The organism is Dietzia sp. SL131 (assembly GCF_026672565.1).
GTDB lineage: Bacteria > Actinomycetota > Actinomycetes > Mycobacteriales > Mycobacteriaceae > Dietzia > Dietzia kunjamensis.
Map to the genome: position 1 here is coordinate 56,267 of NZ_JAPPRI010000003.1, position 225,234 is coordinate 281,500.

Sequence of the window (225,234 nt, forward strand, 5' to 3'; positions counted from 1 at the left end):
GTGTTGTCGGGGCGCGGGGAGTCGCGGATGACGGCGCGGGTGTGGTCGACATGGAGTTCGTCATCGAGGAGTCGCGCGCCGTGGAGAGGGACGATCGCGTCGGCGGAGAAGATCCCGGTGGCGACGGTCGCGAACGTCGCCTTGCCACTGGCATCGTCAACGTAGATCTGGCGCACGGCGCCGACCTTGGCCCCGGTCGAGTCGAAGGCGGTCGCGTCGAGCAGCGCGTCGAGCTGGTCCTTGAGATTCACGAGGGCCTCCGGGATCGAGGTGTAGGGGCTGAGCCGGGCGCGTGCCCCGACGGATTGGGCTGATTACACCAGCTCGACACCGGTTGAGGCAGCTGAAAATCACCTGTGTCGGCCGATTCGCGCCGGGTCGGTAACCTCGACCCGTGACCTCCACCGCCCCCGACCCGCTCGCCCCGCTCCTCGCCCTGCCCGGTGTGGCCGAGGCCGCGGACGCCGCCCGGGCAGCCCTCGCCTCGGTGCACCGACACCCCGCCAACCGCCGCGGATGGCCCACCACCGCCGCCGAATCGGTGCTGCGGGGTGCGCGCGCATCGGCCGGCGTCGAGGGCGCGTCCGTCCGCCTGGACACCGACGGCGAGCAGGACGAGGTGCTCTCGGCAGCGCTGCGCGTGGCCGGGGAACTGACGGGCGAGTCGCTCGACCGCGCCGTGTCCGTGTGGACCCGCTCGCCCCTCCAGGAACTCGCCCATCTGCACCTCCTCGCGGCGTCCGGGCCCGGGGTGGACCCTCAGGGTCTCGGCCGGCCGCGCCCGGAGGCGGGGGTCGCCGAGCGTCTCCAGGGCCTCGCCGAGTTGATCACCGGTGGCACCCGCGCGCCGGCGCCCGTCCTCGCCGCGGTCGTCCTCGGCGAACTCTCGGGCCTGCGACCGTTCGGGTCCGCGGACGGGATCGTCGCCCGGGCGGCGTTCCGCCTGGTCGGGGTGTCGACCGGGCTCGACCCCCATGGCCTGGGCGTGCCCGAGGTGACCTTCTATCGGGACCCGGAGGCACACCGGGCCGCCCTGCAGGGATACATGAGCGGCACCGAGGAGGGCGTGACCGAATGGCTCCTCCATTGCTGTAGAGCCCTCGAGGCCGGCGCGCGCGAGGCCACCTCGATCGCCGACGCAGCCGGGGGCTAAGCGGAGCGCGCCGGTGGCCGAACGGGCCGGGCGCGCGCGAATGGCGGGCCGACCGGAGTCGACCCGCCAATTCACTGCGGTGCATCGAGAGATCCGGGTACCAAGCGTCCTGTGATCCGCCGTGTCGCCGGTCCGGGACAACCGTCGGTGACGGCTGGCGCGGACCCACGGCTGGTGTTGCCTCTCGGGCGTTATCCGTCGCGTGGGTTTCCGAATGTCGATGACGGTGAGGAGGGCGGGGGGCCGTGACTTCTCTTCCGTCCCGGTCCTGGCGTCTTCACCACCGTGCCCTGAGCATGCCGCCTGTGACCGGCCCGGGGCGATGGTGGGATCGCACAAGGAACACGGGAACTCGTGGGGGAGTCCGGCTATCGCCCGTGCCCGTCGCCGACGCCGATGATGAGGTGTTGCCGACGCACCGCACGGGCCCGCCCCGCCGCCGCGCGCACCCGATGGTGCGCGCTACCGCCCCGCGTGTCGCGCGGCCCGGACGAACGACACGGTGGCGGACCCCACGGCCAGGACGATGGCCGCCACCCCAACGATCGGCCCGGTCGCCCGTTCGAGCGTGGGCAGCAGCGGAGTGGGGTTCTCGAACGTCAGGATCGGCCAGCCCCGCTCCAGCGCCTCGCGCCGCAGTGCGCGGTCGGGGTTGATGACCGTCGGGTGGCCGACCATGTCGAGCATGGGCAGGTCGGTGGAGGAGTCCGAGTAGGCGTAGCTCGCCTCGAGGTCGTAACCGTAGCGCTCCGCGAACGCGCTGATCGCCTCCGCCTTGCCGGGACCCTGGCAGTAGAACTCGATCGATCCGCCGTAGCGGCCGTCAGCGTCCCGGTTCATCCGCGTGCCGGCGTAGTGGTCCACGCCGAGCATCCGGGCGATCGGCGCCACCAACTCCTCGCCCGAGGCGGACACGATCACCAGGTCGTGGCCCAGCGCGCGGTGCTCGGCGAGCAGGTCCTGGGCCTCGGCGTACACGGTCGGGGAGACGGTCTCCTTGAGTCCCTCGGTGACGATCCGCTCGACCTGCTCGGGCGACCACCCCTTGGTGGCGGTCGCCATGGCCTGACGCACCTTCTGCATCTGCTCGTCGTCGGCGTCGGACAGGCTGAACGCCAGCTGCGTATAGGCCAGATCGATCACCGACCGTCGCGACAGCAGTCCCTCGCCGAGGAACGACTTGTTGAACGCGAACACCGAGGAGGTCGCGATGATCGTCTTGTCCAGGTCGAAGAACGCAGCGACCCGGCGAGGGCGGTGCGACATCCTGGGGCCCGGTGGGCGTGGGGCGGACACGCCCCAACGATACGGTTCTTGTGCTGGCGACGCAGATGGGCGATACTGACGGTGCCCGTGATGGGCATCCCCCTAAGGTGCTCAGTTCATCCCCCCGAGAACTGACACTTCTGAGAGACCGCCGCACCCCCTGCCGCGGTCTCTCGCATTTCGCGGGCTCGGCTGTACCGGACAGCTGCCGACGCGCCCACCGCACAGTGCCCTCGCGAGCTTTCCCCGCGGCACGTTGTCCACAGCCCCGTCCCCCTCCACAGGCGGGCCGCCGTGGGCCTCCGCGGAGCGGTCGACGGGCGGGTGGATGCGCGAGGCTGAGCCCCGTGAACACGACTACGAGAGCGCGGTCCGTCGCGGTGGACGTCGCGGACCCCGATCTGGACGCCGACGTGCGTGCCGTCCTGGCCGCCCTCGCCCTGGACACGGACACCCGGGCCGGGAACCACTCCGAGGTGGTGGTCACCGATCGCGCGGACGCCGTGGTGGATACCGGTAGGTCACGCGTCGTGCGGGTGGGGTCTGACCGCGACCGGGGCGACGACGACGAGGTGGTCCGCCTGCCGTCCGGCACCGGCGATCTCGTGGGTGCGCTGCTCGCGCCGGTGCGTACGCGGTCGGGTCCGCTGATCGTGGTCGCCGGCGCGGTGGGCGGCTGCGGGGCCAGCACCCTCGCGGCCGCGCTGGCGGTTCGGGCTGCGCCGTCCCTCCGGACCCTGCTGGTCGAGGCGGACCCGCACGGCACCGGCGTCGATCTGGTGCTGGGCGTCGAGGAGCGGCCCGGGCTTCGGGTCGAGGACGTGCGCGCCGACCTGGGCGGACCTGATCCGGAGGCCCTGTGGGGTGCGGTGCCCGAGGCCCTGCCCGGACTCGGCGTCCTGGCGCGGTCCAGGAGTGGACCGGTCGTGGCCGACCCTGTCCGCGCCCTCGACGGCGCCCCGGGAGCGGAGCAGGCCCACCGGTCGGCCGGGGGACTCGTGGTGAGCGATCGCGGTGGGCTCGCCGACGGCGGGCCGGTGTTCGCCGGTGCGGACCTCGTCGTCGTCGTCACCAGGGCCGACCTCCAGGGCGCTGTCGCCGCCGGGAACGCGGTGCGCGACCACCCGGGCGTGGTCCTGGTCATCAGGACCGGACGCGGCGACCCCCTGCACGCCGCCGACGTCGCCGACGTGGCCGGGGCGAGGAACTGGCACGTCCTGCCGGAGATCCGGGCGGTCCGCCGTGCGGCGGGCGCCGGTGAGCTGGCGGCCGCGCTCCATCGCGGACGGGCGGGCCGGGTGCGACGACTGGCCGCGCTCGCCGACGCACTGCTGGAGCAGGTGGACCTCGATGAACGGTGACGATCCGGCGGTGGTCGCACCGCCGGCCGACCTCGTCGACAGGGTGCGCGCGCGGCTCGCCGGCCTGGGCGTGGAGCCCGAGCCGGACGAGGTGGTCCGCGCGGTGCGGGCCGAGTCCGGGGTGCTGCACGGCCACCTCGACCTGCTGCGTACAGCGCGATTGGTCCGCGAGCACCTGGCCGGGGCCGGGCCGCTCGAGGCGCTCCTCGCGAGCCCCGGTGTCACCGACGTCGTGGTCGACGGGCCGGGGCCGGCACTGGTGGACCGCGGACGCGGCCTGGAGGAGACGGACGTCGTCGTACCCACCGAGGCCGAGCTGCGGGCGCTCGCGGTACGCCTGGCCGGACGGGCGGGTCAGCGGCTCGATGACGCCCGACCCTGGGCCGACGGCGTGGTGCGCTCCCGCGACGGGATGGCGTGGCGACTGCACGCGGTTCTGCCGCCGGTGGCCGTGGACGGGACCTGCCTGTCGCTGCGCGTGTCGCGGCCGGCGCAGGTGACCTTCGACCGGTTGGTGGAGGCGGGGACGGTGCATGCCTCCGCGGAGCCGCTGCTGCGGGGGCTCGTCGACGCCCGGGTGGGCTACCTCGTGGTGGGTGGCACCGGCTCCGGAAAGACCACCATGCTCGCGGCGCTGTTGGGGCTGGTCCCGGCGACCGAGCGGCTGCTGTGCGTCGAGGATTCCCCCGAGCTGCGACCCGCGCACCCGCACGTCGTGCGACTGGTGGTGCGGCACGGCAACGTCGAGGGCGCCGGACAGGTGACCATGGCCGACCTGGTCCGGCAGGCACTGCGCATGCGACCGGACCGGATCGCGGTGGGGGAGGTGCGTGGCGGCGAGGTCGCCGACCTGCTGGCCGCGCTGAACACCGGCCACGACGGCAGCGCCGGCACCGTCCACGCCAACTCGCCCACGGAGCTGCCCGCCCGGCTGGAGGCGCTCGGCGCGCTGGGCGGACTCGACAGGGCGGCCCTGTCCGCACAGGTCGCGGCGTCCCTGCGGGTGGTGGTGGGGATGCGCCGGCTGCCCGACGGGCGGCGGGGCGTCGACTCGATCGGGGTGGTGCGGCGCGAGGCGCACGGGATCGTCGTGGACCCGGCCTGGCGCGCCGACGGTGGGGCGGTTCCCGGCCGCGCGGGCCTGGACGCGGTGCTCGGGGCGAGGGTCTCATGACGGCCGCGGTGCTCCTCGCCGCCGCGCTGCTGGTGTGGCCGGGCGGGATCGCGGCCGGCAGGGTACGCGCGCTCGGGGTCGGCGGTGCGCGGCAGGCGGGCGGTGCGGGGCAGGCGGGCGGCGCGGGGCAGGCGGGCGGCGCGGGCGTGGCCCGGCTGCGGTACGCCCTCGCGCAGGTGCCGATCGGCGTGCTGTGGCCTGTCGCCGCGGGCACGGTCGCGCTCGTGGCGGCGGGCCCGATCCACGCCTGCGCGGCCGCCGTGCTGGGTGGCGCCGCGGCCGACCTGCGCGGGCGGGCCACCGAACGCCGACAGCGTCTCTCGCGACTGGGGGCGTGGGAGCGTGCGCTCGACGACACCTCCTCGGCCCTGCGTGCCGGCGCCGGGCCGGGAGGCGCCCTCGGGCAGGCCGCCGACGCCGCGGCCGCGCACGACCCGCGGGTGGCCGGGATCCTCGCCGCGGCGGGGTCACACGCCCGCCTGGGCGGCGACGTCGCGGCAGCCCTGCGACCCGCCGGAGGCGACGGCCCGGACGGGGACCGGGTCGCCGGGGAGCTCGCCGGCGCCTGGCTCCTCGCCACCCGACACGGGGTGGTGCTGGCCGACGTCGTGGACGGATTGCGGGCCGACGTGGCCTCGCGGCGGCAGCGGGCGCTGCGTGTGGACGCCACCCTCGCCGGACCCCGAGCCACCTCCGTCATCCTCACCGCGCTCCCCGGACTGGGCGTGCTCCTGGGGTCCGGCTTCGGCGCCGACCCGCTGGGGGTCCTGGGCAGCGGCGCGCTGGGCGGCGGGTTGTGTCTGGCCGGGTCGGTCCTGCTGTCCGCCGGACTGCTGTGGACCGACCGCATCGCGGGCGGTGCCGCCCGATGACCGCGGCCGTCCTCCTGCTCGCCGCCGCGCTGTGCGTGGCGCCGTGGCGCCCGCGGGCCGCCGACAGGGCGGACGCCCTCCCGGTGGGTGCCGAGGGATCGACACCCCGGGCGCGCGACAGCGACCGACCCGGCGGCAGGCTCCCCTCAAAGGTGGCCGCCCGCGCCCTGGCCACGATCACGCGCCGCGGCCCCACCAGCGCCGACACCGGAGCCCTGGCCCAGCTGGTGGACCTGCTGGCGGTTGCGTTGCAGTCCGGTCTGCCCGTGCCCGACGCACTGGCCGCGGTCGCCGACGCCGTCGATCACTCCGATCCCGCGTCGGCGCGTCCGTTGCGGGCGGCCGCGGCGCGGATGCGGCTGGGCGCCGCCCCGGCCGAGGCGTGGCGGGAGGTCCCGGACGCCGCCCGGCTGGCCCCGATCGCCCCGGTTCTGGCCCGCGCGACCGACGGCGGCGGGTCGGTACTGGCCGCGCTCGGACACGCCGCCGATCGGTTGCGCTCCGAGGCGGACGCCGTCGCCACCGCCCGGGCGGAGCGGGCCGCCGTCATGGTCGCCGGCCCGCTCGGCCTGTGCTTCCTCCCGGCGTTCGTCTGCCTGGGAGTCCTCCCCGTCGTCGTGGGCCTGGCCGACGGGATGCTGCCGGGAGTCCTGCCGTGAGCGGACCCACCGGCCACACCGATTCCGGGACGGAGACGCCGCCCCGGTCACCGAAGAAGGAGAACCCAGATGAACACCCACTCCACCACCCACTCCACCGCCCGGAACGCCGCCCGGAACGCCGCCTGCACGCCAGCGGTCTCCGGCGCGCCGATAGCCCGGGCCCGTGCCGCCCTGGCCAGGCGGTTCAGTGCCGTGACCACCCCGGACGCCGGCATGTCGACGGTCGAGTACGCCGTGGGGACGATCGCCGCCGCCGCGTTCGGCGCGGTGCTCTACACCGTGGTCAGCGGCGACTCGATCCCCGATGCGCTCGGAGGGATCATCGAACAGGCCCTCAACACCTCGGTGTGATGGCGCAGCGGCGGCTCCGGACCGCGTCGGCCCGCGACGACGGGTCGGTGACCGTGGAGGCGGCCCTCGGCATCGCCTCCCTGGTGGTGGTGTTCGGCGTCGCCGCCGCCGGGGCCGGCGCGGCGCTCACGCAGATCCGGGTGGTCGACGCGGCGCGGGAGGCCGCCCGGGTGGCGGCGATGGCGGGCCCGGGCGACGGGGTCGCGGCCGGACGGGCGGTGGCTCCCGGATCGGAGGTGTCGGTGGACGGCGGCGGGTCGTTCGTCACGGCCGTGGTCGTGGCCCCGGCGCGGGGCCTGCCCGGTGTCGAGCTCCGTGGCCGGGCGGTCGCGCGGACCGAGCCGGGGGTGGTGGGATGACGCGCCCCGTACCTGACCGATCCGGTGCGGCCGCGCCCCGTTCGCCGGGGTGGCGGCGGGTGGTCGACGACGACGAGGGCGCCATGACCGTCATGACCGCCTTCGCCGTCGCCGCGGTTCTGGCATTGACGGTGGCGGTTCTCCTGGTGGGACGGGCCGCCGTGGCCGCGCATGCGGCCCGGGCCGCCGCGGACCTGGCCGCGTTGGGTGGAGCGCACGCGCTGCGCGCGGGGAGGACGCGTGCGCGGCGGCGGCCGGGATCGCGGCCGCCAACAGTGCTGAGTTGTCGGTCTGCCGGGTCGACGGCCACGACGTCGTGGCCCGCGCCGAGGTGCGCGTGGAGCTCGGGGTGTTCGGCGTGCGATCGGGCTCGGCGGTGGCCCGGGCGGGGCCGGCCTGACGGGTCAGCGGGGACCGGCGGCGGGCCCGGCCGGCGCGGGCTCCCCGACACCCACGCCGCCCAGCTGTCCCACCACCTCGGTGAGCAGCGCGATCGCGCCGGGTTTGGACAGTGGGTCGTTGCCGTTGCCGCACTTGGGGGACTGGATACAGGACGGGCACCCGGACTCGCATTCGCAGGAGCGGATCGCGGCCAGCGTCGCGCCGAGCCACGCGGTCGCGCGCCGGAACCCGCGTTCGGCGAAGCCCGCGCCGCCCGAGTAGCCGTCGTAGACGAACACCGTGGGCAGCCCGGTGTCCGGGTGCAGGGCGGTCGACACGCCGCCGATGTCCCAGCGGTCGCACGTCGCGACCAGCGGCAGCAGCCCGATCGCCGCGTGCTCGGCCGCGTGCAGCGCCCCCGGCCAGTCCGCCTCCTCCAGCCCGGCGACCCGCAGCAACTGCGGGGTGAGCGTGTACACCACGGCCCGCGTGGCCAGGGTGGTCTCGGGCAGGTCCAGCGGGGTGACGTCGAGGATCTCGCCGCCACGCAGCCGCCGCTGGAAGCCGGTCACGCGGGTGGTCACCTCCACGTCGGCCAGCGAGAGGGTGACGGGACCGGCGGGCACCGACTCCAGGGTCTCGACCAGGTCGATCGACACCTGCTCACGTGCGCTGGTCGTCCACTCCGGCACCTCGGGGTGGCACAGTGCCAGGCCGTCCTCCAGGTTCAGCTCGTCCACGACGAACGACTCACCCTGGTGCAGGTACAGCGCCCCCGGGTGGACCTGGGAGCGGGCCCGGACGGAGTCGATCGTGCCGAGCATGCGGCCGTCCACGGCGTCGACGATCACCACCTCCGCCCCGCCGGTGCCGCGGATGTCGACCTCGGCGTGCGGGGTGTGGTCGTCGGCGGCCGGGTACCAGCCGGCCGGTCGGCGCCGCACCAGTCCGTCGGCGGCGAGCCGTTCCAGCACGTCGTTCGCGCCCCACGTGCGGGCCTCGTCGTGCGACATGGGTCGCTCGCTCACGGCGCACCTGAGTTGCCCGGCCAGCAGGACGGGGTTGCGCGGGTCTGTGACGGTGGCCTCGACCGGGTGGCCGAGCAGCGCGTCGGGGTGGTGGACGAGGTAGGTGTCGAGCGGGTCGTCGCGCGCGACCAGCATCACCAGGGCGCCCTGTCCTCGGCGTCCGGCGCGTCCGGCCTGCTGCCAGAACGAGGCGATCGTGCCCGGGAAGCCGGCGCTGACCACGGCGTCGAGCCCGGAGATGTCCACGCCCAGTTCGAGCGCCGAGGTCGAGGCCACGCCCACCAGCTCGCCCTCGGCGAGGCCGCGTTCGAGTTCGCGGCGGTCGTCGGCCAGGTAGCCGGCGCGGTAGGCGGCGATCCGTCCGGCCAGCTCGCGGCCGCGTTCCCCGTGCTCGGAGGCGAGCCGCTCGCGTGCCCGCAACGCGGTCGACTCGGCACCGGCCCGCGACCGGACGAAGGTCAGGGTCCGCGCGCCCTCCGCGACGAGGGAGGCCATGAGGGTGGAGGCCTCGACCGGGGCGGGCCGCCGGACCGGCGCGCCGTGCTCCCCGGACAGGCCCTCCATCAGCGGTGGCTCCCACAGTGCGACGGTCCGTCCGCCCTGCGGGGAGGCGTCCTCGGTGACCTCCACGCACTCGCGCCCGACCAGCGTGGTCGCGGCGACGCCGGCGTCGGAGGTGGTGGCGGAGGCCAGGATGTAGGTCGGTGCGGCGCCGAGCGCCCGCGCGAGACGGTCGAGCCGGCGCAGGACCAGGGCGACGTTGGAGCCGAACACCCCCCGGTAGGAGTGACACTCGTCGACGACGACGAAGCGGAGCCCCCGCAGGATCCGTGTCCACTGGCGGGCCCGGCCGAGAAGTGACAGGTGGAGCATGTCGGGATTGGTGACGATCCACCGGGAGTTCTCCCGGATCCACGGCCGGGCGTCGGTCGGGGTGTCGCCGTCGTAGGACGCAGGTGCCACGTGGGAGAGCTCGGGCATGGCGTCCACCAGCGAGATGACGGACGACAGCTGGTCCTGCCCGAGTGCCTTGGTCGGGGCCAGGTAGAGCACGCAGGCGCCCGGGTCCGCGGCGAGCGCGCTGAGTGCGGGCAGCTGGTAGCCGAGGGACTTGCCGGACGCCGTCCCCGTCGCGACCACCACGTTCCGGCCCGCGTGCGCGTGCTCGGCGGTGGCCACCTGGTGGGCCCACGGGCGCTCGACCCCGCGGCCACGCAGCTCGTCCACCAGACCGGGGTGCGCCCAGGCCGGCCAGTCGGCGTGCCGGGCCTCGCGCGCCGGCAGGTCGACGGCGTGCGTGAGAGGCGACGCCCCGGCCGGCAGCTGCTCGAGCAGGTGGCCGAGGAGTTCGCGTCCGTAGGTCGTCACCCCTCGACCGTAGAGGGCTGATCACCCCGTGCGCCGGATCGGCCTACCCCGGATCTGTTCTCCTCGCGCCGCGGTCGTGATGTACTGGACCCGGTCGTCACCATCGTCCACGGGAACCCCGTGGTCGGGGGCGCCGGCCCGACACGCGTGGCCATCCCGCGAGTCGCACCTGGCAGTACGGAAAAGGAACACATCAAAATGGCACAGGGCACCGTCAAGTGGTTCAACGCGGAGAAGGGCTACGGTTTCATCGCCCCTGAGGACGGTTCGGCCGACCTCTTCGTCCACTACTCCTCCATCGAGGGCTCGGGCTTCAAGTCGCTCGAGGAGAACCAGCGCGTCGAGTTCGAGGTCGGCGAGGGCCAGAAGGGGCCGCAGGCCCAGGAGGTCCGCGCCATCTGAGGCGGTCCGCTCGATCACGGCGAGGCCCCCACCGCACGCGCGGTGGGGGCCTCGCGATGTGTCGGGGGTCGACCGTAGGCTCTGGTCCGTGACGCAGCTGTCGTTCTTCGCCGCGGACGACCACGTCCCCGAGCCCTCGGACCTGGAGGGGGCGCTGGCCGCCCGGGGTCAGTCCACCCTCGCCGGCGAGCTCGCGCAGGTCTCTGTGGCCCTCGACGCGGCCTGGCGGGCGGACGCGCTGGAGTCCCTCCTGGCGGAGGCGGGACTCGATCCGATCCGCTCGGAGGCGGGCCCGGACGGCCGCTGCACGGTGTCGACCGCGCGGACCCCGGCCCTGGTACCGGTGGTGCGCCGCTGGCGGCGGGGCGCGGTCACCGCGGTGCCCGAGGGGTGGACGCCCTCCGCCGGTGCGCTGCGCGTCTGGGTGCTCACCGCCGGCCACGTCACCGACGGGGGAGCGGTCGAGCTGGGCATCGACGCCGCGATGGAACACCATGCGCCTCGACGGGACGCCCTGCGCGCGGCGCTGGACCGCGTCGGGATCCGGACCACCTACGTCGGCTCCAAGGGTGGCGGGCCGCTGCTGCGGCTCGGGACGGCCCGAGCTCGCACGCGTCTGGCGCAGAGCATCGGGCCCGCGCCCGCCGGGGTCCCGCCGCAGCACTGGCCCGGCTAGCTGGACCTCATAGTTGGCGCCGTCGCGCCGGACGTCGGCCCTGCGCTGCGCGGACGCCGCCCGAAGTACCGTGGGGGTATGTGCATGCTGGTCGTCGCCCGTCGGGTCCACCCTCACTACCCGCTGATCGTGGTGGCCAACCGGGACGAGGTCCTGAGCCGGCCCACCGAGCCGTTGCACGAGTGGACCGCCGACGCCGGTGGCGCCGAGGGCATCGTCGCCGGCCGGGACGTCACCGCGGGCGGGACCTGGCTCGCGGTGGCCCCGGGCGGACGGTTCTCGGCGGTGACCAACGTGCGCGAGCGCGGACCCGTGCTCCCCGCAGCCGCCTCCCGCGGCGAGCTGCCCATCGACGCGCTCACCGGGCCGGTGCCCGTCGCGGAGTTCGCCCACCACGTCGTCGACGACCTCGATCGCTACGGGGGCGTCAACCTCCTGGCCGGCGACCTCGACCGGATGTGGTGGGCGTCCAACCGCTCCACCCGCGGCCCGGTTGCGCTCGGCACCGGCGTCCACGGGCTGTCGAACGCCTCGTTGGACACCCCCTGGCCGAAGGTGGTGGGCGCGGTCCACGACGTCAGAGCGCTCATGGGCACCGACGTCATGACGGGCCCGGACTGGTCCGGGACGCTGCTGGACGTGTTGGCCGATCGTCGTCCGGCGGCACCGTGGACGATGCCGCGCACGGGCGTGCCGCTGACGCACGAGTGGCGGCTGTCGTCGAGGTTCGTCCGCATCGGCCGGCGGTACGGCACCCGGTCGACCGCCGCCGTGCGCGTCGACCATCACGGGGTGGCCGACGTGGTCGAGCGCACGTGGGACGCCCGAGGACGCATCGCGGGGACGGTCACCAGGCGCATCTGAGCCGGTGACCGCCCCCGCGGGCGGCTGGTTCCGACGCCGCTGACGCGGCGCGGGTGGTGCCTTCGGCCCTAGCCGACGGTCCAGGTGTTGCTGCCGTCGAGCAGCGCCTGCAGGTCCGTGGGTGAGGTCTCCTTGGCGGCGGCGACCTGGCCGCGGGCGAGGTCGTCGTAGGTGTCGCGGCGGACCTGCCGGATGATGCCGGTGACCGTGTACTCGAGGTCCTGGCTGGACAGGTTGGCCAGGGCGTGGGCGTAGGTCGGGTCGTCGGCGTGGGCGTCGTGGACGACGATGTCGGCCTCGTCCACGTCGGCGGTCGCGGCCACCGCGAGGGAGAAACCGCGGCGCACGACGCAGTGCTGGCCGTCGTCACCGAAGATGATCTTCTCGCCGTGGCGCACCGGGATCAGGTGGTCGCCGGCGTCCTCCTTGCGGAGCAGGTCGAAGGAACCGTCGTTGAAGATCGGGCAGTCCTGCAGGATCTCCACGAAGCTCGTGCCGCGGTGGCGTGCGGCCGCGTCGAGGACCTCGGTCAGGCCCTTGCGGTCGGAGTCCAGGGCGCGGGCGATGAAGGTGCCCTGGGCGCCGATCGCCAGCGACAGGGTGTTGAACGGGTGGTCCAGCGAGCCCATCGGGCTGGACTTGGTGACCTTGCCGGGCTCGGAGGTGGGCGAGTACTGGCCCTTGGTCAGCCCGTAGATCCGGTTGTTGAACATGAGGATGTTCAAGTTCACGTTGCGGCGCAGCGTGTGGATCAGGTGGTTGCCGCCGATGGACATGGCGTCGCCGTCACCGGTGACGACCCAGACCGACTGGTCGGGGCGTGCGGTGGCCAGGCCGGTCGCGATGGCCGGGGCACGGCCGTGGATCGAGTGCATCCCGTACGTCTCGAGGTAGTACGGGAAACGGCTCGAGCAGCCGATGCCGGAGATGAAGGTGATGTTCTCGCGCTTGAGCCCGAGCTTGGGCAACAGGGCGCGGATGGTGGCCAGGATGACGTAGTCGCCGCAGCCGGGGCACCAGCGCACCTCCTGGTCGGAGGTGTAGTCCTTGGGCTTCTGCGGAGCATCCGTCTTGGGCACGGACGCCAACGCGTCGAGCGGCAGTGCGCTGCCGACGAGGCCGGATTCGGTGGTGGTCATGGGGTTCCTCTCCTCGCTCGCAGGTCAGCGGGTTCGGTTGGCGGTGGTGGTGCCGGTGGCGGTGTGCCCGATCCGCCGGTTGCGGGCCGCGGGCTCGCCGGTGGTGGTGATGACCCCGTCGAGCGCCAGGCGGTACTTGTCGTGCTCGGTGTGGGCGAGGCGGCCGGCGAACTCGGACTCGATGGCGGTCTGCAGCTCCTCGGCCGAGAACGCCATACCGTGCACCTTGGTGATGGGCTGGATGTCGGCGGGGAAGCGGGCCTTGAGCAGCATGGCGAGCTGTCCCAGGTTCATCTCCGGGACGAGGATCCGACGGTACTGCTCGAGCACCTCACCGATGTTGTGCGGCAGCGGGTTGAGGTGACGCACGTGGGCGCGGGCCACGCGGTGGCCGTTCGCGCGGGCGCGGCGTACGGCCTCGCCGATGGGCCCGTAGGACGAACCCCAGCCCACCACCAGCACGTCGGCCTCACCGGACGGGTCGTCGACCTCGAGATCGGGCACGTCGATGAGCGCGATCTTCAGGGCCCTGGTCCGGGTCATGAGGTCGTGGTTGTCGGCGGTGTAGGAGATGTTGCCGGTGCCGTTGGCCTTCTCCAGTCCGCCGATGCGGTGCTCGAGTCCGGGCTCGCCCGGGATGGCCCAGTCGCGCGCCAGCGTCTCCGGGTCACGGGCGTAGGGGAGGTACTCGGAGGCGGGCTTGCCGTCGTCGCCCTCGCCCTCGGCCTCGGGGGCCGTGGCGAGGTTCTTGTCGATCGCAGGCAGGGCGGCGACGTCGGGCAGCAGCCACGGCTCGGAGCCGTTGGCGATCGCGCCGTCGGACAGCACGATGACCGGGGTCCGGTAGGTGACCGCGATCCGGGCGGCCTCGCGGGCGATCTCGAAGCAGTCCGCGGGGGACTGCGGGGCGATCACCGCGACGGGGGACTCGCCGTTGCGCCCGAACAGGGCCTGCAACAGGTCGGACTGCTCGGTCTTGGTCGGCAGGCCCGTCGAGGGGCCGCCACGCTGGACGTCGATGACCACCAGCGGCAGCTCGGTCATCACGGCCAGGCCGATGGCCTCGGACTTGAGGGCCAGACCGGGACCGGAGGTGGACGTGACACCGAGGGTTCCTCCGTAGGAGGCGCCCAGTGCCGCGGCGACGCCGGCGATCTCGTCCTCGGCCTGGAAGGTCGTGACGTCGAACTGCTTGAGCCTGCTCAGCTCGTGCAGGATGTCCGAGGCCGGGGTGATGGGGTAGGTGCCCAGGAAGACGGGCATGTCGGCGGACCGGCCCGCGGTGACCAGGCCGTAGGCCATCGCCGTGTTGCCGGTGACCTGACGGTAGCGGCCCTCGGGCAGCTTGGCGGGGGCGATCTCGTACTCCGAGGCGAAGGCCTCGGTGGTCTCGCCGTAGTTCCAGCCCGCGTGCAGGGCGAGGATGTTGGCCTCGAGAATGGTCGGCTTCTTGCCGAACTTGTCCTTGAGGAAGTTCTCGATCGAGTCGACCGTGCGCCCGTACATCCACGTGAGCAGCCCCAGGGCGAACATGTTCTTGCAGCGCTCGGCGTCCTTCTTGCCGAGGTCGACCGACTCGACCGCACCGATCGTCAGGGTGCTCATCGCGACCTCGTGCACCTGGAACGCCTCGAAGGCCGGGGACCCCAGGGGGTTGGACTCGTACCCGACCTTGGTGAGGTTGCGCTTGGTGAACTCGTCGGAGTTGACGATGAGGATGCCGCCCGAGGGCAGGTCCTCGATATTGGCCTTGAGCGCCGCCGGATTCATCGCCACCAGCACGTCGGGACGGTCACCGGCGGTGAGGATGTCGTAGTCCGCGATCTGGATCTGGAAGCTCGAGACCCCGTGGATCGTGCCCTGTGGGGCCCGGATCTCGGCGGGGTAGTTGGGCTGGGTCGCCAGGTCGTTGCCGAAGGCGGCGGCTTCGGAGGTGAACTGGTCACCGGCGAGCTGCATGCCGTCGCCCGAGTCACCCGCGATGCGGATGACCACCTTGTCCAGCTTGGTCTTGGACGAGTTGCCCACCGGTGCTGACCTCCAGAAAGTCGTGATGAATCGAGGCTTGTCGCGGCTCCCGTTCAGCCCTCGACGGTACGCCGATTCCGGCGCAGCCCGCGGCCACGGCCGAATTTCCGGAACTGTAACAGGTTCCAGTCTCCTGCCGTGGTTGCTTCCATTCACCATAGACCGACCTGTCTACCGGGGCTAGTCGGAGGGGTGCGGGGATACCGCCACGGGTTCCGCAGTGATGATGAGAGAATCATCATCGCGCTCCGGGTTACGCCCCGTCCGTCGCTGCACGCAGTCACGAGATCGACCCCCTGGTTCGGATGCCGCCCGGTTCTTTCCCCCGAAGATTCTGCTCCTGAAGAGAAGGACTCCACCTTGACCTCGCGCTTCCTCTCGGCCGGCGTTCTCGGCGCGGTGGCCGCCATCGCCACGGGCGTCGTCGCCTCAGCGGTGCCCCTCGCGTCCGCGGCCCCCGCCGCGCCTGTCGATCCTCCCGGGGCCCTCGCGGCCACCGTCCCTCCGGTCGACACCCTCGTCTGGGACCGGTGCCTGCCCGACTCGGCCCGGGATCTGGAGGTGGGACTGCCCCGCGCCGATGTCCTGTGCGCCATCGTCCCGGTCCCGGTGGACCACGCTGATCCCGACGGTCGCACGATCGACGTGTCGGTGCGCAGGATCACCGCGTCGGTGGAACGGACCGGGGCGCTCTTCGGCAACCCCGGCGGTCCGGGCGCCGACGCGCGTGACCTGTGGTACTCGGCACTCGACGCGGACGAGGACTCGGCCGTCGACGCGATCCGGAGGCACCACGACCTGGTGATCGTGCAGCCGCGCGGCCTGGAGGGGTCGGGGGCGTTGGAGAGTCTGCCGGAGGTGGGGGTCGACGACCACGCCCCCACGGTCCTGGCCAAGTGGTGCATGGACACCGATCCCGCCCTGGTGCGTTCGTTCACCACGGAGAACGTCGTCCGGGATCACGAGCTGGTGCGCGAGCGGATGGGGCTCGGCCGCATCAGCTTCTTCGGCTTCTCCTACGGCACCGCGCTGGGCATGGTCTACCAGACTTTGTTCCCGGACAGTATCGAGCGAATGGTCCTGGACTCCTCCGTCGGTCCGTCCGACACCTGGTGGTACGAATTCCACCAGCGGCAGGCGGAGAACCGCCACCAGGCCCGGGACTACGTACTGGCCTGGATTGCGGAGAACGACGCGACCTACGGCCTCGGAGACACGCCGCTCGCGGTCTACGGGCGCATCCGGGAGCTGGACCGGACCGAGGGCCGCGCCGCGTCGCGATTCCTCCCACCGCCGGCTCAACCCGGCGACCGCGTGGCGGGGTCGCTGCCGGCCGGGCCGCTGACCTCCGGCTCCGTGGACGCGATCGCCACCGGGTCGGCGCGAGTGGACAACGCGGCACTGGCCTCGAGCGGGGCGTTCGATCGGGACGTCGAGGGGGCGCAGGGATACTTCGCCGTACTCGACATGTTCAGCCGTCAGCCGGGTGAGTGGTCCGAGATCGCCTGGGTGATCTCAGCGAAGATCCACGGAACCCTGCCGGATCCGCCGTCACCCGAGGAACTCGAGGCGATGTTGGAGACTCGGTCGGAGACCCCGGTCGTGACCTCCGACATGCAGACCTACCTGACGATCCTCAACTGCAACGAGACCGCCCCCGCCGAGGCGGAACCTGCTGGCGGGGACCCAGCTGGGCAGCAGCGAGTCCGTCGGCAGCACCGGGGAGGACGAATGGGCGCTGCGAGAGCAGTCGCGGTACTGCCTCTATCCCCCGTCCGCCGAGGCCCCGCGGATCGAGTCCAACCGGATGGTCGCGCAGCCGCTGATCATCCAGTCCGACCACGACCCCAACACCCCGGGGATGTTCGGTCCGGCCACCGCCGACGCGACGGGAGGCACACTCGTCCGGATCCGGGGCACCGTGCACTGCCATTTCGACACCGGCAACGAGGCGGTCGACGAGATCGTCCTGCGGTATCTCGAGACCGGTCAGGCGGAACCCGGGCAGTATCTGGACACCCCGCGCCCCGCGCCGGGAAGCCCACCGTGGGTGCCGGAGGGGTGACTCGACGGTTCTCGTGGAGGGCATCCCGCCTGGTATGAATTCCTATAGAAGGGCCCCGGCACGCGTACCGTAGCCGGGACCGGTGGTCGGTGAAGGGCGTCGACGACGGAATCAGCGCAGGTTGGGAGCACTCCAGTGGCGAGCAAGAAGGCAGCATCGGGCGGCAAGCGGAGCCTGGTGATCGTCGAGTCCGCCACCAAGGCACGTAAGATCCAGCCCTATCTGGGGTCCGACTACGTGGTCGAGGCGTCGGTCGGACACATCCGCGACCTGCCCAAGGGCGCGGCCGACATCCCGGCCAAGTACAAGAAGGAGCCGTGGGCGCGGCTCGGGGTGAACCCGGACGACGACTTCGAACCCATCTACGTCGTCAGCGCCGACAAGAAGAAGAAGGTCGCCGAGCTCAAGAAGGAACTCGCCGGCGTGGACCAGCTCCTGCTGGCGACAGACCCCGACCGTGAGGGCGAGGCGATCGCCTGGCACCTGCTCGAGGTCCTCAAACCCAAGGTGCCGGTCAAGCGGATGGTGTTCCACGAGATCACCAAGCCCGCCATCCTCGCTGCCGCCGAGAACACGCGCGAGCTCGACACCGACCTCGTCGACGCCCAGGAGACCCGCCGGATCCTCGACCGTCTCTACGGCTACGAGGTCTCCCCGGTGCTGTGGAAGAAGGTCATGCCGCGACTGTCCGCCGGCCGCGTGCAGTCGGTGGCCACCCGCGTGATCGTCGAGCGTGAGCGCGAGCGCATGGCGTTCGTCGCCGCGGACTACTGGGACATCACCGCGACCCTGGCCACGAAGGGATCCGCCGGCGGGGACGCCGGTGAACCCCGCAGCTTCACCGCCCGCCTCTCCGCCGTCGACGGCGCCCGGGTCGCGCAGGGCCGCGACTTCGGCCAGGACGGGCGTCTGAAGTCCACCGGCGCGGCCAAGGACTCCGTCGTCCTCGCCGAACCGGCGGCCCGGGCGCTGGCCGACGCGCTGACCGGTGCTGACTTCGTCGTCGACTCCGTCGAGTCCAAGCCGTACACACGGCGCCCCTACGCGCCGTTCATGACCTCCACCCTCCAGCAGGAGGCCGGCCGCAAGCTGCGGTACACGTCCGAGCGCACCATGCGGATCGCGCAGCGACTGTACGAGAACGGCTACATCACCTACATGCGTACCGACTCCACCACCCTGTCCGAGGGCGGCATCGCAGCCGCCCGCGCGCAGGCCACGGAGCTGTACGGCAGCGACTACGTCTCACCCACGCCGAGGCAGTACACCCGGAAGGTCAAGAACTCGCAGGAGGCCCACGAGGCCATCCGGCCCGCCGGCGAGACCTTCGCCACCCCCGGGCAGCTCCACAGTGCGCTCGACGCCGAGGAGTACCGCCTCTACGAGCTCATCTGGCAGCGCACGGTCGCCTCCCAGATGGCCGACGCGCGCGGCACGACCGTCAGCATCCGCATCAGCGGTGACGCCGGCGACAACGCGTCCGGCTACGAGCGCGCCACCTTCGCCGCCTCGGGCCGCACCATCACGTTCCCCGGCTTCCTCAAGGCCTACGTCGAGGCGACCGATGACCCGGCCGAGGGCTCGGAGAAGCAGATGGCGGACGACGCCGAGCGGCGCCTGCCCCGCCTCGACGAGGGACAGCAGCTCACCGGCACCGACCTGGTCCCCGACGGGCACACCACCAGCCCGCCCGCCCGCTACACCGAGGCGAGTCTGGTCAAGGCGATGGAGGAGATGGGCATCGGCCGCCCGTCGACCTACGCCAGCATCATCCGCACCATCCAGGACCGGGGGTACGTCTACGTCCGCGGCAACGCGCTGGTCCCCAGCTGGGTCGCCTTCGCCGTGGTCGGACTGCTGGAGCAGAACTTCGGCCGGCTCGTCGACTACGACTTCACCTCGCTGATGGAGGACGAACTCGACGCGATCGCCGAGGGACGCGAGAACCGGGACGACTGGCTGCGGCGCTTCTACTTCGGTGCCACCGAGGGCTCCGGTGACGAGGACAAGGCCAACTACGCCGTGGGGTTGAAGAACCTCGTCGATGTCAACCTCGAGGCGATCGACGCCCGCAGCATCAACTCGATCCGGGTGTTCGACGACTCCGAGGGCCGCCCGGTGCACGTCCGGGTCGGTCGCTACGGTCCGTATCTCGAGCGCATGGTCGCCGGCGAGGACGGCGCCGAGGAGTCCCAGCGGGCCAACCTGCCCGAGGGGATGAGCCCGGACGAGCTCACGCTCGAGGTGGCCGAGAAGCTCTTCTCGACCCCTCAGGACGGTCGCCCGCTGGGCGTGGACCCCGAGACCGGACACGAGATCGTGGTCAAGGACGGGCGCTACGGCCCCTACGTCACCGAGAAGCTCCCCGAGGCCACCGACGCCGAGAAGGCGGTCTGGGCCAAGAAGGTGCTCGCCGACGCGGATGCGGAGAAGAAGCGGATCGACGCCGAGCGCGACGCCGCGATCGCCGCCGCCAAGGACGACGACGCCAAGGCCGAGGCCAAGAAGGCCGCGACCAAGGCCAAGGCCGCCGTGACCCGCCGGGCGAAGAAGGAGGCCGACAGCCCCACCGGGCCGAAGCCCCGGACCGGGTCGTTGATGCAGTCCATGGAGCCGGCGACGGTGACGCTGGAGGACGCGCTCAAGCTCCTGTCGCTGCCGCGCGTGGTGGGCGTCGACCCCACCAGCGGTGAGGAGATCACCGCCCAGCTCGGTCGCTACGGGCCGTACCTCAAGAAGGGCACCGACTCCCGGACCCTGGAGTCCGAGGACGCGGTGTTCACGGTGACGCTCGAGGACGCGGTGAAGATCTACTCCGAGCCCAAGCGTCGGGGCCGGCAGGCCGCCGCCCCCAAGGCGCTGCGTGAGATGGGGGTCGATGAGGTCTCGGGCAAGCAGATGTTGGTCAAGGACGGTCGCTTCGGCCCGTACGTGACCGACGGCGAGTCCAACGCCTCCCTGCGCAAGGGCGACACCGTGGAGAGCCTCACCGACGCCCGCGCCTCCGAGTTGCTCTCAGAGCGGCGCGCCAAGTCGCCGCCGAAGAAGGCGCCCGCGAAGAAGGCCCCGGCCCGCAAGTCGCCCGCGAAGAAGACGGCCGCGTCGCGCCGCTGAGGCCCGCCGGTCAGTGCGCCGGGTCGTCGGCCGGGCGCAACGCCACGGAGCCGGCCTGCCACCGGTCCGCGAGGGTGGGGCGCAGGGGTCGGGCGAGCTGGGTCATGATGCCCCGGCCGCGCAGTTCGACGCTGCGGCCCAGCACCCACCTGGCCGCCTCGGGTGCGTCGGCCCGGTGGATCGTGGCCGCCGACGCCAGAACGTGTCCCTGCTCCATCTTGGCCAGCGTGGTGAGGCGGGCGGCCTCGTTGACCGGGTCGCCGATGACCGTGTACTCGAACCGCTTGGCATGGCCGATGTGTCCGGCGATGACGGTGCCGTAGGAGACGCCGATCCCCGCCGTGAGCGGGGCCAGGTCGGCGAGTCGGCTCTGCAGTGCACGCGCGGCCCGCAGCGCACGGCCGGCCTCGTTGTCCACCTCCAGCGGCGCCCCGAAGACCGCGAGCAGGGCGTCGCCCTGGAACTTGTTGATGTACCCGCCGTTGGTGTCGACGGACTCGACGGCGATCCGGAAGAAGTCGTTGAGCACGGAGACCACCTCGGCCGGCTCGTGGGCCGCAGCGAACTCCGTCGAACCGGTGAGGTCGACGAACAGCACCGCGACCTGGCGTTCCTGCCCGCCCAGTTCGGTGCCCCGCTCGAGCGCGTTGCGTGCGACGTCCTCGCCCACGTAGCGACCGAAGAGGTCCTGGATGGCCTCACGTTCCTGCAGGCCCGTGACCATCTCGTTGAACCCCTGGGCGAGCTGGCCGATCTCCGAGCTGTCATAGATCGTCACGCGGGTCTCGAGATCGCCCTGCTTGACGCGACTGACGCCCGCCTGCATCTCGCGCACCGGGTCGGCGATCGAGTCCGAGACCAGCCCCATGCCGATCGCGCCGGCGATCACGGCGACACTCGCCAGCACCGCGAGGGCGACGAGGATCAGACCGGGGTCGTCGCCGAACAGGCCGAACCAGTGTCCGGTGAGGATGAGCAGGATGCCGGCGATGGGGATGACCGTGGTCAGTGACCAGCCGAGGAAGATGCGGCGACGCACGCCGGGGACATGGCGGCTCTCCGGCACCCCCCTGGACAGGGCGCGGACCGTGATCGGTCGCATGATCCGCTCGGCCTGCAGGTAGGAGATCAGGCAGGTGGTGCTGCCGCCGAGCAAGCTGGTCACCGCCACGATGAGAGCCAACCTGGGGGAGTGGCCCACGTTGACGGCGACGAACAGCAGCGTCCCGGTCACCCACATGGCGCCGGAGATGAGCGCCTGGTGGAACGGCAGGCGCAGGGTGCGCCGGCGGATCGCGCCGTCGAAGTCCGCCCCCGACCGGTCGACCCGCAACACGGGCAGGAGGAGCAGCGTCGAGGCGATGACGCCGCCGACGAAGGCCAACACGAGATAGCCGATGAACAGGTACTGGTTGAGGAAGCGGAACTGGTCGAGGTCGAGGAACCGGTCCATCGGCAGGACGAAGCGCAGGAACGAGAACACGAAGACCGCGCCGATGATGTTCGCCTGCACCATCGTCAGGGCATAGACGGGCCAGGGGGTGGCCCACAGCCACCTGAACAACCTGACCCATCGTTCCATCGGCCCAAGCCTAGTTCGCGCCGGTGATGCCGGGAACGCAGGTGTGTCGGTGGGCGGGGATAAGGTGGGGGCCATGCCCGGGGTGTTCGATCGGTTGGCCGGACAGGCCGACGTCGTGGCGGAGCTGACCGCTGCCGCCACGGCCGCTCGTGCCCGCGTGCCGGGGCAGGGGTGGGATGCCTCGGACGCCCGGATGGTCCACGCCTGGCTCTTCACCGGTCCGCCGGGCAGTGGCCGCAGCGTGGCGGCCATGGCGTTCGCCGCCGCCCTGCAGTGCGAGGACCCGGACGTGGTGGGCTGCGGGGAGTGCCGCGCGTGCCACACGGTGCTGGCCGGCACCCACGCGGACGTTCACCTGCTGGCCCCGCAGGGCGTCAACATCCTCCTCAAGGACGTCAAGGAGACCATCCACCGCGCGGCGAGCCGCCCCGGCACCGGGCGCTGGCAGATCGTGGTGGTCGAGGAGGCGGACAGGCTCACCGAGCAGTCCGGGAACGCCCTGCTCAAGGTGGTGGAGGAGCCGCCCAGTCGGACCGTGTTCCTCCTGTGCTCGCCGACCACCGACCCGATGGACATCATGGTGACCCTGCGTTCGCGCTCGCGGAACGTCGCGCTGCGTCAGCCGGACGCGGCGGCGGTCGAGCGTGCGCTACTCGCCGGCGGGGACCCGATAGACCCCGATCTGGCCCGGTGGGCGGCGTCGGTCTCCTCGGGCCACGTGGGTCGTGCCCGGTGGCTGGCGACCGACGAGGCGACCCGGGAGCGGCGGGACGTCGTCCTCCAGCTGCCCATGGTCATGCACAATCCCGGCCGGGCGTTCCCTCTCGCGGACCGGCTCGTCAGCGCCGCGGAGCAGGAGGCGTTGGCCCGCAACAGTGAATCCGACGAGCGCGAGGTCGAGGAGCTGCGCACCGCGCTGGGCGCGGGCGGCACCGGCAAGGGCACCGCGTCGGCCGGGCGGGGTGCGACGGGCGCGGTCAAGGAACTCGAGAAGGCCCAGAAGTCACGACGGACCCGGTCCACCCGCGACTCACTGGACCTCGCGCTGGTCGACCTGGCGGGGTTCTACCGGGATGCGCTCATGTCGGCGCTCGGCGCCCGCGAGGTCGACCCGGTCCATCCGGACAAGGCGGAGGAGGCCGCGAGGCTCGGCGGCCACTACCCGGCTGCGGCGATCCTCCGCGCGATCGAGGCGATCCAGGAGTGCCGGGCGGCGATCGAGGTCAACGTCAAACCCAAGTTCGCGGTGTCCGCCATGGTCGGCGCGATCCGCGCTGCACTGGGCTGACAGCCTGGCGGGGGCGGGTCGTTTTTCGGCGGTGGGGTTCGGTCGGATATAGTTGCGACGCCCCACAAGGGCTCGCCGCGTTAGCTCAGTCGGTAGAGCATTTCACTCGTAATGAAAAGGTCGTCGGTTCGATTCCGACACGCGGCTCCACCAGAAATTCCACGAACCCCGGTCCCCCAGGCCGGGGTTTCGTCGTCTCACGGCCGCGGCGCCGAGCGGAGGGGCCGCGGCACCGAGCCGAGGGGACCCGCCGGCGAACGGTGACGGCGACCGGGGCCACTGGATACAGTCGGGTACCGACGAGGTGGTCCGACACCGGGCCCCCGGAACGACAACGCCGATCCCGCTACCCAGGAAGAAGCCCCATGGCCTCAACGCCCCTGCTCGTCGAGCGAGCCGACCACATCGAGACGTGGACGCTCAACCTGCCCGACGTCCGTAACCCCATCTCGGATCCGGCCATCGTCGACGCGATCTGTGAGCGGGTGGCGGTGGTCAACGCGGACCACGACGTGCGGGCGGTCGTGCTCACCGGGGCGGGATCGGCGTTCTCCGCGGGCGGCAACGTCAAGGACATGGTGGACCGGGCCGGCATGTTCGGCGGAAGCCCGTACGAGCTCCGCGACGGGTACCGCCAGGGCATCCAGCGGATCCCGCGCGCCCTGTACCACTGCGAGGTGCCGGTGGTGGCCGCGGTCAACGGCCCGGCGGTGGGCGCGGGGTGCGACCTCGCCGTGATGTGTGACCTGCGGGTCGCGTCCACCAAGGCGTGGTTCGCGGAGAGCTTCGTTCAGCTGGGCATCATCCCCGGCGACGGCGGTGCCTGGCTGCTTACCAAGGCGATCGGCCCGGCGAGAGCCGCGGAGATGGCCCTGACCGGGGACCGGGTCACGGCCGAGCAGGCCGCCGAGTGGGGCCTGGTCAACCGGGTGGTCGAGCACGACGCGCTGATGGACGCCGCCCGTGAGCTGGCGGCCCGGGTGGCCAAGAACCCGCCGCACGCGGTGCGGATGGCCAAGCGCCTCCTGCGCGAATCCCAGCACCAGTCGCTGGAGTCGCTGCTCGAGCTCTCGGCGACGATGCAGGCGCTCGCCCATCACACCGAGGATCACCGCGAGGCTCTCGCCGCGTTCGGGGAGAAGCGCGCCGGCACCTACACCGGTCGCTAGCGGGTCCGATGTCGTCACGAATCGCCCCACCGACCACCCTGGCGTCGGAGGAGATGACCGCCCTGAGGGCCGAGGTGCGGGAATTCCTCGCCGACGAGATCGCCGCAGGCCGCCTCACCCCGTGGATCGACACGTGGCTGACGAGGTGGGACGAGGACTTCACCCGCCGGTTGGCCGAGCGCGGCTGGGTGGGGATGACGATCCCCACCGAGTACGGAGGCCGCGGGCGCACCTTCCTCGAGCGCTTCGTCGTGACCGAGGAGCTGCTCTCCGTGGGCGCGCCCGTCGCGGCGCAGTGGGTCGCCGACCGCCAGATCGCCCCGTCGCTACTGCGGTACGGGACCGAGGAACAGAAGCGCGAGTACCTGCCGCGGATCGCCGCGGGCGAGTGCTGCTTCGGCATCGGGATGAGCGAGCCGGACTCGGGGTCTGATCTCGCGAGCGTGCGGACGAAGGGCGTCCGGGTCGACGGTGGCTGGTCGATCACCGGGACCAAGGTGTGGACGTCCGGGGCGCAGCACGCCGAGGCCTTCATCGCCCTGTGCCGCACCGAGCCCCTGGACACCTCGAACCGCCACGCGGGGCTCAGTCAGTTCATCGTCGACCTGCGCAGCGAGGGCGTCACCATCCGCCCGATCGTGTCGCTCTCGGGCGACCACCACTTCAACGAGGTCGTCCTCGACGAGGTGTTCGTGCCCGACTCGATGGTCTTCGGCACCCTCGGCCACGGCTGGGAGCAGGTCAACTCCGAGCTGGCCTTCGAGAGGAGCGGCCCCGAGCGGTTCCTGTCCTCCTTCCGGGTGTTCGCCGCCGAGATCGGGGCGGTCGCAGCAGGGGCACTGCCCGCCCGCGCCGACCTCGGTCGGTCCGTGGCCCGGATGGCCGGTCTGCACGCGCTCAGCCAGAACATCGCCGGGTCCCTCCAGCGGGGCGAGCCCGCGGACACCGCCGCCGCGCTGGTCAAACTGTTGGGCACCACCACCGAGGGCGATCTTGTGGACGCGGTCTCCGCGGGCCTCGGCGACGAGTTCGCGCCCGGTGACGACCCGGCTGCGGCCGAACTGACGGACCTGCTGCGGGCGGGACTCCACCAACGCCCCGGTTTCACGCTCCGCGGCGGGACCAACGAGATCCTGCGCGGCGTGATCGCGCGAGCACTGGGGATGCGATGAGCGACGCCACCGACCAGCACGCCGCGTCTGCGGACCCGGCCGACCAGCACGCCGCGACCGCCGGCCCGGTCGTCGACGAGGACCTGCTCACGATGATGGGCGACGTCCTCGCCGTGCACACCGGCGCCGACGTGGAACCCGACCCGGCAGCGGTGTGGCAGAGCCTGGTCGAGGTGGGGCTCGCCCGGCTCACCGCCCCCGAGGCCGGCGGCGGGAGCGGCGCCGGTTGGACGGAGGCGGCTGCTCTGCTCCGCCTGTCCGCGGCCGCGGGGGTGGCCGTCCCCTACGCCGAGACCGACCTCGTCGTCGGGCCCCTTCGTCGCGCCGCAGCGCTCGACGACGCCACCACGACGACGGCGACCCTCGCGGTGATCGGCCCCGACGGCCTCGCGCGGCGCGTGGCCTGGGCGGGTGGCACCGACACGGTCCTGTTCGTCCGACGGGCCGGAGGGGAAGACGACGACGAGGTGGGCGGGCACCCGGCCGGCGGGTACGAGCTCGCCGAGGTGCCGACAGACCGAACCGGCGTCGCGGCCGTCCGCGGGGTGTCCGCGGTCCGGCTGGCCGACGTGAGCCCGCCGGAGGACGCGACGTGGACCGCGGTCGACACCGCCGCTGTCGAGGCCGCCGTCCTGCGGGGAGCACTGGCCAGGGCGGTGCAGTGCGTGGGTGCGGCCGAGGGGATGCTCGACTCGGCCGTCGCGCACGCCACCCAGCGGAATCAGTTCGGCCGGCCACTGGCGCGGTTCCAGTCGGTGCAGAACCTCGTCGTCGACATCGCCGCGGAGACAGTCCTCGCTCGCGCGGCGGTCGACCAGGCCGTCGCGGACGCCCTCACCACCGACCTCGGCGGGCCACTGTCCGGATTCCGGGTGGCCGTGGCGCGCAGCACGGTCTCGCAGGCCATGGCGGTGGCCGTCCGCAACGCCCACCAGGTCCACGGCGCGATGGGCACGACCCACGAGCACACCCTGCACCGCCTGACGCTGCCCGCGCTGCAGTGGCGCGGGGAGTTCGGCTCGGCCACGTTCTGGGAGTCCCTGCTCGCCGACGCGGCCGTGGCCCGCGGGATGGACGGGGCGTGGCCGATGGTCGTCGAGGGCACCCCGATCGACGGTGCGGCGGTGGCGTGGCTCGACCGCGTTACCCGGGCGCACCCCGCGCCCTCGCGGGACCGCTGAGCCCCGGGCTGGGCCGCGCGCCACGGGCCGCGATCTCGGTACCCTCGACACCAGTACCGAGAAAGGTCGTGTCGTGGAATTCCTCCTCATCGCCGCAGTGATCGCGGTGGCCGTCGCTGTGGTCTCCCGCAGTCAGAACAAGGGCCAGACCCAGCTGGAGGCGCAGCACAATCACCACCTCGCCGACCACCGGGCCGAGGCGGCCCGGTGGGTCGAACGTCTCGGGGGCCAGGTGTTCAACCTGGACGGCACCGACGAGGCGTCCAAGCAGGCCATGGCCGACGCGTCGGAGCGCTACACGGCGGCCGTGTCCGAGTTGGAGAACGCCCGCACCCCGGTGCAGGCGCAGCTGGCCAAGGACACCGCGCTGGAGGGGCTGTACTACGTGCGCGCCGCGCGCTCGGCGATGGGCCTGGACCCGGGCCCTGAGCTGCCCAAGACCCCCGGACAGGACCGCGCCGGTCGCGTGACCGAGGACCGCGAGGTCGACGTCGAGGGCCGGACGATGAAGGCCGCGACCGATCCGAGCGACGAGACCCCGCACTACTATCCGGGTGGCGTCGTGGCCGGTCGACCGGTCCCGGCCGGCTGGTACTCGGAGCCCTGGTGGGCGTCGGCCCTGACCACGGGCGTGTGGATGATGGGCTCGATGATGATGTTCAACATGATGTTCGCCGGCATGTCGGGCATCGGGTACTCCGGTGAGGACTTCGCGTCCGGGGTGGGCGAGGGCGGCGCCGACGTCAGTGACATGGGCGGCGGCGACGGCGGCGAGGGGTTCTTCGACGGCGGACTCATGGGCGGCGACGGTGGGGACGGAGGAGGAGACGGCGGCGGCTTCTTCGACGGCGGCCTCTTCGGCGGCGACGGCGGGGGAGACGGCGGCGGGGGCTTCTTCGACGGCGGCCTGTTCGGCGGCGACGGCGGCGGCTTCTTCGACTTCTGACCCGGCTGCGGTGCGCCCTGCCCGGTCGCGGTGCGCCCTGCCCGGCTGCGGTGCGCCCTGCCCGGTCGCGGTGCGCCGCGGCGGGTTCAGCAGCCGGCCAGGACGCGGTCCATCGCGTCGCGCTCGGCTTGCGTCACCCACAGGCCGTACCGGTCCTTGACCAGCACCTGGCGCGAGACGTACGAGCACCGGAACTCCCGGCGCGGCGGGAGCCAGGTGGCGGTGTCGCCGTCGCCCTTCTGCTGATTCGCCCACCCTGCCACGGCCAACAGGTTGAGCGGGTCGTTGGCGAAGTCACGCCGCTGCTCCTCGGTGAGTTGCTGTGCGCCCTTCTGCCACGCGTCCGACATCGCCACCACGTGGTCGATCTGAACCTCCGATGACGTGTCCTGCCCGCGGACGAAGTCAATCCGCTCCCCGGTGTACGGCCCCTCCAGGACGCCGGTGAGGACCACGCAGTCCCGCGTGCCGGGCCGGAAGGTGATGTCCTGCAGGTCGCGCTGGAGGATGTCGTTGCGGGTGTCGCAGCCGTTGCGTCCGAACTCCACGGACACGTCGTCGGTCCACGACTGCCCGAACAGGTCGCGGTCGTACCCCGTCTTGGGTGCCCGGCCCTTGACCTCGAGTTGCGGGAGGGCCCCGCGGGCTGCCGCGACCAGGGGATCTCCGGGCTCGCCGGCGTCGGGGTCGACCGGGGGCGCGGGCTCGGCGGGGGGCGCCGGCTGCGCGTCGACGGGCGGGGGTTCCACCGGCGACGACGGCGAGGTGTTCCCCTCCGGGTCGACCGCCGACGTCGGGGGAGTGCCGACCGTGCCCGGAGCGCCCTCCTCGGGCTCGGCGCACCAGCCGATCCCGGCCAGCACCGCCACCCCGAGGACGACGGCACCGATTGCACGCGGGGTTCCGGAACTCATGCGGGGCACCTTATCGAGGGCCTCCGACATCCCCGCCCGCGGCCGAGCATCGTCACAGGCGCGAACGCATCCGCGGGCGCGACTGTGCCCATGATGGTCGTGGCGCCCGTACACCTGCATCGCAGCCGCTCCCCGGGGTGGCGTCTCGCACCCGCTTCGGGGCAGGCGAGACGCCATGTTGACGTGCGGCTGTGGCCCGGGCGTACAGCCGCGCGAGCGAGACGCCAGGCGCGGGAGCGGCTGCGCGGCGATGCGGCGATGCGGCGATGCGGGTCTGCGGGGGCGCAGGCGTAGCGGCCATCGTTCCCGAGCGCCCTGCCACTCAGGGGAGTGCACGTGCGCTCCCGCCGGGCCGACTAGCGTGGCCCGCGATGCCCCCCGCCACGTCCAGCCGCCGCCCCGCCCCGGGCACGCCCGACGACCGCACCCCGGGCACGCCCGACGTTCCCGCGCGGGCCCGGCCGACGGATCGCGGGCGGCTCGTCCTGGCGGCCTGCGCGCTGGTGGTGGTGGCGGCCACGGCGGTGCGCACCTGGGTCGCCGCGGCGGGCTGGTTCTACTGGGACGATCTCCTCCTGCACGGCAGGGCGGCCGCGCAGGCGTTCCCGGACCCCGCGTTCCTGTTCGCGGACCACGACGGCCACCTCATGCCCGGCGCGATGGCCCTGACCTGGGTCGCGGCGCACGTCGCGCCGCTGGACTTCCGCGTGCCGCTGGTGCAGATCGCCCTGCTCCAGCTGGTCGCGGGTGCCGCCCTCGCCCGGATGCTGTGGGTCCTGCTGGCGGGCCGGGCGATCCTGCTGGTCCCACTCGTGGCCACGCTCGCGATCCCGCTCGGCCTGCCGTCGGCCACGTGGTGGGCGGCCGCCCTCAACGCGCTGCCGCTCACCGCCGCGATGGCGTGGACGGTGGCGTCGATAATCCTGCTCGCCCGCTCGGGTCGCCGACGCCATGCCGTGGGTGCCGCGGTGGCCACGGCTCTGGGGCTGCTGTTCGTGGAGAAGGCGCTCATCATCCCGGTGGTGGCCGCGGCGGTGCTGCTGGGCTCGTGGTGGACGGGCGGCGGAACACGCAGTGAGCTGCGGGCCCTGTGGTGTCGGACCCGCTGGGCCTGGTCGGCGCTGGCCGCGATCGTGGTGGTGTGGGGGGCGGTGTTCCTCGTCGTCGTCGGCCGTTTCGGGGGAGGATCGTCGGGCGGGTTCCCGGCCGGGACCGAGGGCGGGGACGACACCGGCGGCACCGGCGCCGGGAGCCCGGGGCCCGGATTCGTCGACCTGGTGGACCACACCTACCGGCTGGCGGTGGTGCCGACGCTGGGCGGGGGACCGTGGAGCTGGGAGCGCTGGCACCCGGGACCCCCGATGGCAGACCCGTCGACGATGGCCGTCGTCGTGGGCGCCCTGGCGGTCGCGGCGGTCCTGGCGTGGTCCGTTTTCACCCGGCGGCGCACCGGTGCGATCTGGGTGGCCGCTGCGCTGTACCCGATGGTGACGGTGGTCCTGGTCGCGGTGGGGCGCACCGGCCCGGACACCGCGACGGAGATCGTGCAGACCCTCCGGTACCACTCCGAACTGCCGGTGGTGCTGGCTGCGGCCGCCGCTCTGGCGATCGCCGCACCGCGCCGGCAGGACGCCGCGCCCGAGGAGCGCGCCGCGCCCGAGGAGCGCGCCGCACCGCCTCGCGGCCGCGCGGGGACGTGGCTGCCGGCGGCGGGCGCGCTCGGCCTGGTCGCGCTGCTCGCCTCCTCCGCCGTCTCGACCGTCTCGTACCGCCAGGTGTGGTCGGAGCAGCCGTCCCGCGACTACACCGAGCCGCTGCTCGCGGCGCTGCGCGAGCGCACCGAGCCCCTGCTCGACAAGGAGGTCCCGCTCGAGGTGCTGCTCCCCCTGACGACGCCCGCCAACCGGCTGTCCGCGCTGCTCGCCGGGGTGCCGGGGGTTCCGGCGGTGGGGGCGTGGACCCGCGACCCGGTGGCGATCGACGCGCACGGGGCGCTGCATCCCGCCGACGTGGTCCCGGGCCGCACCATCCCGCAGGGGCCGGTGCCCGGCTGCGGCCACCAGGTCGGTCCGGACGGCGCCCGGATCGCCCTGGACGGTCCGCTGCTCGGCCGCGACTGGGTGGTCCGGCTCCACCTCCTCGCTGACGCCGACGGTCACGTCGCGGTCCGTCTCGACGACGGCGACGAGGTGACGGCCCCCGTCCAGGCCGGGCCGGGGACGGTGTACATCCGCCTCGAGGGCGGGGGGACGGGCCTGACCGTCACCCCGGGCGGGGGCGCCTCCCAACTGTGCGTGGGCAGCGGACCGGTCGGCGTGCTCGTGCCGCGCTGAGGTTTCACGACCCGGTGGACCATAATGGGCGGGTCGGACGGCGGGGCCACGGACGCCGAGAGGGACACGGACACGGACAGGACTAGGAACGGAGGCGGGTCATCGACATCGCGTTGGTCATGATGACCCTCACCGCGCTCCTGGTGGTGCCCGGCGCGATCGTGGGCGCCGCCGCGCAACTGCCCCTGCGTCTCGCGCTGGGCACGTCGATCCCGGTCTCGTTCGGGATCGCCGCGATCGCCGGTTACGTCTACGGCCGGGTCGGGGTGCCGTGGTCGCTCGGCGGGTACGTGGTCGCCACGGCCGCGACCGCCGCGGTGGTCGGCGTGGTGGGGCTGCTCCTCACCGGGGCGACGTGGGTGTGGCGACGACGACGACGGAGTCGGGACGCCACGCCGGCGGACCGGCGACGCCGTCGCCGGCTCCGCCGAACCGGCCGGGTCGGCCGACTCCGCCGGGTTCGCGGAACCGCCGGGGTCGAGCGCCCCGGCCGGGTGGACGGTCGGCCCGGGCGGCGCTCGTGGTGGTGGCTGCTGCCGGGCGCGGCGATCCTGACGAGCGCCTGGCTGATCGGCCAGATGATCCTCACCGAGCTCTCGGCGACCCCCGGCGGCACGGCGAACATCTTCCAGGGCTGGGACGCCCACTGGCACGCCAACTACATCCGCTTCATCCATGACCTCGGCGTGGCGTCGCCCGACCTCGCCGGGGAGCTGCGCTACCCGGAGAACGGCGCGACCCTCTACTACCCGAGCACGTGGCACTCGATCGCCGCCCTGGTCATGGGCCTGCGCGGGATCGGCGCCGTCGAGACGTACAACCTCGTGCAGATCGGCAGTGTCGCCCTCGTGTTCCCGCTGGGCGTGGCGGCCTTGGCGTGGTTGATCACCCACCGCCGGTTCTCCCGGCCCGTGGTGGCCACCTCGGCGGCCGTGGCCGCGATGGCCACGCCGCTGTTCCCGGGGCTGCCGTTCGTCGAGGTGATGGTCGCTGCGACCCCGTCGGCCGTGGCCAACGGCATGGCCGGCCTCGGTGCCGCGGTGGTGGTGGCGGCCCTGGCCGATCGGCGGCTCATCCCCGCCGCCGCGCTCGGGCTGGTCGGCATCGGCGGCGTCCACCCCTCGGCCATGGTCACCGCGGCCGTGTTCGTGCTGTTCTGGTGGCTGTTCGACGGGCTGTGGCGGCCGGTCCGCGGCCGCGTTCGCGACTTCGTGGTGTTGGCCGGTATCGGGCTGGCCGGGGTGCTCACCCTGTTGCCGCAGGTGCTCACGGTGTCCGAGGAGGCCGACGACATCTCGGCCTTCGAGTTCCAGATCGACGCCGACCGCGCCGCAACCTGGGGCAAGGCGGTAGCCCTGCAGGTGCGCCACGTCGAGGACTGGGGCGTGCGGTGGGTGCTGCTGTCCCTGGCCGCGCTGGGCCTGGTGGTGATGCTGCGCCGCAAGGTGTTCTGGCCGCTGCTGCTGTGGGGCGGTCTGTTGGTGGTGTGCGTCAACTCGATGAGCGTGTTCGGCAACTGGACCGGCGGTGTACTCCGCGGGATCGGCAGCATCTACTACAACGACCCCCGCCGGATCGGGGTGGTGCTGGCCGTGGTTGTGGCCGCGGCGGTGGGTGTGGGCGTCGGGGCGACCGTCCAGGCGCTGGCGGGCTGGTTGGGCAGGCTCGTCGATCCCCTCACCGACCCGGACGGTGGGGGCGTCCGGCTCGCCCGGGTGGCCGTGGCATTGGCGGCCCTGGTCGGGGTGGGGTCCTGGGTCGTGCAGGCCTCGCCCGAGTACGCGGTCGCGGCCGGGGTGAACCAGCGGTGGAACCGCATGGTCGACGAGCACGACCTGCGCGCCTTCCGCTGGTTGTCCGAGCAGCCGCAGGCCTACTCGGGTCTCATCTACACCAATCCCGACGAGGGCTCGGGCTGGATGTACGCCACTGACGGGTTGCCCTCGACCTCGCGGCACTACCTGCAACCCGGCGCCACGGCCCCGCTGACCACCTATCTGTTCTCCCGGATGGACGAGGCCGGGGTGAACCCGCGCGTCGACCGGGCGTTGGCGGATCTCGGTGTGACGTACGTGTACGTGAGCCCGCCCAACTACTGGGGGTTCCAGAAGCCCAACGAGCACCTGCTGCGCCTCGACGGCACGCCCGGCCTGGCCAAGGTGTACGCCGAGTCGCAGGTGCGGATCTACGCGGTGCGGGACGCGTTCACCGACGCCGAACTGGCCAGGATCGTCGAGGACTCGCCGTTCCCGCCCGACCGCCGGTCGCCGCTCACCCGGGCCACGGGGATACACGGACGAGAGTGACCTCGTCACCGGTCCGCCGGTCGTATCCTGTGCACGGGCCTCAGCTGGGGGAGCCGCGGCGAGTTCGCCGCACACGAGGGGAAGGCATCACATGCGCGCGTTGGTGACAGGAGGGGCCGGATTCATCGGGTCGACTCTGGTGGACAGGCTGCTCGGTGAGGGCCACGACGTGACCGTGGTGGACAACCTGTCCCGCGGTCGGCTCGAGAACCTCGCGGCGGCCCGCGAGGCCGGTGACCGGTTCGGGTTCCACGAGCTGGACCTGACCGACCCCGCCATCGAGGACGTGGTCGCCGGCGCCCGGCCCGAGGTCATCTTCCACCTGGCCGCGCAGATCGACGTGCGACTGTCGGTGGAGGATCCGGTCCACGACGCCCAGGTCAACGTCGTCGGCACCGTCCGGCTGGCCGAGGCGGCCCGCAGGGTCGGGGTGCGAAGGATCGTCTTCACCTCCTCCGGCGGGTCCATCTACGGGCCCGTGACCGAGCTGCCCGTCGCCGAGACCCGACCGGTGGACCCGCTGAGCCCGTACGCCGCCGGCAAGGTGGCCGGTGAGATCTACTTGGAGATGTTCTCGCGCCTGTACGGGATCGAGTGGGCGGGCGTGGCGCCGGCGAACGTGTACGGGCCGCGGCAGGACCCGCACGGCGAGGCCGGGGTGGTGGCGATCTTCTCCCAGCGCCTGCTGGCCGGCCAGCCGACCCGCGTGTTCGGCGACGGCGGCAACACGCGCGACTACGTGTTCGTCGACGACGTGGTGGACGCCTTCGTCCGCGCCGCCGAGGTCCCGGCCGCGTCGGGGCTGCGCTTCAACGTGGGCACCGGCGTGGAGACCACCGACCGTGGGCTGCACACCCTGGTCGCCGAGGCCGCGGGGGCCGCTGACGATCCCGAGTACGCCCCCGCCCGCCTGGGGGATGTCGACCGCTCGGCCCTCGACGCCGAGCGCGCCGCCGAGGTGCTCGGCTGGACGCCGCAGGTGACGATCCGTGAGGGCGTCGCCCGGACGGTCGACTACTTCCGCGACTGACGTCCTTCCGCGACTGACGCGCTAGTTATCGCCGGCTTCGCCGCGCGCGTCGCCGTCGGCGCGAGCAGTTCCGTCCTCACCCGCGGCGCCGGCGGCCTCCGCGTCGCCGTCGGCCTCGGCGGCACCGACCGCGTCGGCGCCCACGGCCGCGGCGCCGACGGCGTCCGGTTGCGGGGCGAAGTTGGGCCGGGGCAGGAACGGGCGGAGCAGGTCCGGGAATCCGGGCGCGGGCCGGGCACCGTCGGGCGCGGTGACCTCGAGTTCTCCCTCGCCCTGACCGGCGTCGTCCGCGCCGTCCGTGGCGTCACCCGCGGTGCCGCCCTCGGCTCCGCCACCGGCGACACCGTCGCCTTCCGCGGGAGCCACCGGAGCCGCCGGCGCAGCGGGCACCACCGGGGCGGGGGCCGCGGGCGCGACCGGGACGACCGGCGCCTGACGGACCGGCTGGACGGCGGCGGCCCGCGGCACCGGGGCCACGGTCGGCACACTGGTCACGGGGGCCACCGGGGCGACCGCCTGCTCGGCCCGGTCGTCGGCGGGCTCGGTCTCGGTGCTCGACTCGGTCGACTCCTCGCTAGTGCTGGTGAGTTCCTCGGTGCTCGACTCGGTGCTGGCGTCCGAGGTGGTGCTCGCGATCGGCTCGGCGGTGGGCCCGGTGGTCTGCGCGGATTCGACCTGCGCGCGGGCCCGCTCGACGGCCTCGGCGCTGCGGTGCGAGTCGTACCAGAGGCCGGCGGAGATCAGCCCGACCGACAGGACGCCCAGGGCGCCCATCCCCACGGTGGTGAGGGACGGTGGGGTGAACCGGGTGTCGAGCGAAGCCATGGGCTCTAGTATCAGACAGCGTCCGTGGGAACGCCAACCTCTTCCCTCGCCGCGCGCGTCGCCGGTGGAACCGTCGTCAGTCGCTCGGGTCCCTCCCAGAGCACGGTCGCCTCGCCGTAGGGGTCCTGATCGCGACGGAGCAACAGGCCCACGGTATGTCGGCGCAGGACGGGCAGGACGCGCCCCTCCTCGCCGCGGTCCACGCCGGTGTGGCGCGCCCGGATCCGCCGTTCCCGCCACAGGGGCACTTGCCCGCCGAGCATCACGGCGAGCATCGCCCGGAACGCCCCGCAGTCCCGGTCGAACACGCCGCCGTGACCGCGTGTGCCGTAGACGGGCGTGCCGTCGGCGAAGTAGCCGGTGTCGAGTCGGACGGCGCCGCCGCCCAGGTCGGAGTGCGACCAGCGCTGTCGCAGGCCGAACCGGATCTGCAGCAGTTCCACGGGGTCGCCCGGTGCGGTGAGGGAGTACCTGCGCACCGGGCCGGGGGCGCGCCAGTCCGACGGCCCCGCGACGCCCACCCCGAGATCGGGCGACTCGGCGTAGATCACCCGGTCGGCGCGCAGGCCGAGCCGTTCGGCGGTGCCCACGATCCGCCCGCCGTACGAGTGCCCCACCACCGTCAGTGCCGCGCCGGGGCACTCGATCTCCATGACCCTGTCCACCTCGCGACAGAAGCGGACCAGGCGCGGCGCCATGGCGTCGGCGAACCGGGGATCGCCGGCATCGGCCATGATGTCCTGCGGGAACTCGCCGTCGAGGAACGTCACCACGGCCAGTCGCCCGCCGCCCGCCTCGACGAGGTCCACCGCGACGTCGGTGTTGACGTGGGACATGTCCAGGTTGGTGCCGGTACCGGGCACGTACACCGCCACCGCCTCGGTCTCCGGGCCGAGCTCGCCCACCACCTCGATCATCCGCCCACCGCGGCGCGGTGAGAACGCCGGGAAGGAACGACGACGACGAGAATCACGTCTCGCCATCGTCTCCAGACGCCCGATGCGCGGACTCCACGGCGTACCCGCCAGGTGCTCGCGGTGGAGCGCGGCGCGCACGGCCACCGCGTTGGCGCGGGCCCGCACCGGCCAGGGCACGCCGTACGTCCCGCCCACGGCCTCGGGCTCGGCCAGCGCGAGGAGTCGCCGGTCGGCGACGGGCATGTGCTCGACCGTCGCGTACACATCGGACGGGTCGGCGGGGTCGGGGTCGGGGTCGAGTCCGGCCGAGTCCGGGCCCCAGGCCGCGACCGTCGCGGCGGTGTCGAGCCCGCCGGATCCGTCCGGCCCGCCCGCGACGTCCGGCCCGCCCGCCACGTCCGGCCCACCCGCCGCGACCCCGGCGAGCCTGGCCAGGTCGGCCAGCGCGTTGTCCGCCGCCCGGTCCAGCGTCGCCCTCAGGGCCGCGCGCCCGGGCTCGGGAAGCGGGTCCGGCCCGTCGAGGTCGTCCCAGGAGTCCTCGGCGAGCTCGACCAGCCGGTACACGCCCGCCAGGATCTCGGTCAGGCCGCGGGCCTCGCCGCCGACGGCGTCGGCCAGCGCGTCCAGGGCGGGGGAGTGGATCGTGGAGGTGAGGAGCGCGTCGCGGGCGGTCGCCAGAGCGTCCCTCGCTGAGACGAGGCCGGCGGCCAGCTCGAGCAGACGCGTCACCCGGGCCGGAGGCGAATTCTCCGGCAGTGCGCCGGTCACCGCGGCCGCCGGAACGGCTGGGCGTCGGCGACGGCCCGGGCCGCGTCCCGGACAGCCGCCTCGGACAGCGTGCCCTCCGCGAGACCGTCGGTCAGCGCGAGCAGGCGCGCGATCCGATCGGAGGCGGGGCGCAGGAGGGCGCGGACCTCGTCGTCGTCGTCGATCCGGGCGAGACCCCCGCGCGCGCCGGTGTCCCCACCGGCGGCGTCACCCACCTCGCCCGTTCCGGGGTCGTCACCGGCATGGAGGACCGCGTCGAGTCGTCCGCGCGCCACCCCGAGGCGGCGTCGCAGGCGCGCGGCCTCGCCGCGGACGTCCTCGTTCGCGCCCTCGTCCACGGCTGCGGTCAGGACCGCATCGGGTCGTCGTCGTCCGGGGCCGGCTTCATGACCACCGCGTCGACCTTGTCATCGGGCCGCACTGCGTTCTGTAACGCGATCGTCCGCGCCAGGCGCGAGTACCGCAGTTCCTGCTCGCGGAAACGCACATAGGTGGACACCGTCACGAACGCGAAGCCCATGACCAGCGCGTACAGCACCAGGTCCGTGCCGCGCTGCACCCCGAGCGCGTTGGCGACCACGGTGAGGTCATCGGGGCGGATCACGGCGTACACCATGAACACGACGAACAGCACGAAGCCGATCTTCACCCCGGCCTTCGCACGCGCCTTGCGGCGGTTGGCCAGGAAGAACACGACCAGCGCGGCGCCGGCCAGCAGGAGCAGGACCTTGATCATCGGGGCAGCCTCTTTCCCACGAACCCGTCGGAGAGGATGTTGATGCCGTTGAGCAGCGACTGGCCCTTGGACATCGAGTACTCGGTGTACAGGATGTCGACCGGCTGCTCGGCCACCCGCCAGCCGCGACTGTCCATGAGCTCCACGAACTCACTGGCGTGGCTCATCCCGTTCATCCGCAGGTTGAGATCCTCCGCGACGCGACGGTTGAACACGCGCAGACCGTTGTGGGCGTCGGTCAGGCCGAGCCGCCGCGTGCGCGGGCTGAGCAGGACCACGGTGCGCAGCACGAGGCGCTTGATCAGCGGCACCTGGTCGTCGTCGCGGCGGGGGCGACCGAAGCGCGTGCCCACGACGATGTCCACCGGCTCGGAGCGCACCCGCTCCACCATGGCGAGCACGTCCTTGACCTGGTGCTGCCCGTCGGCGTCGAAGGTGACGAAGTACCGGGCCCCCGGCTGGGCGCGGGCGTACTCCACGCCGGTCTGGATGGCCGCGCCCTGGCCCAGGTTCACCGGGTGGCGGACCAGGTGCGCACCCGCGCGGTGGATCGCCGCCGCCGAGTTGTCCGCCGAACCGTCGTCCACCGCCACGATGTTGGGGAACGTCCCACGCGCCGAACGGAGCACCTCCTCGATCACGGTGCCCTCGTTGAAGCAGGGGACGATCAGCCACACGTCGTGGTTACCGACGGTCGAATCACCGCCCGCCACACCCGGCCCCGTATCCCGCACACTGTCACTGCTCATCGGAGGTCGATACTATGCGACCGGACGGACAATCCGGTGACGAGAAGGACGGCGGTTCCCCTGATGGCCATCGACGTGATGCTCCCCTACTACGGGGACGTCGACCACTTCAAGAAGGCCGTGGACAGTGTCCTGGCGCAGAGCTACCGCGATTTCCGGTTGGTCGTGGTGGACGACGGCTACCCGGATCCGGAGCCGGCCCGCTACATGGGCGAGATCACCGCGCGCGACGAGCGGGTGACCTACGAGAAGAACGAGACCAACCTCGGCGCCAACGGCAACTACCGCAAGTGCCTCGGGATGGTCACCGCGCCGGTCGTCGTGGTGATGGGCGCGGACGACATCATGCTGCCCAACTACCTGCAGGTCGTGGCCGACGGGTTCGCCGCCGTGCCGGATGCCGCCGTGATGGAGGTGGGGGTCAGCGTCATCGACGAGCACGGCGCGCCCGTCCGGGGGCTGTCCGATTCGGTGAAGGCGTTCACCCAGCCCAAGGCGCAGGGCCGCACCGTGCTGCACGGCGAGAAGCTCATGACCTCGCTCATGCACGGCAACTGGACCTACTTCCCGTCGCTGGCGTGGAACTCCGAGTGGGTCAAGCGGATCGGGTTCCGCGAGGGCCTGGACGTGGTGCAGGACCTCGCGCTGCTGGTCGACGTCATCACCGGCGGCGGCCACATGATCTACGACCCCACGCTGGCGTTCCTCTACCGCCGGCACTCGGCGTCGGACTCGTCGGTCCGCGCCCTCGACGGTCGGCGGTTCGACGAGGAGGCCCGCTTCTTCGCCGGTGAGGCCGACGCGTTCGCCGCCCGCGGGTGGAAGAGCGCGGAGCGTGCCGCGCGCCTGCACGTCACCTCGCGGCTCAACGCGCTGTCGCTGATCCCGACAGCGGCCAGGGCCGGCAAGCTGACCGAGGGCGGCAAGAAGCTGCTCGGGCACACATTCCGCAAGTTCTGACACACGGGTGATCCCCGAGACGTGGATCCCGCACCGTCGCGACGACGGCGAGGTGGTCGGCTGGATCGACATGACGGTCGCCGAGCCGGCCCTCGTGCCGCTCGACAGGCTGGGCCGGCCGATGGGCCCGGTCGACGACTGGCACGAGGCGGAGGCGGCGCTCGAGCGGGTCGGGCTCCGCTTCCTCATGGACCGCTACCTGGTCGATGAGGGCGGGCGCGACACCGCGGTCCGCATCGCCCACGTCTACGACGACCGCATCGTGCTGTCCACCGCGCTCACCGACGCGGTCGAGGACGTGGGCCGCGAGATCGTCGTGCCGTTCCCGGCGCAGGCCTCGCTGCGGAGGGCATAGCGACTCTCTGCTGCCGGGGCCCGGGTGGGCCCGTGCTCCCCGGCGCGCCCGCCGGGGCCTCAGCGTCGCACGATCACCATCCGTTCCCCGACTTCGCGGACGTCGAAGCGGGCGGGATCGTCGAACTGCCGCGGCCGGAAGACGATCTCCTCGCGCGCGTTGTTCTGGACCCGGGGCATCTGGTTGACGATCGCGGGGAAAACCCAGCGGCGGGACCCCTCGCGGGTGAGGACCAGAACGTCGGGGCTGCGGAACTCACTCGAGTCCAGCGCGGCGGTCAGCTCTCCGGGGGTCTCGGTGTCCGCCCAGCTCCGGATCTCGTCGAGGCGCTCCTCGTACCGGCCGGCCGGCGTGGCGTACGCCTGGGCCGGCGCCTGGAACGAGAAGTACGGCCGGTAGGCGTAGAGGGTCGGATCCGAGGTCAGCAGGACGAGGTCCGAGGGTGCCCGGTCGCCGGTCATGTCGTCGATGGCGTCCAGCACGTCGCGGGGCACCGCGGGGAACCCGCGGGCTTCGGCGGCGAACTCCGCATCCTCCCCGGAGACGTGCTGCACCATCTGGACGGCAGCGAGGCCCGCGACCACCACCGCCGCGGCGGTGACGCGGCCACGGGACCGGTCGGGAGAGGTCCGCACGGCCCACCGGGCCAGCGTCAGCGCGCCGACCACACCCGCCAGGGCGAGGACGAGGGTGATGATCGGGATCATCCGGAACGGCAGCAGCGTGCTGCCCGTGACCGCCCGCAACCCCGAGAGCACGTACCACCCGAGGACGGTCACGGCCGTGAGGCCCAGGGTCTGTGCGAGGACGAGCCGTCGATCGGCCGGGGGGAGAGGGCCGTCGGCGTCGGTGTCGGCGACGCGGTCCATGTCGTGCTCGGCGCCGATCCGCGTTCGCAACGTCGCCGCCGCGCGCTCGGAGGCCCGCCCGGCTCCGTCGGGCCAAACGGTGACGACCAGCCACACCACGCCGATCAGGCACAGTAGCCCGACGGCGGACACCTCGAGCATCGGCAGCGGCCACCGCGAGGCGATCTCGGGCGCGAAGTCGTTGGCCACCGAGGGTTCGGTGTCCGCGCCGCCGAGGGCGGCCAGCAGGAATCGGTGCCAGAACAACAGTGCGATCGCCGCGGAGATCGCCGCCATGGCGGCCAGGCGGCCGAGCAGGGCGAGGACCACCGCACGATCGGCGCGGTATCGCCAGGAATGGATGACGACGACGAGGCCCACCAGCAGCGCCGCGACACCCGCGATGAGGGTGTAGCCCAGCGCGGCCCAGCCGAGGTACAGGCCGGTCGTCGCGACCAGCGGCCACGTGGGTCCGCGGCTCGTCCGGGATCCGGCTGCGGCGGCCACCCGTGCGCAGAGGAGGAACGTCGCCACGACGACCTGCGGGAGCAGGCAGATGAGGATCCACGAGTAGGGCTCGTAGGCGTTGGTGTGCCCGCCGATGACCGAGGTGACGAGACCGAACACGACGGCAAGCCGCGCGGGGACGAGCCATCGCCAGGCCACGAACGCGATCGCGCCGGCTATGGCCATGGTGACGATGGCGTACGGCTTGTAGAACTCCCAGCCGTCGATGCCCGTGATCCGGGACAGCTGCCCGCCCACCCAGAACCACTGTGGCGGGTAGAAGGGCGCGGCGTCGGCGTAGAAGGGGTCGGCGAGGGCGGGGGAGTCGGCGAAGCGGGTGACGTAGGCGACGCGGTTGAGCTGGTCGCCGCCGAGGCCGAACAGGTAGTGCGGCGTGCCGTTCAGCAGCAGTCCGAGGTGGGAGGACGCGAGGAAGGCGGGCCCGGCGGTGCCGAGCAACCACAGGCCCCGAGCGCTCGTGGACCTGCGCAAGAGCAACCATCCGGCGAGGATGACGACCGCCGCGGCGAGGGTCGCGCCGAAGGTCTCGGGCAGCCAGCTGGGTTCGACGAACGGCAGCGCGTCGACTCCCGTGAACGTGAGGGCACCGACCACGGCCGCGATCAGCAGGGCGGCGAGGAGTTCGCCGCCCAGGCGGGCGAGCAGGCGGACGTCGGTCATGCGTCGGTGTCCCTGTGGCGCGCGGTCACGGCGAGGCCGGTGACGTGGACCGCCACCCCGATGCCGGGGCCCGCGAGAAGCGCGATCGCGGCGCGCACGTCGAGCGGTCCGGGGACGGCGACGAGGAGGGTCGCCGCGGCGACGACCGCGACCCACCACCCGGCGTTGTAGAGCAGGTGGCGGTCGAAGGCCAGCGCCGCGTTGCCCGTCACCATCAGGGCGGCGGTGCCCACGGACGCGGCGGTCAGGGCGGCCAGCACCGCACCGGGCAGTTCGAAGTCGCCGCCGAACAACACGCGGATCAGCCTCGGGCCGACCACCCACGCGGCCCCCGCTCCCACGATCCCCACCGCCGTCACGAGGCCGAGCGGGGCGGCCAGCGAGCGCGGCCCGCGGGCGCGGCGCTGGACGAAGTAGACGATGATCGCGCTCTGGAAACTGGTGAGCGGCACGAGCAACGGCGCGCGGGTCAGGGTGATGGCGAGGATCACCGCGCCGACGAGTGGGGCCGGATCGTCCGCGCGGACGGTGGCGGTGACGAACAGCGGGAACCCGGTCACCAAGGCCGAGGTGCCGGCGGAGGCGAGCATGGCTGCCCCGGTGTTGCGCCAGAAGCGCCGGCGACCGGCGTCGACGGCGGAGGCCAGCGCGTCGCGGGTGGCGGGGGACAGGGCGATGAGCAGCGCCCACGTGACGGCGCCTGCGACCGTGGCCACGGCGAATCCGAGACCGGCGTCGCCGAGCCACCACGCGACGCCCGCCACGGCCAGGCGCAGCGCCGCGTCGACGGTGAGCAGAACCGCGTACAGGCCCCAGCGTTCGGTTCCCGACAGGGCGCCCGCGGTGGCGGCCTGGAGGGTGAAGCCGAGGATGCCGAACGCCATGACGGCGACGCCGACGCCGGAGAACGTGGGCAGGCCCAGCGCGGGCCAGGCCGGTGCGCTCACGGCCACCGCGGCCGCGAGGACCAGGCCCAGCGTGAGCCCGGCCGGCGGCAACCGGACGGCCGACCGCGGCGGCCGCGCGCCGACCGTGCCGGTCCCACCCCCGCGGGCCGAGCGGACGGCGCGGGTGACCTCCTGCATCAGCCCGTTGGCGACGCCGCCGAGGGCGAAGAACGCTCCCCAGTAGGTGGCGAACAACGGATAGTCTGCCGGGCCGAGTGCGCGGCCGGCGACGAGCATCACCAGGTACCCGGAGGCCGCGGCGAACAGGGTCGCCAGCGTCAGTGCCCGCATCCCGCCCGCGGCCGACCGGCCGGTGGTGGGTGTCGGCTCAGTGGCTGCCGGTGTCGTCATCGGGCATACCGAGGGTCGGCGGCAGGGGCTCGGAGAACAGCCAGGCGTTCCACAGCGGCCGCAGGTCGACGGGGGAGTGGTCGGCGGCCAGGTGGAGGAAGTCGTCGGTGGTGACGGTCCTGCCGGAGTACGTCGCGACCCACGCGCGGAGGAGATCGAAGAAGCGGTCGTCGCCGATTGTCAGGCGCAGCGCGTGCAGGGTCAGGGCGCCGCGCTTGTAGACACGGTCGTCGAACATGTCCTCGGGTCCGGGGTCCGACAGGAGGAGGTCCTGCGGGGAGTTCTGCAGCTTGGAGTAGTAGCGCAGGGCGTGACTTCCGGCGTCGGCGCCGCCGGAGAACTCGGTCCACAGCCACTCGGCGTAGCAGGCGAACCCCTCGTGCAGCCAGATGTGCTTCCACTCGGCGATGGTGACGGCGTTGCCGAACCACTGGTGGGCCAGCTCGTGGGCGATGAGTCGCTCGTCCGAGTCCGGCCGGCCCGCGGCTTCAGACGTGTTGCGTCCGAACGTCGACATGCCCATCGCCTCGAGCGGGATCTCGAGTTCGTCGTCGGTCACCACGACCTTGTAGCTGTCGAACGGGTACGGGCCGAAGAGATCGGAGAACACGGTGATCATCTCGAGTTGCCGGGCGAAGGCCTCCCGGAATCCCCGCTTGAGGTCGGCGGGGACGAAGGCGTGGAACGGCACCGGCCCGTCGGTGGACTCGAGGTGGTCGTACTGACCGAGGTTGACGGTGACCAGGTAGGGGGAGGTGGGGTGCGGGAGGTCGAAGTCCCAGGCGGTCGTGCTGCCACTGCGCTTCTTGCCGACCAGCGTGCCGGTGACGACGGCGCGGTACGGCGAGTCGGTGGTGAGCCGGATGCGGAACGGGGCCTTCGCCGAGGGGTGGTCGTCGCAGGGGAACCAGCTGGCGGCGCCGTTGGGCTGGCCCGCGACGAGGACCCCGTCGGTCAGTTCCTCCCAGCCCACCTCGCCCCACGGCCCGCGGATCGGCTTCGGGTTGCCGGAGTAGCGGATGGTCAGGGTGAACGCGGATCCCACGGCGAGCGGTTCGGCGGGGGTGATCGAGAGCTTGCCGCGGGGCCGGGTGTAGCGGGCGACGCGGCCGCCGTCGAGGAGGACCTTGGACACGGTCAGGTGCGGGGAGAGGTCGAGCCGGATCGTCTCCAGCGGCTCGGTGGCGGTCGCGGTGATCACCGCCTCGCCACGGAGGTTGTTGGGGCTCACCTTGTAGCTCAGGTCCAGCTCGTAGCGCGTGACGCGATATCCGTGGTTGCCCGCGCCGGGCAGGTAGGGGTCGACCGGGTCGGCGCCCGACGGCGTGCGTGGGGACGCGATCCTGGCGACGAGGTCTGACTTCACTGCCTTCAATTCCATGACCTGCGCGAGTCTAGAGGACCCGGGGCGGGCGGCACCCGTCTCGACGCGAGAAGTGACCGCTCTCGAGAAAGTAGTTGCCAAACTGGAAAGTACTTGTCTAGTCTCAGTATCACTCCGCGGCGGAAACTCCCCCGGGCACCGACGGAAGGCAGACCCATGGACCCGCAGAATTCCAGCACCGGCGAGGTCGATCGAGCGGAGGCCGCCCGCATGCTCGCCGAGGCCGAGGGGCGCCCACCGGTCAGCTCCCGGCACGACGCCCGCCTGTTCGCCGCGTTCGCCGCGGCCATCTCGCTTCTGATGGGGATCGGGACAGTCGCGATCATGTTCTCCAACTGGGCGCTCGTGCCGTACGTGCTGTTGCTCTTCGTGGCGATCTTCTGGCAGCGACGCGCGATCAAGGCGGGCCCCCGCGGATCGGGACGGACCTACACGTGGGGCGTCGCGGGATCGGGCGTGATGATCCTCGTCGTCGTCACCGGCCTGAACGTCATCCGCACCACGATCGGGCTCACCGCCTGGTGGTACCTCCTCGGGGTTCTGTTCGTCGCCCTGCCCGGCCTGGTGGCCGCCGCGATCATCGACCGGCGGGGATCCGAGCGGTGAGCGGAGAGAAGTTGAGCGGCGAGAAGATGAGCAGCGAGGCGACGGGCGGCGAGACGACGACGAGCACCCCGGCTGCATCGGGGGGCCCCGCCCCGGGGGCGGGCGACGGATCGGGAGGGCACGCCCGCCACCGGTTGGACGAAGTCATCCACGCGCCCGTCCGCTTCTCCATCGTCGCGGCCCTGGCCGGCGTCGACTACGCGGATTTCGCCACCATCCGCGACGCGGTCGAGGTCACCGACTCGACACTGTCCAAGCAGGCATCGGTGCTGGAGAAAGCCGGATACGTCAAGGTCAGCAAGGGGTACGTCGGCAAACGGCCGCGGACGTGGTTGTCGCTCACCCGCGACGGACGCAAGGCCTACGAGTCCCACCTGGCGGCGCTGCGGGCCATCGCCGGCGGCTGACCCGCCTACCGGCTCAGCCCCGCCAGGGCGCGATCGGATTGCCCTGCCAGCGGGTGCCTGGCGGGATGCGGTCGCCGCGCATCACCAGTGACGCCGGGCCGACGGTCGAGCCGTCGCCGATCGACGACGCCGGCAGCGCGACGCAATGGCACCCCAGCGTGGCACCGGCCTCGATCGTCACCCGGTCGATCTGCATGATGCGGTCGTGGAACAGGTGGGTCTGGACCACACACCCGCGGTTGATGGTGGCGCCGTCCCCGAGGGAGATCAGGTCCGCCTCGGGCAGCCAGTACGACTCGCACCACACGCCACGGCCGATCCGTGAGCCCAGCAGGCGCAGCATCGCGTTCATCACCGGGGTGCCCGACGCGGGCCGGGCCATCCACGGCGCGGCGAGCAACTCGATGAACGAGTCGGCGACTTCGTTGCGCCACACGAACGACGACCACAGCGGCTGCTCGCCCGCGCGGATCCGGCCCACGAGGATCCACTTGGCCAGGGCGGCGACCACCAGGGCGACCAGGCCCGCGTAGGCGAGCGTCAGCCCGGAGGTCAGTGCCGCCACGCCGAAGCCCCACTCCAGGTGGATCTCCTGCATCACCACCAGGACGCTCACCAGCAGCAGGAACGACATCCAGACGGGGACCAGTCGCAGGGTCTCCCACGCCGCCCGGGCGACCTTGAGGCGTCGCGGCGGCTGGTAGGTGCGGACGTCGTCGGTGTCGGGGACGGCGCGAGGGAGTTTCTGCGGCGGCGACCCCAGCCACGAGGTGCCCTTCTTGGCCTTCTGCGGGGCGGACGAGAGCACGGCGACCAGGCCGCGCGCGGGCACCTTCCGCCCGGCGGAGGCGATCCCGGAGTTACCGAGGAAGGCGCGCTTGCCGACCTGGGCGTGCTCCAGACGCATCCATCCGGAGCCCAGTTCGTACGGTGCGACCATGGTGTCGTCGGCGAGGAACGCCCCGTCGCGGACGGTGGTGAGGGCGGGGATGAGCAGCACGGTCGAGGCCTCGACGTCCTTGCCGATCCTGGCTCCCAGCATGCGCAGCCAGACCGGGGTGAGCATGGAGGCGTAGAGCGGGTAGAGCCAGTTCCGAGCGGCGTCCATGAGCCGTTCGCTGCACCAGGCCTGCCAGGCGATCCGCGAGTGGACCGGGTGGAAACCCGGGTTCAGCCCGATAGACAGCAGCCTCACCGCCCCGAGGGTGGCCGCGGCGAAGAGCGCGAGTGCGAGGAGCGTGGCGGGGACCGACCACAGTGCGGCGAGCAGGGCCATCTCGCCCGGGTCGCCCGCGCCGCGGGCTCCCCAGGCCACCAGCGCGAGGCCGGCGAGCAGGGCCGCCAGCGGCATCGCACCGAGCGCGACGGCGGAGAACTGGTAGACCAGGCTCCAGAGCCGGTTGTGGGGCGCGGGCTCGGCCGGCCAACTCGATCCACGCTTGCCGCGCTTGAGCGCGGGCGAGCCTGCGTAGCGCTTACCGGCCTTGACCGTGCCGACCACCGCGGACCCGATCTCCACGTGGGCCCCGCGGCCCACCACCGCGCCGGGCAGCAGGGTGGACCGGGCGCCCACCACCGCGTTCTCGCCGATCTCCACGGAGCCCACGTGCACGAGGTCGCCGTCGATCCAGTACCCGGCCAGGTCCACCTCGGGTTCGATCGAGGCCCCGTCGCCCACCCGGAGCAGGCCGGTGACCGGTGGGAGGGTGTGCATGTCCACACCGTGGCCGATCTGCGCCCCCAGCAACCGCGCGAAGGGGGTGAGCCACCCGGCGCCCTCGAGATTGGCGGCCCCGGAGACCTCGACCAACCGTTCGGCGGCCCAGATCCGCAGGTGCACCGACCCCGCCCGCGGGTACGTCCCCGGGGCCACGCCGGCGGTGAGCACCCGGCACAGGCCGGCGGTGACCAGCATGCGGCCGGCGGGGAGCAGGAGCAGAGCCACCATGATCCCGAGCACCCACCACGACACCGGCCGCGCCCAGGGCAGCCCGAGGCCGACGGCGACGTTGTTGGCGATACCCACCCAGGTGAGCCACTGCAAGCCGGTCAGCGTGAGCAGCGGGATCGTGGCGAGCACCTGCAGGAGCTGCGCGCCGCGGCCGACGGGTCGGACGTGTCGCGGTTCGACTTCGGCTTCCGGTTCGAGTTCGTCGAGGTACCCGGCGAAGTCGCCCAGGCGCGAGCGGTCGTAGATGTCGCCGACGGTGACCGCGGGGAAGCGTTCCCGGACGCGGGCCACCACGTGCGCGGCGGCGAGCGAACCGCCGCCGAGGGCGAAGAAGTCCTCGTCGACCCCGGAGACGTCGGCTCCGAGGGCGGCCGACCACAGTTCGGCGACCCACGCCTCGATGCCGTCGAGTTCCGACTCGGCGGCCGACGTCTGGGCCAGCGGCCACGGCAGGGCGGCGCGGTCGACCTTGCCGGAGGTGCGGGTCGGCAGCTCGTCGACCAGGGCCAGGCGCGGGACCACGCCGGCGGGCAGGTGCTCGCGCAGGCGCCCGGCCGCGTCGGCGAGGTCGAAGCGGCCGGGGTCCTCGGCGACGAGGTAGGCCACGAGCACGGGCTGGCCGGCGTCGGTCTTCTTCACCGCGGCGGCGCCGGCGCTGACCCCGGGCAGGGCGGACACGGCGGTGTCGACCTCCCCCAGCTCGAGGCGGCGGCCGCCGATCTTGACCTGGTCGTCGACGCGGCCGTTGAAGTACAGGCCGTCGGCCTCGAGTCGGACCACGTCGCCGGAGCGGTAGGCGCGCTCCCAGCCCAGGGTCTGCATGGGCCCGTACTTCTCGGCGTCCTTCTCGGGGTCCAGGTATCGCGCCAGGCCGACTCCGCCGATCACCAGCTCGCCGGACTCCCCGTAGCCCACCGGATCGCCCGCCGCATCGACCACCGCGAGGTCCCAGCCGTCCAGCGGCAGCCCGATCGACACCTCACCGACGCCGTCCAGCCGGACCGCGCAGGCGACGACGGTCGCCTCGGTGGGGCCGTAGGTGTTCCACACCTCGCGACCGTCACCGACCAGGCGTTCGGCCAGTTCCGGAGGGCAGGCCTCGCCGCCGAGGATCACCATCCGGATACCGGCGAGCATCGAATCGGGCCACATCGAGGCGAGGGTCGGCACCGTGGAGATGACGGTGATCCGCCGATCCCGCAACCACGGGCCGAGGTCGAGGCCGGACTTGACGACCGAGCGCGGCGCGGGCACGAGGCACGCCCCGTGGGCCCAGGCCAGCCACATCTCCTCGCAGGAGGCGTCGAACGCCACGGACAGCCCCGCCAGCACCCGGTCGCCGGGGCCCAGCGGCGCGCCGGTGAGGAAGAGCCGGGACTCGGCGTCGACGAACGCCGCGGCGCTGCGATGCGTCACGGCCACACCCTTGGGCAGGCCGGTGGTCCCGGAGGTGAAGATGATCCAGCAGTCGTCGTCCACCGTCGGGCCGCGGTGTCGCGAGGGTGCGGTGGTGCGGCCGGGATCGGTGACGAGCATGCCGTCGGCGGTGTAGACGGCCGCGACCTGCGCCTGACCGAACACCAGCTCGGCGCGCTCGGCGGGGTCGTCCACGTCGACGGGAACGTACGCCGCGCCGGCGGCGAGGGTGCTGAGGATTGCCAGGTAGAGGTCCGCGGAGCCCGAGGGCATGTGGATGCCGACCCGGTCGCCGGCGACGACGCCCTGGTCGTGCATCCACCGGGCGGAGGTGTGGATCGTCCGCGCCACCTCGTCGTAGCTCAGGACGCGGGTGCCGTCGTCGATGCACGGCGCGTCCGGGTGGCGGGTCGCCGCGGCGTCGAACACGTCGAGGAGTGTCCGGGGTTCCGCGGCGTGTGAGCTGCGAAGATACTGCGCGGGAATGGTGGCCACCCGCGGATCGTATCCCGCGTAGGTGAACTGCCCGCCGCGGTCACCCGGGGCTGGTTAAGTGAGGCGGATGACAGAGAACCTCAGCAACAAGACCATCGTGATCGTGGGAGCGGGTCCGGGATTCGGCCGCACGCTCGCCCTGCAGGCCGCCGCACAGGGGGCGACGGTGGTCGTCGCCGCCCGCACGGAGTCGCGGGTCGTCGAGATCGCCGAGGAGGTCCGTGCGGCTGGCGGAAGCGCGATCGCCGCGGCCGTGGACGCCACCGACCCGGAGTCGGTGCGAGCGTTGCGGGAGACGGTGGAGGGTCACACCGATGCCGTCCACGGGCTCGTGTACAGCGCGTTCGCGGTGCCCAGCATGAAGCCGCTCGCGCAGACCGACCACGAGCAGATCTCCCGTGGCATCGACCTGTCCGTGCTGGGCGCACTGCGCACGACCCAGGAGTTCACCGCGCTGCTCGAGGCCGGCGCCGCTCCCGCCACCGGCACCGCAGCCGGCTCCCCTGCCGCCACCGGCGCCGCTCCCGCCACCGGCACCGCAGCCGGCTCCCCTGCCGCCGCCGACTCCGCCACAGGCGCGGCCCCCGCCAGCGCGTCCGTCGTCATGATGGCCTCAGCGGTGATCCACCACTCCCGCGAGCGCTACGCGGGCTACAAGATCGCCAAGACCGCCCTCGTCGCGCTGGGCCATTCCCTGGCCACCGAGCTCGGCCCGCGGGGCATCCGCGTCAACACCGTGGCGCCCGGGTACATCTACGGCGAGACGCTCAAGGCGTACTTCGAGCACCTGGCCACCAAGTACGGCGGCACGGTCGACGACGTCTACGCCCACACCGCCGAGAAGATGGATCTGCGGCGCCTGCCCACCGAGCGCGAGATCGTCGACCCGGTGCTGTTCCTGCTCTCCGACGCCGCCTCCGCGGTCACGGGCCAGACCCTCACGGTGGACTGCGGCGAGTTCCACACCTGAACCGGGCGGACCGCACCCCGACGCCGGATCAGGGTCTCAGAATCGGGTCTTTCCCCGATGTGGAGCGGGTGCTCGGGGAGGAGAGTGGAGGTCACCGGGGAGAGGTCCCCGATCCCCCTTTCCCGACGACGACGAGGTGTGACGTCATGACCTATTCCCCAGATTCCGGGCCCAAGCGACTGATGCGGTCGGAGGACCGCTGGATCGGCGGCGTGTGCGGTGGGCTCGCCGACTACTTCGGGCTGGACCCGGCGTTGGTCCGCCTCCTGTTCGTTGCCTCGATCCTGCTGCCGGGTCCGCAGCTGCTCATCTACGTGATCCTGTGGTTCGTCATGCCCGATTCCCGTGCCTCGCGAGTCCGCGCCTGAGGGGCCCGTGGCAGGCTGGGGCCATGAGCACTCCAGACACCTCAGCCGCTCCCGGCGAGTACGCCTCCGTCCGTATCGAGAAGGGTGCCCGTCACCCGCACGTCGCCCAGGTGACGCTGATCGGCCCGGGGCGCAACAACGCGATGGGCCCGGACTTCTGGGCCGAGATGCCCCGCGTGATGGCCGAGCTCGACGCCGACCCCGGGGTCCGCGCCGTCGTGCTCGCCGGCGAGGGCCGCAACTTCACGTACGGCCTGGACCTGATGGCGATGATGCCGCAGTTCATGGAGTTCCTGCCCGAGGACACGACCCCGGACGCCTCGCGTAACGAGCGCATCCTGGACTTCGTGGAGAACATGCGCCGCGCCGTCGACGCCGTCGCGTCGGCCAGGACGCCCACCGTCGCCGCGATCCAGGGCCGCTGCATCGGCGGCGGCATGGACCTCATCTCGGCCTGCGACGTCCGCCACGGTTCGGCGGACTCGAGCTACTCGGTCCGCGAGGTCAAGGTGGGCATCGTCGCCGACATGGGCTCGCTCGGGCGCCTGCCGTACATCATCGGCTCCGGGCTGACCCGCGAGCTGGCGCTGACCGGGCGCGACATCGACGCGGAGACCGCGCTGCGCTACGGCCTGGTCACGCACGTCGCCGACGACGCCGCCGGGGTGCTGGACTCGGCCCACGCCACGGCCGCCGAGATCGCGGACAACCCGCCACTGGTGGTCCGCGGTACCCGCGAGGTCCTCAACCGGGCGATCGAGGGGCCGATCTACGAGTCCAACCGTTACGTCGCGACGTGGAACGCCGGCTTCCTGGCCTCGGCGGACATGATGGAGGCCATCGGCTCGACGCTGGAGAAGCGCGAGGCGCGGTACACCGGCCGCTGACCGCGCCCCACAGAGGAGCGCCCCACAAAGGAGCGCCCCACAGAGGAGCCAGCCCCGCCGAGAAGAGTGTTTCGCACATCGCTACTCGGGCGACACGAGCGAAATGCTCTTCTCGGCGTCCCGGCACGGCACGGCACGGCACGGCACGGCACGGCACGGCACGGCACGGCACGGCACGGCACGGCTCGGCACGCGTCCGGTGCCGGGCCAGACGGCGTCAGCCGCGGAAGGGCTCGGCCTTCTCCTCGGGGTGCTCGGTGAAGTTCTCGAGGCCCTCGGCGATGAGCTTCTCGCCATGGGCCTTGTCCCGCCACTCGCCCGGGGTGACGTGCTTGCCCGGCTCGAGGTCCTTGTAGTGCAGGAAGAAGTGCTCGATCGCCTTGAGCTCGAAGTCCGGGACATCGTCGACGTCCTGGATGTGCTCCCAGCGCGGGTCCAGGGCGGGGACGCACAGCAGCTTGTCGTCGCCACCGGCCTCGTCGGACATGGTGTAGACGCCCACGACGCGCGACTTGACGATCACGCCGGGGAAGACGGACTCGTCGAGCAGGACCAGGGCGTCACAGGGGTCACCGTCGTCGGCGAGGGTCTTGTCGATGTAGCCGTAGTCGGCCGGGTAGCCCATCGAGGTGAAGAGGAAACGGTCGAGATAGATCTTGCCGGTCTCGTGGTGGATCTCGTACTTGTTACGCGAACCCTTGGGGATCTCGATGGTCACTTCGACGGTCACGGGCTACCTCACAAATCGTCATTCTCCGGACCCGGGACGGCTCTCCCGGACAATCCGGGCCGATTCTAGTAGGCGGCCCCGGCGCCGGGGGGCCGCCGTCACGCGGGCCGCTAGCGTGGGTCCGACGCACGGCAGGCGAGGGTAGCGTCGGCGGCCGCCGGTGGCGACCGGTGGCGGTGACAGTGGAGGCGACAGCGTCCGGGAGGGTGGGCACGAGTGACCGAGCGCGGAGTGTGGCGCGGGCGTGGGCTCGTGTGGCGGGCGGGGGTCGTGTTCGTCGTCGTCGTACTCCTGGTCGCCGGGCTCGTCGCGGCGGCGCTGTTCACCGACGTGGAGGACGACGTCCGCGCGGTCGTCGGCGCCCCCGCGCAGACCACGGCGGAGCTGAACCCCGGACTGCACGCGGCGGACGACTCGGCGCCCCTGCCGGACCCCGCCGCCCTCGAGGAGATCCTCGGCCCCCTCGCGGCGTCCCCGGCGGTCGGCGACCTCACCGCCAGCGTTGTCGACGACGCGACCGGACAGGTCCTGTGGGAGCGCCGCCCTCGCGACGCCAAGGTCCCCGCGTCCACGACCAAGCTGCTCACCGCGGTCGCCGCGCTGAGCAGACTGCCCGGCGACACCCGCGTCGACACGGTCCTCGCCCGCGGCGCCGAGCCGGACACCCTCGTCGTGGTCCCCGGCGGCGACCCCACCATGTCCGGTGGCGCCGAGCCCGGACCGCTTTTCCCCGGCGCGGCCACGCTCACCCAGGCCGCCGACGTCGTCCGCGATGCCGGGCTCACCCCGGCGCGCATCGTCGTGGACCCGGGCCCGTACACGGGGCCGCGACTGGGCCGCGGCTGGCCCCCGTCGGAGATCCCGGCCGGCAACATCGCGCCCATCGAGGCGTGGATGCTCGACTCCGGCCGCCTCGACCCGGCCGACGAGTACTCGCCCCGCACGACCGAACCCGCCCTCGCGGCCGGCAGGGCCCTGGCCCGCGAACTGGGCGTGGACCCGGAGCGCGTGCGGGTCGCCTCCGACCCGGTGGAGACGACCGATGAGCTGGGCAGGGTGTCGTCGGCGGAGCTCACCGATCGCCTCCGCTCGATGCTCGTGCACTCCGACAACGTGCTGGCCGAGGCGATCTGCCGCGAGGTGGCGCTGGACCGCGACCCGGACGGTCCGGTCGACTTCGCCGCCGGGACCGCCGCCGTGCTCGACACGCTCACCGACCGTGGCCTCGACATGTCCGGGGTGCGCCTGGACGACTGCTCCGGCATGAGCAACGGCAACCGCATCTCGGCGGCCGTGCTCACCGACGTCCTGCGCACCGCCTCCGCACCCGACGCGACCCGCGAGATGCGCGACCTGCTCAACACCCTGCCCGTGGCCGCCGGGTCGGGGACGCTGGTCGACCGGTTCACCGGCCCCGCCGCCGCCGGCGCCGGCTGGGTGCGCGCCAAGACCGGCACCCTCGCCGGGACGAGCACCCTGGCGGGCTCGGTGACCAGCACCGACGGCCGCACCATGAGCTTCGCCCTGCTGTCCTCCGGCACCGACCCCGCCGTCGCGCGCCCGGTCCTCGACCGGATCGCCGCCGAGATCAGCGCCTGTGGCTGCCGCTGACCCCGCTCGCCGGCGCCCCGCCCGGACCGGTGGGGACCGGCCCGGCCCGGCCTGGACCGGCCCGGCCTGGACCGGCCCGGCCTGGACCGTGCGCGCGGCGCTGCGGGCGTTCCGCCGCGCCCACCCCGAGCTCGGCGACGAGGTGTGCGTCGGACTGTCCGGGGAGCGGACTCGCTGGCGCTGACCGCCGCGGCCGCCGTCGAGTTCGCCGCCGTGACCGCCCTCGTGGTGGACCACGGTCTGCAGGAGGGGTCGGACGCCGTGGCCCGGGACGCGGCCGCCGCGGCCCGCGGGCTCGGCGCAGAGGCGGAGGTCCTCGTCGTCGTCGTGGATCAGAGGGGTTCCGGCCCCGAGGCCGCCGCCCGCGCGGCGCGCTACACCGCGCTCGACACCGCGCGCCGCGGACGGCCCGTGCTGCTCGCCCACACCCTCGACGACCAGGCCGAGACCGTCCTGCTGGGGCTGGGCCGCGGCTCCGGCGCCCGCTCGCTGCGCGGGATGGCGCCGTGGGACGCACCGTGGGGGCGCCCGCTGCTGGGGGTCCGCGCCGCCGACACCCGCGCCGCGTGCCGCGACCTCGGCCTGGGGTTCTGGGAGGACCCGCACAACACCGACCCGGCGTTCACCCGGGTGCGCCTGCGGCACGAGGTCCTGCCGCTGCTCGAGGACGTGCTGGGTGGCGGTGTCGCGGAGGGGTTGGCGCGCACCGCGTCACTGCTGGGGGTCGACGACGACGAGCTGGAGCGTCTCGCGGCGGCCGTGCCCGTCGGCGACGACGGCGCCCTGGAGGTGAGCCGGCTGGAACCCCTGTCGACGGCCGTGCTGACCCGGGTCCTGCGCCGCTGGCTGCTGGCGCGGGGAGTCACCTCACCCACGTACGCGCACCTGACGGCGGTGGCCGCGCTCGTCACCGACTGGCGCGGGCAGGGCGGGGTGGCGGTCGGTGGCACCGGGCCCGCGGGCGCGGGTGGGGCGGGGCCCTCGGCCAGGTTGGTCGCCCGGCGCCGACGTGGAAAGGTGGTCCTGGAGAACGACCGGGCGAGCGGAGCGGGGACGTAGATGACCACGGACAAGTACGCGGACGAGATCGAATCGGTCCTGCTCGACGAGGAGTCGATCCGCGAGCGGATCGCCGAGATGGCCGCCACCGTCGGCGAGCGCTACGCGGACGTCGAGAAGGAGGTCGTGCTGGTCGCCGTCCTCAAGGGCGCCGCGATCTTCGTCTCCGACTTCGCCCGGGCCCTGCCCATCCCGTCCGAGATGGAGTTCATGGCCGTCAGCTCGTACGGCTCCTCCACCAGTTCCTCCGGTGTGGTGCGGATCCTCAAGGACCTCGACCGCGACATCGCCGACCGTGACGTGATCATCGTCGAGGACATCATCGACTCCGGGCTGACCCTGTCCTGGCTCATGCGCAACCTGCGCACCCGCAACCCGCGGTCGCTGGAGATCGTCACCCTGCTGCGCAAGCCCGACGCGGTGAAGGCGGACCTGGACATCCTCGAGATCGGGTTCGACATCCCCAACGAGTTTGTCGTGGGCTACGGCCTCGACTTCGCCGAGCGCTACCGCGATCTGCCGTACATCGGCAGGCTGCACCCGCGCATGTACTCCTGACGCACCGACTGCTGGACACGTGTCTGCCTAATTCGTGATCCAGATCACGTTCGGCGGTTAGCCTGGCAGCATGTTTCCAGGAACCTTCGCCGCCACCACCCCCGACAAGCCCGCGGCCATCCGCCCGGCGACGGGGGAGCAGATCACGTACGCCCAGCTCGAGGCGCGTTCCGCGCAGCTCGCGCATCTCCTGACCGACGACTGGGGGCTGCGTCCCGGTGACACGATCGCCGTGGTCTCGGACAACACCCTGGAGATGCTCGAGATCTACTGGGGGGCGCTGCGCTGCGGCCTGTACATCGCGGCCATCAACCACCATCTCACTGCGGACGAGTCGTCGTACATCATCGGCGACTGCGGGGCCCGGGCGCTGTTCGTCTCCGCCCCGGTCGCCGACCACGTCGACGTCTCCCCGGAGGCGCATCCGGGCGTGGAGCACCGCGTGGTGTTCGGCGGCGCGCTGGAGGGGTTCGAGGACTACCGGACGCTGCTCGAGGGCAGGTCGACCGAGCCGCCCGCCGACCAGCCCCGCGGCCACGACTTCCTCTACTCCTCCGGCACGACCGGCCGGCCGAAGGGCGTGCGCGTCGACCCGCCCGAAGGGCAGATCGACGAGGTGCCGGACAGCTACACGCCGGTGTTCAGCTTCCTGTACGCCTTCGACGCCGACAGCGTCTACCTGTGCCCGGCACCGCTGTACCACGCGGCCCCGCTGCGATTCTGCGGCGTGGTCAACTCCGTCGGCGGGACCGTGATCCTCATGGACCGCTTCGACGCGGAGGAGGCGCTGCGGCTCATCCAGGAGTACCGGGTGACGCACTCGCAGTGGGTGCCGACGATGTTCGTGCGCATGCTCAAGCTGCCGGAGGAGACGCGGGCGCGCTACGACGTGTCCAGCATGACCCACGCGATCCACGCCGCCGCGCCGTGCCCGCCCGAGGTCAAGCGGCGGATGATCGAGTGGTGGGGCCCGGTGATCCACGAGTACTACTCGGCCACCGAGGGCATGGGCATCACGTTCATCAACTCGCAGGAGGCGCTCGAACGCCCCGGTTCGGTGGGTCGCGACGGGCTCAAGGGCATCGCGCACATCTGCGACGAGGAGGGCAACGAGCTGCCCACTGGCGAGATCGGCACCATCTACTGGCAGCAGGACGAGGGCACCTTCTCGTACCACGGCGACCCGGAGAAGACGGCGTCCGTCTTCCACCCCGAGCACCCCAACTGGTCCACCTTCGGCGACGTGGGCTACCTCGACGAGGACCGCTTCCTCTACCTTACCGACCGCAAGGCGTTCACCATCATCTCGGGCGGGGTCAACATCTACCCGCAGGAGATCGAGAACGCCCTGGTCCTGCACCCGGCGGTCGAGGACGTCGCCGTGATCGGGATCCCGGACGAAGAGATGGGGGAAAGGGTGCACGCCGTGGTGGTGCCCGCCGCCGACCGTGCGGGCGACCCCGGCCTCGCCGACGAGATCCTCGGCGCCCTGCGCGGGAGGATCTCCGACTTCAAGATCCCGCGGGGCCTGGACTTCGTGGACGAACTGCCCCGCACCCCCACCGGCAAGCTGGTCAAGCGCCGGATCGTGCAGCAGTACGCCTGACCGGGGCGTCTCGCGTCGACAACGGGAGTAGCCGCCGACCCGGTGGTCGGCGGCTACTGCGGGGCGCTCACGATTCTGTGAGGCTGTCGCCCGGTGACTCACTCAACGCTGGCGGTGAGATCGACAGAGGTGCCGAACCCGACCGCATCCAGCAACATGAGGACGAGAGATGGGAGGCCGGTGCCGAAATCGACCAGGGTTGACCCCGAGTTGATAGCGAACTGGCTGGAACCTTCAGCGAACTCCGCGAGGCTGCCCATAGTGGTGATCCTTTCCCTTGACGGATGAGGGGCGGCCGGAGACCAGTTCTCCGGATTGATGAAACCGCGTAAAAAGTGATGAGGATCACTTCCCTCGCGAAAGATGATGCTCTCTTTATCGGGTCGAGTCAAGGTCGTGCCGAATCAGGAAAACGCCGTGATCCACGCGGTTTCCCGGGTGGATCACGGCGTTGCGGGCCGGGATGTCGGTCCCTGCGCGGCGGCTACCGGGCGTCAGTCGCCGACGCTGGAGACGAGGTCACCGGCGATCCCGTTGAACAGCGCGTCGGCGAACTGGAGGATCAGCGACGGCAGGCGGGTGCCCATGTCGGCGAGGGTGGAACCCGAGTCGAGTGCGAACTCGGCGGAGCCGGCGGCGAGGATTCCCAGGCTTCCCATGATCGTTCCTTCCTGTCGGCGCCCGGCGGGGCACCGGTTGGCGATATCCGGACGGCGGCGCCACGCGGTGCGGCGTCGACCTGATGCTAACCAGGCCTCCGCCGCGGGGCCGGGGATCGCCAAGACTCCGGTCACGCTGTCGGATCGGGGGCGCCGGGGGAGAATGGCGGCGTGGACCGCACCTCCGAATTCGAGAGTGAACGCCCCCGGCTCGTCCGGATCGCCGCGCGCGTGCTCGGCGACCCGGCGGAGGCCGAGGACGTGGTGCAGCAGGCGTGGCTCCGGCTGGCGCGGGCCGACACGCGGGCGGTCGACTCACTCCCGGCCTGGCTCACCACCGTGGTGACCCGCCTCTGCCTGGACCGGCTCAAGGCCGTCGTCCCGCCCCCGACGGAGCCCGTCGACAGGCCGGCGCCGGAGCCGGGCCCGTCCGAGGAGGTGCTCCTCGCGGATTCCATGGGCGCGGCGCTGCACGTCGTGCTCGACCGACTCGCCCCGGCCGAGCGGGTGGTGTTCGTGCTGCACGACTCGTTCTCGGTCGACTTCGCCACGATCGCCGACGTGCTGGACTGCTCACCGGCCGCGGCCCGCAAACAGGCGTCGAGGGCGCGCGCGAAGCTCGCGGGAGCGGGTCCCGGCGCCCGGAAGGCGGACTGGGTCGTCGTCGACGCCTTCCTCGACGCCGCGCGCAACGGCGAGTTCACCCGGCTGCTCGGTCTCCTCGCGCCGGACGTGGTGGTGGTCGGTGATCCGATCGCCGTCAGTCTCGGTACCCCGGTCGGCATCGAGGGCCGCGACGCGGTGGCGGAGTTCTTCGACGGGGCAGCCGCCGCGGCGTTGCCGGTGTTCGTCCACGGGCGGCCGGGCGCGGCGTGGTTCGATCGCGGCGTGGCCCGGGTGGCGTTCGACTTCCGGATCGCCGGCGGCGTGGTCAGGCGCATCGACTTCCGTGCGGACCCGGACGTGCTCGCCGCGATCCGCCGCCGCAGCGACGGCGAGCCGAGATGAGCGGGGCGGTCACAGTTCCGGCCGCCCGCTCGTCATCAGGGTGAGGCGACGCGCTCCGGCGTCGCCCGGACAGGGAGGATCGACCCCATGAAGACCATGACCTGCAAGGACCTGGGTGGCCCCTGCGATCTGCCGCACCGCGGTGACACCGCGGACGACGTGATCAACGCCCAGGACGCCCACCTCAAGGAGCGCGTCGGGGCCGGCGACGACGCCCACGTGCCGGCGCGCGAGGACATGAAGACCCGGTGGCGGCGGCCGCGGCAGTCACTCGGGTGGTACCGGGACGTCAAGAAGAGGTTCGCCGACCTGCCGGAGGACTGACGCCACGCGGCCCGCCGACCCGCCCCTGCCGGCCGGTGTCAGCGACCGCCGCTCTCGATCACCGCCGCCAGCGCGAGCAGCGTCGCCTCCGAACCGGGCCGCCCGACGAGCTGGACCGAGGTGGGCAGGACCCGGCCGAGGGGGGTGTGGGTGGTGCCGCACGGGACGGACACGGCGGGCCAACCGAGCACGTTGGCCAGCGGGGTGAACGGGGAGAACCTCATCGACGCCCACAATGACCGGCCCCAGGAGCGTCGGTGCCAGTCGGTCGCCTCGGGTGGCACGTCCGCCAGCGACGGGGTGAGCCACACGTCGATCCCCGCCGAGTCCATCGCCCGTTCGACCTCCGCGCGGAGCGTCTCCACGCCACGGTTCCAGCGGGTGTCCCCGTCTCCCGCGCCGCCGCGACGGAAGACCGTCCGGCCGAGCAGTGCGTGGTGCCGGGTGCGTCGCTCCATCGCGGACAGGGGCAGGTTCTCGTCCTCCGCCGCCCGTGCGACGCCGGTGGTCCAGCGCGCGAGATAGAGGACGGGGTCGGTGGGGGAGGGCAGGGTGGTGTCGACGACGACGAGGTCGGCCCCCCGCAGCACCTCCGCGGCCTCCCGGGCCGCGCGCGTCCAGGGCGCGTGGATGCGCACCAGATCGCGGCCCAGCCGGATCGGGCTGGCCACGGACATGCCGATACGCGTCCCGCCGGGGACGGGTCCGACGTCCGCGAGTTCCGGACGACCGGCCATCACCGACAGGGCCAGCGCGACGTCGCCGACGGTCCTGGCCAGCGGACCGGATTCGGCCAGGCCGCCCCAGTTGTCGCCGGCCAGGCGGGTGGGGACGACACCGGGCCCCGGCTTGATGGTGACGATCCCGCACGCCGCGGCGGGGATGCGCAGGGACCCCATCCCGTCGTCGCCCACCGCGAGCGGGACCATGCCCGAGGCCACCGCCGCCGCGGACCCCCCGGAGGACCCGCCGGCGGACAGGGCGAGGTCGCGCGGGTTGCGGGTGATCCCGTGGGCGTCGGAGTCGGTCATCCCCCAGGCGCACAGCTGGGGCGCCGCGGTGATGCCCACCGGCACCGCGCCCGCGGCCAGCAGGGGGGCGACGACCGGGTTGTCCAGGGTGACGGTGCTCTTGACGGCCAGCGATACCCCGGCCAGGGGCAGTGCCGCACGGTCGGCCGGGCTCGCGGCGTCGACGGCGGCCCCGGCCGCGCGGCCGTCCGCCCGCAGCAGGGAGGTGAAGGCGTGCAGCGAGGGGTCGAGGTCGCCCACCCGGTCGAAAGCCGCGTCGAGGGTGGCCAGCGCGCCGACGGCACCGGTGCGTACGGCCTCGGCGGTCTCGGCGGCGGAGAGGGGGTCGGTGGTCACGGCCATGATCGTACGACCCCGGCGGTGTCCGCCCATGGCGATCATCACGGTGGGAGGCCCCGCTCGGCGGGTAGCCTGGGGCGATACCGACGAAGTCGGATGCACGACCGGGCCCGTCGACCGGCTGGGCCGTCCTTCCACACGAGGACCGAATGGAACGCAAGAGCAATACCGTCTTCCGCAACGTCGCGATCGCGGGCGTGATCATCCTGGCGATCGTCGGCTTCTCGTTCTTCACAGGAGATGACCGTGACTACGCCGAGGTCGACACGTCGGTGGCGTTGGCGCAGGTCGACGCGGGGAACGTGAAAGAGGCGCTGATCGAGGACCGGGAGCAGCAGCTCCGGCTCACGCTCGAGACCCCGATCGCCCCGGAGGACGGAGCGGACGAGACCGACAAGCTCCTCGCCAAGTACCCGGAGCGGGCGGCGGACCAGGTCTTCGACCGGGTGGCCGCGGCGGAGCCGGAGAAGTACGACACCGCGGTCAACCAGCAGGGTTTCCTGTCGCAGATGCTCTCGTTCCTGCTGCCGATGCTCATCCTGTTCGGGTTGCTGTTCTACTTCATGTCCCGCATGCAGGGCGGCAAGGGCGGACTGTTCGGCGTGGGCAAGTCGCGCGCCGTGGAGTTCACCAAGGACATGCCCCAGACCACGTTCACCGACGTCGCGGGCGAGGACGAGGCGGTCGAGGAACTCAACGAGATCAAGGACTTCCTCCAGAACCCGGCGCGCTACGAGCGTCTCGGCGCCAAGATCCCGCGCGGTGTGCTGCTCTACGGCCCGCCCGGAACGGGCAAGACCCTGCTGGCCCGCGCGGTCGCGGGTGAGGCCGGGGTGCCGTTCTACTCGATCTCGGGTTCGGATTTCGTCGAGATGTTCGTCGGTGTCGGCGCCTCGCGGGTGCGCGACCTGTTCGAGAAGGCCAAGCAGAACGCGCCCTGCATCGTGTTCGTCGACGAGATCGACGCGGTGGGTCGGCACCGTGGCTCGGGCACCGGCGGCGGCCACGACGAGCGTGAGCAGACGCTCAACCAGCTGCTGGTCGAGATGGACGGGTTCAGCGACCGCGAGACCGTCATCATGATCGCCGCGACCAACCGTCCGGACGTCCTCGACCCGGCGTTGCTACGGCCGGGGCGTTTCGACCGCCAGGTCCCGGTGACCAATCCCGACCTCAAGGGTCGCGAGGCGATCCTCGCCGTCCACTCCGCGGGCAAGCCGCTGGCCGAGAACGTCAACATGACCTCGCTTGCCAGGCGCACGATCGGGATGTCGGGCGCGGACCTGGCCAACGTGCTCAACGAGGGCGCCCTGCTCGCGGCCCGGCTGGGTCGCGACGAGATCGACATCGACATCCTCGAGGAGGCCACCGACCGGGTGGTGGGCGGACCCCGCCGCAAGCACCGTGTGATCAGCGAGCACGAGAAGAAGGTCACCGCGTACCACGAGTCCGGCCACGCGCTGGCGGCGTGGGCGATGGAGGACCTCGAGCCCGTCCACAAGGTCACCATCCTCGCGCGTGGGCGCACCGGTGGTCACGCACTGGTGGTCCCCGAGGACGACAAGTCCTTGATGACCCGGGCGGACATGATCGCCCGCGTCGTCATGGCGATGGGTGGCCGCGCTGCCGAGGAGTACGTCTTCGGCGAGCCCACCTCGGGCGCCAGCTCGGATATCGAGCAGGCCACCCGGATCGCGCGGACGATGGTCGCCGAGTACGGCATGAGCGCGAAGCTCGGTGCGGTGAAGTACGGCGGCGAGGGCGGGGATCCGTTCCTCGGCCGCGGCGGTTCCGCGGCGGGGGAGTACTCGCCGGAGGTCGCCAAGATCATCGACGACGAGGTGCGCCGCATCATCGACTCCGCCCACACCGAGGCCTGGCAGGTCCTCGAGTCCAACCGCGACATCCTCGACGCGGTCGCGGGCGAACTCCTCGAGAAGGAGACCCTGCGGCAGGACGACCTCGAGAGGCTGTTCGCCGACGTGGTCAAGCGGCCGCGGATCACCGAGTTCGACGACTTCGGTGGACGCATCCCGTCGGCCCGTCCGCCCATCAAGACCCCGGGGGAACTGGCCAAGGAGCGTGGCGAGCCGTGGCCCCCGCCGGTGACCGATCCGTTCGCCATGCCGGTCCTCCCGGCCGGCCGCGCCGCCGAGGACGACCGTGATCCGGGCGAGGCGGACGGCCCCGGCGACCACGGGGGTGACCGCAACGGCGTGGGCGCCCCTGTGGGGATGCCCGGTGGCGGTTCGGGCCGCGGCGCGACCGCCGGCGGCGGGCAACGTCCGACCGGTATCCCGGCCTACGGCACGCCGCCGCCCCCGGGCTGGTCGGCGCCGGGCTGGCCCCCGCGTCAGCCCGCGCACCACGGTGACCGGGGGCCGAGCGGGGCCGAGACCACCCGCCTGCCGGCCGCGCCGGAGGGCCTGCAGAGGAACGACGGCTCCGGGAGCACCAACGGCTCCGGGAGCACCGACGGCACCGGGAGCACGGACCGATCCGGGAGCGCTGACGGTCCGGAACGGGCCGGTCGGAGCGAGGGGCCGTCCGAGGCCCCGACCCGGGCGTGGTCGGCGGTGGGCGACGGCGGTGACGGCGACGCGTCCGGCGGGTCGACCCCGGGCGCCGTGGACCGCGGTTCGCACCGCCGTGAGGACAAGGACGCCGACTGGCGTGCGCCGTGGGAACGTGAGGACTGACCGCACGGTCGACTCCGTGCGAGAAGAGGAATGAATGACGACGCCTGACCACATACCCGCCGCCGATGCCCGGTCGCTCCCCACGGGGCGGGTCTTCGATGCCGAGCGCGCCGAGGCCGCGGTCCGCGAGCTGTTGATCGCCGTGGGCGAGGACCCGGAGCGCGAGGGGCTGCAGGACACACCCGCGCGGGTGGCCAGGGCCTACCGCGAGGTCTTCTCCGGGCTGTACACAGACCCGTCGGAGGTGCTGTCCAGGACCTTCGACGAGGACCACCGCGAGCTCGTGTTGGTGCGGGACATCCCCATCTACTCGACCTGCGAACACCACCTGGTGCCCTTCCACGGCGTCGCCCACATCGGCTACATCCCGGGACAGTCCGGGGCGGTCACCGGTCTGAGCAAGCTCGCCAGACTGGTGGATCTCTACGCCAAGCGGCCCCAGGTCCAGGAACGGCTCACCAGTCAGGTCGCCGACGCGCTGGTCGACAGGCTCGCGCCCTCGGGCGTGCTCGTGGTGATCGAGTGCGAGCACCTGTGCATGTCGATGCGGGGGATCCAGAAGGCGGGGGCGGTCACCACCACCTCGGCCGTCCGCGGCAACATGCGGACCAACGCCTCCACCAGGGCGGAGGCGCTCGGCCTCCTGCGCGGGACGTGAGCGCGCCCGGTCTGCTGCCCCGCCCGGACCGGTGCGCGGTGATGGGCGTCCTCAACGTCACGGCCGATTCCTTCTCCGACGGTGGGCGCCACCTCGCGCATCACGATGCCGTCGCGCACGCCCGACGCATGGTCTCCGACGGCGCCGACCTCATCGACATCGGTGGGGAGTCCACCCGGCCCGGCGCCCTCCGCGTCGAGGAGTCGGACGAGGAGCAGCGGGTCGTCCCGCTGGTCCGTGCGGTGTCCGGCCTCGCGCCGGTCTCGGTTGACACGATGCGCGCCGGGGTGGCGTCGCGTGCCCTCGAGGAGGGCGCGGCGATCGTCAACGACGTCTCAGGCGGGCTCGCCGACCCCGACATGTTGAGGGTCGTGGCCGAATACCGCGCCTCCGTCATCCTCATGCACTGGGTGTCTCCGGACGAGTACCGCGCCGGCGCGGGAGGCCGATCCGACTACGGCGGGGACGTCGTGGGTGCGGTGCGTGACCACCTGGCCCGCCGCGCCGACGCCGCGATCGCCGCGGGGGTCGACGCCGCCGGCATCGTGCTCGACCCGGGCCTCGGCTTCGCCAAGGACGCCGACGACAACTGGGCGCTGCTGCACGGGCTGGACCGACTGATCGAGCTGGGGTTCCCGGTACTCGTCGCCGCGTCCCGCAAACGGTTCCTCGGGTCGCTGCTGCCCGGATCGGACGCCCGGCCGCGCGAGGTGGCGGGCCGCGATCCGGCGACGGCCGCGATCACGTCGCTCTCCGCCGCCGCCGGCGCGTGGGCGGTCCGGGTCCATGACGTGGCCCCCAGTGCGGACGCGGTGCGGGTGGCCGCCGCGTGGGCCGCCGGACGGGCGGGGGTGAACTGATGGCGGATCGCAGCGAACTCGACCGGATCGAACTGCGGGGCTTGAAGGTGCGCGGTACGCACGGGGTCTTCGAGTACGAGAAGCGGGACGGCCAGGACTTCCTGGTCGACCTCGTCCTGTGGACCGACTTCACGGCCGCCGCCGCGTCCGACGACCTGGCCGACACCGTCGACTACGGGGCGCTGGCCCTGTTCGCCCGTGATGTGGTGGCCGGACCATCGCTCGACCTCATCGAGACCGTCGCCTCGCGGATCGCCGACGGGATCATGGAGATGGCCCCCGGTGCGGACGCGGTGGAGGTGACCCTGCACAAGCCCCAGGCGCCGATCCCGGCGGAGTTCGCCGACGTCGCCGTCGTGGCCCACCGCTCGCGCGCGGGCGGGAGCGCCGCCGCGGGGGGAGCGCGGTGAGCTGCCGGGCGGTGCTGTCGATCGGCGGCAATCAGGGGGACGCTCTCTCGCTGCTGCGGAGGGTCGTCGACGCCGCGGCCGCGGACGGCATCCTGCGCGCGGTCTCGTCGGTGTACGCCACCCCGCCGTGGGGCGGCGTCGAGCAGGACGACTTCCTCAACGCCGTCCTCGTCGTCGACCATCCCGGTTCCCCGACCGACGTCCTCGAGTGGGGTTTCGCCCGCGAGAGGGCCGCAGGCCGGACCCGCGAGGTGCGCTGGGGTCCGCGGACCCTCGACGTGGACGTGGTGACCGCCGAGCTGGACGGTGAGCCGGTGGCGTCCGACGACCCGAGGCTCACGCTGCCGCACCCCCGCGCGGCCGAGCGGGCCTTCGTGATGGTCCCGTGGCTGGAGATCGACCCGGCCGCCCGGCTGGACGGGGTGCCGGTCCGGGAGTGTCTCGACGCGCTCGATCCCGGGGACGTCGCCGCGGTGCGCCGGCTGCCCGATCCGTTGGCTCCCGGCGGCCCGGGGGAGTGACATGACGCGTGTCGCGAAGTCCACCCTCGTCCTGGTGGCGCTCGTCGCGTCGGTGGCCGCCTACGTTCTCACCGGGTCCTTCCTCGGCGCTGTGACCCCGATCGGCTTCGGCTGGGTGACCCTCGTGGCGATCGCGGTGGTCGACGTGCTGCTGTCCCTGCGGATCCGCGCCGCGATCTCCGACGGCGGCGTCGGGCAGGACCGCAGCCAGATGCACCCGCTCACCATCGCCCGCAGCGCGGCCCTCGGACAGGCCTCCGCCGTGCTCGGCGCCGCGGGCGCCGGGGCAGGGGCCGGGCTGACGCTGTACTTCCTGTCACGGCTCGGCGACCTCGCGGTGGCGGGCGCGGAGCTGCCCGCATCAGTCGCCGTCCTGGTGTCCGGCGCGGTGCTGGTGGCGGCGGGACTCTTCCTCGAATCGGCGTGTGAGACGCCCCCCGACGACGACGAGAACGGCGGCCTCGCCGACCCCGCCTGAGGGGCCCGGGCCGGACCGGTCCTCTCACGCCCGCCCCCGTTACCGCAGACACGCGCTGGTTACCCGTGTGACCCGTGATTCTCCGCGTATCATGCGGGGCATGAGTTCCGACGGCGCGATGGACAAGCCCCGGTCAGCTCGCCCCGCGCGAGGCGACGATCGTGGACTGGCGAACATCGCCCTGGGGGTGCTGCTCCTCCTGGCGCTCATCGCCACGATCGTGATGGTCTTCTCCGACAATCCCGTCTGGATGCGCATCGGGACACTCTCCGCACTGTGGGCCGCGTTCATCGGCGCGTTCCTCGTCGCCCGGTACCGGCGGCAGGCCGCCACCGAGGCCGCCCGGGTCCGCGACCTGCACACCGTCTACGAACTGCAGCTCGAGAGGGAGATCTCCGCCCGCCGGGAGCACGAGCTCGTCGTGGAGCGGGACCTGCGGGCCTCGGTGCGCGCCGAGACCAGTGACTCGATCGTCGCACTGAGGCAAGAGATCGCGGCGCTGCGCGAGCAGCTCGGCGCACTGGGCGTCAGTCTCCCCGAGGACCGCTTCGCGGTCGGTGGGCTCGGTCCCGCCGGGCAGCTGGGTGCGGGATCGTCGCTGCCGTCCGTCCCGTCCGAGCGGGTGGCGCCCCGTCGGCGTGCCCCGGGATCGGACTCCGGCCCGGTCGCGGGTCCCCGTTCCGCTTCCGGCGCGACGCGGTCCCCCGCATCATCGGCCTCCGGCGTCGGTCCGGACGTCACCCCGAGCACCGAGCGCACCGAGCGACTGACCCCGGTCTCCGATCGGGAGTCCCGGTCCGACACGCCGGCGGGGACCCCCGTCGCCCGGCGGTGCGCCCCACGTCCGGCGCGCGCGATGCGCGTTCCGCTGCCGGCAGCAGCGCCGGCAGCAGCTCCGGCTTCGGCTCCGGCGCCACCTCGCGACCGCAGGCACGGCCCGAGCCCGCCAGCTCGCCCGAGCTCGCGCGTACGCCCGCGAATACGAGCACGAGCACGAGCTCCCGGCCCGCGGCGTCGGCCGTCGAGGGCGCCACGTCGGACAAGACCGCCGCGTCGGGATCCCCGGTGGCGTCCGGGGGCGCGGCCGCGTCCGGCTCCTCGGAGAAGGCAGGCAAGCACGAGTCGTCCCCCTCCGAGAAGGCCGGCAAACACGAGTCGCCCGCCACGGCCGGCGAGACGGCCACGCAGCCGCGGTCGCAGTCGACGCAGGCCCCGGCCACCGAGTCGGCTTCGCCGAGTCGCCACGGCGAGGGCTCGGGTCTGTCGGTGGCAGAACTCATGGCGCGGCTGGGGGAGGGGTCCGAATCCACATCGGGCCGCCGCCGCCGTCGCGCGGAGGACTGAGCCGCGCCGACGGTGGCGCCGCCCCTCGCATCGGTTGTGTGAAGTACGACACTTGATGCTGCTCGTGGCCGCCGCCGCGACTACTCTCGCCTGCGAGATGTCCGGGACCCACCATCAGTGAGTGGGCCTGGAACGGATCGAGCACTGGAGCACCCTGAGATGTCCGACCACGGCGTCACCGGAACACCCCCTGCCCGCCTGTCCATCGGCCTCGTGTCCGCGGGTCGCGTGGGCACCGCGGTGGGCGCCGCCCTCGAGCGGCGGGGACACGTCGTCTCCGCCCTCGTCGCACGCTCGGCGCAGTCGCGGGACCTCGCTGCCCGCCGCCTCCCCGAGGCCCGCATCACCGATCCCGCCGGCGCGGCGGCGGCGGGCGAACTCCTCATCCTCGCGGTGCCGGACTCGGCCCTGCCCGGGGTCGTGGCCGAGCTCGCCGACGCGAACGCCTTCCGTCCGGGCCACATCGTCGTCCACGTGGCCGGCGCGGTGGGCGCGGAGGTCCTGCGCCCCGCCGCCGACGCCGGAGCCGTGGTCGTCGCCGCGCACCCGGCCATGACCTTCACCGGGGGAGCGGCCGACATCGACCGCATGGAGGGGTGCTCGTGGGCGCTCACCTCCCCGGACGAGATCGGACTGGTCGTCGGCCAGATGCTGGTCATGGAGACCGGTGGCCTGCCCGTCACCGTCGCCGAATCCCACCGGGCCCTCTACCACGCGGCGCTCGCGCACGGTGCCAACCACCTCGTCACCCTCGTGAACGACGCCGCCGAGGCGCTCGCCGCGTCGTTCGCCGTCCTGCCCGGGGGCGGAGTCGAGGGCGATCCCGACGGCATGCTCGGGCAGGACGCGGAGGCGCTCGCGCGCCGCACCCTGGAGCCGCTCCTGCGGGCCGCCCTCGACAACGTCCTGGCCTCCGGGGACTCTGCCCTGACCGGTCCCGTGATGCGCGGTGACGCCGTCACGGTCTCCCGCCACCTCGATGCCCTCGAGGACGTCGACGGGGGCATCGCCGCCGGCTACCGGGCGCTCGCGTTGCGCACCGCCGACCGCGTCGGGGCCGGAGCCGACGTGACCGACCTCCTGGCCCCCGACCTCACGGAGCAGCTTCGATGACCCCCACCACCTTCGCGGTCCGGACCGCGGTCCCCGGTCGCCCGAACACCGGATACAACCGGGGTGAGCTGACCATCCACCACGACCCGTCCTCGCTGCGCGCGGTCACCGAGTCGCTGCGCAAGGTCGGCAAGCAGATCACGTTCGTCCCCACCATGGGCGCGCTCCACGAGGGGCATCTCGCGCTGGTCGAGGCGGCCCGCCGCACCCCGGGGTCGGTCGTGGTGGTGTCGATCTTCGTCAACCCGCTGCAGTTCGGGCCCGGCGAGGACCTCGACGCCTACCCGCGCACCCTCGACGAGGACGTGGCCCGGCTCGCCGACGCCGGCGTGGAACTCGTCTTCGCGCCCAGCGCGGCCACCATGTACCCGGACGGCCCCCGCACGACGGTGCAGCCCGGCCCGACCGGTGAGATCCTCGACGGGGCCGCGCGACCCGGCCACTTCGCCGGGATGCTCACCGTGGTGAACAAGTTGTTCAACATCGTCTCCCCCCACCAGGCGTTCTTCGGGGAGAAGGACTACCAGCAGCTGGTGCTCATCCGCCAGATGGTGGCGGACCTGGACATGGACGTGCGGGTGGTCGGCGTCCCGACCATCCGGGAGTCGGACGGGCTGGCGAGGAGCTCCCGCAACCGCTACCTGTCCGCCGAGGAGCGGGAACTGGCCACCGTCCTCAACGCCGCCCTCGTGGCGGGGACGTTCGCCGCGAAGGGCGGGCGCCGGGCCGTCGTCGACGCCGCCCGCGCGGTCCTGGACGAGCGGCCGCAGATCTCGATCGACTACCTCGAACTGCGCGCCGGGGACCTCGGGGAACCGCCGGAGGAGGGGCCCGGCAGGCTCCTCGTCGCGGCCCGCATCGGGGCCACCAGACTCATCGACAACGTCGGCGTGGCGATCGGTACCGGCTTCGCCGCCGCCGCCGAGGCCACCGTCGCCGCCCAACAGGCCGAGATGGCCCGAGACCTCGAGGAAGGCCCGTAGATGCAGCGCACCATGCTCCACTCCAAGATCCACCGTGCCACCGTCACCCAGGCCGACCTGCACTACGTCGGCTCCTGCACGATCGACGCCGACCTCATGGACGCCGCCGACCTGCTCGAGGGCCAGCAGATCGACATCGTCGACATCGACAACGGCGCCCGCCTGACCACCTATGCCATCACCGGCGAGCGCGGCTCCGGCGTGATCAGCATCAACGGTGCCGCCGCCCACCTCGTGCACCCCGGCGACCTGGTCATCATCATCGCCTACGCCCAGATGTCCGACGCCGAGGCGCGGGCCTACTCCCCCCGCGTGGTGTTCGTCGACGGCGACAACCGCATGCTCACCGAGGGCACCGACCCCGCGGACGTGCCCGAGGGCTCGGGTCTGAAGAACCCCCGCGTGCCGGAGCCCGCCGCCGTCTAGGCAGCGCGGACAGAAGATGCTGCTCACCGTCGACGTCGGCAACACCCACATCCGGCTCGGCATCTTCCCCCCGGGCGGCGGGCCGCTCGAGCGCACCTGGAGTATGCGCACGTCGCCAGCGGTGACCTCCGACGAACTCGCCCTGACCATCCGCGGCCTGTTGGGGGACTGCGCGCAGCGGCTCACCGGCATCTCCGCGATGTCCGTGGTCCCGTCTGTCACCGGGGAACTGCGCCGGATGGCCGCCGACTACTGGCCGGGACTTCCGGCCGTCGTCGTCGCGCCCGGGGTGAAGACCGGGGTGCCGCTCAAGGTCGACAACCCGCGGGAGGTGGGCTCGGACCGCGTGGTCAACGCGTTGGCCGCCCACACGCTGTTCGAGGGGCCCGTCGTCGTCGTCGACGTCGACACGGCGACCACCGTCGACGCCGTCTCCGCCCGCGGCGAGCTGCTCGGTGGGGCGATCGCGCCCGGCATCGACATCTCCGTCGACGCCCTCGCCGAGCGCGCCGCCGCCCTGCGCAAGATCGAGGTCGTGCGGCCGAAGGGAGCCCTGGGCAAGAACACCGTCGCGGCACTCCAGGCCGGCATCGTGATCGGGTTCGCCGGCCAGATCGACGCACTCGTGGACCGGCTGCGCACCGACGTCCCCGAGCTCGCCGACGCCTCCGTCGTCCTCACGGGGCTGCGCGCGGACGTCGTGGCGGAGGAATCCCGGACCATCACCGACGTCGAGCCCGAACTGGCGCTGGAGGGTCTGCGGTTGGTGTTCGAGCGCAATTCCTGAGCTGAGCAGCTCGCCGAGGTTCTCCCTCACACGCAGGGGCTCCCGCGCATGGACTCCCGCTCGCGCCCCTGTCCGCCGGAAACGCAGCCGCCCGCGGCGATGGCGTCTGGCCTGCACCGCGGGGCGCGCGAGACGCCGTCGAGAGAGGCGACTGTCGGGGGCGAGCAGGCGGCCGAGCGGATGCCGGGGCCGTGGCTCAGGCCCGCCCGGCCGCCGGACGCGGGAGGGTGGCCGGGCCCGGGGCTCCGGGCTCAGGCCGCCGAGCGGTAGCTGGTCATGGAGACCGAACCCCAGGCGTAGCCCCTGGTGAACGCGTCGAGCGTCTCGCTGGAGCCCGCCGCCATTCCCGCCGTGTACAGCAGCGGCAGGAAGTGGTCCGCCGTGGGCACGGCCAGCCGGGCGTCCGGGTGCTCGGTCAGCGCGAGGGCGTCCTCGGGGCGCGTGGTGAGCAGTTCCCGTGCGTGGTCGTCGAACCGGTGGGCCCAGTCGGTGCCCGCGTCGCCGAGCGACGGGTCCACCGCCGCGAGGTTGTGCACCACGTTGCCGCTGGCCAGCACGAGGACGCCCGAATCCCGCAGGGCGGCCAGCCGGGTGCCCAGGTCGAAGTGGTAACCCGCCGGCTTGGACGCGTCCACCGACAACTGCGCCACCGGCACGTCGGCGTCGGGGAACACGTGCGTGAGGACGGACCACGTGCCGTGGTCGAGGCCCCAGGAGTCCTGGTCGGCGCCGACCCAGGTGGGCTTGACGGCCTCGGCCACCTCGGCCGCGAGCTCCGGGGCGCCCGCGGCGGGGTACTCGAACTCGTTGAGCTCGCGGGGGAAGCCGTAGAAGTCGTGGATGGTGCGCGGCGCCGACATCGCGGTGACCGCCGTGGCGCCTATGTACCAGTGCGCCGACACGGCCAGTACGGCCCGCGGCCGCTCGGGCAGGGATGCGCCGAGGGCGGCCCACTGGCGGGTCCACTCGTTCTCCTCGAGGGCGTTGAGGGGAACGCCGTGGCCGATGAAGACGGCGGGTTGACGGGCGGTCGAGGGGGGCGAGGCGGTCATGGTTCTCCTTCTCTCACATACATGATGCATCAACTACCCGGCCGGGCGCCAGTGTCGACCGCCACGCCGGCCCCGTGCGCCCACCCCGTGCACCGGCCCCGCGCGCGCGGGCGGCCCTTGCGGTAGATAGACCGGTCTGTCTACTATGGCCGCATGACAACGCGACGAATGCCCCCGGCCGGTCCGGTGGCCTCCGCGCGCGTCCAGCACAGGTGTCCCCGACCGGCAGGCCCCCGCCACGCCCCAGCCGCCTTCACCTCTTCCGGGAGCACCGGCATGACCACCAGCTTCAGCACCACCTCCGCCACTGCGGGAACCCCCGCCACGGCGACGTCGTCCAGCACGGGCGTCTCGACCACCCTCGCCGCCGGCGACTACCCCGCGGCGGTCCGTGCGGGCGCCCTCGTCGTCGACATCCGGTCCCGGGCCCAGCGTGAGCGCCAGGGGGTGCTCGCGGGCGCCGTCGCCGTGGAGGCCCGGCCCGTCGTCGATCTGCTCGACCCCCGATCGGCCGCGCCGCTCTCCGCCGTCACCGACGGCAGGGCGGTCGTCCTCGTCAGCGACGACGGCCTCGACGCCGAACTGTTCGCCCTGGAGCTCCATTCGCGTGGCGTCCGCGGTGTCCGCGCGGTGGACGGCGGCCACGACGCACTCCGGGCCGCCCGGGCGCTGGCCCTGCTCTCCGGGGCCGACCACCTGCTGCGGGAGCGCTCGGCCATTTCGGCACACTGAGCTTGGTCGACCGGGGGCGTCGGCACGCCGGCGCCGGTACGGTCGCACCATGACGGACATCTCCGCAGACCTGCTGGCCGAGATCCTCGACGAGGTCCGGGAGGACGTCTCCGGCGACGTCGTCCCCCACCTCGGCGACTACGAGCACCCCCACCCCGACGCCCTCGCGCTGGCGGTCTGCGACCTGGACGGCCACGTCGTCTCGGCCGGCGATGACGAGACGCTCTTCGACCTGCAGTCCGCCTCCAAACCGTTCGTCTACGCGCTCGCGCTGGACCAGAAGGGCGTCGACGTGGTCGCGAAGCGGATCGGGGTGGAACCCTCCGGGGACCCGTTCAACGAGATCTCCCTCGAGGCCGGCACCGGCCGCGCCCCCAACGCCCTCGTCAACGCCGGCGCGCTGGCCGCGCACGCGCTGGTGGGGGAGGAGGACGACGACGAGGACACCCGTTTCGAACAGATCCGCGTGATGTTCTCCCGCCTCGTGGGCCGGGAGGTCGAGGTCGACCAGCAGATCATCGACATCGAGTCCCGGAGCGCCCACCGGAACCAGGCGCTCGCGCATCTGCTGGCGGAGGAGGGCACCCTGGCCGACGACCCCCACCAGGTGGTGTCCGGGTACGGCCGGCAGTGCGCGATCCGGGTGGACACCCGCGAGCTGGCGCACATGGCCGCGATGTTCGCGGGCGGCGGGCGGCTGCCGGGTGACGGCGAGCAGGTCCTGGGTCGACGGGCGGTGCGCTACGCCAACAGTGTGATGTTCACGTGCGGCATGTACGACGCGGCCGGGGACTGGGTCTACCAGGTGGGTCTGCCCGCCAAGAGCGGCGTCTCGGGGTGCCTGTTCGCGGTGGTGCCCGGCCGGCTCGGGGTGGCCGCGTACTCGCCCCGGTTGGACGAGCACGGCAACAGTGTGCGCGCCGCCGCCGCGATCGAGGCGCTGTCCGACCGACTGGAGCTGCACGTCCTCGACATGGCCTGAGGCCGACGGGTCGCAGCCCACGGGTTCGGTCCCCGGGCCGGTCACGACTATCCTCGACAGTCGTGACCGATTCGACTCCCGCCGCGCCCGGGGCCGCCACCGGTGAGCCCGCCGACGACACCCCTGAGCAGCTGCGCATCCGCCGCGACAAGCGGCAGCGCATCCTCGACTCCGGGGCGCAGGCCTACCCGGTGGAGGTCCCCCGTACCCACGGGCTCGCCGAGATCACCTCGGACCCCCGCTTCCTCGCGCTGGAGCCGGGTGAGGAGACCGACGCCCGGGTCTCGGTGGCGGGCCGGGTCCTGTTCATCCGCAACACCGGCAAGCTGTGCTTCGTGCGCCTGCAGGACGGTCTCGACCCGTCGGCGGACCTGTCCGCCCCGTTGGCGGAGGGGGAGGTGGGACCGCTCACGCCGCAGCTGCAGGTGATGCTCTCGCTGGCAGCCGTCGGCCAGGAGCGGCTCGACGCGTGGAAGCAGGACGTCGACCTGGGTGACCACGTCTCGGTGACCGGCCGGGTCGTCCGGTCCAAGCGCGGTGAGCTGTCCGTCATGGCCGATTCCTGGGTGCTGGCGGCCAAGTCGCTGCGCCCGCTGCCGGTGGCGCACAAGGAGCTGAGCGAGGACACGCGCGTCCGCCAGCGCTACACCGACCTGATCATGCGGGACGCCGCCCGCCGCAACGCCATCACCCGCATCAAGGTGGTCCGCGCCTTGCGTGACGCGCTGGAGAGGCGCGGCTTCCTCGAGGTGGAGACGCCGATGCTGCAGACGCTGCACGGCGGCGCGGCGGCCCGGCCGTTCATCACCCATTCCAACGCGCTCGATCTGGACTTGTACCTGCGCATCGCCCCCGAGCTGTTCCTCAAGCGGTGCGTGGTGGGCGGGATCGAGCGGGTCTTCGAGATCAACCGCAACTTCCGCAACGAGGGCGTGGACTCCTCGCACAGTCCCGAGTTCGCGATGCTCGAGACCTATCAGGCCTACGGGGACTACGACACCTCGGCCACAATGATCCGCGAGGTCATCCAGGAGGTCGCGCACGCGGTGTTCGGCTCCACGACGGTCACGCTCGCCGACGGCACCGAGTACGACCTCGGCGGGCAGTGGCGCGAGATGCGGATGTACCCGTCCCTCAACGAGGCGCTGCGTGCCAAGCACCCCGGGGTGGTGGGGGACGACGACGAGGACCCCGTCACGGTCGACTCGACGGTCGACGAGCTCACCGAACTGGCGGGGAAGGTCGGTCTCGAGGTCCCCAGTGGCCAGGGGTGGCTGCACGGCAAGCTCGTCGAGGAGCTCTGGGAGCACCTGTGCGGCGATCAGCTCGACGGACCGGTCTTCGTGCGGGACTTCCCCGTGGAGACCTCGCCGTTGACCCGCGATCACCGCACCGACCGCGGGGTCACCGAGAAGTGGGACCTGTACGTCCGCGGATTCGAGCTGGCGACCGGCTACTCGGAGCTCGTCGATCCCGTCATCCAGCGTCAGCGCTTCGAGGACCAGGCACGGCTCGCGGCGGCGGGTGACGACGAGGCGATGGTGCTCGACGAGGAGTTCCTCGCCGCGATGGAGCAGGGCATGCCGCCGACCACCGGGCTCGGGATGGGGATCGACCGACTGCTCATGGCGTTGACCGGCCTGGGCATCCGCGAGACCATCCTGTTCCCGATGGTCAAGCCGCTGCCGCGCGACTGACGGCGGCGGCCGGGTGGGGCTGCGGCCCGGCCGGCGCTCGGGTCGCCGGTCAAGGCGCCCCCGCGCCGGCCGCCCGCCGGTCCCACGCGCTGGCGACCATGTCGCGCAGCGCGCGGACGTCGATCCGGTCGAGCCTGGTCACGTAGAGGCAGCCCTTTCCGCTCTTGTGGGGGCCGAGTCGGGCCAGTTGCTCCTCCTCGTCCGGCCCGCCCAGGAGCCCGTAGAGGGATGTCGCCGACGACCTCGGGCTGAAGCCCACCACGAAGGTGTCGCCCTCCCGGCCGCTGTCGTAGACGTAGTGGCTGTGTCCGTATCCGACGATCGAACCGGCCCACATCGAGGCCGGCTCCCCGGTGATCTCTCGAACATCGCGAGCAGTCGCAGGCCGTCGTCGACGCGCCGAGCGGTGGGAAGGCCCTCGATCCATTGCCTCGGCGGCGCCCCGGTGGGTAGTAGCGCGGTGTTGTCGTTGCGGCCGGTGGCCGCGGGCCGGGACACGGGGGCGGAGAACGCGAGCCCGGCGGCGGTCAGCGCCTCGCGTAGGACGCCGAGCTGGGACGGTCCCACCCCGTGGAGCGCGAGGACGTCCTTCTCCGGGGTGCCGTCGAGGTGCCGCAGGTCGGTGATTCCCGCGGTGGCCAGGGCGCGCGTCGCCGGGGCCGAGAGCCGTGGCAGCGGCAGCGGAGGACCTGTCATGCCCACGACGCTAGACCGGAATGTGGGGCCCGACCAGGTTCAGGTGCACAACGATCGCCCCGCCCCGTGGTCAGAATGCGACGATCTCGTCCCCGACCCTCAGCTGCTCGAAGAAGTGTGCGGCCGCCTGCTGGCCCAGGTGGACGCACCCGTGGGACGGTTCGTCCAGCCGACCCTGGTGGAATGCCATGCCGTCCACGGTGAAGTAGGTCGAGTACGGCATCGGGGAGTCGAAGACCCGGCTGTGGTCGTGGCGCACGTGCCGCAGGATCCGGTGCGCGCCCCGCGCGGTCTCGTAGCCGGGCATGCCGGTGGTCACGGGGACGGGACCGTAGGTGATCTCCCCGTCGTCGACCATCCAGGCCCGCTTGCCGTCGACGTCGACGCACGCCCGGGCGGTCGGTGGGTACCGGGATGGCGCGGGTTCGCCGACGGTGTCCGGGGCGCCGGGACCGTTCCCGAGCAGGGTCTGACGCGTCAGTTCGTCCACCTCTCCGGCCTCGACGGGGCCGCCGGCCAGCACGTCGCGGGCGACGAGGTCCATGTCGGTCAGGTGGGCCGGCCGCCCCTGTTCCTCCAGGACCCGGTGGGCGACCGAGCGGACCATCTGCTCGTCGACGGCCACCGGCTGCGGGGGCGCATCGGTCACGATCCGGGTGTCCGTCTCCGTGACACCGGCGGCGTCGGCGGGCGGGGTGGCCGAGGGCGACACCCCGGACGCGGTCCCGGCGGCGGAGGCGCCGAGCAGCGCGGCGGCGCCGAGTGCCAGCAGGCGAACCCGGCCGGTGGTACTACTCCGAGAGGCCATGCCGCGACCCTATCCATTCCCCGCCCGCGGGTCAGCCGGCCCGCGAACTCCCGGGCCCCGCTCGGCACCCTCCCGCCGCGGGCCCGTCCGTGGGGACGAGACCGGAACGTGATTGCGAGTCGCCCGTCCAGGTGATCCGGGTGGGCGATAATCCGGGGATGGACACACTCTTATCGCGCGCGGGAGCGGTGGTGGCCGCCGCGCTGATCGCCGTCGGAGGGGCGGCCCCGGTGGCGTCCGCGCAGTTACCGGTCGCCCTCCCGGCTGAGGTGCAGCAGGTGGTGGACCAGGCACAGGCGGGCTCGGCGCAGGCGGAGGAGCAGGTGCGGACCTCGGTGGGCGGCTCGCTCGCCGCCGCCGGCATCACCCCGCCACCCGGCCTCGCCCCGCCACCCGGTCTCGCCCCGTCCCAGGCCCGCTCACCGCAGCCCGCCCCGTCTCCGCCTCCGGACCCGACCCCGCAGAGCCCGTGCCCGCGTACCGCGGCGGCGTGTGTGGACCTGGACGGGAACCGGGCGTGGCTGCAGTCCGGGGAGCGTCTGAGCTACGGGCCGGTGCGGATGTCCCACGGCATGGCCGGTTGGGAGACCCCCAGGGGGACCTATCAGGTCACGCGAAAGGTGCGGCACGAGGTGAGCCGGTTGTTCGACAACGCGCCCATGCCCTACGCGGTGTACTTCGTCGGGGGGATCGCGTTCCACGAGGGCGACCCCACGGTCGAGTCGCACGGCTGCATCCGCCTGGACCAGCCCGCGGCCGCCACCTTCTTCGATCGGCTGCAGGTCGGCGACACGGTGGTGGTCTTCTAGATCACCCGTACTAGATCACCCGCGCGTCCATCGTCCGGTGGCCCGAACCGGTGTCGGGGTGGACGTACTCGGCGGTGAAGGCGGCCCACGCCGACACCGCCGCCACCGTGACGAAGCCCAGGGCCGCCACGTAGGGCCCGAAGGTGACCGACGCGTCCGCCGGCAGGCCGGACAGCATGGGTTCCGCCTCCCCCGTGGAGGCGATGAGGATCCACACGAACGCGAGGTGTCCGACCAGGGCGCCCGCCGCGACCACCGCGGCGGCCAGTGCGAACGCGCCCAGTCGCGTCCCCGCGGTCGCCGCCACCAACAGGAGCATTCCCACCAGGCCCAGGTAGAGCACGGGTGCCACGCTGCGGACGTCGATGAGGTCGGTGATCCCCAGCGCGGTGATCTGCTCGCCCCGCCCGGTGCTCAACCAGGGCAGGTAGAGGCTGAGCAGGGCGACGGCCAGGCCTCCGACCTCCACCAGTGCGCAGAGCCGACTCCGTCCGCGGGATATGACCTTGGTCCGGGTGGGGGTCCTCGTGGGGAGGGGGATCCGGTGGGGTGGGGGAGGTGTGTACGCGGCCATGAGGATCGCCTTTCGGCGACGCCGGGCCGCCTGTGTGGTCCTGACCTGATGATATGCCCGAACCGTCAGTGCATCCACCCGATGCGGCGGGCCCGCGTCGGCCGGTGTCGCTCAGTCGCGGAGGTGTCGCCCCGCCTCGACGTCCGGGAAGAGGTAGTCGGCGGCGCGGGCCGCCCATACGGACCCGGCGAACACGAGGACGAACCCCAGCGCGGCCACGTAGGGGCCGAACGTCACGGATGCGTCGGACGGCAGCCCCGCCAGGATCGGGTCCGCGCTGCCGGTGGAGGAGCCGAGCGTCCACACGAATGCGAGGTGGGCGGCGAGCACGGCCAGCGCCACGATCGCGCTCGCGTAGGCGAAGGCGCCGAGTCGGGTCACCGTGGTCACCGCCACCAGGAAGGACATCAGGACCAGCCCGAGGAAGAGGGCCGGGGCGACGCCGCGGACGTCGATGATCTCGGTGATGCCGATGGCCGTGATCTGTCCGCCCCCGGCGGCGAAGAGCCAGGGGAGGTACAGGCTGAGCAGCGCCGATCCGAGGCCCGCCACCGCGATGAGGGCGCCGATCCGGTTTCGCACGTGCGGGATGAGCCCGTCGGGGGAGGGGGACGTCGCGGAGCGGTCCTCGCGGTGGGGCGCGCGAGGCGTGTACGCGGTCATGTCGATCACCCTTCCGGCACGAATGTGCGCTTGTGGTTTACGTCACATCTTAGTCCTGGGTCGCCCGGGGATCCACCGCCGATCACCGCCGCCGATCACCGTCTCCGGTCACCGCCGCCGGTTCGTCCGGCGTGTCGGCTCGGCGGACATGGGATCCTCCGGCCACGGGTGTCTGGGGTACCGCCCCCGCATCTCCGCGCGCACCCCGGGGTAGGCCTCGCGCCAGAAGAACGCCAGGTCCCGTGTCACCGCGAGCGGCCGGCCGGCGGGCGAGAGCAGGTGGACGGTCACGGGCACCCGGCCGTCGCAGACGCGGGGGGAGGTGGTCCAGCCGAAGCACTCCTGCAACTTCACCGCCAGCACCGGCGGGTCATCGGAGCCGACCTCGGGGTAATCGACGCGGTACGACGACGAGGAGGGCACCTGCAGGCGGTCGGGCACCAGCTCATCGAACCGACCGGCCTCGGGCCAGGGCAGCAGTCGGCGCAGCGCCGGTCCGAGGTCCCGTCCCGCCAGCCGGGAACCGTGGGCGAGGGCGTCGATCTCCGGACCGAGCCAGTCGTCCAGCCGCTCCGCCAGCCCGTCGGCGGACACGTCCGGCCACGGCGGGCCCAGCTCCCGGTGCGCGAGCCCGAGACGGCGCCACAGCCGGACCGCGTCGTCGTCGGGCCCCAGCGCGGCGAGTCCGCCGGCTCGGACCGCCGCCGCCACCGCCCGCCCGGCGGCCGCGGGGGAGGGCCGGACCGGTGTGGAGGAGAGCTCGATCGCGCCGAGCCGCCGGATGCGTCGCCCTGCCACCGAACCACTGTCGAAGACGGCCGTCTCGTCGTCGTCGAGGAGGTGTGACGCCGCACGCCCGGAGGCGCGACCGACCTCGGCGACCGCGAGCCATTCGTGGCCCGCCAGCGCGGAACCCGGCGGCACCACTGCGCCGGTCCCGGAGGCGAACGTGTACTGGTCGCCGCGTCGGCGCGCGATGCGGTCCGGGTGGGCGAGCGCCACGACCGTCCCGACGGCGTCCGCCAGCGGGATCCCTCCTCCCGACTGGCCGCGCCCGCCATTCCCGCCCCGGCCGTCGGCCCGACCGTCGGCCCGGCCGGCACCGCGGTCGCCCCGCACGATCCGCTCGAGGCGGCGGACCTCCTGCTCCCACGACGAGGCGTCCGGCGCGCGTCCCGACCGCAGCGCCCGCAGGTCCGCCACCAGGTCACCGCCGGGCGAGCGCCGACCCGAGGCCAGCATCGCGACCACCTCGGCGGCCGTCGTCGCCCCGACGAGCCCCGCGCCGTCGAGCAGCGCCCGGGCGTGACGCGGATCGGCCGGCACCCGTGCCAGGTCGCGCCCGCGGTCGGTCACGCGGCCGTCGTCGTCGACCCCGCCCAGGCCGTGCAGCACCGCCTCGGCGCGGGCGATCTCCCCCGACGGCGGCGGATCGGGCAGCGCCAGCCCCTCGCCGCGGGGAGCACCCCAGCAGGCCACATCGAGCGCGAACGTCGTCAGGTCGGACGTCGCGATCGCCGGGGTGCGGTGGTCGGGCAGGTGCGAGTACTCCTGCTCCGTCAGGCAGCGCACCGCCACGCCGGGGCCGAGCCGGGCGGCCCGTCCGGAGCGCTGGACGCACGAGTCCCGCGACGCCGAGACCGTCACCAGCCCGGTCATGTCCCGCGCGGTGTCCCGGCGCGGTTCGCGGCTGAGGCACGCGTCCACCACCAGTCGTACCCCGGGCACCGTCAGCGAGGACTCCGCCAGGTCGGTCGACACCACGATCCGCGGCAGCACCGCGTCGCCCGGCCCGGTCCGTCTCCCGGAACCCGAGACCGCCCGGTCCTGCGCAGCGGCGTCCAGCCCGCCGTGCAGCGGCAGGACCTCGACCGCGTCGCCCGACCTCCCCGACAGCGCGCGCACGACCCGCTCGATCTCGCGCACACCCGGCAGGAACACCAGTGCGTCGACGCCACTCGCGGCGACCTCGCGCGCCGTCACCGCGGCCACATGGTCCAGGAAGGCGTCGGTGACCCCGCGGGCGTCCAGGCGGGCCGCCGGCGGCGGGGCGTACCGGATCTCCAGTGGGTGCAGTTCCGCAGGGACGTCGACGACCGGCGCCGCGGTGTCCCCGGCCGCGGTCCCGCCGCCGAGCAGCCGGGCGAAGCGCCCTGCCTCCACCGTCGCGGACATCGCCACCACCGGCAGATCGTCGCGCAGCTGCCGCACCTCACACAGCAGTGCGAAGGCCAGGTCGGACTCGACGTCGCGTTCGTGGACCTCGTCGAGCACCACGGCCCCGACACCGGGCAGGTCGGGATCGGCGAGCAGTCGGCGCACCAGCACCCCCGGCGTCACGAACTCGACGAGGGTGTCCCTGCCGACACGCGAGTCCCCACGGACCGTGTAGCCCGCCACGTCACCGGTCCCGGTCCCCGTGAGCGCGGCCAGCCGCCGGGCGGCCGAACGGGCGGCGACCCGTCGGGGCTGGGTGACGACGACCCGCCCCGACACCGCGTCGGCGACCGCGGGCGGGACGAGTGTCGTCTTGCCGGTGCCGGGTGGTGCCTGGACCACCGCGGTGCCCGACGTGGCGAGGGCGTCCCGCAGGGCGGGCAGGGCCCGGGCGAACGGCAGCCCGCGGCCGATGCGGTCGAGATCGAACGCGCTCACGGCGCCCGGCCGCCGATCGCGTAGCTCATGGCGACGACCCTAGTGGCCGGGGATCCGGCCCGTTGCGGGGCGTTCGCTGACGGCGTACACGATCGTGCAATCGATCCCCGACCTGCCACGTTGAACACTGGTGACGGGCCTCGTGCTGCTCCTGCGGTGCAGAGCGTCAGAACCGGCCACTACAGTGGTGAAAAACCGAGGAATGTGAGGTAGCACGATGTTCGAACGGTTTACCGACCGCGCGCGTCGCGTCGTCGTCCTGGCCCAGGAAGAGGCCAGGATGCTCAACCACAATTACATCGGCACCGAGCACATCCTGCTGGGTCTCATCCATGAGGGCGAGGGAGTGGCCGCCAAGGCCCTCGAGTCCCTCGGGATCTCGCTGGAAGCGGTGCGGAGTCAGGTCGAGGAGATCATCGGCCAGGGCCAGCAGGCGCCCAGCGGGCACATCCCGTTCACGCCGCGGGCCAAGAAGGTCCTGGAGCTGAGCCTGCGCGAGGCGCTGCAGCTCGGCCACAACTACATCGGCACAGAGCACATCCTGCTCGGCCTCATCCGTGAGGGCGAGGGCGTCGCCGCCCAGGTGCTGGTCAAGCTCGGCGCGGACCTCACACGGGTGCGCCAGCAGGTCATCCAGCTGCTGTCCGGGTACCAGGGCAAGGAGGCCGAGGCCTCGGGCACGCCCGCCGGCTCCGGTGGCCGCGAGGCCGGGACCCCGTCGTCGTCGACGGTCCTGGACCAGTTCGGTCGCAACCTCACCCAGGCCGCCATGGAGGGCAAGCTCGACCCGGTCGTCGGTCGCGCCAAGGAGGTGGAGCGCATCATGCAGGTGCTCTCCCGGCGCACCAAGAACAACCCGGTGCTCATCGGTGAGCCCGGCGTGGGCAAGACCGCCGTCGTCGAGGGCCTGGCGCAGGCTATCGTCAACAACGAGGTCCCCGAGACCCTCAAGGACAAGCAGCTGTACTCGCTTGACCTGGGCTCGCTCGTGGCCGGGTCCCGTTACCGCGGTGACTTCGAGGAACGCCTGAAGAAGGTCCTCAAGGAGATCAACCAGCGCGGCGACATCATCCTGTTCATCGACGAGATCCACACCCTCGTCGGGGCCGGTGCCGCCGAGGGCGCGATCGACGCGGCGTCGATCCTCAAGCCCAAGCTGGCCCGCGGTGAGCTGCAGACCATCGGTGCCACCACGCTCGAGGAGTACCGCAAGCACATCGAGAAGGACGCGGCGCTCGAGCGTCGTTTCCAGCCGGTGCAGGTGCCCGAGCCGAGCGTCGAGCTGTCCATCGAGATCCTCAAGGGGCTCCGGGACCGCTACGAGGCCCACCACCGGGTCACCATCACCGATTCGGCCCTGGCCGCGGCGGCCCAGCTGGCGGATCGCTACATCAACGACCGGTTCCTGCCGGACAAGGCCATCGACCTCATCGACGAGGCCGGTGCCCGCATGCGCATCAAGCGGATGACCGCTCCGCCGGACCTGCGCGAGTTCGACGAGAAGATCGCCGACGCGCGCCGTGAGAAGGAGTCCGCGATCGACGCGCAGGACTTCGAGAAGGCCGCCGGGCTGCGGGACACGGAGAAGAAGCTCATCGCCGAGCGTGCCGAGCGCGAGAAGCAGTGGCGCGCGGGCGACATGGACGTGGCCGCCGTGGTCGACGAGGAGCAGATCGCCGAGATCCTGGGCAACTGGACCGGTATCCCCGTCTTCAAGCTCACCGAGGAGGAGACCACCCGTCTGCTCCGCATGGAGGACGAACTGCACAAGCGGATCATCGGCCAGGAGGACGCCATCAAGGCGGTCTCGCGGGCGATCCGCCGCACGCGTGCGGGGCTCAAGGATCCCAAGCGTCCCTCGGGCTCGTTCATCTTCGCCGGCCCGTCCGGTGTCGGTAAGACGGAGCTGTCCAAGGCCCTGGCGAACTTCCTGTTCGGCGAGGACGACGCGCTCATCCAGATCGACATGGGTGAGTACCACGACCGCTTCACCGCCTCGCGGCTCTTCGGCGCGCCCCCCGGGTACGTCGGTTACGAGGAGGGTGGCCAGCTCACGGAGAAGGTGCGGCGCAAGCCGTTCTCGGTGGTCCTGTTCGACGAGATCGAGAAGGCCCACTCCGAGATCTACAACACCCTTCTCCAGGTGCTGGAGGACGGCCGTCTCACCGACGGTCAGGGACGCATGGTGGACTTCAAGAACACCGTGCTGATCTTCACCTCGAACCTCGGGACCAGGGACATCTCCAAGGCCGTCGGGATGGGCTTCCAGTCCTCCGACAACACCGAGGACGCCTACGAGCGGATGAAGCAGAAGGTCAACGACGAGCTGAAGAAGCACTTCCGCCCGGAGTTCCTCAACCGTATCGACGAGATCGTCGTGTTCCACCAGCTCACGCAGGAGCAGATCGTCCAGATGGTCGACCTCATGGTCAGCCGTGTGGGCGTGGCGCTCAAGGCCAAGGACATGACCATCGAGGTCACCGATCGGGCCAAGCAGCTGCTGGCCAAGCGGGGCTTCGACCCGGTCCTGGGTGCGCGGCCGCTGCGTCGCACCATCCAGCGCGAGATCGAGGACACGCTCTCGGAGAAGATCCTCTTCGGCGAGGTCGCGGCCGGCGAGCTGGTCACGGTCGACGTCGAGGGCTGGGACGGTGAGTCCGACAAGACCGAGGACGCGAAGTTCACCTTCTCGGGCGCCCCGCGTCCCGACGCCCCCGCGGACCGCGAGGGCGAGGCGATCACGGCGAGTGTCGCTCCCACCGGCGAGGCCGGCCCGGGTGACTCGCTGCCGCCGACCTCCGGTGGCTTCGGTGGCGGCTCCACCGGCGGGCCCTCGGGTTCCGGCGGCGGGGCGGCTCCCGCCACCACCTGATCCGGTGCCGGTCCGCCCCGAGCGGCTGACGCAGAGCCCGAGCGGCTGACGCAGAGAACGACCCCCGCCACGAGGCGGGGGTCGTTCTCGTTCTCCCCGCTCGGGAACGGGGCGGCTGTGTCAGGCGGAGGGTGTCAGGCGGAGGGTGTCAGGCGGAGGGCTTGACGTCCATCACGACGTCGAACTCCAGCAGGTTCGCGCCCTCGGCGACGGGCTTGCCGTGCTCGCCGGCGTGGGCGGCCCGGGCGTCCCCGTCGCGCCACGCGGCAAAGGACTCCTCGTCCTCCCAGGTGGTCACCACGAAGTAGCGGGTCTCGCCGCCGGTGGGGCGCAGCAGCTGGAAACCGAGGAATCCGGGCGAGTTCTCGACGGTGTGCGCCCGCTCGGAGAAGCGGCGCTCGAGCTCGGCGCCGGCCTGCGGCGGGACGTTCAGGGCATTGATCTTCACGACGGCCATGGGCCGAGCCTACCCAGGCGGGCCTACGCGGGAAGTGAGTAGTGCTCGCCGACGCGGACGACGAGCCCGTCGCCGAGCAGCGAGTCCAGTGCCCGGTCGCGCTGGGTCGCGTCGGGCCACACCGCGTCCAGGGCGCTGCGGGCGGCGGTACTGTCGCCGTCGCGCAGGACGTCCAGCAGCAGCCCCCGCACCTGCCGGTCGGTGCCGGCGAACGTCTGCACCTTGCGCCGCGGGCCGTCCCACTCGGGTCGGCCCGCGGCCAGCCACACGCAGGTGGGGGCGAGGGGGCAGTCGTCGCAGCGGGGGGCCCGGGCCGTGCACACCAGCGCACCGAGCTCCATGACGGCCACGGAGAACGCCACGGCTCGCTCGCGGTCGTCCGGCAGCAGCGCCTCGACGGCGGCCAGGTCGCGTCGCGTCGACGGGGGCCCCGCCTCCGCGACGCCGCGCACGGCGCGTGCGACGACCCGGCGGACGTTGGTGTCGACCACGGGGACTCGCCGCCCGTAGGCGAAGCAGGCGACCGCGCGCGCGGTGTAGTCGCCGACGCCCGGCAGCGCGAGCAGCTGGTCGACGTCGTGGGGGACCCGGCCGTCGTGGAGGTCGACGACGGCGAGGGCGCACTCGCGGAGCCGCAACGCGCGGCGTGGATAGCCGAGTTTGCCCCACATGCGGATCACGTCGGCCGGGGCGGCGGCGGCGAGTTCGGCGGGGCCGGGCCAGCGGTCGAGCCAGGCCCGCCAGACGGGCTCGACCCGGGCAACGGGGGTCTGCTGGCTCATGACCTCGCAGAGCAGGATCTCCCATGCGCCGACCCCGTCACCGCGCCACGGCAGCGGGCGGCCGACGCGGTCGAACCAGGAGAGGAGCGCGGGTGTGTCGAGGGAGGTCAACGTCCGTCTTTCGGGGTCGGCGGTGCACAATATGAGCCATGCCTCATACCAACCCGATCAGCGCATGGGCCTCGCTCCGCGACGGCAACCACCGCTTCGTCGATTGCGAGATGCGTCATCCCAGCCAGAATACCCAGCGACGTGAGCAGCTCGTCGCCGCGCAGCACCCCAAGGCGGTCCTGTTCGGGTGCTCGGACTCCCGGGTGGCGGCCGAGATCATCTTCGATCAGGGGCTCGGTGACCTGTTCGTCATCCGCACGGCCGGTCACATCATCGACACCGCCGTGCTGGGGTCGATCGAGTACGCCGTCCACGTGCTGGACACGCCGCTGATCGTGGTCCTCGGGCACGACAGCTGCGGCGCGGTCAAGGCGACCGTGGACGCGCTCGCGACCGGTGAGATCCCGCCGGGCTTCCTGCGCGACGTGGTGGAGAAGGTGTCGCCGTCGATCCTCAACGGGCGTCGCGAGGGGCTCAGCAGTATCGACGACTTCGAGGCGCGCCACGTGCTCGAGACGGGTGAGCTGCTCGAGCAGCGTTCCAAGATCATCAGCGAGCGGATCGACAACGGCGAACTCGCGATCGTCGGCGTGACCTACAAGCTCTCCGACGGCCGCGCCTACCTGCGCAGCGTCCTGGGCGAGGTCGAGGACGTCCCCCACGGCCCCGGTGAGGAGATGGTCGCCATCTGACGCCCTCCGGCGGCCCGGCGGCCCGGCGGCCACCCGGTCTGAGGGACACGCCGCGCCGACGGGCAGGTGGGGCACCCGCGCGGCTCTAGAGTTGGACCCGTGCAGGAACCCCAGGGCCCCCTACCGCGCGAAGTCTATGTGCGTCGCCGCGTCGCCGCGGTCGTCGTCGCCGTCATCGCCGTGGTCGTGGTGGTGCTCGCGCTGTTCCTCGCCTCCCGCGACAGCGGGACCGACACCCAGGAGACCGCCGCGGGCGGGGAGAACGGCACGACCGGGGCCGTCGAGACCTCGGAGACGTCCACCTCCGCGACCACCGAGCGGGACGACGACGGAGGCGCCTCGCGGGGCCGGTGCGCGGACGAGGATCTCCGTCTGGACGTGTGGCCGGCCGAGCCCAACGTGCCCGTGGGCTCCGACGTGCGCTTCTTCGTCAACATCGTCAACGTCTCGGACACCACGTGCGACCGGGACCTGTCGGAGGCGCCGCTGTCGTTCGAGGTCTACCGGCTCGACGACAACTCCAAGGTGTGGTCGAGCATCGACTGCACCACGCCGCGCGAGGAGGACCAGGTCGAGCTGCGCCCCGATGAGCCGGAGCCGCGTCAGATCGACTGGACCGGCCGACGGTCCGCCGAGGGCGCGTGTTCCGAGTCGGACCGGACGCCAGTCGAGGTCGGTGCCTACCAGGTGTACGCACTGGTCGGGAACGTCTTCAGCCCGGCCTCCACCTTCAACGTGGTCGAGGCCCCCGAATCCTGACCGGGTCCTGACCGGGCCCGCGCCGAGCGATGGGGCGCCGCGGTGGTCGTCAGCCGGTGCCCAGGCCGGTGAGGCGCTGCCGGACGTGGCGGGCCCACAGCGCGCCGACGCCCTCGACGTCGGCGAAGTCCGACTGCTCGGCCGCCAGCAGTGCGGGCACCGATCCGAAACGTTCGACCAGCGCCGTGATCTGCACCGGCCGCAGGCGAGGGATGTGCGCGAGCATGCGGTGTCCGCGGGCGGTGACGTGCTCGTCCAGGTCCTCGGGCTCGGCCGGTAGCCCCAGGCAGCGCGCGACGGGCGCGGGCAGGAGCAGGTCGGCGTCGGTCAACGCGGCCAGTCGCTCGAGCCCGGCGGTGACCTGCTCGGGTGTCGGTATCGGGCGTGCATCGCCGTCGACGGCCTCCACGCGGAGGTGGTCCGCGACCAGGCCCCACAGTTCATCGGGGGTGTCGGAGAGCAGTTCCTCGAGCTGCAGGGTTGTCTGGCGCCCGTATTCGCCCATCTCCACCGTGAGCTCGGCGAGTTCGGCGCCCAGGCGTTCGAGCCTGAGCAGGCGCTGGGCCATGGTCACGACGTCGCGCACCGAGGCGTAGTCACCCATCTCCGCCCGGTCGAGCCGGGCGCGGGCACGGGCGGTGCGGGCGCCGTGCCGCTCCATCGTGGCGACCGTCTGGTCGGCCCGGGCCAGCAGGACCACCGGGTCGGCCAGCACCCGGGCCAGTCCGCCGGCGTAGACGGTCACCGTGGTCATCGACGCCGACACGGCCACCGTGGGGACGCCGGTGTGCAGCGCCGTGCGCTCGGCGGCGCGATGACGGGTGCCCGTCTCGACGGCCGGCAGTGACGGGTCGGGGACCAGGTGGACGTTGGCGCGGGTGATCCGGGAGCCATCGGTGGACAGCACCACGGCGCCGTCCATCTTGCTCAGTTCCCGCAGTCGGGCGGGCGCGAACTCGACGTCGAGGTCGACACCGCCGTCGCAGATGGCCCGGACGGCGGGATCGTCACCGAGCACCACGAGCCCCCCGGTGCCGCTACGGCGGATCCGGTCGAGTGCGTCACGCAGCGGGGTGCCCGGGGCGAGTCGCCGCAGGACGGCCCGCATGTCGGGGTCGACCGGTGAACCGTCGGCCGAGCGGGCGGAGAGGGCGGACGTGTCAGTGCTCCTCGGACTCGCCGGCGTACTCCGTCGGACGGGTGTACTCGCCGGCCTCGACGAGCTCGCCCACGACGGCGGCCTCGGTCTCGATCCGGTCGCCGTTGGAGAAGCTCACGGTGGCGGGCACGGAGACCCCGACGTCGAGGTCGTCGGCCGAGGGGAGGGTCGCGGTGGTCTGCTCGACGCAGACGCCCTCCGGTGCGGGGGCGGGCTCTGCGCCTTCGGTCGCGTCGACGACGATCGTGCAGCCACGCTGCAGCGGCCGGGTCTCGCCGAGCTGGACCGGGGTGCCGTCGATCTCGACCTGATCGAGGGAGACGGCCTCGCCGAGGCCGTAGCCGGTGAACGAGGCGACGAATCCGACGCGGGCCTCGCCACCGTTCTCGGGGACGACCACCTGCAGGTCGTTGACGTGCAGGTCGCCCGCGGAACCCCGTCCACCGTCGACCGCGGCGACCTGGTTGGCGGTCTGGGAGACCTGGCCGGCGCTGCAGGCCGACGCCCCGAGGGCGGCGCCCACGGCCAGGACTACGAGCGCGGTGCGGCGCAGGCCGGTGTTCGGTGAAGTCACGTCAGGCTCCTCGGGGATGGTCGTCTCTCAGGCCGGTCTCATCGTAGTCCACGGCCCGTCCAGACCGGCGTCAGAGTGGCCCCCTCACACCCGTGGGATTCCCTCGTCAGCCTGTACACGTTGCTGACCTGCGCAAACGGAAAACGCCTGCACTGAGGGCGTGCTAAGATAGGGCGGTCGAAAGGGGAAAGCCACTCATGGAGTTCAAGGTCGGCGACACCGTCGTCTACCCGCATCACGGCGCCGCCACCATCCAGGCGATCGAGATGCGGACGGTCAAGGGCACCGAGAAGGAATACCTCGTCCTCAAGGTTTCACAGGGCGACCTCACGGTGAAGGTACCGGCCGAGAACGCCGAGTACGTGGGCGTTCGCGACGTGGTGGACCAGGCGGGCCTGGACAAGGTCTTCGAGGTCCTGCGCACCGAGCACGCGGAGGAGCCCACCAACTGGTCGCGTCGGTACAAGGCCAACGGCGAGAAACTCGCCTCCGGTGACGTCAACAAGGTCGCCGAGGTCGTGCGCGACCTCTGGCGCCGCGATCTCGATCGTGGCCTGTCCGCGGGCGAGAAGCGCATGCTCGCCAAGGCGCGCCAGGTGCTCGTCGGCGAGCTCGCGCTCGCCGAGCGCTCGGACGAGGAACGCGCTGACGCCCTCCTCGGTGAGGTCCTCGGCTCCGCCGCACCGGCGTGACGCGACCGTCGGAGTGATCGGACACGGTCCGGACGGCCACCCCGCCCCCACGGGCAGGGTGGCCGCCGTCGTTCCCGCGGCCGGTTCCGGGCTCCGGCTCGGCGCGGGACTGCCCAAGGCCTTCGTCGAACTCCACGGCCGGACGATGCTGGAGCGGGCCGTCGCCGGCCTGCTGGACTCGGGGGCCGTCGACGATGTGGTGGTGGTGGTCCCGTCGGACCGCGTCCGGGAAGCCGAGTCGATGCTCGCCCGACTCCGGAACGATGACCACCTCGTCGTCGTCGCCACCGGCGGCGCGGAGCGCACCGACTCCGTGCGCAACGGGCTCGCGGCGCTGACCGCCACCCACGGTGATGCCGGCGCGGCGGTGTACGACGTCCTGCTGGTGCACGACGCGGCGCGGTGCCTCACCCCCGCCGCACCGACGCGGCGCGTCGTCGAGGCCGTGCGCTCCGGCGAGGTCGCCGTGGTGCCGGTGCTCCCGGTCGTCGACACCGTCAAACAGGTCGACGTCGACGGCTACGTCGTGGGCACCCCCGACCGTTCCGGGCTGCGCGCCGTCCAGACACCCCAGGGATTCGCTCCCGACGTCCTGCTCGCCGCCTATGACGCGGCCGGGGACATCGCCACCGACGACGCCGGCCTGGTCGAACGGATCGGGCAACGGGTCGCGACCGTCGAGGGAGACGCGCTCGCGTTCAAGATCACCACCGCCACCGACCATGCCCGCGCGCTGACGGAACTCGCCGGATCCCGTCCCGGCTCGGCGCCCCCCGTCCCCGCGGGCCGAATCCAGGAGGACCCGTGACCGGACCCGTCATCCCCCGCGTGGGGATCGGCACCGACGCCCACCGCGTGGAGCCCGGAAAGCGCTGCATGATGGCGTGTCTGCACTTCCCCGAGGACAACGGGTGCGAGGGGCACTCCGACGGGGACGTGGTCGCCCACTCCCTGGTCGACGCCCTGCTCTCGGCGGCGGGCCTCGGCGACCTCGGCGCGCTGGTGGGCACCGGACGACCCGAGTACGACGACGTCTCGGGCGAGCGCCTGCTGCGGGAAGCGGTGGCCGAGCTGGACGAGCACGGGTGGGTGATCGGCAACGCCGCCGTGCAGATGGTGGGCAACCGGCCCAAGATGGGGCCGCGCCGTACCGAGGCCGAGCAGCGATTGTCCGAGATCATCGGCGCCCCGGTCTCCGTCTCCGCCACCACCACCGACGGCATGGGCTTCACCGGCCGCGGTGAGGGGGTCTCCGCCGTGGCCACGGCACTGGTGTACCGGGCCTGACGGCCCGACACCGGTAGACTCGGCACCCGTGACGCTCCATCTGTACGACACCGCCGCCCGCTCCCTGAGGGAGTTCACCCCCGTCCGGGAAGGGCACGCGTCCGTCTACCTCTGTGGAGCCACCCCCCAGTCGGTCCCGCACATCGGCCACGTCCGCTCCGGCGTCGCGTTCGACATCCTGCGCCGCTGGCTCCTCGGATGCGGCTACGACGTGGCGTTCGTGCGCAACGTCACCGACATCGACGACAAGATCCTCACCAAGGCCGCCGAGAACGGGCGCCCGTGGTGGGAATGGGCGGCCACCCACGAGCGCGAGTTCACCCGCGCCTACGACGCGCTCGGCGTGCTGCCGCCGTCCACCGAGCCACGCGCGACCGGGCACGTGACCCAGATGATCGACTACATGGAGAGGCTCATCGAGCGGGGTTTCGCGTATCCGGCCGAGGGCAGCGTCTACTTCGACGTCGCCGCCTGGTCGGCCGCGCCCGAGGGCGACTACGGGCACCTGTCCGGACACCGACTCGACGAGGTCGACCAGGGCGAGTCCGCCGACCTGCGCGGTAAGCGCGACACGCGGGACTTCGCCCTGTGGAAGGCCGCCAAGCCCGGCGAGCCCGCCTGGCCCACCCCGTGGGGCGACGGCAGGCCCGGGTGGCACCTCGAGTGCTCGGCCATGGCCACCTGGTACCTCGGTCACACCTTCGACATCCACGGCGGTGGGCTGGACCTGCAGTTCCCGCACCACGAGAACGAGGCGGCCCAGTCCCACGCCGCCGGCGACGGGTTCGCCCGCTTCTGGCTGCACAACGGCTGGGTGACGATGGCCGGCGAGAAGATGAGCAAGTCACTGGGCAACGTGCTCAGCGTGCCCAACATCCTCACCGCCGTCCGCCCCGTGGAACTGCGCTACTACCTCGGAAGTGCGCATTACCGGTCGATGCTGGAATACTCTCCCGAGGCACTGCAGGAGGCGGCCGCGGCCTATCGCCGGATCGAGGCGCTCGTGCACCGGGTGAACGAGGCCATCGGGTCGGGAACGGCACCGGGGGGCGACGTCCCGGTCGGCGAGTGGACCGACGCGTTCGCCGCCGCGATGGACGACGATCTCGGGGTCCCCGCCGCGCTGGCGGAGATCCACGGCCGGGTCCGCGCCGGCAACACCGCGTTGTCGTCGGGGGATCTCGACGCGGCGCTCGCGGCGGCGTCGTCCGTCCGGGCGATGGCCGCGGTGCTGGGCGTCGACCCGCTGGACCCGCAGTGGACCTCCGCCGGGGGTGGGGAGGACGCGGCGTTGACAGCACTCGATCTCCTTGTGCGCGCAGAACTCGAGGCCCGCGCCGACGCGCGGGCGAACAAGGACTTCGCCACCGCCGACGCCATCCGTGACCGACTGGTCGCGGCGGGTATCGAGGTGGCCGACACCGCGGACGGCCAGAAGTGGTCGCTCGCCAACCGGAAGGACTGACATGGCGGGCAATTCGAGCCGGCGCGGAGCGATCCGCAAATCCGGCACCAAGAAGGGACAGGTCGTCGGCTCCGGCGGCCAGCGCCGTCGCGGGCTCGAGGCGCGCGGCGCCACCCCCAAGGCCGAGGACCGGACCTACCACCCGGCGCACCGCAAGGCCAAGGCCGCGTCGCGCAAGTCGGACGGTGCCCAGCAGCGCCGCCAGTACGCCCAGAAGAAGGCCGACGGGCCCGAACTCGTGGTGGGCCGCAACCCGGTCGTGGAGTGCCTGCGCGCCGGAGTCCCGGCGACGGCGTTGTTCGTGGCGGTGGGGGCCGACAACGACGAGCGGCTCACCGAGGCCGTGCGGTTCGCCGCCGACAAGGGGATCTCGATCCTCGAGGTGCCCCGCCACGATCTCGACCGGATGACCTCCAATGGCATGCACCAGGGGATCGGTCTCCAGGTACCACCCTACGAGTACGCCGACCCGGACGACCTCATCCAGAGCGCCATGCACTCCTCGAAGCCGGCCCTGCTGGTGGCACTGGACAACATCACCGACACGCGCAACCTCGGCGCCGTCATCCGCTCGGTCGCGGCCTTCGGTGGGCACGGCGTGCTGATCCCCGAGCGGCGCAGCGCGTCCATCACCGCGGTGGCCTGGCGCACCTCGGCCGGCGCCGCGGCCCGCCTACCCGTGGCCAAGGCGACCAACCTCAACCGGACGCTGCTCGACTGGGCCAAGCAGGGCGCGCAGCTCGTCGGCCTGGACGCCGGGGGCGACGTCTCGCTGGACGACTACGACGGCACCGGCCCCACGGTCATCGTCGTGGGCTCCGAGGGCAAGGGCCTGTCCCGCCTCGTCCGCGAGAACTGCGACTCGATCCTGTCCATCCCGATCGCGTCCGAGGTCGAGAGCCTCAACGCCTCGGTGGCGGCGGGCGTGGTGCTCTCGGAGTTCGCGCGGCAGCGGCGCGTCAAGCGCTGACCCGCCGAGGCGGGTCAGGCCCGCCCGGACCGCTGGCCCGCTGGTCCGCCCGGCCCGCCAGCGCGCTGGTCCGCGGCATCCGCTACCGCGCCTGGCGTCTCGCACACGCGCCTGAACGTTCGCTCGCCGGCATGGCGTCTGGCCTGCCCCGATGCGCGCGCGAGACGCCATGCCGACGAGCGGCTGTGGGCTGGCCGAGCAGGCGCGTGAGCGAGACGCCAGGCGCGGGAGCGGCTGTAGATGCGGGCGCAGGTCGGGCGCAGGGACCGTCCCGCGGAGGGTGTCAGGCCCGCGGCCGGCGCGGGGAGCGGCACCGGTCGAACGCCGACCGGGCGTGCTCCCAGGACTCCACCCCGTAGTACAGGTGGCCGGCGATCATGTAGAGCGCGGCGAACCGCTGGTAGGTCCACGCCCGGTCGAGGAAGGTCTCGTCGGCCCGCCCGGTGTAGTGGGCCAGCACGTCCTCGACGAAGCGCGGGCCGTATTCGTACAGCTCGGCGAAGTCGACGGCCGGGTCGCCCAGGCACATGTCGGTGAAGTCGATGAGGCCGAGCCTGCCGGGTCCGCCGAGCCTGCCGGGCCCACTGACCCCACCGGCCTCGCCGAGCCCGCCGGCCGCTTGCCCGGCCGCCTGCCCGCGGTCCCAGTACAGGTGTCGGACGTAGACGTCGTTGTGCAGCAGCACCCGCGGTAGCAGGGTGGACTGCAGCGCCCCGACCTCGTCGCAGATCTCCCGGGCCGTGGCCATCTCGGCGTCGGTGAACACCGCCGGCAGGTTGTTGTCCACGATCCCGCGGACGAAGTCTAGGTTCTCCGGCTGGTAGGAGTGGGGCACCCGGTCGATCGGGGGCGCCGAGGTGTCCTGGATGTGCAGCGCGGCCAGCAGCGCGCCGAGTTGGGCGGCGAGTGTCGTCCTCTCGGTGGCGGGCAGGCTGTCGAACAGCTCCGGGGTGAGGCGTTGCCCGCGCACCAGCGGGTACCCGGCGAAGCGGCCGTGCGCGGGTACGTGGGAGTAGTGGGGGAGGGCGGCGTCGACGCGTCCCGCCAGGTGGTCGAGGACCGCGATCTCGGTCGGCAGCTGCGCGAGGGCCTGGTCGTCGGCGGGGAACCGGAACACCAGGTCGCGGTGGCCGTGCGCATCCGCCCCGGAGCACCCGCGGCAGATCATCACGACGTGGTCCCAGCCCTCGTCGATCCGCTCGGCGGAGTCCCAGGTCAGGGTGGGGTAGGCGGCGCGAATGGCCTCGAGTTCGGTGGCATCGTCGGGCGCTACGGCAGCACCGTCCGCCCCGGCACCGTCCGCCCCAGCACCGTCCGGCTCAGCACCGTCCGGCTCAGCACCGTCCGGCCCGGCACCCCCGGTCATCGCCGCACCGCCGCGACACCGCGGCACGCGAGGTAGATGACGAACGAGATCGTGGTGACGAACACCGAGACCGGCACGCCCGGCGCGAGGGAGAGCAGCATCCCCCCGACGGCCGCGATCTCGGCGAACAGGATCGTCAGCCCGATCGCCCGCAGCGGGCTGGAGGTGACGGCGGCTGCGGCGGCGGCGGGCGTGATGAGCAGGGACAGGACCAACAGTGCGCCGACGACCTGCACGGCCTGCGCGGCGGCCAGTCCCACGAGCACGGCGAAGACCATGTTGATGGCCCGCACCGGGACGCCCCGCGCCTCGGCGACCTCGGGGTCGGCGGAGGAGAACACCAGTGGCCGGTACAGCACGATCAGCGCGCCCACGATGATGGCCGCGACCACCGCCATCTGCACCAGCCCGTGCTCGGATACTCCCACGATCTGCCCGGTGAGCAGGGAGAAGCTCGTCCCCGAGCGGCCGGGGTAGAGATGGATGAACAACACGGCCAGGCCGAGTCCGAACGCCAGCACGACGCCGATGGAACTGTCGCGCTGGGAGGCACGCGAGCCCATGAGGCCGAACATGAGGGCGGCGATCACCGACCCCACGATCGCACCGAGGCCCAGGTTGAGCCCGAACAACAGCGCGGCGGCGGCGCCGGTGAGGGCGAGCTCGCTGGCGCCGTGCACGGAGAACGACATCTGCCGCATCACGATGAACGGCCCGATCGCACCGGAGAGCAGGCCGAGCAGCGCGATCGCGGCGAGGCCGAAGAGCACGAAGTCCTGCTCCAGCAGGTACGCGGTGGTCTCGGTGTCGGCGATGGACCCGAGGATCTCGAGCAGTCGGTCCATCAGTGCGCTCCATGTACGTGGTCGTGGCCGCCTGCGGCGTCGTCATCGTGGTGGTGGTGCCCGCTCGACCAGGGTTCGGCGACGAGGTGCTGGGTGTCGCCCACCACGACGATCTGTCCGCGCACGCGCAGGACCTCGACGGGGGAGGAGTACAGCTCGGACATGACCTCGGTGGTGAAGACCTCGTCCGGGGTGCCGATGCGGTGCCGCCCGTCGACCAGGTAGACGATCCGGTCGACCATCGGCAGCACCGGGTTGATCTCGTGGGTGACGAACACGACCGCGGTGTCGTGCTCGCGGCGTCGGTGGTCGAGTACGGAGGCGACGGTGCGTTGACCGGTGAGGTCGAGGCTGAGCAGCGGTTCGTCACAGAGCATGACGCACGGGTCGCACGCGATGGCCTGGGCGACCCGCACGCGTTGTTGCTCGCCGCCGGACATCCGGCCCAGGGGCTTGTCGGCGAGGTTTCCGGCCTCGAGCCTCTCGAGGGCGTCGTCGACGATGTCGCGTTTCCCGGCGCGACGTGACGGCCAGCCGGGGCCCCAGCGCGTGCCGTCGATGCCCAGGGACACGAGGTCGCGTCCGCGCAGGGTGATGCCGGGGTCGAAGGCGCGCTGTTGTGGCACGTACCCGAGGTGGGTGCCGCGGTCGCCGGGGGCGCGGCCGTCGACGAGGACGGTGCCGGAGTCGGGCCGGTGTTCGCCGAGCAGCACCTTGAGCAGGGTGGACTTGCCGGCACCGTTGGGTCCGAGCACGGCGACGAACTCGCCGGGGGCGATCTCCAGGTCGAGGTCGCGGATGAGGGTGCGGCCGCCGCGGGAGACCGTCACGCCCCGCAGCGAGACGATCGGGCCGGGACCGGGGGCGCCGCGGACGTGACCCCCCGCCGGTTCAGTGGCCACCGTCGCCCACCGGGGTCGCGTCGGCCAGTGCGCCGGAGACGCCGTCGACGATCCCCGTCATCCAGCCGATGTAGTCGGCGCCCTCGGGGAGGGTCTCGGTGAGGTCGACGACGGCGAGGTCGGCGTCCTCGGCCGCGTCGCGGACGCGGGCGGTCACGGAGGTCTCGGTCTGGGTGTTGAAGGCCAGGAACGCGACCCGTCGCTCGGCCAGCAGGTCCAGCATGGCGGCGAGGTCTGCGGCGGACGGGTCGGTGTCGTCCTCGACGGAGGCGAGGAACCCGCGCGGCGTCAGGTCGGTCAGATGCGCGGCCTCGAACAAGTGCGCGCCGACCCGCTCGGTCTGGGCGTAGGGGAAGTGGCCGCGGTCGTGGATCTCGTCGAGCCGCGCCTCGAGCGGGGTCAGGGCGTCGGCGAAGGCGCGGGCGTTGTCGCGGTACTGCTCGGCGTTGCCGGAGTCGATCGCGGCGAGTTCCTCGGCGACCCGCTCGGCCACGGCGGCGGCGGTGGGCAGGCTGAACCACACGTGTTCGTTCTCGGCCGCCTCGTGCGAGTGGTCGCCGTCGGCATGGTGGTCGCCGTCCGCGTGGTCCTCCTCCGCGTGGTCGTGCCCGTCCACCGAGGCACCGGTGACCCGCTCGAACTCGTCGACCCCCCGCACGACGGGGACGTCCCCGGCGTTGTCCAGGGCCATGTCCACGAACGCGTCGTAACCGGCACCGTTGTAGACGACCAGGTCGGCGCCCGCGACCGCGGCGGCATCCGCAGGGCTGGCCTCGTAGGAGTGCGGGTCGGCGGCCGGGTCGGAGATCACCGACTCCACCGAGGCGTTGCCGCCGGCGACCTGCTCGGCGATGTCCGCGTAGACGGTCGTCGAGGCGACCACGGTGGGCCCGTCGTCGCCCGCGCCGGCGTCACCGTCGGTGCCGCAGGCGGTGAGCACGCCCCCGCCCAGGAGGGCGGCCGCGGCGAGGGCCAGCGCGCGGGGCGTGCGGGCGGGGGAGGTGCGGGCGGGTGAGGAGGACGACATCGCGTGGACCACTCTCGTAGTAATGGGAACCGTTGTCGTTAAGTGTAGATCCGCGACGCGGCGAGCGTGCACATCCGGGGGTGTCAGCCCCGCAGATCGGCGAGAGTGTCGAGCAGCTCCACGACGGCGGGGATGTCCGCGACGCGGTGCGCGGCCGCCGTCTCGCCCTCGCCGACCTTGACGCCGACGTCCTGCGGTCGCAGGCGCGCGAAGCCGCGCTCATCGGTGACGTCGTCGCCGATGAACAGCGCCACCTCCGCTCCGGTCTGCTCGACCATCGTCTCGATGGCCGCGCCCTTGCTCGCCTCCCGCACGGCGATCTCCACGACGTTCTTGCCCTCGGTGACGAACACCCCGTCGAGTGCGGCCGGCCCGGCCATCGCCTCGGCCTGCGCACGTTCCCGCTCCGCGGGATCGGCCACCGGGCGGACGTGCAGGACGGCGGCCGTCGGCTTGGTCTCGACGTGCGCCCCGGGGGTGCGGGAGACGATCTCCTCGAGGGCGGACCGCACCCGGGACAGCAGCGCCACCTCGTCGTCGTCGAGGGGGGAGTCGAAACCACCCTCCCACTCCGACCCGTGGCTGCCCACCAGGACCACCGGGGCGTCGGCGCCGCTCACCTCCGCCAGTGCCGCGCGGTTACGGCCGGACAGCAGGGCGACGGTGGTCCGGGGCAGCCCCGCCAGTCTCGCCAGGGCGTCCGCGGCACCGGGGGCGGGCACGGCCTTCGTGGGGTCGTCGACGAACGGGGCGAGCGTGCCGTCGTAGTCGCACGCCACCACGAGGGTGGGGGCGTCGGCGGCGCGGCGCAGCGCCTCGTCCAGGGTCTCGGCGGTGGTCATGGACGTCAGGATAAGCGCGCCGCCCGGACCCGGGCACCGCGAAAGCGCCCGGCGCGTCATATGACGCGTGTTACGTTAAGGAGACTCAAAGGCTGAAGTCGGGCGTCGGAAGGACGTACCGGTGAGCGCAGAGGATCGGGCACCGGGTGCGCCCAGTGTCCGACCGCGACCGGAAGGTGAGAAGACCATGGCACCATCAGTGTTGAGGACATCCGTACGCCGTCGTCCGATGAGCGTGATCGCCGCCGCCGCGGTGGTCGGCCTGGGGCTCACGGGCTGTACATCAACCAATTCCGACGACGACTCGAGCCTGCTGGAGACTCTGCAGGACCGCGGCAGCGTGACGGTCGGCTTCGCCGGTGAGGCGCCCTACTCCTTCGAGGAGAACGGCGAGCTGACCGGCGCCACGGTGGCCCTCCACCGCGAGATCTTCGGGAATCTGGGCATCGACACCGTCGAGGGCGTGAACGCGGACTTCGGTGCCCTCATCCCCGGTCTCCAGGCCAACCGCTTCGACGTGGTCAGCGCGGGCATGTCGATCCTCCCGGAGCGCTGCGAGCAGGCCGCGTTCAGCGAGCCCGAGTTCAACTACACCACCGCCCTCATGGTCGAGGAGGGCAACCCGATGAACCTCACGGACATGCAGTCCGTCGCCGAGAGCGGTGCGCGGCTCGCGACGATGACGGGGGCGATCGAGTCCGACTACGCCTCCGAGCTGGGTATCGAGAGCATGCAGGTCGCGACCCCCCAGGACGGGATGGACGCGGTCACCTCCGGGCGCGCCGACGTCTTCGCCCTGACCGGCATCTCGCTGAACTGGATGAAGAACAACAACCCCGACGCCCCCGTCGAGGTGACCGAGTCGTTCGTCGCGGAGATCAACGGTGAGCCGCAGGTCGGCGCGGGCGGTACCGTGTTCCGCACCGACGACCAGGAGCTCCTCGACGCCTACAACGAGGAACTGGCCAAGATCACCTCCGATCCGGAGAAGTACCTCTCCATCGTGGGTGAGTTCGGGTTCACCGAGGGGGAGCTCCCCGACCCCTCGCTGACGACCGCCGACCTCTGCGCCGGCGAGTGACGGTGCACGGAGTCCGGTGACGAACGACCGTGGAAAGTAACATCGAGGCCTTCCTGGAGGCGTGGCCCCGCTTCCAGGAAGGCATCGTCACCACCATCTATCTGACACTGGGCGGTGCGGCGCTGGGCTTCGCCATGGCGCTGGTCCTCGGCGTGGCGGCCGGGTCCCGCCTCATGGTGATCCGCGGGGTGTCGAGGACGATCGTCGAGTTCTTCCGGGGCACCTCGTTGCTGGTGCAGCTGTTCTGGCTGTTCTTCGTGCTGCCGCTGCTCGGTTACGAACTCGATCCGCTCTTCTGCGGAATCCTGGCGCTGGGACTCAACTACGGCGCGTACGCCGCCGAGGTGGTCCGTGGCTCGCTGGCCGCCGTCCCGACCCCGCAGAAGGAGGCCGCGGTCGCCCTGAACTTCTCGCCCTGGCATCGCATGTCCAAGGTCGTCTTCCCGCAGGCGTGGGTGCAGATGATCCCGCCGCTGAACAACCTCCTGGTCCAGCTCCTCAAGGGGAGCGCGCTGGCCAGCTTCATCCTGCTGCAGGACCTGACCTTCCACATCGGGGAGCTGCGCCGCGTGACCGGCGACACGGTGTTCGCCTTCGGCGTCGGGCTGATCCTCTACTTCGTCATCGCGTACGTCCTCACCCTGTTCATGAATCTCCTCGAGGTCCGGGCGAAGTCCCGCCTGGGGGCGGGGCCGTCGCTCCGTGAGGTGCTCAGCCTGCGACCCGAACGGGTCAACGAGGCAGTGGGGGTGGGCCGATGAGCGTCGACTGGAGCTGGGAACGCGCCATCGAGAGCATCCCGATCCTGCTGGAGGGGTTCCGGATCACCCTGCTGGCCACCGTCGTCGGCTTCCTCATCGCCGCGGTGCTGGGACTGGTCGTCGCGATGGTGCGTCGCGCCGCGCCCGCCGTGATCACCGTGCCCCTGCGCCTGGTCACCGAGTTCATCCGCCTGACCCCTCTCGTCGTCCAACTGTTGTTCGCGTACTTCCTGCTGCCGCAGTTCACCGCGCTGCAGATCGGCATCGCCGTGATCGGCGTGCACTACGCGACCTACATGGCGGAGGTGTACCGCGCGGGCATCGACGCGGTCCCGACCGGGCAGTGGGAGGCCGCCCGGGCGCTGTCACTCCCCGCGGGGCGCACGTGGCGCGCCGTCGTCCTGCCCCAGGCGATCCGCAACACGGTCCCGGCGCTCGGCAACTACGCGATCTCCCTGTTCAAGGACACCCCGTTCCTGTTCGCGATCACGGTGGTGGAGATGGTGACCGCCGCGCAGCAGTACGGCGCCCGCAACTTCCAGTACCTCGAGCCCATCACCCTCGCCGGGGTGATCTTCCTGCTCGCGAGCTACCCGACCTCGATCCTCATCCGGAGACTGGAGAAGTCCCTTGTCTACTGACCCCAGCACGCCGACGCGGCCGAGCACGCCGACAGGCGGCGAGTCGCCGATGGTGGTGTTCGAGAAGGTGGTCAAGCAGTTCGGCGACCACGTGGTCCTGGACCACCTCGACTTCACCGTGCAGCGGGGCGAGCGGGTCGCGCTGATCGGCCCCAGCGGGTCGGGCAAGACGACGATCCTGCGCCTGCTGATGACCCTCGAGGAGGCGAACGACGGCGTGATCTGGGTGGAGGGCGAACCCCTGACCCACCAGTTCAAGGGCGACAAGCTGGTCAAGGCCTCCCAGAAGCACCTGCGCGCCGTCCGCTCGAAGATCGGGATGGTGTTCCAGCAGTTCAACCTGTTCCCCAACATGACGGTGCTCGAGAACATCACCGAGGCGCAGATCCACGTCCTGGGGCGGTCCAAGGGGGAGGCGGTGGAGCGGGCACGTGAGCTCCTCGACACGGTCGGTCTCGCGGACAAGGAGAACGCCCACCCGACCACGCTGTCGGGCGGGCAGCAGCAGCGGGTCGCCATCGCCCGGGCGCTGGCGATGGATCCCGATATCCTGCTCCTCGACGAGGTCACCTCAGCTCTCGATCCCGAGCTGGTCGCCGACGTGCTCGGGGTGCTGCGGATGATCGCCGAGTCCACCGACATCACGATGCTCATCGTGACCCACGAGATGGGGTTCGCCCGCGACGTGGCCGACCGCGTGCTGGTGTTCGATCAGGGCAAGATCGTGGAGGAGGGCACCCCCGAGGCTATCTTCACCGATCCCAAGCAGGACCGGACACGCACGTTCCTCAAGGCCGTCCTCGAACGGTGACCCGCCCCGTGTGGCGTGACGCTTGACCGTGACCCGGCCGCCTGTAGGATTGTCGACAATCAGACGGTTCCATGGAAGGCGCGCCGATGACCCTGTCGCACACGGCCCTCGAACTGGCCGACGGCTACCGCCGGGGCGAACTCTCCCCGGTCGATGCCGCCGAGGAGGTGCTCACCGCGATCGATCGGGTCGACGGCGAGATCAACGCCTTCTGTCACGTCGATCGTGACGCGACGCTGACGGCCGCGCGGTCGTCCGAGGAGCGGTACCACCGTGGTGAACCGCTGAGCCCGCTGGACGGCGTCCCCACCACGATCAAGGACATCTTCTACACCCGCGGCGTCCCGACGCTCCGGGGTTCCCGGCTCCTGGCCGACAAGCCCGGTGCGTCCGATCCCGCCTCGTGGCCCGACGACGCCCCCGTCACCTCGGCGGTCGGTGAGGCCGGGTGCGTGGTGATCGGCAAGACCACCACCCCGGAGTTCGCGTGGAAGGGGGTCACGGACAACACGCTCACCGGGATCACCCGTAATCCGCACGACCCGGGCCTCACCCCGGGCGGATCCAGCGGCGGGGCGGCGGCCGCGGTCGCCGCCGGGCTCGGCCAGCTCGCACTGGGCACCGACGGCGGCGGGTCGGTGCGCATCCCCGCCGCGTTCTGCGGGATCGTCGCGCTCAAGCCCACCTACGGCGTGATCCCCATGTTCCCGTCCAGCCCGTTCGGCACGCTCGCGCACGCCGGGCCGATGACCCGCACGGTCGCCGACACGGCGGCGTTCATGGACACCCTGCTGCGTCCGGACCCCCGCGACTGGTCGGCGGTGCCGGCGCGCGCGACGACCCCCGGTCCGGGCGGGTACCTCGCCGCGGCCGTCGACGGCTCACGCGGGGACCGCCCACTCGAGGGACTGCGCGTCGCGTACAGTCCCGACCTCGGTTTCGGCACCACCGACCCGGAGGTCGAGCGGGAGGTCGGACGCGCGGTCGCCGTACTGGAATCGCTGGGAGCGCGGGTCGAGACGGTCGACCCCGGGATCACCGACCCGGTCGACGCGTTCCACGTCCTGTGGTTCGCCGGTCTCGCCGCGGTCCTCGCACCCCACGGGCCGGGCGCCGTCGACCACGTCGACCCGTCGATGCGCGAGGCGCTGGGGCGGTACCACGACTACTCCGCCGCCGACTATCTCGACGCCGTGGCGGTGCGGATGGCCCTGGGCGCGCGGATGGCAGACTTCCACCGGGCCCACGACATCCTCATCACGCCCACCACGCCGATCGCCGCCTTCGCTGCGGGATCGGACGTGCCGCCGGGCTGGCACAGTCCCGACTGGACATCGTGGACGCCGTACACCTATCCGTTCAACATGACCCAGCAGCCGGCGCTGAGCGTCCCCTGCGGGACGACCGACGCGGGCCTTCCCGTGGGGTTGCAGGTGGTGGGGGCGCGGTTCGAGGACCGACTGGTGATCCGGGTCGGTGCCGCACTCGAGGCCGCGCTCGGTCAGGTCGTGCCCACCCCGCGGGTCCACGCGGCGGGGCGTCCGGGGGACGGTCGGCCGTGATCGACTCGACCGCGGGACTGGAACCCGTCGTCCAGGAGTCGACGCCGTCCCTCATCGCGCGCGCTCTGCGGAGGGGCGTCGCGGACGGCTCGCTGGCCCCCGGGACACAACTGGGCGAGGCCGCTCTCGCACGCTCACTCGGTGTGAGTCGCGGCCCGCTGCGCGAGGCGATGCAGCGCCTCACCCAGGAGGGGTTGCTCGTCTCGCACCGCAATCGCGGACTGTTCGTCGCCGACCTGACACCCGACGCCGTCGAGGACATGTACCTGCTGCGGACGACCATCGAGACCGGTGCTCTGGAGCGGGTGCTCGATCTGGGTCTGGGGGAGGCCACTGCCGACGCCCTCGACGCGGCCGTCGACGCCATGGCAGCGCTGGCCGACGAACCCCGGTCCGCGGCCATGGTGGCGGCGGATCTGGACTTCCACCACGCGCTGGTGGAGGCCGCGCGGAGCCCGCGGTTGTCGCGGGTGCACGAGACCGTGGTGGTGGAGACGAGTATGTGCCTCCACGCGATGCGCAGCACCTATACCGACGCCGCGTCCAGGCTCACGGAGCACCGCGCGATCGCGGACGCGGTGCGCTCGGGCGACCGACTCCGGGCCCGGACGTTGCTCGTCGACCACATGCGGGACGGGCTGGCCAGGGTCAGCGAGGGCGCGTAGCTCGGGGGACGGCGGTCAGGGCACGGAGCTCAGTGGCTCGACCCGAGGCCGTTCCGCAGTGCCCACGCCACGGCCTGCGGCCGGGTCGTCACCCCGATCTTGCGGTAGGCGTCCCGGATGTAGGACTTCACGGTGTTGATCGACAGGTAGCAGGCCGCGGTGATCTCCTCGTTCGACCGACCCTGGGTGATGAGCGCCAACATCTCCGCCTCCCGGGGGGTCAGGCCCACACCGCCAGTGGGCCACGGCGCGGCCGGCCCGGAGTCCTCCCGGTCGATCACCGTGACGCGCTCACCGGCCGCGATGCGTTCGATCCCGCTGACCAGCTCGTCCCCGATCAGGGACTTGGCGAGAAAACCCCGGGCCCCGGCCGCCAGCGCCTCGTCGACGGCCTTCGGATCGGTGATGAACGAGTAGACCGCCACCGCGCCGATCTGCGGGTCACGGGCGAGTTCGGCGCACCGCTGCTGCCACCCGGGGCCGGAGCCGAAGGTGTCGAACAGGGCGACGTCGACCGGCGTGGCGACGTCGGTCGCGTGATGGGTCGGCACCACGTGCACCCGGTCGGCGTACGGACCCAGCAGGGCCTCCACACCGGCGACGACCAGCGAGTAGTCGTTGACCACCGAGACCCGGACCTTCATAAAGGGACATTAGCAGTTGTGACCCATCCCACCCCTGGGGGTGTGCCGAATCCCCCGGGGACATCGGAAGCTGGACCGGACGGCGAGGGGAACCATGATGCAGACAGCGATGACCAGACTCGACGATCGGTGGGCGTGGGCCGACTCCGGGATGTGCCGCGAGATCCCGGACCTCTTCTACAACTCGGAGGACGAGGCCAAGTCGACGCGGCGCCGCAAGGAGGCCGCCGCCAAGAAGCTCTGCGGGCAGTGTCCCGTCATCGACGCGTGCCGCCAGCACGCGATGGCCCAGCGTGAGCTGTACGGCGTCTGGGGCGGGATGACCGAGGCCGAGCGTCACCGCCGGGCCGGCCGCGTGCGCACCGGCTAGGGGAGCCAGCGGGGCGGCTCGGTTCGGGTCGGCTCAGCGCACGGGGATCGCGACCAACTTGGTCTCGACGAACTCTTCGATCCCGCTGAGCCCGCCCTCGCGCCCCAGCCCGGACTGCTTGATGCCGCCGAACGGGGCGGCCGGGTTGGACACCACGCCGACGTTGATGCCGACCATGCCGGCCTGGAGCCGCTCGGACATGGTCATGGCGCGGTCGAGGTTCTCGGTCATCACGTACGAGACCAGGCCGAACTCGGTGTCGTTGGCCAGTGTCACGGCCTCGTCGTCGGTGTCGAACGGCACGAGGGCGGCGACGGGGCCGAAGATCTCGGTCGACATCAGTTCGGCGTCCGGAGTGACACCGGTGAGAACGGTGGGCGGGTAGAAGTAGCCGGGCCCCTCGAGGCGCGAGCCGCCGGTCAGCACCTCGGCCCCGCGCTCTACGGCGTCGTCGACCAGGTCCACGACCTTGGTGACGGCCTTCTCCTCGACCAGCGGGCCCACGTCGGTGCCGTCGGTCGTGCCGTCGCCCACGGTCAGGGCGGACATCTTCTCGGTCAGGCGCCGACCGAACTCGTCCAGTACCGAGCGGTGCACGAGGATCCGGTTGGCGGACGTGCAGGCCTCGCCCATGTTGCGCATCTTGGCGGCCATCGCCGCGGCGACGGCGGTGTCCATGTCCGCGTCCTCGCAGACCACGAACGGCGCGTTGCCGCCGAGCTCCATGGAGGTGCGCAGCACCCCGCGCGCGCACTGCTCGAGGAGCGTGCGGCCGACGGGCGTGGATCCGGTGAAGGACAGCTTGCGGGCGATGCCGGAGTCGATCCACGGCTCCACCACGCCGCCGGCGTCGGTCGTGCACACCACGTTGAGGACGCCGTCGGGCAGCCCCGCCTCGCGCAGGAGGTCCACCACGTACAGCGAGGTCAGTGGCGTGAGGTTGGCGGGCTTGAAGACCATGGTGCAGCCGGCGGCGATGGCGGGTCCGATCTTGCGGGTGGCCATGGCCAGGGGGAAGTTCCACGGGGTGATGAGGATGCACGGTCCCACGGGCTCGTGGGTGACCATGAGCCGGGTCTTGCCGTCGGGGGAACGGCGGGCGTCGCCGCGGATGCGGCAGGCTTCTTCGGAGAACCAGCGGAAGAACTCGGCGCCGTAGGTCACCTCGCCCTTCGCCTCGGCCAGTGGCTTGCCCATCTCTGTGGTCATGAGCAGCGCCAGCTCGTCGGCGCGCTCGACGATCAGCTCGTAGGCCCGGCGCAGGATCTCGGCCCGCTCGCGGGCGGGGACCGCCGCCCACGACGGCTGGGCGCGACCGGCGGCCTCGATCGCGGCGGCGGCATCACCGGCCCCACCGTCGGCGATGGTCGCGATCGCTTCACCGGTCGCGGGGTTGACCACGTCGAACGTCGCGCTGGAGGCGGCGTCGTGCCAGGCCCCGTCGACGTGGATGCCGGTCCCGAGGGCACTGATGATGTCGGCTGCGGAGCGGGTCATGTGGGCCTCCTGGTGGGTGCGGGGCTGGGGTCGGGACGGGGGTCGGGGTCGAGCAGTTCGAACAGGTGACGGCCGGTGCGGCCTGGTCCCGTGGTGGGGTCGCCGGCGCCGAGGTGGTCGACCTGGGTGGCGCACGAGAACCCGTCGGTGAGGACGGGGGCGTCGGTGTCGGCGCGCAGGGCGGGGGCGAGGGCTAGTTCGGCGACGGCCGCGGTGACGGTCTCGTGGCCGGCGGTGAAGCCGAAGTCGCCGGCGACGCCGCAGCAGCCGGTCGCCTCGCGGACCGAGCCCACGCCGAGGGCGGTGAGCGTGGCGCGTTGGACGCGGTTGCCGAAGGTCGCGTACTCGTGACAGTGGGTCTGGACGGTGACGCGGTCCGGGGGCGCGCCGCCGGGCCACGCGGGGGCGCGGCCCTCGGCGGCGAGTCGGCCGAGGTGGTCGGCGGAGGAGCGGACACGGGCGGCAACGCGGCGCGCGGCGTCCGCGTGGGGGGTGTCGGCCAGCAGGCGTGGGAGGTCCTCGCGCAGGGTGGCGGCGCAGGAGGGTTCGACGACGACGACGGGGACCTCCTCCCCGCCCGGCCCGCGGATCGCGTCGAGGCGGCGCGCGGTCGAGGTCATGGTGCGGCGTGCGGCGTCGAGTCGGCCGGTGGTGACGTGGGTCAACCCGCAGCACTGGTCGGCTGTGCAGGCGACGGAGGTGTGCGTGCCACCCAGCACGCGGGCGGCGGCGCCGGCAACCGCGGGGCGCAGTCCGCGGGTGAACGAGTCGAGGAACAGCACGACCTCCGCGGAGGTGCGCCCCGGTGCCGGTTCGCGGACGGTCCAGACGCTCTCCGGGACCCGGGCGAGCTCGCCGCGCAGCTGCCGGGCGGACGCGAAGCGGGGCAGGGTGCGCTCGGTGCTCAGGCCCCCGATCCGCGCCGCGGCGCGGCCGGCGCGGGTTCCCAGCAGGGCGTTGATCGGCCCGGCCGCGCGGACGGTCCCGCGGAGCCACAGCGGGAGCAGGCCCAGGGAGTAGTGGGCCGTCGGTCGCACTCGACGCGTGTAGCGACGGTGCAGGGCCTCGGACTTGAAGGTGGCCATGTCGACGCCGGTGGGACAGTCCGAGGAGCACGCCTTGCACGCGAGGCACAGTTCGAGCGACTCCTCGACGGCCGGGTCGTCGATCGGCAGGGTGCCGCGGACCACCTCCTGCAGGACGCGGGCCCGACCGCGGGTGGAGTCCTTCTCGTCCCCGGTGGCCCGGAAGGACGGGCACATCACACCGCCGGAGGTGGTGCGACAGCGGCCCACGCCGATGCAGGCCTGGACCGGGTGGGCGCCGTCCGGCGAGGTGAGCAGGCCCAGGTCGCGTCGGCCCACCCCGGCCAGGGCCAGATCGGCGTCGAGGGGCCGGGTGGCGGTCAGGCCGCCCGGGGCGAGGATCCCCGCCGGGTCCCAGAGTCCGGCGAAGCGGGCGAAGGCGTCCAGCATCTCGGGCGAGTACATCACCGGCAGCAGCTCGGAGCGGGCGCGGCCGTCGCCGTGCTCCCCGGACAGCGACCCGCCGTGCCGCACCACGAGGTGGGCGGCGTCGGTGCAGAACGCGCGCATGACGGCCCGGCCCGCCTCCGAGCGCAGGTCGAAGCTGATGCGGATGTGCATACAGCCCGCCCCGAAGTGCCCGTACATGACGCCCGTGAGCTCGTGCCCGGCCAGGAGATCCCGGAAGTCGGCGAGGTAGTCGGCGAGCCGCTCGGGGGCGACGGCGGAGTCCTCCCAGCCGGGCCAGGACTCGATGGTCGCGCCCGTCGCCGGATCGGTCAGCCTCGAGCTCAACCCCGCGCCGTCCTCGCGCACCCGCCACAGGTCCGCGCGGGCCACGGGATCGGTCACGACGAGGACCTCGAGAGCGTGGCCGTCCCGCGTCAGCTCGTCGGCCAGTTCGGCCACCCGGGCGTCGAGCCCACGACCGCCGGCGCCGGCCTCGTCGTCGTCACCCCCGTCGTCGCCCCCGTCGTCGTCACTCCCGTCGTCATCGAGTTCCACGAACAGCCACGCGTGGCCGCGCGGCAGCTCGGCGACCGAGTCCGCGCCGCGCCGCTCCCGCATCGTCGCGACGATCACCTCGTCGATGCCCTCTACGGCTGTGGGGCGGTGTCGCAGGATGGCTGGCACGTCCCGCGCAGCGTCCACCACGTCGGCGTACCCCACGACCGCCAGCCCGGTGCGCGCGGAACGGGGGACGGCCCGCACGGTCGCGGCGGTGACGATCGCGCACGTGCCCTCGGAGCCCACGAGGGACCGCGCCACGTCGAAGCCCTCCTCGGGCAGCAGGTGACGCAGGTGGTAGCCGGACACCTGGCGGGGGAGGCGGCCGAGTTCGGTGCGGATGGCGGCCAGGTGGTCGGCGGTCAGGTCCTGCAACCGTGTGGTGAGGTGCTCGGCGCGGGCGGCGGCGGGCGCGTCGGCCGGATCGGTGGCCTCGACGCCGGTGCGGGTGGCGGTGAGGCGCAGTCCGTCGGCGGTGACGATCCGCAGCGCCTCGACGTGGTCGGCGGTCCGGCCGTGGCGCACGGAGTGGTTGCCGCACGCGTCGTTGCCGATCGCGCCGCCCAGGCAGGCGCGGGACTGGCTCGAGGGGTCCGGGGCGAAGGTCAGGCGGTCGCCCGTGGCGGCGTGGACGGCCTCGCGCAGGGCCGTGAGCACGGTGCCGGCCTCGGCGGTGACGGTCCCCGCCGCCTCGTCCACCTCAAGGACCCGGTTCATGTGCCGGGACAGGTCCAGGACCAGGCCGGTGCCGATCGCGTTCCCGGCCATCGACGTGCCGCCGCCACGGGCGGTCGCGGGAACCCCGAGCCGGTGACACACGGCCAGGGCGGTGGCGACCTCGCTCTCCGACCGCGGGAACAGCACGGCGGCGGGCACGACCCGGTAGTTCGAGGCGTCGTAGGAGTACTCGGCGATCCGGCGGGGGTCCGACTCGGGCGCCAGACCCGCGTCCACGAGCGCGCCGACGAGCGCCCGCCCGGGGGCGTCCGGTGCGACGTGGGAGGTCACGCCGCCCCGTCGCACACCCGGTGCACGGCGCGGGTGAAGCGCTCGACACCGGCGTCCACCTCGTCGGCGGTCACCACCAGCGCGGGGATGAGGCGCACGACCGAACCGGTCGGGCCGCAGGTCAGGGTGAGCAGGTCCTCGTCGATGCACGCCTGCTGCACCGCCGCGGCCAGGCGGGCGGCCTCGAGCGCACCGGAGCTGCCGGCGGGCGCGCCTGCGTCGCCGAACTCGACGCCCAGCATGAGCCCGGTCCCGCGGATGTCGCAGATCTCGCCCACGTCGCCGAGGGTACGCCGGAGCCCGTCGAGAAGCTGGGTTCCGCGGGCGGCGGCGTTGTCCACCAGGCCTTCGCGCTCGACCACGCCGAGGGTGGCGACCCCGGCCGCCGCGGCGACCGCGTTGCCGCCGTAGGTGCCGCCCTGCGACCCCGGCCAGGCCTTGGCCATGAGGGCGGAGGGTGCGGCGATCGCGGAGATGGGGAAGCCCGAGGCGATGCCCTTGGCGGTGATGATGATGTCCGGCACGAGCCCGTCGGTGTGCTGGTGACCCCAGAACCGGCCGGTGCGCCCGATGCCGGCCTGGACCTCGTCGAGGATCAGCAGCGCGCCGGTCCGGTCGGCGCGCTCGCGCAGTCCCTCCAGGTAGCGCGGGGGAGTGGCCATGTACCCGCCGTCGCCCAGCACGGGTTCGATGAGGAAGGCCGCGATCTCGCGGGCGTCGACCCGGGTGGCCATGAGGTAGTCGAGCTCGGCCAGCGCGAAGTCGATCGCGTCGTCCTCCGTCCACCCGTGGCGCAGGGCGTGCGGGAACGGGGTCATCACGACTCCACCCATGAGCGGGGAGAACCCGGCGGAGAAGCGGGTGCCCGCGGTGGTGAGGCTGGCGGCGGCGACGGTGCGGCCGTGGAAGCCGCCCTGGACGGTGACGATGTTGGGCCGGCCGGTGGCCATGCGGGCCAGCCGGACCGCGGCCTCGACCGCCTCGGATCCGGAGTTGGCGTAGAAGACCGAGTCGATCCCCTCGGGCAGGTGCTCGCCCAGCTTCTCGGTGAGCTCCAACAGCGGCTGGTGCATGACGGTCGTGTACTGCGCGTGGATGATCTTCCCGCACTGCTCGCGTGCCGCGGCGACCACGGCGGGGTGGCAGTGGCCGGTGCTGGTCACGCCGATGCCGGTCGTGAAGTCCAGGTAGTCGCGGCCGTCGGTGCCGTGGATCCACGAGCCGAGGGCGTGGTCCACCACGACGGGCGTGGCCTGCTTGAGATGGGGCGACAGGTGCGCGGTCATGGGTGCCAGTGTGTGGCGCGCCACGGTCGATTGTCAACAATCCGACGATCCTGGTTCGCGTGAGGGTCGGCGCGTTACGGTGGGGCCATGACGCAGCCGCACCATGTTCCGGGCAACCACGACCCGGGCACCCGGCCGACCGTCGTCGTCCTCACCGCGGACGGCGTCGAGCCCCCCACCACCCTCGCGCTGATCCGCGAGCTCGCCGACGTGCGCGAGTGCACGGCCGACACCCTCGCGCAGGCTCTGCCCGGGGCCGAGATCCTGCTGGTGTGGGACATCTTCTCCGACGCCCTGGCCTCCGCCTGGCACGCCGCCGACGCGCTGCGGTGGGTCCACGTGGCCGCCGCCGGGGTGGACAAGCTCCTCTTCGACGAGCTGCGCGACTCCGACGTGCTGGTCACCAACGCCCGCGGGGTCTTCGACGGGCCGATCGCCGAGTACGTCCTGGCCTGCGTCCTGGCCCACGACAAACGGCTCCACGAGACCGAGGCGCTGCAGCGCGCGGGTCAGTGGCGCCACCGCGAGACCACCCGGGTGGCCGGCCGGCGCGCCCTGGTGGTGGGCACCGGCGGTATCGGACGGGCCACCGCGCGGCTACTGCGGGCGGTCGGGCTCGACGTCAGCGGGGCCGGACGTCGACCGCGCGACGACGACGAGGACTTCGGCCGCGTCCTGGATTCCGCGCACCTGTCCGAGCATCTCGGCGACGTGGACCATCTCGTCATGGTGGCGCCGCTGACCGACGCCACACGGGGGCTGCTCGGCCCCGCGGAACTGGCCGCCCTGCCCGACGGCGCCCACGTGGTGAACGTCGGTCGCGGAGAGCTGGTCGATCAGGAGGCCCTCACGCGCGAGATCGGGACGGGCAGGCTATCGGCGCACCTGGACGTCCTCGTCGTCGAACCCCTCCCCGACGGTGACGTGCTCTGGACCCTCGCCGGCGCGCACATCAGTCCCCACATGTCCGGCGACGTCGTGGGGTGGCGGGACACACTGTCCGGGCAGTTCCTCGACCACCTGCGCACGTGGGTCGGCGGCGGGACCCCCGGCCCGATTGTGGATAAAGGTCGAGGATACGTCAGCGGCTGAGCGGTTGTCCGTGGTCATCTCGACGGATACGGTCGGCTCCGCGAGGGGTGGCACCCCTCGCTTTTCCCGAGTCAGCCGGGGTTTTCAGGCTGAGGAGAGAAAGGAGTCGTAATGACCATTGCCGTAGATGACTACCAGTCCCGCGTGAGCGGGCGACCGGAGATCGTCGAGCGCCGTGACCCCGTCCTGTGGGGACGCAGCGAGGATCCCGAGGTCCTCCAGTTCGGCGAGCGCGGCTACATCCAGCGTGAGGGCGCACTCGACCGGCAGCGGATCGACGCCTGCCTGGCCGAGATCGACCGCATCGGATCCGATCCACAGATGGCCGGCGACCCCCGGATCATCCGCGAGGCCGGCAGCGAGGCCGTCCGTTCGATCTTCGACGTCCACGACCTGAGTGAGGTCGTGTGGGAGGCGGTCGAGCGATCCGGCGCGATCGACCTGGCCCGGCAGATCCTCGGCTCGGACGTCTACGTCCACCAGAGCCGGCTCAACTACAAGCCCGGATTCGCCGGCGGCGCCTTCTACTGGCACTCGGACTTCGAGACCTGGCACGCCGAGGACGGTATGCCCCGGCCGCGTGCGTGCAGCGCCTCCCTGGCGCTCACACCCAACGAGACCTACAACGGGCCCCTGATGATCATGCCGGGCACGCACAAGTACTACGTGCAGTGCGCGGGTGAGACTCCGGAGAACTACTACAAGGAATCGCTCGTCTCTACGTCGCCGAAGATCGGCGTCCCGTCCGAGGAGCACATCTCCGAGATGTACGAGCGCCACGGTCTCGACGTGCTCACGGGCGGGGCGGGATCGATGACGATGTTCGACTGCAACGCCCTGCACGCCTCGGGCGGCAACATCACGCCGCTGCCCCGGGCGAACGTGTTCATCGTGTTCAACAGTGTGGAGAACGAGTTGACCGAGCCGTTCGCGGGCACCCCGCCGCGGCCGGACTTCCTCGCGCGCCGGCCCTGAGCCGGACACCGGTGCCGGGCCCCGCGGGTGCGGGACCCGGCATCGGTGCGCCGGAGTCAGGCGGGGTCCAGGCCGACCTCGCGCGCGCCGTCGGTGAACGCCTCGACGAACGCCTGCAGTGGTCGCCGCCGGGCGTCCCGACGGCGATAGGTGATCGACACCGTCCTGGTGAGCTCGTCGGTCAGGGGAATCACCTCCACGTCCGCGCCGAAGGTGCTCAGCCCGAGGTCGGAGGCCAGGGTGACCCCGAGGCCCGCGGCGACCAGGGACAGCGCCGTGGACTGCTCGCCCGCCTCGTGCCGCACGTCGGGTTCGAACCCCGCCTCGCGACAGGCGATCCGCACCGCGCGACCGAAGTGCGACCGCGGGTGCGCGACGACCCACGGCGCCCCGGAGAGGTCGGCCAGCGACAGTCGGGTCGAGTCCACGAAGCCGCGGGGGACGACCGCGTGCAGTGACTCCCTCGCGATGGGCACCCGCACCAGGTCGGTCACGTCCGCCATCACGTAGCTGGAGTAGTCCAGCACGAACGACAGATCGAGCGAGCCGTCCCGGACCGCGCCGGTGGTGTCCTCCGGGGCGAGCTCCCGGGTCCGCACCACGATGCCCGGGTGGTCGCGCGCCAGGATCCGCATCCCGGCGGGCAGCAGCGTGACGGCCACCGACGCCCACACCCCGGCGGTGAGGTTCGTGCCGACGCCCGCACGGGCCGATTCCATGGCGTGACCGGCGTCCTCCACGGCGGACAGGATCGTCCGCGCGTGCCCGGCCAGTATGAGCCCCGCCTCGGTCAGCGCGAGCCCGCGACCCCGCTTCTCGAACAGCGGGGTCCCCGCCTCCCGCTCGAGCAACGAGAGTTGCTGCGACACGGCCGAGACGGTGTACCCCAGCGCGGCCGCGACCGCGGTGACGGTGCTGCGGCGCTCCAACTCGGCGAGCAGCCGTAGCCGGTGCAGTGACGGCTCCATTCCCCGAGCGTAGGAGCGCGCGGCCGCATCGTGCAGGAAAAGTGAACGGTCAGGTCCACGAAGTCTCGCTGGACCCCCGGGACGCATGCTCGCATGCTGGGGACATCCCCGCCGGACCCGCCGGCGGACGAGGTCGCCGAGGAGGCGAGCACCATGACGTCCATCGAGATCCCGGGCACCACCGGTCATACCGGGTCAGCCCCCCAGACCGTGCCCGCCGCTCCGGACAGGGCCACCCGGCCGAGCCGCGAGCCCTACCTGCGGCTGCACTGGGAGGACGACGAGACCGGGGCGCGGGGTTACCTCGTGGTCGACACCCTCGTCGGCGGTCTGGCCACCGGCGGGACCCGTATGCGCGCCGGGTGCACCCTCCGCGAGGTCGAGGACCTGGCCCGCGGAATGACCCGCAAGACGGCGGCGTTCGACCTGCCCATCGGCGGGGCCAAGGGCGGCATCGACTTCGACCCCAAGGACCCCCGCGCCATCGACGTGCTCGGCCGGTTCTGCGAGGCCATGCGGCCATTCCTCGACCGACACTGGGTCACCGCCGAGGATCTGGGCGTCCCGCAGCACCTGATCGACGAGGTGTTCGCCCGACTGGGGATGCGGCAGTCATACCACGCGGCGATCGAGCGGTCGGCCGATCCCGCCGCCACCGCCGACCGGATCTTCCGCGGACTGAACGCCGGGGTTCCGGGCGGACTGCTCGGCGACGTGATCGGTGGCTACGGGGTTGCGCAGGCGTGCCTCGCGGCGGCGTACGTCCGGGGCTGGGACATCGAGCGCACCTCGGTGGCCGTCCAGGGCGTGGGCACGATGGGGGGCGGCGCCGCGTGGTACCTCCACGAGGCCGGCATGCGCGTCGTCGCACTGGCCGACGCCGCCGGCACCCTCTACGACCCGGCGGGACTCGACGTCCCGGCGCTGCTGGCGACCCGCGACCGCTTCGGGGAGATCGACCGCTCGGCCGTCCCCGCCCGGGTGCAGCGGCTGGACCGCGACCGGATCCTCGGCATGGACGTGGACGTGCTCGTGCCTGCCGCCGTCTCGTACGCCATCACCGCGGACAACTGCACCGAGGTCACCGCGCCGATCGTGGTCGAGGCGGCCAACGCCGCCACCACGGCCGACGCGGAACTCGACCTCACGGCCCGCGGGATCGCGGTGCTGCCGGACTTCGTCGCGAACGCCGGGGCCGTGGCCTGGGCGTGGTGGCTGATCCTCGGGGAGGTCGACGACGAGCCCGAGAGCTCGTTCCTCCGTCTGAGCCGCGAGATGACCGGCAAGGTCGCCGATCTGCTCACCGACTGGAACCCGACCAGGGGTCCGCTGCGGTGGATCGCCGACGTCTCCGGCCCGGTCCGGACGGTGCCGCCGGTCGTCGTGCCCTGACCGCCCCCTACGCAACCGCCCGGGCCCGTCGCCCCTCGACATGGCGTCTCGCGTGCCCCGATGGGCAGGCGAGACGCCATCTTCGGGAGCGGCGGCCGTCTTGGCGGTCAGGCGCGGGAGCGGGATGCCAGCCGCGGGAGCGGTTGCGGTGCCGCTCTGGGCGGGTTGTCAGCCGGCTGAGTCTCTGCCCTCTCCGATCTCGCCGGGGTCGGAGTCCGAGTCTGTGTCGTGGCCGTTGCCGATCGCGGTGTGCATCCGGGCCCGGCGGGGAGAGTCGTCGCTGCCCAGCAGCAGATCGATGGTGAGACCGAGCCTGGTGGCGACCTCGGCGGCCGACGACCTGCGGGTCAGCCACGACACGAGGTTGGACATCCACACGTCGGAGACGACCCGGGCGATCGAGAGCTGCACCTCGTCCGGGGTGCCCTGGGCCATCGCGCGGGCGAGGATCCGGTCCATGTAGAAGCCGACCTCCTCGACCTCGTTGGCCACGGAGGCGTCGGCGAACATGAAGGCGCGCGTCATCGCCTCGGTGAGGTTCGGGTCGCGCTGCATGGACTTGGTGATCATCTCCACCACGACCTTCATCCGCTCCTGCGCGGTGTCGCCGGGCGGGGCTGACCGCTCGGTGCGCTGGTCGAGCCGACGGAACTCACGGGCGAGCGCCGAGACCAGCAGGTGCACCTTGGACGGGAAGTACCGGTAGAGGGTGCCCACCGCGACCTCGGCCTTCTCGGCGACGGCACGCATCTGCACGGCCTCGTAGCCGCCCTTGGCGGCCAGGGCGAGGGTCGCGTCCAGGATCCGCCGACGGCGCTCGCGTTGCGACGACGTGGTGGGCTCGTCGCTCCGGGCGGCGGGGTCCGGCGCGGCGGCGGTACGGGTCCCGGCTGAGCTCTTGGTCATGGAGGCGAAACCTTCTGCGCTGGTCGGATCGGGTCGGCGGGGCATCCCGGCGGGCTGGGGCGGGACCCGGGTGTGCGTCGGGGACCCTTCTGGTGCATTCTAGAACACGATACCTAGAACACGTTCTATTATGGCGTGGAGCGCGCGGGTCAGCGGGCCCGCGCCGAGTACGGAAATCCCGTCGCGCCCGAGGAGCCCAGCAGTGAGTATCGCCACCACCCCGGATCAGACCGAGATCCAGAACTCGATCAAGGCCTGGGCGAAGTCCGCCGATCCCGTGGCCACGGTACGCGTTCAGGAGAAGGATCCGGAAGCCTGGAAGGCCGTGTGGCCCCGACTCGCCGAGCTGGGGCTGTTCGGCGTCGCCATCGCGGAGGAGCACGGTGGCGCCGGCGCCGAGATCGTCGACCTGGCGTGCATGCTCGAGGAGGCCGCGGCGAAAATGGCGCCCGGCCCGGTCCTGTCCACCGCGCTGACCGGTGTCCTGGTCTCGCGCGCAGGCGGAGCCGTCGCCAACGCGCTGGGTGAGACGATCGCCGAGGGCGGCCTGCCCGTCGGGGTGTGCCTGGGCATCGGCACCGCGACCTTGGACGGGTCGGGGGAGATCACGGGCGATCCCGGCGTCGCCTACGGCGGCACCCCCGGCGGAGGGTTGCTGCTGCCCGTCGAGGTGGACGGCGCCACCCGCTGGGCGCTTCTCGAGGCGGGCACGCCGGGGCTCACCGTCACCCCGGCGACCCCGTACGACATCTCGGCGTCGATCGGCCACGTCAGCCTGCAGGGCGTGACGATCCCGGCCGACCGCGTCCTCGAGGGCGTCACCACCGCACACGTCCACCAGCTGTTCGTCACCCTGGCCGCCGCCGAGGCCGCGGGCGTCGCCGACTACACGCTCGCCACCGCGGTGGACTACGCCAAGATCCGCGAGCAGTTCGGGCGCACGATCGGCTCGTTCCAGTCCATCAAGCACCTCGCCGCCGACATGCTGTGCCGCACCGAGCAGGTCCGCGCGCTGGCGTGGGACGCCGCCGTCGCGGCGGAGGACCTCACCGCCACCGACTCCGAGCTGCCCGTCGCCGCCGCGGTCGCCGGGGCGCTGGCCTTCGACAACGCCGTGCGCAACTCCCAGGACTGCATCCAGATCCTCGGCGGTATCGGCTTCACCTTCGAGCACGAGGCCCACTTCTACATGCGGCGCGCGAGCGCGCTGCGCCAGATCATCGGCGGCTCCGCCCGCTGGCGACGCAGCCTGGCCGAGCTCACCCTCGCCGGCAGGCGCCGCCACCTCGACATCGACCTGTCCGAGATCGACGGGCTGGACGCCAAGCGCGAGGAGATCCGCGCCCTGGTGGCGAAGGTCGCGGCCGTGGAGGGCGACGAGCGCAAGCGTGCCCTCGCCGACACGGGCCTGTTCATGCCCCACCTGCCCGAGCCGTGGGGCCTCGGCGCCAGCCCGGCCGTGCAGCTCCTCATCGACGAGGAGCTCGAGGCCGCCGGCGTGACCCGCCACGACATCACGATCGGCGGCTGGGCGGTGCCGACCATCCTCCAGGCGGCCCCCGAGCACGCCGACCTGCTCGTGCGCGACACCATGGCCGGGGCGATCAGGTGGTGTCAGCTGTTCTCCGAGCCCGGCGCCGGCTCCGACCTGGCCGCCCTGCGCACCACCGCCGAGAAGGTCGACGGCGGCTGGAAGCTCAACGGACAGAAGGTGTGGACCTCCCTGGCCCGCGAGGCCGACTGGGCGATGTGCCTGGCCCGGACGGACTCCGACGCCCCCAAGCACAAGGGCATCACGTACTTCCTCGTGGACATGCGCTCCGAGGGCATCCGCACGCGACCCCTGCGCGAGATCACCGGTGAGGCGTTGTTCAACGAGGTCTACCTCGAGGACCTCTTCGTCCCCGACGAGTTCCAGGTGGGCACGGTCAACGACGGCTGGAAGATCGCCCGCACCACCCTGGCCAACGAGCGCGTGGCCATGGGCGGTGGCTCGTCGCTCGGCGACGCGGCGGAGGAGATCATCGGGCTGATCAACGCAGCCGGTGTGGCCGACGACGCGCTCGTGCTCGACGAGTTCGGCAAGCACGTCGCCGACGGCGTCGTCGGAAACCTCCTCGACCTGCGCACCGCGCTGCGCAGCCTCGCCGGCTCGGGCCCGGGCGCCGAGTCCTCGGTCCGCAAGATCGTGGGTGTGCGCCACCGTCAGGACATCGCCGAGTTCGGTCTGCAGCTCACCGGCGCCGGCGGCGTCGAATTCACCGAGCAGGGACGCAAGTTCCTCATGGTCCGCTGCCTGTCGATCGCCGGTGGCACCGAGCAGGTCCTGCTCAACGTCGTCGGCGAGCGCATCCTCGGCCTGCCCAGGGACTAGTTCGAGCACGTGACCGACCCCCTCCCGATTAAGGACTGACCCCCGTGGACTTCACCCGTACCGAGACCCAGGCTGCCGTCGCCGAGGCGGTGGCCGGCGCACTGTCGACGGCCGCCCCGGCCGAGGAACTGCTCACCGCGCTACCCAGCCGCGGCGTGGACGACGCCGGCTTCGACGAGCGACTGTGGGCGGCGTTCGCCGAGTCCGGTCTGCTCTCCCTGGGCCTGCCCTCCGCCCTCGGCGGGGACGACCTCACGCCCGCCGACATCGCGGTGGTGCTCGAGGAGGTCGGCCGCGCCGGAGTGGTGATCCCCGTCCTGGAGACCCTGGGCTTCGGCGTGGCGCCGATCGTCGCGCTGGGCACCCCCGACCAGCAGGCCCGGCTTCTCGAGGGCATCGAGGACGGCCGCATCCTCACCGCCGCCGTCGCCGAGCCCGGACACCCACTGCCGCTCGAGCCCACCGTGCGGCTCGAGGGTGGGAAGCTCACCGGGACCGCCACGTCGGTGCGGTACGCGGCCCAGGCCCGTTCGGTCCTCGTGCCGGTGTCCACGTCCGGGGGCGCCGCACTCGTCGTCGTCGCCCCCGACGCCCCGGGCGTCACCCTGACGCCCACCCTCGGCTCCCTGGGGGTGCCCGAGTACGCGATGCGGTTCGAGGCCACCGGGGTCGACGACGACGACGTGCTGCGCGGCTCGGGATCGGAACCCGTCCTCGAGGTGTTCCGACGTCTCGTCCTGTCCGCCTGTATCGCGCACGGGGACGGTCTCATCGGCGGCGCGCTGGAGATGACGGCCGGCTACCTCAAGGAACGTCAGCAGTTCGGCAAGGCGCTGGGGTCGTTCCAGGCGGTCCAGCAGGAGCTCGCGGACGTGTACATCGTCTCGCAGACGCTCCACGTGATCGCGCAGTCGGTGTCCTGGCGGATCTCCGAGGGGGTGGCCGGGTCCGGGGACCGCTACGAGTCCGACCCCACGATCGGCGCCTACTGGCTGGCGGCCGAGGGCCCGCGGGCCGTCCAGCTCCTGCACCACCTGCACGGCGGCGTGGGCGTGGACGTCACCTACCCCATGTTCCGATACGCCTCGGCGGTCAAGGACCTGGCACGGTTCGTCGGCGGCGCGCAGCTGCACCTCGACGCGCTCGGTGCCGCGCTCGCCGCGGACCCGGTCGACAGGATCGAGGCGGGCGGTGCCGCCCCCGCCGCGGACGCCACCCCGGCCGACGCCGACGGCGCGTTCATCGACCTCACGCCCGAACAGCGCGCACTGCAGGCCGAGCTGCGCGAGTACTTCTCGACGCTCATCTCGCCGGAGGAGGCGGCGGACATCGCCACCACCCGTCACGGCGACACCTACGCCGAGATCATCACGCGCATGGGCCGCGACGGCTGGCTGGGCGTGGGCTGGCCCGCCGAGTACGGCGGCAAGGGCTTCGGCCACATCGAGCAGCAGATCTTCACCAACGAGGCCACGCGTGCGGACGTGCCGCTGCCGTCGGTGACGCTGCAGACCGTGGGCCCGACCCTGCAGAAGTACGGCAGCGAGGCGCAGAAGGCGAAGTTCCTGCCCGGCATCCTCGACGGGTCGATCCACTTCGCGATCGGCTACTCCGAGCCCGACGCCGGCACCGACCTGGCCGCCCTGCGCACGACCGCGAGGCGTGACGAGGCCACCGGCGACTGGATCATCAACGGTCAGAAGATGTGGACCACCGGTGGCCACCACGCCGACTACATCTGGTTGGCCGCCCGCACCGGGACCCCGGACTCGCGCCATCGCGGGCTGACGATCTTCATCGTCGACACCACCGACCCCGGATTCTCGTTCACCCCGATCATCACCTGCGACGGCGCCCATCACGTCAACGCCACCTACTACTCGGACGTGCGCGTCCCGGCGGACATGGTGGTGGGCGAGGTCGACGGCGGCTGGAAGATGCTCACCACCCAGCTCAACCACGAGCGCGTCATGCTCGCGCCGTCCGGGCGTCCGGGCGGGTACTACGACGAGCTGGCCGCCTGGGCCCGCGGCACGGGCCCGGACGGGGTCCGCCACCTGGACCGGCCCGAGGTGCGGCGCGGACTCGCGGAGATCTTCGCGATCGTCCGGCTCAACGAGCTGCTCAACTGGAAGGTCTCCTCGGTGGGCGAGAACCCGTCGATGGGCGACTCCGCGGCCTCGAAGGTGTTCTCCACCGAGGAGATCCAGCACGTCGGCCGGATCGTCGAGGAGCTGCTCGGCCGTTTCGGCGACCCCACCGATCCCGACACCGCGGCGCTGCAGCGCTGGTTCGACATGATGAACAAGCGCAACGTGGTGATCACCTTCGGCGGCGGTGTCAACGAGGTCATGCGCGAACTGACCTGCATGGGTGGCCTCGGCATGCCCCGCACCGCCCGCTAGAGACCATCCCCCTGATCCACCGAGAAGGTACCCATGAGTGACGAGCAGGCCGCCCGTATCCTCGCCGCCGCCGAGGAGGTCCGCGCCGCCGGCGGGAGCGCCCGCCGTGCGGGCCGCGACCCGATCAACACGCCGATGATCCGGAACTGGACCGAGGCGATCGGTGACACTAACCCCATCTACTCCTCCGAGGAGGCCGCACGCGCGGCCGGACACGGCGGACCGGTCGCACCGCCGGCCATGGCGCAGGTGTGGACCATGCGCGGGCTCGGGAAGACCCGTGAGGCCGACGACCCGCTGGGTCGGATGACCGACCTCCTCGACGCCGAGGGCTTCACCTCGGTCGTCGCGACCAACTGCGACTCCACCTACCACCGATACACCCGCCCGGGCGAGGAGGTGACCATCGAGTCCGTCCTGGTGGACGTGGTCGGCCCCAAGACCACGGGCCTGGGGGAGGGCTGGTTCTTCACCACCCGCAACTACTGGCGCGTCGGTGACGAGGTCGTCGCGGAGATGGACTTCCGCATCCTCAAGTTCCGCCCCGCGGCGAAGCCCGCCGAGCCCGCGCCGGCGCCCGCCGAGCCCGAGCCGGCGCCCGCCGACCAGATCGTGGCCAGCTCCGGCTCGGCCACCGACGACCTGGTGGTGGGCAAGGTCCTGCGCCCGTCGGTCTCGCACGACACGCAGTTCTTCTGGGCCGGCGTCGCCGCCCACGAGCTGCGCATCCAGACCCGCGAGGACGGCTCGTTGCAGCACCCGCCCGTCCCGGCGCTGTGGAAGGACAAGTCCGAGCAGACCGACTACGTGGTCTCCTCCGGCCGCGGCACCGTGTACAGCTTCGTGGTCCATCACGCCCCGCGCGTGCCGGGCCGCACCAGGTTCCCGTTCGTCATCGCGCTGGTGGAGCTGGAGGAGGGAGTGCGCATGCTCGGCGAGCTGCGCGACATCGAGCCGGCGGAGGTCCGGATCGGCATGGAGGTCGAGGTGGAGTTCCTCGACATGCCCGGCGACTCCTCCGCCGACGCCGCGTTCGGCACCGAACCGTGGACGCTGTACGCCTGGCGCCCGGCCGGCGCACGCCCTGTCGACCGTCAGGAATCCGCGGGGTCACCCGCAAGGACCGAAGGGGCCGTCAAGTGAGCGAGCACCGTACCGTCTGTCCGGCCACCCCGCCCGCCGTGGCGGTGGGGGACCGGCTCCCCGAGCTGACCATCGAGGGCACACCGACGTTCATCGTGGCGTCCGCCCTGGCGACTCGGGACTTCCAGGACGTCCACCACGACCGCGACCTGGCCCACGCCAAGGGGTCCAAGGACATCTTCGTCAACATCCTCACCGACACCGGTCTGGTGCAGCGGTTCGTCACCGACTGGGCGGGCCAGCGCGCCCGCATCACGTCCATCAAGCTGCGCCTGGGCGTGCCCTGGTACGCCTACGACTCCCTCACCCTCACCGGCGAGGTGACCGGGGTCGACGACGACGGGCTGGTCACGCTGAAGATCGTCGGCACCGACTCGCTGGGCGCGCACGTCACCTCCACGGCGACCCTCTACATGAACGGAGACCCGGCCTGATGAGCTCTCTCTCAGACAAGGCGGCGATCGTCGGCATCGGCGCGACCGACTTCTCCAAGGACTCCGGCCGCTCCGAGCTGCGGCTGGCCGCCGAGGCCGTGCAGGCGGCCGTCGCCGACGCCGGGCTGCAGCCCTCGGACGTCGACGGCCTGGTGTCGTTCACCATGGACACCAACACCGAGATCGCGGTGGCGCGGGCCGCCGGGATCGGCAGCCTGAACTTCTTCTCCCGCATCCACTACGGCGGCGGCGCGGCGTGCGCGACCGTGCAGCAGGCCGCGATGGCCGTGGCGACCGGCGTGGCCGAGGTCGTGGTCTGCTACCGCGCATTCAACGAGCGCTCCGGGATGCGCTTCGGCCAGGTCAACTCGGCGCTGGTGCAGCAGGTCAACTCCTCCGGCACGGACAACGCCTTCTCCTACCCGCACGGCCTGTCCACCCCGGCCGGGTTCGTGGCCATGGTCGCGCAGCGCTACATGCACGAGTACGGCGCCACGAGCGAGGACTTCGGCCGGGTCGCGGTGGTCGACCGCAAGCACGCCGCGGCCAATCCCGCCGCGTTCTTCCACGGCAAGCCGATCACGTTGGCCGACCACCAGAACTCGCGGTACATCGCCGAGCCGCTGCACCTGCTGGACTGCTGCCAGGAGTCCGACGGCGGTCAGGCGATCGTGGTGACCACGCCCGAGCGGGCCCGCGACCTGCCGCACACGCCGGTGTCGATCGCGGCGGCGGCGTCCGGGTCCGGGCCGGACCAGTACATCATGACCTCGTACTACCGCCCCGAGCTCGCGGGACTGCCGGAGATGGGCATCGTCGGTGACCAGCTGTGGGCGCAGTCCGGCCTGCGCCCCGACGACATGGACATGGCCGTGCTCTACGACCACTTCACCCCGTACGTCCTCATGCAGCTCGAGGAGCTGGGCTTCTGCGGTCGCGGTGAGGCCAAGGACTTCGTCCGCGAGCCCGGCGCGCTCGAGGTGGGCGGACGGCTGCCGCTCAACACGCACGGCGGCCAGCTCGGGGAGGCCTACATCCACGGGATGAACGGCATCGCCGAGGGCGTCCGTCAGCTCCGCGGTGACTCGGTCAACCAGGTCCCCGGCGCCGAGAAGCTCGTCGTCACCGCGGGCACCGGCGTGCCCACCTCGGGCCTGGTGCTCACCGTCTGACGGCGGCCTCGGGGCGGGCTGCCGCCCTCGGGCGTGGCCTGCCCGAGTGGCTCAGCCCCGCAGGCAGCCGCGCACGAACGATCCGATGTCCCGCACCGCGATCTTCGCCTCGGGGACGAGCGGGTGGAAGACCTGGAACACGTGGAACTGGTGGGGCCACAGCTGGAACTCGTGGCGCACCCCGTGTTCGGCGAAGTTCTCGGCCATCGCCTCGATGCCCCCGCGGAAGATCTCCTCGCCGCCGCACTGGATGAGGAACGGCGGCCAGTCGGGCGAGGGCTCGTAGTTGATGGGGGAGATCGCCGGATCGTCCGTGTCCACACCCGGTGCGTACTGGCGACGACACAGTTCGGCCAGGCCCAGCGCGAGGAAGGGGTCCTTGCGCGCCCGGTCCCGCGCGGTCATGTCGGTGAAGTCCAGGTCGACCCACGGGGAGAGAAGGACGACGCCGGCGGGCATCGCCGCCCCGGTCCGCTCGAGGTGGGCGACCAGCTGCATCGCCAGATTGCCCCCCGCGGAATCTCCGGCGACCACGATGTTCTCGGCCGGGAAGCCCATCTCCAGCAGCCACTCCCACCCGGCGATCGTGTCCTCGGTGGCCGCCGGGTGCGGGTGCTCCGGGGCGAGTCGGTAGTCCGGCAGGAACACGGGGACGCCGGTCTCGCTGGCGATCCTCGACGCCAGGGCCTTGTGCGACCACGGCGATCCGAACGTGAAGCCACCCCCGTGGATGTGGAAAATGACCTTGTCCGAGTCGAAGAAGCGTTTGCGGCCCACCCAGAGGCCGGGCACGGGCCCGTCCCCGGACCAGTCGTTGGTGCTCTCCAGGGCGGCCGCCCGCCCGGCGCCGGAGGTCAGCGCACGCAGGCGGCCGAGCGAGACTTCCGTCGCGGGCATCCTGTCCAGCGCCGGGCGGACGAACATCCGCAGCCCTCCCGCGAGCCCGCGGGACCGCAGAGTGCCCTGCTCGGACGGGCCGTGCAGGGTCGGGCCGCGCCGCCGCGAGGGCCGGTCGGCCTCCCGCGCCGACGAGCGACGGCCATCCTGCGGCACGTCACCCGACCCCGTCGAACGCGGCAGCCGGAGACCGCCGTCGTACGGCGGGCCGGGATTTCTGGACCGTGATCCGCTCATGTTCGCAATGTAGGCCCTCCCCGGCCCCACTGCTGCAGCGACCTGCCGGTGCGGCCGCCTATAGTGAATAGAACCTGTTCCAGCAATCTGAAATCAGCGCAGGTCAGACCCGCGTCTGGACACGAGAACAAGTTCAGGTCACAATGTGAGAGACGACACAGTTAGCCCCCGCGTGCAAAGGACCCGCCCGATGACTGATGCAGCAGCCGACCAGTCCACCGATCCCCTCGCCGGGACCAATCCGGAGATGAACGAGGCCGCCGTCTTCGAGGCCGTGGCCGACAAGATCCCGGACAACCTCCTGCTCACGATGGACGGGGTCGACTACACCTACCGTCAGATCGACGAGCTCGCCAACCGGATGGGTCATCTCCTCAAGGCCCACGGTGCGGAGCCGCAGAGCCATATCGCGCTGTACATGAAGAACAGCGCCGAGCACATGGCGGCCATCGTCGCGGCCATGAAGATCCGGGTGGCCGGGATCAACGTCAACTACCGCTACACCCCGGCCGAGCTGGTCTACCTGTTCAACGACTCGCAGTCGGTCGCCGTCCTGGTCGACGCGGAGTTCGCGGAGACCATGGCCGCCGCCGTGCCCAAGCTCGAGACCGCCCGCACGGTCCTCGTCGTGGGTGGCGTCCCGCAGGTCCTCGCCGACGCCTGCGCCGAGAACGGCCTGACGGTCGTCGACGTGGACGCCGAACTGCCGGGACAGTCCGCGGAGCGGGAATTCGAGCCCGTGCGCGGCGACGACCACTGGATCGTCTACACGGGCGGCACCACCGGGTTCCCCAAGGGCGTCCAGTGGCACATGTCGGACTACTACTACGCGTGCCTGTCCGGCGGTAACCCGTACGGCGACAAGCGGCACAGCCCGCAGGAGGTCGCGGACAACGTCTCGCCCGAGGGCGGTTTCAAGATCGTCATCTCGGCCCCGCTCATGCACGGCGCCGGCCTGTTCACCCTGCTGACCTTCGTCAACCTGGGCGGCCACCTGGTCATGTTCCGCGACTTCGACGCCGAGGTGATCGTGGACGCGACCGCCGAGTACAAGGCCCAGCTGCTGATGTTCGTCGGCGACGGCATGGCGGTCCCGATCACCGACGCGCTGCTCGCGGCGAAGGACACCAAGGACTTCAGCGCCATGTTCATGGTCGCGTCCGGCGGCGGCATCTGGTCCAAGACCTCCCGCGACCGGCTGATCGAGGCGTTCCCGAACGTCATCATCCGCGACAACTTCGGCGCGTCCGAGACCGGCAACGACGGCGAGATGAATCTCAACGAGCAGGGTGAGATGCTCCTGGCCCCCACCCCGCGCCTCGGGGTGATCGACGAGTCGAACCGTCCGATCACGCCCGGGTCGGACGAGGTCGGGTACATCGTCCGACGCGGCCACGTCCCCCTCGGCTACTGGAACGATCCGGAGAAGACCGCCAAGACCTTCCCGGAGGTCGGTGGCCAGCGGGTGGCGGTGCTCGGTGACATGGGCCAGATCCGCGAGGACGGGACCATCGTCTTCCTGGGCCGCGGCTCGGGTTGCATCAACACCGGTGGCGAGAAGGTGTTCCCGGAGGAGGTCGAGCAGGCGCTCAAGGCGCACCCGGCCGTCCATGACGCGCTGGTCGCCGGTGCTCCCGACGAGCGGTACGGCCAGAAGGTCGCCGCGGTCGTGTCGTTCCGCGAGGGCATGTCGGCCGAGCAGGAGGAGCTCTCGGCGTTCCTGCGCGAGTCCCTGGCGAACTACAAGGTCCCCAAGGTGATCGTCGACGTCCCCGAGATCCGACGCTCGCCCGCGGGCAAGGCCGACTACAAGTGGGCCAAGGAGCGGATCTCGAGCAACTGACGCCTCACGGTGTCGCCCCTGTCGCCCACCCGCCCGACCGGCCGGGTGGGCGACAGACGTGTCAGTCCGCGGTGAGGATGCGCCGCACCGCGCCCATCGGCACCGCGACCCAGCCGGGTCGGTTCCGCGTCTCGTAGACGACCTCGTACAGCGCCTTGTCGAGCGTGTAGGCCCGCAGCAGCGCACCGGTCTCGCGCGGGTCGGAGTCACCGACCTCGGCGTACCCCGCGCAGAAGGCGTCGACGTTGCGGTCGCGCCACTCGCGGGCCCGGAACCGCAGCTGCCGGTCCTCCACACCGACCAGGGTGTGCTGTGCCGCGTAGTCGAGACTGCGCAGGATGCCGGCCACGTCGCGGGCGGGGGCGTCGGCCACCCGTCGCTCGGCGAGGGGCGCGGCCGGCTCGCCCTCGAAGTCGATGACGATCCACCGGTCCGGGGCCCGCAGCGTCTGGCCGAGGTGCAGGTCGCCGTGGATGCGGTGCACCCGCACCGGGCCGGATCCCGCCACCTCGTCGAAGACCGCCCGGGCCGCGTCGGCGAACTCCGCCAGCTCCGGCACCTCCGCCACCGCGGCATCCAGGCGGGCCCGCATCGACGCCACCAGATCGGTGCCGTCCCGGGTGCTCACCCCGGTCGCCGCCGCCAGGTCCTCGTGCACCTGCGCGACGGCCGCGCCCAGCCGGAAGCTCTCGTCGGCGAAGTCGGTGCCGACCTCCTCGGCGAGCAGGTCGGCCTCGGCGAACAGGTCGCGCACGCTCGCCGTGGCCATCGCCCACCCGTCCGCCGCCCCGGCCATGAACTCCTGGGCCATGGCGAGCGTGGTGGGCCCGGCCCCGGTGTCGCCGGCGGCGGTGTCGTCGTCGTCCAACTCCACCCATCCCCGCAGCGCCGCCACCGCCGGGCACTCCCGGTCGGCCAGCGCGGCGTGCAGCTCCACGTCGGGGTTCACGCCCGGCTGGACCAGCCGGAACACCTTGACCATGAGGTCGTCGCCGTACACCAGCGACGAGTTGGACTGCTCACCCTCCAGCAGCCGCCCCCACGTGGGCTCGGGCAGCGTGGCGCCGGGGACCAGTCGGAACCGCAGCCCGCCGACCTCGTCCTGCCCGGCCAGGTGGCGGAGCAGGGACTCGGTGCCGCGGGGGTCGCGCAGTCCGTCGTAGATCACGGGGGAGGCGCCCTCCGGGGTCAACGGGAACGCCCGTCGGTCACCCGGCAACTCGGCCGCGGTCGCGATCGGCACCTGGTAGCGCTGGGGCCGACCGTCCACCTCGAGATCCACCAGCAGGTGCTCGACCAGGACCTCGGGATCGTCCAGGAACACCTCGCGCCGGGTGATCCGCACTCCGGTGAGTTCCAGCCCCTTGCCGGCGAACCACCGCTGTTCGGGCAGCCAGTCGGTGAGCAGTCGGGCGATCGTGTCGTCGCCGATCGGGGTGATGCTCACAGTCCCTCCTCCGGGCTGCGCAGCTCGAGCCAGTAGAAGCCGTACCCGGGCAGCGTGAGCTGGTACGGGTCGGCGTCGACCTCGGGAAACGGCACCCCGCCGGTGAGCTCGACGGGCTGGTGGCCGGCGTACTCCGCCAGGTCCAGGCGCACCGCCTGCGGGAAGCGCGACAGGTTGTTGACGCACAGGATCACGTCGGCCCCGGCGCTCTCGGACCCGTGCGTGCGCAGGTAGGACAGGATCGACGGGTTGGACCCGCCGAGGTCGGTGAACTCGCCCAGCCCGAACGCCGGGTGGCTCTTGCGGACGTGGATCATGCGCCGCGTCCAGTGCAGCAGGCTGGCGGTGGAGTTCATCTGCGCCTCCACGTTGACGCCCTGGTAGCCATACAGGGGGTCCATGATCGCGGGCAGGTACAACCGGCCCGGATCACAGCGGGAGAACCCGGCATTGCGGTCGGGGCTCCACTGCATCGGAGTGCGGACGGCATCGCGGTCGCCGAGCCAGATGTTGTCGCCCATACCGATCTCGTCGCCGTAGTACAGCATCGGCGACCCGGGCAGGCTCAACAGCAGCGCGGTGAACAGCTCGAGCTGGTTGGTGTCGCCGTCGAGCAGCGGGGCCAGGCGCCGGCGGATGCCGATGTTCGCCTTCATCCGCGGGTCCTTGGCGTACTCGGCGTACATGTAGTCGCGTTCCTCGTCGGTGACCATCTCGAGCGTCAGCTCGTCGTGGTTGCGCAGGAAGATCGCCCACTGCGCCGACGACGGGATGTCCGGGGTCTGGGCGAGGATCTCGGTGACGGGGAACCTGGACTGCCGCCGCACCGCCATGAAGATCCGAGGCATCAGCGGGAAGTGGAACGCCATGTGGCACTCGTCGCCCACCTCGGACTCGCCGAAGTAGTCCACCACGTCCTCGGGCCACTGGTTGGCCTCGGCCAGCAGCACACGCCCGGGAAACTCCTCCTCGACCACGGCCCGGCACTTGCGGAGGAACTCGTGGGTCTCGGGCAGGTTCTCGCAGTTGGTGCCGTCGCGCTCGAACAGGTACGGCACGGCGTCCAGGCGGAACCCGTCGATGCCCAGGTCCAGCCAGAAGCGCAGGACGTCGATCATCGCCTCCTGGACCTCGGGGTTGTCGTAGTTGAGGTCGGGCTGGTGGGAGAAGAAGCGGTGCCAGTAGAACTGTCCGCGCACCGGGTCGTAGGTCCAGTTGGACGACTCGGTGTCGACGAAGATGATGCGGGCCTCCGGGTACCGGGCGTCATCGTCCGACCAGACGTAGAAGTCGCCGTACGGGCCCGTCGGGTCCGCTCGGGACTCCTGGAACCACGCGTGGGTGTCGGAGGTGTGGTTCATGACCAGGTCGGTGATCACCCGGATACCCCGGCTGTGCGCCTGCTCGAGGAGCTCCACGAAGTCCTCGACGGTGCCGAACTCCGGCAGCACGGTGCGGAAGTCGCGGATGTCGTACCCGCCGTCGCGCAGCGGCGAGTCGTAGAACGGCGGCAGCCACAGGCAGTCCACGCCGAGCCATTCGAGGTAGTCGAGCTTCTCGATGAGCCCGCGCAGATCGCCGGTGCCGTTGCCGTCGGAATCGTAGAAGGCCCGCACCAGGACCTCGTAGAACACCGCGGACTTGTACCAGTCGTGGTTGATCTCGAGTTCGGTGGCGTGACGGTAGTCGTCCGCGCTGGGCTCGACGACGTGCCCGTCGTCGGTGAGCTCCGGATCGGCCGCACGGGGATCGGCGGGGTGTGACTCGGACTGAAGGCTGGGCTTCGGTGCCATGGGGGCGAGCCTACGGCCCCGTACGATCCGTTGCATGCGGAAAATCGACCCGGCGCGGTGGTATCGGGGCCGGCACGGTCGGCGCGCCCGTGCGCTCGCGGTGCGGCTCGACGGCGACGACGACGAGGTGGTCATCCGACCCTGGGAGCTACGGCTACCCCGGTCGGTCGTCTACGCGGCGGCCCGGTCCAGGGGCCTGGAACCGGTGGGGGGCACGCGGGCACTCGTGCAGCGGGGCCCCTGGCTGGACCCGATGCGGTTCACCCGCGTGGCGGTGCGGCGGTGAGCCCCGGCTGGGTGCTCACGCTCGTGGCGCTGCTCCCGCTCGTCGCGTGGGGGATCGCGGCCTGTGTGGTCGCGGTGCGCCGGTGGCTGCGTCGCCGGGGGGACGAACCGACGCGCCGACTGCGACTGGCCCGGATGCTGGGGACCGCCGACCTCGTCGTCGTCCCCACCTCCGACGTCGACCTGCCCGAGCACACCGTCCTGGAGGTCGCCTCCGACGCGGGGATGCGGCTGGTGGGATACGAGCGCTCCGATTCGCCGCTGCGTCGCCGGGTCGGGGTGTTCGTGCGGATCGGCGGCGAGGTCGACGCGGTGATCCGCGGCGACCGGACCCCCCGGTAGCGTTGCGCGCATGCGCATCGGAATGGCTCTCAACTACAGCGGCGGATTCGCCGAGACGGCCGCGGAGGCCGCCGACCTCGAGCGGGCGGGACTGGACATCGCGTTCGTCCCCGAGGCCTACTCGTTCGACGCGGTCAGCCAGCTCGGCTACCTCGCGGCCAAGACATCCACCATGGAGCTGGCCTCGGGCATCCTGCAGATCTACACCCGCACGCCCACGCTCACCGCGATGACCGCGGCCGGCCTGGACTTCGTCTCCGACGGCCGCTTCACCCTCGGCCTGGGCGCCTCCGGGCCGCAGGTGGTCGAGGGTTTCCACGGCGTGAAGTACGACGCGCCGCTGGCCCGGACGCGGGAGGTCATCGAGATCTGCCGCAAGGTGTGGCGCCGCGAGAAGGTCGTCCACGACGGCAAGAAGTACCAGATCCCCCTGCCCGCCGATCAGGGCACGGGACTGGGCAAGCCGCTCAAGCTCATCAACCACCCCGTGCGCGAGAACATCCCGATCATCCTCGCCGCCCTGGGACCGAAGAACGTCGAGCTCGCGGCCGAGGTCGCGAACGGCTGGCAGCCGCTGTTCTTCCACCCGGAGAAGGCGGACGTGGCCTGGGGTGACGCGCTGGCCAGGGGCCGGGAGAAGCGCGATCCGTCGCTGGGCGAACTCGAGGTCTACGCGGGGCCCGCACTGGCGATCTGCGAGGAGGACGAGGTCCCCGGCTACCTGGACTTCGTGCGACCGCACCTGGCCCTCTACATCGGCGGCATGGGCGCGCGCGGCAAAAATTTCTACAACGAGCTCGCCTGCCGCTACGGCTACGAGGCCGAGGCCGCCCGTATCCAGGACCTCTACCTGGACGGCAAGAAGGACGAGGCCGCCGCGGCCGTGCCCGACGAGCTGGTCCGGTCGGTCTCTCTCATCGGCCCGGCGGGATACGTGGCCGAGCGGGTCGAGGCGTTCCGCGAGGCCGGCGCCACCACGCTCACCGTCACCCCGATGGCGCTCGACGCCCCGGGTCGCCTCCGGCTGGTGGAGCAGTTCCGCGAGCTCTGCTGAACCGCCCCACCAGCGCCGGTCAGGCGAGGTCGACCACCACGTTCTTCAGCACGGGGGCGTCGTCGCGCTCGGCGACGGTCGCCGCCACGAGCAGTCGCGAGCCCTCCTCCCACACCCGGATGCGCATGGTCTCGCCGGGGAAGAAGATGCCGCCGAAGGTGACTCCGTAGCCGCCGACGCGCGCCACGTCGCCGCCGAGCACCTGATCCACGACCGCCCGCAGGACCAGGCCGTACGAGCACAGGCCGTGGAGGATCGGGCGGGGGAACCCGGCCGCCTCGGCGAACGCGGGATCGGAGTGCAGCGGGTTGCGGTCGCCGCAGAGGCGGTAGAACAGCGCCTGCTGGGGGAGCGTGGCCACCTCGATCGTGTGGTCGGCCTCCCGCTCGGGGTACTCGACCTTCTCGGAGGTCCCGCGATCGCCGCCGAAGCCACCCTCGCCGCGGGCGAAGATGCCCGAGCGCGAGGTCCACAGCTTCTGACCGTCGGCGGAGACCGTCTCGGACTCCTGGATGATCACCGCGGCCGAGCCCTTGTCCTGGATCTCGGCGATCGTCGTCGTCGTCGTCGCCGTTCCGGCCGCCGGGATGGGCCGGTGCAGTCTCACCGACTGGCTGCCGTGGACGACCTTGGCCAGGTCGATCTCCACGCCCGGGAAGGATACGCGGGGGGCCTCGGTGACGTTCATCGTCGCGGCGACGGTGGCGAACGACGGCAGCACCTTGGGCGCCGTGTCGTGAACGTACTCCAGACCGGTGGTGTCCATCGGGTCGGCGGCGGCGCCCACCGACAGGGCGTAGAGCGCCACGTCGGAGGCGGTCCAGGAGAACTCCTGCGAGGGGAGCTCGGCCCCGAGGGCCTTGTCGAGGTCGATCGGCACGTCAGACTCCCGTCGTGGCGGTGGTGGGGGCGGAGGCCAGCATGTTCTCCACGGCGAGGTAGCCGAAGACCATCGCGGGGCCGATGGTGGCGCCCGGGCCGGCGTAGGTGTGGCCCATGACCGGCGAGGAGGCGTTGCCCGCGGCGTAGAGGCCCTCGATCACGGAGCCGTCCTCGCGCAGGACGCGGCCGTGGACGTCGGTGTTCGCGCCGCCCTTGGTGCCGAGGTCACCGGGCACCATCTTGGCGGCGTAGAACGGCGCCTTGCGGACCGGGCCGAGGCTCGGGTTGGGCTTGTTGGTCGGGTCGCCGTAGTAGTGGTCGTAACCCGACTCGCCGCGGCTGAAGTCCTCGTCGACGCCCTTGTCGGCGAAGCCGTTGAACTTCTCGGCGGTCCGCTCGAGCGCCTCCGCCGGCACGCCGATGAGGTCGGCGAGCTCGGCGAGGGTGTCCGCCTTGTGGAAGTTCTCGGTCTCGAGCCACTTCCTGGGCAGCGGCTGCTTGGCCTGCAGACCAGCGAAGAGGTACCTGTTCTTGTACTCCTGGTCGAAGACGATCCAGGCCGGGACGTTCTCGCCGGGCGTCCCCTCCTGCCCGGCGGGTGCCTGTCCGAACTCGCCGCCGTACATCTTGTGGCCGGCCTCGACGTAGGGCAGCGACTCGTTCATGAACCGCTCACCACGGGAGTTGACCATGAACGAGCACGGCAGCGAGCGCTCGGCCAGCGCGAACCAGGGGCCGCGCGGCAGCAGGATCGTCGGACCCCACCAAGCGTCCTCCATGAAGGACAGTGAGGCGCCGGTCTTCTCCATGTACTCGATTCCCTCACCGGTGTTGGCCGCGGCCCCGACCGTCCACGAGGTGGGGATGGGCTGACGCTGGTACTTGTCGCGCATCTCCTGGTTGTGCTCGAAGCCACCGGACCCGATCACCACGCCGAGTCGCGCACGGAGGGTCACCTCCTCGCCGCCGCGGGTGACGGTGATGCCCACGACGCGCTCATGGGTGCCCGAACCCTCGGTGACCAGGCCGGTCATGGGGGTCTCGAGCCACACCGGAACGCCGGCGTCGAGCAGGCCCTTGCGCATCGCGGCGATGAGCGCGCGACCCATCCCCACCGAGTTCTGCCCGCGCGCCTTGGCGAGGAACATCCGGAGGGCGACCCGGATCGAACGCCTGATGCCCTTGGTGTGCGGACGCTGGAGGAGGTTGAGCCAGCGGTAGTCGGACTGCATCACCACCATGTTGACCGGCGCCTTGGCGTAGCCCGGCTCCAGCTTGTCGGCCTCGGACCCGAGCTGGCGGAGGTCGAACGGCTTGGGCTCGACGGACCGGCCGCCGAGACGCCCACCGGGAGCCTCGGGGTAATAGTCGGAGTAGTCCTTGACCCACTCCAACCGCAGGGGGCTGTTGGCGAGGACGAAGTCCAGGACCTCGGGACCGCGGTCGACGTAGGTGTCGATCTTCTCGGGCTCCACCGCGTCGCCGATGATCGAGCGGAGGTACGTGCGGGCCGCCTCCGGGGTGTCCAGGACGCCGTCGCGTCGGAGCACCGAATTGTTGGGGATCCACACGCCGCCGCCGGAGCGCGCGGTGGAGCCTCCGTAGTGGGGGGCCTTCTCAACGAGGACCACGCTGAGGCCCTTCTTTGCTGCAGCGAGGGCGGCCGTCATGCCTGCTCCACCGCTGCCGACGACGACGACGTCGAATTCCTGGTCTGCCATGTAGAACACGTTATAGAACTGAGCGCCGTGGCGCCAGACGGCCCAGGTAGCATCCCCCTCATGCTGAACGAGGAGACCCGCGCCACACTTGCCCAGCGACTCTGGGACGCCGAGTCGGACGTCGCGCCGATCGCGCCGCTGACCGACGACCATCCTGACATGACCCCGGACGACGCCTTCGAGATCCAGCTGGTCAACATCCGCCGCAGGCTCGATGCCGGCGCGGTGGTGACCGGCCACAAGGTGGGCCTGGCGTCCAAGGCGATGCAGGAGATGATGGGCGTCGACGAGCCCGACTACGGGCATCTGCTCGACACGATGGAATACCCCGAGGGCACCGCGATCGAGGCGGCCCGGTTCTGCTTCCCGCGGGTCGAGGTGGAGGTCGGCTTCATCCTGGGCGCCGACATCCCGCCGGAGGGATGTTCCCAGGAGGAGGCCGCCGCGGCGATCGAGTGGGTCGTCCCCTCGATCGAGTTGATCGACTCCCGCATCCGGGACTGGAAGATCACGCTGCCCGACACGATCGCGGACAACGCCTCGTCGTGTGGCTACGTGGTGGGCGAGCAGCGGGTCCGGCTCGCGGACATCGACGTCGCGGCGATCGACGCGACCCTCTACAAGAACGGCGAGTTCCTCGCGTCCGGGCGTTCCGACGCGGTGCTCGGTAACCCGCTCAATTCGGTCGGGTGGCTCGCGTCGACGGTCGCCAAGTTCGGTGTCCGTCTGCGCAAGGGCGACGTGATCCTTCCGGGCACCGCGATCCGCGCGATGGACGCCGCCCCGGGCGACAGCTTCCGCGCCGAGTTCGCCGGGCTGGGCGACGTCACCATGGACTTCCGCTAACCGTCCGCGGCCAGCGCGCGACCGGCCGCCGCGGCGACGCGGGTGACCAGCGGCTCGAGCCGGGCCAGCGCGCTCTCGTCCGCCGCGCTGGCGGACAACGCGGCGACGGCCCGCGTCCCGCCTGCGCGCTCCTCGTCGTCGTCGTCGAACACCGGCGCCGCCACGCAGTACAGGCCGGGCGTGAGCTCGGCGCGGTCGATCGCGCGTCTCCTCCGTCGTATCTCGGCGAGCTCCACCGCCAGGGCGTCGGGGGAGGTCACAGTGGTGTCCGTCCACTCGACCAACGGCTCCTGCGCCACGCGCTCGGCCGCTGCCTCGTCGAACGCCAGCATCGCCTTTCCCACCCCTGTGCAGTACGCCGGCAGGCCGCCGCCGATCCGCGACGGCGACGGGATCGGCCGCGGCCCGTGCAACTTGTTGAGGTAGACCACCTCGTCGCCGTGCAGGGTGGCCAGGTGAACGGTCGCGCGCGTGGCCTCGAAGAGGTGCGCGAGAAACGGTGTGAGCACCCGGCGGATCCGCTCGTACGCCGGCGAGACCGGGATCGGGTCCAGCTCGTGCACCAACGGCCCCAGCCGGTAGCGCTGCCCGATCCTCGTCACCGCGTCGTTGCGCTCGAGCGCGGCCAGGAGGCGCAGCGTCGTGGACTTGGCCAGCCCGGTCTCGCGCGCGATCTCACTGAGCGTCATCCCTGTCCCGCCCGCCGTCACGCGTAGCACCTCGAAGGCGCGGTCGACGGGAGAAGAGGGGGGCTCGGTCATGCGGTGAGTGTAGCGCGCGGGTCGGACACCGGAGGCCGGGCGGATCGAACGCTTGCGCTAACGCCTGCAGTGCCGTACTGTCGAACACAAGTTCTAAATCGAGCGCGAGGGGGGTGGGGGAATTGTCGACGACGAAGTCACTGTTCGCGGTTCCGGAATCCCTGGGCGGGCTCGACTCGACGGAGGTGAGCGAGGCGGCACGGGCCGCGACCCTGGCGCAGAACCGGGCAGGTGCGACCCGGCTGGAGGCGGCAGCGGCCCTGGTCGAGCAGATGTCCCGGGCGGATGAGGTCGGCACGGGCGTCGACCGCACCGAAGGGGTCGCCGGGAGCGGTGCTCGTGCACGTTCGGCATACGCACGGTTGGACCCGCAATCCAGGGCTCGTGACCATCTCGTGGCGGCCTGTCAGCTCACGTGCTGGCACGCCGCGCGTCTGGTCACCGCCGGGGTCCAGATCCATTCGCGGCTCGCGCGACTGCGGGCCTCGGTGGAGCGCGGGGTCGTTCCCGAACAGCTCGCCATCGACATCGCCTGCAAGCTGGCCGAGGTGCCCGACTCGATCGTCTCGGACGTGGAGGACGAGGTCGTGGCGGGCATCGTCGACGACCTGGACGGCGGTGACCGGCCGACTCGCAATTCGGTGGACGGCCGGATCGATGAGGCCGTCGGCCGGCTCGACCCGGAGGGCGCCGAGGATGCCCGGGCCCGGGCGGCGCTCACGCGTACGGTCCGGTTCCGGTCGGGCCGGAACGGGATGGCCTCGATGTGGGCGAAGCTGCCTCTGGCCGATGCGGAGTTGCTGCGGGGACGTATCGAGACCGACGCCCGCGCTGCCTCCGGAGACGGGGTGCCCGGCACGCTGGATCAGCTGCGTGCCGACGCTCTCGCCTCCCTCGCCGTGTACGCCCCGGCGCCCGCCCCGGCCCCGGCGCCCGCCGACGCCGGCGGGACGGACTCCGGCCCGGGGGACGACGGATCGATCGAGCTGGGTGAGGTCACCGTGGGTGCGGACATGCCCAGGCCGTCGCTCGGTAACGCCGCCGCAGCCGGCCGGCCGATCCGGGTGAGCGTGATCGCCGCGGCCGCGCAGGGGCTGCCCAACCGCGTGGAATTCGTGCACGGCGCATACAGCAGTTACTCCTGGTTGTGCCAGCAGTTGCTGGAGGGCGCCGACGCACGCGTGCGGTTCGAACTCGTCGACCCCGCCCCCGGCGTGCTCGACTCCCCGGAACACGCCCTGCGCTACCTGATCACCCCCGCGATGGCGGAGCGCATCCGCATGCGCGACGGCACCTGCCGACATCCGGGGTGTTCGGTTCCCGCGGAGGACTGTGACGTGGACCATGTGATCGCGTTCAACACGAAGGATCCCGAACTCGGCGGGCCGACCACCGAGTGGAACCTCGTCTGCCTGTGTCGGAAACACCACCGGGAGAAGACGTTCGGGACCAACGCCTACAGGCCCGGCCCACTCGGCGAACTGATCATCCTCACCGACACCGGACACCAACACCGCACCAGACCCAAGGGCCCCTTGGCCCGTGCGCGCGACGCCATACGGGAACGCGAGTGGAACGCCTTCGCCGACCGGCTCATCAGCGCAGACGGTCACCTCACGAACCCTCCGGGCGCGGCCCGGGCGCGCGCACGGCCGGCCTGAGTGCCGGCGTGCACCGCCCTGGAGTGCCGCGATTTCACTGAGTGGCACAACCTGTTGTCCCGCGAGCCCGCCCGCGCGACACTTCCGTCATGACAGACAAGACCAAGCTCACCGCCGCGATCGTGGGGTCCGGCAACATCGGAGCCGACCTCATGTACAAGCTTGAGCGCAGCGAGTACATCGAGCCCAAATGGATGATCGGCATCGACGCCGAGTCCGAGGGCATGAAGCGCGCCGCCGACCACGGCCTCACCTGCATGGCGGGCGGCGCCGACGAACTGCTCACCTCCATCGAGGCCGGTGGCGAGAAGCCCGACCTGCTGTTCGAGGCCACCAGCGCGTACGTGCACAAGGCCTACGCGCCCAAGTACGAAGAGGCCGGCATCATCGCCATCGACCTCACCCCGGCCGCGGTCGGCCCGATGGTCATCCCGCCGGCGAACCTCCACGAGCACGTCGACGCCCCCAACCACAACATGGTCACCTGCGGCGGCCAGGCCACCATCCCGATGGTCCACGCCGTGTCCTCGGTTGTGCCCGTGGAATACGCCGAGATCGTCGCCTCCGTCTCCTCCGAGTCGGCCGGCCCGGGCACCCGCGCCAACATCGACGAGTTCACCGAGACCACCAAGCTGGCGATCGAGAAAGTGGGCGGCGCCAAGCGCGGCAAGGCCATCATCATCCTCAACCCGGCCGAGCCGCCGATGATCATGCGCGACACGATCTTCTGCGCCATCCCCGAGGATGCGGACCACGACCTCATCACCACCGCCATCCGCACGCGGGAGAAGGAGATCCAGGAGTACGTGCCGGGTTACCGCCTACTCCAGGAGCCGCAGTTCGACCCTCCCACCGAGATCACCGGCGGCATGGCCCGCGTCGCGATCTTCGTCGAGGTCGAGGGCGCCGGAGACTTCCTGCCGCCGTACGCCGGCAACCTCGACATCATGACCGCCGCCGCCACCAAGGTCGGCGAGGACATCGCCAAGACCAAGCTCGGAGTGTGACAGACATGGACATGACCAACCCGCACAACGCCCAGGCCCGCGCGTACAGCTCCGAGCTCGACATCCGGGTCACCGACTCCTCGCTCCGCGACGGTTCGCACCACAAGCGGCACCAGTTCTCCGTCGAGGACGTCCGCAACGTCGTCGCCGCGCTCGACGGCGCCGGCGTCCCGGTCATCGAGGTCACCCACGGCGACGGCCTCGGCGGCGCCTCCTTCAACTACGGCTTCGCCAAGTCGTACGACCAGGACCTCATCAAGGTCGCGGCCGAGACCGCAAAGCAGGCCAAGATCGCATTCCTCACGCTGCCCGGCCTGGGTATCAAGGACGACATCCTCCAGGCCCGGGACAACGGCGGGTCGATCTGCCGCGTGGCCACCCACTGCACCGAGGCCGACGTCTCGATCCAGCACTTCGGCTACGCCCGCGACCTCGGCCTGGAGACCGTCGGTTTCCTCATGATGAGCCACACCCAGCCGCCGGAGGTGCTCGCGAAGCAGGCCCGGATCATGGCCGACGCCGGCTGCCAGTGCGTCTACATCGTCGACTCGGCGGGGGCGCTCGTCATGGACCAGGTCTCCGACCGCGTCTCGGCTCTCGTCGCCGAGCTCGGTGACGACGCCCAGGTCGGTTTCCACGGCCACGAGAACCTCGACATCGGCGTGGGCAACTCCATCATGGCCATCCGCGCGGGCGCCCAGCAGATCGACGGCTCCACCCGTCGGTTCGGCGCCGGCGCGGGCAACACGCCCGTCGAGGCACTGGTCGGCGTGTGCGACAAGCTCGGCATCACCACCGGCGTCGACTTCTTCAAGATCGCCGACGCCGCGGAGGACGTGGTGCGCCCGCTCATGCCGAGCGAGTGCGTCGTCGACCGCCAGGCCATGATGCTCGGCTACGCCGGCTGCTACTCGTCCTTCATGAAGCACGCCGAGGGCCACGCGCAGCGGTACGACGTGCCGGCCTCGGAGATCCTCCTCCGCGCCGGTGAGCGTCGACTCGTGGGCGGCCAGGAGGACCAGCTCATCGACATCGCGCTGGAGATCCAGAAGGAGCGTGCGAACGCCTGATCCTCCCGGCCTGCAGCCGCGCGCCCCGGATGACCCCCGGAATGCGCGGCTGCTGGCGGTTCAGGGGGCGGTGTCGCCGCCGTCCGCCCAGGCCACGACCGGGTCGAGGGCCGTCTCGTCGACGAAGTGCAGGGGCTCGCCGGACAACAGCATCCGCGCGGCGGGCGTGTCGGGGGTCCTGCGCAACTGGCGGCGGAGCGCGGCCATGAGGGTGCGGTCGACCCAGTTGAGCCGGGCTGGGTCGAGGTCACCTCGGACGTGGAAGGTGGTGACGGCCCGGCCGGTGGCGGTGATCAGGCGGGCGGAGAGGGAGCCGCGCCCGGGGTCGTCCGCGGGGGAGAGCGCGACGACGACGAGGGCGACCCGCCCGGGAGCCGAGCGGATAGCCCGGATGATCCGACGTCGCCCGAGGATCCGGGTCGCGTAGACGGGCGCGAGCAGGATCAGCGGGTCGGCGTCGGATGCGGGGGCGAGGTCGGCGAGCTCGACCGCGGGCGCGCCGAGTCGCCTCCCGAGCGCGGTGGCGTAGCGCCGGGTGGAGCCGTACCTGGAGGCGAAGGCGACGACGGGGCTGGTCACGCCACCGAGTTTGCCAGCCCCGGCTGGATTCCGAGCGGGCTCACTCGGAGTACGACACCTCGACGCGGTCGGTCTTGGGGAGGAGTTGGCAGCTCAGGACGTATCCCTCTTCCACTTCTTCGGGGTCGAGGATCCCGTTGTGCATCATCTCGACCTCACCGGACTTGAGGATGCAGGCGCACGCCGAGCACTCGCCCTTCCGGCAGGAGAACGGTGCCTTGATCCCCTTGGAGAGCAGGACGTCGAGGAGCGGGGTCTTGCGGGGCCAGGAGACCTCGTGGACCTCGTCGTCGAGCTCGACGATCGCGGTCGCCGGGCCGGCGCCGTCCTCGTCGGCCGACTCGTCGATGACGATCTCGGCGAACGGGTCGCCCTCGATCGAGGAGAACACCTCGGTGTGGATGAAGTGCATGTCGGCGCCCGAGCGGCGGAGCCCGTCCTTGACGGTCTCCATGAACGGCGCCGGTCCGCAGATGTAGGAGTGCCGCTTGGTCGCGACGGGCTGGAGGAGGTTGCCGATCATCTCCGCGGTGGGGATGCCGGAGACCGACTCGAGCCAGTGGAGAACGGTGAGGCGGTCGGGGTTCTCCCGCTGGAGGCGCTGCAGCTCGTCCTTGAAGATGACCGACTTCTCGTCGCGGTTCGCATAAACCATGACGATGTGGCCGGTGCCCTGGGCGAGGGCCGACTTGAGGATCGACATCACGGGGGTCACGCCCGAACCCGCGGCCAGGAGGATGAAGTCCTGGTCGAGATTCTTGGGCGTGAAGATGCCGGACGGGGCGAGCACGTGCATGCTCATACCGGCCTCGGCGTTGTCGCACAGCCAGTTGGACCCGTATCCGTCGATCGTGCGCTTGACGGTCACCTTGAGCCGGGCGTCCTCGGTGGGGGAGCTCGACAGGGAGTAGCAGCGCGCGACGGATCCGGTCCGCTCACTGGGAACTCGCAGGGTGAGGAACTGTCCGGGGGTGTACCGGAAGTCGTCCTCGCAGCCGGCGGGGATGTCGAAGACGATCGACTTGGCGTCGGCGGTCTCCTCGATCACCTCGGCGATCGTGAGCTCGCGCACGAAGGAGCCGAGCGGGGTATTTTCGGTCATGGATCGGGAGCCTATCGCTTGGATACGCGCGGACGGGTTTCTGCGCACTGTCCCAGACGACGGCGACCTCCTCCGGGCTGTTCTCGCCTCGGGGAAGTCGCCGGACGTCGGGGTGTTACTCGGGGACGTAGAGCGGGTTCACCATGTGCTCGTCGTCGGCCGGGTCGACGCCCTCGGCGATGGTCAGCAGACCCTCGGCGTAGGCGTAGCGGATGCTCGCGAGCATCCGGGGGCACGTGTCCTCGCCATCGGGCCGTGCACCACCCTCGCGCCACTCGTTGAGGACTGGGCAGTTACGGTCGCCGCCCTCCGTCCACTGGATCGAGGTGTGCTTCTCGCTGTTCTTGCGCACGGCCACGCTGGTGCCACACCTGCGGCACTCGACGGGCTGGAAGCCGGCCCGCGTGTAGGTCTCGCGATCCAGGTCGGTGTACTCGTGGAGCCGCGCGGCGCGCGCCGGGTCGGTCTCGTCCCAGGTGGGCGCGCGCCGCGAATCGTTCTTCTTGAACATCAGTTCTTCGACGGGGCCGCGCCCGCCTCGCCGGCGACCTCGGCCATGCCGGTGTACTGGGTCTGCTCGTCGGAGATCTCCGCCTCGCCCGCCGCCTGCTTGCGCATGTTCTCGGCGACCTCGCTCTCCCAGTACTGGTTGGCCGCGGTGGTGTCGACCTCGAACTCGAAACGCTCCTGCATCTCGGGCTCGACCTTGTCGCGGTCCACGTAGAACTGCTCGTACCAGCGGCGGAGCTGGTAGACGGGGCCGTCCTCCTCGCAGAGGAGGGGGTTGGCGATCGAGGACTTGCGCTGCCAGATCCGGACGTCCTGGAGGAAGCCCTCGCCGAAGAAGGTCGCGATCTTCGCCGCCATCTTCGCCGACGTCTCGTCGTCGAAGCCCTGCGGCTTCTTCACCGAGAGTCCGTACATGAGCACGAACGAGTTCTGGTCGATCGGGTAGTGGCAGTTGATGAGGATCGCGTCGGTGACGAAGTCGCCGTACATCTGCTTGAGGGGGTTGATCATGTATGCGGGGCCGAAGTACGAGGCCTCGGACTCCAGGAGGGTGTCGCCGTACTTGCCGCCGGACGGGTCGTGGTCCGGACGGCCCTTGGTGTTGAGGTACTGGGTCGCCGTCTGGCCCTCGAAGACGTTCTTGAAGTACGTCGGGAACGCGAAGTGGATGTAGTAGAAGTGGGCCATGTCGACGACGTTGTCGACGATCTCCATGCAGTTGGAGCCCTCGATGACGAGGCGGTTCCACTCCCAGTCGGTCCACTCACCGGTGTCGTACTCGGCGATCACCGGGATGGCGTCCTGCTCGAGGGGCGGGTTGCCCTCGTGGTCGTGCCAGACGAAGACTTGGCCGGACTGGACGTTGGTGATCCACGCGCGGGTCTTGGCGCGCAGGGGAACGCGCTTGGCGTAGGGGATGCCCTTGCACTTGCCGTCGCCACCCCAGCGCCAGTCGTGGAACGGGCACGCGATGTTGCCGTCCTTGATCGAGCCGTCGGACAGGTCGCCGCCCAGGTGGCGGCAGTACGCGTCGAGGACCTTGATCTCGCCCTCGTCGTCGGCCCACACCACGAGCTTGGTGCCGAAGGCGTGGATGGAGTGGGGCTTGCCGTCGGAGAACTCCTTGACGGTGCCGATGCAGTGCCAGCCGCGTGCATATCGATCCCGGGCCTTGCCGGTATCGATCTCGCGGGCGGCTCCGGGGGCTGAGCCGGGTGCGGTCATGATTCCTCCTGAGGGGCGTGAGCCGGATGAGAACAGGTTATAGAATGGGCGGGCAGGCCACAACCAGGGTGCGTAAGTGCTGGCACAGGGTGCCAGAAGCTCTTGCCCGGAGGCGGTTGCCTGGTGCAAAATTGTAACGTGTTCTAGTCTAGTCCGCATCACCCCCACGAACGCCAGAGAGGTTCACATGAGCGAGTACGCCTCCCACGAGGTCATCGACCGCATCACGGCTCTGCTGCCCGGTTTCGCCGAGCGGGCCCAGGAGACGGAGGACCTGCGCAAGGTCCATCCCCAGAACATCGCGGAACTCGACGAGGCCGGCTTCTTCAAGCTGTGCCAGCCGGCCCAGTGGGGCGGGTACGAGGCGGACATGGAGACCTTCTACACCGCTGTCAAGACCATCGCGACGGCGTGCCCGTCCACCGGGTGGTGCGCGAGCATCCTCGGTATCCACAACTGGCACCTCGCGCTCTTCCCGCAGCAGGCGCAGGAGGACGTGTGGGGCGAGGACCCGACGGTGCGGATCTCGTCCTCGTACGCGCCGATGGGTGCGGCGAAGAAGACCGCCGACGGGTTGGTGCTCAACGGCAAGTGGTCCTGGTCCTCGGGTTCCGACCACGCCGACTGGGTCTTCGTGGGCGGCCCGGTGCTCGACGACAACGGCAAGATGGTCGACTTCTGCACGTTCCTGGTCGAGAAGTCCCAGTACGAGATCCTCGATGTCTGGCACGTCGCCGGGCTCAAGGGCACCGGCTCCAACGACATCCTGGTCAAGGACGCACTCATCCCGGAGCACCGCGTACTGTCCTTCGGTCTCATGGCGGCCACCAAGAGCCCCGGGCTCGAGGTCAACACCAACCCCATCTACAAGATGCCGTGGGGCACCATCCACCCCACCACCATCTCGACGCCGATCGTCGGCATGGCGTTCGGCTGCTACGAGGTGCACCGCGGGCACCAGCGTGAGCGCGTGCGCGCCGCGTTCGGCACCGCGGTCAAGGACGATCCGTTCGCCAAGGTGCGCCTGGCCGAGGCGGCCGGTGACATCGACGCGGCGTGGCTGCAGCTCATGCGCAACGTGCGCGAGGAGCAGGACATCATCACCGCCGGCGGGTACCCGGACATGGAGCTCCGCACGCGCGCCCGCCGCGACCAGGTCCGGGCCACGCAGCGGTCGATCGACGCCATCGGTCTGCTGTTCCAGAACTCCGGGGCCCGCGCCCTGGAGGAGACCTCGCCGATCCAGCGATTCTGGCGGGATGCCAACGCCGGGCGGGTCCACGCCGCCAACGAGGCCACCAAGGCGTACATCATGTATGGGCAGAACGAGTTCGGCGAAAAGGTCACCGACTCGATGGTCTGATCCGCCTCACGGATCGAAAGGACTGGCAATTATGGCGATCAGCAATTTCGGGTATGTCCGGGTCTTCGCCACGGACATGGCCGCCTGGCACGAGTACGGCACGAAGGTGCTGGGTTTCGTGGAGGGATCGGGCGACGATCCCGAGTCGCTCTACTTCCGCATGGACGATCATCCGCACCGGTGGATCATCGTCCCCGGCGAGGAGGACACGCTCTCCGCGGTGGGCTGGGAGTGTGCGAACGAGGACGAGTTCGAGGACGTCAAGCGGCGCCTCGACGCGGCCGGTGTGCCCTGGGAGGACGCCCCGGCCGAGGTGGCGCGCGACCGCAAGGTGCGGGGGCTGATCACCTGTCAGGACCCGGCCGGGTTCACGCTGGAGATCTACCACACCATCGCGCTGCAGCACCGTCGCATCCCGACGCCGTACGGGCACGAGTTCGTCACCGGCGACCAGGGTGCGGGCCACATCGTCCTGTCCACCCCGGACGAGACCGCGGCGCTCGAGTTCTACCGTGACGTCCTGGGGTTCACGCTGCGTGACTCGATGAGCCTGCCGCCGGAGATCGTGGGCCGACCGGCCGACGGCGAGCCCGCGTGGCTGCGGTTCCTCGGCTGCAACCCGCGGCACCACTCGCTGGCGTTCACCCCGTTCCCCAACCCGACCGGGATCATCCACCTGATGGTCGAGGTCGGTACCGCGGACGACGTGGGGCTGGCGCTGGACCGGGCGACGCGTAAGAAGGTGAGGATGTCGGCCTCGCTCGGCCGGCACGTCAACGACAAGATGCTGAGCTTCTACATGAAGACGCCCGGAGGCTTCGACTGCGAGTACGGCTGTGAGGGCGTGCAGGTCGAGGACGACGAGAAATGGGTGGCGCGTGAGTCGACGGCCGTGAGCCTGTGGGGCCACGACTTCTCCGTCGGGTTCAAGTAGCCGCCTAGGCTGGGCCTTGCAGACAGTTCACGAGCCGAAAGTCCAGGGAGGACGACCCACATGAGCAGCACCGACGAGAGCCCGGAGGGCCAGTCCTTCAGCAGCCGTGAACTTCGTGACGCACTGGGACAGTTCTGTACGGGGATCACCGTCATCACCGCTGTCGAGGACGACAAGCCGGTGGGTTTCGCCTGCCAGTCGTTCTCGGCCCTGTCGCTCGAGCCGCCGTTGGTGCTGTTCTGCCCGATGAAGACCTCGGGTTCGTGGAAGGGGATCGAGAAGGCGGGACGGTTCGTGGTGAACATCCTGTCCGAGGACCAGGAGGACGTCTCCTCGACGTTCGGCCGCCGCGGTGACGACAAGTTCGCGCAGATCGACTGGTCGCCCAGCCCGCTGGGGTCGCCGGTGATCGAGGGCGTCATGGCGTGGCTGGACTGCGAGATCGACCAGGTCCTCGACGGCGGCGATCACTGGATCGTGCTGGGGCGGGTCGACAACCTCGGCCCGACCAAGCGCGACATCCGCCCGTTGCTGTTCTACCGCGGTGCCTACCTCAGCATCGAGGAGGACGTGGTCGACCCGACGCCCGAGCAGGAGGAGTTGGAGAACTTCATCACCTCGGCCGACTCCTACACGTGGCTGTGAGCGGCGTGACGGGACCGCTGGCGGGTGCGCTGGCGGAGGCGGAGGAGATCATCCGCTCGACGCCGCACGTCCACACCGAGGAGGACGTCGCGGAGGGCCTGGACTACCTGCTGGGGACCATCCGGGGGGCCATCGAGACCGGCCAGCACCGCGGGCGAAGTCACCCACAGCTGTTCCAGGCCACGGGCCCGTACACCAAGATGGGCCTGGACAACCCGGACACGCTGTACTTCTACGCCAACCTCACCGACGGCGCCGAGTACGAGATCGAGGGTCGGCGCGGTACCACCGCGGACCTGTCGTTCCAGGTCATGGCCGGGACGTATTCGGCCGACGAGCGCGCCGCGTCGCACGCGGCGTTCGACGACCGTGCCTTGGAGATCGACGCCGACGGCCGGTATCGCTTCCGATTGGGACCGGCGAGGTACGACGACGACGAGGGCGACGCCGGCTACGTGGTGCTCCACCCGGGATCGTCCATGATCGCGGTCCGCGAGGTGTACTCCGACTGGAGCCGTGAGGAGGCCGGGTCGGCGATCATCCGCAGACTCGACACGGTCGGCACCGCACCGGAGCCGGTGACGCTCGCCGGGCAGGAGAAGTTCTACGCCAAACTCGCCGAGGCGCTCGTCGGGCGGCTGCGGACGTGGCTGGCGTTCCCGGAGTGGTTCTTCGGCGACCAGGCCCGCAACACGCTGAACGAACCGCGGCAGACGCCGGGTGGGCTCACCACGCAGTTCTCGTCCGCGGGCGTCTTCGAGCTCGGTCCGGACGAGGCCATGGTGATCTCTGTGCCCGTCGCCGGGGTGCCCTACCAGGGCTTCCAGCTTGGCAGCATGTGGTATGCCTCGCTGGAGTACGTGCACCACCAGACCAGTCTCACCGCCGACCAGGCGCACGTCACCTCCGACGGACTGATCCATCTGGTGGTCTCCGAGCGCGACCCGGGGCTGGCCAACTGGGTCGAGACGCTGGGCCGCCGCGAGGGCATCATGCAGTTCCGTTGGCAGCGGGTGGGAGATCCCATCACATCGGAGCTGGGCCCCACTGTGAAGGTGGTGCCGTTCGAGCGGCTCGCCGACGAGGTGCCCGGGTACGAGGAGTTGCGGGTGACGCCGGAGCAGTGGCGCGAGCGGATCGCCGCCCGTCAGGACGCGTTCGCCCGGAGGGGACTCTCATGACCGTCTCGGCCGGAGGCGACACGGACCGTGTGCATGTCGGCACCGTCGAGGACCTGCACGCCAGTGCCTCGCGCACGGTCGGACTCGAGGACTTCGCCGACGGGGAGGACCGCCACCGCGAGGCGCTGGGGATCCTGCTGGACTCCCTGCACTCCGACGCGGGCCTGACCCCGGCCGGCAGCAAGTACTGGCGGTCGGTCCTCAAGAGCGCGCTCACCGCCCGGTTGCTGGCGAACGCGGGATTCTCGGCGGACCCGGCCGGGGCGGAGGTGGCGATCGAGCGTCCCGTCGTCGTCACCGGGTTGCCCCGCACCGGCACCACGGCGCTGCACCGGCTCCTGGGCGCGGACCCCGCCAACCAGGGGCTCGAACTGTGGTTGACCGAGGTGCCGCAGCCGCGGCCGCCGCGCGAGACGTGGGAGGACGACCCCGCCTATGTCGGCCTACGGGACCTGTACTCCGGCTTCATGGCGGAGAACCCCGACTACGGCGGCGTGCACTACATCTCCGCGGACGACCTCGAGGAGTGCTGGCAGTTGCTGCGGCAGTCGCTCACGTCGGCGTCGTACGAGTGCCTGGCCCGGCTCGACGGCTACTCGCAGTGGCTGGCCGGCGCCGACTGGGTGCCCGCGTACCGGCGGCACAAGCGGAACCTCCAGCTCATCGGGGCGAATGATCCCGAGCGACGCTGGGTGCTCAAGAACCCGAGTCACCTGTTCGCCCTCGACGCGTTGCTCGAGGTCTACCCCGACGCGGTCGTGGTGCAGACGCATCGCGATCCGCGCAAATCCATGGCGTCGATGTGCTCGCTCGCGCACAAGACCGCCGCGGAATGGTCCACGCGGTTCACCCCTCAATACATAGGTGAGTCACAGTTGGACTTCTGGGCGCGGGGCGTCGAGACCTTCGACGCCGCCCGCGCCCGGCACGAGGCGGACCCGACGTCACGGGCGACGTTCGTCGACGTCGATCACCATGAACTGCTGGCAGATCCGGCCGGCGTGGTGGAGCGCGTCTACGGCGCCGTCGGCACGGAGCTGCCGGAGGACGTGCGCGCGGGCGTGGTGGCCGAGAACGACAAGAGCCTGTCCGGCGACCGCGCCCCCGCGCACCGCTACACGCTCGCCGACTACGGGCTCAGCGAGGAGCTGATCGCGGAGCGGTTCGCCGGCTACCGCGGCCTGGAGCGCTAGAGGTATCTGCGGACCGCGTCGATGATCGTCTCGGCCACGTCCTGCGTGCACACCAGCAGGTCCGGGAACTCGATCTGCTCGGTGTTGTAGACCAGCTCGGAGCCGTCCAGGGCGCTGGCGTGCAGGCCGCGTTGCTGCACCACGCCCACAGTGGCCGCGGAGTCCCACTGGTGGTGACCGCTGGTGTGGATGTACGCGTCGCACTCACCCTCGAGCACGGTGGCGGTCTTGCCGCCGCCGGATCCGAGGTGGACCAGGGAGGCGTCGAGCTCCTCGGCGAGTTCCTCGGCGAACGCGGGAGGCTCGGCCTCGGAGACGGCGATGCGCAGGCGGTCGTCCTCGCGGGGCGGCACCAGCGGTCCGGGCCGCGGGCCGCGGATGATCGACGTGGGTTGATAGGTGGTGGCGCCGCGCCCGGTGAGGACCCGGCCGTAGGCGGGCATGGCGATCGCGCACGCGGTGATGCCCCCGACACCCTCGGGGTCCTTCTCCCACAGGGCCACGTGGACGGCCCAGTCGGGGCGGCCCTCGGTCACGTAGGAGCGCACTCCGTCGAGGGGATCGACGAACCACACGCGGTCGGCCTCCAGCCGGGCGCGGGAGTCGGGGTCCCACTCGCCGAACACGAGGTCGCCGGGCCTCGCCACGGCCAGTCGGTCGATGATGACGGACTGCGCCTCGGCCTCGGCGAACGCACCGAGATCCTCCGGCGCCACCCGTGAGACCCGCAGGTCGGTGAGCAGGCGACCGGCCTGGGCCGCGAGGTCCTCGGCCGACCGCTGGTCGTTGGTCCGTCCGTGCGCGGGGAAGGGGCTCATGCGGGTGATTCTAGTGGCCCCGGCTACAGCCCCGCCGCGACCTCCAGGGCGGCGAGGAGTTCGTGCGGTTGTCCGAGCAGTTGCGCTGTCCCGTGGGCCCTCTTGAAGTACAGGTGGGCGTCGTACTCCCAGGTGATGCCGACGCCCCCGTGGAGCTGGATCGACTCCCCGGCGATCCACTGCAGGGCCTCGGAACAGTAGACCTTGGCCGCGGCGGCCTCGATCTCCGCGGCGTAGGCCGCCTCGTCGGCGGCGGGCCCGTCGCCGAGCGCCTGCGCCTCGGCGACGGAGGCGGCGGCGGAGTAGGACAGCGACCGGGCGGTCTCGACCTTGACGTACATGTCGGCCATCCGGTGCTTGAGCGCCTGGAACGACCCGATGACCCGGCCGAACTGCTTGCGCTCCTGCGTGTACTGCACGGTGGCGTCCAGTACGGCGCGGGCGGCACCGACCTGCTCGGCCGACAGTGCGGCCCACCCGGCGGCGCGCAGGCGGGACAGGAAGCTCGGACGGGTGGGGATCGCGGTGGCCGCGGCGCCGTCGAACTCCACGCGCGCCAGGGTGCGGGTGGGGTCCATCACCGGCACGCGGGTCACGGTGACGCCGGCTGCGTCGGCGGGCAACTCGAACAGGCCGACCTCGTCTCCGGCGACCGCCACGACGAGCAGCGTGGCGGCGGTGTCGGCGCCGAGCACGTGGTGGGCGGTGCCGGTGAGCGTCGCATTACCCTGCGCCGTGACGTCGGCGCGGACACCCGGGGTGGCCCAGCCGTCGAGCCCGGCCCAGCACAGCGCGGACAGGTCGCCGGCGGCGATTCCGGGCAGGAGGCGGGCGCACGCGTCGGCGTCGCCGGTGGCGAGCACGGCCTGCGCGGCCAGGACGGCCGACCCGAGCATGGGGGATGGCGTGAGGCGTCGGCCCAGCTCCTCGCACACCAGGTGGGTCTCCAGCCAGGTGGCCCCGGCGCCGTCGTGCTCCTCGGGGATCGACAGTGCGGCGGCCCCGATCTGGTCGACCAGCGTCGCCCACAGTGCGGGGTCGTACCCGTCGTCGGAGGAGAACGCGGCGCGCACGGCCGCGGAGTCGGACTTCTTCTCCAGCAGCGCGGCGACGGACTGCCGCAACGCGGCCTGCTCCTCGGTATCGACACCGGGGGTGGCGGTCGCCGGGGTGGCGGGCGCGGTCATCGGGCGGTCCCCGCGGCTCCGGCACCCTCGCCGCGCAGTGAGTCCAGCACCCGACCGCGGTGGTAGCTCTGGGTGCCCCACGCCGTCTGCAGGGCGCGGGTCTTGGTCAGCCACAGGCCCAGGTCGTGCTCCAGCGTGTAGCCGATCGCGCCGTGCACCTGCAGCGCCGTGCGGGCGGCCAGGTAGGCGGCGTCCGCCACGGCCACGCGGGCGGCGGAGACGTCGCGGACCGCGGCGTCGGGGTCGCCGGGGTTCTCGGCGATCGCCAGCGCGCCGGCCCACAGCAGCGGGCGGGCCATCTCCAGCGCGATCGCGACCTCGGCGAGCTGATGCTTGAGCGCCTGGTACTCGCCGATGAGCTTGCCGTACTGCTTGCGCTGCGTGGCGTAGTCCACGCTCATCGTGAGCATGGCCTGCCCGAGGCCCTGGAGCTGGGCCGCGGTGCCGAGGGCGCCGTGGTTGACGAGGTCGGTCGTGCTCACCGCGGCCGCGCGGGCGCCCGCGGTGGGCGTGGCCACCGTGCGGGCCCGGTCGACCGACCGACGGGTCTCGCCGGCGGAGGCGGTGAACACCTCGTCGTCGTCGACGACCCACAGGTACCCGGCGACGTGGGCGTCGGGGGCGAACGGGGAGACCCCGGGCGCGGCGACGGAAGCCAGCGACCCGCCGGCGATCTCCCCGGCCACGTCCCCGGCGTCGGAGTCCCCGCCGAGGGCGGCGGCGATACGGGGCGCCACCATGACGGTCTCCACGACGGGACCCGGCACCGCGTGGCGGCCCAGGACCTCGAGCGCGGCCACGGCCTCGACCGCGGTGGCGCCGGCGCCGCCGGCGGCCTCGTCGATGAGCAGGGCGGCGGCGCCCGTCTCGGCGACGCGGCCCCACACGGCGGTGCCGGGGGCCGTGTCACCGGCGGCCCACGAGCGGATCACGGTGGGCATGTCGGACTTGGCCAGCAGGGAGTCGATGCTGCCGGCGAAGTCGATGATCTCTGGATCGAGTGCGAACTGCATGTTCAGAAAACCGCCTTCTCAGCCGCGCGGGAGGCCGAGGAGTCGCTCGGCGATGATGTTCTTCTGGACCTCGTTGGTGCCCGCGTAGATGGGGCCGGCGAGGGCGAACAGGTAGCCGTCCATCCACTGCTCACCGGCGAGCTCGCCGGCGGTGCCGAGGACATCCAGGGCGGTCTCGTGGGTCGCGATGTCCCAGTCCGACCAGAAGACCTTGTTGATGGAGGACTCGAAACCGAGGTTGGCGCCTCCGGTGAGTTTCGTGACCGTGTTCCAGGTGCTCAGTTCGTAGGCGCGCGACCCGATCCACGCGTCCACGACGCGGTCCGCCAGGGACCCACGGGTGCGGTCGTCGAGGTCGGCCTCGGCGGTGCCCCACAGGTCGAGCAGCCGGTCGGTCGTGGCGAGGAACCGTCCGGGGGAGCGCAGCGACAGGCCTCGCTCGTTGTTGGCGGTGGACATGGCCACCTTCCAGCCCTGGTTGACCTCGCCGATCACGCCGGACTCGGCGGGGTTCGCCGGGTCGTCGGGCACGAAGACGTTCTCGAGGAACAGTTCGGCGAAGCCGGGCAGCCCGTCGAGCTGATCGATCGGGCGCACGGTGACGCCCTCGGCCCGCAGGTCGAACATGAAGTAGGTCAGGCCCTTGTGGCGGGGCTCGTCCGGGTCCGTGCGGAACAGGCCGAAGCCCTTGTCGGCGAACGACGCGCGGGTGGACCACACCTTCTGCCCGTTGAGGACCCAGCCGCCGTCGACGCGCTTGGCGGTCGAGCGCAGTGACGCCAGGTCGGAGCCGGCCTCGGGCTCGGACCAGGCCTGCGCCCAGATGTCGTCTGCCCGGGCCATGCGCGGCATGATGTGGGCCAGCTGCTCGGGGGAGGCGTGGTCGAACAGGGTCGGGGCCAGCAGGAAGATGCCGTTCTGGCTCACCCGCAGCGGGGCTCCGGCGCGGAAGTACTCCTCCTCGAAGACCACCCAGTTGACCAGCCCGCAGTCGCGGCCGCCGAACTCCTCGGGCCACGACACGACCGACATGCGGGCGTCTGCCATCGTCGCCTCCCACCGGCGGTGGGCCTCGAAGCCCTCGCGGGTGTCCATGTGGGGCAGCGGCTCGGTGGGCACGTTGGCCTCGAGCCACTGCCGCACCTCGAGCCGGAACTCGCGGGTCGATGCGTCCAGATCCAGATCCACGGCGTCAGTCCTTCTTCTCGCCGGTCGGGGCGGCGCCGCCCGTCGAGCCGGTGTTCGCGCTGTCGCGCATCGAGCGCGCGTCCATACCGCCCAGGGAGGCGGAGAACGAGTCGGTGTCGTCCGGCTCGGCGTTGGCGGAGTGCGCGAACATGTGCCAGCCGAACGCGGTGTCCAGGGAGGTCTGCAACCCCATCTGGTCCTCGCTGCCGTTGATGACCTTCTTGGCCAGCGTCAGACCGAACGCCGGCATGGCCTTGATCTCCTCGGCGATCGAGTCGACCTTGGCCTGCAGCTCCTCGCGGGGCACGACGTGGTTGAGCATTCCCCACTCCAGCGCCTCGGCGGCGCCGAACCTACGACCGGTGTAGAGGATCTCCTTGGCGCGGCGCGGGCCCAGCACGAAGGCGTGGGCGAAGTACTCGACGCCGGGGATGCCCATCTTCACCACGGGGTCGGAGAAGAAGGCGTCGTCGGAGGCCACGATGAAGTCGCAGATCCACGCCAGCATGAGCCCGCCGGCGATGCACGCGCCGTGCACCTGGGCGATCATCGGCTTGGGGATCTCCCGCCACCGGCGGCACATCTGGACGTAGACCTCGCTCTCGCGGGCCAGGCGCCGGTCGCCGCCGCCGCGGGTGGTGTGGTCCCACCAGAGCGCTGCGCGGTTGGGGTACTGGACGTGGTGGTCGCGCTCGGGCGTGCCGATGTCGTGGCCCGCCGAGAAGTGCCTGCCGTTGGCCCGCAGGACGATCACCTTGACCGCATCGTCCTCGACGGCCTTGATGAACGCGTTGTCCAGCGAGTACGTCATCACCGAGTTCTGCGCGTTGCGGAAGTCCGGTCGGTTGAGGGTGACGTACGCGGTGCCGTCGGTGACCTCGTAGGCCACGGGCTGCGTGTCCGGCCCGAGGTCGTCGACCCCGAGGACCGGGGGGATGGGTGCATCGGTCATGACCTGGGACTCTCCTTACCTAGCAAGTGCTTGGTTGGGAGTCTACATCGAACCCTGTCGACCACCACTGCGGTCCGGCGGCATTCGCCAACTTTGCGGCCGTAGCATCAGCCACAGGAGGCGACAAGAGTTTGACGCATGTTATGAGGAAAATCATAGATTCGTACGACAGACGACCCGGTGTGACGGGCCTAGCGTTCGAGGTGGACGACCCGTTCGGGCGACTTCGAGAAGACGTCCTAGGAAGGACAAAGCCCATGCGTACCACTCTCTTTCGGGTAGCAAGCGCTGCCGCACTCGCCACCCTCACCCTCACCAGCGTCACCGCCACCGCGGCGGCACAATCCGGCGCCCGCGATCTCATGTTCGCCATCGACACCACGGGGTCGATGGCCCCCTACATCGAGCAGACCAAGATCGCGGTCGACGATCTCGCGACCGATCTGGCGTCGGAGTCGGCCGGCACCCGGGTCGGGTTGGTCGAGTACCGCGACGCGGGCGATCCGTTCCAGGCTCGGACCGTCACCGATCTGACGACGAACCTGCCCACGTTCCGCGGGGGCCTCGACGGATTGGGTGTCGACGGCGGTGGGGACTGGCCGGAGTCGGTCTACTCCGGGATCGCCCTGTCGTTGTGCCAGGCCTGGAACTCGTCCTCGGTCAAGGCGATCATCGCGGTCGGGGACGCTCCCGCCAAGGACCCGGAGCCGGTCACCGACTTGACTGCGGATCGCATCATCGCACTGGCCAACGGGACCGCGACCGACAATCCGTACTGCGCCCCGGCCGCAGTCGCGGCCGCCGCGGTCAGTCCGATGGCCACCGGCAACAGGGTCCCGATCTTCGTCGTCTCGGCGGACGGGGAACTCACCGCGCAGTTCGCGAGGATCGCCGAGGAGACCGGCGGAGCGACGGTCCCGGTCGAGGACATCGAGGACATCGCGGAGGCGATCAAGGACACCGTCGATGTGATCGACGAGGGCGACGGTGGCCTGTTCGGTTCACTCGAGGGCTCGCTGGAGAATCTGTCAGGCAGCGCGGGCAACTGAGTAGTTGCCGGCCCGGGGCGGCGGCTGCGGGGATCAGACCCCGTAGCCGCCGTCCACGTCGAGCTTCTGGCCCGAGATGAACCCGGCGCGGTCCGACGCCAGGAACGCCACGGCCTCGGCGATGTCGGCGGCCGTGCCGAAGCGTCGCAGGGGGATGTTGCCGCGCGTGACCTCGAGCGCCCGCTCGTCGAGGTCGCCGGAGGCGATGAGCCGGGAGGCCATGCCGTCGGTGAGCATCCCCGGGCCCACGCAGTTCACCCGCACGCCGAAGCGCCCCTCCTCGGCCGCCAGGCCCCGGGCGAGCTGCTCGACCGCGCCCTTGGGGGCGGCGGACAGTCCGTCGCGCACCGGATAGCGGGTGGTGGCCGCAGTGGTGACGACGACGACGTTGCCCGCCACCGCACGCAGGTGCTCCAGCGCGGGGCGCACGATCGCGAAGAACCCGACCGCGTCGTCCTCGAGCTGTCGACGGAACTCGGACGGTGCGATCCGGGACAGGTGCACCATGGGCACGTGCGGACCGGCGCAGTGGGCCAGCACGCGGATTCCGCCGTGTCGGGAGGCGATCCCGTCGATCACCCCGGCCACCTCGTCGTCGTTCCCGTCGGCGCCGTCCCGCCCCGGGGTGAGGCGGACGCACTCGACGGTCCGGGATCCCTCCGCGGTCAGGTCGTGCGCGAGGTCGACGGGCTCGGTCGACCGGTACCCCAGCACCACCGGCGCATCGGGGAACTCGGCGGACAGGCGGCGTGCGACCGCCGCCCCGATCCCGCCGGACGCGCCCGTGACCACCACTGCGCCCGCTCCGCCGGGTCCGCCCGGCGCGGTCATCGGAGCTCGGTCTTGAGGATCTTGCCCGAGGCGTTGCGGGGGAAGGCCTCGACGAACTCGACCGTCCGCGGCCGCTTGAAGTTGGCCAGGTGCTCGGCGGCGAAGTCCTTCACGTCCTGCTCGGTGAGCCCCGACCCCTCGCGCCGGACGATGAAGGCCTTGCCGACCTCGCCCATCCGCTCGTCGGGAACGCCGATCACCGCGGACTCGACGACGCCGTCGATGCGGGCGAGGGCCTGCTCGATCTCGGCCGGGTACACGTTGAACCCGCCGGTGATGTACATGTCCTTGAGCCGGTCGGTGATGCGGAGATTGCCGCGGGAGTCGATCTCCCCGACGTCTCCGGTGTGCAGCCAGCCGTCCGGGTCGATGGTCTCGGCGGTGTTCTCCGGGTCGTCGAGGTAGCCCTGCATGACCATCTCGCCACGGGTGAGGATCTCGCCGGACCCGCCGATCCGGATCTCCATGCCGGGGTAGGCGCGGCCGCAGGTCGTGGCCACGGTGACGTCGTCGTCGTCCGCGGTGGTGGTGGTGATGAACCCCATCGTCTCGGTCTGCCCGTACGCGGTGAGCACCGTCTCCAGCCCCAGGTCGGACTGCATGCGCTCGACCAGCACAACGGGGACGACCGAGGCGCCGGTGACGGCCAGGCGCAGGGAGGACAGGTCGTACGCGCTGCGGGACGGGTCGTCGAGCAGCGTCTGGAAGATGGTCGGCGCCCCCGGCAGTACGGTGGCACGCTCGGTCTGGACCAGGCGCATCGTCTCGGCGGTCGAGTACACGGCCAACGGGATGATGGTCGCGCCGAACAGGGTGCACACGAGGAAGCCGGCCTTGTAGCCGAAGCTGTGGAAGAACGGGTTGACGATGAGGTAGCGGTCGTTCTCGGTGAGCCCGCCGTTGGAACCCCATGCGCGCGCGCCGGCGACGGTCTGGCGGTGCAGGGCCACGACGCCCTTGCTCTTGCCGGTGGTGCCGGAGGTGAACAGGATGTCGGCGACGTCGTCGCCGGTCACCGCGTCCGCGCGGCCGTCGGCCTCGGCGAGCAGGTCCTCGGTGGCCAGCGCCCGGAGGTCGGCGAAGTCGAGGAGGCGCACGTCCGCGGCGTGGATGCTGTCGGCGTGGATGCTGTCGGCGGGGGCACTGTCGAGGGGGATGCGGACGAGGGTCCGCAGCTCGGTGACCCCGGCCAGGGTGTCGCCCGCCGTCCCGCGCGCGGCCGCGGCGAGGTCCGCGATCCGCTCGGTGCCGAGGAACGTCCCCGCGACCACGGCCGCCACCGCGTGGGTGCGCTGGATGATCTCCAGCGTCTCGCTCCCGGTGTAGCGCGTGTTCGCGGGGACGACGGTGCCTCCCGCGAACTGCACGCCCAGCCCCGCGACCACCCAGTGGCGGGTGTTGGGCGCCCAGATCACCACGCGGTCACCGGGGGCGATCCCGCGCGAGACGAGGCCGGCGGCGAACCGGCGGACCTCGTCGAGCAGGTGCGCCCACGTCCAGCGGGTGTCCTGGCCGGGCTGCACGTCGACGATCGCCTCGCGCTCCGGCCACGACCGGGCCGCGCGACGCAGGGCGGCGGGGGTGGTCTCCACGGTGGTGCTCATGGCCTGCACCCTACCAAGCAAGTGCTTGGTTTGGCGGCGTCAGTACTTGAGCGCTCCCCGGTCGACCGTGAGCTGGACGCCGGAGATCGACCGCGAACCGTCGCCGGCGAGGTAGGAGACCACCTCGGAGACCTCCTCGGGCGGCATGAAGTCGGCGAGCGTGCTCGCGCCGTCCACCCGGGCGTTCTTCAGGGGCATCGGCGAGAAGCTGTGGAGGAACGACGGGAAGCGGCCGAAGAGGGCGGCCATGCCCTCGGGATCGATCATCGGCGTGTCCACCGAGTAGGGGTGTATCGAGTTGACGCGGATGCCGAACTCGCCCACCTCGAGTGCGAGGGCGTTGGTCAACGCCACCAGGCCGGCCTTCGAGGCCGAGTAGTGCCCGTTCCCGGGCGTCGCCTTGAGGCCCGCGGACGAGCTGACGATGATGATCGACCCGCCGTTTCCCGCCTCGATCATCGCCGGCACCGCGGCACGGATCGTCCGCCACGTGCCGCTGAGGTTGACGCCGATGACCGTGTCCCAGTCGTCCTCCGGCATCTCCCACAGTCGCCCCCAGCTGAGCACGGCGGCGTTGGCGACCAGGATGTCCAACCGTCCGAAGGTGGAGATCGTGCGGGCGACGAGATCCTGCAGCGCGCCCAGGTCGCGGATGTCGAGGACCGCCGAGATCGCGCGCCGGCCGGTCTCCTCCACGAGGCGGACGGTCTCGGCCAGGTCGTCCGGCGTGGGTGCGGGATAGGTGGCGGACCCGGACACGGGCGCGCAGACGTCGACGACGACGAGGTCGGCGCCCTCCGAGGCGAGGCGGACCGCATGGGCCCGGCCCTGGGCGCGCGCAGCGCCGGTGATGAAGGCGACCTTGCCGGACAGGGGCTGAGAGGGGGAGTTCATGGGCGTCATCCAAACCGATCCCGGCGTGGGCGGAGGGCGGTTCCGGCAAACCAAGCAAGTGCTTGGTAGTGTGGGCGTATGACCGAGAGTTCGGCACCCGAGAAGTGCACGCCCGCGTCGGAGATGACCGACGACGAGTTCGCGGCGGAGTTCCGCACCTGGTTGGATGCCAACCTCGTCGGCGAGTTCGCCGAGATCAAAGGCGTCGGCGGCCCCGGTAGCGAACACGAGTTCTTCCCGCAACGCCTCGCCTGGGAGCGGCACATGGCGGCGGCGGGGTGGACCTGCGTCGGCTGGCCGGTCGAGCACGGCGGGCGCGGCGCGTCGTTGAGCCAGCAGGTGCGGTTCCACGAGGAGTACGCCAAGGCGGACGCCCCGGCGCGGGTGTCCCACCTCGGTGAGACGCTCCTCGGCCCGACCCTGATCGCCCACGGGACCCGGGAGCAGAAGGACCGCTTCCTGCCGCGGATCATCGACGTCACCGAACTGTGGGCTCAGGGGTACTCCGAGCCCGGCGCCGGGTCCGACCTGGCCAACGTCTCGACGACCGCCGAACTCGGGGATGACGGCAGGTGGCACCTCAACGGGCAGAAGGTGTGGACCTCGCTCGCGCACCTCAGTCAGTGGGTGTTCGTGGTGGCCCGCACGGAAGCGGGTACGAGTCGGCACAAGGGACTGAGCTTCCTCCTGGTCCCGCTCGACCAGCCGGGCGTGGAGATCCGCCCGATCCAGCAACTGACAGGGACCTCCGAGTTCAACGAGGTCTTCTTCGACGACGCGGTCACCGACGCCGGCATGATCGTCGGGGAGCGGGGCGACGGCTGGAAGGTGGCCATGACCCTGCTCGAGTTCGAGCGGGGGGTCTCCACCCTGGGCCAGCAGGTCGGCTTCGCCCGCGAACTCGACGAGATCGTCGCGATGGCCCGCGCCAACGGCAGCGCCGAGGTGCCCGCCGTGCGCGAGCGCATCACCCGCGCGTGGATCGGGCTCAAGGTGATCCGTGCCCACGCGCTGCGGACCCTCGCCGAGCGCGACTCCTCCGGCGGCAACGCCTCCGCCGCGAAGCTGCTGTGGGCCAACTGGCACCGCGACCTCGGCGAGCTCGCGATGGAGGTGCAGGGGGCACAGTCCCTCACCGGTCCCACCCACACCTCCGAGGGTGCGCCGAACGACCTCCGCGACCCCGAGAACCTCGAGCTCGCGCTGTGGCAGCGGCTCTTCCTGTTCACCCGCTCCGACACCATCTACGGCGGATCGAACGAGATCCAGCGCAACATCATCTCCGAGCGCGTGCTCGGACTACCCCGAGAGGCAAGGCCGTCATGACCGAGCAGAAATCCCCCCTCGCCGTCGTCCCCGAGGAGACCCCCGGACACGGACTGCTCAAGGGCAAGAAGGTCGTGGTGACCGCGGCGGCCGGGACCGGGATCGGCTTCTCGGCGGCCCGACGCGCGGCGCTCGAGGGCGCCGACGTCCTGGTCTCCGACTTCCACGAACGCCGCATGAACGAGGCCCGCGACGCGCTCGCCGCCGAGTTCCCGGACCAGCAGATCGAGTCGCTGACCTGCAACGTCCAGTCGACCGCCGACGTCGACGCGCTGATCGCCGGTGCCGCGGAGAAGCTGGGCCGGATCGACGTGCTCATCAACAACGCCGGACTCGGCGGCGAGACCGAACTCGTCGACATGACCGACGAGGACTGGGACCGTGTCCTGGACATCACCCTGAACGGCACCTTCCGCGCGACGCGCGCGGCGCTGCGGTACTTCCGCGACGCGGAGCACAACGGCGTGATCGTCAACAACGCCTCCGTGCTGGGCTGGCGCGCGCAGCGGGCGCAGGCCCACTACGCCGCGGCCAAGGCCGGCGTCATGGCGCTGACCCGCTGCTCCGCCATCGAGGGTGCCGACTACGGGGTGCGGATCAACGCCATCGCCCCGTCCATCGCGCGCCACAAGTTCCTCGAGAAGTCCGCCTCCGCGGAACTGCTCGACGAGCTCGCGGCCAAGGAGGCCTTCGGACGGGCAGCCGACGTGTGGGAGGTCGCCGCGACCATCGCCATGCTCGCCAGCGACTACACGACCTACCTCACCGGGGAGGTCGTCTCCATCTCCTCGCAGCGCGCCTGACGGGCAGCGGCATCAGGCGGTCCGGACCTTCTCCGCCTGCGCTGCGAAGAGCTCGAGGGCGATGTCCCGGGCCTCGTCGGAGATCGGCCCGTCGGTGCCGGACGCCGTGACGGAGATGCCGAGCCCGCGGACGACGCCCGTGATCATCACGTTCGACGTCCGGATGGGCTGCCCCATCATGGTCATCGAGTTGTCCTGGACGACGGCCGCGAAGTCCTCGACCCCCTCCGGGGCGTCGACGTCCAGCAGCGAGTTCTGCGCCTCGGTGATCATCTCCTCGCCCTGGAGCGGGAACGCGACCGTCATGACCGGGCAGTCCTCGATCTGCTGCGCACGCGCGGCCAGGCCGTCGGTCACCCGGGTCACGGCCACCGCGAACGAGGTGCCCCCGACCTGGCCGGCCTGGATCGCCATCGCGTCCGGCTCCGACTGCGCGCCCGGGCCGTCCTGACTGATGTCCGCGCACTGCTCCGGCTCCACGCGGACATCGGACGTGAACGCGCCGAGCGCGTCCATCCCGCCGGCGATCTCATCCGCGGGGACGGGTTGCAGCCCGACCTCCGGGGCGTCCTCGGCGGTGAGGACGAGCTGCTCGACCTTGCCGGGCGGCGGGGTCGACCCCGGATCGGCGGGCTCCGACGACACTGCAGACTCCGACGACGCTGCCGACCCCGCCGGTTCGGCCGACTCGGCCGCTGCGGTGGTGGTGGCGGTGCCGCCCTCGTCGTCGTTCCCCTCCCCGGTCGCGCACGCGCCCAGCCCCAGCGTCAGGCCGAGCACCGCCGACGCTGCGAGGGCACGGGTGCGACAGGGGCGGGAGGTCAGTGGTGAGGTGGTCCGCATGCGCCGGAGTCTAGCGGCGAGGTGGGCGGGGCGGCGGCGCCCGTGCGCCGCGCCCGGTGCCCGCGTGGCAATCCGGGGGACTGCCACGCGGGCAGTCGGGGGCCTCACTAAGCTGAGTGTCGTCAACCCCCTCGACCATCGGAGATGAAGAATGATTGACCTCAGCGGCGTGCTCGGAGGGCTCGCTGACGACCTGTGGGGATCCGTGGACGGCATCGTGCCGGCCGGATCGGCCGGCAACGTCATCGGTGGCGTGCTCAAGCTGCCCGCGGCCCTCCTCTACGGTTCGTCCAACCTGTTCTGGGGCTTCGGCTCCCACGGCCCCGCCTGATCCGACCGAACGGAGAACACCATGCTCAGTGGCTCACTGCACGACCTCCACGAGACGATCGACGGATCGGTCGACGGCCTCGCCCCCTCCCTGCCGGCCGGCTCCCTCGGCGACATCGTCCACGGGGTCCTCAACATTCCCGGAACACTCATCGCGACCCTGGAGTACGTCTTCCTGGGTTTCGGTTCCTGACCCGACCGCGCGACAGTGGCCGAGCCCCCGGGGACCGTTCCGGGGGCTCGGTGGCGCGGGGGAGGACCGAACCTCTACCTAGCAAGTGCTTGGTTGGTACCCTCGGGGTATGACCAGCACGACCAGACGTGAGGAGCTCCTGTCGATCGCGGCAGGGCTCTTCGCCGAACGCGGCCTGCGTGCGACCACCGTCCGCGACATCGCCGACGCCGCGGGCATCCTCTCGGGGAGCCTCTACCACCACTTCTCGTCCAAAGAGGCGATCGTCGACGAGATCCTCCGTGGATTCCTCGACGCGCTCTTCGGCGAATACCGTCGGATCGTGGAGGCCGGCCTCGGCCCGCGGGAGACCCTGGAACAGCTGGTCCGCGCCTCGTTCGAGGCCATCCACCGCGACCGCGACGAGGTCGCCATCTACCAGGACGAACTCAAGCACCTGCGCGGCAACCCGCGATTCGACTACCTCCGTGAGCGCAACACCGAGTTCCGCGAGATGTGGACCGACGTGCTCACCCGGGGGATGGAGTCCGGCGACTTCCGCGGTGACCTCGACGTGCGGCTCACCTACCGCTTCCTGCGCGACACGGTGTGGGTCGCCGTGCGGTGGTACCGGCCCGACGACGAGAACGATCACGCGGCCATCGCGGACCAATACCTCAACATCGTGCTCGACGGCCTGGCCGTCGGCTGACCTTCCCACCCCTTCCCGAGGAGACACATGACCAGCGTGACCGGCCGCGAGGCCTACGTTATCGACGCCGTCCGCACGCCCGTCGGCAAGCGCGGCGGCAGCCTGTCCGGACAGCATCCGGCCGACCTGGGCGCGCACGTCATCAAGGCGGTCGTCGAACGCACCCGTATCGACCCGGAGGTCGTCGACGACGTCATCTTCGGCTGCGTCGACACCATCGGCCCCCAGGCCGGCAACATCGCCCGCTCCGCCTGGCTCGCCGCCGGGATGCCCCTGGGCGTCCCGGGCACGACCGTCGACCGACAGTGCGGCTCCAGTCAGCAGGCCATCCACTTCGGCGCACAGGCCATCTGGTCCGGCACCCAGGACGTGATCCTGTTCGGCGGGGTGCAGAACATGAGCGCCCTGCCCATCTCGTCGGCCATGCTCGCCGGGCGCGAGTACGGATTCGACGACCCGTTCACCGGTTCCACCGGCTGGGTCGAGCGCTTCGGCTCCCAGGAGATCTCGCAGTTCAACGGCGCCCAGATGATGGCCGACAAGTGGGACATCTCCCGCCGGGAGATGGAGGAGTGGGCACTGCAGTCCCACGCCCGCGCCCGCGCCGCGATCGCCGAGGGGCGGTTCGCCGGCGAGTACGTGCCGATGGCCGGCCTCGAGGCCGATGAGACCACCCGCGAGACCACCCTCGAGAAGATGGCCTCGCTGCCCGTGCTGGCCGAGGGCGGCTCCCTCACCGCCGCCGTCGCCTCGCAGATCTGTGACGGCGCCTCCGCAGGGCTGCTCGCCTCCGCCGAGGCCGTCGAGAAGTACGGACTGACGCCGCGCGCCCGCATCCACCACCTCACCGTCCGCGGTGACGACCCGGTGATGATGCTCTCCGCGCCCATCCCGGCGACCAAGCACGCGCTGGCCAAGACCGGCCTGACGATCGACGACATCGACGTGGTGGAGATCAACGAGGCCTTCGCCCCCGTCGTCCTGGCGTGGATCAAGGAGACCGGCGCGGACCCGGCGCGTGTCAACCCCAACGGTGGCGGCATCGCGCTGGGCCACCCGCTCGGCGCCACGGGGGCCAAGCTGTTCGCGACCCTGCTGAACGAGCTCGAGCGCACCGGCGGCCGCTACGGCCTGCAGACCATGTGTGAGGGCGGCGGCACCGCCAACGTCACGATTATCGAGCGCCTGGACGCCTGACGGCGACGACCCCCGAACGACGGGACGGGCCCCGCACCAGCCGGTGCGGGGCCCGTCTCATGCGCCGGCGGGCCGACGCGGTGAGGGGTCAGTTGGCGGCGTCGGTCTCGCCCAGCGCGGAGGACAGGACGGCCAGGTCGAGCTCGCCCTCCGCCTCGCCGCCGAGCGCGGACGAGAGGGTGTCGAGGCCGAGGCCGCCACCGGCCTCGCCGTCGGCCTCCCCGAGCATCGCGGACGCAGTGCCGAGCAGGTCACCCTCGCTGCCGGTGGCGACACTGCCCATAACGGCCTCGACCGGATCGCCGACGAGGAGGAATGGGGTGACCCCGGGCGCGTCATCGGACGAGCAGTAGGTGACCAGCGCGTAGACGTTGGAGTCGACGGTGGCGGACACGGTGGCCGAGTCCACGCCGATGTCGCCGAAGGTCCCCAGCAGAACGGCCGGGGAGCCGTTGGCCTTGAGGAGTTCCACTCCGGGGGCCTCACTGATGTTCTGCAGAGTGGCCAGGAGATTCGTGTCGGTGGCGGTCGCGAGCTGACCCGCGAGGGTGGCGGCCGTCGAGGTCGGCGCGAGAAGCGCACCGCAGGCGTCCCCGTCGATGAAGCCCCCGTCCAGCGTAAAGGTCACCGAGACCGTATTGCCGTCGGTCGCGGTGTCGGCCGTGGTCGCGGCCGCGACGCCGGCGCCGGCGACGGTCAGTGCGGTGGCCGCGCCGAGGGCGGCGGCGGTGCGGAGAGCAGTACGGGACATGAGGGGTTCCTCCGGAGGGGATGGGACGGGCCGAGCCCGCCTGATATGTGAACTGCCTAAGGGTAAGCCAAGAGTTCGCCACACGTGGGGATTATCGAAGACGAACGCCCCCACCTGTTGTGAACACAGGTGGGGGCGTCCGTCCGATGGTGTCTCAGCCGAGTTCGCGAAGCGCGTCCAGGCGTTCGTGAGCCTGGGTCATGATCCGTTGGATCAGTTCGTCACAGCTCGGCAGGTCATCGATCATGCCCACGACCTGTCCGGAGGCCAGGACTCCGGCCTCGGTGTTGCCCTCGACCAGCCCGGCCTTGAGCAGCATCGGGGTGTTGGCGGCCATGACGATCTGCTGCCATGTCCGGTCGGACGCCTTCCTCATGTTGAGGCCGTCCTTGGCCAGCTGCTGCCACTTCATCCCGGTCATGGACTTGAACTTATTGGCGTTCTGGACGGCGGCGGCCATGCCCTTGAGGGGGCTGCCCGATTCGAGGGCGTTGACCAGGCCGGTGCGCAGGACGCGGTGCGGCATGCCGTCGACACGGGTGGAGACGACGGTGTCCTGGAGCCCACGCTCGAGGTACTGCTTCTTCACGGCGTCGGGCACCTGCGAGTCGCTGGTGAGCAGGAAGCGGGTGCCCATCGCGACGCCGGCGGCGCCGTAGGACAGTGCCGCGACCAGTCCGCGGCCGTCGAAGAAACCGCCGCCGGCGACCACGGGGATCGAGGTGTTGCCCGCGCCGCCGAGGGCGTCGATGACGCTGGGGAGGAGCAGGGTGGTGGCGACCTGGCCGGTATGTCCACCGCCCTCACCGCCCTGGACGATCACCGCGTCGGCGCCCCAGGAGGCGACCTTGACGGCGTGCTTGGCCGCGCCGATGGAGGGGACGACGACGAGGCCGTTCTCCTTCAGCCGGGCGATCAGCTCCGGCTTGGGCGCGAGGGCGAACGACGCGACCTTCACCCCGTGGCGGATCATCAGCTCGCACCGCTCGGCGGCGTCCTCGGCGTCGGCCCGGAGGTTGACGCCGAAGGGCTTGGAAGTGAGCTTCTTGGTCCGCACGATGGCGTCCTCGAGCTCGGCGTAGGTCATGGTGGCCGAGGCGATGATCCCCAGTCCGCCGGCGTTGGCCGTGGCCGCGGTCAGCTCGGGTCCGGAGACCCAGCCCATGCCCGTCTGGACGATCGGGTACTCGACACCGACGAGCTCGGTGAATGCCGTGGACAGTGTCGGCGCGTTCATGCGGCCGGCACCTCGCGGTCGCGGAACCCGCGCGGGTCCAGCACCTCGCGGATGATGCGCAGCTCCTCGTCCGAGGGGGCGCGGGTGACCGCGGCGTCGGCCAGGCCCTCGATCTCGAAGCCCGTGTTCTCGGCGACCTCGTCGGCCGTGACGCCGGGGTGCAGGCTGACCGCACGCATGCTGCGGTCGGCGCCGCCGAAGTCGAACACGCCCAGGTTGGAGACCACCCGGTGGATGTGGTGGTAACGGAAGGCGGGGTCACCCTCGGTGTAGCGGTCGTAACCGACGCCGCAGACGACGTCGACCTTCGCCGTGAAGACCCGGGAGGAGTGCTTGCCCACCCAGTAGCTGGTGGCGTGGTTGATCGAGTTGCCGGGCGCCCCACGCAGGCCGAACATCTGGCGGGTGGGCTTCTGCACGTCGTCACCGAACGCGGAGAGGTTCTGGTTGCCGAAGCGGTCGATCTGGTTGGCGCCCATCACCACGTGGCGGGTGCCGGCCTGCAGGACGTCGAACACGCGGGGGAACGGGATGTACCCCTCGAAGTCGATGGTCTTGCCCAGCGGCGGGGTCTGGCCGAGGAATCGGTACTCGCCGTCGGTGATGAGCAGGTCCGGCTCGGTGGTGAGCCGGGCCAGACGCGCGCCGATGGTGGCCATCGGGGTCATGGGGGAGGCGAAGATCTCACCGGCGCCGGCGAAGATCTCCGCGCAGGCGACAGCGCAGTACTCGGCCCTGCTGATGGACTGAGTGGTGGCGGACTCGGTGGTGACGTCGGACATCACTTGGCTCCCTTCTGGGCGGCCTTCTCGGCAGCGACCTTCTCCGCGAACGCGGTGACGGCCTTCTGGTAGTCCTCCTCGGACCCGGACAGGAACTCGTCGACGAACGCCTTCCACGACGTCTCATCCTTCGCGGACGTGGCGTAGTGCTTCTGGAACGCCTCGTCGCGGCCGTAGCCACCCGCGAACGTGAAGTGGGCGCCGTTCGGGGCCTCGGAGACGGTGTCGACGAACATGCGGCTGAGCAGCATGCGCTGCGGGCCGACCTCGTTCATCAGGGCGTCCGCGGAATCGACGATCTCGTCGGTCTCGAGCAGGACGGTGTCCGCGGCCATGGCGTAGAGATCGTCGAAGTACCCGTCGGCGCCGGTGAACGCGGCGTTGCCGTGCTTGTCCGCCTTGTCCAGGTGGATCAACGCGGCATCCATGCGCAGGGCGGGCATCGCGACCAGGGTCTCGGTCTTGCCGTCGACCTGGTACGGCGAGTCGACGGTCTTGAGCTCGTCGCCCCAGAACCGGAAGACGTCCGAACCGAGGCCTGCGCGGGTCGGTAGGAACGGCAGGCGCTGCGCGGCGGCGGTGAGGCCCGCGCGAACCATGCCCTCGTCCATCTCGCGGGAGATGATCGAACCCTCGGTGCGGCGCGCGGCGAACCACGGGTCGTAGAACGGGGCCGAGTCCAGGGTGACGAAGCCGTAATAGGCCTTGGAGACCTTGCCGGCCGAGCACAGCAGGCCGAGGTCCGGGCCGCCGTAGGTGATGACGGTGAGGTCGGTGAGGTCCTCGCGGCGCAGGATCGCGCGGACCAGCGCCATCGGCTTGCGTCGGGAACCCCAGCCGCCGATGCCGATCGTCATGCCGCTGGAGAGGCGCGAGACGGCCTCGTCCAGGCTCGTGCGCTTGTCGCGCGGGGTGGGGGTGCTGCTCACTTGTTCTCGCCCGTCCTCTCGGATCGCTTGTCTCGTGTGTCTCGTTTGTCCAAGTTCTGGCCCGTCTTGACGAACTCGTCGCGGTGCTCGTCGGCCACGCCGGCGAGGTTGAGTTCGAACGTGAAACCCTGCTCCATGCGATACGAGGACTTCACGTCGACCGGGTCGATGTGGTTGATGGCTTCCTTGGCCGCCCGGATGACCCGCGTGTCCTTGGCCGCGATGGTCTCCGCGAGGTCGCGTGCCGCGGCGTCCAGCTGGTCGCGGGGGACCACGTTGTAGACGGTGCCCCACGAGTGGAGCTGCTGCGCCGTGACGTTGCGCGACGTGAAATACAGGGTGCGCATCATGTGCGGGGGGACCATCCGGGCCAGGTGCGTGGCGGCGCCGAGCGCCCCCCTGTCCACCTCGGGCAGGCCGAACACCGCATCGTCGGAGGCGACGATGCAGTCGGCGTTGCCCACCAGGCCGATCCCGCCGCCCACGCAGAACCCGTTCACCGCGGCGATCACGGGGACCGCGCACTCGTAGACGGCGTTGAACGCGACGTAGCAACCGCGGTTGGCGGCCAGCAGGTGGTCGAACCCCTCGAAGTCCTGCATCTCCTTGATGTCGACGCCCGCGTTGAATCCCCGGCCCTCGGCTCGGAGGATCACGACGTGGACGTCGGGGTCGCGGCCCGCGGCGAGGATCTGCTCGCCGAGTTCGAACCATCCCGCGGACGGGATGGCGTTGACAGGTGGGTAGTCGACCGTGACGGTGGCTATCCCGTCTGCGCCCTTGTCGACGTTGATGCCCATGGAGCTCCTTCCCACGCCACCGCCGTCCGGGACGGCACAGTGACTAACCAAACGCTTGCTTGGTAGGCTAGCACGCATGACGAACATCGATCTGGGTCTGGCGGGGAAGGTCGTCCTCGTCACGGGGGGCGTACGCGGCGTGGGCGCCGGCATCAGCACGGTCTTCCGGGAGGCCGGCGCGGTGGTCGTCACCTGCGCGCGCCGGCCCGCCGATGAAGGCTCCGACGTGGCCGATCTGGAGTTCCACTCCGTCGATCTCCGCGACGCCGAGGCGGTGCGCGCGATGATCGACGGCATCGTCGCCGACCACGGGCGGCTCGACGTGGTGGTGAACAACGCCGGGGGCGCACCGTTCGCCCTGGCGGCGGAGGCCAGCGCCAACTTCCACGCCAAGATCGTCGCCCTCAACCTGCTGTCGGCGTTGACCGTGGCGCAGGAGGCCAACCGGGTCATGCAGCCGACCGGTGGGGCGATCATCAACATCTCGTCCGTCTCCGGGCACCGGCCCTCGCCCGGCACCGCGTCGTACGGCGCCGCAAAGGCGGGCGTCGATTCGCTCACGCAGTCCCTCGCGGTGGAGTGGGCGCCCGCGGTCCGCATCAACTCCGTCGTGGTGGGTCCGGTCAAGACCGAGCTGGCCGAGATGCACTACGGGGACTCCGACGGCGTGGCGGCCGTCGACGCGACGATCCCGATGGGCCGGATGGCGGACCCGCGGGACGTCGGCCAGGCCGCAGCATTCCTGGCCTCGCCCCTGGCCGCGTACATCACCGGGGCCGAATTGCTGGTCCACGGCGGCGGCGAGAAGCCTGCGTTCCTCTCGGCGTCCACCGCCGACAACAAGCACTGACCACCCACGAACAAGGAGAACAACCATGGGAATCTGCGACGGACGCGTCGTCATCGTCACCGGCGCCGGCCGCGGGATCGGCCGCGAACACGCGCTGGCCTTCGCCGCCGAGGGCGCCAAGGTCGTGGTCAATGACCTCGGGGCGGGCCTGGACGGATCGAACGTCGGGGAGTCCCCGGCCGAGCAGGTCGTCGCGGAGATCAAGGCCGCCGGCGGCGACGCCGTGGTCAACGGGAACGACATCTCCTCGTGGGAGGGGGCCCGCGAGCTCGTCCAGCAGGCCATCGACACCTTCGGAGGGCTCGACGTCCTGGTGAACAATGCCGGCTTCCTGCGCGACAAGATGCTCGTCGGCATGGGGGAGCAGGACTGGGACAACGTGATCAACGTCCACCTCAAGGGCCACTTCGCGCCGCTGCGGCACGCCGCCGAATACTGGCGCGCCGAGTCCAAGGCCGGTCGCCCGCGCCAGGCCCGGGTCATCAACACCTCGTCCGGCGCCGGACTGTTCGGATCGGTGGGCCAGGGCAACTACGCCACGGCCAAGGCCGGCATCGCGCTGCTGACCATCCAGACCGCCGCCGAGATGAAGGGCTACGGGGTCACCGCCAACGCCATCGCTCCGGCCGCGCGGACCCGCATGACCACCTCCGCGGGGGAGGGAATGGCCTCGCAGATGGCCGCGCCCGAGGACGGGTCCTTCGATGCCATGGACCCGGCCAACATCTCGCCGCTGGTCGTGTGGCTGGGCTCCGAGGAGTCGGCGCAGGTGACCGGTCGGGTGTTCGAGGTCGAGGGCGGCAAGGTCACCGTCTGCGACGGGTGGCAGCGTGCCGCGTCCGAGGACAAGGGTGCTAAGTGGGAGCCCGCGGAGCTCGGGTCGCTCGTGCCCCGTCTGCTCGACGAGTCGCCCACCCCGGTGCCGGTCTACGGGGCTCGCTGACTCCGCCACGACAACGAGGAACCCCGCACCGTGATGGTGCGGGGTTCCTCGTTTCGCGAGCCGGTTGGGGCGGGCGAGGTCAGGCGCCGGGCTCCGGGCACTGCTGCGCGTCGACGGAACCGAGGCCGGCCAACTGGTCGACCTGGGCCTGCGGGAGGTCGCAGACGGTCGGCAGCGGCGGCAGGCCGGGCAGCGGCGGGAGAGCGAGAGTCCCGTTCGCGGCGGCCGTCGCGACCATGGCGCCACCTCCGGCGGACGCTCCCAGGGCCAGGACCGGGAGCAGGCTCCCCGTGCCGCTCTCGCCGAGGCTGGCGAAGCTCTCGAGGGAGGCGAGAGCGCCCATCTCCGAACCCAGGTTGGTCGAGAAGGTGCCCTGCAAGGAGCCGTTCTCGAGCGACCCGGTGAGCGCGGTGAGCGAGCCATTGACCTCGGTGAGTTCACCGAACGAACCGGTGATGACCTCAGCGCTGCCTCCGGTCGATCCCGTGATCAGATCGGAGCTCTGGCCCGTCGATCCGCCGTTGCCCGAGAGGGATCCGGAGGTCTCCGAGATGGAACCGGACAGCGCCGGGAGGATGCCGCCCTCGGCGATCGAGCCGATGATCGGGTCGGCGGAGTTGCTCTCCACCGACCCTGCGAGCTGGTTGGCGGAACCGTTGGTCAGCGACCCGGCGATGCCCTCACCGACGAGCTCCGCAGAGCCGCCGATGCCCTCGGTCGAACCGTCCGGGAAGTTGGCGGACAGCGGGGGCAGTTCCGCGGAGCCGCCGAGGAGGTTGAGTTCGGTGGACAGCGGCGACATGCCGGTGGAACCCATGCCGTCGGAACCGGTCAGGGGCTCGAGGTCGGACGAACCGAACTCGGCGGAGCCGCCGAGCAGGTTGGTGGACAGCGGGGCCATCTCCTCAGAGCCCACGAGCGGCGCGAGGTCGGACGAACCGAATTCCGCCGAGCCGCCGAGCAGGTTGGTCGACAGTGGGGCCATATCGTCGGAACCCACGTCGCCGGAGCCCGCGAGCAGCTCGGTGGACAGCGGCATCATCCCGAGCGAGCCCATGCCCGTGGACCCCGTGAGAGGGGCCAGGTCGGACGAGCCGCCGAGGAGGTCGCTGCTGCCGAGGCCGGTGAGGTCGGACGAGCCGGCGAGGGGCTCGGAGCTCAGATCGGACGAGCCGCCGAGGAGGTCGCTGCTGCCGAGGCCGGTGAGGTCGGACGAGCCGGCGAGGGGCTCGGAGCTCAGATCGGACGAGCCACCGAGAAGGTTGCTGCTGCCGAGGCCGGCGAGGTCGGAAGACCCCTCCAGGGGGCTGAGGCCGGCGGAGCCTCCGGCGAGGTCACCGGCGGAGCCCGTGAAGGGGTCGAGGATGGCCCCGATCGGGTCCAGTAGGTCCCCGATGCTGCCGAAGTCCTGGGCGCTGGCCGTACCGGTCGCCCCCGACACCGCGAGGGTCGCGGCGGCTGCGATCGCGACAGCCCGTGTTGACCTGTTCATTAAATCCCCTTTTCCTGAGAGCAATCCCCCGGGATCGCTGTTCATCCGCATACGTACTGCTTGAGTCGTCGGCTACAGGTGAGAATCCCCTAAGGAAAGGGCGGTGTCAATGGATTGATAAGGATTTGGTGCAGAAGTGTCACCTGGGGTCAATGGTGCCAAAAACGGCTGAGGCCGGGGCTCCCGGTCGGGAACCCCGGCCTCAGCCGGTCGCCTCGGTCAGGTCTTCGGTTCGCAGATGATGACCGGGATGACCCGGCTGGTGTTGGCCTGGTAGTCGGCGAAGTCCGCGTAGCGCTCGACGAGCCTGGGCCACAACTCGGCGCGCTCGGATTGGGTCGCCTCCCTCGCCGTCATCGCGCGACGACTGCGACCCACCTGGACGGTGACGTTCGGGTCGGCCAGCACGTTGTAGTACCACTGGGGATGCTTGGGGAGGCCGCCCTGTGAAGCGACGAGCAGGACCCGGTCCCCGTCTGGGAGGTGGAGCAGCGGCACCGTCCGCGGCTCGCCGGACTTGCGGCCGGTCGTCGTCACGAGGCACACGGGCACCGGGGCCCGCAGTGCGGAACCCACTCGCCAGGAGCCGCCGATCCGCCCGCCGGACACCCGGTACGCCCACGTGTTGACCCGCGACATCACCTTGATGACGCCCACGACCCACGGCGCGCCCCGCCGCGGGTCGTCGACGCCGGTCTCGGGTGTGGGGCCGGGACCGGCTCCGCTCACCGGTTACCGGCCATCGGTGCACGGACGATCAGGTGCTTGCCGGGGAAGAACGCGGCGAGTTCGCGGCGGCTCTCCTTGAGCGACCGGAGCCCGAAGCCCTTCTTGCGCTCCTCGGGGCGGATCCAGATGGCCACATCGACGTCACCGTTGTCGATCTGCTCACCGAAGACGAGCCCGATGGGCGCGTCACGGTCGGTGTCGACCGCCACGAACCACATCGCCGACTCGGCCTCGATACGGTCCAGACCGTTCCGCAACTCCTGCTCGGTCTTCTCCCGGTCCCAGGTCCCGCCGGTCGCGGACGTCTCATCGGACGAGCGTGCGTGATAGAGGGACGTATGCTCCTCGGACTCGGTGAAAGGCCGGAGGGTGAAGCCCTGTCCGGCCCCTCCGGCCGACCCTCCGGAGGGGGAGCCGGCGAACGCCTCGAGTGGGGCCCGCAGGACCTCGCCCGCCTCGGTGGGGGACACCGATAGCAGGCTTGCGATGGCGCGGACCGCGTCCTCGGGGCCGTCGGCCGACGACACGGCGGCGAAGACCTCCCGCCGGCGGTTCGCGGCCGTCTCGATGGCGTTGCTCATGTCAGATCCTCTCGATGATGCTCGCCGAGGCCTGGGCGCCTCCCGCGCACATCGTGATGAGGGCGCGTTCGCCGTCCGTGCGCTCGAGCTCGTGCAGGGCGGTGGTGATGAGCCGCGACCCGGTGCTGCCGACGGGGTGGCCGATCGCGATGGCCCCTCCGTTGACGTTGACCTTGTCCATGTCGGGCCCGTGCACCTGCGCCCAGCTTAGGAGCACGGAGGCGAACGCCTCGTTGCATTCGAAGAGATCGAAGTCCGAGATCGACATGCCGGAGCGGTCGAGTACCCGCTGGGTGGCCTGGACCGGGCCGTCGAGGTGGTACTCGGGCTCGCCGCCCACGAGTGCCTGGTGGAGGATCCGTGCCCGCGGCGTCAGTCCGTGCGCCCTGGCCACGTCCTCGTCCATGAGCAGGACGGCGGCCGAACCGTCGGACATCTGACTGGAGGTGCCGGCGGTGTGCAGTCCGCCCTCCATGACGGGTTTGAGTGACGCCAGTGCCTCGGCGGTGGTGTCGCGCAACCCCTGGTCGCGGGTGACCGTCACCGTCTCACCGGTGTAGGTGCCGTCCTTGAGGCGCTCGGGGGCGTCGACGGCGAAGGTCTCGCGATCGAAGCGGCCCTCCTCCCACGCGCGCTTCGCGTTGGCCTGGGACCGGACACCCAGTTCCTCGAGGTCGGCGCGGCTCAACCCGCGGCGCTTCGCGATCCGGTCGGCCGCGGTGAACTGGTCGGGCAGGTCGACGTCCCAGTCGTCCGGGCGCGGCATCCCGTTGGAGCCGTCGCCGACGGCGGCGCGCAGCGCGATCCAGCTCATCGACTCGACGCCGCACGCGATCCCGACGTCCATCGCCCCCGCGTGGATGAGGTTGGCGATGAAGTGATTGGCCTGCTGCGCGGACGAGCACTGGCAGTCGATGGTCGTGCACGCCGTCTGCCACGGCAGTCCCGACGCGAGCCAGGCGCCGCGGGTGACGTTGTTCCCCTGGGCGCCGGCCTGGGTGACGCACCCTCCGACGACCTGCTCGACGAGCGCGGCGTCGATCCCGGCGCGCCGGATGACCTCCTTCTGCGAGGCCCCCAGCAGGTGCGCGGGGTGCAGGCCCGACAGTGCGCCGCGAGCCTTTCCGATCGGGGTCCGGACGGCCTCGACGATGACGGGATTTCCCATGGATGCGCTCCTTCGGAAGCAAGGTTAGAACGAGTTCTAGTTTACGTCACCCGGCGGGGGATTCCGAGTTCGCGGTGCGGGGGGCGACCGGGCGCTCCGGGCGATCAGGAACGACGACCCAGAAGTGAACGTGTTCCAGTATGGTGCCTATAACGTGTTCTAGATTACATTGCGGGGTGAGGGCAGAGATGTCCCGGCGCCGTTCGAGCACGAGACGCAATCAGACGTGGTCAAGGAGTGCCAGTGCAGCCAGTCACCATTCCCGAGGGGTTCGATTTCACGGATCCGGAGCTCTACGAGAAGCGCCTACCGCATCCCGAGTGGGCCCACCTCCGCCGGACCGAGCCGATCTGGTGGTGCGCCAAGGACCCCGGGGTCGACGGTTTCGACGACGACGGATACTGGGTCGTCACCAAGCACGAGGACGTCAAGGAGATCTCGCGCCGGACCAACGAGGTCTTCTCCACCTTCGAGAACACCGCCATCCCGCGCTTCGCCCCCGGCACCGAGCGGGAGATCGTCGAGCTCACCCGCCTGCTGTTCATCAACCAGGACGGCGAGGAGCACAAGAAGTACCGGCGGATCATCTCGAAGGGGTTCACCCCGCGCAACATCGAGAAGATGCGCGAGCACCTCGCCGAGAAGGCCAAGAACATCGTCGAGACCGCGGCGGCGAAGGGCAGCGGCGACTTCATCGTCGACGTCGCCTCCGAGCTCCCGCTCCAGGCGATCGCCGAGCTCATCGGCATCCCGCTGGAGGACCGTCACCAGATCTTCGAGTGGTCCAACCAGATGACCAGCTACGACGTCCCCGGCAAGGTCGAGGAGTCGCAGATGGCCAACGCCATGGTGCTCTCCTACGCCCAGGAGCTGGCCACCAAGCGCGAGACCGACCCCCGTGACGACCTGGTCACCAAGCTCATCCAGGCCGATGTCGACGGCGAGAAGCTCACCTCCGACGAGTTCGGCTGGTTCGTGGTCCTGCTCGCGGTGGCGGGCAACGAGACCACCCGCAACGCCACGACCCACGGGATGATCGCGTTCCTCGAGAACCCCGACCAGTGGGAGCTGTTCAAGCGCGAGCGCCCGGCGACCGCCTACGACGAGATCCTGCGGTGGGCCTCCCCGATCACCTCGTTCCAGCGCACCGCCACCGAGGACGTGGAGATCGGCGGGGTGACCATGAAGAAGGGTGACCGTGCCGCGATCATGTACGGCTCGGCGAACTTCGACGAGGACGTCTTCTCCGATCCGTTCACGTTCGACATCACCCGCGACCCGAACCCGCATCTGACGTTCGGCGGCAACGGCCCGCACTACTGCATCGGCGCCAACCTGGCCAAGCTGCAGATCGAGCTGATCTTCAACGCGATCGCCGATCACATGCCGGACATCACCTCGCTGGGGGACTCGACGCGTCTGCGTTCGGGTTGGCTCAACGCGATCCAGGACTGGAAGGTCGACTTCAAGTGCCCGGTCATGCACTGACCTGACACAGCGAGCCCGACACAGCGAGCCTGACACAGCGAGCAGCCAGACCCGGCCCCCGGCCGGTCAGCCCCGGTCCCGCCTGTTCCGCAGGCCGGGCCGGGGCTCTCGTCTCGGGGGAGGGGTGACCTTGTCGTCGTCGGCGTCGTCGTCCGACCTCGCACACACCCCGAACCGATCCCGTCGGCCCCATCGAACAGGCAAGGTGAGCCCCCATGATCGACCACCGCACCGTCGACCGTGACGGCGTCCGACTGCACTACGTGGTCGCTGACCCGGACCCCCGACCCGCCACGGCGCCGACCGGCGACGGCCCCGGGACCGTGGTTCTCCTGCACGGTTTCCCGCACTTCTGGTTCACGTGGCATCGCCTGATCCCCGTCCTGACCGCGGCCGGATGGCGGGTCATCGCCCCCGACCTGCGCGGGATGGGCGGGTCGGACGCGCCCTCGGACGTCGCGGCCTACGCCCCGCGTGAGGTCGTCGACGACGTGGTGGCCGTCTGCGATGCCGAGGACGCGGACCGGGTGGTACTGGTGGGCTTCGACTTCGGCGCCGGCGTCGCCTACGACACATGCCACCTCGAACCCTGGCGGGTCCGCGCGGTGATCGGGATGGAGAACCCGTTCATGAGCACCGCCGGGTCGGTCCCGCCCCTGGAGGCGTCCGCGATGATGGCGCAGAAGCACTTCCTCCACCTGCACTACTTCGCGCAGCCCGGTGTGGCCGAGGCCGACCTGGCGGGGCGCGAGCGTGAATTCCTCACCCGCGTCTTCTGGGCATTGTCGGCGGATTATCGGCTCTTATGACTCATGCGTGGGCCTTTTGGCGGCCGGGGAGGGTGGGACGGTGGCCGCCGAGGTTGAGCATGGCCAGGGCGATGAGGGCCTCTGGTGAACGGAAGCCGAAGGCCATTCGGGTGATGAGGCGGATCTTGGTGTTGACCGATTCGATGAGCCCGTTGGAGAGGCCGTGTTCGATCGAGGCAAGGATCTCGGTCTTGTAGGTGCAGATGGTGCGCTGCAAGTGGACGAACCGTTCGATGCGGCATCGTCTGGCCCAGCTGATCCACGCTTCCAGGGCGTCTCTGGCCTCGTCGATCGGGAGTTGGAAGATCAGACGCAGGCCTTCTTTGAGCAGGTAGGCGCGGTACAGGGTGGGTTCGGTCTTGGCGATCCACGCCAGCTTGGCACTCTGCCGGGTGGTGAGATTCTCGGGGTTCTTCCAGAGCGCATATCGGGCGTGCTTGATGTCCCGGGCGTAACCGCGGGCCCGGTTGACCTTGTTGGCCAGACGACGTTCACGCAGTTGCCGTTTGTCGCCGCGGGCCTCGTGGGCGTGTCAGATGGTCTGTGTGAGTTGAGCCGGAGGAGGAATCATGAACGCTATGGCTGTTGACGACCACGACGCTACGGATGTATCAGATGCTGCTGGGCTTCGCCGGGAGGTGTTCTCGGATGCGCTGATTGATCACGTACTCGCCGAGACCCGTTCGCGAGGGTTGGAGTTGACTGGCAAGGACGGCTTTTTGAACGAGATGCTCAAGGCCGTCCTTGAGCGGGGCATGGGCGCCGAGCTGACCGAGCATCTGGGCCGCGATGCCCACGCCCGTGGCGGGGACGGAAACCACCGCAACGGCACTTCGCGCAAGACCGTGGCCACCGAGGTCGGCCCGGTGGAGCTGGATCAGCCCCGCGATCGGCAGGGCTCGTTCGCCTCCCAGCTCGTCCCGAAGGGCGCCCGCCGGCTCGGCGGGCTGGAGGACCAGATCATCTCGCTGTACGCCGGCGGAATGACCGTCCGGGAGATCGAGCACCACCTCGCGCGGACCCTGGGGGTGGAGCTGTCGCACGAGTCCATCGCCAACGTCACCGACGCGGTCATGGACGAAGTCGCCGCCTGGCAGCACCGCCCGTTGGAGGCGTTCTACCCGGTGGTGTTCCTGGACGCGATCCACATCAAGATCCGCGATGGAGCCCACGTGAAGACCCGCGCTGCCCACATCGCGGTCGGGGTCGATCTTGAGGGCGTCAAGCACGTGCTCGGCATCTGGGTGCAGGCCAAGGAAGGCGCGGCGTTCTGGGCCAGCGTGTGCGCCGAACTGGCCAATCGCGGCGTCAAAGACGTCCTGATCGTGGCCTGCGACGGGCTGACCGGACTGTCCGAGGCGATTGCCGCGACCTGGCCTTTCGCCGAGGTGCAGACCTGCGTGGTGCACCTGATCCGGGCCTCGATGCGGTTCGTGTCCTACAGCGACCGCAAGAACGTGGCCAAGGCACTCAAGCCGATCTACACCGCCGCCAACGCCGAGGCCGCCAGAGCCGCACTGGAGGCCTTCGCCGAATCGCCGCTGGGCGCCAAGTACCCCACCGCCGTCAGGTCGTGGGAGGCCGCCTGGGAGCGGTTCATCCCGTTCCTGGCCTTCGGCCCAGCCACACGCAAGCTGATCTACACCACGAACTCGATCGAGTCGCTGAACTACCAGCTGCGCAAGATCACCAAGAACCGCGGGCACTTCCCCAGCGATGCCGCCGCGATCAAGCTGCTATGGCTAGCCATACGCAACATCGAGGACCGACGAGACCGAGAACGCGCCAAGGACGCTCAACGCCGAGCAGACGGCCACGCAGGCCCCCGGAAATCGATCCCCAGACTCGTCGAAGGCGCCACCATCCACGGTTGGCGAGCCGCACTGGCCGAACTCGCACTGGCCTACCCGGAACGCTTCGACCCCCACATGTGACAGACATCACTAACCAAAACTCACACAATTATCTTGACAGGCTCGGCCTCGTTCCACACCTGTCGACGCACTTCATCCAGGGCATCGGTGGCCCACTTGACCACGTGGAACGGATCGGTACAGCGCACCGCCTCGGGGCACGCTCGGGCTACGACGTCGCCGATCCACTTCGCCCCGTCAGCGGTGACATGGGTGATCTGCCCACACCGGTCGGCCCCGAGAGCGTCGAAAAACGCCTGCACGGTGGCTTTGTCCCGGCCAATGGCAACCCACACCAGGCGACCGGTGTCGTGATCGACCACGATGGTCAGATACTTGTAGTTGCGCTTGTAGGAGATCTCGTCGATTCCGATCCTCCGCAGACCGGCCAACGGATCGGTACCGGCGACGGTGTCGGCCCAGACGCGGGCGATGATCGACCCCACCGTGCGCCAGGCGATGCGCATCAGCTGGCACGTGGCGCTCTTGGAACACTGCGTGGCCAGCCACGCGACCTGCTGGTCAAAGGGTCTGGTGTGACCGGCGCCGTGGCGGGCCCAGGGCACCTGACGCACAGTGGGACCGTGCACGGGGCAGCTCACTCGCGGCGAATCGGCCTCGAGAAACACCATCGTTGAGCCCATATCCAGACTGCGCCAGCGGCGTCGGCCAGCGCCGTTGTCGTACCGGGCCGCCGGCGTCCCGCAGACGCCGCACCGGGCCCAGTACCCCCTTCGAGGGCGAACATGTGCGACCACGATCTGCTCGTTGTGGTCGAACTCGACGTTCTCGATAACCGTTCTCTCGACGCCCAGCACCGCACGCCATAGGCTGACACCTCGCACGCCGTTCTCCGCTCTTCGGTTTGGACTTAGACACCCAAAACCTAAGCCGAGAACGGCGTGCTTCTACCCGAGATCCACCGAACGACCCATGGACAGGTCACAAGAGCCGGATTATCACTACCTCGACGTGTGGCAACATCCGCCGGGCTCCACCTATCTCGACGCGCTGCCCGAGGCGCCACCGCTGCCGTGGCCGTGGCTGTCGGTCGAGGAGATGGACACCTACGAGGAGGAGTACGCGCGCACCGGGTTCGCGGGGCCACTGCAGTGGTACCGGGCGATGGACGTGAGCTGGAACGCGCGACAGGAGTTCGAGCGGCAGACCAACCCCGTGCCCTTCTACTTCCTCTATTCCGAGCACGACCCGGACCTCGAGGGCTTCCACGGCCGCGACCCGTTGACCAAGCTCGACCGCTACCACGACGACGTGCGGATGGTCCGCGCGATCACGGCGCCGGCGGGACACCTGATGCATCTGGAGGCCACGCAGGACACGCACGGCGCGATCCTCGCCTGCCTGGACGACGTCGCTGCGCACCTGCCCGCCTGAGGGGCATCACGCGCCGAAGCGCCCCGTGCAACTAGCCGCTGAGGCCGTACTTCTCGCCGAAGCGGGCGATCGACTCGATCTTCTGCTCGGCCGTGCAGTCGTACCCGTGGCCCTCGATCAGCCACGGCATGACGATGATGTCGGTGACGCCGGCCTCCGCCAGCTCGGCGAAGCCCTTCGAGCCGTAGCGGTCCAGGCACACCACCTGGATGGCGAAGCGTTTGCCGTCGCCGCGGTCGGCCAGCGAGCGCCCCTGCTCTTCGAGCAGTTCGCCCAGGCGGGTGACGGTGGCGACGATGTCGTCGAAGCCCATCATCGCACTGGTCCAGCCCTGGCCTACGCGGGCGGCGCGCTTGAGCGCGATCTCGGTGTGGCCGCCGACGTAGAAGGGGACCTGCTCGGACGGCGCCGGGGTGAAGATGAGCTCGTCGAAGTCGAAGTGGTTGCCGTGGAACTCCATCCACTGGCCCCGCAGGCCCTCGCGCAGGATGGCCAGCGACTCGTCGGTGCGTTTGCCGCGGCCCTTGAACGGCGCGCCGCACCATTCGAACTCGTTGGGGTCCCAGCCGATGCCCACGCCGAGGTCCAGCCGGTTGCCGGTGAGCAACGCCACCGACCCCACCTGCCGGGTGAGCAGCAGGGGGTTGCGGGGGCCCACCTTGAGCACCTGCGGGCAGAAGCGGATCCGGGAGGTCGCCCCACCCATGGCGGCGCAGGCGATGAGCGGCTCCACCCACTCGGTGTTCTCGTCCCACATCCGGGAGCCGTCCGGCGTGTACGGGTAGTCCTTGTCCTGACGCCGCGGGTGGAACAGGGAGTCGGGCAGGACGATCCGGTCGATGCCCGCGGCCTCGGCGCCGTGTGCGATGTCGAGGTACTGGTCGACGGGGGAGAAGGAGACGGGGACGGAGAACTCGACGTCCGCTACGCGGCTCATGGTCACTCGCTCTTTCCTGCGGCGCCGGCGATGGCCGCCCGGTCGTCGTCGGTCAGCGGTCGCAGTCCTGAGGCCATGGCCACGTCCTGTTCCCAGAAGGCGCGAAGGTTCACGAGCCGGCCTTGGGAGTCGACGCGGTAGTCCACGGCGATGTCGATCTCCATGATGCTGGAGCCGATGTGGGTGCGCATTGTGCCGATGCAGAGGAGTTCGTCGCCCGCAGCGATCCCGCGGTCGAACCGGAACTCGATGTGATCCGGGGTGGCCACGGCCTTCTCCCAGAACTCCAGGAGCCTCTCCGTGCCGGTGTGGCCGATGCCCTCGGCGTCGAACATCGACGGACCCACGGGATCCTCGATGGTGCCCTCGGGGTTCCACCCGGCGATCCAGGCGTCGCGGTCGCCGGTGTTGGTCGCGGCCCACGAGCGGCGCGCGGCGGCGTAGGCGGGACTCGCCAGCGCTGCGTCGCTCATCTCGAGCGGGCGGTACTGCCCGTCGTCGTCCAGATAGGGGTTGCTCATGAGTGACGCTCCGGACGGTCGGTCCCCACTACCCACATGGAGAAGTACTGGGATCCACCGCCGTACGCGTGGCCCAGGGCCTTGCGTGCGCCGGGGACCTGGTGCTCGTCCGCTCGATTCATCACCTGGCGGGCGGCCTCGGCGAACCGGAGCATGCCGGACGCGCCGATGGGGTTCGAGCACAGCACGCCGCCGGACGGGTTGACCGGCAGGGAGCCGTCGCGCGCGGTGGCGCCGGACTCGGTCATGCGCCACCCCTCGCCCTCCGCGCAGAACCCGAGGTTCTCCAGCCACATGGGTTCGAACCAGGAGAACGGCACGTAGATCTCGGCCGCGTCGATCTCCTCGGCCGGGTTGGTGATCCCGGCCTCGGCCCACAGAGCGGCGGCGGCGTCGCGGCCGGCCTGCGGGCTGCGGTAGTTGCGGTAGGCGAAGGGCCCGGGCTCGGTGCGAAGCGCGGTGGCGTGGACCCACGCGACCTGTCGGCCGGCGGACTCCACGGCCTCGGCCGCCTCGGCATCGCCGATGACGATCGCGCACGCGCCGTCGGAGGAGGGGCAGGTCTCGTCGAACCGGATGGGGTCCCACAGCATCTGTCCCTGTAGCACCTTGTCGACCGTGATGTCGGGCTGCTTGAGGTGGGCGTGCGGGTTGACCGAGCCGTTGAGGCGGTCCTTGACCGCGACCATCGCGCCCACGTGCTCGGGCGCCCCGGTGGTGCGGATGTAGGAGCGCACGTGGGGGGCGAAGTAACCGCCCGCGCCGGCCCCGACGGGCGCGGTGAACGGTACGGGCAGGCTGAGTGCCCACATGGCGTTGGACTCGGACTGCTTCTCCCACGCCACGGCGAGGACCCGGCGGTAGCGGCCGGACTGGACGTGTGACGCGGCGACGACAGCGGTCGAGCCGCCGACGGACCCGGCCGTGTGGACGCGCAGCAGCGGTTTGCCGACGGCGCCGAGAGCGTCGGCCATCATCAACTCGGGCATCATGACGCCCTCGAACAGGTCGGGGGCCTTGCCGACGATCACGGCGTCGATGTCGTCCCAGCCGACCCCGGCGTCGATCATGGCGGCATCGATGGCCTCGCGGCAGAGCCCGGCCATGGAGATGTCGGTGCGGCGGGCGACGTGGTGGGTCTGGCCGGTCCCGAGGACGGCAGCGGGCAGACCGGAGCCGTGGGTTCCGGATGCGGGGGCGCTCATGCGGTGCGTCCTTCCAGGAGGCAGATGAGGTTCTGCTGCAGCAGGTGGCCGCTGGTGGCGTGGGCGAGTGCGCGCTCGGAGCGGCCCTCCCAGATGCTGTGCGCGGCGTAGCCGATGCGCTCGAGGCCCGCGCTGAACAGCGGGTCGGCCAGCAGCGAGCCGCCGGACGGGGTCACGGCGACGTCGTCGGAGATGCCCAGCGCGCCGCGCAGGAGGAGCTCCTGGTGGGTGTACTGGGTGTGCAGTTCGGCCACAGAGACGCCGCCCAGGTCGGGGCGGTCACCGGACGAGCCGGACGCACGGACGGCGGCGGCCCGTGCGGACGGGGAGTCGGTGAGGTCGCGGGCGCCGAACTCGGCGGAGTCGGCGATGTGTTCCATCCCGGTGATGTACGCCGGGGTGTCGACCAGCTCACGGGCCCGGTCGGCGGAGGCGAGGATGATGGCGCCGGCGCCATCGGTGACGGGAGGGCAGTCGTGCTGACGCAGCGGGTCGGCCACGTACGGCTCGGCGAGAAGGTCCGTCTCGTCGCGGCCGGTGGCGCGGGCGGCGACGGCGGCCATCTCGGCCTCGGACCACCGGCCGGCGTCGATGCCGGCGCGGGCCTGCAGTGCGGCGACGTGGTGCCGGCCGGGCCACAGCGGGGCGACGGTGTAGGGGTCGAGTTGCAGCGCCAGGGCGGTGTCGAGGTCGGTGCTGGCCGAGGCCTTGCCGAACCCGTAGACGAGGGCCGTGTCGGCCTGGCCGGAGGCGATCTTGAGGTAGGCCTCGAAGAACGCCCACGCGGCGTCCATCTCGACGTGCGACTCGGAGATCGGGGGGACCGCGCCGATGGAGTCGACGGCGGAGATGAACGAGAAGGCGCGGCCGGCCAGGTAGTCGGACGAGCCGGAGCACCAGAAGTCGATGTCGGTGCGGTCCAGTCCGGTCTGCCGGTAGCACTCGGCGAAGACGGGGGCGAGCATCTCGACACCGTTGGTGGTGCCGAAGGTGGACTCGGTGTGGCGGGCGTGGGCGAATCCGACGACGGCCACGTCCCGGGGAGCGTTGGGGGTCACGGGTGGTGTCCTCTACAGGTGATCGGCATAGGTGTCGGGATCGGCGTCGGGATCGCCGGTGGGCTCGAAGTGGGCGATGGCCTTCATCGAGGCGGGCCGTTCGGACTCGGGCGTCCACACGGCGCGCACGCGCATCCCCATCCGCACCTCGGACGCCTCGCAGCCCAGCACCAGGTGCTGGATGGGGACGTCGGAGCCGTCGAGCAGGATGTAGGCGGTGACGTACGGGGGGTTGATCTCCTGGCCGGCGAACGGCACGTTGACGATGCCGAACGTGGTCACCGTGCCGATGTCGGAGACCTCCACGTACTCGCCCATGGCGATCCCGTCGGACGGGCAGTAGTCGCGGGGCGGGACGTAGACCTCGGGCCCGTTGGAGCGGCGGCGTCCCAGCAGCCGGCCCTGGACGATCGCGCGGAGGAACTCGCTCTCGGCGGGGCTGGCGGTGTGGGTCACCGAGACGCCGATCGGGGTGACGACCATGGTGACGGCATCCTCGCCGGAGGTCTGCGGGGCCTCGTCGTCGTCGCCCTGGTTGTCTCCCTGGTCGGTGCCCTGGGCGTCGGCGGGGACCACGCACGCGATGTCGTGGATGGTCCCGGTCCGCTCGGCGGACCACTTCAGACGTACGCGCATCCCGGAGCTGACGGCCTCGGGGCCGTCGGCGACCAGGGGGAGGAGGACGGCGGTGTCCGCGCCGTCGAACCGGACCAGGGCCCAGGCGAACGGCGAGTCGTGTTTGTGGACGTCGGTGGGTTCGGGAACCCAGGTCCAGACGACGACGACGCCTTCGATCCCGGTCCCCGAGCCGATCTCCACGAATTCGGACAGGGCCTGTCTCGTGTGCGGGTCGAACTCCACCGGGGGCAGGTGCACGGCGCCGGCGGAGTCGCGGACTCCCACGAGGCGGCCGTCGCGCAGGCCGGTGAAGAACGCGCCGAGGACCGGTCCGGTCGAGCGCGTGTAGTCGAAGGCCGGGGATAGTGAGGCCGACAGGACGGTCTCTTCCGGCGGGGTGATGTCGACAACGATCTCTCTGGATGTCACGCCGCAATTAGAACACGTTCCACCGACAGTTGTGCGACTTTCCGTGTGCTCGTGACCGCCCGTGGGCGGCGTGGGTCACACTGGGCCTCATGAAATTCGCCTTGCAACTCGGATACTGGGGCGCCCAGCCGCCCACCAATCACGCCGACCTCGTGGTGGCCGCGGACAAGGCGGGCTTCGACACCGTCTTCACCGCCGAGGCCTGGGGTTCGGACGCCTTCACCCCGCTGGCCTGGTACGGATCGCTGACCGAGCGCATCCGCCTGTCCACGGCGGTCGTGCAGCTCTCCGCCCGCACGCCCACCGCCACCGCGATGAGCACCATGACGCTGGATCATCTGTCCGGCGGCCGGTTCTGCCTGGGGCTCGGAGTCTCCGGCCCGCAGGTGGTGGAGGGCTGGTACGGGCAGCCGTTCGCCAAGCCGCTCGCGCGCACCCGGGAGTGCATCGACATCATCCGCAAGGTGTTGCGCCGCGAGGCGCCCGTGACCTCCGACGGACCCGCCTACGCGCTGCCCTACGAGGGTTCGGACGCCTCCGGACTGGGCAAGCCGCTCAAGTCGATCCTGCACCCGCTGCGCGAGGACGTGCCCATCTGGCTGGGCGCCGAGGGGCCCAAGAACGTCGCACTCGCGGCGGAGGTCGCCGACGGCTGGCTCGGTTTCCTGGCCTCGCCCAAGTCCGCCGCCCAGTACAACTCGTGGCTCGACGAGGGCTTCGCCCGTCCCGGTGCCCGCCGGACCCGCGAGGACTTCGAGGTGGCCTTCCTGTGCCAGCTCCACGTCACCGACGACCGGCGCGGAGTGATCGACTCCTGCAAGCCGTTCACCGCCCTCTACGCCGGTGGTATGGGTGCGGAGGAGAAGAACTTCCACGCCGAGGCGTTCCGACGGATGGGGTTCGCCGAGGACGTCGAGCGCATCACCGAGCTGTTCCGCTCCGGGCGCAAGGAGGAGGCCGCCGCCGCGGTGCCGGACGAGATGGTGGAGGCCACGGCGATCATCGGCGACGAGGCTTCGGTGCGGGAGCAGATCGCCGAGTGGGAGGCCGCGGGCATCACGATGCTCGTGGTGACCGCGCGCACGGTCGAGCAGGTTGAACAGATCGGCCGTCTCATCGGCTGAGGTCCGCCCGCGCTCAGTCGGGCTTGTCGGCCTTCCGGAGCTGGCCGTCGGGGCCGAAGGTGGCCGTGCCGAGGTCTTTGCCATCGTTTAGCGACACCGCATACTCGGGCTCGCCGAGCGGGTCTGCAAACACGCTGATGTGGCTCAGTTTCGCGCCGGACATGTCGAGTTCTCCCGGTGCGGACTCGACCGTCTGCTCGAGCACCGCCGAGTCGATGTCCGCGATCCGGAAGGTGGTCGACTCGGTGCGGGAGTGGAAGCCCGACTGCGTCCACTCGCCACCGCGGAAGATGAAGCTCAGCCGCTTCCCGGGCTCGGCCGGGTCCTCGTACATCGCGCCGGCGCTGGTGCCGTGAATGCTGAACGTGTCCAGGTCAAGGCCTGCGAACTCGGTCTTGGCCGAGTCGATCACGCGCTCCATCCCCTCTGCGGTGAGGAGCGGACCGGGGTCGGAGGCCTGCTCCGTGGTCATGGAGTTCGAGGGGGAGTTCGAGACTGAGGCGGCGATAACCCCGCCGGCTATCGCCAGGACCGCCACCGCGATGCCGATTCCGATGGCCCAGCCGCGGTTCGCATGGCTGCGGTTGCGGCGGGCATCCCACCCGGTGCGTGCGGAGCCGGCGGATGCTTTGTTGTTGTCGTGGTCGTCATCCCGACCCAGTCCCAGGTCGTCGTCACCACCACGCAGGTCGACCACGAGCGGGCGTAGCTCGTCGATGTACTTGGCCTTGGTGGCGGTCCGGATGCGCTCGAAATGCTCAAAATGGTCGAGCTGGCCTGCCCCAAAGGCCTCGTCGAGGGCCTGCTGGACGGCCGTGCGCTGGGCGTCGGAGGCGCGGTGTCGATGCTTCGCCATGTGCGAGAGCGTAGCCGCCGCGCCCGGTCAGGCCATCTGGGAGGCGCGGATGGTCGCGTCGACCGCCATGAAGAAAGGCCGCCACTAAGATAGAACAGGTTCTACTATGGGGTGCATGAGTGCACCCTCGCCTTCCGTTCCCGCCGACGCCGGAGTCCTGGACCCGCGAAACGGTGAGCACGTCACCAGCGTCTACCGCATTGCCGAGGCCGAGCCCGACCGCGTCGCGGTGATCGAGGGCGGATCCGCCGACGCCCCCGGCCGCCAGGTGACCTTCGGCCAGCTCGCCGACGCCGCCCACGGTTATGCCCGGGGCCTGCAGGCGCTGGGGCTCGAGGCCGGTGACTGCATCGTCCTGTTGGCGCCCAACTCGATCGAGTTCCTCGAGGTCTACTACGCGGCCATCGAGATCGGCCTCTACATCGCCCCGGCGAACTGGCACCTGACCGGGCCGGAGGTGGCCTACATCCTGGAGAACTCGGGCTCGACGGTGTTCATCGCCGACGAGCGGTTCGCCGACGTCGCGGCCGCCGCCGCCGACGAGGCGGGCCTCGACCCCGCCCGCTGCTACGCGATCGGAGACGTCCCCGGATTCCGTCCGCTCACCGAGCTCACGGCCCCGGCGCAGGGGGAGGACCCCTTGCCGTCGTCGAGGACCCTCGGCGCGCCGATGCTCTACACCTCCGGCACCACCGGGCGCCCGAAGGGCGTGCGGCGCCCCCTCACCGGCGGCTCGCCGGATCAGGTGACGGTCCCCAATTACTACTTCTTCGCCGGCTTCAACATCCAGGCGCCGGACAACGTCCACATCTGCGGCTCGCCGCTCTACCACACGGCCGTGCTCAATTTCGTCACCATCTCGCTCAATCTGGGCCAGGCGGTGGTGCTCATGGACAAGTGGACGCCCGAGGAGATGCTGCGCCTCATCGACGCCCACGGCGTCACCCAGTCGCACATGGTGCCGACCCAGTTCTCGCGTCTGCTGGAGCTGCCGGAGGACGTGCGCGCGAAGTACGACGTGTCGAGCCTGCGCACGATCGTCCACGGTGCAGCGCCGTGCCCCAAGCACGTCAAGCAGGCCATGCTCGACTGGTGGGGCCCCGTACTCACCGAGTACTACGCCGGCACCGAGGGTGGCGGCTGCACCATCACCGGCGAGGAATGGCTGCGCAAGCCCGGCAGCGTGGGCCGGCCGTGGAAGACCACCACCCTGAAGATCCTCGACGACGACGGGGGTGAGCTGCCCACCGGCGAGATCGGCAACGTGTACCTGCAGATGCACGGGTCGAAGTTCGAGTACCACCAGGACAAGGAGAAGACCGCGAAGACCTACGTGGGCGAGCTGTTCACGATGGGCGACATCGGGTACGTCGATTCCGACGGTTACCTGTTCCTGTGCGACCGCAAGAACGACATGATCATCTCCGGCGGCGTGAACATCTACCCGGCAGAGATCGAGTCGGAGATGACCCGCCACGAGGCGGTCCGCGACGCCGCCGTGTTCGGTATCCCGCACAAGGACTGGGGTGAGGAGGTCAAGGCCGTCATCGAACTGGCCGAGGGCTACCCCGAGTCCGACGAGCTCAAGGCACACATCCTCGAGGACCTGTCCGGTCGGCTGGCGAAGTTCAAGATGCCGCGGTCGATCGATGTGGTGGACGAGCTGCCCCGCCAGGCCAACGGGAAACTGATGAAGCGCACGCTGAAGGATCCGTACTGGGCGGACGCGAAGTAGGTCTGGGCAGGGGCGGGCCCTCGTCGTCGTCGGATCCCCGACGCGGGGCGAGAACGCGTTCTACCCTGGACGCATGACCAGAACCCCCACCGCGCGCGATCTCACGCTCGCGCAGATCCTCGAGCGGCAACAACAGGCGTTCCTCGCCGATCCCCAGCCGGGCGTGAAGATCCGCCGGGACCGGATCCTGCGCCTCAAACGCCTCGTCCTGGACAACGCCGCCGACCTCACCGAGGCGATGCGCGAGGACTACGGCTCCCGGCCGGAGACCTTCTCCACCCTCACCGACATCGCCTCCTCCATCCCCGACCTGGACCACCAGCGCGGCAACATCAAGAAGTGGATGCGCCCCACGCGCGTGTCCCGAGCCCTGGAGGCGGTGGGCTTCACCCAACAGGTCCGACACGACCCCAAGGGGGTCGTCGGCATCATCGGACCGTGGAACTTCCCGCTGTACCTCACGATCGTGCCCGCCGGTTCCGCCCTCGGCGCCGGCAACCGGGTGATGATCCGGCCGTCCTCGGTCACCGCGCACACCACCGAGGCCCTGTGCCGGCTGGCACCGGAGTATTTCGCCGTCGACGAACTCGCGATCGCCGGACCCGAACACGGCCGTGGTTCGGACTTCTCGGTCCTGCCCTTCGACCACCTGTTCTTCACCGGCTCGCCCGGGGTCGGCAAGTCCGTCGCCAAGGACGCCGCGGAGAACCTCACCCCCGTCACCCTCGAACTGGGCGGCAAGAACCCGGTCCTAGTCGACACCAGCGCCGACATCGATCGGGCTGCGCGCAGCATCGCGTCCTCCCGCCTCGTCAACGGCGGTCAGGTGTGCATGTGCCCGGATTACGTGTTCGTCCCCGAGGACCGACTGGACGCGTTCTGCGACACCGTGCTCGACCAGTGGCGCACCAGCCTGCCCGCGATCGTCGGAAACCCCGAGTACACGGCGACCGTCAACACCTCGAACTACGAGCGGATCGTCGGCCTGATCGACGACGCCGTGGGGAAGGGCGCCGACAAACGCGACGCCGCGCCGGCCGGCGAACGGCTGCCCGACCCGGTCGGCCGCAAGATCGCGCCCACCCTGCTCACCGGCGTGACCCCGGACATGGAGATCGACTCCGAGGAGGTGTTCGGCCCCGTCCTCACGGTATTCGGCTACAGGGGCCTCGACGAGGCGATCCGCTACGTCAACGACCGGCCCAGCCCGCTCGTCCTGTACTGGTACGGGGACCGAAACGACCGCTTCGAGACCGTCGCCGACCGCACCCGCTCCGGCAACATCTACGGCAACGACTTCGGGATCGGCATGGCCTCGTCCGCCATCCCGTTCGGCGGCGTCGGCAACTCGGGGATGGGCGGTTACCACGGCCACTACGGCTTCCGGACGTTCACCCACGAGCGGGCGGTGGCGCACCACTCGTTCGCCTACAACGTCTCGGAGATGATGGTGCCGCCGTTCACCAAGGACAAGCAGCGGATGGCCTCGGGATACCTGAGGGCGATGCAGGTACGGACACGGCTCAAGCTGTAGTCGTCGCCCGGCTGCGGGCCTGCCGTGAGGCCCGCAGCCGGACCGGTCACTCTCCCCGGAACTCGGGCTTGCGCTTCTCGGCGAACGCCCGCGGGCCCTCCTTCGCGTCGGCGGAGGCGAAGACCCGCCCGCCCACCTCGGCGTCGACGCGGAAGGCCTCCTCCTCGTGCATGCCCTCGGTGCGGCGGATGGTCTCGATCATCCCCCGGACCGCCAGCGGGCCGTTCGCGGCGATGAGGTCGGCGATCTCCAGGGCCTTGTCGAGGGCCGATCCGTCGTCGACCACGTGGCCGATGAGCCCGACACGCTCGGCCTCCTCCGCGGTGAGGTGGCGGCCCGTCATGAGGACCTCCATCGCGACGGTGTACGGGATCTGGCGCACGAGTCGGACCGCCGAACCACCGAGCGGGTACAGGCCCCACCGCGCCTCGGAGACTCCGAACTTCGCGGACCGTCCGGCGACGCGGATGTCGGTGCCCTGCAGGATCTCGGTCCCGCCCGCGATGGCCGGCCCCTCGACCGCGGCGATGAGCGGCTTGCTCAGTCGACGGCCCTTGAGCAGGGCCGGGAGCGTCGTGAGATCCCAGCCGCCGCCGGCGAACTTGTCCCCCGGGGCGTCGGAGTTCATGGCCTTGAGGTCGGCGCCCGCGCAGAAGAACCCGCCGGCGCCTGTGAGGATGCACGCCCGGATGTCGGGGTCGGAGTCCACCAGGTCCCAGGCGGCCTCCATGCCCCGCATCATCGGCCCCGACAGGGCGTTCCTGGCCTCGGGGCGGTTCATGGTGACGATCAGGACGTGCCCACGCCGCTCGGTGAGCAGGTGCTGGTCCTCGGGCGTCGCGACGCTGGTCATCTGGGGCCTCCTGGAGGATTTCTTTATGCCGGGTTCGATGTAACCCACACCACGGGAAGGTAACACGTTCTAGTTTGGGGGCATGGCGTACACCATCGGAGATCTCGTAGAACACAGCGTGGACCGTGTCCCCGACCGGCTCGTGCTCGTCCAGGGTGATCGTGAGCTCAGCTTCCGGGAGTTCGAGGACCGTGCCAACCGACTCGCCCACCACCTGCAGTCGGTGGGGGTGGGGCCCGACGACAAGGTCGCGGTGTACAGCCGCAACACCATCGAGGCCGTCGAGGCCATGGTGGCGATCTTCAAGATCCGCGCGGTCATGGTCAACGTGAATTTCCGCTACGTCCCTGCCGAGCTCGAGTACCTCCTCGACAACTCCGACGCCGTCGCGGTGATCCACGAGCGGCGGTACTCGCAGACCCTGGCCGAGGCCCTGCCCAGGACCCCGGGGGTCCGGCACTGCCTGGTGTTCGAGGACGGGACCGACGGACCGGACCCGGTGGTCCCCGAGAGCGTCTCCGTGGCGCACTACGAGGACGCCCTGGCGGCGCAGTCCCCGGAGCGGGACTTCGGCGAGCGCTCGAACGACGACATCTACATGCTGTACACGGGTGGCACCACGGGGTCGCCGAAGGGCGTCATGTGGCGCCAGGAGGACGTGTTCATGGTCCTGGGCGGTGGCATCGACTTCCTCACGGGGGAGCGGGTCGCCGACGAATGGGAGCTGGCGAACAAGGCCGTCGACGGCGGGGTGCTGGTCCGGGCCGCGCTACCGCCGCTCATCCACGGCGGTGCCCAGTGGGCGATCCTCATGGCCCTGTTCGCCGGTCACACGAGTGTGCTCATCCCGGAATTCGACGCGGAGACGGTCTGGCAGACGGTCACCGACCGCAAGATCAACCTGATGTTCATCACCGGTGACGCGATGGCGCGACCGATGATCGAGGCCTGGGACGCGGAGAAGTACGACCCCTCGTCGCTCTTCTACATCGGGTCCTCGGCCGCGCTCTTCTCGCCCTCGGTCAAGGACCAGTTCATCGAGGCGTTCCCCAACGCGATGATCTCGGACTCCATCGGGTCGTCGGAGACGGGCTTCTCGGGCATCGCACTGGCGGAGAAGGGGAAGACCCACACCGGCGGTCCGCGCGTGAAGATCGACGGCGAGACCACGGTCCTCGACGACGACGGCAACGAGATCCGGCCCGGGTCGGATGTCATCGGCAAGGTGGCCCGGACCGGCCATATCCCGCTGGGGTACTACAAGGACGAGGCCAAGACCGCGGCGACGTTCAAGACATACAACGGCAAGCGCTACTCCATCCCCGGCGACGACGCCCGGGTCGAGTCCGACGGCACCGTCACGATGCTCGGCCGCGGCTCGGTGTCGATCAACACCGGCGGCGAGAAGGTGCACCCGGAGGAGGTCGAGGCGGCCCTCAAGACGCACCCCGACGTGTTCGACGCGCTGGTGATCGGCGTCCCCGACGAGCGGATGGGGCAGAAGGTCGCCGCCGTTCTGCACACCCGGGACGGCAAGTGCCCGCCCATCGAGGAGATCAACGAGCACGCGCGCACGGAGATCGCCCGCTACAAGTGCCCGCGCGCGGTCTGGGTCGAGAACTCGGTCAAGCGCAATCCCGCGGGCAAGCCCGACTACCGGTGGGCCGCGGACATCGCCGCGTCCCGCCCCGCAGACGACAGCCAGGAGATCAGCAAGTGAGCATTCGCACTTCCCTCACGGAGGAGTTCGGGATCGAGTACCCGGTCTTCGCGTTCACCCCGTCCAAGGCCGTCGCGGCCGCCGTGACCCGTGCCGGCGGCATGGGCGTGCTCGGGTGTGTCCGGTACAACGATGCCGCGGAACTCGACGAGGTCCTCACCTGGATGGACGAGAACACCGACGGCAAGCCCTACGGTGTGGACATCGTCATGCCCAACAAGGTCCCCACCGAGGGGAGCCCGGAGGACATCGCCGCGATGATCCCCGAGGAGCACAAGTCGTTCGTTTCCCGTGTCCTCGACGACCTCGGCGTCCCGCCGCTCGGCGATGACGCCGAGCACAACGCAGGCGTTATCGGGTGGCTGCACTCGGTGGCCCAGTCGCATGTGGAGATGTCCCTCAAGCACCGGCCGGTGCTCATCGCCAACGCCCTGGGCTCGCCGCCGAAGCACATCATCGACCTCGCCCACGAGAACGGGATGAAGGTCGCCGCCCTCGCCGGCGCCACCAAGCACGCCCTGGCCCACGTCGACAACGGCGTGGACATCGTGATCGCCCAGGGCGGCGAGGCGGGAGGTCACACCGGCGACGTCGCGACGATGGTGCTGGTCCCCGAGATCGTCAAGGCCCTCGACGGCCGGGCCCCGGTGCTGGCCGCCGGTGGCATCGGCGACGGGACCCAGGTCGCGTCCGTGATCGGGATGGGCGCGCAGGGCGCCTGGATGGGATCGCGCTGGCTCACGGCCGCCGAGTACGCCGAGGACGGCGGGTCGCAGGCCATGCAGAAGGCGCTCGTGGCCGCGACCAGCCGCGACACCGTCCGCACGCGCATCTACTCGGGCAAGCCCGCGCGGCTGCTCAAGAGCAAGTGGACCGAGGCGTGGGCCGCCGCCGACGCGCCGGACCCGCTGCCCATGCCGCTGCAGAACATCCTCGTCGCGGAGGCCCACCAGCGGATCTCCGAGGCGCAGGATCCCGAGGTCGTCGCCATGCCCGCCGGCCAGATCATCGGCTCCCTCGAGGGTGTGGTGCCCGTGGCCGAGACGATGGCGCAGATCGTCGCCGAGTACGAGGCCGCCGTCGAGCGGCTGCGCGCGACCCTGGCCTGAGCGGACGGGCCCGTCTCGCCGTCATCGGCCAGATCCGCTACTCCGATTCCGGATCCGCCAGCCCAATTCGGGTAGCGGATCCGGAATCGGGATAGCGGATTCTCGGCCGTCAGGTCGTCAGCAGGTCATCAGCTGGTCAGGACGAACAGCAGCATCGCGGCCCAGTGGCAGGCGAACGCGATCACGGTGCACGTGTGGAACACCTCGTGGAAGCCGAAGACGCCGGGGGCCGGGTCGGGTCGCTTGAGGCCGTAGACGACCGCGCCGCCGGTGTAGGCGACGCCACCGACCATCACCAGGATGACGGCGGCGAGGTTGGCGGTGATGAGGTCGCCGGCGAACCACACCGCGGTCCAGCCGAGGCCGATGTAGAGGACGACGTACAGCCAGCGCGGCGCCGACAACCAGAACAGGCGGAACAGGATCCCCAGCAGAGCCCCCGACCACACGAGCGTCAACAGGATCTGGGTGGTCGGGGGCTCCAGTGCCGCCACCGTCATGGGGGTGTACGTGCCAGCGATGAGCAGGAAGATGTTGGAGTGGTCGAGCCGGCGCATCAGGGCCGCGGCGCGTGGCCCCCAGTTCACCCGGTGGTACAGGGCCGAGATCCCGAACAGCAGGGTCGAGGTCGCCAGGAACACGGCGCAGGCCCAGGTCAGCGCGGTGCCCTCGGCGAGGACGGTGAGCACGACGCCCAGCGCGATCGCCACGGGCAGGGTGCCGGCGTGGATCCACCCCCGCAGCAGCGGTTTGGGCGGGACGGGCGCGGAGATACCGAAGTCGTCATCGGCGGCGACGGCATCGGCGTTGATGCCGTCGCCGGCGGAATGCTGCAGGTCGGGGTTCACGGCGTGGTCCACACGCCAAACCTACCGACGACCTCACCCGGGGGTGAAGGCCCCTGCACCGTCGGCGCGGACCCAGACCCTGTCCCCGGCCGACTCGGCGCCCAGCGAGCTGAGGTCGCGGGCCCGGAACTTGAAGCTGGCCGTCCGTGGCAGCGCGGCGGTCATCCGGAGCAGCGACGGCCACTGTTTGGGCCCGAGGTCGGGTTGGGCGGCGAGGAAGTCGCCGAACCCGTCGGCCAGGGTCGAGGCGTCTGCTCCCTCGCGTGCCACCACCGCCGCGGCGACGGCGTCGCCGATGACGGCCGGACCGCGCACCGTCGCCGCCGGCACGGCGTACACGCCGACCTCGGCCACATCGGGGTGGCGCCGCAGTACGCGTTCGATCGGTGCCGCCGCCAGGTTCTCCCCGTCCACGCGCATCCAGCCACCGGACCGGCCCGCGAAGTAGACCCATCCGTCGTCGTCGACGTACGCGAGGTCACCGGAGTGGAACCGGCCGCCGCGCATCCTCTCGGCGTCGGCGGCGGGGTCGCCGTAGTACCCGGAGAACAGGCCCGGCCCGTCGGCGACCATCTCACCCACGGACTCGTCGGCGTTGAGCAGGACACCGGCGTCGTCGAAGCGGGCGCGGGGGCGCTCGTCCCCGGACTCCGGGTCGACGATCCGCACCCCGTCCGGCAGTGGACCGAGCGCGGCGTCGGGGGTCCCGGGCGTACGGGTGACGGAGATGCCGCCCTCGCTGGAACCGAACCCGTCCACCACGGTGACGCCGAAGCGCCGGGCGAACTCGCGACGCACGTCGGCGGGCGCCTCGTTGCCGTAGACCACGCGCATCGGGTTGTCGGCGTCGTCGGGTCGCTCGGGGGTGGCCAGGATGTAGGACAGTGGTGCGCCGACGTAGTTGGCGAAGGTGCATCCGTGTCGCCGGACGTCGTCGAGCCAGTTGGAGGCGGAGAAGCGACGCCGCAGTGCGATCGAGCATCCGGAGTACAGGGCGATCGGCCACGCCACCATCACGGCGTTGGAGTGGAACAGTGGCATCGCGCTGTACACGCAGTCGTCCGAACCGATCCCGAACCTCTCGGCGAGCATGCGGCCGGGCACGGAGATCTTGCTCTGCGTGATCCGGACGGCCTTGGGGTCGCCGCTCGTGCCCGAGGTGAACACCAGGGCGACGAGGTCGTCGGGGCCGACGGGCACGTCCGCCACCTCGGGGAGCGCCGCGCCGGCGTGCCGGTCGAGCAGTGCGGTCCACTCGGGGGAGTCGACGGAGACCACGGGCACGCCGGGGTCGAGCCCATCCAGGAGGGCTTCGTTGTCGGTGTCCGTGAGGATGAGCGCGCAGTCGGCGAGGGCCGCGTCGCGGATCAGAGCCTCGCCGCGTCGCGTGGGGTTGAGCCCGGCCACGACGAGCTCCGAGCATGCCGCCGCGCCGAGCAGGTGGAGGTACTCGGGTGTGCCGGCTAGGAGGAGGCCGATGTGCGGGCGTGACGGTGACGACGACGATGGTGACGACGACGAAGGCGGCGACGACGAGGTCATCAGTTCCCGAAGCGCCGCGATCCGCACGGCCACCGCGCCGACGGCGTCCGACCAGGGCGTGAGCCGGCCGTCGGACCAGATTCCGCGGTCGCCGACGGCGCGCAGGGCGTGCACCGCGTCGGCGACGGAGGTGAACGGCTGGGCGGCGACCTCCGCGATCGTTCTCACCGCGCCGCTCACGCCGAGTACTCCCAGGGGTCGCCCGCGGTGGCCAGCAGGTCGCCCAGGTCGAGCAGTTGCCGGGTGGCGCCGCCGAGGCGGCACTCGCCGGCCTTCGCGGCGAGGAAGTAGCGGTGGACGGGCTCGGAGCGGTCCAGCCCGACACCTCCGTGGACGTGCACGGCGGTGTGGGCGAGGCGGTGGCCGGCGTCGCAGGCCCAGAAGTGGGCGGAGGCCACCGCCGCGTGTGCGGTCGGGCCGGGGTTGCCGCTACAAGCGTCGAGTTCGTAGGCGGCGCGCAGGGTGCTCAACCGGACGGCGTCGACGTCGATGGACCCGTCCGCCAGACGGGCGGCGACGGCCTGGAACGTGCCGATGGGGCGACCGAACTGGTGGCGGGTGCTCGCGTACGCGGCGGTGCGCTCGAGAGCGGCCTCGATCACGCCCCACTGGTGGGCGGCAAGGTGGACGCGGCGGCGCAGGGCATCGAACTCGAGCGTCCCGGCGGCCAGCGCGGTGGCGTCACCTGTGTCACCGGTGACGAGCCCGCTGCACGAGTAGTCGACGGGGACCGTGCGTTCCACGGTGACCGCCGCGCCGTCCGACACGTGTACGCCGTCGGCCGACCTCCGGACGATCACATCGGCGATCGGCGCCCAGTCCACCTCCGGTACGGGGCCGGACCAACCGTCAGCGACGGCGGCGATCTCGCGCCCCTCCGCCACGGCGGTGGCGCGGTCGGTCCGCCCGGCCGCCTCGAGCAGGTGGGCCGCGCGGATCGCGGGGGACAGGGGGACCGGGGCGACAACCCGGCCCAACTCGCGTAGGACCAGGGCCTCGCCGATCACCCCCAGTCCGGCGCCGCCGAGCGACTCCGGGGCGAGGGCGGCCGGGACGCCGGCCCGGACCAGTTCCTCCCAGTAGCGGGCGTGGAACCGGGCGGTCCCGCGGTCGGTTCCGCCGGATTCGGTGCCGGGGCCGAACCGGGCGTCGAGTTCGCGCAGGGAGTCGTCGGTGACCAGACGCTCGCCCATGTCCCGGACGAGGGCGGTCAGCTCCGCGGTGGTGTCGTCGACGGAGAAATCCATGTCAGCGCTCCTTCCGGGCGGTGCTGGCGGACGGAGCGGGGGCGACGCGTGGCGCCGGGGGGCAGCCCCAGGCCGGCGGTGGCGATGATGTCGCGCTGCACCTCGTTGGTGCCGCCGCCGAAGGTGAGGATGAGCGCCGACCGGTGGAGGCGCTCGATGCGCCCGTGCAGTGCGGCGGTCGGGGAGTGGGAGCGCTGGTAGCCGCTCGATCCGAGGACTTCCATGAGCAACCGGTAGGCCTCGCACGCCGTCTCGGTCCCGTACACCTTGGTCGCCGACGCGGCGATGCGGGTGGGCGCGGCGGTGCCCGCGGAGACGATCTCCCAGTTGCGCAGGGCCAGGTACTCGGCCATCGCGTGGACGCGGGCCAGGTGGGTGCGCACCCACTCGTTGTCCATGACGGTGCCGGCCCCGGGCATGCCGACGTCCGCCGAGCGGGTGGTGCGCGCCCACTGCACGACCTGCCGCAGTGAGGCCTGCAGCGGCCCCGCCGAGGTCAGGGCGACGCGCTCGTGGTTGAGCTGGTTGGTCATGAGCGGCCAGCCGCCGTGCTCGGGGCCCACGAGGTTGCTCGCCGGGACCACCACGTCCTGGTAATAGGTGGCACTGGTGTCGGGGCCGGCCATCGTGTGGACCGGGGTCCACGAGAAGCCCTCGGCGTCGGTGGGCACCATGATCATGGAGATGCCCTTGTGGCGCTTGGCGTCCGGATCGGTGCGCGCGGCCAGCCAGATCCAGTCGGCGTACGCCACCAGCGACGTCCACATCTTCTGACCGTTGATCCGGTACACCTCGCGGCCCTCGTGCTCACCGGTCCCGGGCTCGCGGACCGCCCGCGTGCGGAGCGACGCGAGGTCGGTGCCGGAGTCCGGCTCGGAGTAGCCGATGCCGAAGTGCAGCTCACCGCGGCTGATCCGGGGCAGGAAGTAGTTCTTCTGCTCGTCGGAGCCGAAGGCCATGATCGTCGGCGCGACGGAGTTGATGGTGAGGAACGGCACCGGGACCCCGGCGATCGCGGCCTCGTCGGTGAAGATGAGTTGCTCGATCATCGGCCGGTTCTTCCCGCCGAATTCTTCGGGCCACCCCAGGGTCAGCCAGCCGTCTCGGCCCATCTCCGCGACGATCTCGCGGTACGCGTCGCCGTGCCCGTACTCGCCGGTGGTGGAGGTGAAGGCCTCGCGTCGTTCAGGGGTCATCAGTGCCGAGAAGTACTCGCGCAACTCGCCGCGCAGACGTTCCTGGTCGGTGGTGTAGGTGATGTCCATATGCCCTAAGCTCATCGGTGAGTGGAACACGTTCTAGTGTCGTGTCTCACATAGTATCCAACCATCTCGCGGCCATGGTGGCCGTGGGTGCGACCGAGGAGGACGGCATGAGGATTGAAGTCGATCCCGACCGCTGCGAGGGGCAGGCCGTGTGCGTCGGCCTGGCGCCGAAGGTCTTCGAGCTGAACGACGACGACGAGGTCGTGCGGGTGATTGTCGACCCGGTTCCCGAGGAAATGCAGAAGCGCGCACTCAAGGCTGTGGAGAAGTGCCCGATGGCCGCGCTGAAGGCCGCGGAGTGACCGCGGGGATGGGTCGGGAGAAGCTCGACGCGGACCTCTCACTCGACGGGCGGGTCGCCGTGGTCACAGGGTCCGGCTCGGGTCTCGGCGCGGCCGAGGCTGTCGAGCTCGCCAGGTCGGGCGCGGCCGCGGTGGTCATCAACGACATCCGCGCCGGTGAAGCCGCGGACGCGGTGATCGCGGACATCGAGGCGGCCGGAGCCAAGGCGGCACTCGTCGTGGGCGACGTCTCCGAGCGGGAGACAGCCGACGCCATGGTGGCCGAGGCCCTCAAGCTCGGTGGGCTGCACGTGGTGGTCAACAATGCCGGGATCACGCGCGACAAGATGCTGTTCAACCTCTCCGACGAGGATTTCGACGCGGTCGTGAAGGTGCATCTGCGCGGTCACTTCCTGCTCACCCGCAATGCGGCCGCCCACTGGCGCGCGGAGAGCAAGACGTCCGGGGGGCCGGTCTACGGCCGGCTTATCAACACCTCGTCGGAGGCGGGGCTCTTCGGCCCGCCCGGCCAGGCCAACTACGGCGCGGCCAAGGCCGCGATCACCGCGCTGACGCTGTCCGCGTCGCGGGTGCTGGAGCGCATCGGCTGCACCGCCAATGCTATCGCCCCTCGCGGTCGCACCGGGATGACGGAGGCGGTCTTCGAGCCCTGGGACTCCTCCGAGGGGCCGGATCCGCTCTCGCCGGGCCGGGTCGCGGACCTCGTGTCCTACCTGGCCTCGCCCGCTGCTGCGCACGTCACCGGTCAGCTGTTCGTGGTATACGGCGGGATGGTCGCGCTCGTGGAGGCGCCCGTCGTGGAGAAGAGGTTCGACGCGGAGGGTGGCGTATGGGACCGTCGCGAGTTCGCGGATGCGATCTCCGGGCACTGGTCAGGACGCCCGGAGGGCAAGTCCTTCTCCGCTGCGGAGATCATGAAGCTCTGAGTGGCGGGCCCGTCCCCGGCGTGATCGACGTCGATCGCGCCGGGGACGACTTATTGGTGTGTCGGGCGTGTTAGATTCCCCCGACGCGAGCTGGCGGGGGCACCGGTCGGGGGGATGGGGAAGCCCTTGTCAGATAGAACGCGTTCTAGATACTGTGTAATCGGGATCACACGAAACGGTCACTTGTTCAGGCCGGGGTAGTCCAGGCCACGGTGGCCGACCGCGCGTGGCCCGGGGGATGAAAGACAGGAGGGGGCGCCATGGCGAGGGTTATCGATGCGCCGCTCAGAGGGATCGGCGACTTCGTCGCAATGACGCTGGACACCTTCGTCTCCTTCCCGACGATCGTGCGACAGGGCCGGGAGTTCGTCGAGCAGTCCTGGTTCATCGCTCGGGTCTCGATGCTGGCCACCGTTCTGGTGGCGATTCCCTTCACGGTCCTGGTGAGTTTCACGCTCAACATCCTGCTGCGCGAGATCGGCGCGGCCGACCTGTCCGGCGCCGGAGCCGCTCTCGGCGCGGTGACGCAGGTGGGCCCCATGGTCACCGTGCTCATCGTCGCCGGCGCAGGCGCGACCGCCATCTGTGCAGACCTCGGAGCGCGCACCATCCGGGAGGAGATCGACGCGATGGAGGTGCTCGGCATCGATCCGGTCAAGCGCCTGGTGGTGCCCCGCGTCGCGGCGTCGACCTTCGTCGCCCTCCTGCTCAACGGGCTGGTGTGCACCATCGGCATCCTCGGCGGGTTCCTCTTCTCCGTGTTACTCCAGGGAGTCAACCCGGGGGCCTTCGTCAACGGCATCACGCTGCTCACCGGTCTCGGCGAGTTGATACTCGCGCAGGTCAAGGCCGGGTTGTTCGGGATGCTCGCCGGGCTGGTCGCCTGCTACAAGGGGCTCTATGTCCGCGGTGGTCCGAAGGAGGTCGGCAACGCGGTCAACGAGACCGTCGTCTTCGCGTTCATGGCGCTGTTCGTCGTCAACACCGTGGTGACCGCCGTGGGCGTCAAGGTCCTGGGGGCGTGAGATGACCGTCATCGAGACCACCCGGTTCCCGCGCCTCGCGCGGGCCCGGCACCACACCGCCGGCAGGATCGACGACTTCGGCGGCATCGCCCTGTTCTTCTGGCGAGCGCTGCTGGCCACGCCGCGGGCGCTCACCCACTACCGCAAGGAGACGCTGCGGCTCATCGCCGAGATCGCCATGGGTACGGGCGCGCTGGCGATGATCGGTGGCACCGTGGTGATCGTCGGATTCCTCACCCTGGCCACCGGCGGCGTGATCGCCGTCCAGGGGTTCTCGTCGCTCACTGACGTCGGAGTCGAGGCGCTCACCGGCTTTTTCGCGGCGTTCATCAACGTGCGAATCGCCGCACCCGTGATCGCCGGCATCGGCTTGGCGGCCACCATCGGTGCCGGCGCGACAGCCCAGTTGGGCGCGATGCGCGTGTCGGAGGAGATCGACGCCCTCGAGGTGATGGCGATCGATTCGGTCACCTACCTGGTCTCCACGCGGATCGTCGCCGGGATGATCGCCGTGGTGCCGTTGTACTCCCTCGCCGTCATCGCCTCGTTCCTGGCGAGCCGGTTCGCGACCGTGGAGATCTACGGCCAGTCCGGGGGCGTCTATGACCACTACTTCTCGACGTTCCTCATCCCCACGGACATCCTCTGGTCCTTCGTGCAGGCCATCGCGATGGCCATCACGATCATGCTCATCCACACCTACTACGGCTACAACGCGGCCGGCGGTCCAGCCGGAGTCGGCACCGCCGTCGGAAACGCCGTCCGCACGTCCCTCATCGCCGTCGTGACAGTGACCCTCCTCGTCTCGCTCGCCATCTACGGCGGAGACGGCAACTTCAACCTGTCGGGATAGGAGAGACGATATGGCGAGGACGGTGAGTCAGAGCGACACGACGCCCCGGCGGATCGCCGGTGCGGGACTGGCGCTCGTCATCGTCGTGGTGGTTGCGCTGTCCCTGCTGTTGTTCGTCCGGGCATTCGACAGCCGCGTGCCGCTGACGGTGCGCAGCGACCGCGCGGGACTGGTCATGGAGGCCGACGCCAAGGTCCGCTCCCGCGGCGTGGAGATCGGCAACGTCACCCGGATCATGCAGGAGTTCGACGGGGCGACCCTCGAGATCGAGGTGGACCCGGCCGCGCTCGAGGCCATCCCCTCCAACTCCCCGGTCACCATCGGGTCCAACACGATCTTCGGCGCCAAGTCCGTCGACTTCGAGCCCCCGGCCGACCCCGCCCCGACCCACCTCGAGAAGGGCACCGTGGTGCAGACCACCAGCGTCACCACCGAGGTCAACACCATGTTCGAGGAGCTGACCGACATCCTCACGGCGATCGAGCCCGAGAAGCTCAACGCCACCCTCGGTGCGATCTCGGGCGGCCTCGACGGGCGCGGTGACCAGATCGGCCAGACCATCACCGAACTCAACGAGTACCTGGACGAGATCAACCCGCAGATCGAGACCCTGCAGCGGGACCTGTCCAAGGGCTCGCGCGTGGCCCACCTGTACGCGGACGTCACGCCGGACGTCATGCGGGTCCTCGACTCGGGCACCGACGTGGGCACAAACATCCTGGCCAACCAGGCCCGCTTCGAGGCACTTCTGGCCTCCGCGATCGGCACCGGCGAGACAGGCAAGCGACTGCTGGCGGAGAACGGCGACGAGCTGGTAAAGACGCTGGCCGACCTGCGTGCGTCCACCAGCCTGCTGGCCGAGTACTCGCCCATGCTCACCTGCCTCATCGTGGGGCTCAACCAGGGGGTCGCCGGCGCCGGGCAGGCGTTCGGCGCGACCAACCAGTCCGGACTCGCGTTCCGGTCCGGGTTCCAGCAGGGCGTCAAGGCGTACGAGTACCCCAAGGACCTGCCCAAGGTGAACGCCAGTACCGGGCCCAACTGCTACGGGCTGCCGTTCCCGGACTCGGCGACGCACGCCCCGTTCGTGGTCACCGACACCGGTACCAACGTCATGGAGGGCCAGCCCAACGTGTTCACCTCCCGAGACAAGCCGCTGATGGGCCCGCTGCCGGAGCCGCAGCCGGGCGTCCCCGCGCCGCCGACGCTGCTGCAGCTCATGCTCGGCATGGACGGAGGTAACCCGTGAGCGCCGCCCGCGCCGCCGCGCGCGAGCTGAAAGCGACCACCGTCAAGCTCGGGATTTTCGCCACGGTCATGATCCTGGTCCTGGTGGGCCTGATCGTGGTGTTCAGCGAGTACCGTTCGGGCGATTTCGAGCGCTACAACGCCCACTTCGCCGACGTCTCGGGCCTGGAGTCCGGGGACAAGGTTCGCATCGCCGGTATCGAGGTAGGGCAGGTCCGCGGGATCGACCTCCAGGAGGCCAACACCGCGAACGTGTCGTTCACCGTGGCCGGCAACCAGGTGGTCCACCAGAGCACCGAGGCCGTGGTGCGGTACGAGAACCTCACCGGCGACCGCTACCTCGAGCTCAAGCGCGGCGAGGGCCTGCAGACCCCGCTCGAGCCCGGCGGGACCATCCCGCTGGACCAGACCGCCCCCGCACTCGACCTGGACGCCCTGCTCGGCGGCTTCCGCCCGCTGTTCAAGGCACTCGACCCGGCTCAGGTCAACCAGCTCTCGGAGTCGATCGTCAAGGTGTTCCAGGGGGAGGCCGGGACCGTCCAGGACCTGCTGGCCGCGACGTCGTCGCTCACCCAGACCCTCGCCGACCGCGACCAGCTCATCGGGGACGTGATCACCAACCTCACGTCCGTGCTCACGACGGTGTCCGAGAACCAGGAGAACGTGGACTCCATCGTCGACGACCTGCAGCAGCTCGTCTCCGGGCTGGCCACCAACTCGGAGCCGCTCGCCGAGTCGGTGTCCAGGCTCAACGACTCGAGCGCCAACATGACCACCCTCCTGTCGGACGTCCGGCCCTCCCTCAAGCAGGACATCGCCCAGGTCGACCGCGTGGCCACACTGATCAACGACGACGAGGAGTTCGTCGAGGGCGTCATCAACCGGCTGCCGTCCGACTTCGAGAAGATGAGCCGCCTCGGCGTCTACGGCAGCTTTTTCCAGTTCTACCTCTGTGGCGTGATCGTCGAGTTCACCAACCCGGTCACGGGCAAGAGCTCGTTCATGCCGCAGTATGAGCAGAAGACGGGACGGTGTGCGTTCCCCGATGAGTAAGAACAAGGACAACAAGCCACCCCGGGGGCAGCTGCGCTTCCGCGACCGCAATCCCAAGGCCATCGGCGTGTGGGGCGTGGCGGGCGTGGTGGTTCTCATGGCCGTCTCGCTGAACTACGACCGCATCCCGTACATCAACGGCATGCACGGGGCCACCGCCTACGTGGCCGACGCCGCCGGGCTCAACACCGGCGACGAGGTCCAGGTGGCCGGGATGAAGGTCGGCAGCGTCCGCAAGATCCAGCTCGACGGCGACAAGGTGCGTGTGCATTTCGACATCAGCACCAAGGTCGACCTGGGGAACGACACCTCGGCCCAGATCAAGACCGACTCGATCCTCGGCCGCCGGGCCCTGGCGGTGCTCTCCGACGGGCGCGGCGAGCTCGCCGACCGCACCATCCCGCTCGACAGGACCTCGGTACCGTATTCGCTGACCTCTGCGCTGGGGGACCTCAGCGACACGGTCGAGGCCATGGACACCGACTCCGTCCAGGACGCTCTCGACGTGCTGTCCGAGACCATGGAGCAGTCCTCACCGGAGGTCGCCGGCGCGATCGACGGCATCACCCGGCTGTCGCAGTCGCTCAACAAGCGCGACGAGGCGGTGTTGGACCTGCTGGACAAGGCGGCCGGGACCACGGACGTGCTGGGCCGCCGCAACGAGCAGATCAACCAGCTGATGGTGGACGGCAACACCCTGTTCACCGCGCTCGACCTGCGCAAGCGGGCGTTGAACGAGCTGGTGACCAACATCGACACGCTCGCCCAGCAGCTGTCCGGCGTCGTCCAGGACAACGAGGCGCAGCTCGGACCCGCGCTCGACAAGCTCGAGCGGGTCTCGGACCTGCTCATCCGCAACCGGGAGGACATCGACCTGGGCCTGCGTCGGATCGTGCCGTACTCCACGGCGCTCGGCGAGGCGGTCGCCTCCGGCCCGTGGTTCAACGCGTACGTGGTCAACCTCTCGCTTGGGCACTACCAGCAGACGCTCGTGCGTGACCTCATGCCGCTCATCGACGACCGTGTCCAGCCCGAGCCCGGGCTGGTCCGTGAGCCCACGATGCCCGGTGTCCCGGAGGCGACCCTGCTGGACGAGTTCCCCGGGTGGGGCGAAGGGAATATTCCGGGATGAGACGACTCCTTTCTCCGACTGTCCCCAAGGTGATCGCGCTGATCGCCGTGGTGGCCCTGGTCGCCGGCGGGGTGTGGTGGTTCTCCTCGCGCACCAAGACCATCACCGCGTTCTTCCCCACCACGCAGGGGGTCTACAAGGACGACACGGTCCGGGTGCTCGGGGTGCGCGTCGGCACGATCTCCGACATCACCACCGAGGACGGCATGTCGCGGGTGACCATGAAGGTGGACGAGAACGTGGCCGTCCCGGAGGACGCCAATGCGCTGCTCGTGGCGCAGTCCCTCGTCGCCGAACGGTTCATCCAGCTCACGCCCGCGTACACCGGCGGGGCCGAGATGCCGGACGACGGGGTCATCCCCATCGAGCGGACGGCCGTTCCGGTCGAGTGGGACGGCGTCAAGGAGCAGCTCATGAAGCTCTCCACGGCGCTGAGCCCGGAAAAGGGCGAGAAGACCGGCCCGCTCGGCGACTTCGTGGACTCGGCGTACTCCATGTTCGAGGGCAACGGTGCCGAGATCCGCGACGCGCTGTCCGAGGTCTCGCGGACCATGTCGCTTATGTCCGACGGGCGGGAGAACCTCTTCACCACGCTGAAGAACCTGCAGTTGTTCGTCACCGCGCTCTCGCAGAGCGAGGAGCAGATCGTCTCCTTCGGTGGGAAGCTCGCCAGCGTCTCGGAGGTGCTGAGCGGCCAGACCGACCAGATCGACGCCGCTCTGCGCGACCTCGACCTGGCGATCATGGACATCAACCGGTTCCTCGAGAACAACGGCGACCGCCTGTCGGTGGGCGTGGACAAGCTGGGCCAGGCCACCAAGGTGGTCCGCGACCGCCGCGCCGACGTGGAGGGCATGCTGCACGTGGCGCCCACCGCGATGTCGAACTTCTACAACATCTACCGGCCGTACCAGGGGACGCTGCACGGGATCCTGGCCATGAACCAGATGGCCAACCCGGCCAACTTCCTCTGCGGCGCGATCGCCGGCCTGGACAACAACACGTCGGAGTCCGACGCCGCACTGTGCGCGCAGTACATGGCGCCACTGTTCAACTCGCTGACCTCCAACTACCCGTACGGTCAGGTGACCCCGCCCATCACCCCGACCGCGGAGCCGGATCAGATCATCCAGGCGCAGCGTCCGGGCACCCAGACCCCGCCCGGCGTACAGCCGCCCTCGGCGCAGCCGGATCCGCTGGTCAACGTGGTCAACAAGGGTGACAACCTCACCGACACCCTGCTTCCGACGGGAGGTGCGTGATGGCCGAGGCAACCTCCTGCGACCGCGCGCAGCGGAACGGGCCGCGGCGTTCCCGGCTGCTGGTCGGCGGTGCGCTCGGCGCGGCCGTCCTGCTGGCCGGGACCGGCTGTACCTGGAACGGGCTCAACTCACTGCCCCTGCCCGGGGCGCAGGGCCACGGAGACGGGGCCTACCAGGTCACCATCGAGATGCCCGACGTCACCACGATCACGCGTAACTCGCCGGTGCGCGTCAACGACGTCAACGTGGGCTCGATCAGCCACATGGAGGTCGAGGACTACACGGCGATCGTCACGGTGACCCTCAACGGGGACGTGCGGCTGCCGGCCAACGCCCACGCCAAGATCGGGCAGACCAGCCTCCTCGGCTCGCAGCATCTCGAGCTGTTCCCACCGCCGGACGGAGGGGCGGAGGGCACGCTCGCGGACGGTGACGTGATCCCGATCGAGCGGGCGGGCGTTTACCCGACCACGGAGCAGACCCTCTCGGCCTTGTCGGTGGTGCTCACCGACGGCGGCCTGGCCCAGTTCTCGACCATCTCCGAGGAGCTCAACACCGCCCTCGACGGACGGCAGGTGGACGCCAAGGAGGTCATCGGTCAGCTGGAGACCACCGTCAGCGGTCTCGACGACCAGCGGGCCGACATCATCGCGGCCATGGAGGGCCTGGACCGCCTGGCCCGGCAGATCGACGAGCAGAACGACACCCTGGCCAAGGCGCTCTCGCAGATGCCCGCCGCGCTCGAGCTCATCAACGACCAGAAACAGGAGCTCACCACGGCCCTGGTGTCGCTGGGCGACTTCGGCCACAAGGCCAACCAGATCATCGATGCCGGCGGCGGGCAGAACCTCGTCGCGAACCTGGAGGACCTCGTCCCGGTCCTCGAGGCACTGGCCAACTCCGGGCGTGACCTCACCCAGGTGCTGAGCACGCTCATCACGTTCCCGTTCCCGCAGTCGGGCATCGACAACTTCCTGCGGGGCGACTACGCCAACCTGTACATCCACGCCGACATGTCGATGCCGCGTCTGAGCGAGACGCTGCTGTTGGGTACCGAGTTCGGTAACCGGATGGCGGGCCTGGAGGGCTACGTGGGACTGGCGCCTGGCTCGTCGATGGAGCCGGACCCGTTCGCGCTGGACGTCGCACCGGCCGAACCCGCCGAGCCGCCGGCCGGCGAGGCACCCGCGCCCACGCCGGACCAGTCCCCGGCACCGACCGAGGAGGCCCCCCGATGACGCGACTGGTCAAGATCCAGCTGACGGTCTTCGCCGTGGTGACGGTCGTGGCGCTCACCGTGATGGCCGTGGTCTACCTGCAGCTGCCGCGGGCGCTCGGCTGGAAGCGCACCGACGTGGCGCTGGAGATGCCGGACACCGGCGGGCTGTACGAGAACGCCAACGTCGCCTACCTGGGCAACACGATCGGCCGGGTGGACTCGGTGACGCTCAAGCCGGGCATGGTGGTGGCGAAGCTCTACTTCGACTCGCGGGCCGATGTGCCCGAGAACGTCCGCGCCGAGATCCGCAGCGTCTCGGCGGTGGGGGAGCAGTTCGTCGAATTCGTCCCCGAGGGGTCCCCCGAGGGCCGGCTCGCCGACGGCACGGTGCTCGGCGAGGACAGGGTGGACATGCCGCAGGGCATCGGCCCGGTGCTCGACCAGGCGACGGTGCTCATGGCGTCGATCGATGACGCCAAGATGCGCCGGGTGATCTCGGAGTCGTTCGACGCGTTCAACGGGTCGGCGCGCGACCTGCAACAGTTCCTGGATTCCGCCCAGCTCCTGCTGGAGGAGGCCAGGACGAACGAGGACGTGACGCGCAGGCTCATCGCCGACGCCGAGCCGGTACTCGACTCGCAGCTGGAGTCCGCGGATTCGATCCGGGCGTGGACCCGCAACGTCGCGGACATCACGGACCAGCTGCGGGAGAACGAGCCCCAGCTGACCTCGATCATCCAGCGGGGACCCGACGCACTGGGCCGGGCCACCAAACTGCTCAACGACCTCCAGCCCACTCTGCCCGTGCTGGTGGCGAACCTGGTGAGCGTCGGCGAGGTGGGCGTGGTCTACAACCGCTCGATCGAGCAGCTGCTGGTGATCTACCCGGCGCTGGTGTCGGCGCTGCTCACCGCCATCGACGGGGCCAGGGACACCGGGCAGATCAAGGTTGACTTCAACCTGCAGATCAACGAGCCCCCTCCGTGCACCACGGGGTTCCTGCCCGCCGAGGACCGGCGCAGCCCGGCGGATCTCACGGTGCCGGCGCAGATCAACGGGATCTACTGCAAGATCGCCAAGGACTCGACCATGACCGTCCGCGGTGCGCGCAACCTGCCGTGCATGGAGTTCCCGGGCCGCACCGGCGCCTCCCCGGAGGAGTGCCGGGCGGACGACTTCGTCCCCCAGGGCATCAACCCGCCGAACACCAGTGAGGTGGGACCGCCCGGGGACAATCCGAACGCCTGGAACGTGGTGCCGTCGGGCGCCACCGCAGGTCAGGAGGGGACCACCTCGGCGGCCGTGTACGACCCGTCTACGGGCGAGTACGTTGGCGCGGACGGCGCCGCGTACCGTCAGTTGGACCTGGGCGCCGACAGTCGGCTCGACAAGGACGCCGACCTGGCCGCCATGATGACGAATGGAGTCGCGTAGTGCCACAGCCAGACCAGGCCTCCACCGACGGTGGGAGGGCCGGGCTGATCACGGCTGCGGTGATCGCCGCGATCTGCCTGGTCCTGGCGCTCGTCGCCACTGGTTTGTGGCTCAGCGAGCGCAACCAGGCGGCGGACGTCCGGGCGGACCGGGCCTCGCAGGCCGAGCTCGATGCCGCGTACCGGGACACGGCCGTCAACGTCATGACCAAGCTGATGACCATCCGGCAGGAGACCTTGTCGGAGGACGTCGACGAGATCGTGGGCCTCATCGAGGGCGACTTCTCGGAGCAGTTCGCCCCGCGCCGCGACTCGTATGAGGACGTGGTGACCACTACCAAGGTCGTCGCCGACGGGATCGTGTCCGCGGCGGCGGTCGAGAGCGCCTATCCCGACAAGGCGGAGGTGATCATGGCCATCGACCAGTCGATCGGCAATCCCAAGGCCGAGGAGGACCAGGAGCGCCAGTACCGCGTCCGCGTGACGGTCAATCGGCATGACGACGGCGTGATGAAGGTGTCGGGGGTGAACTTCATCCCGTGAGCGACGGCGTGCGACAGGACAAGAAGAAGATCGACGACGACAAGACCGTCCACTCCGTGGACTCCGGCGCCACGAACGCGGACGCCGCAGTGGGCGTCTCTGGCGGCAGAGGCGGTGACGTGCGCCGGGCCCGCCGCGCCCAGCGGGAGGCCGAGCGTGCGGCCAGGGCCCAGCGCAAGGCTGACGCGGCCCGCGAGCGGGCGATGGAGGCCGCCCGGGCGGGGGGCCTCTTCGAGGGCATGCAGCCCGGCGCGGGGTCGGCAGGCCCGGCGCCCGCCGGTCAGCCTGCCGGCGCAGGCGCGCCCACCGGTCCGCGCGCCGAGGCGGGCTCGCCCGGCGACCGCGCCCCCGGCACCACCACCGGCGCCTCGGCCTCCTGGGCATCCTCCACCGCGGCCGCATCCGCGGACTCCGGCCGCGAGCCGATGGACCCCGCCCGCGCGCGCGTCCTGACCCGGGTGCTGGCGGTGGCCTCGGTGGTGCTGCTCGTCGTCGCCGGCCTGGCGACCTGGCAGTACGTCGAGGCCCGGCAGGACACGGCCGCGGAGGAGTCGATCGCGAACGCCCCCGCCGCGGCCACGGACGCAGCACGCGAGGTGGCCACGCAGATGTTCACCTACGATCACCGGACCGTGGACGAGGACCTGGCCGCCGTCCGCGACAAGCTCGTGGACCCGGCGCTGAAGGAGTTCGTGGAGCAGTCCATGCCCTCGGTCTCCTCGGCGGCCAAGCAGCAGGAGGCCACCGTGTACGCGACGGTAGCCGCCGCCGCGCCGCAGGAGGTCGTCGATCAGGACAACGTCACGGTGCTGGTGATGCTCAACCGGATGGTCTCCACCAAGGAGTCACCGGAGGCGGCGAGCTCGGCGTCGCGGCTGAGCTTGAAGATGCAGCGCAACGGCGACACTTGGAAGCTGGCCGAGCTCAACGCTCTGTAGTCCGGCCCGCCCGGCTGACCGCCCGGTGAAGCCGGCGCGGCCGGTCGCCGACGTCGTCGGCCCGCCAGGGTCGGCGCCGACTCAGGGAGTGTCTCCCAATCGGCGTAGTCAGGTGAGGATTGCGCAGGGGGTGACGGCGGCGCGGTAGGTGATCGCGGGTTTGTCGTAGTGGGTGGCCCGCGCTCGTCATTGCTTGGCCGGTGCGAAGGAGCGCTCGACGACGTTTCGGTCTTTGTAGAGGTCGGCGTCGAGTTTCGGGGGTCGGCCACCGCGGTTGCCGCGGCGTTCGCGAGCGGCGATGGTGTCGTTTTTCTCCGGGATGACAGCGGCGATACCGCGACTGCGGAGCTGGCGGCGGATCGTGCCAGACGAGTGGGCCTTGTCTGCGATCACCGCGTCGGGGCGGGTGCGGGTTCGGCCTCGGCCGTGGCGTGGGACGTGGTTGTCGGCCAGGACTTCGGCCAGCATCGCGCCGTCGTTTCGTTGCCCACCGGTGATCACGTTCGCCAGCGGTCGGCCGCGGCCGACCGCTGGCACGTGCAGGATGCGATCCCAGGTCCCGTCCCGGGCGTAGCGGGCGTGGCGCTTCCATACGGTCTGCCACGCACCGAAATCCTCGCGGGGTAGGTCCCGCCAGGGAATGCCGGCGCGGTTGCGGTAGATGATCCCCTCGACGACCTTGCGTTTGTCGCGAAACGGATGCCCCTGCCGCCCTTCGTTGGAGGGCGGCAGGGGCTCTATCCGCTCCCACTGCTCGTCGGTGAACTGGCGAAATCGTGACTTCGTCTGTCCTATACGGCCACGGTCTCGCGGGTCACCGCTCAGCTATGGGAGACACGCCCTAGTCGTCGTTGTCGTTGTCGTTGTTCTGCTGGGCTGCGCCCGTCCCGTCGAGGGTATTGAAGAACCGGCGGGCCCACGCGTGGACGTCGTTGCTCAACACCTGCCGACGCAGTGACCGCATACGGCGCCGACGGTCCTTGGGGGAGTCGTCGACGGCGGCCATGATGGCGTCCTTGACCCCGTCGAGGTCGTGCGGGTTGCACAGGTACGCCTGGCGTAGCTCCGCGGCGGCGCCGGCGAACTCGCTGAGCACCAGGGCGCCCTCGCCGTCGGTGCACGAGGCCACGTACTCCTTGGCCACCAGGTTCATGCCGTCCCGCACGGGCGTCACCAGCATGACGTCGGCGGCCGCGTAGAACGCCGCCAGTTCCGTCTTGGGGACGGGCCGGTGGATGTAGGTCACCACGGGGTGCCCGATCTCGCCGAACGTGCCGTTGATGCGGCCCACCGACTCCTCGATCCGCGACCGCATGATCTGGTACTGCTCGACCCGCTCGCGGCTCGGCGTGGCCAGCTGGAGGAGGGTCACGTCGGCGGGCTCCAGGCGCCCCTCCTCGAACAGCTCCTCGAGCGCGCGCAGGCGGACGTCGATGCCCTTGGTGTAGTCCAGACGGTCCACGCCCAGCAGGAGGACCCGCGGCGAACCCAACTCCTCGCGCAGGCGGGCGGCGCGGGCCTGGGTCTCGCGCGTGCGGGCGGTGGCGTCCACGGCCGCGGAGTCGATGGAGATGGGGAACGCGCCGACACGCACCATGCGGTCGTCCACCCGGATCTCGGAGGCGCGGCCCCGCGTCGAGCGCAGTCGGACGGACGGGTAGCCGCGCAGGCGGTTGGCGAGGATCCGGAAGTTGTCCGCTCCGCCGGGCAGGTGGAAACCCACCAGGTCGGCGCCGAGCATGCCCTCGACCAGCTCGGTGCGCCACGGTAGCTGCATGAACAGTTCGACGGGCGGGAACGGGATGTGGAGGAAGAACCCGATGGTCAGGTCGGGGCGCAGCTCGCGCAGCAGACAGGGCACCAGCAACAACTGGTAGTCCTGCACCCAGACGGTGGCACCCTCGGCGGCGGCCTCCGCGGTGGCCTCGGCGAAACGGGTGTTGATCTCGCGGTAAGCGTTCCACCATTCGCGGTGGTACTCGGCCGGCACCACCACGTCGTGGAACAGCGGCCAGAGGGTGGCGTTGGAGAAACCCTCGTAGTAGAGCTCGACGTCCTGGGCGGACAGGGTGACCGAGTGGAGGCGGATGCCGTCCGTGTCGAACGGTTCGGGGGCGGCGTCGGGGACGCCGGGCCACCCCACCCAGGCGCCGTCGTTGGCCTTGAGGATGGACTCCAGCGCCGTCACGAGACCGCCGGGGCTGGCCTTCCATTGTTCGGTGCCGTCCCGGTCGATGACGAGGTCCACGGGGAGACGATTGGCGACGACGACGAAGTCGGCACCTGCTCCGGTGGACGTCTGCCCGGTACCGCTCGTCATCGGTTGCCCCCTCGCGTGGATCGCTGTGGTCTGGTTACTCGGCGTCCGCCGTCACCTGCGGCTCCGGACCGATCCCCAGCATGTCGAGGAGCATCCGGCACTCGTCGGCGTCGGCCGAGTACGAGGCCACGACCTTGCGGGCCATGTCGGCGGTCTCGTCCGCGACCGGCTCCAGGTCGTCGAGCTCGGGTTCTTTGCTGGCGGCGGCGGATGCCATCGGTGTCCTCCTGTGATCGGTGGGGGGCGCGCGCCCTGTTCGGGCGACATCGTCCGCTGCCGATCCTACGTCACCCGTCCGCGGCCGCCGACCGGCGCAGATTGCGGGTCACCCACTCACCGAACACGATCCCGGCGGCCAGTGCCACCGCGATCGCCAACGCCTGGAACATCAGGCCCAGACCGATACCCGTCTGGTCGCTCGTCAGCGCCGACAGGCCGCGGTACACGGACAGGCCCGGCAGGAACGGCGTGATCCCGGCGATGGTGACCACCAGCGGCGGGACGGTGGCGATACGGGCGAGGATGCCGCCGATCAGGCCCATCGTGCAGGCCGCGAGGGCGGACCCCACCACCACGCCCAGCCCGGTGGCCATGACCGCCTGGAAGATGAGCATCCCGATCGCGCCGACGGCCGCGGCGAGCCAGGTCGCCCGCACCGTCGCATAGCTCGCCACGGCGAACCCGGCGGCGCCCACGCCCGCGGCGAACACCGCGATGTGCACCGCGGCGTTGCCGGCGATGGCCGGGTCGATCGGGGGTGGGGACATGCCGAGGCGTTCGAACGCGGCGAGCGCGATCGTGATCCCGCCCAGCACACCGCCGGTCATGACCATCGTCTCGACCCCTCGCCCGGCAGAGGTCACGGGGAACCCGGTGATGGCGTCCTCGATGGCGCCGACGAGGGTGAGCCCGGCGAGCAGCACGATGATCCCGGCCGCGACCAGCTGGGACGGTTGGACCTCGATGAAGTTGTTGCTCACGGCCACGTATGCGGCGAGGGCCCACGCGGCCGCGATGAACCCGCCCACGACCTGCTGAAAGAAGCTCGGGAGTCGGTGGCTGTCCAGGTAGCGGTTGGCGTACATCAGGGCGAACGTCGAGACCATGGAGATGAGGCCGGCCAGCGGGCTACCCCCGAGCTGGATGACGACCGCGCACCCCAGCATCGCCCACCCCAGGACCGCGACGCGGAAGGAGTGCGGGTGCGGGGAGGCCACGATCCTCTCGACCTCGGCCGTGGCCTGGTCGACGGTGAGCTGACGGCGCACGATGAGGTCGATGAGACGGGACACGCGGGTCACCCGTGTCATGTCGACGGTGCGGTAGTTGACCACCCGGATGACCGAGATCGGCGGTCGGCCGCGACGTCGGTTGACCCCGATGGTCAGCGACGTGAAGGTGACCTCGACGGTCGCGCCCGGCAGGCCGAACGCCGCCGCCACGGACTCGGCCTGGGCGACGGTGTCCGCGGCGCCCTCGCCGGAGGACAGCAGGATCCCGCCGATCTCGAGGGCGAGGTTGAGGACGTCGGTGACGGCGCCGTCGTCGTCGAGGTCGACCGGCGCCATGGGGGACAGCGGGGGCTCGACCGCAAGGTCCATGGCGGACTTGCGCAGTCCCATCCACGCCAGTGGTCGGGTGAGCGGTGCCGGTGCGTCGCGGGTCTCCACGGTGCACACCGTAGTCAAGAGCCCCGACGGTGGCCGGGTTAGGATGACTGGCGGGCCGCGGCGGTGTCGCCGCCCGTGCTGGAGTGGCGCAATTGGTAGCGCACCCGACTTGTAATCGGGCGGTTGCGAGTTCAAGTCTCGTCTCCAGCTCAACTATCTGCGGTGATAGCGACGTCGGTCCGGTTTTGGGGTGTCCACCACCCCAAAACCACCCCTAAACTGTTGGGTAGTGATCGGGTGGCGATGGACACACTGTTAACGCCGTCGCATGTCGAAGCAGGCGAAACGCTTGGAGCGGATGAAGTCGCGGCCCCAAGACGTTCCATACAGTGACCTCTTCGAGATCTGCGTGGAGTACTTTGGGGAGCCTAGGCAGAACAAGTCGAGCCATGTCGTTTTCAAGACCCCTTGGCCGGGAGACCCTAGAGTGAACATCCAGAAGGGGTCGAACGGTAACGCGAAGCCCTACCAGGTGCGACAAGTCTTGAAAGCGATCGCGAAGATTCAGGAAGGAGGCTGACATGCCAGTATCTCACGTGCACTACGAGGTGGGTTGGTCTGAGGAAGACGGGGAGTGGGTCGCCACCTCGCCTGAGTTCCCATCGTTGTCTTGGCTGGCAGAGACCCCGCAGGATGCAATCGCCGGTTACATCCGTATGGTGCAGGATGTTATCAACGAGCTCGAGACTGAAGCCTCCAGTCAGAACCGAGTGCTAGCAGCCTGCTGAGTCCAGTGAGCACGAAGTGGCCCCGCCAACGAACTGGCGGGGCCACTTTTATGCGCTCTTCGGCGCAAGCCCGTCTAGGGCGGTGCGCAGGTCAGGGGCGGCGTGAGCCTTGTGAATGTAGTGCGTCGCCGTCACACGAGTCCCCGAGTGGCCTAGTGTCGTGCGTGTGAAGTAGTTTTACAGTTGGGTTTGTGAAATCATGGGGCATGGCGAATCGACCTGCCCCGGCATTGATGTTGCGTCCCGGCGATCGCGAGAAGCTTGAGAGAATGACGCGCTCGCAGTCGATGTCGGCAGGCATGGTGCAGCGAGCTCGCATCGTGCTGCTGGCTTCGGAGGGCCGGCGTAATGCGGAGATCGCCGAGTTGGCCGGGGCGTCGCGGCCGAAGGTGAACCTCTGGCGGTCCAGGTACGAGGACAAGGGCATCGGGGGCCTGGCTGATGAGAAGCGTTCTGGTCGGCCGCGCACGATCGATCACGCGGAGATCGTGACGGCGACCTTGATGCCGCCGCCGAAGTCTCTGGGCGTGACCCACTGGTCGTCGCGGCTGCTGGCGTCCCGGTTGAAGGTCTCGGCCTCGACGGTGGTCACGGCGTGGCGTGCCTACGGGATCAAGCCGTGGCGCTCGGAGTCGTTCCGGTTCTCCACCGATCCTGAGCTGGTCGGCAAAGTCACCGACATCTGCGGCCTGTACCTGGCGCCGCCGGAGAACGCGATCGTGTTGTGCGTGGATGAGAAGTCCCAGATCCAGGCACTGGATCGTACGGGCGTGTCAGATGGTCTGTGTGAGTTGATCCGGAGGAGGAATCATGAACGCTATGGCTGTTGACGACCACGACGCTACGGATGTATCAGATGCTGCTGGGCTTCGCCGGGAGGTGTTCTCGGATGCGCTGATTGATCACGTACTCGCCGAGACCCGTTCGCGAGGGTTGGAGTTGACTGGCAAGGACGGCTTTTTGAACGAGATGCTCAAGGCCGTCCTTGAGCGGGGCATGGGCGCCGAGCTGACCGAGCATCTGGGCCGCGATGCCCACGCCCGTGGCGGGGACGGAAACCACCGCAACGGCACTTCGCGCAAGACCGTGGCCACCCAGGTCGGCCCGGTGGAACTGGATCAGCCCCGCGATCGGCAGGGCTCGTTCGCCTCCCAGCTCGTCCCGAAGGGCGCCCGCCGGCTCGGCGGGCTGGAGGACCAGATCATCTCGCTGTACGCCGGCGGAATGACCGTCCGGGAGATCGAGCACCACCTCGCGCGGACCCTGGGGGTGGAGCTGTCGCACGAGTCCATCGCCAACGTCACCGACGCGGTCCTGGACGAAGTCGCCGCCTGGCAGCACCGCCCGTTGGAGGCGTTCTACCCGGTGGTGTTCCTGGACGCGATCCACATCAAGATCCGCGATGGAGCCCACGTGAAGACCCGCGCTGCCCACATCGCGGTCGGGGTCGATCTTGAGGGCGTCAAGCACGTGCTCGGCATCTGGGTGCAGGCCAAGGAAGGCGCGGCGTTCTGGGCCAGCGTGTGCGCCGAACTGGCCAATCGCGGCGTCAAAGACGTCCTGATCGTGGCCTGCGACGGGCTGACCGGACTGTCCGAGGCGATTGCCGCGACCTGGCCTTTCGCCGAGGTGCAGACCTGCGTGGTGCACCTGATCCGGGCCTCGATGCGGTTCGTGTCCTACAGCGACCGCAAGAACGTGGCCAAGGCACTCAAGCCGATCTACACCGCCGCCAACGCCGAGGCCGCCAGAGCCGCACTGGAGGCCTTCGCCGAATCGCCGCTGGGCGCCAAGTACCCCACCGCCGTCAGGTCGTGGGAGGCCGCCTGGGAGCGGTTCATCCCGTTCCTGGCCTTCGGCCCAGCCACACGCAAGCTGATCTACACCACGAACTCGATCGAGTCGCTGAACTACCAGCTGCGCAAGATCACCAAGAACCGCGGGCACTTCCCCAGCGATGCCGCCGCGATCAAGCTGCTATGGCTAGCCATACGCAACATCGAGGACCGACGAGACCGAGAACGCGCCAAGGACGCTCAACGCCGAGCAGACGGCCACGCAGGCCCCCGGAAATCGATCCCCAGACTCGTCGAAGGCGCCACCATCCACGGTTGGCGAGCCGCACTGGCCGAACTCGCACTGGCCTACCCGGAACGCTTCGACCCCCACATGTGACAGACATCACTAACCAAAACTCACACAATTATCTTGACAAGCTCCGGACGAGGCGTACCAGGCCGCGACCGCCACCCTGTTCGGCTCCGATGCCATGCGCCTCGCGGGCATCGCCGCACAGCAGGGCAGCGCCGGATTCAACACCCTCAACGAGGCGATCAACCGTCAGGGTGGCGCGGCCGATATGGCAGCGGCAAAGACGCGTGGTCTGCCGGGCGCGATCAACAACCTCCAGAACCAGGCAGAGACCGCCGCCGTTTCCCCTGTACGAGCTGGTGGACGGGCCACTCGCCGACCTCGCTGACTTCTCGGCGGACGGTATCGAGAAGGTTCCGGGCGCACTCAAGGCTGTCGCCGATGCCGCCGCCCCCGTCGGGACAGCGGTCGGCGGTGCACTCTCGGTAATACCTGGCGACGTTCAGGCAGCTCTCGCAGCTCTCGTCGCGCTACGCGTCACCGGACTAGGTGACAGCCTCACGTCCCGCGTCGTCTCCACCGGGGGCACGATGCGAAGCCTCGGCGAAACGCTGGCCCTCACGAGCATGTACGCCCGCGACAGCGTCACCGCTAACGGTGTGATGGGCGCGTCCATGCAGGGCGTCGGGAAGATCGCAGGCGGCATGAAAACCGCCCTCGGCGGGGTCGTCAGCATGCTCGGCGGACCGTGGATGATCGGACTGGCCGCCGCAGGGCTCGGTGTCAGTCGATGGATGCAGTCCAACGCAGAGGCCGCGCAGGCGGTCGCACAGCACAAGGCGGATGTCGACACCCTCGCCACGTCCCTCGATCAGGTGACCGGCGCAGTCACCGAAGCCACCCGCGCCACCGAGGCGAAGAAACTGGCCGACGAGGGAGCGTTCGCTGCCGGCCGCGAGTTCGGGCTCTCCGAGCAGACGATAACGAACGCCGCGATGGGCAACGCCGACGCGCAGCGGACGGTCGACGACGCCATGCGCGCGCGGCTCGCCACCACTGCCGAGTCCATTGCCTCCAACGAGGTGCTACGCGAGAACATCGAACGTGGCGGCATCACAGTCGGCGACTTCACCAACGCCCTCATGCTCAACCAGGGCGCACTCGACAAGCTGTCCGCCGCCGGTATCGACACCGGATGGGTGCTGCGACACCGCACCGAGGACATGGTCACCCTGTCCGATGCGGTCGGCGCGTCGAACGGCCGAATCACCGAGGCTCAGACCAAGTTCAACGAGCTGGCCGCCGCCACAGGCAAGGCCGGTCTGACCGCTCAGACGACCAGCGAAGCCATGCGCCTCATGGGCGACGCCATCGTCTCGGTCCCGGACAACAAGACAATCGTCGTCTCCTCGCTCACCGACCCCGCCCGCGCCGAGCTGGAGCGGCTGGGCTTCACCATCGCCGCTATCCCCGGTTCGAAAGACCTCAAGGTGACCTCGCCCGGTGCGCTGGACCTCATCACAGTCCTCGAAACCCTCGGAATGACAGTGACCAGTCTCCCCGGCGGTCACATCGAGATCACGGACACCACCGACGAGAACATCGCCGCAATCAACGCTCTCACCGGCAAGGTGCATGAGCCGAAGAACGGGACCGTCACGATCAACAGCGCGGACGTGGACCGGGCGCGCGGTCACGTCAACGACCTGAACAACATCAAGACGCAGTCGACGCATACGGTCATCATTGGAACCGTCAACCGTGGCGGTAACGATGTCGCTACCGACGGGATCACGGTCGGGCAGCACTACGCCGACGGCGGTATCCGGTCGTTCGCTGACGGGGGTACCCTGCCGTCGCAGGCCGTCATTGAGCGCCCCCACGGGGCACGTGGGCGCAGTGGGCCGAATCGGAGACCGAGGGCGAGGCGTTCATCCCTCTCGCCCCCTCCAAGCGCAAGCGGTCCCTCTCCATCTGGGCCGAGGTCGGGCAGATGCTCGGAGCGCTAGACCCGAACAAGGGCGATCCCGGTCCGATCCTGTCGTTCGCCGAGGGCGGCATCATGGCCTCCGGGCTCATAGACCTCGCTAAGCGGGTTGAAGGCAAGCCCTACGTGTGGGGTGGCGTCAATTTCGGGGACTGCTCCGGGGCCGTGTCAAGTTTGGCGAACTACGTCAGCGGACGCCCCCCGTTCGGGTCCCGATTCGCTACCGGAAACGAGGGCCAGGCCCTCCGCGAGCGTGGCTTCCTGCCCGGTCGAGGCGGGGCCGGGGATCTGCGGATCGGTTGGTACAACGGCGGACCGTACGGCGGCCACACCTCGGCAACCCTCCCCAACGGGGTGAACTTCGAGATGGGCGGAGCGCGCGGCAACGGCCAGTACGGCGGGCAGGCCGTCGGCGCGGACTGGGGCCAGTACACCGACCACGCCTACCTCCCGATGGATCGGTTCGCCGACATCGACGAGGCCGTCTCGGGTGACGCCACGTCGGCTATCGCCGCAAGGCTGGGCACCGGGAACCCGGACATGCCCAACGATCCCGGTTCGCCTGCCGCACAGTCCCTCACGATCAGCGGCACCACGGCCGAAGGCGGACACGGCACACCGGTCTACGTCACGAACTGGCCCGGCAGCGGCGTCAACTCAAGCGGCCCAGGCGTGGCCTCGCAGGTGGAAGCAACCATCCCCGGCGGCTTCATCGAGGGCATGTCCGTCGCCGGCATGATCGCCAACGCCGTCGGACGCCCGGACCTCGTCAAGGTCGAGCAGTTCGCCAATGGCGGATTCTCCGGACTCGAAAACCATACGGCGCAGATCGTTCCCGGCGGGTCGTGGCGGGTGTGGGGTGAGCCGGAGACGGGCGGCGAAGCCTACATCCCGTTGGCCTCGCATAAGCGTGCCCGGTCCACCGCGATCCTCGCCGAGACCGCCAAACGCTTCGGTTACAAGCTCGGAGCCGGGGTCAACCTTGCCGGGTCCGCGCTCATCGGCGGCGGCCTCGACACCGGCTGGGGCGGCCCGTCCCTGTCCGACATCGGAATCGACGGCGGGGCACTACGCGAAAACCTGCAACCCGGACTGAACGCCGAAGCCGAGAAGTTCGGCCAGTACGTCGCCGCCGCAGCCGCCCAATTCCTCGGCGAGGTGCAGCACTCCGTGGACGGAACCCTCGCCCAGGTCGACGCCGGCAAGAGCCAACTCCGCCAAGCGTTCTCCGGCGCACTCATCTAAACCCATCACATAACCAAGGAGCACCACCCTTTGATTACAAGCACCCGCCCCGACCAGGGCACCCGCGCCGGAGGCGTCCACGACCTCGTGTGGAGGCTCCGCAAGGCCGCGCTCGATGGCGACAGGCCAGGCAGAGCGCTCGCCCTCGTGCGTCACCTCGACGCCGACACTGCACGCGCAGCGCTCATCGTCGCGATCGTCAGCGAATCGTGGCCCCACGAAGACCAGGAGGCCATGCGCAAGCCCGAAAGCGACACCCGCGAACAGGCCAACGCCATCCTCCGCGAAAACCGCCGACTCCGAAACGAATACCTGGAGACCGCATGACCACCACCGCACCGCCCACCCCTGACGACGAACCCACCGGCCCCGCAGCCGCCCACGCGCGGCGATACGGCAAGCCGACGCCGGTCGACCCCAACACCCTCACCGGCCCCGCAGCCGCCCACGCCCGGCGCTACCCCAAGGAGAACAACCGATGACCCACGCAGCCCCCGAGACCGAGACCGACTACCAGGAGCGCAGTACGTGGCGTGACGCCCTCGCTGGCCTACTCGACCTTGTGCGTAGTGGTGACGACGTGGACCCGGCCGAGCTTGCCGACACCCGCGCCAAGGCTGACGCCGAAGCCGAGGTGGAGACGGGGCGCAAGGCGCGTGCCGAGCGAAAGCGCGCCGACCGTGAGCAGTCCGCCGCCGCCGCCCGTGCGGACGAGATCGCCGCCGGGATCGACCCTAACCACCGCGCCACCGCCGACGAGAAGATCGCTGCCGCATGGGAGAACTACCTCGCCGCCCTCGAAGAGGTAGTGGCGGACGGCAAGGCCCACAACGTCGCCGTAGCCGAGCTGGCACGCGCCTGCCGAGAGGCCGGCGTGCCCGTCATCCGTGCCGACCAGCCGCGCCCCGAGGGTGACGCCGTGGTCGCTTCCATCGGTGACTGGAACCGGCAGCGCCCGACCTGGCGGGGTGTCTCCTACGGCGTGGTCGAAGTCGAGTCCGAGCGTCTGCCCCACAACGCAGACAAGTCGCCGCGCCGGCAGAAGCTCGACCGCCTACGTGGCCGGATGACGTAACCCCCAGACCCGGCGCGTCGTAATGGAGTGTTCCCGCTAAAGTGGCCACTGCAATTAAGCGGCGAGTTCGTATATGTCTCTGAATCCTAGTTCAAACTCGGCTGGTGTCAAATAGCCCAGTGTGGAATGTCGTCGGGCCCTATTGTAGTACTCCTCAATCCAGGTGAATGTGCTCTTTTTGAGTGCTTTTAGAGTGGGCCACGGGCGCGTGTGAATGAGTTCCTTCTTGTAGCTCGCGAAGAATGATTCTGCGACCGCGTTGTCGAAACAAATGCCAGTGCGCCCCAATGATCGTCGGATATTGTTTTTCGTGCAGTACTTATCGAAGTCGGTGGACGTGTATTGAGTTCCGCGATCGCTGTGGAATATGACTTTTCCGGGTGGTCGACGACGAGCGATGGCCATGTCCAGTGCGTCGGTGACCAGCTCGGTTCGCATGTGGTCGGCCACGGCCCATCCGACGACCATCCGGGAGTGCAGATCGATGACGGTGGCCAGGTACGCCCAGCCGTTCCAGGTCCGTACGTAAGTAATATCGCCGCACCATTTGGTGTTCGCCTCGGCCGCCGTGAAGTCGCGGCCGATGAGGTCAGGTGCCCCAACGGGGCTGTCTCCGGCGACGGTGGTGCGTTTCCACGCCTTCGGGTGGCGGCCTTCCAGACCTGCGACCTTCATGAGCCGCCACACCCGCTTGTGCGAGACCCGGTGGCCGCCGGCGGCGAGTTCCGCACGCATGCGCCGAACGCCGGGACGGCCGTTGAGGTGCTCGTAGTGGTACTCGATCAGCGCTGTTAACTCGTCGTCTCGGAGGTCTCGAGCTGAGCGCGACTTGCCGCGCCACTTGTAGTAGCCAGAAGTCGATACGCCGAGTTGAGCACACATGAACGTGACCGGATATGAATCGGATTCAGCCCAGTCCGCGATAGCCGCGAATTTCACCGCGGGTCTTTCGCGAACCAGGTCGCTACTTTTTTTGCGAACTCCACCTCCATCCGGGCGTGCTTCACTTCTTCGCGAAGGCGCTCGAGTTCCGCCCGCTCGTCCTCATTCAACGGGCGGTCAGACTCACCGTTTCCCTCGTCTCGAGTCTTCTTCACCCATTTCCCCAACGTCATCTCGTGAACGCCGATACTGCGTGCAACTTCGGCGATCGCACGGCCATCATCGATGACCAAACTTACCGCGTTGGCCTTGTACTCGGCAGTGAAGCTCCGACGAGTAGATCCCATAATCCGCTCCCTCTATCTTGGGGGAACTCACCGCTCATCTCCGGGTGTCCACCAGAGCGGGAACGGTCCACATCTCCGGGTGTCCACCAGAGCGGGAACGGTCCATAATGGTGTGCGCGCCGACCCCGGCACCCCGGCCCACCACAGCCGGGGTGCCACCCCAAACCCCAACCAGCGGAGCACCCATGACCAACGAACCCACCATCGACCTCGACTTCGACACCCGCTGGACTCTCGCCCGCGCCGGCATCACGCAGGTTGACGAACTCATTTGCGCTTGGCCCAACGCCACCCCAGAGGAGACCGTCGCAGTCGTCGCACGCCTCAACATCACCGCAGTCGAAATACTCGACACCCTCCAAGACATTCAGGCAGCCCTCGCCGCCATCGGCCACGCCATCGACACCCACCCCAACCCGGACATCCGAAACATCACCATCAACGGCCAACCCCTCCGCCAGCAGACCAACAAGGAGTCACGATGACGAGTGACGTTCCCGGTAGAGATGTAAAAGATCCGCCCCTCGCTGAGCAGTTCGCGCCGACGGTGGCGCGGTTGCATTCTGAGGGGCTGGGTAGGAATGCGATTGCTCGCGAGTTGGGTATCTCTACGGCGACGGTGTCGAGTGCTGCCCGGATTGCTGGCGTCTCGTTCGACACTTCCGGGACGGAAGTGGCGACGAGGTCGCGGGTGCAGCAGTTGGCTGAGGCTCGTGTCGATCTGGCGGATATGGCGGCGGACTTGGCTACTCGTGCTGGCCGGCGGCTGAGGGTGGAGTTGGACGCCAACGTGCTGTCGCCGAACAATGTGCGGACCTTGGGCATTGCGTTCGGGATCGCTGTCGACAAACTGGTCGCCCTGTCCGCTGAGGTCACCGATGAGCGGGATGAGCATGCGGCGGCGAGTGTGTGGCTGGAGGGATTGCAGCTCCAGATTCAGGCCGCGGCTGATGGGTTGATGCCTACTGATGAGCGGGGCAATGTCCCGTTTGAGGTGGGTCCGCCTCGCAACCTGGGGTAGTTCGCCACTGTCTCACTTCCTTAGTTATGGGACGGTGCGATTGGGACACTTTGCCGGCGGTGTTGTCGCAGGTCGCTGAGTCCGATTTAGTGCGGTCGTCTCATTGACGGATGGTGCCGACTTGTGGGACAGTCGCAGGCATGACTACTTCGACGGGTTACATCGTTGGTTACGCCCGAGTTTCGACTCAGCACCAGAACCTTGAGCGGCAGCTCGACGCCCTCGAAGCTATGGGTGCGCAGAAGGTCTTCGTGGACAAGGTGACTGGCCGGACGATGGACCGCCCTGGCTGGGGGCAGTGTCGAAGCCACCTCCGCCCCGGTGACACGCTCGTGGTCGATGCACTGGACAGGCTGGGCCGTTCGATGATCGAGGTGGTCCAGACCCTCACTGACCTGACCAACGACGGGGTGACTGTCCGTGATCGTGGTGACCGGGTGCTGTCGACCTCGGACCCGATGGGTAAGGCGCTCGTGTCGATCATGGCTGCGTTGGCTGAGATGGAGGTTGACTTGAAGGCTGAGCGGGCTGCTGCGGCTCGTGAGGCGGCTAGGGTACGTGGACGTCAGACGGGGCGTCCGAGGGCTCACACGGCCGATATGGCGGCCTCTGCGCTTGCTATGCGCGAGTCGGGTGCCACGGTGGCTGAGGTGTGCAAGGAGTTCGGCATCCCGCGGTCGACGTTCTACCGGTACGCCAAGGCGGCTGCGTAGTAGTTCCGGCTCGGATAGCGCAGATCTAATGTCCCCTGCGGGTCGCAGGTTTAGTTTGGACCCATGAGCGAAATCGTGCGGTTAGAAATCAAGATGACGAGCGGCAACATGTTCGTGATCGGGGTCGAGGGTTCAGATCCTGATCAGACACTGAGGGAGTTCCTGGCAGGCATCGAGAAAGAGAAGTGGGTTCAGACGAGCCAATCCGACGGCACTCCTGTCGCGTTCCCTGTCGACAAGATTGCCCACATTTTCGCCAGCCGGCACTAGATTCACGGCCGCCACCTAGTGGTCCGCATTTGAAGTCTTCTTACGGTTGGCTTTCTTGAGGACTTCGTCGGCGGTTTTCGTCCAGACGAAGGGGTGGGATCGGTGGTTCCAGCCGTCGATGAAGGCGCGGATCTTCGCGTTGAGGTCCTTGACGGATGTAAAGATCCCACGGCGGATGGCCTGGCGTTCGACGATGCCGAACCACACCTCGACCAGGTTCATCCACGACGCGTGGGTGGGTGTGAAGTGGACCTTGAACCGGGGATTTTCGGCCAGCCAGGCCTTGACGTTTGCGTGCTTGTGGGCGGCGTAGTTGTCCATCACCAGGTGCAGCTCAACTGGCTGACCGTCGGCATCGACGACATGACGGTACGCCCGCTCGATCTGCTTCAAAAACGCCAGGAACTCCTGGTTCCGGTGACGCGGTTTGAGTGCGGCGGTGACCTGACCGGTGGCGATGTCCAGCGCCGCGAACAGGGTGCTGGTGCCGTGCCGGACGTAGTCGTGGCTGCGCCGCTCGATCAGGCCGGGCTGCATCGGCAAGATCGGCTGAGTACGATCCAGTGCCTGGATCTGGGACTTCTCATCCACGCACAACACGATCGCGTTCTCCGGCGGCGCCAGGTACAGGCCGCAGATGTCGGTGACTTTGCCGACCAGCTCAGGATCGGTGGAGAACCGGAACGACTCCGAGCGCCACGGCTTGATCCCGTAGGCACGCCACGCCGTGACCACCGTCGAGGCCGAGACCTTCAACCGGGACGCCAGCAGCCGCGACGACCAGTGGGTCACGCCCAGAGACTTCGGCGGCGGCATCAAGGTCGCCGTCACGATCTCCGCGTGATCGATCGTGCGCGGCCGACCAGAACGCTTCTCATCAGCCAGGCCCCCGATGCCCTTGTCCTCGTACCTGGACCGCCAGAGGTTCACCTTCGGCCGCGACGCCCCGGCCAACTCGGCGATCTCCGCATTACGCCGGCCCTCCGAAGCCAGCAGCACGATGCGAGCTCGCTGCACCATGCCTGCCGACATCGACTGCGAGCGCGTCATTCTCTCAAGCTTCTCGCGATCGCCGGGACGCAACATCAATGCCGGGGCAGGTCGATTCGCCATGCCCCATGATTTCACAAACCCAACTGTAAAACTACTTCACACGCACGACACTAGGTGGGGCGGTGGGTGTTTGTGTGAGTTCTGATCGTTGTGAAGGACTCGTTCTCCATCTCTGATATCCGAAGTGGATAACGTTCAGTGATGGGCTGGGACCAGGTGCGCGGGCCGAGCTTGTATCGGATGACCGCAGTAACTTCCCGAGGTAGTCCATCGACGCTTTCAACTTCTCCGTGCTCGTTCGGTTCTCCGTGGATGAACCAGTAGGCGTTCCGCCGCTCAACCCCTGGAGGCCACACGGGGAACGTCTGCGCGTACCGCTTGCGGAGGAACGGGATCATGCTCTGCTGGCCGTCTTTGCTTGTCTGCACGTCGGGCAATGCGGGGTCGAATGTGACCTGGACGTGGTGCGCAGGGCTTCGGCCAACGTTAGATACCACCAGATCGAGTGGGCTTCTCGCCTTCTCGCCGTGCTCCAGCTGCGCCACCATCATCGGTCGGTGCGATTCGCGAATGCTGAGCCGGTTGAGCCGCATCGTATTTAGAGCAATGACTGCGGTGGCCACCCCGGCCGCGAGTCCGCCGCGCTCGACGGTCCACCAAGCCGGTTCGACTAGTTCGAGGATTCCCATGCGCGGAGCCTAGATGCGGGGTCCGACAGGACTCCAGAG

Annotated in this window: 211 protein-coding genes, 2 tRNA genes and 7 pseudogenes (1 of these 220 running past the window's edge); 129 read left to right on the forward strand and 91 right to left on the reverse strand. The window is 70.9% G+C overall.

Annotated features, from left to right (window positions below; translation table 11 throughout):
- Nucleotides 1–251, reverse strand: the start of a protein-coding gene (locus OVA21_RS00925; protein ID WP_268091575.1) for a PRC-barrel domain-containing protein. It extends 577 nt beyond the left edge of the window; the window shows 251 of its 828 coding nt (coding positions 1–251); the start codon lies at nt 249–251; the stop codon falls past the left edge of the window.
- A 143-nt stretch (nt 252–394) separates the two neighbouring features.
- Here OVA21_RS00925 and OVA21_RS00930 point away from each other — a divergent pair, with 143 nt between their 5' ends.
- Complete coding sequence (locus tag OVA21_RS00930) at nt 395–1,153, forward strand: oxidoreductase (RefSeq protein WP_268091576.1); 759 nt, start codon at nt 395–397, stop codon at nt 1,151–1,153.
- A gap of 462 nt (nt 1,154–1,615) precedes the next feature.
- On the opposite strand, the gene OVA21_RS00935 is transcribed toward OVA21_RS00930, so the two are convergent.
- Nucleotides 1,616–2,449, reverse strand: coding sequence for an HAD family hydrolase (locus tag OVA21_RS00935; protein ID WP_096906146.1), 834 nt, complete (start codon nt 2,447–2,449; stop codon nt 1,616–1,618).
- Between the two features lie 317 nt (nt 2,450–2,766).
- On the opposite strand from OVA21_RS00935, the gene OVA21_RS00940 reads away from it, so the two are divergent.
- From OVA21_RS00940 to OVA21_RS00965, 6 genes are all read left to right on the forward strand, one after another.
- Nucleotides 2,767–3,780, forward strand: a complete 1,014-nt coding sequence (locus OVA21_RS00940; RefSeq protein ID WP_132062774.1) for a chromosome partitioning protein — start codon at nt 2,767–2,769, stop codon at nt 3,778–3,780.
- Entirely contained in the window at nt 3,770–4,954 is a 1,185-nt protein-coding gene (locus OVA21_RS00945; RefSeq protein ID WP_067711434.1) for a TadA family conjugal transfer-associated ATPase, read from the forward strand. The genes OVA21_RS00940 and OVA21_RS00945 overlap by 11 nt, the downstream gene beginning before the upstream one ends.
- Entirely contained in the window at nt 4,951–5,826 is an 876-nt protein-coding gene (locus OVA21_RS00950) for a type II secretion system F family protein (protein WP_268091577.1), read from the forward strand. Before OVA21_RS00945 ends, OVA21_RS00950 begins: the two co-directional genes overlap by 4 nt.
- Nucleotides 5,823–6,485: a type II secretion system F family protein gene (locus OVA21_RS00955; protein WP_082923650.1), complete on the forward strand. Its 663-nt coding sequence runs from the start codon at nt 5,823–5,825 to the stop codon at nt 6,483–6,485. The genes OVA21_RS00950 and OVA21_RS00955 overlap by 4 nt, the downstream gene beginning before the upstream one ends.
- 69 nt (nt 6,486–6,554) lie before the next feature.
- Nucleotides 6,555–6,839: a DUF4244 domain-containing protein gene (locus tag OVA21_RS00960; protein ID WP_082923651.1), complete on the forward strand. Its 285-nt coding sequence runs from the start codon at nt 6,555–6,557 to the stop codon at nt 6,837–6,839.
- Nucleotides 6,839–7,198 (forward strand): TadE family type IV pilus minor pilin, encoded by a 360-nt coding sequence (locus OVA21_RS00965; RefSeq protein ID WP_067711440.1) that lies wholly within the window; start codon nt 6,839–6,841, stop codon nt 7,196–7,198. The genes OVA21_RS00960 and OVA21_RS00965 overlap by 1 nt, the downstream gene beginning before the upstream one ends.
- Before the next feature lie 404 nt (nt 7,199–7,602).
- Here OVA21_RS00965 and OVA21_RS00975 read toward each other — a convergent pair whose 3' ends face one another.
- Nucleotides 7,603–9,975, reverse strand: coding sequence for a DEAD/DEAH box helicase (locus OVA21_RS00975; RefSeq protein ID WP_268091578.1), 2,373 nt, complete (start codon nt 9,973–9,975; stop codon nt 7,603–7,605).
- 198 nt (nt 9,976–10,173) lie between these two features.
- Between OVA21_RS00975 and OVA21_RS00980 the strand changes: the two genes are divergently transcribed.
- The 3 genes from OVA21_RS00980 (at nt 10,174) to OVA21_RS00990 (ending at nt 11,917) form a co-directional block, all read left to right on the forward strand.
- Nucleotides 10,174–10,377, forward strand: a complete 204-nt coding sequence (locus OVA21_RS00980; RefSeq protein ID WP_067711447.1) for a cold-shock protein — start codon at nt 10,174–10,176, stop codon at nt 10,375–10,377.
- A gap of 88 nt (nt 10,378–10,465) precedes the next feature.
- Nucleotides 10,466–11,053: a hypothetical protein gene (locus tag OVA21_RS00985; RefSeq protein WP_067712074.1), complete on the forward strand. Its 588-nt coding sequence runs from the start codon at nt 10,466–10,468 to the stop codon at nt 11,051–11,053.
- A 78-nt stretch (nt 11,054–11,131) separates the two neighbouring features.
- Entirely contained in the window at nt 11,132–11,917 is a 786-nt protein-coding gene (locus OVA21_RS00990; RefSeq protein WP_268091579.1) for an NRDE family protein, read from the forward strand.
- 68 nt (nt 11,918–11,985) lie between these two features.
- On the opposite strand, the gene OVA21_RS00995 is transcribed toward OVA21_RS00990, so the two are convergent.
- Together OVA21_RS00995 and OVA21_RS01000 are read right to left on the reverse strand one after the other, a co-directional pair.
- Entirely contained in the window at nt 11,986–13,056 is a 1,071-nt protein-coding gene (locus OVA21_RS00995) for a 2-oxoacid:ferredoxin oxidoreductase subunit beta (RefSeq protein WP_069388588.1), read from the reverse strand.
- Between the two features lie 24 nt (nt 13,057–13,080).
- The gene (locus OVA21_RS01000; RefSeq protein WP_132062768.1) at nt 13,081–15,084 is read right to left on the reverse strand and encodes a 2-oxoacid:acceptor oxidoreductase subunit alpha; all 2,004 of its coding nucleotides are present in this window, start codon (nt 15,082–15,084) and stop codon (nt 13,081–13,083) included.
- A gap of 360 nt (nt 15,085–15,444) precedes the next feature.
- Here OVA21_RS01000 and OVA21_RS01005 point away from each other — a divergent pair, with 360 nt between their 5' ends.
- A complete protein-coding gene (locus OVA21_RS01005) occupies nt 15,445–17,187 on the forward strand; it encodes an alpha/beta fold hydrolase (RefSeq protein ID WP_268091580.1) in 1,743 nt (580 codons plus the stop codon).
- Nucleotides 17,188–17,284: 97 nt separating this feature from the next.
- Entirely contained in the window at nt 17,285–20,263 is a 2,979-nt protein-coding gene (gene topA / locus OVA21_RS01010; protein WP_132062764.1) for a type I DNA topoisomerase, read from the forward strand.
- Nucleotides 20,264–20,273: 10 nt separating this feature from the next.
- Here topA and OVA21_RS01015 read toward each other — a convergent pair whose 3' ends face one another.
- On the reverse strand, nt 20,274–21,845 hold the full coding sequence (locus OVA21_RS01015; protein WP_132062762.1) for an adenylate/guanylate cyclase domain-containing protein: 1,572 nt from the start codon (nt 21,843–21,845) through the stop codon (nt 20,274–20,276).
- 73 nt (nt 21,846–21,918) lie between these two features.
- Here OVA21_RS01015 and OVA21_RS01020 point away from each other — a divergent pair, with 73 nt between their 5' ends.
- The 6 genes from OVA21_RS01020 (at nt 21,919) to OVA21_RS01045 (ending at nt 27,601) form a co-directional block, all read left to right on the forward strand.
- Complete coding sequence (locus tag OVA21_RS01020) at nt 21,919–23,133, forward strand: DNA polymerase III subunit delta' (RefSeq protein ID WP_154829107.1); 1,215 nt, start codon at nt 21,919–21,921, stop codon at nt 23,131–23,133.
- 74 nt (nt 23,134–23,207) lie between these two features.
- Nucleotides 23,208–23,283, forward strand: a tRNA-Thr gene (locus OVA21_RS01025).
- A gap of 215 nt (nt 23,284–23,498) precedes the next feature.
- Entirely contained in the window at nt 23,499–24,302 is an 804-nt protein-coding gene (locus OVA21_RS01030) for a crotonase/enoyl-CoA hydratase family protein (protein ID WP_069389208.1), read from the forward strand.
- An 8-nt stretch (nt 24,303–24,310) separates the two neighbouring features.
- Entirely contained in the window at nt 24,311–25,474 is a 1,164-nt protein-coding gene (locus OVA21_RS01035; protein ID WP_132062758.1) for an acyl-CoA dehydrogenase family protein, read from the forward strand.
- Nucleotides 25,471–26,655 (forward strand): acyl-CoA dehydrogenase family protein, encoded by a 1,185-nt coding sequence (locus OVA21_RS01040; protein WP_268091581.1) that lies wholly within the window; start codon nt 25,471–25,473, stop codon nt 26,653–26,655. The genes OVA21_RS01035 and OVA21_RS01040 overlap by 4 nt, the downstream gene beginning before the upstream one ends.
- Nucleotides 26,656–26,728: 73 nt before the next feature.
- Nucleotides 26,729–27,601, forward strand: coding sequence for a DUF1542 domain-containing protein (locus OVA21_RS01045; protein ID WP_268091582.1), 873 nt, complete (start codon nt 26,729–26,731; stop codon nt 27,599–27,601).
- A gap of 86 nt (nt 27,602–27,687) precedes the next feature.
- On the opposite strand, the gene OVA21_RS01050 is transcribed toward OVA21_RS01045, so the two are convergent.
- The gene (locus tag OVA21_RS01050) at nt 27,688–28,515 is read right to left on the reverse strand and encodes an HNH endonuclease family protein (protein WP_268091583.1); all 828 of its coding nucleotides are present in this window, start codon (nt 28,513–28,515) and stop codon (nt 27,688–27,690) included.
- A gap of 371 nt (nt 28,516–28,886) precedes the next feature.
- Between OVA21_RS01050 and OVA21_RS01055 the strand changes: the two genes are divergently transcribed.
- From OVA21_RS01055 to OVA21_RS01065, 3 genes are all read left to right on the forward strand, one after another.
- The gene (locus tag OVA21_RS01055) at nt 28,887–30,848 is read left to right on the forward strand and encodes a hypothetical protein (RefSeq protein WP_268091584.1); all 1,962 of its coding nucleotides are present in this window, start codon (nt 28,887–28,889) and stop codon (nt 30,846–30,848) included.
- Nucleotides 30,849–30,967: 119 nt separating this feature from the next.
- A complete protein-coding gene (locus OVA21_RS01060) occupies nt 30,968–33,154 on the forward strand; it encodes a DUF6541 family protein (protein WP_268091585.1) in 2,187 nt (728 codons plus the stop codon).
- 91 nt (nt 33,155–33,245) lie between these two features.
- Entirely contained in the window at nt 33,246–34,184 is a 939-nt protein-coding gene (locus OVA21_RS01065; protein WP_268091586.1) for an SDR family NAD(P)-dependent oxidoreductase, read from the forward strand.
- 21 nt (nt 34,185–34,205) lie between these two features.
- Here OVA21_RS01065 and OVA21_RS01070 read toward each other — a convergent pair whose 3' ends face one another.
- From OVA21_RS01070 to OVA21_RS01090, 5 genes are read right to left on the reverse strand one after another with little or no spacing between them, the layout of a single operon-like run.
- On the reverse strand, nt 34,206–35,009 hold the full coding sequence (locus OVA21_RS01070) for a hypothetical protein (RefSeq protein ID WP_268091587.1): 804 nt from the start codon (nt 35,007–35,009) through the stop codon (nt 34,206–34,208).
- Between the two features lie 11 nt (nt 35,010–35,020).
- Nucleotides 35,021–36,694 carry an alpha/beta hydrolase gene (locus tag OVA21_RS01075; protein WP_268091588.1) on the reverse strand — a complete coding sequence of 558 codons (1,674 nt, stop codon included), beginning with the start codon at nt 36,692–36,694 and terminating at the stop codon, nt 35,021–35,023.
- Nucleotides 36,691–37,032, reverse strand: coding sequence for a hypothetical protein (locus OVA21_RS01080; protein ID WP_268091589.1), 342 nt, complete (start codon nt 37,030–37,032; stop codon nt 36,691–36,693). Before OVA21_RS01080 ends, OVA21_RS01075 begins: the two co-directional genes overlap by 4 nt.
- Nucleotides 37,033–37,040: 8 nt before the next feature.
- Complete coding sequence (locus OVA21_RS01085; protein WP_069389183.1) at nt 37,041–37,430, reverse strand: DUF2304 domain-containing protein; 390 nt, start codon at nt 37,428–37,430, stop codon at nt 37,041–37,043.
- Nucleotides 37,427–38,179, reverse strand: a complete 753-nt coding sequence (locus OVA21_RS01090; RefSeq protein WP_268091590.1) for a glycosyltransferase family 2 protein — start codon at nt 38,177–38,179, stop codon at nt 37,427–37,429. The genes OVA21_RS01085 and OVA21_RS01090 overlap by 4 nt, the downstream gene beginning before the upstream one ends.
- Nucleotides 38,180–38,242: 63 nt before the next feature.
- On the opposite strand from OVA21_RS01090, the gene OVA21_RS01095 reads away from it, so the two are divergent.
- Nucleotides 38,243–39,139 (forward strand): glycosyltransferase family 2 protein, encoded by an 897-nt coding sequence (locus OVA21_RS01095; protein ID WP_119192901.1) that lies wholly within the window; start codon nt 38,243–38,245, stop codon nt 39,137–39,139.
- A 7-nt stretch (nt 39,140–39,146) separates the two neighbouring features.
- On the forward strand, nt 39,147–39,494 hold the full coding sequence (locus OVA21_RS01100; protein WP_268091591.1) for a hypothetical protein: 348 nt from the start codon (nt 39,147–39,149) through the stop codon (nt 39,492–39,494).
- Nucleotides 39,495–39,553: 59 nt separating this feature from the next.
- Here OVA21_RS01100 and OVA21_RS01105 read toward each other — a convergent pair whose 3' ends face one another.
- From OVA21_RS01105 to OVA21_RS01115, 3 genes are read right to left on the reverse strand one after another with little or no spacing between them, the layout of a single operon-like run.
- Nucleotides 39,554–41,530 carry an arabinofuranosyltransferase gene (locus OVA21_RS01105; RefSeq protein ID WP_268091592.1) on the reverse strand — a complete coding sequence of 659 codons (1,977 nt, stop codon included), beginning with the start codon at nt 41,528–41,530 and terminating at the stop codon, nt 39,554–39,556.
- On the reverse strand, nt 41,527–42,828 hold the full coding sequence (locus OVA21_RS01110) for a polysaccharide biosynthesis protein (protein WP_268091593.1): 1,302 nt from the start codon (nt 42,826–42,828) through the stop codon (nt 41,527–41,529). Before OVA21_RS01110 ends, OVA21_RS01105 begins: the two co-directional genes overlap by 4 nt.
- Nucleotides 42,806–44,209: a M1 family metallopeptidase gene (locus OVA21_RS01115; RefSeq protein WP_268091594.1), complete on the reverse strand. Its 1,404-nt coding sequence runs from the start codon at nt 44,207–44,209 to the stop codon at nt 42,806–42,808. Before OVA21_RS01115 ends, OVA21_RS01110 begins: the two co-directional genes overlap by 23 nt.
- 159 nt (nt 44,210–44,368) lie before the next feature.
- Here OVA21_RS01115 and OVA21_RS01120 point away from each other — a divergent pair, with 159 nt between their 5' ends.
- Together OVA21_RS01120 and OVA21_RS01125 are read left to right on the forward strand one after the other, a co-directional pair.
- Nucleotides 44,369–44,818 carry a hypothetical protein gene (locus OVA21_RS01120; protein WP_268091595.1) on the forward strand — a complete coding sequence of 150 codons (450 nt, stop codon included), beginning with the start codon at nt 44,369–44,371 and terminating at the stop codon, nt 44,816–44,818.
- Nucleotides 44,815–45,225, forward strand: coding sequence for a winged helix-turn-helix domain-containing protein (locus OVA21_RS01125; RefSeq protein ID WP_268091596.1), 411 nt, complete (start codon nt 44,815–44,817; stop codon nt 45,223–45,225). Before OVA21_RS01120 ends, OVA21_RS01125 begins: the two co-directional genes overlap by 4 nt.
- Nucleotides 45,226–45,238: 13 nt before the next feature.
- Here the strand turns inward: OVA21_RS01125 and OVA21_RS01130 are convergent, their stop codons facing one another.
- The gene (locus OVA21_RS01130; RefSeq protein WP_268091597.1) at nt 45,239–49,087 is read right to left on the reverse strand and encodes a Pls/PosA family non-ribosomal peptide synthetase; all 3,849 of its coding nucleotides are present in this window, start codon (nt 49,085–49,087) and stop codon (nt 45,239–45,241) included.
- Between the two features lie 67 nt (nt 49,088–49,154).
- Between OVA21_RS01130 and OVA21_RS01135 the strand changes: the two genes are divergently transcribed.
- The 3 genes from OVA21_RS01135 (at nt 49,155) to OVA21_RS01145 (ending at nt 51,312) form a co-directional block, all read left to right on the forward strand.
- Entirely contained in the window at nt 49,155–50,057 is a 903-nt protein-coding gene (locus tag OVA21_RS01135) for an SDR family oxidoreductase (protein ID WP_268091598.1), read from the forward strand.
- A 146-nt stretch (nt 50,058–50,203) separates the two neighbouring features.
- The gene (locus OVA21_RS01140; RefSeq protein WP_067711554.1) at nt 50,204–50,425 is read left to right on the forward strand and encodes a PspC domain-containing protein; all 222 of its coding nucleotides are present in this window, start codon (nt 50,204–50,206) and stop codon (nt 50,423–50,425) included.
- A gap of 23 nt (nt 50,426–50,448) precedes the next feature.
- Nucleotides 50,449–51,312 carry a crotonase/enoyl-CoA hydratase family protein gene (locus tag OVA21_RS01145; RefSeq protein ID WP_082923654.1) on the forward strand — a complete coding sequence of 288 codons (864 nt, stop codon included), beginning with the start codon at nt 50,449–50,451 and terminating at the stop codon, nt 51,310–51,312.
- 217 nt (nt 51,313–51,529) lie between these two features.
- On the opposite strand, the gene OVA21_RS01150 is transcribed toward OVA21_RS01145, so the two are convergent.
- Nucleotides 51,530–52,042, reverse strand: coding sequence for an inorganic diphosphatase (locus OVA21_RS01150; RefSeq protein ID WP_067711556.1), 513 nt, complete (start codon nt 52,040–52,042; stop codon nt 51,530–51,532).
- Nucleotides 52,043–52,258: 216 nt separating this feature from the next.
- Here OVA21_RS01150 and dacB point away from each other — a divergent pair, with 216 nt between their 5' ends.
- The 4 genes and pseudogenes from dacB to OVA21_RS01170 all read left to right on the forward strand — a co-directional run bounded on the left by dacB (nt 52,259) and on the right by OVA21_RS01170 (nt 56,876).
- On the forward strand, nt 52,259–53,653 hold the full coding sequence (gene dacB / locus OVA21_RS01155; RefSeq protein WP_268091599.1) for a D-alanyl-D-alanine carboxypeptidase/D-alanyl-D-alanine endopeptidase: 1,395 nt from the start codon (nt 52,259–52,261) through the stop codon (nt 53,651–53,653).
- Between the two features lie 88 nt (nt 53,654–53,741).
- A pseudogene (gene tilS / locus OVA21_RS01160) lies at nt 53,742–54,712 on the forward strand (tRNA lysidine(34) synthetase TilS).
- A complete protein-coding gene (gene hpt, locus OVA21_RS01165; protein WP_067711558.1) occupies nt 54,713–55,270 on the forward strand; it encodes a hypoxanthine phosphoribosyltransferase in 558 nt (185 codons plus the stop codon). It abuts the pseudogene before it with no gap.
- A 70-nt stretch (nt 55,271–55,340) separates the two neighbouring features.
- A complete protein-coding gene (locus tag OVA21_RS01170; RefSeq protein WP_268091600.1) occupies nt 55,341–56,876 on the forward strand; it encodes an acyl-CoA synthetase in 1,536 nt (511 codons plus the stop codon).
- Nucleotides 56,877–56,974: 98 nt separating this feature from the next.
- Here the strand turns inward: OVA21_RS01170 and OVA21_RS01175 are convergent, their stop codons facing one another.
- Nucleotides 56,975–57,136, reverse strand: a complete 162-nt coding sequence (locus OVA21_RS01175; RefSeq protein WP_181694361.1) for a hypothetical protein — start codon at nt 57,134–57,136, stop codon at nt 56,975–56,977.
- A 234-nt stretch (nt 57,137–57,370) separates the two neighbouring features.
- On the reverse strand, nt 57,371–57,535 hold the full coding sequence (locus OVA21_RS01180; RefSeq protein ID WP_181694360.1) for a hypothetical protein: 165 nt from the start codon (nt 57,533–57,535) through the stop codon (nt 57,371–57,373).
- 171 nt (nt 57,536–57,706) lie between these two features.
- Between OVA21_RS01180 and OVA21_RS01185 the strand changes: the two genes are divergently transcribed.
- Complete coding sequence (locus OVA21_RS01185; RefSeq protein WP_268091601.1) at nt 57,707–58,543, forward strand: sigma-70 family RNA polymerase sigma factor; 837 nt, start codon at nt 57,707–57,709, stop codon at nt 58,541–58,543.
- Nucleotides 58,544–58,630: 87 nt separating this feature from the next.
- On the forward strand, nt 58,631–58,867 hold the full coding sequence (locus tag OVA21_RS01190) for a DUF1059 domain-containing protein (RefSeq protein ID WP_096906112.1): 237 nt from the start codon (nt 58,631–58,633) through the stop codon (nt 58,865–58,867).
- Nucleotides 58,868–58,905: 38 nt separating this feature from the next.
- On the opposite strand, the gene OVA21_RS01195 is transcribed toward OVA21_RS01190, so the two are convergent.
- Nucleotides 58,906–60,240, reverse strand: a complete 1,335-nt coding sequence (locus tag OVA21_RS01195; protein ID WP_275898229.1) for an amidase — start codon at nt 60,238–60,240, stop codon at nt 58,906–58,908.
- A 146-nt stretch (nt 60,241–60,386) separates the two neighbouring features.
- On the opposite strand from OVA21_RS01195, the gene ftsH reads away from it, so the two are divergent.
- The 12 genes and pseudogenes from ftsH (at nt 60,387) to OVA21_RS01250 (ending at nt 70,516) form a co-directional block, all read left to right on the forward strand.
- Nucleotides 60,387–62,936, forward strand: coding sequence for an ATP-dependent zinc metalloprotease FtsH (ftsH, locus tag OVA21_RS01200; protein WP_268091602.1), 2,550 nt, complete (start codon nt 60,387–60,389; stop codon nt 62,934–62,936).
- A gap of 34 nt (nt 62,937–62,970) precedes the next feature.
- Entirely contained in the window at nt 62,971–63,594 is a 624-nt protein-coding gene (gene folE, locus OVA21_RS01205) for a GTP cyclohydrolase I FolE (RefSeq protein WP_067711572.1), read from the forward strand.
- A 41-nt stretch (nt 63,595–63,635) separates the two neighbouring features.
- On the forward strand, nt 63,636–64,454 hold the full coding sequence (gene folP / locus OVA21_RS01210; protein ID WP_154829677.1) for a dihydropteroate synthase: 819 nt from the start codon (nt 63,636–63,638) through the stop codon (nt 64,452–64,454).
- The gene (gene folB / locus OVA21_RS01215; RefSeq protein ID WP_268091603.1) at nt 64,454–64,864 is read left to right on the forward strand and encodes a dihydroneopterin aldolase; all 411 of its coding nucleotides are present in this window, start codon (nt 64,454–64,456) and stop codon (nt 64,862–64,864) included. Before folP ends, folB begins: the two co-directional genes overlap by 1 nt.
- Nucleotides 64,861–65,385 (forward strand): 2-amino-4-hydroxy-6-hydroxymethyldihydropteridine diphosphokinase, encoded by a 525-nt coding sequence (gene folK, locus OVA21_RS01220; protein ID WP_268091604.1) that lies wholly within the window; start codon nt 64,861–64,863, stop codon nt 65,383–65,385. The genes folB and folK overlap by 4 nt, the downstream gene beginning before the upstream one ends.
- Before the next feature lies 1 nt (nt 65,386).
- Nucleotides 65,387–65,863, forward strand: coding sequence for a DUF3180 domain-containing protein (locus OVA21_RS01225; protein ID WP_268091605.1), 477 nt, complete (start codon nt 65,387–65,389; stop codon nt 65,861–65,863).
- A 250-nt stretch (nt 65,864–66,113) separates the two neighbouring features.
- Nucleotides 66,114–66,356 (forward strand): annotated as a pseudogene (locus tag OVA21_RS19215) (DUF6779 domain-containing protein); the annotation flags it as partial.
- Between the two features lie 338 nt (nt 66,357–66,694).
- Nucleotides 66,695–67,207 carry a hypothetical protein gene (locus OVA21_RS01230; protein ID WP_268091606.1) on the forward strand — a complete coding sequence of 171 codons (513 nt, stop codon included), beginning with the start codon at nt 66,695–66,697 and terminating at the stop codon, nt 67,205–67,207.
- 159 nt (nt 67,208–67,366) lie between these two features.
- Nucleotides 67,367–68,320, forward strand: a complete 954-nt coding sequence (locus OVA21_RS01235) for a Rossmann-like and DUF2520 domain-containing protein (RefSeq protein WP_268091607.1) — start codon at nt 67,367–67,369, stop codon at nt 68,318–68,320.
- A complete protein-coding gene (gene panC / locus OVA21_RS01240) occupies nt 68,317–69,303 on the forward strand; it encodes a pantoate--beta-alanine ligase (RefSeq protein ID WP_268091608.1) in 987 nt (328 codons plus the stop codon). Before OVA21_RS01235 ends, panC begins: the two co-directional genes overlap by 4 nt.
- Entirely contained in the window at nt 69,304–69,729 is a 426-nt protein-coding gene (gene panD, locus OVA21_RS01245; protein ID WP_067711586.1) for an aspartate 1-decarboxylase, read from the forward strand.
- Nucleotides 69,730–69,745: 16 nt separating this feature from the next.
- Nucleotides 69,746–70,516, forward strand: a complete 771-nt coding sequence (locus tag OVA21_RS01250; RefSeq protein WP_268091609.1) for a type III pantothenate kinase — start codon at nt 69,746–69,748, stop codon at nt 70,514–70,516.
- A 251-nt stretch (nt 70,517–70,767) separates the two neighbouring features.
- Here the strand turns inward: OVA21_RS01250 and ygiD are convergent, their stop codons facing one another.
- The gene (ygiD, locus tag OVA21_RS01255; RefSeq protein ID WP_096906105.1) at nt 70,768–71,568 is read right to left on the reverse strand and encodes a 4,5-DOPA dioxygenase extradiol; all 801 of its coding nucleotides are present in this window, start codon (nt 71,566–71,568) and stop codon (nt 70,768–70,770) included.
- A gap of 276 nt (nt 71,569–71,844) precedes the next feature.
- Here ygiD and OVA21_RS01260 point away from each other — a divergent pair, with 276 nt between their 5' ends.
- The 3 genes from OVA21_RS01260 to lysS all read left to right on the forward strand — a co-directional run bounded on the left by OVA21_RS01260 (nt 71,845) and on the right by lysS (nt 74,979).
- Nucleotides 71,845–72,300 carry a rhodanese-like domain-containing protein gene (locus OVA21_RS01260; protein ID WP_120284672.1) on the forward strand — a complete coding sequence of 152 codons (456 nt, stop codon included), beginning with the start codon at nt 71,845–71,847 and terminating at the stop codon, nt 72,298–72,300.
- Between the two features lie 49 nt (nt 72,301–72,349).
- Nucleotides 72,350–73,282, forward strand: a complete 933-nt coding sequence (gene glsA / locus OVA21_RS01265) for a glutaminase A (RefSeq protein ID WP_069388838.1) — start codon at nt 72,350–72,352, stop codon at nt 73,280–73,282.
- A 62-nt stretch (nt 73,283–73,344) separates the two neighbouring features.
- A complete protein-coding gene (lysS, locus tag OVA21_RS01270) occupies nt 73,345–74,979 on the forward strand; it encodes a lysine--tRNA ligase (protein ID WP_268091610.1) in 1,635 nt (544 codons plus the stop codon).
- Between the two features lie 49 nt (nt 74,980–75,028).
- Here the strand turns inward: lysS and OVA21_RS01275 are convergent, their stop codons facing one another.
- Nucleotides 75,029–75,406, reverse strand: coding sequence for a DUF1801 domain-containing protein (locus tag OVA21_RS01275; protein WP_326493456.1), 378 nt, complete (start codon nt 75,404–75,406; stop codon nt 75,029–75,031).
- Between the two features lie 339 nt (nt 75,407–75,745).
- Nucleotides 75,746–76,483, reverse strand: coding sequence for a L,D-transpeptidase (locus OVA21_RS01280; protein ID WP_268091612.1), 738 nt, complete (start codon nt 76,481–76,483; stop codon nt 75,746–75,748).
- A gap of 158 nt (nt 76,484–76,641) precedes the next feature.
- On the opposite strand from OVA21_RS01280, the gene OVA21_RS01285 reads away from it, so the two are divergent.
- The gene (locus OVA21_RS01285; RefSeq protein ID WP_268091613.1) at nt 76,642–77,292 is read left to right on the forward strand and encodes a L,D-transpeptidase; all 651 of its coding nucleotides are present in this window, start codon (nt 76,642–76,644) and stop codon (nt 77,290–77,292) included.
- Between the two features lie 10 nt (nt 77,293–77,302).
- Here the strand turns inward: OVA21_RS01285 and OVA21_RS01290 are convergent, their stop codons facing one another.
- The 3 genes from OVA21_RS01290 to hrpB form a co-directional block, all read right to left on the reverse strand.
- On the reverse strand, nt 77,303–77,866 hold the full coding sequence (locus OVA21_RS01290; RefSeq protein ID WP_268091614.1) for a hypothetical protein: 564 nt from the start codon (nt 77,864–77,866) through the stop codon (nt 77,303–77,305).
- Nucleotides 77,867–77,977: 111 nt separating this feature from the next.
- A complete protein-coding gene (locus OVA21_RS01295) occupies nt 77,978–78,529 on the reverse strand; it encodes a hypothetical protein (RefSeq protein WP_268091615.1) in 552 nt (183 codons plus the stop codon).
- Between the two features lie 108 nt (nt 78,530–78,637).
- Nucleotides 78,638–81,184, reverse strand: coding sequence for an ATP-dependent helicase HrpB (gene hrpB, locus OVA21_RS01300; RefSeq protein WP_268091616.1), 2,547 nt, complete (start codon nt 81,182–81,184; stop codon nt 78,638–78,640).
- Between the two features lie 217 nt (nt 81,185–81,401).
- On the opposite strand from hrpB, the gene OVA21_RS01305 reads away from it, so the two are divergent.
- Entirely contained in the window at nt 81,402–84,056 is a 2,655-nt protein-coding gene (locus OVA21_RS01305; protein ID WP_096906097.1) for an ATP-dependent Clp protease ATP-binding subunit, read from the forward strand.
- Nucleotides 84,057–84,204: 148 nt separating this feature from the next.
- Here the strand turns inward: OVA21_RS01305 and OVA21_RS01310 are convergent, their stop codons facing one another.
- The gene (locus tag OVA21_RS01310) at nt 84,205–84,513 is read right to left on the reverse strand and encodes an antibiotic biosynthesis monooxygenase family protein (protein WP_067711618.1); all 309 of its coding nucleotides are present in this window, start codon (nt 84,511–84,513) and stop codon (nt 84,205–84,207) included.
- 23 nt (nt 84,514–84,536) lie between these two features.
- Nucleotides 84,537–85,406 (reverse strand): A/G-specific adenine glycosylase, encoded by an 870-nt coding sequence (locus tag OVA21_RS01315; protein ID WP_096906096.1) that lies wholly within the window; start codon nt 85,404–85,406, stop codon nt 84,537–84,539.
- A 38-nt stretch (nt 85,407–85,444) separates the two neighbouring features.
- Here OVA21_RS01315 and OVA21_RS01320 point away from each other — a divergent pair, with 38 nt between their 5' ends.
- Nucleotides 85,445–86,098, forward strand: a complete 654-nt coding sequence (locus tag OVA21_RS01320) for a carbonic anhydrase (RefSeq protein ID WP_069390409.1) — start codon at nt 85,445–85,447, stop codon at nt 86,096–86,098.
- Nucleotides 86,099–86,197: 99 nt separating this feature from the next.
- On the forward strand, nt 86,198–86,857 hold the full coding sequence (locus tag OVA21_RS01325) for a hypothetical protein (protein WP_067711627.1): 660 nt from the start codon (nt 86,198–86,200) through the stop codon (nt 86,855–86,857).
- A gap of 49 nt (nt 86,858–86,906) precedes the next feature.
- Here OVA21_RS01325 and disA read toward each other — a convergent pair whose 3' ends face one another.
- On the reverse strand, nt 86,907–87,965 hold the full coding sequence (disA, locus tag OVA21_RS01330) for a DNA integrity scanning diadenylate cyclase DisA (protein WP_067711629.1): 1,059 nt from the start codon (nt 87,963–87,965) through the stop codon (nt 86,907–86,909).
- 52 nt (nt 87,966–88,017) lie between these two features.
- The gene (locus OVA21_RS01335) at nt 88,018–88,590 is read right to left on the reverse strand and encodes a hypothetical protein (RefSeq protein WP_067711632.1); all 573 of its coding nucleotides are present in this window, start codon (nt 88,588–88,590) and stop codon (nt 88,018–88,020) included.
- 197 nt (nt 88,591–88,787) lie between these two features.
- On the opposite strand from OVA21_RS01335, the gene OVA21_RS01340 reads away from it, so the two are divergent.
- From OVA21_RS01340 to rlmB, 5 genes are read left to right on the forward strand one after another with little or no spacing between them, the layout of a single operon-like run.
- Nucleotides 88,788–89,282: a CarD family transcriptional regulator gene (locus OVA21_RS01340; RefSeq protein ID WP_067711635.1), complete on the forward strand. Its 495-nt coding sequence runs from the start codon at nt 88,788–88,790 to the stop codon at nt 89,280–89,282.
- Between the two features lie 16 nt (nt 89,283–89,298).
- Nucleotides 89,299–90,090 (forward strand): 2-C-methyl-D-erythritol 4-phosphate cytidylyltransferase, encoded by a 792-nt coding sequence (ispD, locus tag OVA21_RS01345; RefSeq protein ID WP_235027740.1) that lies wholly within the window; start codon nt 89,299–89,301, stop codon nt 90,088–90,090.
- The gene (gene ispF, locus OVA21_RS01350; protein ID WP_069390411.1) at nt 90,087–90,569 is read left to right on the forward strand and encodes a 2-C-methyl-D-erythritol 2,4-cyclodiphosphate synthase; all 483 of its coding nucleotides are present in this window, start codon (nt 90,087–90,089) and stop codon (nt 90,567–90,569) included. The genes ispD and ispF overlap by 4 nt, the downstream gene beginning before the upstream one ends.
- Before the next feature lie 28 nt (nt 90,570–90,597).
- Nucleotides 90,598–92,034: a cysteine--tRNA ligase gene (gene cysS, locus OVA21_RS01355; protein ID WP_069390412.1), complete on the forward strand. Its 1,437-nt coding sequence runs from the start codon at nt 90,598–90,600 to the stop codon at nt 92,032–92,034.
- A gap of 1 nt (nt 92,035) precedes the next feature.
- Complete coding sequence (gene rlmB / locus OVA21_RS01360; RefSeq protein ID WP_069390413.1) at nt 92,036–93,004, forward strand: 23S rRNA (guanosine(2251)-2'-O)-methyltransferase RlmB; 969 nt, start codon at nt 92,036–92,038, stop codon at nt 93,002–93,004.
- A gap of 283 nt (nt 93,005–93,287) precedes the next feature.
- Here rlmB and OVA21_RS01365 read toward each other — a convergent pair whose 3' ends face one another.
- From OVA21_RS01365 to otsB, 5 genes are all read right to left on the reverse strand, one after another.
- Nucleotides 93,288–94,370 carry a phosphotransferase gene (locus tag OVA21_RS01365; protein ID WP_268091617.1) on the reverse strand — a complete coding sequence of 361 codons (1,083 nt, stop codon included), beginning with the start codon at nt 94,368–94,370 and terminating at the stop codon, nt 93,288–93,290.
- Nucleotides 94,367–95,215: a metal ABC transporter permease gene (locus OVA21_RS01370; RefSeq protein ID WP_120284652.1), complete on the reverse strand. Its 849-nt coding sequence runs from the start codon at nt 95,213–95,215 to the stop codon at nt 94,367–94,369. The genes OVA21_RS01365 and OVA21_RS01370 overlap by 4 nt, the downstream gene beginning before the upstream one ends.
- Nucleotides 95,215–96,117: a metal ABC transporter ATP-binding protein gene (locus OVA21_RS01375; protein WP_442778914.1), complete on the reverse strand. Its 903-nt coding sequence runs from the start codon at nt 96,115–96,117 to the stop codon at nt 95,215–95,217. Before OVA21_RS01375 ends, OVA21_RS01370 begins: the two co-directional genes overlap by 1 nt.
- Nucleotides 96,107–97,144, reverse strand: a complete 1,038-nt coding sequence (locus tag OVA21_RS01380; RefSeq protein ID WP_268091618.1) for a metal ABC transporter solute-binding protein, Zn/Mn family — start codon at nt 97,142–97,144, stop codon at nt 96,107–96,109. Before OVA21_RS01380 ends, OVA21_RS01375 begins: the two co-directional genes overlap by 11 nt.
- Nucleotides 97,145–97,227: 83 nt before the next feature.
- Nucleotides 97,228–97,986: a trehalose-phosphatase gene (otsB, locus tag OVA21_RS01385; RefSeq protein WP_096906091.1), complete on the reverse strand. Its 759-nt coding sequence runs from the start codon at nt 97,984–97,986 to the stop codon at nt 97,228–97,230.
- A 229-nt stretch (nt 97,987–98,215) separates the two neighbouring features.
- Between otsB and ehuB the strand changes: the two genes are divergently transcribed.
- The 6 genes from ehuB to OVA21_RS01415 all read left to right on the forward strand — a co-directional run bounded on the left by ehuB (nt 98,216) and on the right by OVA21_RS01415 (nt 103,507).
- Nucleotides 98,216–99,067, forward strand: coding sequence for an ectoine/hydroxyectoine ABC transporter substrate-binding protein EhuB (gene ehuB / locus OVA21_RS01390; protein WP_216824123.1), 852 nt, complete (start codon nt 98,216–98,218; stop codon nt 99,065–99,067).
- Nucleotides 99,068–99,096: 29 nt separating this feature from the next.
- Entirely contained in the window at nt 99,097–99,828 is a 732-nt protein-coding gene (gene ehuC / locus OVA21_RS01395; RefSeq protein ID WP_067711660.1) for an ectoine/hydroxyectoine ABC transporter permease subunit EhuC, read from the forward strand.
- Entirely contained in the window at nt 99,825–100,469 is a 645-nt protein-coding gene (ehuD, locus tag OVA21_RS01400) for an ectoine/hydroxyectoine ABC transporter permease subunit EhuD (protein WP_069388849.1), read from the forward strand. Before ehuC ends, ehuD begins: the two co-directional genes overlap by 4 nt.
- 49 nt (nt 100,470–100,518) lie before the next feature.
- On the forward strand, nt 100,519–101,280 hold the full coding sequence (gene ehuA / locus OVA21_RS01405; RefSeq protein WP_096906089.1) for an ectoine/hydroxyectoine ABC transporter ATP-binding protein EhuA: 762 nt from the start codon (nt 100,519–100,521) through the stop codon (nt 101,278–101,280).
- An 86-nt stretch (nt 101,281–101,366) separates the two neighbouring features.
- Nucleotides 101,367–102,842, forward strand: coding sequence for an amidase (locus OVA21_RS01410; RefSeq protein ID WP_268091619.1), 1,476 nt, complete (start codon nt 101,367–101,369; stop codon nt 102,840–102,842).
- Entirely contained in the window at nt 102,839–103,507 is a 669-nt protein-coding gene (locus OVA21_RS01415; RefSeq protein WP_268091620.1) for a GntR family transcriptional regulator, read from the forward strand. Before OVA21_RS01410 ends, OVA21_RS01415 begins: the two co-directional genes overlap by 4 nt.
- Nucleotides 103,508–103,536: 29 nt before the next feature.
- Here the strand turns inward: OVA21_RS01415 and OVA21_RS01420 are convergent, their stop codons facing one another.
- Nucleotides 103,537–104,151 carry a helix-turn-helix transcriptional regulator gene (locus OVA21_RS01420; RefSeq protein WP_096906087.1) on the reverse strand — a complete coding sequence of 205 codons (615 nt, stop codon included), beginning with the start codon at nt 104,149–104,151 and terminating at the stop codon, nt 103,537–103,539.
- Nucleotides 104,152–104,248: 97 nt separating this feature from the next.
- Between OVA21_RS01420 and OVA21_RS01425 the strand changes: the two genes are divergently transcribed.
- Nucleotides 104,249–104,521, forward strand: a complete 273-nt coding sequence (locus OVA21_RS01425; RefSeq protein WP_167507195.1) for a WhiB family transcriptional regulator — start codon at nt 104,249–104,251, stop codon at nt 104,519–104,521.
- A gap of 33 nt (nt 104,522–104,554) precedes the next feature.
- On the opposite strand, the gene OVA21_RS01430 is transcribed toward OVA21_RS01425, so the two are convergent.
- Genes OVA21_RS01430 through OVA21_RS01440 form a run of 3 tightly spaced genes read right to left on the reverse strand, consistent with a single transcriptional unit; the run spans nt 104,555 to nt 110,345 of the window.
- On the reverse strand, nt 104,555–106,018 hold the full coding sequence (locus OVA21_RS01430; RefSeq protein ID WP_268091621.1) for an NAD-dependent succinate-semialdehyde dehydrogenase: 1,464 nt from the start codon (nt 106,016–106,018) through the stop codon (nt 104,555–104,557).
- Nucleotides 106,015–109,059, reverse strand: coding sequence for an FAD-binding and (Fe-S)-binding domain-containing protein (locus tag OVA21_RS01435; protein WP_268091622.1), 3,045 nt, complete (start codon nt 109,057–109,059; stop codon nt 106,015–106,017). Before OVA21_RS01435 ends, OVA21_RS01430 begins: the two co-directional genes overlap by 4 nt.
- Nucleotides 109,056–110,345, reverse strand: coding sequence for an aspartate aminotransferase family protein (locus OVA21_RS01440; RefSeq protein ID WP_096906084.1), 1,290 nt, complete (start codon nt 110,343–110,345; stop codon nt 109,056–109,058). Before OVA21_RS01440 ends, OVA21_RS01435 begins: the two co-directional genes overlap by 4 nt.
- An 87-nt stretch (nt 110,346–110,432) precedes the next feature.
- On the opposite strand from OVA21_RS01440, the gene OVA21_RS01445 reads away from it, so the two are divergent.
- Both OVA21_RS01445 and thpD read left to right on the forward strand, forming a co-directional pair.
- Complete coding sequence (locus OVA21_RS01445; protein ID WP_268091623.1) at nt 110,433–111,437, forward strand: D-2-hydroxyacid dehydrogenase; 1,005 nt, start codon at nt 110,433–110,435, stop codon at nt 111,435–111,437.
- A gap of 111 nt (nt 111,438–111,548) precedes the next feature.
- Nucleotides 111,549–112,412, forward strand: coding sequence for an ectoine hydroxylase (gene thpD, locus OVA21_RS01450; protein WP_096906082.1), 864 nt, complete (start codon nt 111,549–111,551; stop codon nt 112,410–112,412).
- A gap of 56 nt (nt 112,413–112,468) precedes the next feature.
- Here the strand turns inward: thpD and OVA21_RS01455 are convergent, their stop codons facing one another.
- Complete coding sequence (locus OVA21_RS01455) at nt 112,469–113,380, reverse strand: LysR family transcriptional regulator (RefSeq protein ID WP_067711690.1); 912 nt, start codon at nt 113,378–113,380, stop codon at nt 112,469–112,471.
- 153 nt (nt 113,381–113,533) lie between these two features.
- On the opposite strand from OVA21_RS01455, the gene OVA21_RS01460 reads away from it, so the two are divergent.
- Nucleotides 113,534–114,772, forward strand: coding sequence for a Glu/Leu/Phe/Val dehydrogenase dimerization domain-containing protein (locus OVA21_RS01460; protein ID WP_268093094.1), 1,239 nt, complete (start codon nt 113,534–113,536; stop codon nt 114,770–114,772).
- Nucleotides 114,773–114,940: 168 nt separating this feature from the next.
- On the opposite strand, the gene kstR is transcribed toward OVA21_RS01460, so the two are convergent.
- Nucleotides 114,941–115,678, reverse strand: a complete 738-nt coding sequence (gene kstR / locus OVA21_RS01465) for a cholesterol catabolism transcriptional regulator KstR (RefSeq protein ID WP_096906081.1) — start codon at nt 115,676–115,678, stop codon at nt 114,941–114,943.
- 202 nt (nt 115,679–115,880) lie between these two features.
- Here kstR and OVA21_RS01470 point away from each other — a divergent pair, with 202 nt between their 5' ends.
- The 6 genes and pseudogenes from OVA21_RS01470 to OVA21_RS01490 all read left to right on the forward strand — a co-directional run bounded on the left by OVA21_RS01470 (nt 115,881) and on the right by OVA21_RS01490 (nt 123,206).
- Complete coding sequence (locus OVA21_RS01470) at nt 115,881–118,052, forward strand: acyl-CoA dehydrogenase (protein WP_268091624.1); 2,172 nt, start codon at nt 115,881–115,883, stop codon at nt 118,050–118,052.
- Nucleotides 118,053–118,207: 155 nt separating this feature from the next.
- Nucleotides 118,208–119,191, forward strand: a pseudogene (locus OVA21_RS19220) (acyl-CoA dehydrogenase family protein); the annotation flags it as partial.
- Between the two features lie 102 nt (nt 119,192–119,293).
- Nucleotides 119,294–120,457 (forward strand): acyl-CoA dehydrogenase family protein, encoded by a 1,164-nt coding sequence (locus OVA21_RS19225; RefSeq protein WP_307872397.1) that lies wholly within the window; start codon nt 119,294–119,296, stop codon nt 120,455–120,457.
- A gap of 33 nt (nt 120,458–120,490) precedes the next feature.
- On the forward strand, nt 120,491–121,600 hold the full coding sequence (locus OVA21_RS01480; protein ID WP_268091626.1) for a bifunctional MaoC family dehydratase N-terminal/OB-fold nucleic acid binding domain-containing protein: 1,110 nt from the start codon (nt 120,491–120,493) through the stop codon (nt 121,598–121,600).
- Nucleotides 121,597–122,034 (forward strand): MaoC family dehydratase, encoded by a 438-nt coding sequence (locus OVA21_RS01485; RefSeq protein ID WP_132062703.1) that lies wholly within the window; start codon nt 121,597–121,599, stop codon nt 122,032–122,034. Before OVA21_RS01480 ends, OVA21_RS01485 begins: the two co-directional genes overlap by 4 nt.
- Nucleotides 122,034–123,206, forward strand: coding sequence for a lipid-transfer protein (locus tag OVA21_RS01490; protein WP_119192641.1), 1,173 nt, complete (start codon nt 122,034–122,036; stop codon nt 123,204–123,206). Before OVA21_RS01485 ends, OVA21_RS01490 begins: the two co-directional genes overlap by 1 nt.
- 51 nt (nt 123,207–123,257) lie before the next feature.
- Here the strand turns inward: OVA21_RS01490 and OVA21_RS01495 are convergent, their stop codons facing one another.
- Nucleotides 123,258–124,340: an alpha/beta hydrolase gene (locus tag OVA21_RS01495; RefSeq protein ID WP_268091628.1), complete on the reverse strand. Its 1,083-nt coding sequence runs from the start codon at nt 124,338–124,340 to the stop codon at nt 123,258–123,260.
- Nucleotides 124,341–124,530: 190 nt separating this feature from the next.
- Here OVA21_RS01495 and OVA21_RS01500 point away from each other — a divergent pair, with 190 nt between their 5' ends.
- Nucleotides 124,531–126,183 (forward strand): AMP-binding protein, encoded by a 1,653-nt coding sequence (locus tag OVA21_RS01500; RefSeq protein ID WP_268091629.1) that lies wholly within the window; start codon nt 124,531–124,533, stop codon nt 126,181–126,183.
- A 61-nt stretch (nt 126,184–126,244) separates the two neighbouring features.
- Here the strand turns inward: OVA21_RS01500 and OVA21_RS01505 are convergent, their stop codons facing one another.
- Both OVA21_RS01505 and treS read right to left on the reverse strand, forming a co-directional pair.
- Nucleotides 126,245–127,630, reverse strand: a complete 1,386-nt coding sequence (locus OVA21_RS01505) for a maltokinase N-terminal cap-like domain-containing protein (protein WP_096906073.1) — start codon at nt 127,628–127,630, stop codon at nt 126,245–126,247.
- Nucleotides 127,627–129,423, reverse strand: coding sequence for a maltose alpha-D-glucosyltransferase (gene treS / locus OVA21_RS01510; RefSeq protein WP_268091630.1), 1,797 nt, complete (start codon nt 129,421–129,423; stop codon nt 127,627–127,629). The genes OVA21_RS01505 and treS overlap by 4 nt, the downstream gene beginning before the upstream one ends.
- Before the next feature lie 34 nt (nt 129,424–129,457).
- On the opposite strand from treS, the gene OVA21_RS01515 reads away from it, so the two are divergent.
- From OVA21_RS01515 to OVA21_RS01525, 3 genes are read left to right on the forward strand one after another with little or no spacing between them, the layout of a single operon-like run.
- Entirely contained in the window at nt 129,458–129,709 is a 252-nt protein-coding gene (locus OVA21_RS01515) for a hypothetical protein (protein WP_067711720.1), read from the forward strand.
- Nucleotides 129,706–130,050, forward strand: a complete 345-nt coding sequence (locus OVA21_RS01520; RefSeq protein WP_132062693.1) for a hypothetical protein — start codon at nt 129,706–129,708, stop codon at nt 130,048–130,050. The genes OVA21_RS01515 and OVA21_RS01520 overlap by 4 nt, the downstream gene beginning before the upstream one ends.
- Before the next feature lie 10 nt (nt 130,051–130,060).
- Nucleotides 130,061–131,104, forward strand: coding sequence for an LLM class F420-dependent oxidoreductase (locus OVA21_RS01525; protein WP_120284605.1), 1,044 nt, complete (start codon nt 130,061–130,063; stop codon nt 131,102–131,104).
- Between the two features lie 19 nt (nt 131,105–131,123).
- Here the strand turns inward: OVA21_RS01525 and OVA21_RS01530 are convergent, their stop codons facing one another.
- Together OVA21_RS01530 and kstD are read right to left on the reverse strand one after the other, a co-directional pair.
- Entirely contained in the window at nt 131,124–131,984 is an 861-nt protein-coding gene (locus OVA21_RS01530; RefSeq protein WP_132062691.1) for a MaoC/PaaZ C-terminal domain-containing protein, read from the reverse strand.
- Nucleotide 131,985: 1 nt separating this feature from the next.
- The gene (gene kstD / locus OVA21_RS01535; RefSeq protein WP_132062689.1) at nt 131,986–133,716 is read right to left on the reverse strand and encodes a 3-oxosteroid 1-dehydrogenase; all 1,731 of its coding nucleotides are present in this window, start codon (nt 133,714–133,716) and stop codon (nt 131,986–131,988) included.
- Between the two features lie 51 nt (nt 133,717–133,767).
- Here kstD and OVA21_RS01540 point away from each other — a divergent pair, with 51 nt between their 5' ends.
- Nucleotides 133,768–134,553 carry a 2-keto-4-pentenoate hydratase gene (locus tag OVA21_RS01540; RefSeq protein WP_096906067.1) on the forward strand — a complete coding sequence of 262 codons (786 nt, stop codon included), beginning with the start codon at nt 133,768–133,770 and terminating at the stop codon, nt 134,551–134,553.
- Here OVA21_RS01540 and OVA21_RS01545 read toward each other — a convergent pair.
- Nucleotides 134,550–135,314, reverse strand: coding sequence for an IclR family transcriptional regulator (locus OVA21_RS01545; RefSeq protein WP_096906066.1), 765 nt, complete (start codon nt 135,312–135,314; stop codon nt 134,550–134,552). The two genes, OVA21_RS01540 and OVA21_RS01545, sit on opposite strands and share 4 nt — an antisense overlap.
- Before the next feature lie 113 nt (nt 135,315–135,427).
- Here OVA21_RS01545 and OVA21_RS01550 point away from each other — a divergent pair, with 113 nt between their 5' ends.
- The 3 genes from OVA21_RS01550 (at nt 135,428) to dmpG (ending at nt 139,052) form a co-directional block, all read left to right on the forward strand.
- Nucleotides 135,428–136,975 (forward strand): HNH endonuclease signature motif containing protein, encoded by a 1,548-nt coding sequence (locus OVA21_RS01550; RefSeq protein ID WP_096906065.1) that lies wholly within the window; start codon nt 135,428–135,430, stop codon nt 136,973–136,975.
- An 89-nt stretch (nt 136,976–137,064) separates the two neighbouring features.
- Entirely contained in the window at nt 137,065–137,982 is a 918-nt protein-coding gene (locus tag OVA21_RS01555) for an acetaldehyde dehydrogenase (acetylating) (RefSeq protein WP_096906064.1), read from the forward strand.
- 5 nt (nt 137,983–137,987) lie between these two features.
- The gene (dmpG, locus tag OVA21_RS01560; RefSeq protein WP_096906063.1) at nt 137,988–139,052 is read left to right on the forward strand and encodes a 4-hydroxy-2-oxovalerate aldolase; all 1,065 of its coding nucleotides are present in this window, start codon (nt 137,988–137,990) and stop codon (nt 139,050–139,052) included.
- Between the two features lie 60 nt (nt 139,053–139,112).
- Here the strand turns inward: dmpG and OVA21_RS01565 are convergent, their stop codons facing one another.
- From OVA21_RS01565 to OVA21_RS01580, 4 genes are all read right to left on the reverse strand, one after another.
- Nucleotides 139,113–139,631, reverse strand: coding sequence for a flavodoxin domain-containing protein (locus OVA21_RS01565; protein WP_132062683.1), 519 nt, complete (start codon nt 139,629–139,631; stop codon nt 139,113–139,115).
- 40 nt (nt 139,632–139,671) lie between these two features.
- Nucleotides 139,672–140,733, reverse strand: coding sequence for a ferredoxin--NADP reductase (locus OVA21_RS01570; protein ID WP_132062681.1), 1,062 nt, complete (start codon nt 140,731–140,733; stop codon nt 139,672–139,674).
- 115 nt (nt 140,734–140,848) lie between these two features.
- On the reverse strand, nt 140,849–141,244 hold the full coding sequence (locus OVA21_RS01575; RefSeq protein ID WP_119192654.1) for a hypothetical protein: 396 nt from the start codon (nt 141,242–141,244) through the stop codon (nt 140,849–140,851).
- The gene (locus tag OVA21_RS01580) at nt 141,244–142,467 is read right to left on the reverse strand and encodes a Rieske 2Fe-2S domain-containing protein (RefSeq protein ID WP_268091631.1); all 1,224 of its coding nucleotides are present in this window, start codon (nt 142,465–142,467) and stop codon (nt 141,244–141,246) included. The genes OVA21_RS01575 and OVA21_RS01580 overlap by 1 nt, the downstream gene beginning before the upstream one ends.
- Nucleotides 142,468–142,654: 187 nt before the next feature.
- Between OVA21_RS01580 and hsaA the strand changes: the two genes are divergently transcribed.
- From hsaA to OVA21_RS01605, 5 genes are read left to right on the forward strand one after another with little or no spacing between them, the layout of a single operon-like run.
- On the forward strand, nt 142,655–143,830 hold the full coding sequence (hsaA, locus tag OVA21_RS01585; RefSeq protein ID WP_119192656.1) for a 3-hydroxy-9,10-secoandrosta-1,3,5(10)-triene-9,17-dione monooxygenase oxygenase subunit: 1,176 nt from the start codon (nt 142,655–142,657) through the stop codon (nt 143,828–143,830).
- A 31-nt stretch (nt 143,831–143,861) separates the two neighbouring features.
- On the forward strand, nt 143,862–144,764 hold the full coding sequence (gene hsaC, locus OVA21_RS01590; protein WP_132062677.1) for an iron-dependent extradiol dioxygenase HsaC: 903 nt from the start codon (nt 143,862–143,864) through the stop codon (nt 144,762–144,764).
- 60 nt (nt 144,765–144,824) lie between these two features.
- On the forward strand, nt 144,825–145,409 hold the full coding sequence (gene hsaB, locus OVA21_RS01595; RefSeq protein ID WP_132062675.1) for a 3-hydroxy-9,10-secoandrosta-1,3,5(10)-triene-9,17-dione monooxygenase reductase subunit: 585 nt from the start codon (nt 144,825–144,827) through the stop codon (nt 145,407–145,409).
- Nucleotides 145,406–146,590, forward strand: a complete 1,185-nt coding sequence (locus tag OVA21_RS01600) for a hypothetical protein (RefSeq protein WP_268093095.1) — start codon at nt 145,406–145,408, stop codon at nt 146,588–146,590. The genes hsaB and OVA21_RS01600 overlap by 4 nt, the downstream gene beginning before the upstream one ends.
- Nucleotides 146,587–147,783: a sulfotransferase family protein gene (locus OVA21_RS01605; protein ID WP_268091632.1), complete on the forward strand. Its 1,197-nt coding sequence runs from the start codon at nt 146,587–146,589 to the stop codon at nt 147,781–147,783. The genes OVA21_RS01600 and OVA21_RS01605 overlap by 4 nt, the downstream gene beginning before the upstream one ends.
- On the opposite strand, the gene OVA21_RS01610 is transcribed toward OVA21_RS01605, so the two are convergent.
- Genes OVA21_RS01610 through OVA21_RS01630 form a run of 5 tightly spaced genes read right to left on the reverse strand, consistent with a single transcriptional unit; the run spans nt 147,780 to nt 152,941 of the window.
- Entirely contained in the window at nt 147,780–148,601 is an 822-nt protein-coding gene (locus tag OVA21_RS01610; RefSeq protein WP_067711783.1) for an inositol monophosphatase family protein, read from the reverse strand. The genes OVA21_RS01605 and OVA21_RS01610 overlap by 4 nt on opposite strands.
- Nucleotides 148,602–148,624: 23 nt before the next feature.
- Complete coding sequence (locus tag OVA21_RS01615) at nt 148,625–149,788, reverse strand: acyl-CoA dehydrogenase family protein (RefSeq protein ID WP_096906049.1); 1,164 nt, start codon at nt 149,786–149,788, stop codon at nt 148,625–148,627.
- Nucleotides 149,785–150,801 (reverse strand): acyl-CoA dehydrogenase family protein, encoded by a 1,017-nt coding sequence (locus OVA21_RS01620; RefSeq protein WP_268091633.1) that lies wholly within the window; start codon nt 150,799–150,801, stop codon nt 149,785–149,787. Before OVA21_RS01620 ends, OVA21_RS01615 begins: the two co-directional genes overlap by 4 nt.
- A gap of 18 nt (nt 150,802–150,819) precedes the next feature.
- Nucleotides 150,820–151,989: an acyl-CoA dehydrogenase family protein gene (locus OVA21_RS01625; protein WP_070721745.1), complete on the reverse strand. Its 1,170-nt coding sequence runs from the start codon at nt 151,987–151,989 to the stop codon at nt 150,820–150,822.
- A 4-nt stretch (nt 151,990–151,993) separates the two neighbouring features.
- Complete coding sequence (locus OVA21_RS01630) at nt 151,994–152,941, reverse strand: enoyl-CoA hydratase (protein WP_132062671.1); 948 nt, start codon at nt 152,939–152,941, stop codon at nt 151,994–151,996.
- Nucleotides 152,942–153,198: 257 nt separating this feature from the next.
- Here OVA21_RS01630 and OVA21_RS01635 point away from each other — a divergent pair, with 257 nt between their 5' ends.
- Entirely contained in the window at nt 153,199–153,990 is a 792-nt protein-coding gene (locus tag OVA21_RS01635; RefSeq protein ID WP_268091634.1) for a VWA domain-containing protein, read from the forward strand.
- A 33-nt stretch (nt 153,991–154,023) separates the two neighbouring features.
- Here OVA21_RS01635 and OVA21_RS01640 read toward each other — a convergent pair whose 3' ends face one another.
- From OVA21_RS01640 to OVA21_RS01650, 3 genes are read right to left on the reverse strand one after another with little or no spacing between them, the layout of a single operon-like run.
- Complete coding sequence (locus tag OVA21_RS01640) at nt 154,024–154,821, reverse strand: SDR family NAD(P)-dependent oxidoreductase (RefSeq protein WP_268091635.1); 798 nt, start codon at nt 154,819–154,821, stop codon at nt 154,024–154,026.
- Nucleotides 154,818–156,425, reverse strand: a complete 1,608-nt coding sequence (locus tag OVA21_RS01645; protein ID WP_268091636.1) for a FadD3 family acyl-CoA ligase — start codon at nt 156,423–156,425, stop codon at nt 154,818–154,820. The genes OVA21_RS01640 and OVA21_RS01645 overlap by 4 nt, the downstream gene beginning before the upstream one ends.
- 39 nt (nt 156,426–156,464) lie before the next feature.
- Entirely contained in the window at nt 156,465–157,319 is an 855-nt protein-coding gene (locus OVA21_RS01650) for a mycofactocin-coupled SDR family oxidoreductase (protein WP_268091637.1), read from the reverse strand.
- 78 nt (nt 157,320–157,397) lie between these two features.
- Between OVA21_RS01650 and OVA21_RS01655 the strand changes: the two genes are divergently transcribed.
- Complete coding sequence (locus OVA21_RS01655) at nt 157,398–158,645, forward strand: acyl-CoA dehydrogenase family protein (protein ID WP_268091638.1); 1,248 nt, start codon at nt 157,398–157,400, stop codon at nt 158,643–158,645.
- Nucleotides 158,642–159,448 (forward strand): SDR family oxidoreductase, encoded by an 807-nt coding sequence (locus OVA21_RS01660; protein WP_067711807.1) that lies wholly within the window; start codon nt 158,642–158,644, stop codon nt 159,446–159,448. Before OVA21_RS01655 ends, OVA21_RS01660 begins: the two co-directional genes overlap by 4 nt.
- A gap of 12 nt (nt 159,449–159,460) precedes the next feature.
- On the opposite strand, the gene OVA21_RS01665 is transcribed toward OVA21_RS01660, so the two are convergent.
- Nucleotides 159,461–160,291: a hypothetical protein gene (locus OVA21_RS01665; protein WP_268091639.1), complete on the reverse strand. Its 831-nt coding sequence runs from the start codon at nt 160,289–160,291 to the stop codon at nt 159,461–159,463.
- A gap of 151 nt (nt 160,292–160,442) precedes the next feature.
- On the opposite strand from OVA21_RS01665, the gene OVA21_RS01670 reads away from it, so the two are divergent.
- The 4 genes from OVA21_RS01670 to OVA21_RS01685 all read left to right on the forward strand — a co-directional run bounded on the left by OVA21_RS01670 (nt 160,443) and on the right by OVA21_RS01685 (nt 162,702).
- Nucleotides 160,443–160,622 (forward strand): hypothetical protein, encoded by a 180-nt coding sequence (locus OVA21_RS01670; protein ID WP_067711812.1) that lies wholly within the window; start codon nt 160,443–160,445, stop codon nt 160,620–160,622.
- Between the two features lie 21 nt (nt 160,623–160,643).
- Entirely contained in the window at nt 160,644–160,814 is a 171-nt protein-coding gene (locus OVA21_RS01675) for a hypothetical protein (protein ID WP_156523482.1), read from the forward strand.
- Nucleotides 160,815–160,923: 109 nt separating this feature from the next.
- Nucleotides 160,924–161,505, forward strand: coding sequence for a TetR/AcrR family transcriptional regulator (locus OVA21_RS01680; protein WP_096906038.1), 582 nt, complete (start codon nt 160,924–160,926; stop codon nt 161,503–161,505).
- Between the two features lie 27 nt (nt 161,506–161,532).
- Nucleotides 161,533–162,702, forward strand: coding sequence for an acetyl-CoA C-acetyltransferase (locus OVA21_RS01685; RefSeq protein WP_268091640.1), 1,170 nt, complete (start codon nt 161,533–161,535; stop codon nt 162,700–162,702).
- Between the two features lie 88 nt (nt 162,703–162,790).
- On the opposite strand, the gene OVA21_RS01690 is transcribed toward OVA21_RS01685, so the two are convergent.
- The 5 genes from OVA21_RS01690 to OVA21_RS01710 form a co-directional block, all read right to left on the reverse strand.
- Entirely contained in the window at nt 162,791–163,453 is a 663-nt protein-coding gene (locus OVA21_RS01690) for a hypothetical protein (protein ID WP_268091641.1), read from the reverse strand.
- A gap of 154 nt (nt 163,454–163,607) precedes the next feature.
- On the reverse strand, nt 163,608–164,690 hold the full coding sequence (locus OVA21_RS01695; protein ID WP_067711823.1) for an NAD(P)H-dependent flavin oxidoreductase: 1,083 nt from the start codon (nt 164,688–164,690) through the stop codon (nt 163,608–163,610).
- The gene (locus tag OVA21_RS01700; protein WP_154828927.1) at nt 164,687–165,472 is read right to left on the reverse strand and encodes a CoA-transferase subunit beta; all 786 of its coding nucleotides are present in this window, start codon (nt 165,470–165,472) and stop codon (nt 164,687–164,689) included. Before OVA21_RS01700 ends, OVA21_RS01695 begins: the two co-directional genes overlap by 4 nt.
- The gene (locus OVA21_RS01705) at nt 165,472–166,401 is read right to left on the reverse strand and encodes a CoA transferase subunit A (protein WP_120284551.1); all 930 of its coding nucleotides are present in this window, start codon (nt 166,399–166,401) and stop codon (nt 165,472–165,474) included. Before OVA21_RS01705 ends, OVA21_RS01700 begins: the two co-directional genes overlap by 1 nt.
- Nucleotides 166,398–167,201: an enoyl-CoA hydratase family protein gene (locus OVA21_RS01710; protein WP_256820078.1), complete on the reverse strand. Its 804-nt coding sequence runs from the start codon at nt 167,199–167,201 to the stop codon at nt 166,398–166,400. The genes OVA21_RS01705 and OVA21_RS01710 overlap by 4 nt, the downstream gene beginning before the upstream one ends.
- A 76-nt stretch (nt 167,202–167,277) precedes the next feature.
- Between OVA21_RS01710 and OVA21_RS01715 the strand changes: the two genes are divergently transcribed.
- Together OVA21_RS01715 and OVA21_RS01720 are read left to right on the forward strand one after the other, a co-directional pair.
- Nucleotides 167,278–168,051, forward strand: a complete 774-nt coding sequence (locus tag OVA21_RS01715; protein WP_163375488.1) for an SDR family oxidoreductase — start codon at nt 167,278–167,280, stop codon at nt 168,049–168,051.
- Nucleotides 168,052–168,076: 25 nt separating this feature from the next.
- Complete coding sequence (locus OVA21_RS01720) at nt 168,077–168,994, forward strand: SDR family oxidoreductase (protein ID WP_256820079.1); 918 nt, start codon at nt 168,077–168,079, stop codon at nt 168,992–168,994.
- A gap of 79 nt (nt 168,995–169,073) precedes the next feature.
- Here OVA21_RS01720 and OVA21_RS01725 read toward each other — a convergent pair whose 3' ends face one another.
- The 4 genes from OVA21_RS01725 to OVA21_RS01740 form a co-directional block, all read right to left on the reverse strand.
- Nucleotides 169,074–170,486: a hypothetical protein gene (locus tag OVA21_RS01725; RefSeq protein WP_268091642.1), complete on the reverse strand. Its 1,413-nt coding sequence runs from the start codon at nt 170,484–170,486 to the stop codon at nt 169,074–169,076.
- Nucleotides 170,487–170,705: 219 nt separating this feature from the next.
- A complete protein-coding gene (locus tag OVA21_RS01730) occupies nt 170,706–171,215 on the reverse strand; it encodes a nitroreductase family deazaflavin-dependent oxidoreductase (RefSeq protein ID WP_326493457.1) in 510 nt (169 codons plus the stop codon).
- Nucleotides 171,212–171,796 (reverse strand): GNAT family N-acetyltransferase, encoded by a 585-nt coding sequence (locus tag OVA21_RS01735; RefSeq protein WP_268091643.1) that lies wholly within the window; start codon nt 171,794–171,796, stop codon nt 171,212–171,214. The genes OVA21_RS01730 and OVA21_RS01735 overlap by 4 nt, the downstream gene beginning before the upstream one ends.
- A gap of 1 nt (nt 171,797) precedes the next feature.
- Nucleotides 171,798–172,964, reverse strand: coding sequence for a steroid 3-ketoacyl-CoA thiolase (locus OVA21_RS01740; RefSeq protein ID WP_120284542.1), 1,167 nt, complete (start codon nt 172,962–172,964; stop codon nt 171,798–171,800).
- Between the two features lie 243 nt (nt 172,965–173,207).
- On the opposite strand from OVA21_RS01740, the gene OVA21_RS01745 reads away from it, so the two are divergent.
- Both OVA21_RS01745 and OVA21_RS01750 read left to right on the forward strand, forming a co-directional pair.
- Entirely contained in the window at nt 173,208–174,452 is a 1,245-nt protein-coding gene (locus tag OVA21_RS01745) for a cytochrome P450 (protein WP_096906029.1), read from the forward strand.
- A gap of 215 nt (nt 174,453–174,667) precedes the next feature.
- A complete protein-coding gene (locus OVA21_RS01750; RefSeq protein WP_268091644.1) occupies nt 174,668–175,261 on the forward strand; it encodes an alpha/beta fold hydrolase in 594 nt (197 codons plus the stop codon).
- A gap of 1 nt (nt 175,262) precedes the next feature.
- On the opposite strand, the pseudogene OVA21_RS01755 reads toward OVA21_RS01750, so the two are convergent.
- Nucleotides 175,263–175,787 (reverse strand): annotated as a pseudogene (locus OVA21_RS01755) (ISL3 family transposase); the annotation flags it as partial.
- A 52-nt stretch (nt 175,788–175,839) separates the two neighbouring features.
- On the opposite strand from OVA21_RS01755, the gene OVA21_RS01760 reads away from it, so the two are divergent.
- Nucleotides 175,840–177,195, forward strand: coding sequence for an IS256 family transposase (locus OVA21_RS01760; protein WP_216824164.1), 1,356 nt, complete (start codon nt 175,840–175,842; stop codon nt 177,193–177,195).
- 44 nt (nt 177,196–177,239) lie between these two features.
- Here OVA21_RS01760 and OVA21_RS01765 read toward each other — a convergent pair.
- Nucleotides 177,240–178,019 (reverse strand): annotated as a pseudogene (locus OVA21_RS01765) (transposase); the annotation flags it as partial.
- 88 nt (nt 178,020–178,107) lie between these two features.
- Between OVA21_RS01765 and OVA21_RS01770 the strand changes: the two are divergent.
- The gene (locus tag OVA21_RS01770; protein WP_268091645.1) at nt 178,108–178,569 is read left to right on the forward strand and encodes a hypothetical protein; all 462 of its coding nucleotides are present in this window, start codon (nt 178,108–178,110) and stop codon (nt 178,567–178,569) included.
- 31 nt (nt 178,570–178,600) lie between these two features.
- Here the strand turns inward: OVA21_RS01770 and OVA21_RS01775 are convergent, their stop codons facing one another.
- From OVA21_RS01775 to OVA21_RS01795, 5 genes are read right to left on the reverse strand one after another with little or no spacing between them, the layout of a single operon-like run.
- Complete coding sequence (locus OVA21_RS01775; RefSeq protein ID WP_268091646.1) at nt 178,601–179,506, reverse strand: TIGR03619 family F420-dependent LLM class oxidoreductase; 906 nt, start codon at nt 179,504–179,506, stop codon at nt 178,601–178,603.
- Between the two features lie 2 nt (nt 179,507–179,508).
- Nucleotides 179,509–180,027, reverse strand: coding sequence for a nuclear transport factor 2 family protein (locus tag OVA21_RS01780; RefSeq protein WP_268091647.1), 519 nt, complete (start codon nt 180,025–180,027; stop codon nt 179,509–179,511).
- Complete coding sequence (locus OVA21_RS01785; RefSeq protein ID WP_268091648.1) at nt 180,024–181,232, reverse strand: thiolase domain-containing protein; 1,209 nt, start codon at nt 181,230–181,232, stop codon at nt 180,024–180,026. The genes OVA21_RS01780 and OVA21_RS01785 overlap by 4 nt, the downstream gene beginning before the upstream one ends.
- Nucleotides 181,229–182,290, reverse strand: a complete 1,062-nt coding sequence (locus OVA21_RS01790) for a thiolase domain-containing protein (RefSeq protein WP_206473824.1) — start codon at nt 182,288–182,290, stop codon at nt 181,229–181,231. The genes OVA21_RS01785 and OVA21_RS01790 overlap by 4 nt, the downstream gene beginning before the upstream one ends.
- Nucleotides 182,291–182,302: 12 nt before the next feature.
- Complete coding sequence (locus OVA21_RS01795) at nt 182,303–183,337, reverse strand: Zn-ribbon domain-containing OB-fold protein (protein ID WP_268091649.1); 1,035 nt, start codon at nt 183,335–183,337, stop codon at nt 182,303–182,305.
- An 89-nt stretch (nt 183,338–183,426) separates the two neighbouring features.
- Here OVA21_RS01795 and OVA21_RS01800 point away from each other — a divergent pair, with 89 nt between their 5' ends.
- Nucleotides 183,427–184,461, forward strand: a complete 1,035-nt coding sequence (locus tag OVA21_RS01800; RefSeq protein ID WP_268091650.1) for an LLM class F420-dependent oxidoreductase — start codon at nt 183,427–183,429, stop codon at nt 184,459–184,461.
- 13 nt (nt 184,462–184,474) lie between these two features.
- On the opposite strand, the gene OVA21_RS01805 is transcribed toward OVA21_RS01800, so the two are convergent.
- The gene (locus OVA21_RS01805; RefSeq protein WP_120284532.1) at nt 184,475–185,317 is read right to left on the reverse strand and encodes a DUF1707 SHOCT-like domain-containing protein; all 843 of its coding nucleotides are present in this window, start codon (nt 185,315–185,317) and stop codon (nt 184,475–184,477) included.
- 115 nt (nt 185,318–185,432) lie between these two features.
- On the opposite strand from OVA21_RS01805, the gene OVA21_RS01810 reads away from it, so the two are divergent.
- On the forward strand, nt 185,433–187,052 hold the full coding sequence (locus OVA21_RS01810; RefSeq protein ID WP_268091651.1) for an acyl-CoA synthetase: 1,620 nt from the start codon (nt 185,433–185,435) through the stop codon (nt 187,050–187,052).
- A gap of 73 nt (nt 187,053–187,125) precedes the next feature.
- Nucleotides 187,126–188,586, forward strand: a complete 1,461-nt coding sequence (locus tag OVA21_RS01815) for an aldehyde dehydrogenase family protein (RefSeq protein ID WP_268091652.1) — start codon at nt 187,126–187,128, stop codon at nt 188,584–188,586.
- A gap of 46 nt (nt 188,587–188,632) precedes the next feature.
- On the opposite strand, the gene OVA21_RS01820 is transcribed toward OVA21_RS01815, so the two are convergent.
- Nucleotides 188,633–189,439, reverse strand: a complete 807-nt coding sequence (locus tag OVA21_RS01820) for a crotonase/enoyl-CoA hydratase family protein (protein WP_268091653.1) — start codon at nt 189,437–189,439, stop codon at nt 188,633–188,635.
- Between the two features lie 82 nt (nt 189,440–189,521).
- Between OVA21_RS01820 and OVA21_RS01825 the strand changes: the two genes are divergently transcribed.
- Complete coding sequence (locus tag OVA21_RS01825; RefSeq protein WP_268091654.1) at nt 189,522–191,159, forward strand: acyl-CoA synthetase; 1,638 nt, start codon at nt 189,522–189,524, stop codon at nt 191,157–191,159.
- A gap of 2 nt (nt 191,160–191,161) precedes the next feature.
- Entirely contained in the window at nt 191,162–192,268 is a 1,107-nt protein-coding gene (locus OVA21_RS01830) for an NAD(P)H-dependent flavin oxidoreductase (RefSeq protein ID WP_173674834.1), read from the forward strand.
- A 128-nt stretch (nt 192,269–192,396) separates the two neighbouring features.
- Here OVA21_RS01830 and trhA read toward each other — a convergent pair whose 3' ends face one another.
- From trhA to OVA21_RS01850, 4 genes are read right to left on the reverse strand one after another with little or no spacing between them, the layout of a single operon-like run.
- Nucleotides 192,397–193,128 (reverse strand): PAQR family membrane homeostasis protein TrhA, encoded by a 732-nt coding sequence (gene trhA / locus OVA21_RS01835; RefSeq protein ID WP_268091655.1) that lies wholly within the window; start codon nt 193,126–193,128, stop codon nt 192,397–192,399.
- A gap of 21 nt (nt 193,129–193,149) precedes the next feature.
- Complete coding sequence (locus OVA21_RS01840) at nt 193,150–194,838, reverse strand: AMP-binding protein (RefSeq protein WP_268091656.1); 1,689 nt, start codon at nt 194,836–194,838, stop codon at nt 193,150–193,152.
- On the reverse strand, nt 194,835–195,905 hold the full coding sequence (locus tag OVA21_RS01845) for an acyl-CoA dehydrogenase family protein (RefSeq protein WP_268091657.1): 1,071 nt from the start codon (nt 195,903–195,905) through the stop codon (nt 194,835–194,837). Before OVA21_RS01845 ends, OVA21_RS01840 begins: the two co-directional genes overlap by 4 nt.
- Complete coding sequence (locus tag OVA21_RS01850) at nt 195,869–197,170, reverse strand: acyl-CoA dehydrogenase family protein (RefSeq protein ID WP_268091658.1); 1,302 nt, start codon at nt 197,168–197,170, stop codon at nt 195,869–195,871. Before OVA21_RS01850 ends, OVA21_RS01845 begins: the two co-directional genes overlap by 37 nt.
- A 107-nt stretch (nt 197,171–197,277) precedes the next feature.
- Between OVA21_RS01850 and OVA21_RS01855 the strand changes: the two genes are divergently transcribed.
- The 12 genes from OVA21_RS01855 to OVA21_RS01910 all read left to right on the forward strand — a co-directional run bounded on the left by OVA21_RS01855 (nt 197,278) and on the right by OVA21_RS01910 (nt 209,104).
- Entirely contained in the window at nt 197,278–197,472 is a 195-nt protein-coding gene (locus OVA21_RS01855; RefSeq protein ID WP_132062613.1) for a ferredoxin, read from the forward strand.
- An 8-nt stretch (nt 197,473–197,480) separates the two neighbouring features.
- Nucleotides 197,481–198,398 carry a 3-oxoacyl-ACP reductase gene (locus tag OVA21_RS01860; RefSeq protein ID WP_132062795.1) on the forward strand — a complete coding sequence of 306 codons (918 nt, stop codon included), beginning with the start codon at nt 197,481–197,483 and terminating at the stop codon, nt 198,396–198,398.
- A gap of 260 nt (nt 198,399–198,658) precedes the next feature.
- Nucleotides 198,659–199,423 carry an MlaE family ABC transporter permease gene (locus tag OVA21_RS01865; protein ID WP_096906016.1) on the forward strand — a complete coding sequence of 255 codons (765 nt, stop codon included), beginning with the start codon at nt 198,659–198,661 and terminating at the stop codon, nt 199,421–199,423.
- Between the two features lies 1 nt (nt 199,424).
- The gene (locus OVA21_RS01870; protein ID WP_132062611.1) at nt 199,425–200,276 is read left to right on the forward strand and encodes an MlaE family ABC transporter permease; all 852 of its coding nucleotides are present in this window, start codon (nt 199,425–199,427) and stop codon (nt 200,274–200,276) included.
- A gap of 10 nt (nt 200,277–200,286) precedes the next feature.
- Nucleotides 200,287–201,525 (forward strand): MCE family protein, encoded by a 1,239-nt coding sequence (locus OVA21_RS01875; protein ID WP_132062609.1) that lies wholly within the window; start codon nt 200,287–200,289, stop codon nt 201,523–201,525.
- The gene (locus tag OVA21_RS01880; RefSeq protein WP_132062607.1) at nt 201,522–202,577 is read left to right on the forward strand and encodes an MCE family protein; all 1,056 of its coding nucleotides are present in this window, start codon (nt 201,522–201,524) and stop codon (nt 202,575–202,577) included. The genes OVA21_RS01875 and OVA21_RS01880 overlap by 4 nt, the downstream gene beginning before the upstream one ends.
- Nucleotides 202,570–203,709 carry an MCE family protein gene (locus tag OVA21_RS01885; protein WP_132062605.1) on the forward strand — a complete coding sequence of 380 codons (1,140 nt, stop codon included), beginning with the start codon at nt 202,570–202,572 and terminating at the stop codon, nt 203,707–203,709. The genes OVA21_RS01880 and OVA21_RS01885 overlap by 8 nt, the downstream gene beginning before the upstream one ends.
- Nucleotides 203,706–204,971 carry an MCE family protein gene (locus tag OVA21_RS01890; RefSeq protein WP_132062603.1) on the forward strand — a complete coding sequence of 422 codons (1,266 nt, stop codon included), beginning with the start codon at nt 203,706–203,708 and terminating at the stop codon, nt 204,969–204,971. Before OVA21_RS01885 ends, OVA21_RS01890 begins: the two co-directional genes overlap by 4 nt.
- A complete protein-coding gene (locus OVA21_RS01895) occupies nt 204,971–206,209 on the forward strand; it encodes an MCE family protein (RefSeq protein WP_132062601.1) in 1,239 nt (412 codons plus the stop codon). The genes OVA21_RS01890 and OVA21_RS01895 overlap by 1 nt, the downstream gene beginning before the upstream one ends.
- Entirely contained in the window at nt 206,206–207,624 is a 1,419-nt protein-coding gene (locus tag OVA21_RS01900; protein WP_132062599.1) for an MCE family protein, read from the forward strand. The genes OVA21_RS01895 and OVA21_RS01900 overlap by 4 nt, the downstream gene beginning before the upstream one ends.
- Nucleotides 207,624–208,166, forward strand: coding sequence for a hypothetical protein (locus OVA21_RS01905; RefSeq protein WP_132062597.1), 543 nt, complete (start codon nt 207,624–207,626; stop codon nt 208,164–208,166). The genes OVA21_RS01900 and OVA21_RS01905 overlap by 1 nt, the downstream gene beginning before the upstream one ends.
- Complete coding sequence (locus OVA21_RS01910; RefSeq protein ID WP_227022171.1) at nt 208,163–209,104, forward strand: hypothetical protein; 942 nt, start codon at nt 208,163–208,165, stop codon at nt 209,102–209,104. Before OVA21_RS01905 ends, OVA21_RS01910 begins: the two co-directional genes overlap by 4 nt.
- A gap of 186 nt (nt 209,105–209,290) precedes the next feature.
- On the opposite strand, the gene OVA21_RS19300 is transcribed toward OVA21_RS01910, so the two are convergent.
- From OVA21_RS19300 to OVA21_RS01930, 5 genes and pseudogenes are all read right to left on the reverse strand, one after another.
- On the reverse strand, nt 209,291–209,641 hold the full coding sequence (locus OVA21_RS19300) for a transposase (protein ID WP_386850671.1): 351 nt from the start codon (nt 209,639–209,641) through the stop codon (nt 209,291–209,293).
- An 18-nt stretch (nt 209,642–209,659) separates the two neighbouring features.
- Nucleotides 209,660–209,929: pseudogene (locus OVA21_RS19305) on the reverse strand (transposase); the annotation flags it as partial.
- A 16-nt stretch (nt 209,930–209,945) separates the two neighbouring features.
- Nucleotides 209,946–211,424, reverse strand: coding sequence for an alpha,alpha-trehalose-phosphate synthase (UDP-forming) (locus OVA21_RS01920; RefSeq protein ID WP_268091659.1), 1,479 nt, complete (start codon nt 211,422–211,424; stop codon nt 209,946–209,948).
- A gap of 34 nt (nt 211,425–211,458) precedes the next feature.
- Nucleotides 211,459–211,641: a hypothetical protein gene (locus OVA21_RS01925; protein ID WP_067711921.1), complete on the reverse strand. Its 183-nt coding sequence runs from the start codon at nt 211,639–211,641 to the stop codon at nt 211,459–211,461.
- A 70-nt stretch (nt 211,642–211,711) separates the two neighbouring features.
- On the reverse strand, nt 211,712–213,094 hold the full coding sequence (locus OVA21_RS01930; protein ID WP_241504344.1) for a threonine/serine ThrE exporter family protein: 1,383 nt from the start codon (nt 213,092–213,094) through the stop codon (nt 211,712–211,714).
- A gap of 77 nt (nt 213,095–213,171) precedes the next feature.
- Here OVA21_RS01930 and OVA21_RS01935 point away from each other — a divergent pair.
- The 8 genes and pseudogenes from OVA21_RS01935 to OVA21_RS01975 all read left to right on the forward strand — a co-directional run bounded on the left by OVA21_RS01935 (nt 213,172) and on the right by OVA21_RS01975 (nt 220,220).
- Nucleotides 213,172–213,244 (forward strand) — tRNA-Thr (locus OVA21_RS01935).
- Nucleotides 213,245–214,055: 811 nt separating this feature from the next.
- Nucleotides 214,056–214,589, forward strand: a pseudogene (locus OVA21_RS01945) (IS630 family transposase); the annotation flags it as partial.
- A 52-nt stretch (nt 214,590–214,641) separates the two neighbouring features.
- Nucleotides 214,642–215,997, forward strand: a complete 1,356-nt coding sequence (locus OVA21_RS01950; RefSeq protein ID WP_442778945.1) for an IS256 family transposase — start codon at nt 214,642–214,644, stop codon at nt 215,995–215,997.
- Between the two features lie 275 nt (nt 215,998–216,272).
- Entirely contained in the window at nt 216,273–217,922 is a 1,650-nt protein-coding gene (locus tag OVA21_RS01955; RefSeq protein ID WP_268091662.1) for a hypothetical protein, read from the forward strand.
- Nucleotides 217,907–219,145 (forward strand): hypothetical protein, encoded by a 1,239-nt coding sequence (locus OVA21_RS01960; RefSeq protein WP_268091663.1) that lies wholly within the window; start codon nt 217,907–217,909, stop codon nt 219,143–219,145. Before OVA21_RS01955 ends, OVA21_RS01960 begins: the two co-directional genes overlap by 16 nt.
- 30 nt (nt 219,146–219,175) lie before the next feature.
- Nucleotides 219,176–219,472 (forward strand): hypothetical protein, encoded by a 297-nt coding sequence (locus OVA21_RS01965; protein ID WP_096906000.1) that lies wholly within the window; start codon nt 219,176–219,178, stop codon nt 219,470–219,472.
- Nucleotides 219,469–219,627: a hypothetical protein gene (locus OVA21_RS01970; RefSeq protein ID WP_159981099.1), complete on the forward strand. Its 159-nt coding sequence runs from the start codon at nt 219,469–219,471 to the stop codon at nt 219,625–219,627. Before OVA21_RS01965 ends, OVA21_RS01970 begins: the two co-directional genes overlap by 4 nt.
- Nucleotides 219,624–220,220 (forward strand): hypothetical protein, encoded by a 597-nt coding sequence (locus OVA21_RS01975; RefSeq protein WP_132064325.1) that lies wholly within the window; start codon nt 219,624–219,626, stop codon nt 220,218–220,220. The genes OVA21_RS01970 and OVA21_RS01975 overlap by 4 nt, the downstream gene beginning before the upstream one ends.
- Nucleotides 220,221–220,274: 54 nt before the next feature.
- Here the strand turns inward: OVA21_RS01975 and OVA21_RS01980 are convergent, their stop codons facing one another.
- On the reverse strand, nt 220,275–221,159 hold the full coding sequence (locus OVA21_RS01980; protein ID WP_204650704.1) for an IS3 family transposase: 885 nt from the start codon (nt 221,157–221,159) through the stop codon (nt 220,275–220,277).
- On the reverse strand, nt 221,156–221,449 hold the full coding sequence (locus OVA21_RS01985; RefSeq protein ID WP_006898371.1) for a transposase: 294 nt from the start codon (nt 221,447–221,449) through the stop codon (nt 221,156–221,158). The genes OVA21_RS01980 and OVA21_RS01985 overlap by 4 nt, the downstream gene beginning before the upstream one ends.
- Before the next feature lie 185 nt (nt 221,450–221,634).
- Between OVA21_RS01985 and OVA21_RS01990 the strand changes: the two genes are divergently transcribed.
- From OVA21_RS01990 to OVA21_RS02005, 4 genes are all read left to right on the forward strand, one after another.
- Nucleotides 221,635–221,934 carry a hypothetical protein gene (locus OVA21_RS01990; RefSeq protein ID WP_096905998.1) on the forward strand — a complete coding sequence of 100 codons (300 nt, stop codon included), beginning with the start codon at nt 221,635–221,637 and terminating at the stop codon, nt 221,932–221,934.
- Nucleotides 221,931–222,470, forward strand: coding sequence for a helix-turn-helix domain-containing protein (locus OVA21_RS01995; protein WP_096905997.1), 540 nt, complete (start codon nt 221,931–221,933; stop codon nt 222,468–222,470). The genes OVA21_RS01990 and OVA21_RS01995 overlap by 4 nt, the downstream gene beginning before the upstream one ends.
- 140 nt (nt 222,471–222,610) lie before the next feature.
- On the forward strand, nt 222,611–223,183 hold the full coding sequence (locus tag OVA21_RS02000) for a recombinase family protein (RefSeq protein ID WP_268091664.1): 573 nt from the start codon (nt 222,611–222,613) through the stop codon (nt 223,181–223,183).
- 63 nt (nt 223,184–223,246) lie between these two features.
- On the forward strand, nt 223,247–223,453 hold the full coding sequence (locus OVA21_RS02005; RefSeq protein ID WP_096905995.1) for a hypothetical protein: 207 nt from the start codon (nt 223,247–223,249) through the stop codon (nt 223,451–223,453).
- Nucleotides 223,454–223,468: 15 nt separating this feature from the next.
- Here the strand turns inward: OVA21_RS02005 and OVA21_RS02010 are convergent, their stop codons facing one another.
- A complete protein-coding gene (locus OVA21_RS02010; RefSeq protein ID WP_081470573.1) occupies nt 223,469–224,566 on the reverse strand; it encodes an IS630 family transposase in 1,098 nt (365 codons plus the stop codon).
- Nucleotides 224,567–224,616: 50 nt separating this feature from the next.
- Complete coding sequence (locus OVA21_RS02015; protein ID WP_132064017.1) at nt 224,617–225,195, reverse strand: hypothetical protein; 579 nt, start codon at nt 225,193–225,195, stop codon at nt 224,617–224,619.
- Nucleotides 225,196–225,234: the final 39 nt, after the last annotated feature.

Bases quoted from the DNA above. Each gene is read 5' to 3' on its own strand.
- OVA21_RS00945 (WP_067711434.1), top strand. From the start codon at position 3,770: ATGAACGGTGACGATCCGGCGGTGGTCGCACCGCCGGCCGACCTCGTC.
- OVA21_RS00950 (WP_268091577.1), top strand. From the start codon at position 4,951: ATGACGGCCGCGGTGCTCCTCGCCGCCGCGCTGCTGGTGTGGCCGGGC.
- OVA21_RS00955 (WP_082923650.1), top strand. From the start codon at position 5,823: ATGACCGCGGCCGTCCTCCTGCTCGCCGCCGCGCTGTGCGTGGCGCCG.
- OVA21_RS00960 (WP_082923651.1), top strand. From the start codon at position 6,555: ATGAACACCCACTCCACCACCCACTCCACCGCCCGGAACGCCGCCCGG.
- OVA21_RS00965 (WP_067711440.1), top strand. From the start codon at position 6,839: ATGGCGCAGCGGCGGCTCCGGACCGCGTCGGCCCGCGACGACGGGTCG.
- OVA21_RS00980 (WP_067711447.1), top strand. From the start codon at position 10,174: ATGGCACAGGGCACCGTCAAGTGGTTCAACGCGGAGAAGGGCTACGGT.
- OVA21_RS00990 (WP_268091579.1), top strand. From the start codon at position 11,132: ATGTGCATGCTGGTCGTCGCCCGTCGGGTCCACCCTCACTACCCGCTG.
- OVA21_RS00995 (WP_069388588.1), bottom strand. From the start codon at position 13,056: ATGACCACCACCGAATCCGGCCTCGTCGGCAGCGCACTGCCGCTCGAC.
- OVA21_RS01015 (WP_132062762.1), bottom strand. From the start codon at position 21,845: ATGGAACGATGGGTCAGGTTGTTCAGGTGGCTGTGGGCCACCCCCTGG.
- OVA21_RS01020 (WP_154829107.1), top strand. From the start codon at position 21,919: ATGCCCGGGGTGTTCGATCGGTTGGCCGGACAGGCCGACGTCGTGGCG.
- OVA21_RS01030 (WP_069389208.1), top strand. From the start codon at position 23,499: ATGGCCTCAACGCCCCTGCTCGTCGAGCGAGCCGACCACATCGAGACG.
- OVA21_RS01035 (WP_132062758.1), top strand. From the start codon at position 24,311: ATGTCGTCACGAATCGCCCCACCGACCACCCTGGCGTCGGAGGAGATG.
- OVA21_RS01040 (WP_268091581.1), top strand. From the start codon at position 25,471: ATGAGCGACGCCACCGACCAGCACGCCGCGTCTGCGGACCCGGCCGAC.
- OVA21_RS01050 (WP_268091583.1), bottom strand. From the start codon at position 28,515: ATGAGTTCCGGAACCCCGCGTGCAATCGGTGCCGTCGTCCTCGGGGTG.
- OVA21_RS01055 (WP_268091584.1), top strand. From the start codon at position 28,887: ATGCCCCCCGCCACGTCCAGCCGCCGCCCCGCCCCGGGCACGCCCGAC.
- OVA21_RS01060 (WP_268091585.1), top strand. From the start codon at position 30,968: ATGATGACCCTCACCGCGCTCCTGGTGGTGCCCGGCGCGATCGTGGGC.
- OVA21_RS01065 (WP_268091586.1), top strand. From the start codon at position 33,246: ATGCGCGCGTTGGTGACAGGAGGGGCCGGATTCATCGGGTCGACTCTG.
- OVA21_RS01070 (WP_268091587.1), bottom strand. From the start codon at position 35,009: ATGGCTTCGCTCGACACCCGGTTCACCCCACCGTCCCTCACCACCGTG.
- OVA21_RS01085 (WP_069389183.1), bottom strand. From the start codon at position 37,430: ATGATCAAGGTCCTGCTCCTGCTGGCCGGCGCCGCGCTGGTCGTGTTC.
- OVA21_RS01090 (WP_268091590.1), bottom strand. From the start codon at position 38,179: ATGAGCAGTGACAGTGTGCGGGATACGGGGCCGGGTGTGGCGGGCGGT.
- OVA21_RS01095 (WP_119192901.1), top strand. From the start codon at position 38,243: ATGGCCATCGACGTGATGCTCCCCTACTACGGGGACGTCGACCACTTC.
- OVA21_RS01105 (WP_268091592.1), bottom strand. From the start codon at position 41,530: ATGACCGACGTCCGCCTGCTCGCCCGCCTGGGCGGCGAACTCCTCGCC.
- OVA21_RS01110 (WP_268091593.1), bottom strand. From the start codon at position 42,828: ATGACGACACCGGCAGCCACTGAGCCGACACCCACCACCGGCCGGTCG.
- OVA21_RS01115 (WP_268091594.1), bottom strand. From the start codon at position 44,209: ATGGAATTGAAGGCAGTGAAGTCAGACCTCGTCGCCAGGATCGCGTCC.
- OVA21_RS01120 (WP_268091595.1), top strand. From the start codon at position 44,369: ATGGACCCGCAGAATTCCAGCACCGGCGAGGTCGATCGAGCGGAGGCC.
- OVA21_RS01135 (WP_268091598.1), top strand. From the start codon at position 49,155: ATGACAGAGAACCTCAGCAACAAGACCATCGTGATCGTGGGAGCGGGT.
- OVA21_RS01140 (WP_067711554.1), top strand. From the start codon at position 50,204: ATGACCTATTCCCCAGATTCCGGGCCCAAGCGACTGATGCGGTCGGAG.
- OVA21_RS01145 (WP_082923654.1), top strand. From the start codon at position 50,449: ATGAGCACTCCAGACACCTCAGCCGCTCCCGGCGAGTACGCCTCCGTC.
- hpt (WP_067711558.1), top strand. From the start codon at position 54,713: ATGACCACGGACAAGTACGCGGACGAGATCGAATCGGTCCTGCTCGAC.
- OVA21_RS01170 (WP_268091600.1), top strand. From the start codon at position 55,341: ATGTTTCCAGGAACCTTCGCCGCCACCACCCCCGACAAGCCCGCGGCC.
- OVA21_RS01175 (WP_181694361.1), bottom strand. From the start codon at position 57,136: ATGGGCAGCCTCGCGGAGTTCGCTGAAGGTTCCAGCCAGTTCGCTATC.
- OVA21_RS01180 (WP_181694360.1), bottom strand. From the start codon at position 57,535: ATGGGAAGCCTGGGAATCCTCGCCGCCGGCTCCGCCGAGTTCGCACTC.
- OVA21_RS01190 (WP_096906112.1), top strand. From the start codon at position 58,631: ATGAAGACCATGACCTGCAAGGACCTGGGTGGCCCCTGCGATCTGCCG.
- OVA21_RS01195 (WP_275898229.1), bottom strand. From the start codon at position 60,240: ATGGCCGTGACCACCGACCCCCTCTCCGCCGCCGAGACCGCCGAGGCC.
- ftsH (WP_268091602.1), top strand. From the start codon at position 60,387: ATGGAACGCAAGAGCAATACCGTCTTCCGCAACGTCGCGATCGCGGGC.
- folE (WP_067711572.1), top strand. From the start codon at position 62,971: ATGACGACGCCTGACCACATACCCGCCGCCGATGCCCGGTCGCTCCCC.
- folP (WP_154829677.1), top strand. From the start codon at position 63,636: ATGGGCGTCCTCAACGTCACGGCCGATTCCTTCTCCGACGGTGGGCGC.
- folB (WP_268091603.1), top strand. From the start codon at position 64,454: ATGGCGGATCGCAGCGAACTCGACCGGATCGAACTGCGGGGCTTGAAG.
- OVA21_RS01225 (WP_268091605.1), top strand. From the start codon at position 65,387: ATGACGCGTGTCGCGAAGTCCACCCTCGTCCTGGTGGCGCTCGTCGCG.
- OVA21_RS01235 (WP_268091607.1), top strand. From the start codon at position 67,367: ATGTCCGACCACGGCGTCACCGGAACACCCCCTGCCCGCCTGTCCATC.
- panC (WP_268091608.1), top strand. From the start codon at position 68,317: ATGACCCCCACCACCTTCGCGGTCCGGACCGCGGTCCCCGGTCGCCCG.
- panD (WP_067711586.1), top strand. From the start codon at position 69,304: ATGCAGCGCACCATGCTCCACTCCAAGATCCACCGTGCCACCGTCACC.
- OVA21_RS01250 (WP_268091609.1), top strand. From the start codon at position 69,746: ATGCTGCTCACCGTCGACGTCGGCAACACCCACATCCGGCTCGGCATC.
- ygiD (WP_096906105.1), bottom strand. From the start codon at position 71,568: ATGACCGCCTCGCCCCCCTCGACCGCCCGTCAACCCGCCGTCTTCATC.
- OVA21_RS01260 (WP_120284672.1), top strand. From the start codon at position 71,845: ATGACCACCAGCTTCAGCACCACCTCCGCCACTGCGGGAACCCCCGCC.
- glsA (WP_069388838.1), top strand. From the start codon at position 72,350: ATGACGGACATCTCCGCAGACCTGCTGGCCGAGATCCTCGACGAGGTC.
- OVA21_RS01275 (WP_326493456.1), bottom strand. From the start codon at position 75,406: ATGGATCGAGGGCCTTCCCACCGCTCGGCGCGTCGACGACGGCCTGCG.
- OVA21_RS01280 (WP_268091612.1), bottom strand. From the start codon at position 76,483: ATGGCCTCTCGGAGTAGTACCACCGGCCGGGTTCGCCTGCTGGCACTC.
- OVA21_RS01285 (WP_268091613.1), top strand. From the start codon at position 76,642: ATGGACACACTCTTATCGCGCGCGGGAGCGGTGGTGGCCGCCGCGCTG.
- OVA21_RS01290 (WP_268091614.1), bottom strand. From the start codon at position 77,866: ATGGCCGCGTACACACCTCCCCCACCCCACCGGATCCCCCTCCCCACG.
- OVA21_RS01295 (WP_268091615.1), bottom strand. From the start codon at position 78,529: ATGACCGCGTACACGCCTCGCGCGCCCCACCGCGAGGACCGCTCCGCG.
- OVA21_RS01305 (WP_096906097.1), top strand. From the start codon at position 81,402: ATGTTCGAACGGTTTACCGACCGCGCGCGTCGCGTCGTCGTCCTGGCC.
- OVA21_RS01310 (WP_067711618.1), bottom strand. From the start codon at position 84,513: ATGGCCGTCGTGAAGATCAATGCCCTGAACGTCCCGCCGCAGGCCGGC.
- OVA21_RS01320 (WP_069390409.1), top strand. From the start codon at position 85,445: ATGCCTCATACCAACCCGATCAGCGCATGGGCCTCGCTCCGCGACGGC.
- disA (WP_067711629.1), bottom strand. From the start codon at position 87,965: ATGCGGGCCGTCCTGCGGCGACTCGCCCCGGGCACCCCGCTGCGTGAC.
- OVA21_RS01340 (WP_067711635.1), top strand. From the start codon at position 88,788: ATGGAGTTCAAGGTCGGCGACACCGTCGTCTACCCGCATCACGGCGCC.
- rlmB (WP_069390413.1), top strand. From the start codon at position 92,036: ATGGCGGGCAATTCGAGCCGGCGCGGAGCGATCCGCAAATCCGGCACC.
- OVA21_RS01365 (WP_268091617.1), bottom strand. From the start codon at position 94,370: ATGACCGGGGGTGCCGGGCCGGACGGTGCTGAGCCGGACGGTGCTGAG.
- OVA21_RS01370 (WP_120284652.1), bottom strand. From the start codon at position 95,215: ATGGACCGACTGCTCGAGATCCTCGGGTCCATCGCCGACACCGAGACC.
- OVA21_RS01380 (WP_268091618.1), bottom strand. From the start codon at position 97,144: ATGTCGTCCTCCTCACCCGCCCGCACCTCCCCCGCCCGCACGCCCCGC.
- otsB (WP_096906091.1), bottom strand. From the start codon at position 97,986: ATGACCACCGCCGAGACCCTGGACGAGGCGCTGCGCCGCGCCGCCGAC.
- ehuB (WP_216824123.1), top strand. From the start codon at position 98,216: ATGAGCGTGATCGCCGCCGCCGCGGTGGTCGGCCTGGGGCTCACGGGC.
- ehuD (WP_069388849.1), top strand. From the start codon at position 99,825: ATGAGCGTCGACTGGAGCTGGGAACGCGCCATCGAGAGCATCCCGATC.
- ehuA (WP_096906089.1), top strand. From the start codon at position 100,519: ATGGTGGTGTTCGAGAAGGTGGTCAAGCAGTTCGGCGACCACGTGGTC.
- OVA21_RS01410 (WP_268091619.1), top strand. From the start codon at position 101,367: ATGACCCTGTCGCACACGGCCCTCGAACTGGCCGACGGCTACCGCCGG.
- OVA21_RS01420 (WP_096906087.1), bottom strand. From the start codon at position 104,151: ATGAAGGTCCGGGTCTCGGTGGTCAACGACTACTCGCTGGTCGTCGCC.
- OVA21_RS01425 (WP_167507195.1), top strand. From the start codon at position 104,249: ATGCAGACAGCGATGACCAGACTCGACGATCGGTGGGCGTGGGCCGAC.
- OVA21_RS01430 (WP_268091621.1), bottom strand. From the start codon at position 106,018: ATGACCCGCTCCGCAGCCGACATCATCAGTGCCCTCGGGACCGGCATC.
- OVA21_RS01440 (WP_096906084.1), bottom strand. From the start codon at position 110,345: ATGACCGCGCACCTGTCGCCCCATCTCAAGCAGGCCACGCCCGTCGTG.
- OVA21_RS01445 (WP_268091623.1), top strand. From the start codon at position 110,433: ATGACGCAGCCGCACCATGTTCCGGGCAACCACGACCCGGGCACCCGG.
- thpD (WP_096906082.1), top strand. From the start codon at position 111,549: ATGACCATTGCCGTAGATGACTACCAGTCCCGCGTGAGCGGGCGACCG.
- OVA21_RS01455 (WP_067711690.1), bottom strand. From the start codon at position 113,380: ATGGAGCCGTCACTGCACCGGCTACGGCTGCTCGCCGAGTTGGAGCGC.
- OVA21_RS01460 (WP_268093094.1), top strand. From the start codon at position 113,534: ATGACGTCCATCGAGATCCCGGGCACCACCGGTCATACCGGGTCAGCC.
- kstR (WP_096906081.1), bottom strand. From the start codon at position 115,678: ATGACCAAGAGCTCAGCCGGGACCCGTACCGCCGCCGCGCCGGACCCC.
- OVA21_RS01480 (WP_268091626.1), top strand. From the start codon at position 120,491: ATGAGTGACGAGCAGGCCGCCCGTATCCTCGCCGCCGCCGAGGAGGTC.
- OVA21_RS01490 (WP_119192641.1), top strand. From the start codon at position 122,034: ATGAGCTCTCTCTCAGACAAGGCGGCGATCGTCGGCATCGGCGCGACC.
- OVA21_RS01495 (WP_268091628.1), bottom strand. From the start codon at position 124,340: ATGAGCGGATCACGGTCCAGAAATCCCGGCCCGCCGTACGACGGCGGT.
- OVA21_RS01500 (WP_268091629.1), top strand. From the start codon at position 124,531: ATGACTGATGCAGCAGCCGACCAGTCCACCGATCCCCTCGCCGGGACC.
- treS (WP_268091630.1), bottom strand. From the start codon at position 129,423: ATGGCACCGAAGCCCAGCCTTCAGTCCGAGTCACACCCCGCCGATCCC.
- OVA21_RS01515 (WP_067711720.1), top strand. From the start codon at position 129,458: ATGCGGAAAATCGACCCGGCGCGGTGGTATCGGGGCCGGCACGGTCGG.
- OVA21_RS01525 (WP_120284605.1), top strand. From the start codon at position 130,061: ATGCGCATCGGAATGGCTCTCAACTACAGCGGCGGATTCGCCGAGACG.
- OVA21_RS01540 (WP_096906067.1), top strand. From the start codon at position 133,768: ATGCTGAACGAGGAGACCCGCGCCACACTTGCCCAGCGACTCTGGGAC.
- OVA21_RS01545 (WP_096906066.1), bottom strand. From the start codon at position 135,314: ATGACCGAGCCCCCCTCTTCTCCCGTCGACCGCGCCTTCGAGGTGCTA.
- OVA21_RS01555 (WP_096906064.1), top strand. From the start codon at position 137,065: ATGACAGACAAGACCAAGCTCACCGCCGCGATCGTGGGGTCCGGCAAC.
- dmpG (WP_096906063.1), top strand. From the start codon at position 137,988: ATGGACATGACCAACCCGCACAACGCCCAGGCCCGCGCGTACAGCTCC.
- OVA21_RS01570 (WP_132062681.1), bottom strand. From the start codon at position 140,733: ATGACCGAAAATACCCCGCTCGGCTCCTTCGTGCGCGAGCTCACGATC.
- OVA21_RS01575 (WP_119192654.1), bottom strand. From the start codon at position 141,244: ATGTTCAAGAAGAACGATTCGCGGCGCGCGCCCACCTGGGACGAGACC.
- OVA21_RS01580 (WP_268091631.1), bottom strand. From the start codon at position 142,467: ATGACCGCACCCGGCTCAGCCCCCGGAGCCGCCCGCGAGATCGATACC.
- hsaA (WP_119192656.1), top strand. From the start codon at position 142,655: ATGAGCGAGTACGCCTCCCACGAGGTCATCGACCGCATCACGGCTCTG.
- hsaC (WP_132062677.1), top strand. From the start codon at position 143,862: ATGGCGATCAGCAATTTCGGGTATGTCCGGGTCTTCGCCACGGACATG.
- hsaB (WP_132062675.1), top strand. From the start codon at position 144,825: ATGAGCAGCACCGACGAGAGCCCGGAGGGCCAGTCCTTCAGCAGCCGT.
- OVA21_RS01605 (WP_268091632.1), top strand. From the start codon at position 146,587: ATGACCGTCTCGGCCGGAGGCGACACGGACCGTGTGCATGTCGGCACC.
- OVA21_RS01610 (WP_067711783.1), bottom strand. From the start codon at position 148,601: ATGAGCCCCTTCCCCGCGCACGGACGGACCAACGACCAGCGGTCGGCC.
- OVA21_RS01615 (WP_096906049.1), bottom strand. From the start codon at position 149,788: ATGACCGCGCCCGCCACCCCGGCGACCGCCACCCCCGGTGTCGATACC.
- OVA21_RS01620 (WP_268091633.1), bottom strand. From the start codon at position 150,801: ATGCAGTTCGCACTCGATCCAGAGATCATCGACTTCGCCGGCAGCATC.
- OVA21_RS01630 (WP_132062671.1), bottom strand. From the start codon at position 152,941: ATGACCGATGCACCCATCCCCCCGGTCCTCGGGGTCGACGACCTCGGG.
- OVA21_RS01635 (WP_268091634.1), top strand. From the start codon at position 153,199: ATGCGTACCACTCTCTTTCGGGTAGCAAGCGCTGCCGCACTCGCCACC.
- OVA21_RS01640 (WP_268091635.1), bottom strand. From the start codon at position 154,821: ATGACCGCGCCGGGCGGACCCGGCGGAGCGGGCGCAGTGGTGGTCACG.
- OVA21_RS01645 (WP_268091636.1), bottom strand. From the start codon at position 156,425: ATGAGCACCACCGTGGAGACCACCCCCGCCGCCCTGCGTCGCGCGGCC.
- OVA21_RS01650 (WP_268091637.1), bottom strand. From the start codon at position 157,319: ATGAACTCCCCCTCTCAGCCCCTGTCCGGCAAGGTCGCCTTCATCACC.
- OVA21_RS01655 (WP_268091638.1), top strand. From the start codon at position 157,398: ATGACCGAGAGTTCGGCACCCGAGAAGTGCACGCCCGCGTCGGAGATG.
- OVA21_RS01660 (WP_067711807.1), top strand. From the start codon at position 158,642: ATGACCGAGCAGAAATCCCCCCTCGCCGTCGTCCCCGAGGAGACCCCC.
- OVA21_RS01665 (WP_268091639.1), bottom strand. From the start codon at position 160,291: ATGCGGACCACCTCACCACTGACCTCCCGCCCCTGTCGCACCCGTGCC.
- OVA21_RS01670 (WP_067711812.1), top strand. From the start codon at position 160,443: ATGATTGACCTCAGCGGCGTGCTCGGAGGGCTCGCTGACGACCTGTGG.
- OVA21_RS01675 (WP_156523482.1), top strand. From the start codon at position 160,644: ATGCTCAGTGGCTCACTGCACGACCTCCACGAGACGATCGACGGATCG.
- OVA21_RS01680 (WP_096906038.1), top strand. From the start codon at position 160,924: ATGACCAGCACGACCAGACGTGAGGAGCTCCTGTCGATCGCGGCAGGG.
- OVA21_RS01685 (WP_268091640.1), top strand. From the start codon at position 161,533: ATGACCAGCGTGACCGGCCGCGAGGCCTACGTTATCGACGCCGTCCGC.
- OVA21_RS01690 (WP_268091641.1), bottom strand. From the start codon at position 163,453: ATGTCCCGTACTGCTCTCCGCACCGCCGCCGCCCTCGGCGCGGCCACC.
- OVA21_RS01695 (WP_067711823.1), bottom strand. From the start codon at position 164,690: ATGAACGCGCCGACACTGTCCACGGCATTCACCGAGCTCGTCGGTGTC.
- OVA21_RS01700 (WP_154828927.1), bottom strand. From the start codon at position 165,472: ATGTCCGACGTCACCACCGAGTCCGCCACCACTCAGTCCATCAGCAGG.
- OVA21_RS01710 (WP_256820078.1), bottom strand. From the start codon at position 167,201: ATGGGCATCAACGTCGACAAGGGCGCAGACGGGATAGCCACCGTCACG.
- OVA21_RS01715 (WP_163375488.1), top strand. From the start codon at position 167,278: ATGACGAACATCGATCTGGGTCTGGCGGGGAAGGTCGTCCTCGTCACG.
- OVA21_RS01720 (WP_256820079.1), top strand. From the start codon at position 168,077: ATGGGAATCTGCGACGGACGCGTCGTCATCGTCACCGGCGCCGGCCGC.
- OVA21_RS01725 (WP_268091642.1), bottom strand. From the start codon at position 170,486: ATGAACAGGTCAACACGGGCTGTCGCGATCGCAGCCGCCGCGACCCTC.
- OVA21_RS01735 (WP_268091643.1), bottom strand. From the start codon at position 171,796: ATGAGCAACGCCATCGAGACGGCCGCGAACCGCCGGCGGGAGGTCTTC.
- OVA21_RS01740 (WP_120284542.1), bottom strand. From the start codon at position 172,964: ATGGGAAATCCCGTCATCGTCGAGGCCGTCCGGACCCCGATCGGAAAG.
- OVA21_RS01750 (WP_268091644.1), top strand. From the start codon at position 174,668: ATGATCGACCACCGCACCGTCGACCGTGACGGCGTCCGACTGCACTAC.
- OVA21_RS01760 (WP_216824164.1), top strand. From the start codon at position 175,840: ATGGCTGTTGACGACCACGACGCTACGGATGTATCAGATGCTGCTGGG.
- OVA21_RS01770 (WP_268091645.1), top strand. From the start codon at position 178,108: ATGGACAGGTCACAAGAGCCGGATTATCACTACCTCGACGTGTGGCAA.
- OVA21_RS01775 (WP_268091646.1), bottom strand. From the start codon at position 179,506: ATGAGCCGCGTAGCGGACGTCGAGTTCTCCGTCCCCGTCTCCTTCTCC.
- OVA21_RS01780 (WP_268091647.1), bottom strand. From the start codon at position 180,027: ATGAGCAACCCCTATCTGGACGACGACGGGCAGTACCGCCCGCTCGAG.
- OVA21_RS01785 (WP_268091648.1), bottom strand. From the start codon at position 181,232: ATGAGCGCCCCCGCATCCGGAACCCACGGCTCCGGTCTGCCCGCTGCC.
- OVA21_RS01800 (WP_268091650.1), top strand. From the start codon at position 183,427: ATGAAATTCGCCTTGCAACTCGGATACTGGGGCGCCCAGCCGCCCACC.
- OVA21_RS01805 (WP_120284532.1), bottom strand. From the start codon at position 185,317: ATGGCGAAGCATCGACACCGCGCCTCCGACGCCCAGCGCACGGCCGTC.
- OVA21_RS01810 (WP_268091651.1), top strand. From the start codon at position 185,433: ATGAGTGCACCCTCGCCTTCCGTTCCCGCCGACGCCGGAGTCCTGGAC.
- OVA21_RS01815 (WP_268091652.1), top strand. From the start codon at position 187,126: ATGACCAGAACCCCCACCGCGCGCGATCTCACGCTCGCGCAGATCCTC.
- OVA21_RS01820 (WP_268091653.1), bottom strand. From the start codon at position 189,439: ATGACCAGCGTCGCGACGCCCGAGGACCAGCACCTGCTCACCGAGCGG.
- OVA21_RS01825 (WP_268091654.1), top strand. From the start codon at position 189,522: ATGGCGTACACCATCGGAGATCTCGTAGAACACAGCGTGGACCGTGTC.
- OVA21_RS01845 (WP_268091657.1), bottom strand. From the start codon at position 195,905: ATGGATTTCTCCGTCGACGACACCACCGCGGAGCTGACCGCCCTCGTC.
- OVA21_RS01850 (WP_268091658.1), bottom strand. From the start codon at position 197,170: ATGGACATCACCTACACCACCGACCAGGAACGTCTGCGCGGCGAGTTG.
- OVA21_RS01855 (WP_132062613.1), top strand. From the start codon at position 197,278: ATGAGGATTGAAGTCGATCCCGACCGCTGCGAGGGGCAGGCCGTGTGC.
- OVA21_RS01860 (WP_132062795.1), top strand. From the start codon at position 197,481: ATGGGTCGGGAGAAGCTCGACGCGGACCTCTCACTCGACGGGCGGGTC.
- OVA21_RS01865 (WP_096906016.1), top strand. From the start codon at position 198,659: ATGGCGAGGGTTATCGATGCGCCGCTCAGAGGGATCGGCGACTTCGTC.
- OVA21_RS01870 (WP_132062611.1), top strand. From the start codon at position 199,425: ATGACCGTCATCGAGACCACCCGGTTCCCGCGCCTCGCGCGGGCCCGG.
- OVA21_RS01875 (WP_132062609.1), top strand. From the start codon at position 200,287: ATGGCGAGGACGGTGAGTCAGAGCGACACGACGCCCCGGCGGATCGCC.
- OVA21_RS01885 (WP_132062605.1), top strand. From the start codon at position 202,570: ATGAGTAAGAACAAGGACAACAAGCCACCCCGGGGGCAGCTGCGCTTC.
- OVA21_RS01890 (WP_132062603.1), top strand. From the start codon at position 203,706: ATGAGACGACTCCTTTCTCCGACTGTCCCCAAGGTGATCGCGCTGATC.
- OVA21_RS01895 (WP_132062601.1), top strand. From the start codon at position 204,971: ATGGCCGAGGCAACCTCCTGCGACCGCGCGCAGCGGAACGGGCCGCGG.
- OVA21_RS01900 (WP_132062599.1), top strand. From the start codon at position 206,206: ATGACGCGACTGGTCAAGATCCAGCTGACGGTCTTCGCCGTGGTGACG.
- OVA21_RS01920 (WP_268091659.1), bottom strand. From the start codon at position 211,424: ATGACGAGCGGTACCGGGCAGACGTCCACCGGAGCAGGTGCCGACTTC.
- OVA21_RS01925 (WP_067711921.1), bottom strand. From the start codon at position 211,641: ATGGCATCCGCCGCCGCCAGCAAAGAACCCGAGCTCGACGACCTGGAG.
- OVA21_RS01950 (WP_442778945.1), top strand. From the start codon at position 214,642: ATGGCTGTTGACGACCACGACGCTACGGATGTATCAGATGCTGCTGGG.
- OVA21_RS01960 (WP_268091663.1), top strand. From the start codon at position 217,907: ATGCTCGGAGCGCTAGACCCGAACAAGGGCGATCCCGGTCCGATCCTG.
- OVA21_RS01970 (WP_159981099.1), top strand. From the start codon at position 219,469: ATGACCACCACCGCACCGCCCACCCCTGACGACGAACCCACCGGCCCC.
- OVA21_RS01975 (WP_132064325.1), top strand. From the start codon at position 219,624: ATGACCCACGCAGCCCCCGAGACCGAGACCGACTACCAGGAGCGCAGT.
- OVA21_RS01985 (WP_006898371.1), bottom strand. From the start codon at position 221,449: ATGGGATCTACTCGTCGGAGCTTCACTGCCGAGTACAAGGCCAACGCG.
- OVA21_RS01990 (WP_096905998.1), top strand. From the start codon at position 221,635: ATGACCAACGAACCCACCATCGACCTCGACTTCGACACCCGCTGGACT.
- OVA21_RS01995 (WP_096905997.1), top strand. From the start codon at position 221,931: ATGACGAGTGACGTTCCCGGTAGAGATGTAAAAGATCCGCCCCTCGCT.
- OVA21_RS02000 (WP_268091664.1), top strand. From the start codon at position 222,611: ATGACTACTTCGACGGGTTACATCGTTGGTTACGCCCGAGTTTCGACT.
- OVA21_RS02005 (WP_096905995.1), top strand. From the start codon at position 223,247: ATGAGCGAAATCGTGCGGTTAGAAATCAAGATGACGAGCGGCAACATG.
- OVA21_RS02010 (WP_081470573.1), bottom strand. From the start codon at position 224,566: ATGGCGAATCGACCTGCCCCGGCATTGATGTTGCGTCCCGGCGATCGC.
- OVA21_RS02015 (WP_132064017.1), bottom strand. From the start codon at position 225,195: ATGGGAATCCTCGAACTAGTCGAACCGGCTTGGTGGACCGTCGAGCGC.